Origin of the sequence: Pedobacter sp. MR2016-24, assembly GCF_026239655.1 — a bacterium.
Taxonomy (GTDB): Bacteria; Bacteroidota; Bacteroidia; order Sphingobacteriales; family Sphingobacteriaceae; genus Pedobacter.
Genome location: NZ_JAPIVO010000003.1, coordinates 403,699 through 634,384, shown reverse-complemented (window position 1 = coordinate 634,384; position 230,686 = coordinate 403,699). Strand labels below are relative to the sequence as shown.

207 protein-coding genes and 1 other RNA gene (2 of these 208 running past the window's edge) are annotated in these 230,686 nt (G+C 41.4%); 111 read left to right on the top strand and 97 right to left on the bottom strand.

The window, feature by feature from the left end; all coding sequences use genetic code 11:
* Positions 1-622: the 3' portion of a tetratricopeptide repeat-containing sensor histidine kinase gene (locus OQX62_RS10515; RefSeq protein WP_265831464.1), read on the top strand. The gene continues 1,229 nt to the left of window position 1, outside the view; the window shows 622 of its 1,851 coding nt (coding positions 1,230-1,851); the start codon falls outside the window, past its left edge; it ends in the stop codon at positions 620-622.
* 57 nt (positions 623-679) lie between these two features.
* Here the strand turns inward: OQX62_RS10515 and OQX62_RS10510 are convergent, their stop codons facing one another.
* The 8 genes from OQX62_RS10510 to OQX62_RS10475 all read right to left on the bottom strand — a co-directional run bounded on the left by OQX62_RS10510 (position 680) and on the right by OQX62_RS10475 (position 11,975).
* Positions 680-2,854 carry a S9 family peptidase gene (locus OQX62_RS10510; protein ID WP_265831463.1) on the bottom strand — a complete coding sequence of 725 codons (2,175 nt, stop codon included), beginning with the start codon at positions 2,852-2,854 and terminating at the stop codon, positions 680-682.
* A gap of 58 nt (positions 2,855-2,912) precedes the next feature.
* Positions 2,913-4,781, bottom strand: a complete 1,869-nt coding sequence (locus OQX62_RS10505; protein ID WP_265831462.1) for an LTA synthase family protein — start codon at positions 4,779-4,781, stop codon at positions 2,913-2,915.
* A 61-nt stretch (positions 4,782-4,842) separates the two neighbouring features.
* On the bottom strand, positions 4,843-5,517 hold the full coding sequence (locus OQX62_RS10500; RefSeq protein ID WP_265831461.1) for a DUF4412 domain-containing protein: 675 nt from the start codon (positions 5,515-5,517) through the stop codon (positions 4,843-4,845).
* An 18-nt stretch (positions 5,518-5,535) separates the two neighbouring features.
* The gene (locus OQX62_RS10495) at positions 5,536-6,315 is read right to left on the bottom strand and encodes an enoyl-CoA hydratase/isomerase family protein (RefSeq protein WP_265831459.1); all 780 of its coding nucleotides are present in this window, start codon (positions 6,313-6,315) and stop codon (positions 5,536-5,538) included.
* A 306-nt stretch (positions 6,316-6,621) separates the two neighbouring features.
* Positions 6,622-8,748: a ComEC/Rec2 family competence protein gene (locus OQX62_RS10490; protein WP_265831458.1), complete on the bottom strand. Its 2,127-nt coding sequence runs from the start codon at positions 8,746-8,748 to the stop codon at positions 6,622-6,624.
* Positions 8,749-8,752: 4 nt separating this feature from the next.
* Entirely contained in the window at positions 8,753-10,792 is a 2,040-nt protein-coding gene (locus OQX62_RS10485) for a ComEA family DNA-binding protein (protein WP_265831457.1), read from the bottom strand.
* The gene (locus OQX62_RS10480; protein WP_265831455.1) at positions 10,782-11,591 is read right to left on the bottom strand and encodes a hypothetical protein; all 810 of its coding nucleotides are present in this window, start codon (positions 11,589-11,591) and stop codon (positions 10,782-10,784) included. Before OQX62_RS10480 ends, OQX62_RS10485 begins: the two co-directional genes overlap by 11 nt.
* Positions 11,592-11,639: 48 nt before the next feature.
* Positions 11,640-11,975: a MerR family transcriptional regulator gene (locus OQX62_RS10475; RefSeq protein WP_265831454.1), complete on the bottom strand. Its 336-nt coding sequence runs from the start codon at positions 11,973-11,975 to the stop codon at positions 11,640-11,642.
* Positions 11,976-12,092: 117 nt separating this feature from the next.
* Between OQX62_RS10475 and alaS the strand changes: the two genes are divergently transcribed.
* On the top strand, positions 12,093-14,795 hold the full coding sequence (gene alaS / locus OQX62_RS10470; protein ID WP_265831453.1) for an alanine--tRNA ligase: 2,703 nt from the start codon (positions 12,093-12,095) through the stop codon (positions 14,793-14,795).
* Positions 14,796-14,912: 117 nt separating this feature from the next.
* Here alaS and OQX62_RS10465 read toward each other — a convergent pair whose 3' ends face one another.
* Positions 14,913-15,443 (bottom strand): hypothetical protein, encoded by a 531-nt coding sequence (locus OQX62_RS10465; protein ID WP_265831452.1) that lies wholly within the window; start codon positions 15,441-15,443, stop codon positions 14,913-14,915.
* Positions 15,444-15,587: 144 nt separating this feature from the next.
* Between OQX62_RS10465 and gatB the strand changes: the two genes are divergently transcribed.
* From gatB to OQX62_RS10440, 5 genes are all read left to right on the top strand, one after another.
* Positions 15,588-17,051, top strand: a complete 1,464-nt coding sequence (gatB, locus tag OQX62_RS10460) for an Asp-tRNA(Asn)/Glu-tRNA(Gln) amidotransferase subunit GatB (protein WP_265831450.1) — start codon at positions 15,588-15,590, stop codon at positions 17,049-17,051.
* A 43-nt stretch (positions 17,052-17,094) separates the two neighbouring features.
* Entirely contained in the window at positions 17,095-18,225 is a 1,131-nt protein-coding gene (locus tag OQX62_RS10455; RefSeq protein ID WP_265831449.1) for a TlpA disulfide reductase family protein, read from the top strand.
* Positions 18,226-18,331: 106 nt separating this feature from the next.
* Positions 18,332-19,021: a response regulator transcription factor gene (locus OQX62_RS10450; RefSeq protein ID WP_265831448.1), complete on the top strand. Its 690-nt coding sequence runs from the start codon at positions 18,332-18,334 to the stop codon at positions 19,019-19,021.
* A gap of 71 nt (positions 19,022-19,092) precedes the next feature.
* Positions 19,093-19,815: an RluA family pseudouridine synthase gene (locus OQX62_RS10445; protein ID WP_265831447.1), complete on the top strand. Its 723-nt coding sequence runs from the start codon at positions 19,093-19,095 to the stop codon at positions 19,813-19,815.
* Positions 19,816-19,826: 11 nt separating this feature from the next.
* Positions 19,827-21,617 carry a chloride channel protein gene (locus OQX62_RS10440; protein ID WP_265831446.1) on the top strand — a complete coding sequence of 597 codons (1,791 nt, stop codon included), beginning with the start codon at positions 19,827-19,829 and terminating at the stop codon, positions 21,615-21,617.
* Between the two features lie 560 nt (positions 21,618-22,177).
* Here the strand turns inward: OQX62_RS10440 and OQX62_RS10435 are convergent.
* The 4 genes from OQX62_RS10435 to OQX62_RS10420 all read right to left on the bottom strand — a co-directional run bounded on the left by OQX62_RS10435 (position 22,178) and on the right by OQX62_RS10420 (position 25,162).
* A complete protein-coding gene (locus tag OQX62_RS10435) occupies positions 22,178-23,578 on the bottom strand; it encodes a sigma-54-dependent transcriptional regulator (RefSeq protein WP_265831444.1) in 1,401 nt (466 codons plus the stop codon).
* An 82-nt stretch (positions 23,579-23,660) separates the two neighbouring features.
* An RNA gene (rnpB, locus tag OQX62_RS10430) (RNase P RNA component class A) lies at positions 23,661-24,049 on the bottom strand.
* Positions 24,050-24,073: 24 nt separating this feature from the next.
* On the bottom strand, positions 24,074-24,493 hold the full coding sequence (locus OQX62_RS10425) for a c-type cytochrome (protein ID WP_265831442.1): 420 nt from the start codon (positions 24,491-24,493) through the stop codon (positions 24,074-24,076).
* Between the two features lie 3 nt (positions 24,494-24,496).
* Complete coding sequence (locus OQX62_RS10420; RefSeq protein WP_265831441.1) at positions 24,497-25,162, bottom strand: SCO family protein; 666 nt, start codon at positions 25,160-25,162, stop codon at positions 24,497-24,499.
* 100 nt (positions 25,163-25,262) lie between these two features.
* On the opposite strand from OQX62_RS10420, the gene OQX62_RS10415 reads away from it, so the two are divergent.
* From OQX62_RS10415 to OQX62_RS10385, 7 genes are all read left to right on the top strand, one after another.
* Entirely contained in the window at positions 25,263-26,264 is a 1,002-nt protein-coding gene (locus OQX62_RS10415; RefSeq protein WP_265831440.1) for a beta-ketoacyl-ACP synthase III, read from the top strand.
* 1 nt (position 26,265) lies between these two features.
* Positions 26,266-26,637, top strand: a complete 372-nt coding sequence (locus tag OQX62_RS10410) for a hypothetical protein (RefSeq protein ID WP_265831438.1) — start codon at positions 26,266-26,268, stop codon at positions 26,635-26,637.
* 108 nt (positions 26,638-26,745) lie between these two features.
* On the top strand, positions 26,746-27,180 hold the full coding sequence (locus OQX62_RS10405) for a hypothetical protein (protein ID WP_265831437.1): 435 nt from the start codon (positions 26,746-26,748) through the stop codon (positions 27,178-27,180).
* Positions 27,180-27,803 carry an SCO family protein gene (locus tag OQX62_RS10400; RefSeq protein ID WP_265831436.1) on the top strand — a complete coding sequence of 208 codons (624 nt, stop codon included), beginning with the start codon at positions 27,180-27,182 and terminating at the stop codon, positions 27,801-27,803. Before OQX62_RS10405 ends, OQX62_RS10400 begins: the two co-directional genes overlap by 1 nt.
* A 1-nt stretch (position 27,804) precedes the next feature.
* On the top strand, positions 27,805-29,406 hold the full coding sequence (locus tag OQX62_RS10395; protein WP_265831435.1) for a PepSY domain-containing protein: 1,602 nt from the start codon (positions 27,805-27,807) through the stop codon (positions 29,404-29,406).
* A gap of 106 nt (positions 29,407-29,512) precedes the next feature.
* Complete coding sequence (locus OQX62_RS10390; RefSeq protein WP_265831620.1) at positions 29,513-30,130, top strand: superoxide dismutase; 618 nt, start codon at positions 29,513-29,515, stop codon at positions 30,128-30,130.
* 103 nt (positions 30,131-30,233) lie between these two features.
* Positions 30,234-31,211 (top strand): D-glycerate dehydrogenase, encoded by a 978-nt coding sequence (locus OQX62_RS10385; protein ID WP_322973731.1) that lies wholly within the window; start codon positions 30,234-30,236, stop codon positions 31,209-31,211.
* Positions 31,212-31,230: 19 nt separating this feature from the next.
* Here the strand turns inward: OQX62_RS10385 and OQX62_RS10380 are convergent, their stop codons facing one another.
* Both OQX62_RS10380 and OQX62_RS10375 read right to left on the bottom strand, forming a co-directional pair.
* Positions 31,231-31,530 carry a chaperone modulator CbpM gene (locus tag OQX62_RS10380; RefSeq protein ID WP_265831434.1) on the bottom strand — a complete coding sequence of 100 codons (300 nt, stop codon included), beginning with the start codon at positions 31,528-31,530 and terminating at the stop codon, positions 31,231-31,233.
* Positions 31,531-31,549: 19 nt separating this feature from the next.
* Positions 31,550-32,464 (bottom strand): J domain-containing protein, encoded by a 915-nt coding sequence (locus OQX62_RS10375; protein ID WP_265831433.1) that lies wholly within the window; start codon positions 32,462-32,464, stop codon positions 31,550-31,552.
* 420 nt (positions 32,465-32,884) lie between these two features.
* Here OQX62_RS10375 and OQX62_RS10370 point away from each other — a divergent pair, with 420 nt between their 5' ends.
* Positions 32,885-33,901 carry a LacI family DNA-binding transcriptional regulator gene (locus OQX62_RS10370; protein WP_265831432.1) on the top strand — a complete coding sequence of 339 codons (1,017 nt, stop codon included), beginning with the start codon at positions 32,885-32,887 and terminating at the stop codon, positions 33,899-33,901.
* Between the two features lie 69 nt (positions 33,902-33,970).
* Here the strand turns inward: OQX62_RS10370 and OQX62_RS10365 are convergent, their stop codons facing one another.
* Positions 33,971-35,704, bottom strand: coding sequence for a phospho-sugar mutase (locus OQX62_RS10365; RefSeq protein ID WP_265831431.1), 1,734 nt, complete (start codon positions 35,702-35,704; stop codon positions 33,971-33,973).
* Between the two features lie 266 nt (positions 35,705-35,970).
* Here OQX62_RS10365 and OQX62_RS10360 point away from each other — a divergent pair, with 266 nt between their 5' ends.
* Complete coding sequence (locus OQX62_RS10360; protein WP_265831429.1) at positions 35,971-37,284, top strand: aspartate kinase; 1,314 nt, start codon at positions 35,971-35,973, stop codon at positions 37,282-37,284.
* 11 nt (positions 37,285-37,295) lie between these two features.
* Here the strand turns inward: OQX62_RS10360 and OQX62_RS10355 are convergent, their stop codons facing one another.
* Positions 37,296-37,436, bottom strand: coding sequence for a hypothetical protein (locus tag OQX62_RS10355; protein WP_265831428.1), 141 nt, complete (start codon positions 37,434-37,436; stop codon positions 37,296-37,298).
* 37 nt (positions 37,437-37,473) lie between these two features.
* Here OQX62_RS10355 and lysA point away from each other — a divergent pair, with 37 nt between their 5' ends.
* Positions 37,474-38,628 carry a diaminopimelate decarboxylase gene (gene lysA / locus OQX62_RS10350; protein WP_265831427.1) on the top strand — a complete coding sequence of 385 codons (1,155 nt, stop codon included), beginning with the start codon at positions 37,474-37,476 and terminating at the stop codon, positions 38,626-38,628.
* A gap of 313 nt (positions 38,629-38,941) precedes the next feature.
* Here lysA and OQX62_RS10345 read toward each other — a convergent pair whose 3' ends face one another.
* From OQX62_RS10345 to OQX62_RS10330, 4 genes are read right to left on the bottom strand one after another with little or no spacing between them, the layout of a single operon-like run.
* Positions 38,942-39,154, bottom strand: a complete 213-nt coding sequence (locus OQX62_RS10345) for a hypothetical protein (RefSeq protein WP_265831426.1) — start codon at positions 39,152-39,154, stop codon at positions 38,942-38,944.
* A 49-nt stretch (positions 39,155-39,203) separates the two neighbouring features.
* On the bottom strand, positions 39,204-39,587 hold the full coding sequence (locus OQX62_RS10340; protein WP_265831425.1) for an SRPBCC domain-containing protein: 384 nt from the start codon (positions 39,585-39,587) through the stop codon (positions 39,204-39,206).
* On the bottom strand, positions 39,574-42,246 hold the full coding sequence (locus OQX62_RS10335; RefSeq protein WP_265831423.1) for a DUF3857 domain-containing protein: 2,673 nt from the start codon (positions 42,244-42,246) through the stop codon (positions 39,574-39,576). The genes OQX62_RS10340 and OQX62_RS10335 overlap by 14 nt, the downstream gene beginning before the upstream one ends.
* 31 nt (positions 42,247-42,277) lie before the next feature.
* A complete protein-coding gene (locus tag OQX62_RS10330; RefSeq protein WP_265831422.1) occupies positions 42,278-43,468 on the bottom strand; it encodes an acyl-CoA dehydrogenase family protein in 1,191 nt (396 codons plus the stop codon).
* Positions 43,469-43,589: 121 nt separating this feature from the next.
* On the opposite strand from OQX62_RS10330, the gene OQX62_RS10325 reads away from it, so the two are divergent.
* Together OQX62_RS10325 and OQX62_RS10320 are read left to right on the top strand one after the other, a co-directional pair.
* On the top strand, positions 43,590-43,970 hold the full coding sequence (locus tag OQX62_RS10325) for a dihydroneopterin aldolase (RefSeq protein ID WP_265831421.1): 381 nt from the start codon (positions 43,590-43,592) through the stop codon (positions 43,968-43,970).
* A gap of 8 nt (positions 43,971-43,978) precedes the next feature.
* Positions 43,979-45,388 (top strand): FAD-binding oxidoreductase, encoded by a 1,410-nt coding sequence (locus OQX62_RS10320; RefSeq protein ID WP_265831420.1) that lies wholly within the window; start codon positions 43,979-43,981, stop codon positions 45,386-45,388.
* Positions 45,389-45,427: 39 nt separating this feature from the next.
* On the opposite strand, the gene OQX62_RS10315 is transcribed toward OQX62_RS10320, so the two are convergent.
* Positions 45,428-45,910 carry a thioesterase family protein gene (locus OQX62_RS10315; RefSeq protein ID WP_322973728.1) on the bottom strand — a complete coding sequence of 161 codons (483 nt, stop codon included), beginning with the start codon at positions 45,908-45,910 and terminating at the stop codon, positions 45,428-45,430.
* Between the two features lie 77 nt (positions 45,911-45,987).
* Between OQX62_RS10315 and OQX62_RS10310 the strand changes: the two genes are divergently transcribed.
* Positions 45,988-46,422: an Hsp20/alpha crystallin family protein gene (locus tag OQX62_RS10310; protein WP_265831419.1), complete on the top strand. Its 435-nt coding sequence runs from the start codon at positions 45,988-45,990 to the stop codon at positions 46,420-46,422.
* A gap of 401 nt (positions 46,423-46,823) precedes the next feature.
* Here OQX62_RS10310 and OQX62_RS10305 read toward each other — a convergent pair whose 3' ends face one another.
* The 3 genes from OQX62_RS10305 to OQX62_RS10295 all read right to left on the bottom strand — a co-directional run bounded on the left by OQX62_RS10305 (position 46,824) and on the right by OQX62_RS10295 (position 50,700).
* Entirely contained in the window at positions 46,824-48,215 is a 1,392-nt protein-coding gene (locus OQX62_RS10305) for an arginine decarboxylase (protein WP_265831418.1), read from the bottom strand.
* Between the two features lie 90 nt (positions 48,216-48,305).
* Positions 48,306-49,229 (bottom strand): citrulline utilization hydrolase CtlX, encoded by a 924-nt coding sequence (gene ctlX / locus OQX62_RS10300; protein ID WP_265831417.1) that lies wholly within the window; start codon positions 49,227-49,229, stop codon positions 48,306-48,308.
* 19 nt (positions 49,230-49,248) lie between these two features.
* A complete protein-coding gene (locus OQX62_RS10295; RefSeq protein WP_265831416.1) occupies positions 49,249-50,700 on the bottom strand; it encodes an arginine deiminase family protein in 1,452 nt (483 codons plus the stop codon).
* An 83-nt stretch (positions 50,701-50,783) separates the two neighbouring features.
* Here OQX62_RS10295 and argS point away from each other — a divergent pair, with 83 nt between their 5' ends.
* Positions 50,784-52,556, top strand: a complete 1,773-nt coding sequence (gene argS, locus OQX62_RS10290) for an arginine--tRNA ligase (protein ID WP_265831415.1) — start codon at positions 50,784-50,786, stop codon at positions 52,554-52,556.
* A 268-nt stretch (positions 52,557-52,824) separates the two neighbouring features.
* On the opposite strand, the gene OQX62_RS10285 is transcribed toward argS, so the two are convergent.
* Entirely contained in the window at positions 52,825-53,946 is a 1,122-nt protein-coding gene (locus OQX62_RS10285; RefSeq protein WP_265831414.1) for an AI-2E family transporter, read from the bottom strand.
* Positions 53,947-54,040: 94 nt separating this feature from the next.
* Between OQX62_RS10285 and mnmE the strand changes: the two genes are divergently transcribed.
* Positions 54,041-55,411, top strand: a complete 1,371-nt coding sequence (gene mnmE / locus OQX62_RS10280; RefSeq protein ID WP_265831413.1) for a tRNA uridine-5-carboxymethylaminomethyl(34) synthesis GTPase MnmE — start codon at positions 54,041-54,043, stop codon at positions 55,409-55,411.
* 115 nt (positions 55,412-55,526) lie between these two features.
* Here the strand turns inward: mnmE and OQX62_RS10275 are convergent, their stop codons facing one another.
* The 4 genes from OQX62_RS10275 to OQX62_RS10260 form a co-directional block, all read right to left on the bottom strand.
* A complete protein-coding gene (locus OQX62_RS10275) occupies positions 55,527-56,522 on the bottom strand; it encodes a hypothetical protein (RefSeq protein WP_265831412.1) in 996 nt (331 codons plus the stop codon).
* A 25-nt stretch (positions 56,523-56,547) separates the two neighbouring features.
* On the bottom strand, positions 56,548-57,657 hold the full coding sequence (locus tag OQX62_RS10270; RefSeq protein ID WP_265831411.1) for a hypothetical protein: 1,110 nt from the start codon (positions 57,655-57,657) through the stop codon (positions 56,548-56,550).
* Between the two features lie 8 nt (positions 57,658-57,665).
* The gene (locus tag OQX62_RS10265; RefSeq protein WP_265831410.1) at positions 57,666-58,376 is read right to left on the bottom strand and encodes a hypothetical protein; all 711 of its coding nucleotides are present in this window, start codon (positions 58,374-58,376) and stop codon (positions 57,666-57,668) included.
* Between the two features lie 304 nt (positions 58,377-58,680).
* On the bottom strand, positions 58,681-59,703 hold the full coding sequence (locus OQX62_RS10260) for an LLM class flavin-dependent oxidoreductase (protein WP_265831409.1): 1,023 nt from the start codon (positions 59,701-59,703) through the stop codon (positions 58,681-58,683).
* Between the two features lie 130 nt (positions 59,704-59,833).
* Between OQX62_RS10260 and OQX62_RS10255 the strand changes: the two genes are divergently transcribed.
* Positions 59,834-61,444: an alpha-amylase family glycosyl hydrolase gene (locus OQX62_RS10255; RefSeq protein ID WP_265831408.1), complete on the top strand. Its 1,611-nt coding sequence runs from the start codon at positions 59,834-59,836 to the stop codon at positions 61,442-61,444.
* Here OQX62_RS10255 and OQX62_RS10250 read toward each other — a convergent pair.
* Both OQX62_RS10250 and OQX62_RS10245 read right to left on the bottom strand, forming a co-directional pair.
* Positions 61,413-63,818, bottom strand: a complete 2,406-nt coding sequence (locus OQX62_RS10250) for an ABC transporter permease (RefSeq protein ID WP_265831407.1) — start codon at positions 63,816-63,818, stop codon at positions 61,413-61,415. The genes OQX62_RS10255 and OQX62_RS10250 overlap by 32 nt on opposite strands.
* A gap of 172 nt (positions 63,819-63,990) precedes the next feature.
* Positions 63,991-65,013 carry a helix-turn-helix domain-containing protein gene (locus tag OQX62_RS10245; protein WP_265831406.1) on the bottom strand — a complete coding sequence of 341 codons (1,023 nt, stop codon included), beginning with the start codon at positions 65,011-65,013 and terminating at the stop codon, positions 63,991-63,993.
* A 120-nt stretch (positions 65,014-65,133) separates the two neighbouring features.
* Between OQX62_RS10245 and OQX62_RS10240 the strand changes: the two genes are divergently transcribed.
* Positions 65,134-65,646: a class I SAM-dependent methyltransferase gene (locus OQX62_RS10240; protein ID WP_265831405.1), complete on the top strand. Its 513-nt coding sequence runs from the start codon at positions 65,134-65,136 to the stop codon at positions 65,644-65,646.
* Positions 65,647-65,649: 3 nt separating this feature from the next.
* Here OQX62_RS10240 and OQX62_RS10235 read toward each other — a convergent pair whose 3' ends face one another.
* On the bottom strand, positions 65,650-66,810 hold the full coding sequence (locus OQX62_RS10235; protein WP_265831404.1) for an FAD-dependent oxidoreductase: 1,161 nt from the start codon (positions 66,808-66,810) through the stop codon (positions 65,650-65,652).
* Positions 66,811-66,901: 91 nt separating this feature from the next.
* On the opposite strand from OQX62_RS10235, the gene OQX62_RS10230 reads away from it, so the two are divergent.
* On the top strand, positions 66,902-67,864 hold the full coding sequence (locus OQX62_RS10230) for a helix-turn-helix transcriptional regulator (RefSeq protein ID WP_265831403.1): 963 nt from the start codon (positions 66,902-66,904) through the stop codon (positions 67,862-67,864).
* A 12-nt stretch (positions 67,865-67,876) separates the two neighbouring features.
* On the opposite strand, the gene OQX62_RS10225 is transcribed toward OQX62_RS10230, so the two are convergent.
* Positions 67,877-68,986 carry an FAD-dependent monooxygenase gene (locus tag OQX62_RS10225; RefSeq protein WP_265831402.1) on the bottom strand — a complete coding sequence of 370 codons (1,110 nt, stop codon included), beginning with the start codon at positions 68,984-68,986 and terminating at the stop codon, positions 67,877-67,879.
* Between the two features lie 144 nt (positions 68,987-69,130).
* On the opposite strand from OQX62_RS10225, the gene OQX62_RS10220 reads away from it, so the two are divergent.
* Positions 69,131-70,126 carry a helix-turn-helix transcriptional regulator gene (locus OQX62_RS10220; RefSeq protein WP_265831401.1) on the top strand — a complete coding sequence of 332 codons (996 nt, stop codon included), beginning with the start codon at positions 69,131-69,133 and terminating at the stop codon, positions 70,124-70,126.
* Positions 70,127-70,198: 72 nt separating this feature from the next.
* On the opposite strand, the gene OQX62_RS10215 is transcribed toward OQX62_RS10220, so the two are convergent.
* Positions 70,199-70,726: a cupin domain-containing protein gene (locus OQX62_RS10215; RefSeq protein ID WP_265831399.1), complete on the bottom strand. Its 528-nt coding sequence runs from the start codon at positions 70,724-70,726 to the stop codon at positions 70,199-70,201.
* Positions 70,727-71,183: 457 nt separating this feature from the next.
* Between OQX62_RS10215 and OQX62_RS10210 the strand changes: the two genes are divergently transcribed.
* The 3 genes from OQX62_RS10210 to OQX62_RS10200 are packed head-to-tail and all read left to right on the top strand — an operon-like array spanning position 71,184 to position 75,394.
* Positions 71,184-72,692 carry a sensor histidine kinase gene (locus OQX62_RS10210; RefSeq protein ID WP_265831398.1) on the top strand — a complete coding sequence of 503 codons (1,509 nt, stop codon included), beginning with the start codon at positions 71,184-71,186 and terminating at the stop codon, positions 72,690-72,692.
* 2 nt (positions 72,693-72,694) lie between these two features.
* Complete coding sequence (locus OQX62_RS10205; RefSeq protein WP_265831397.1) at positions 72,695-73,153, top strand: response regulator; 459 nt, start codon at positions 72,695-72,697, stop codon at positions 73,151-73,153.
* 9 nt (positions 73,154-73,162) lie between these two features.
* Complete coding sequence (locus tag OQX62_RS10200; RefSeq protein ID WP_265831396.1) at positions 73,163-75,394, top strand: PAS domain S-box protein; 2,232 nt, start codon at positions 73,163-73,165, stop codon at positions 75,392-75,394.
* A gap of 414 nt (positions 75,395-75,808) precedes the next feature.
* Here OQX62_RS10200 and OQX62_RS10195 read toward each other — a convergent pair whose 3' ends face one another.
* Entirely contained in the window at positions 75,809-77,638 is a 1,830-nt protein-coding gene (locus tag OQX62_RS10195; protein WP_265831395.1) for an ABC transporter ATP-binding protein, read from the bottom strand.
* Positions 77,639-78,154: 516 nt separating this feature from the next.
* Here OQX62_RS10195 and OQX62_RS10190 point away from each other — a divergent pair.
* Positions 78,155-79,162, top strand: a complete 1,008-nt coding sequence (locus OQX62_RS10190; RefSeq protein ID WP_265831394.1) for a hypothetical protein — start codon at positions 78,155-78,157, stop codon at positions 79,160-79,162.
* A 3-nt stretch (positions 79,163-79,165) separates the two neighbouring features.
* Here the strand turns inward: OQX62_RS10190 and OQX62_RS10185 are convergent, their stop codons facing one another.
* From OQX62_RS10185 to OQX62_RS10175, 3 genes are all read right to left on the bottom strand, one after another.
* Positions 79,166-79,879, bottom strand: a complete 714-nt coding sequence (locus tag OQX62_RS10185; protein ID WP_265831393.1) for a hypothetical protein — start codon at positions 79,877-79,879, stop codon at positions 79,166-79,168.
* Between the two features lie 39 nt (positions 79,880-79,918).
* A complete protein-coding gene (locus OQX62_RS10180; protein ID WP_265831392.1) occupies positions 79,919-80,644 on the bottom strand; it encodes a hypothetical protein in 726 nt (241 codons plus the stop codon).
* Positions 80,645-80,731: 87 nt separating this feature from the next.
* The gene (locus tag OQX62_RS10175) at positions 80,732-83,092 is read right to left on the bottom strand and encodes an outer membrane beta-barrel family protein (RefSeq protein WP_265831391.1); all 2,361 of its coding nucleotides are present in this window, start codon (positions 83,090-83,092) and stop codon (positions 80,732-80,734) included.
* Between the two features lie 160 nt (positions 83,093-83,252).
* Here OQX62_RS10175 and OQX62_RS10170 point away from each other — a divergent pair, with 160 nt between their 5' ends.
* The 4 genes from OQX62_RS10170 (at position 83,253) to OQX62_RS10155 (ending at position 86,963) form a co-directional block, all read left to right on the top strand.
* Positions 83,253-84,323 (top strand): sensor histidine kinase, encoded by a 1,071-nt coding sequence (locus tag OQX62_RS10170; RefSeq protein WP_265831390.1) that lies wholly within the window; start codon positions 83,253-83,255, stop codon positions 84,321-84,323.
* Entirely contained in the window at positions 84,320-85,048 is a 729-nt protein-coding gene (locus OQX62_RS10165) for a LytR/AlgR family response regulator transcription factor (RefSeq protein ID WP_265831389.1), read from the top strand. Before OQX62_RS10170 ends, OQX62_RS10165 begins: the two co-directional genes overlap by 4 nt.
* Positions 85,049-85,181: 133 nt before the next feature.
* Complete coding sequence (locus OQX62_RS10160; protein WP_265831388.1) at positions 85,182-86,081, top strand: helix-turn-helix domain-containing protein; 900 nt, start codon at positions 85,182-85,184, stop codon at positions 86,079-86,081.
* Between the two features lie 87 nt (positions 86,082-86,168).
* The gene (locus OQX62_RS10155) at positions 86,169-86,963 is read left to right on the top strand and encodes an SDR family oxidoreductase (protein ID WP_265831387.1); all 795 of its coding nucleotides are present in this window, start codon (positions 86,169-86,171) and stop codon (positions 86,961-86,963) included.
* 83 nt (positions 86,964-87,046) lie between these two features.
* Here OQX62_RS10155 and OQX62_RS10150 read toward each other — a convergent pair whose 3' ends face one another.
* Positions 87,047-87,742: a flavin reductase family protein gene (locus OQX62_RS10150; RefSeq protein WP_265831386.1), complete on the bottom strand. Its 696-nt coding sequence runs from the start codon at positions 87,740-87,742 to the stop codon at positions 87,047-87,049.
* 146 nt (positions 87,743-87,888) lie between these two features.
* On the opposite strand from OQX62_RS10150, the gene OQX62_RS10145 reads away from it, so the two are divergent.
* The 11 genes from OQX62_RS10145 (at position 87,889) to OQX62_RS10095 (ending at position 102,289) form a co-directional block, all read left to right on the top strand.
* The gene (locus tag OQX62_RS10145; RefSeq protein ID WP_265831385.1) at positions 87,889-89,433 is read left to right on the top strand and encodes a cryptochrome/photolyase family protein; all 1,545 of its coding nucleotides are present in this window, start codon (positions 87,889-87,891) and stop codon (positions 89,431-89,433) included.
* 65 nt (positions 89,434-89,498) lie between these two features.
* A complete protein-coding gene (locus OQX62_RS10140) occupies positions 89,499-91,103 on the top strand; it encodes a DUF6377 domain-containing protein (protein WP_265831384.1) in 1,605 nt (534 codons plus the stop codon).
* A 199-nt stretch (positions 91,104-91,302) separates the two neighbouring features.
* A complete protein-coding gene (locus OQX62_RS10135) occupies positions 91,303-94,308 on the top strand; it encodes a SusC/RagA family TonB-linked outer membrane protein (RefSeq protein ID WP_265831383.1) in 3,006 nt (1,001 codons plus the stop codon).
* An 11-nt stretch (positions 94,309-94,319) separates the two neighbouring features.
* Positions 94,320-96,050: a RagB/SusD family nutrient uptake outer membrane protein gene (locus OQX62_RS10130; RefSeq protein WP_265831382.1), complete on the top strand. Its 1,731-nt coding sequence runs from the start codon at positions 94,320-94,322 to the stop codon at positions 96,048-96,050.
* A 180-nt stretch (positions 96,051-96,230) separates the two neighbouring features.
* Entirely contained in the window at positions 96,231-97,016 is a 786-nt protein-coding gene (locus OQX62_RS10125) for an alpha/beta fold hydrolase (RefSeq protein WP_265831380.1), read from the top strand.
* 82 nt (positions 97,017-97,098) lie between these two features.
* Positions 97,099-97,686 (top strand): Crp/Fnr family transcriptional regulator, encoded by a 588-nt coding sequence (locus tag OQX62_RS10120; protein WP_265831379.1) that lies wholly within the window; start codon positions 97,099-97,101, stop codon positions 97,684-97,686.
* A 183-nt stretch (positions 97,687-97,869) separates the two neighbouring features.
* Positions 97,870-99,135 (top strand): hypothetical protein, encoded by a 1,266-nt coding sequence (locus OQX62_RS10115; protein WP_265831378.1) that lies wholly within the window; start codon positions 97,870-97,872, stop codon positions 99,133-99,135.
* A gap of 3 nt (positions 99,136-99,138) precedes the next feature.
* Positions 99,139-99,735 (top strand): YceI family protein, encoded by a 597-nt coding sequence (locus OQX62_RS10110; protein WP_265831376.1) that lies wholly within the window; start codon positions 99,139-99,141, stop codon positions 99,733-99,735.
* Positions 99,736-99,836: 101 nt separating this feature from the next.
* On the top strand, positions 99,837-100,736 hold the full coding sequence (locus OQX62_RS10105; RefSeq protein WP_265831375.1) for a helix-turn-helix domain-containing protein: 900 nt from the start codon (positions 99,837-99,839) through the stop codon (positions 100,734-100,736).
* Between the two features lie 105 nt (positions 100,737-100,841).
* The gene (locus OQX62_RS10100) at positions 100,842-101,180 is read left to right on the top strand and encodes a DUF4286 family protein (protein ID WP_265831374.1); all 339 of its coding nucleotides are present in this window, start codon (positions 100,842-100,844) and stop codon (positions 101,178-101,180) included.
* Between the two features lie 2 nt (positions 101,181-101,182).
* Complete coding sequence (locus tag OQX62_RS10095; RefSeq protein WP_265831373.1) at positions 101,183-102,289, top strand: Gfo/Idh/MocA family protein; 1,107 nt, start codon at positions 101,183-101,185, stop codon at positions 102,287-102,289.
* Positions 102,290-102,328: 39 nt separating this feature from the next.
* Here OQX62_RS10095 and OQX62_RS10090 read toward each other — a convergent pair whose 3' ends face one another.
* Positions 102,329-104,719, bottom strand: coding sequence for a TonB-dependent receptor (locus OQX62_RS10090; RefSeq protein ID WP_265831371.1), 2,391 nt, complete (start codon positions 104,717-104,719; stop codon positions 102,329-102,331).
* Between the two features lie 125 nt (positions 104,720-104,844).
* On the opposite strand from OQX62_RS10090, the gene OQX62_RS10085 reads away from it, so the two are divergent.
* From OQX62_RS10085 to OQX62_RS10065, 5 genes are all read left to right on the top strand, one after another.
* On the top strand, positions 104,845-105,951 hold the full coding sequence (locus OQX62_RS10085; protein WP_265831370.1) for a hypothetical protein: 1,107 nt from the start codon (positions 104,845-104,847) through the stop codon (positions 105,949-105,951).
* Positions 105,952-106,053: 102 nt separating this feature from the next.
* On the top strand, positions 106,054-107,412 hold the full coding sequence (locus tag OQX62_RS10080; protein ID WP_265831369.1) for a putative sensor domain DACNV-containing protein: 1,359 nt from the start codon (positions 106,054-106,056) through the stop codon (positions 107,410-107,412).
* A 90-nt stretch (positions 107,413-107,502) separates the two neighbouring features.
* Positions 107,503-108,507 (top strand): aldo/keto reductase, encoded by a 1,005-nt coding sequence (locus OQX62_RS10075; protein WP_265831368.1) that lies wholly within the window; start codon positions 107,503-107,505, stop codon positions 108,505-108,507.
* Positions 108,508-108,526: 19 nt separating this feature from the next.
* Entirely contained in the window at positions 108,527-109,423 is an 897-nt protein-coding gene (locus tag OQX62_RS10070; protein ID WP_265831367.1) for a helix-turn-helix domain-containing protein, read from the top strand.
* Positions 109,424-109,779: 356 nt separating this feature from the next.
* On the top strand, positions 109,780-110,949 hold the full coding sequence (locus tag OQX62_RS10065) for a hypothetical protein (RefSeq protein ID WP_265831366.1): 1,170 nt from the start codon (positions 109,780-109,782) through the stop codon (positions 110,947-110,949).
* Here OQX62_RS10065 and OQX62_RS10060 read toward each other — a convergent pair.
* On the bottom strand, positions 110,946-111,602 hold the full coding sequence (locus OQX62_RS10060; protein WP_265831365.1) for a hypothetical protein: 657 nt from the start codon (positions 111,600-111,602) through the stop codon (positions 110,946-110,948). The two genes, OQX62_RS10065 and OQX62_RS10060, sit on opposite strands and share 4 nt — an antisense overlap.
* Positions 111,603-111,682: 80 nt before the next feature.
* Positions 111,683-112,864, bottom strand: a complete 1,182-nt coding sequence (locus OQX62_RS10055; protein ID WP_265831364.1) for a helix-turn-helix domain-containing protein — start codon at positions 112,862-112,864, stop codon at positions 111,683-111,685.
* Positions 112,865-113,081: 217 nt separating this feature from the next.
* On the opposite strand from OQX62_RS10055, the gene OQX62_RS10050 reads away from it, so the two are divergent.
* The gene (locus OQX62_RS10050; RefSeq protein ID WP_265831363.1) at positions 113,082-113,525 is read left to right on the top strand and encodes an Hsp20/alpha crystallin family protein; all 444 of its coding nucleotides are present in this window, start codon (positions 113,082-113,084) and stop codon (positions 113,523-113,525) included.
* Between the two features lie 66 nt (positions 113,526-113,591).
* Here OQX62_RS10050 and OQX62_RS10045 read toward each other — a convergent pair whose 3' ends face one another.
* Positions 113,592-114,305 carry a DUF4142 domain-containing protein gene (locus OQX62_RS10045; RefSeq protein WP_265831362.1) on the bottom strand — a complete coding sequence of 238 codons (714 nt, stop codon included), beginning with the start codon at positions 114,303-114,305 and terminating at the stop codon, positions 113,592-113,594.
* 262 nt (positions 114,306-114,567) lie between these two features.
* Between OQX62_RS10045 and OQX62_RS10040 the strand changes: the two genes are divergently transcribed.
* The 3 genes from OQX62_RS10040 to OQX62_RS10030 all read left to right on the top strand — a co-directional run bounded on the left by OQX62_RS10040 (position 114,568) and on the right by OQX62_RS10030 (position 116,745).
* Positions 114,568-115,332, top strand: coding sequence for a PRC-barrel domain-containing protein (locus OQX62_RS10040; RefSeq protein ID WP_265831361.1), 765 nt, complete (start codon positions 114,568-114,570; stop codon positions 115,330-115,332).
* Positions 115,333-115,467: 135 nt separating this feature from the next.
* Positions 115,468-115,968 (top strand): MaoC family dehydratase, encoded by a 501-nt coding sequence (locus OQX62_RS10035; protein WP_265831360.1) that lies wholly within the window; start codon positions 115,468-115,470, stop codon positions 115,966-115,968.
* Positions 115,969-116,001: 33 nt separating this feature from the next.
* Positions 116,002-116,745: an alpha/beta hydrolase gene (locus OQX62_RS10030; RefSeq protein ID WP_265831359.1), complete on the top strand. Its 744-nt coding sequence runs from the start codon at positions 116,002-116,004 to the stop codon at positions 116,743-116,745.
* Between the two features lie 22 nt (positions 116,746-116,767).
* Here the strand turns inward: OQX62_RS10030 and OQX62_RS10025 are convergent, their stop codons facing one another.
* The 4 genes from OQX62_RS10025 to OQX62_RS10010 form a co-directional block, all read right to left on the bottom strand.
* Positions 116,768-117,376, bottom strand: a complete 609-nt coding sequence (locus OQX62_RS10025) for a M17 family peptidase N-terminal domain-containing protein (RefSeq protein ID WP_265831358.1) — start codon at positions 117,374-117,376, stop codon at positions 116,768-116,770.
* A 39-nt stretch (positions 117,377-117,415) separates the two neighbouring features.
* Positions 117,416-117,604 (bottom strand): hypothetical protein, encoded by a 189-nt coding sequence (locus OQX62_RS10020; protein WP_265831357.1) that lies wholly within the window; start codon positions 117,602-117,604, stop codon positions 117,416-117,418.
* Between the two features lie 69 nt (positions 117,605-117,673).
* Positions 117,674-118,042, bottom strand: a complete 369-nt coding sequence (locus OQX62_RS10015; RefSeq protein WP_265831356.1) for a hypothetical protein — start codon at positions 118,040-118,042, stop codon at positions 117,674-117,676.
* Positions 118,043-118,138: 96 nt separating this feature from the next.
* Complete coding sequence (locus OQX62_RS10010; protein WP_265831355.1) at positions 118,139-119,878, bottom strand: thiamine pyrophosphate-dependent enzyme; 1,740 nt, start codon at positions 119,876-119,878, stop codon at positions 118,139-118,141.
* A 322-nt stretch (positions 119,879-120,200) separates the two neighbouring features.
* Between OQX62_RS10010 and OQX62_RS10005 the strand changes: the two genes are divergently transcribed.
* Both OQX62_RS10005 and OQX62_RS10000 read left to right on the top strand, forming a co-directional pair.
* Positions 120,201-120,434, top strand: coding sequence for a DUF2630 family protein (locus OQX62_RS10005; RefSeq protein WP_265831353.1), 234 nt, complete (start codon positions 120,201-120,203; stop codon positions 120,432-120,434).
* 103 nt (positions 120,435-120,537) lie between these two features.
* Complete coding sequence (locus tag OQX62_RS10000) at positions 120,538-121,803, top strand: NAD(P)/FAD-dependent oxidoreductase (RefSeq protein ID WP_265831352.1); 1,266 nt, start codon at positions 120,538-120,540, stop codon at positions 121,801-121,803.
* A gap of 138 nt (positions 121,804-121,941) precedes the next feature.
* Here the strand turns inward: OQX62_RS10000 and OQX62_RS09995 are convergent, their stop codons facing one another.
* A complete protein-coding gene (locus OQX62_RS09995) occupies positions 121,942-122,715 on the bottom strand; it encodes an alpha/beta hydrolase (protein ID WP_265831351.1) in 774 nt (257 codons plus the stop codon).
* Positions 122,716-122,853: 138 nt separating this feature from the next.
* A complete protein-coding gene (locus OQX62_RS09990; RefSeq protein ID WP_265831350.1) occupies positions 122,854-124,623 on the bottom strand; it encodes a sigma-54 interaction domain-containing protein in 1,770 nt (589 codons plus the stop codon).
* 351 nt (positions 124,624-124,974) lie between these two features.
* Here OQX62_RS09990 and OQX62_RS09985 point away from each other — a divergent pair, with 351 nt between their 5' ends.
* From OQX62_RS09985 to OQX62_RS09975, 3 genes are read left to right on the top strand one after another with little or no spacing between them, the layout of a single operon-like run.
* A complete protein-coding gene (locus OQX62_RS09985) occupies positions 124,975-125,586 on the top strand; it encodes a DUF1275 family protein (RefSeq protein ID WP_265831349.1) in 612 nt (203 codons plus the stop codon).
* Between the two features lie 4 nt (positions 125,587-125,590).
* Positions 125,591-127,894 (top strand): sensor histidine kinase, encoded by a 2,304-nt coding sequence (locus OQX62_RS09980; RefSeq protein ID WP_265831348.1) that lies wholly within the window; start codon positions 125,591-125,593, stop codon positions 127,892-127,894.
* Between the two features lie 41 nt (positions 127,895-127,935).
* On the top strand, positions 127,936-129,876 hold the full coding sequence (locus tag OQX62_RS09975) for a sigma 54-interacting response regulator (RefSeq protein WP_265831347.1): 1,941 nt from the start codon (positions 127,936-127,938) through the stop codon (positions 129,874-129,876).
* 7 nt (positions 129,877-129,883) lie between these two features.
* Here the strand turns inward: OQX62_RS09975 and OQX62_RS09970 are convergent, their stop codons facing one another.
* Positions 129,884-131,494, bottom strand: a complete 1,611-nt coding sequence (locus tag OQX62_RS09970) for a Na+/H+ antiporter (RefSeq protein WP_265831346.1) — start codon at positions 131,492-131,494, stop codon at positions 129,884-129,886.
* 265 nt (positions 131,495-131,759) lie between these two features.
* Between OQX62_RS09970 and OQX62_RS09965 the strand changes: the two genes are divergently transcribed.
* Positions 131,760-133,490 (top strand): ATP-binding protein, encoded by a 1,731-nt coding sequence (locus OQX62_RS09965; RefSeq protein ID WP_265831345.1) that lies wholly within the window; start codon positions 131,760-131,762, stop codon positions 133,488-133,490.
* 52 nt (positions 133,491-133,542) lie between these two features.
* Here OQX62_RS09965 and OQX62_RS09960 read toward each other — a convergent pair whose 3' ends face one another.
* The 10 genes from OQX62_RS09960 to OQX62_RS09915 all read right to left on the bottom strand — a co-directional run bounded on the left by OQX62_RS09960 (position 133,543) and on the right by OQX62_RS09915 (position 147,206).
* On the bottom strand, positions 133,543-134,106 hold the full coding sequence (locus OQX62_RS09960; protein ID WP_265831344.1) for a TlpA disulfide reductase family protein: 564 nt from the start codon (positions 134,104-134,106) through the stop codon (positions 133,543-133,545).
* Positions 134,107-134,108: 2 nt separating this feature from the next.
* On the bottom strand, positions 134,109-135,260 hold the full coding sequence (locus tag OQX62_RS09955; protein WP_265831343.1) for a redoxin domain-containing protein: 1,152 nt from the start codon (positions 135,258-135,260) through the stop codon (positions 134,109-134,111).
* Positions 135,261-135,276: 16 nt separating this feature from the next.
* Positions 135,277-136,740, bottom strand: coding sequence for a RagB/SusD family nutrient uptake outer membrane protein (locus tag OQX62_RS09950; RefSeq protein ID WP_265831342.1), 1,464 nt, complete (start codon positions 136,738-136,740; stop codon positions 135,277-135,279).
* A gap of 11 nt (positions 136,741-136,751) precedes the next feature.
* Positions 136,752-140,342: a SusC/RagA family TonB-linked outer membrane protein gene (locus OQX62_RS09945; RefSeq protein ID WP_265831341.1), complete on the bottom strand. Its 3,591-nt coding sequence runs from the start codon at positions 140,340-140,342 to the stop codon at positions 136,752-136,754.
* Between the two features lie 164 nt (positions 140,343-140,506).
* Positions 140,507-141,637: a FecR family protein gene (locus OQX62_RS09940; RefSeq protein ID WP_265831340.1), complete on the bottom strand. Its 1,131-nt coding sequence runs from the start codon at positions 141,635-141,637 to the stop codon at positions 140,507-140,509.
* Positions 141,638-141,802: 165 nt separating this feature from the next.
* A complete protein-coding gene (locus tag OQX62_RS09935; protein ID WP_265831339.1) occupies positions 141,803-142,387 on the bottom strand; it encodes an RNA polymerase sigma factor in 585 nt (194 codons plus the stop codon).
* Between the two features lie 73 nt (positions 142,388-142,460).
* Positions 142,461-144,050 (bottom strand): MFS transporter, encoded by a 1,590-nt coding sequence (locus tag OQX62_RS09930; protein ID WP_265831338.1) that lies wholly within the window; start codon positions 144,048-144,050, stop codon positions 142,461-142,463.
* Positions 144,050-145,105: an HlyD family secretion protein gene (locus tag OQX62_RS09925; RefSeq protein WP_265831337.1), complete on the bottom strand. Its 1,056-nt coding sequence runs from the start codon at positions 145,103-145,105 to the stop codon at positions 144,050-144,052. Before OQX62_RS09925 ends, OQX62_RS09930 begins: the two co-directional genes overlap by 1 nt.
* 1 nt (position 145,106) lies before the next feature.
* The gene (locus tag OQX62_RS09920) at positions 145,107-146,435 is read right to left on the bottom strand and encodes a TolC family protein (RefSeq protein WP_265831336.1); all 1,329 of its coding nucleotides are present in this window, start codon (positions 146,433-146,435) and stop codon (positions 145,107-145,109) included.
* Positions 146,436-146,615: 180 nt separating this feature from the next.
* Positions 146,616-147,206 carry a DUF6266 family protein gene (locus OQX62_RS09915; protein ID WP_265831335.1) on the bottom strand — a complete coding sequence of 197 codons (591 nt, stop codon included), beginning with the start codon at positions 147,204-147,206 and terminating at the stop codon, positions 146,616-146,618.
* Positions 147,207-147,666: 460 nt separating this feature from the next.
* On the opposite strand from OQX62_RS09915, the gene OQX62_RS09910 reads away from it, so the two are divergent.
* Positions 147,667-148,851, top strand: coding sequence for an ATP-binding protein (locus tag OQX62_RS09910; RefSeq protein WP_265831334.1), 1,185 nt, complete (start codon positions 147,667-147,669; stop codon positions 148,849-148,851).
* Between the two features lie 43 nt (positions 148,852-148,894).
* Here OQX62_RS09910 and OQX62_RS09905 read toward each other — a convergent pair whose 3' ends face one another.
* Positions 148,895-149,170, bottom strand: coding sequence for a hypothetical protein (locus OQX62_RS09905; RefSeq protein WP_265831333.1), 276 nt, complete (start codon positions 149,168-149,170; stop codon positions 148,895-148,897).
* Between the two features lie 191 nt (positions 149,171-149,361).
* Here OQX62_RS09905 and OQX62_RS09900 point away from each other — a divergent pair, with 191 nt between their 5' ends.
* From OQX62_RS09900 to OQX62_RS09885, 4 genes are all read left to right on the top strand, one after another.
* Entirely contained in the window at positions 149,362-150,069 is a 708-nt protein-coding gene (locus OQX62_RS09900; RefSeq protein ID WP_265831332.1) for an ABC transporter ATP-binding protein, read from the top strand.
* Positions 150,070-151,470, top strand: coding sequence for a DUF3526 domain-containing protein (locus OQX62_RS09895; RefSeq protein WP_265831331.1), 1,401 nt, complete (start codon positions 150,070-150,072; stop codon positions 151,468-151,470).
* A 30-nt stretch (positions 151,471-151,500) separates the two neighbouring features.
* Positions 151,501-152,964 (top strand): ABC transporter permease subunit, encoded by a 1,464-nt coding sequence (locus tag OQX62_RS09890; RefSeq protein WP_265831330.1) that lies wholly within the window; start codon positions 151,501-151,503, stop codon positions 152,962-152,964.
* Positions 152,965-153,154: 190 nt separating this feature from the next.
* Positions 153,155-154,054: an SDR family oxidoreductase gene (locus tag OQX62_RS09885; protein ID WP_265831329.1), complete on the top strand. Its 900-nt coding sequence runs from the start codon at positions 153,155-153,157 to the stop codon at positions 154,052-154,054.
* Positions 154,055-154,186: 132 nt separating this feature from the next.
* On the opposite strand, the gene nudK is transcribed toward OQX62_RS09885, so the two are convergent.
* The 7 genes from nudK to OQX62_RS09850 form a co-directional block, all read right to left on the bottom strand.
* On the bottom strand, positions 154,187-154,795 hold the full coding sequence (nudK, locus tag OQX62_RS09880; protein WP_265831328.1) for a GDP-mannose pyrophosphatase NudK: 609 nt from the start codon (positions 154,793-154,795) through the stop codon (positions 154,187-154,189).
* The gene (locus OQX62_RS09875; RefSeq protein ID WP_265831327.1) at positions 154,785-155,141 is read right to left on the bottom strand and encodes a DUF4406 domain-containing protein; all 357 of its coding nucleotides are present in this window, start codon (positions 155,139-155,141) and stop codon (positions 154,785-154,787) included. The genes nudK and OQX62_RS09875 overlap by 11 nt, the downstream gene beginning before the upstream one ends.
* Positions 155,142-155,290: 149 nt before the next feature.
* Positions 155,291-155,860 carry a Crp/Fnr family transcriptional regulator gene (locus OQX62_RS09870; RefSeq protein WP_265831326.1) on the bottom strand — a complete coding sequence of 190 codons (570 nt, stop codon included), beginning with the start codon at positions 155,858-155,860 and terminating at the stop codon, positions 155,291-155,293.
* 15 nt (positions 155,861-155,875) lie between these two features.
* Positions 155,876-156,613 (bottom strand): SDR family oxidoreductase, encoded by a 738-nt coding sequence (locus OQX62_RS09865; RefSeq protein WP_265831325.1) that lies wholly within the window; start codon positions 156,611-156,613, stop codon positions 155,876-155,878.
* Positions 156,614-156,743: 130 nt separating this feature from the next.
* Positions 156,744-157,634, bottom strand: coding sequence for a helix-turn-helix domain-containing protein (locus tag OQX62_RS09860; protein ID WP_265831324.1), 891 nt, complete (start codon positions 157,632-157,634; stop codon positions 156,744-156,746).
* Between the two features lie 39 nt (positions 157,635-157,673).
* Positions 157,674-158,333 carry an HAD family hydrolase gene (locus tag OQX62_RS09855; protein ID WP_265831322.1) on the bottom strand — a complete coding sequence of 220 codons (660 nt, stop codon included), beginning with the start codon at positions 158,331-158,333 and terminating at the stop codon, positions 157,674-157,676.
* A gap of 73 nt (positions 158,334-158,406) precedes the next feature.
* A complete protein-coding gene (locus OQX62_RS09850; RefSeq protein ID WP_265831321.1) occupies positions 158,407-158,898 on the bottom strand; it encodes a GNAT family N-acetyltransferase in 492 nt (163 codons plus the stop codon).
* 167 nt (positions 158,899-159,065) lie between these two features.
* On the opposite strand from OQX62_RS09850, the gene OQX62_RS09845 reads away from it, so the two are divergent.
* Complete coding sequence (locus OQX62_RS09845; RefSeq protein WP_265831320.1) at positions 159,066-160,271, top strand: AAA family ATPase; 1,206 nt, start codon at positions 159,066-159,068, stop codon at positions 160,269-160,271.
* Between the two features lie 117 nt (positions 160,272-160,388).
* Here the strand turns inward: OQX62_RS09845 and OQX62_RS09840 are convergent, their stop codons facing one another.
* Entirely contained in the window at positions 160,389-160,850 is a 462-nt protein-coding gene (locus OQX62_RS09840) for a DinB family protein (protein ID WP_265831319.1), read from the bottom strand.
* A gap of 97 nt (positions 160,851-160,947) precedes the next feature.
* Between OQX62_RS09840 and OQX62_RS09835 the strand changes: the two genes are divergently transcribed.
* On the top strand, positions 160,948-161,817 hold the full coding sequence (locus OQX62_RS09835) for an AraC family transcriptional regulator (RefSeq protein WP_265831318.1): 870 nt from the start codon (positions 160,948-160,950) through the stop codon (positions 161,815-161,817).
* Between the two features lie 12 nt (positions 161,818-161,829).
* Here OQX62_RS09835 and OQX62_RS09830 read toward each other — a convergent pair whose 3' ends face one another.
* The 3 genes from OQX62_RS09830 to OQX62_RS09820 form a co-directional block, all read right to left on the bottom strand.
* Positions 161,830-162,765, bottom strand: coding sequence for an NAD-dependent epimerase/dehydratase family protein (locus OQX62_RS09830; protein ID WP_265831317.1), 936 nt, complete (start codon positions 162,763-162,765; stop codon positions 161,830-161,832).
* Positions 162,766-162,988: 223 nt separating this feature from the next.
* Complete coding sequence (fumC, locus tag OQX62_RS09825) at positions 162,989-164,416, bottom strand: class II fumarate hydratase (RefSeq protein ID WP_265831316.1); 1,428 nt, start codon at positions 164,414-164,416, stop codon at positions 162,989-162,991.
* A gap of 168 nt (positions 164,417-164,584) precedes the next feature.
* Positions 164,585-165,190: a universal stress protein gene (locus tag OQX62_RS09820; protein ID WP_265831314.1), complete on the bottom strand. Its 606-nt coding sequence runs from the start codon at positions 165,188-165,190 to the stop codon at positions 164,585-164,587.
* Between the two features lie 163 nt (positions 165,191-165,353).
* Here OQX62_RS09820 and OQX62_RS09815 point away from each other — a divergent pair, with 163 nt between their 5' ends.
* Both OQX62_RS09815 and OQX62_RS09810 read left to right on the top strand, forming a co-directional pair.
* On the top strand, positions 165,354-166,145 hold the full coding sequence (locus OQX62_RS09815) for a YoaK family protein (RefSeq protein ID WP_265831313.1): 792 nt from the start codon (positions 165,354-165,356) through the stop codon (positions 166,143-166,145).
* A 190-nt stretch (positions 166,146-166,335) separates the two neighbouring features.
* Positions 166,336-166,677: a DUF5763 domain-containing protein gene (locus tag OQX62_RS09810; RefSeq protein WP_265831312.1), complete on the top strand. Its 342-nt coding sequence runs from the start codon at positions 166,336-166,338 to the stop codon at positions 166,675-166,677.
* 61 nt (positions 166,678-166,738) lie between these two features.
* Here the strand turns inward: OQX62_RS09810 and OQX62_RS09805 are convergent, their stop codons facing one another.
* The 3 genes from OQX62_RS09805 to OQX62_RS09795 all read right to left on the bottom strand — a co-directional run bounded on the left by OQX62_RS09805 (position 166,739) and on the right by OQX62_RS09795 (position 168,483).
* Positions 166,739-167,515 carry a PoNe immunity protein domain-containing protein gene (locus OQX62_RS09805; RefSeq protein WP_265831311.1) on the bottom strand — a complete coding sequence of 259 codons (777 nt, stop codon included), beginning with the start codon at positions 167,513-167,515 and terminating at the stop codon, positions 166,739-166,741.
* Between the two features lie 16 nt (positions 167,516-167,531).
* Entirely contained in the window at positions 167,532-167,741 is a 210-nt protein-coding gene (locus OQX62_RS09800; RefSeq protein ID WP_265831310.1) for a hypothetical protein, read from the bottom strand.
* Positions 167,742-168,186: 445 nt separating this feature from the next.
* Positions 168,187-168,483 carry a PAAR-like protein gene (locus OQX62_RS09795; RefSeq protein ID WP_265831617.1) on the bottom strand — a complete coding sequence of 99 codons (297 nt, stop codon included), beginning with the start codon at positions 168,481-168,483 and terminating at the stop codon, positions 168,187-168,189.
* Between the two features lie 51 nt (positions 168,484-168,534).
* Between OQX62_RS09795 and OQX62_RS09790 the strand changes: the two genes are divergently transcribed.
* From OQX62_RS09790 to OQX62_RS09770, 5 genes are read left to right on the top strand one after another with little or no spacing between them, the layout of a single operon-like run.
* The gene (locus OQX62_RS09790) at positions 168,535-170,022 is read left to right on the top strand and encodes a phage baseplate assembly protein V (protein ID WP_265831309.1); all 1,488 of its coding nucleotides are present in this window, start codon (positions 168,535-168,537) and stop codon (positions 170,020-170,022) included.
* A 3-nt stretch (positions 170,023-170,025) separates the two neighbouring features.
* On the top strand, positions 170,026-170,829 hold the full coding sequence (locus OQX62_RS09785; RefSeq protein ID WP_265831308.1) for a hypothetical protein: 804 nt from the start codon (positions 170,026-170,028) through the stop codon (positions 170,827-170,829).
* Between the two features lie 3 nt (positions 170,830-170,832).
* Positions 170,833-172,482, top strand: coding sequence for an HNH endonuclease (locus OQX62_RS09780; RefSeq protein WP_265831307.1), 1,650 nt, complete (start codon positions 170,833-170,835; stop codon positions 172,480-172,482).
* Between the two features lie 11 nt (positions 172,483-172,493).
* The gene (locus OQX62_RS09775; protein WP_265831306.1) at positions 172,494-173,024 is read left to right on the top strand and encodes an SMI1/KNR4 family protein; all 531 of its coding nucleotides are present in this window, start codon (positions 172,494-172,496) and stop codon (positions 173,022-173,024) included.
* A gap of 6 nt (positions 173,025-173,030) precedes the next feature.
* Positions 173,031-173,402, top strand: coding sequence for a hypothetical protein (locus tag OQX62_RS09770; protein ID WP_265831305.1), 372 nt, complete (start codon positions 173,031-173,033; stop codon positions 173,400-173,402).
* A 143-nt stretch (positions 173,403-173,545) separates the two neighbouring features.
* Here the strand turns inward: OQX62_RS09770 and OQX62_RS09765 are convergent, their stop codons facing one another.
* Positions 173,546-174,250 carry a hypothetical protein gene (locus OQX62_RS09765; RefSeq protein ID WP_265831304.1) on the bottom strand — a complete coding sequence of 235 codons (705 nt, stop codon included), beginning with the start codon at positions 174,248-174,250 and terminating at the stop codon, positions 173,546-173,548.
* Positions 174,251-174,364: 114 nt separating this feature from the next.
* The gene (locus OQX62_RS09760) at positions 174,365-175,126 is read right to left on the bottom strand and encodes a hypothetical protein (RefSeq protein WP_265831303.1); all 762 of its coding nucleotides are present in this window, start codon (positions 175,124-175,126) and stop codon (positions 174,365-174,367) included.
* A gap of 385 nt (positions 175,127-175,511) precedes the next feature.
* On the opposite strand from OQX62_RS09760, the gene OQX62_RS09755 reads away from it, so the two are divergent.
* From OQX62_RS09755 to OQX62_RS09740, 4 genes are all read left to right on the top strand, one after another.
* On the top strand, positions 175,512-175,646 hold the full coding sequence (locus OQX62_RS09755; RefSeq protein ID WP_265831302.1) for a hypothetical protein: 135 nt from the start codon (positions 175,512-175,514) through the stop codon (positions 175,644-175,646).
* Between the two features lie 162 nt (positions 175,647-175,808).
* Positions 175,809-177,473, top strand: a complete 1,665-nt coding sequence (locus OQX62_RS09750; RefSeq protein WP_265831301.1) for a tetratricopeptide repeat-containing sensor histidine kinase — start codon at positions 175,809-175,811, stop codon at positions 177,471-177,473.
* A 10-nt stretch (positions 177,474-177,483) separates the two neighbouring features.
* Complete coding sequence (locus OQX62_RS09745) at positions 177,484-178,152, top strand: response regulator (protein ID WP_265831300.1); 669 nt, start codon at positions 177,484-177,486, stop codon at positions 178,150-178,152.
* Positions 178,153-178,222: 70 nt separating this feature from the next.
* Entirely contained in the window at positions 178,223-178,432 is a 210-nt protein-coding gene (locus OQX62_RS09740) for a hypothetical protein (RefSeq protein WP_265831299.1), read from the top strand.
* Between the two features lie 366 nt (positions 178,433-178,798).
* On the opposite strand, the gene OQX62_RS09735 is transcribed toward OQX62_RS09740, so the two are convergent.
* Positions 178,799-179,245 carry a hypothetical protein gene (locus OQX62_RS09735; protein WP_265831298.1) on the bottom strand — a complete coding sequence of 149 codons (447 nt, stop codon included), beginning with the start codon at positions 179,243-179,245 and terminating at the stop codon, positions 178,799-178,801.
* Positions 179,246-179,425: 180 nt separating this feature from the next.
* Here OQX62_RS09735 and OQX62_RS09730 point away from each other — a divergent pair, with 180 nt between their 5' ends.
* The 17 genes from OQX62_RS09730 to OQX62_RS09650 all read left to right on the top strand — a co-directional run bounded on the left by OQX62_RS09730 (position 179,426) and on the right by OQX62_RS09650 (position 202,761).
* Positions 179,426-180,451 carry a hypothetical protein gene (locus OQX62_RS09730; protein ID WP_265831297.1) on the top strand — a complete coding sequence of 342 codons (1,026 nt, stop codon included), beginning with the start codon at positions 179,426-179,428 and terminating at the stop codon, positions 180,449-180,451.
* Positions 180,414-183,026 (top strand): hypothetical protein, encoded by a 2,613-nt coding sequence (locus OQX62_RS09725; RefSeq protein WP_265831296.1) that lies wholly within the window; start codon positions 180,414-180,416, stop codon positions 183,024-183,026. Before OQX62_RS09730 ends, OQX62_RS09725 begins: the two co-directional genes overlap by 38 nt.
* Before the next feature lie 356 nt (positions 183,027-183,382).
* On the top strand, positions 183,383-183,607 hold the full coding sequence (locus OQX62_RS09720) for a hypothetical protein (protein WP_265831295.1): 225 nt from the start codon (positions 183,383-183,385) through the stop codon (positions 183,605-183,607).
* A 54-nt stretch (positions 183,608-183,661) separates the two neighbouring features.
* On the top strand, positions 183,662-184,741 hold the full coding sequence (locus OQX62_RS09715) for a type I restriction endonuclease (RefSeq protein WP_265831294.1): 1,080 nt from the start codon (positions 183,662-183,664) through the stop codon (positions 184,739-184,741).
* A gap of 46 nt (positions 184,742-184,787) precedes the next feature.
* On the top strand, positions 184,788-186,335 hold the full coding sequence (locus tag OQX62_RS09710) for a hypothetical protein (RefSeq protein ID WP_265831293.1): 1,548 nt from the start codon (positions 184,788-184,790) through the stop codon (positions 186,333-186,335).
* 21 nt (positions 186,336-186,356) lie between these two features.
* Entirely contained in the window at positions 186,357-186,695 is a 339-nt protein-coding gene (locus OQX62_RS09705) for a hypothetical protein (RefSeq protein ID WP_265831291.1), read from the top strand.
* An 18-nt stretch (positions 186,696-186,713) separates the two neighbouring features.
* Positions 186,714-188,360: a hypothetical protein gene (locus OQX62_RS09700; protein ID WP_265831290.1), complete on the top strand. Its 1,647-nt coding sequence runs from the start codon at positions 186,714-186,716 to the stop codon at positions 188,358-188,360.
* Between the two features lies 1 nt (position 188,361).
* Entirely contained in the window at positions 188,362-192,270 is a 3,909-nt protein-coding gene (locus OQX62_RS09695; RefSeq protein ID WP_265831289.1) for a hypothetical protein, read from the top strand.
* A 5-nt stretch (positions 192,271-192,275) separates the two neighbouring features.
* On the top strand, positions 192,276-193,580 hold the full coding sequence (locus OQX62_RS09690; protein ID WP_265831288.1) for a hypothetical protein: 1,305 nt from the start codon (positions 192,276-192,278) through the stop codon (positions 193,578-193,580).
* 31 nt (positions 193,581-193,611) lie between these two features.
* A complete protein-coding gene (locus OQX62_RS09685; RefSeq protein ID WP_265831287.1) occupies positions 193,612-194,178 on the top strand; it encodes a TerD family protein in 567 nt (188 codons plus the stop codon).
* 7 nt (positions 194,179-194,185) lie between these two features.
* The gene (locus OQX62_RS09680; protein ID WP_265831286.1) at positions 194,186-194,839 is read left to right on the top strand and encodes a TerD family protein; all 654 of its coding nucleotides are present in this window, start codon (positions 194,186-194,188) and stop codon (positions 194,837-194,839) included.
* Between the two features lie 13 nt (positions 194,840-194,852).
* On the top strand, positions 194,853-195,626 hold the full coding sequence (locus tag OQX62_RS09675; RefSeq protein WP_265831285.1) for an OmpA family protein: 774 nt from the start codon (positions 194,853-194,855) through the stop codon (positions 195,624-195,626).
* 21 nt (positions 195,627-195,647) lie between these two features.
* Positions 195,648-195,860, top strand: coding sequence for a hypothetical protein (locus OQX62_RS09670; RefSeq protein ID WP_265831284.1), 213 nt, complete (start codon positions 195,648-195,650; stop codon positions 195,858-195,860).
* A gap of 42 nt (positions 195,861-195,902) precedes the next feature.
* Positions 195,903-196,700 carry a TerC family protein gene (locus tag OQX62_RS09665; protein ID WP_265831283.1) on the top strand — a complete coding sequence of 266 codons (798 nt, stop codon included), beginning with the start codon at positions 195,903-195,905 and terminating at the stop codon, positions 196,698-196,700.
* A gap of 275 nt (positions 196,701-196,975) precedes the next feature.
* Positions 196,976-200,191: a sacsin N-terminal ATP-binding-like domain-containing protein gene (locus tag OQX62_RS09660; RefSeq protein ID WP_265831282.1), complete on the top strand. Its 3,216-nt coding sequence runs from the start codon at positions 196,976-196,978 to the stop codon at positions 200,189-200,191.
* A 910-nt stretch (positions 200,192-201,101) separates the two neighbouring features.
* Positions 201,102-201,446 (top strand): hypothetical protein, encoded by a 345-nt coding sequence (locus OQX62_RS09655; protein ID WP_265831281.1) that lies wholly within the window; start codon positions 201,102-201,104, stop codon positions 201,444-201,446.
* Positions 201,447-201,537: 91 nt separating this feature from the next.
* On the top strand, positions 201,538-202,761 hold the full coding sequence (locus tag OQX62_RS09650) for an IS256 family transposase (protein ID WP_265831280.1): 1,224 nt from the start codon (positions 201,538-201,540) through the stop codon (positions 202,759-202,761).
* 158 nt (positions 202,762-202,919) lie between these two features.
* On the opposite strand, the gene OQX62_RS09645 is transcribed toward OQX62_RS09650, so the two are convergent.
* The gene (locus OQX62_RS09645) at positions 202,920-203,300 is read right to left on the bottom strand and encodes a hypothetical protein (RefSeq protein ID WP_265831279.1); all 381 of its coding nucleotides are present in this window, start codon (positions 203,298-203,300) and stop codon (positions 202,920-202,922) included.
* A gap of 9 nt (positions 203,301-203,309) precedes the next feature.
* Entirely contained in the window at positions 203,310-204,065 is a 756-nt protein-coding gene (locus OQX62_RS09640; protein WP_265831277.1) for a hypothetical protein, read from the bottom strand.
* Positions 204,066-204,676: 611 nt separating this feature from the next.
* Between OQX62_RS09640 and OQX62_RS09635 the strand changes: the two genes are divergently transcribed.
* Together OQX62_RS09635 and OQX62_RS09630 are read left to right on the top strand one after the other, a co-directional pair.
* Positions 204,677-205,510: a hypothetical protein gene (locus OQX62_RS09635; protein WP_265831276.1), complete on the top strand. Its 834-nt coding sequence runs from the start codon at positions 204,677-204,679 to the stop codon at positions 205,508-205,510.
* Between the two features lie 171 nt (positions 205,511-205,681).
* A complete protein-coding gene (locus tag OQX62_RS09630; protein ID WP_265831275.1) occupies positions 205,682-205,903 on the top strand; it encodes a hypothetical protein in 222 nt (73 codons plus the stop codon).
* An 88-nt stretch (positions 205,904-205,991) separates the two neighbouring features.
* Here the strand turns inward: OQX62_RS09630 and OQX62_RS09625 are convergent, their stop codons facing one another.
* Positions 205,992-206,300, bottom strand: a complete 309-nt coding sequence (locus OQX62_RS09625; RefSeq protein ID WP_265831274.1) for a hypothetical protein — start codon at positions 206,298-206,300, stop codon at positions 205,992-205,994.
* 185 nt (positions 206,301-206,485) lie between these two features.
* On the bottom strand, positions 206,486-206,863 hold the full coding sequence (locus tag OQX62_RS09620; RefSeq protein ID WP_265831273.1) for a hypothetical protein: 378 nt from the start codon (positions 206,861-206,863) through the stop codon (positions 206,486-206,488).
* An 876-nt stretch (positions 206,864-207,739) separates the two neighbouring features.
* Here OQX62_RS09620 and OQX62_RS09615 point away from each other — a divergent pair.
* The 9 genes from OQX62_RS09615 to OQX62_RS09575 all read left to right on the top strand — a co-directional run bounded on the left by OQX62_RS09615 (position 207,740) and on the right by OQX62_RS09575 (position 214,505).
* Positions 207,740-209,149: a GntR family transcriptional regulator gene (locus OQX62_RS09615; protein WP_265831271.1), complete on the top strand. Its 1,410-nt coding sequence runs from the start codon at positions 207,740-207,742 to the stop codon at positions 209,147-209,149.
* 241 nt (positions 209,150-209,390) lie between these two features.
* The gene (locus OQX62_RS09610; RefSeq protein WP_265831270.1) at positions 209,391-210,179 is read left to right on the top strand and encodes a hypothetical protein; all 789 of its coding nucleotides are present in this window, start codon (positions 209,391-209,393) and stop codon (positions 210,177-210,179) included.
* A 158-nt stretch (positions 210,180-210,337) separates the two neighbouring features.
* Positions 210,338-210,991, top strand: a complete 654-nt coding sequence (locus tag OQX62_RS09605) for a DUF6266 family protein (protein WP_265831269.1) — start codon at positions 210,338-210,340, stop codon at positions 210,989-210,991.
* An 82-nt stretch (positions 210,992-211,073) separates the two neighbouring features.
* On the top strand, positions 211,074-211,520 hold the full coding sequence (locus tag OQX62_RS09600) for a hypothetical protein (RefSeq protein WP_265831268.1): 447 nt from the start codon (positions 211,074-211,076) through the stop codon (positions 211,518-211,520).
* Positions 211,439-211,972, top strand: coding sequence for a peptidoglycan-binding protein (locus OQX62_RS09595; protein ID WP_265831267.1), 534 nt, complete (start codon positions 211,439-211,441; stop codon positions 211,970-211,972). Before OQX62_RS09600 ends, OQX62_RS09595 begins: the two co-directional genes overlap by 82 nt.
* Positions 211,969-212,466 (top strand): hypothetical protein, encoded by a 498-nt coding sequence (locus OQX62_RS09590; protein WP_265831266.1) that lies wholly within the window; start codon positions 211,969-211,971, stop codon positions 212,464-212,466. The genes OQX62_RS09595 and OQX62_RS09590 overlap by 4 nt, the downstream gene beginning before the upstream one ends.
* 50 nt (positions 212,467-212,516) lie before the next feature.
* Complete coding sequence (locus tag OQX62_RS09585; RefSeq protein ID WP_265831265.1) at positions 212,517-212,813, top strand: hypothetical protein; 297 nt, start codon at positions 212,517-212,519, stop codon at positions 212,811-212,813.
* A 23-nt stretch (positions 212,814-212,836) separates the two neighbouring features.
* The gene (locus OQX62_RS09580; protein WP_265831264.1) at positions 212,837-213,880 is read left to right on the top strand and encodes a hypothetical protein; all 1,044 of its coding nucleotides are present in this window, start codon (positions 212,837-212,839) and stop codon (positions 213,878-213,880) included.
* A gap of 73 nt (positions 213,881-213,953) precedes the next feature.
* Positions 213,954-214,505, top strand: a complete 552-nt coding sequence (locus tag OQX62_RS09575) for a hypothetical protein (RefSeq protein WP_265831263.1) — start codon at positions 213,954-213,956, stop codon at positions 214,503-214,505.
* Between the two features lie 116 nt (positions 214,506-214,621).
* Here the strand turns inward: OQX62_RS09575 and OQX62_RS09570 are convergent, their stop codons facing one another.
* From OQX62_RS09570 to OQX62_RS09540, 7 genes are all read right to left on the bottom strand, one after another.
* Entirely contained in the window at positions 214,622-215,680 is a 1,059-nt protein-coding gene (locus OQX62_RS09570) for an oxygenase MpaB family protein (RefSeq protein WP_265831262.1), read from the bottom strand.
* A gap of 12 nt (positions 215,681-215,692) precedes the next feature.
* A complete protein-coding gene (locus tag OQX62_RS09565) occupies positions 215,693-216,052 on the bottom strand; it encodes a hypothetical protein (protein WP_265831261.1) in 360 nt (119 codons plus the stop codon).
* A gap of 36 nt (positions 216,053-216,088) precedes the next feature.
* A complete protein-coding gene (locus OQX62_RS09560; protein WP_265831260.1) occupies positions 216,089-216,577 on the bottom strand; it encodes a BLUF domain-containing protein in 489 nt (162 codons plus the stop codon).
* Positions 216,578-216,686: 109 nt separating this feature from the next.
* A complete protein-coding gene (locus OQX62_RS09555) occupies positions 216,687-217,802 on the bottom strand; it encodes a Gfo/Idh/MocA family protein (protein WP_265831259.1) in 1,116 nt (371 codons plus the stop codon).
* 214 nt (positions 217,803-218,016) lie between these two features.
* Entirely contained in the window at positions 218,017-218,664 is a 648-nt protein-coding gene (locus OQX62_RS09550; RefSeq protein WP_265831258.1) for a YbjQ family protein, read from the bottom strand.
* 144 nt (positions 218,665-218,808) lie between these two features.
* Positions 218,809-219,369, bottom strand: a complete 561-nt coding sequence (locus tag OQX62_RS09545) for a DUF7010 family protein (RefSeq protein ID WP_265831257.1) — start codon at positions 219,367-219,369, stop codon at positions 218,809-218,811.
* Positions 219,370-219,593: 224 nt separating this feature from the next.
* Positions 219,594-219,794, bottom strand: a complete 201-nt coding sequence (locus OQX62_RS09540; protein ID WP_265831256.1) for a hypothetical protein — start codon at positions 219,792-219,794, stop codon at positions 219,594-219,596.
* Between the two features lie 209 nt (positions 219,795-220,003).
* Here OQX62_RS09540 and OQX62_RS09535 point away from each other — a divergent pair, with 209 nt between their 5' ends.
* Positions 220,004-220,660 carry a hypothetical protein gene (locus OQX62_RS09535; RefSeq protein ID WP_265831255.1) on the top strand — a complete coding sequence of 219 codons (657 nt, stop codon included), beginning with the start codon at positions 220,004-220,006 and terminating at the stop codon, positions 220,658-220,660.
* 858 nt (positions 220,661-221,518) lie between these two features.
* Entirely contained in the window at positions 221,519-222,913 is a 1,395-nt protein-coding gene (locus tag OQX62_RS09530) for an ATP-binding protein (RefSeq protein ID WP_265831254.1), read from the top strand.
* 236 nt (positions 222,914-223,149) lie between these two features.
* Here OQX62_RS09530 and OQX62_RS09525 read toward each other — a convergent pair whose 3' ends face one another.
* The 3 genes from OQX62_RS09525 to OQX62_RS09515 all read right to left on the bottom strand — a co-directional run bounded on the left by OQX62_RS09525 (position 223,150) and on the right by OQX62_RS09515 (position 224,759).
* Positions 223,150-223,605 carry an SRPBCC family protein gene (locus tag OQX62_RS09525; protein ID WP_265831253.1) on the bottom strand — a complete coding sequence of 152 codons (456 nt, stop codon included), beginning with the start codon at positions 223,603-223,605 and terminating at the stop codon, positions 223,150-223,152.
* Between the two features lie 12 nt (positions 223,606-223,617).
* Positions 223,618-224,067: an SRPBCC family protein gene (locus OQX62_RS09520; RefSeq protein ID WP_265831252.1), complete on the bottom strand. Its 450-nt coding sequence runs from the start codon at positions 224,065-224,067 to the stop codon at positions 223,618-223,620.
* Positions 224,068-224,189: 122 nt separating this feature from the next.
* A complete protein-coding gene (locus OQX62_RS09515; RefSeq protein ID WP_265831251.1) occupies positions 224,190-224,759 on the bottom strand; it encodes a dihydrofolate reductase family protein in 570 nt (189 codons plus the stop codon).
* A gap of 327 nt (positions 224,760-225,086) precedes the next feature.
* Between OQX62_RS09515 and OQX62_RS09510 the strand changes: the two genes are divergently transcribed.
* Positions 225,087-226,478: a serine hydrolase gene (locus OQX62_RS09510; protein WP_265831250.1), complete on the top strand. Its 1,392-nt coding sequence runs from the start codon at positions 225,087-225,089 to the stop codon at positions 226,476-226,478.
* 62 nt (positions 226,479-226,540) lie between these two features.
* Here the strand turns inward: OQX62_RS09510 and OQX62_RS09505 are convergent, their stop codons facing one another.
* Entirely contained in the window at positions 226,541-227,380 is an 840-nt protein-coding gene (locus tag OQX62_RS09505; protein WP_265831249.1) for a hypothetical protein, read from the bottom strand.
* 133 nt (positions 227,381-227,513) lie between these two features.
* Here OQX62_RS09505 and OQX62_RS09500 point away from each other — a divergent pair, with 133 nt between their 5' ends.
* On the top strand, positions 227,514-228,326 hold the full coding sequence (locus tag OQX62_RS09500; RefSeq protein WP_265831248.1) for an oxidoreductase: 813 nt from the start codon (positions 227,514-227,516) through the stop codon (positions 228,324-228,326).
* Positions 228,327-228,341: 15 nt separating this feature from the next.
* Positions 228,342-229,139: a helix-turn-helix domain-containing protein gene (locus OQX62_RS09495; RefSeq protein WP_265831247.1), complete on the top strand. Its 798-nt coding sequence runs from the start codon at positions 228,342-228,344 to the stop codon at positions 229,137-229,139.
* A gap of 141 nt (positions 229,140-229,280) precedes the next feature.
* On the opposite strand, the gene OQX62_RS09490 is transcribed toward OQX62_RS09495, so the two are convergent.
* The 3 genes in view from OQX62_RS09490 to OQX62_RS09480 are tightly spaced (at most 16 nt apart) and all read right to left on the bottom strand, a layout consistent with a single transcriptional unit that may run on beyond the window.
* Positions 229,281-229,961, bottom strand: a complete 681-nt coding sequence (locus OQX62_RS09490; RefSeq protein WP_265831246.1) for a hypothetical protein — start codon at positions 229,959-229,961, stop codon at positions 229,281-229,283.
* Positions 229,961-230,386, bottom strand: coding sequence for a hypothetical protein (locus tag OQX62_RS09485; RefSeq protein WP_265831245.1), 426 nt, complete (start codon positions 230,384-230,386; stop codon positions 229,961-229,963). The genes OQX62_RS09490 and OQX62_RS09485 overlap by 1 nt, the downstream gene beginning before the upstream one ends.
* A gap of 16 nt (positions 230,387-230,402) precedes the next feature.
* Positions 230,403-230,686 carry the end of a S41 family peptidase gene (locus OQX62_RS09480; protein ID WP_265831244.1) on the bottom strand. It continues 1,282 nt past the right edge of the window, so the window shows 284 of its 1,566 coding nt (coding positions 1,283-1,566); the start codon falls outside the window, past its right edge; it ends in the stop codon at positions 230,403-230,405.

Sequence of the window (230,686 nt, the reverse complement as noted above, 5' to 3'; positions counted from 1 at the left end):
GCGTAATCCAATCGGGGCAATAGGGTCACTTACGTCGCTCATTAGACCGGATGCAATGGCAAAAGATGATAAAGAGATTCTTGAATTGATAAAAGGCTCCAGCAAGAATTGCCTGGAACTGATCAACGAACTGATGAAAACCGACTTTACGCATCAGCAGTCTATTGTTAAAGAGGAGATAGATCTCAATGAGTTACTGCATCAATGTGTGTTATTATTAGGTTTCAGGGCAAAAGAAAAAGATCAGTTATTACTGTTGCACACTGCTATCAGAGGATTAATCAAAGCAGACAAGGAGAAATTACTAAGGGTGTTGAACAATATTGTAAGCAATGCGATGAAGTTTAGTGAGTCATACAGCACTATTCAAATCAGCAGTATACAGTCAGACAATGAAATTATTATACATGTGAAAGATACGGGAATGGGCATTCCGCTGGACTTACAGGACAATATCTTTGATCCTTTTACCACATCTAAACGCACCGGGACAGGTGGTGAGCAACCTTTCGGCCTTGGTTTATATATCAGTAAACAGATTATCGAAGCGCATGGTGGTAAAATATGGTTTGAAACTGAGACCAATGCAGGAACTACATTCTACATTTCTATCCCGGTATAAAAAAAGCAGGCTACCTTGCCTGGTGCCCGCTTTTGAATAAAGATGAATACTGAAATTTTATTTTCCTCCGGGAGGGCAGTTCTGCTGTAAAAATTTAGTGTAGGTGCGTGCTAAATGCTCACTTGTGCCGGCGCCCTCGTTAATGGAGTGTGTACGGTTAGGATAAGCCATCATTTGAAATACTTTCCCGTTTTTTACCAGTTCATTGATCAGTAGTTCTGCATTTTGATAGTGAACATTATCGTCGCCTGTTCCATGGATGTACAACAGGTTTCCAACCAGGTTTTTAGCATAAGTAATTGGCGATCCTTTCAGGTAAACATCTGTAGTCTTGAGAGGAGAACCCATATAACGTTCCTGGTAAATATTATCATAGGTGAGCTGATTACTGATTCCGGCTACTGCAATACCGGTTTTATAAATCTGCGGATATTGGAACATCAGATTCAATGTGGAAGAACCACCACCACTCCAGCCCCATACAGCTACCCTTTCTTTGTCTACAAATGGCCACTCTATGATTTGCTTCGCTGCATCTGCCTGATCCCTGATATTCAGCAAACCAATGTTTTTGTAAATGCTTTTACGGAATTCACGACCTTTTGGGGCTGGTGCACCGCGATTTTCTATGGAAATATAGATATAACCATCTCTGGACATGTCGCCTGCATATAAACGGTTATAACCTGTCCCATAGGTATCGGTTACAGTCTGACTTGCCGGTTCACCGTAAACATAAAAAACTACAGGATACTTTTTAGTCTGATCAAAATTTTCAGGCTTTTTCATCCAGCCATCCAACTCTACACCATCCTGCGTTTTAATTTTGAAAAATTCTACCTTGTTTTTAGGAGGGCGTACCCTTGCCAGCTGATTGGTGATGCTGCCTTCCATAGTGAAAGGATTGCCGGTCTCCATTTTCATCCATTCAGCAATTTGCATCACATTTACATTTGTGTAAGTGTGGAATGCAAAAATCCCGTTTGGAGAAATATCGTAATTGTGTGTGCCCGGTAAAACGGATGGGGTCACCATTTCCAGTTTACCACTGCCGTCTAATTTGGTTTTATAAAGATATTGCTGAGTAGCGTTTGTTGGTGATGCCATAAAATAGAAGGTATTGTTCTTCTCATCAACCAGGCTGCTTTCAATAACGTCAAAGTTACCTTTGGTAATTAGTTTTTCTTTTTTGCCGTCTCTACTGATCCTGTAAGTATGTCTCCATCCGTCTTTTTCACTTTCCCAGATGAATTCTTTACCATTGTTCAGCCACTGCCATCCTGGTGCTGCATCAATCCATGCTTTGTCAGTTTCGGTGTAAATGTTTTTTACCGTGCCTGATGCTGCATTTGCTACATATAGCTTGCTCACATTCTGCTCCCTGTTTAATTGCTGAAGAATGATATCACTGGTATTGGGTATCCAGTCCATCCTCGGAATATAGTTCTGAATCTGATCTCCGGGAACTTTTACCCATGAGGTCTGTGCCGTGCTTACATTTACTATCCCGATTTTGCAGGCAGAAGGATCTTGTCCCACTTTAGGGTATTCTACTGGAATTGTATACGGATAAATAGAGTCTGTATTGTTAATCATCAGGAAGTTTTTAATCTTCCTTGCGTCGATTTGCCAGTAGGCGATTGAAGTGCCGTCCGGACTCCAGCGGAAACCATCTCTGCAATCAAACTCTTCTTCATAAACCCAGTCGAAGGTTCCATTGATTAAACGGTCGGTACCGTCGGTCGTCAGTGCCTTAACTGCGCCTGAAGCGATATCTTCTACATATAAGTTATGACCGCTCACATAAGCAACTTTGCTTGCATCAGGAGAGATTTTCGCAAACATCAGTGAAGATGCTGGTCTGTCCTTACCAATTTGAATGAGCTTGTTTGCCGATATATCTGCCAGCCAGTAATCTCCCCGGGTTTCATAACGCCAAACCTTTTTGCTGTTGGTATATATCAATGCTTTTGTTCCGTCTGCTGAGAGTACGAAACTTTTCACATTTAAGGGGTAAGTACCTTTCGGTGTTAAAAGGTTTCTGCTCACTACTGTTTTGCGTTCATTTTTCGGGAGCGTAACCAATACGATGTCGCCATTTGAGATTTCGTAATAACCAGTGCCGTCTTTAGTCCAGTTGATATCTCTGTTACGCTGCGCATAGGTCGTTGCACACAGCGAGCTGATCAGGATAACTAGTGTAAGTTTAAAAATAAAGTGCTTCAGTTTCATTTGTCGTCGTTTTTTTGTTTTGCTTTCTTCCAGCAGGTGTAGGTGTGAAAAAAATGGTTTAGAGTTGAATAAATTGCTGATAAATGGTCTGCAGGTAAGCCTTACCATTTTTGGTCAGTGTTTCGGTATGTGTTACATCTTTCGGATTGTCATTATATAAAACCAGCTTACCAACATTATCAAATGTAACACATTGTTTGTTATCTATAAAGCCCATTCCATTATCCCAGCTAAAAAAAGCGAAAGGCTTGGTATATGGATTCAATAAATTTTTGCTCCATTGAAAGGACTTGCTATCCAGGTTTAACTGATGCAGCAGGGTAGAGGCGATATCTACCTGGCTGCCGACCTGGTCGAATTGCTTTCCGCGGTATTCTTCTTTGATCACATCGCCAAAAAATAACAGTGGGATATGATAACGCTGCGGAATATAGACCTCACCTCTTCCTTTAGGATAGATATGGCCATGATCTGCTACGAAAATGAACAGGGTGTTTTTATACCAGGGTTTAAGCTTCGCCTTATTGAGAAAATCATTCAGACAGGAATCTGTATAATAGGCTGTGCTTTTGAAACGCTGTATATTATCCTTTGTGCCGAATTTATAGTGACCCGGAACTTCAAAGGGCTCATGGTTAGTCAGCGTCATCTGGGTAGAGAAAAAAGGTTCTTTCTCCTGATTCAGCGTTTGCAGCTGGCGGTTGAATACGGTACCGTCATAAGCGCCCCATTTTGAATTCATGTCCTTATCGGCGAAGCTGCTCTTATCTACCAGTAACTGGTAATCATGGCTCACAATAAAAGCTTTATAGTTCTCAAATTCGGATTGCCCGCCATAAAAGAAGGACGTACGATAACCAATATTAAACAAGCTTTGTGAAATGCCGGGAATTTTCTCCAGTTTATCGGGCCATTTCATGATACTTCCTGACGCCAGGCTGGGAAAACCCGCAAGCGTACCAATAATACCTTTGTCTGTCCTGTTCCCGGTAGCGTAAATTCTGCTGAACAATACGCCATGATTGATGAGGCTATCAAATTTAGGTGTAATCCCGGCTTCATCACCTAGTGTTTTTGTCAGGTCGGCCGTAAAACTTTCCATAATAATAACGACTACATTGGGCCTTTTTGTTTTTAACAGCTGAAGGGTGGAGTCTTTTTCTACTGCATAGAGGTCACGTACAATATCAGCTGATAGTTGTGCAGGATAATAAAGATTTGGATTTTTGTTTACATGTTTCTCTGCAAGAATGCTGGATACCAGATTCCATTCTGTATTTACTGCAGCATGATTCAGCGTTTGTACATCAGAATAATAAGCCATACTCTGGTTATTTGGGGAAACACCCCAGCCACCACGAATGAGCAGAAAATTAAATGCTAACAGCAGGAGAGAAAGGACAAGTTTCATCGCCATGTTCGCAGAGGGTACCCCGGTATCTTTTTTAACCAGCCACTGGTTTAAAAAGTAGCCGCAAATCATTAACAGTATTAAAATGGCAAGACTCAGCAGGATAGGAGAGGATGCACTTGATGCCAGTGCTTCATTAGGGGAAGTAATGGCAAAGCCTAAAGCCTTAGCATTGATCTTGCTGCCCCATTCCCGGTAGATATTGATATTGGCCATGCCAATGATACTGAATAGAACGATCAGCACCATATTGTAAGTCATGAGCCATCCAAATGGAATTTTGTTTTTCTTAAATACCAGCACAAAGCCGGTGTAAAATAGCAGGGGTATAACAGCAATATAGGCTGTCATGGATAAATCAAGACGTAAACCATGGTAAGTTGCTGCAAGAACTTCGGGTACAGGTGCCGATTTTAACTCAGGGAAATTAACGGCTAAAAAAATGAGCCTGTCAAGCAAAAAGAATAACAGCCAGAACAGGAAAAAACGGGCAAAAAAAATCAGGTTTTTTAACATTATAGCAAACCTAATAAAAAAGGGCTATGTTAAAAAACCTGATAATGTAAATTTATTTCCGTTATTGTCCGCCACCCATTGCTCGTAAAGCGTCCATAGTGGTCACTTCATAAGCAGCTGGTACGTCCAGTGTAATAGGACCAACTTTTTCTTCTTTTACCTCTTTAATTGTAACTACTGATTTGAAACCGTTTTGTGTACGTGTGAATTTTATAGGTGTACCTTTAACTGCTGCAAATTCAGCACCGATAATTCCTGCCGGCAGTTGAACGTCTGTTGTTGCCCATAATTCATAAGCAGCATTTTTATCATCTTTATAGGTGTATTTTTCAGCATTGTACATGCCGATTTTTTGTTTCTCGCCAGTCGCTTTGAAATCTCTCAGCACAGGAGTCGGGCCCATAGTCTGCTCAGCTTCTGCTTTGGTCGTCTTAACGGCATATTGCTTTTGCATCATTGGCACATCTACAAGTACTAAACCATCTTTTTTCAGTCCGTCTGACAGGATAGTAATTTTAGCCGGCCCCTGTTCCATTTCAATTTTCAGAATGTCACCATTGAATTTAACTTTTGTTTCAGTAGGTAACTGTGAGGCCATCGACTGTTGTTCCGGGGTTAGCTCATAGGCCATGCCGTATGTAATGGTGCCTTCACTAACTTTTTTCTGTGCATTTGCTATGATAGCAGTACTGATTAATATTGCTGCTACAACAGTCGTTTTAATTGATTTGAACATATTATTTAGTTTTATAATTTACCAGTTAATTTTCTCCTTGCTGATAAAGGCAGCAATACCCTTTTTGAAATCTTCACTCTCTCTAACCCTCGCATTAATCTGTACTGCCAGACTAAGACTTTTTTCCAGTCCGGGATTGGTAGTTTGCCCGATCAGTTGTTTTGTTACCATCAATGCATTTCCCGATGCTTCATTACATAACTTATGGGCAAATTCCAGGACTGTGTGACTGATATCTTCCTTATTTGTTACATAAGTAATCAAATTATAGGCCAATGCCTGTTCAGCAGAGAACAAATCTCCGGTAAGCAGTATTTTTTTAGCAATTGTCTCACTCGTTTTACGCATCAGAAAACAGGATACGATAGCGGGTACAAAACCAAGCTTTACTTCTGTATAGCCGAAACTTGCTTCCGGAACGGCGAAAATGATGTCGCAAACCGTAGCCAAACCGCAACCGCCTGCAATTGCATGTCCTTCAACCTGAGCAATTACGACTTTAGGTAGATAATAGATAGTGGTGTACAGGTTTTTCAGATTTTCGCTGTCGGCCACATTTTCCTCATGCGTGTTCTGCTGTAACTGCTGCAGATAGGCAAGATCCGCTCCCGCACTAAAAGTATTGCCATTGGCCTTTAAAATAATAACCTTTACTTCATCATCATCAGAAGCCATTAGTAATGTTTCGGTGAGGAGGCTGACGAGTTCAGGGTTCAGTGCATTTCGTTTTTCAGGACGGTTAAGGGAGATCGTGGCAATACGGTCTGCCACTGTATATAAAACCAAAGGTGCAGTCATACAGGTTTGATGGGTTGATTTAATGAATCAAATATGCTGTATTTAAAGATAAAATTTAAAATTATGTTTTCTTTTAAAGGGGGGGCTGCATCAGTTCAGGTTTCTATTGTTCAGGGTGAAATGGTGGTGCCTGATTCCTTTATAAATAGCAGGACTGCCCTTAGACGGTGATGTCCTGACCCAGACTGGAGCCCTGGCCGAACCAGCGTGGAACCATAAGAATTGAACTAGTGTTTTTCTTATGGCTTCACTATGGGGTCACTATGGCCTCATTATGGGGTCATTTACTATATTCTAACCAACAACCTATAGCTGTCTCACCAGCTTTGTCACTGCTTTAGTTTTTTTAGCTATTGTACTTCTTTGCGGAGCCTGCCTCCTTAAAGAATGAATTGGGATATCTAATCGCCTGGCCTCATCCTCATACTTCTTTGACCTATAATGACTGTCAGTCCCGTCAATCCATAGTATTTTGAAATTTACCTGTTGTTGTAAATCGGTGATTTTCAGGGCGGGCGACTCCCGTAACCAGATCACATCAAAAGTGGGACGGTTCAAGATCTTTAGTTGATCAAATGATGGATCGAGCACCAGAATATTCATCTTTTTCCAGACCAGCTGATGGTTCCTGATTTCCAGGCCATGCAACAGTGTATCTTTTTTTAAGGAGATACAGCTAAGGCTGGAAACGTTCAGTTGATCAAGAGCAGGCTGCACAGAATATGTAAATGCCTTGTCGGTCGTGGCCAGATTGGTGACGACCACAGCGGTATCTGCCGAAATAAATGCTGCCGCATAGTTATTGCTGAGCTGGAAAAGCAGAATTCTCTGTTGTTTTTTGGATAATATTTGATCATAAACCAGGCAGCACTGCAAGCCGATCAGCAATATAAATGAAGATAAGAAGAATGTTTTATGCCGGTGGATCAAACCTGTGGTAAGCAAAATCATCCATACAGATAAAATAATGAGCTCCGTTTTATTGATCCAGATTCCACTCAGGCTGGAGTAGGGGAGATGTGAAATAAATGTTAATCCCCGGTTGGTAAAAAGTATCAGCGCTTCAAAAGGAATAACCAGCCAATCTAACCTGATCAGTAATATGCCTATCCCCAGATACATCAGAATAGCAATAGGTAAAGTAATAAACAGGTTGCTGGTGATAAAATAAACGGGAAACTGGTGAAAGTAATAGATGCTTAAAGGGAAGGTCGTCATCTGGGCAGCTAAAGAAATAGAGATCATGCTCCAGAGCCTGCTTAGCCAGGTCGATTTAAAAAAGAACCAGCTGTTAATTACAGGCTGTAAATAAATTAGCCCGAACACTGCCAGAAAGGACAGTTGAAAGCCAACATCCCAGATTAAAAAGGGATCGTATAAAAGCAGGCAGAAAGCTGAAAATGCCAGAATGTTATAGCTGTTTGTATTCCTGCGGAATGTTTTAGCTGTAGCAAATACGGAGAGCATAATGGCCGACCGCAATACGGAGGCGGAACAGCCAGTCAGCAGCGTATAAAACCAGATCAGCACAAGCACAAGAAACACTTTGATAATTCTCCATGATTTCTTCCTGTTTAGATAGCTCAGCGCCCATTCTATCACCATATAGATGATTCCCACATGCATCCCTGAAACGGAAAGGGCATGAATGGTTCCTGTCCTGGAATAAGCCGCCAAGGTCTCCGGACTCAGATCTGCTCTGTAACCCAGGATGAGTGTAGATGCAACAGCAAAAGCCTCGTTATCTTTAAGCAGTTTCCGGTAATAAGCAATTTGCCGTTGCCGCAGTTTAAGAGAGAAGCTGATCACTGGATTGCCTTTGTTTTGAGAAAGGTTCAGTAACTGATTTTTTCTAAGGAAGATCTGGTGGTAGATATTCTTTTGCGCAAGCCAGGACCTGAAGTCGAATTCCCCCGGATTAACCGGAGAAGTGACTTCGGTATAAATAGCGGGGATCAGAAAAATATCACCGTAACTGATTGCCGTTTTTTTTACAGTATCTGCCTGGAGCGCGACTAACAATCTACCAGCAGATTGATATTTTTTATGTTCATCTGATACCTCCAAAACTGACGCGGTAAACCTTAACAGGCGATGACTTTGCTCTGGTTCGTTGTCCACTTTTATCTTCAAAAATCGACCTGACGTATTGGCAAAATAGTTGATTTTTCCGGGGGAATAGAAATGTATGCTATGCAGCCCTCCTAATAAAAACAACAGAAGGTAAAGCAGTAAGCCAAAAATATACTTGTGATGGTAAACTTTAACTGATCTGTATAAATATCTGATTATAAATATTGAAAGAAATGCAGTAGTTGTGATAAAACTCCAAACAAAATATAATTCTGTAGAATTGAGTCCGTAACAAATCAAAATTCCGGCACTAAACGGGACAAGAATGAGTACGAAGATCAGTTCTGCTCGATACGTCATAAGCTCAAAATTGATAACGCAATTGGAGCTTGATCTCAGACTTTTTATTACCCGAAATTTCATCCAGACCTGAACCTGTGGTCAACTGACCCGGATAATAATAGACCGCAATTTTGCTCCATAAATAGAGTTGCCTTGTCAGGCGATATTTGAGATTCAGATAAGTCCGGAATCCTTTTCCACTATACAGTCCGGATCCGGATGCATAAAGTACGTCATCTTCATAGGCGTAGATTCTCGCATTATAAGACGGCGTGCTGAACCACGCTAAGCGTAAGTTTGCAGAGAGGGCAGCAGACATCACCTTATATTCCATGTCCTGATAAATCAGGATTCCATATTCTTTTGCCGCCGGAGATTTGTGGTATCGGCTTACTTCAATTCTCGATTGCAGACTGATCTTTCTGTTTAATTGTCCACTCATGTCGATCCGGTAATTGCCTTTGTACACGTCTTCCAGTGCGTTGAAGGGAAGTTCTGCCATGGTGTTTTGCTCCGATAGAGTAGTTTTTAGCCTCAACTGCAGTTTTAATGTCTTTTTCGGAGAATAGCTGAGCTGTCCACTCAACTCATTTCCATGAGATGCCGCATCTACCCTGTACATGAGCCAGGGATGGTGATAGCTATCAAGGTATACAGATACATTCCATGCCCGGCTCAGGTTGATGTTGATACCTGCATAAAACCCTTTTTCATTATTTCCATCGGAATTTTTACCAGGAGCCTGTGCGTAAAAGTTGATATGGTCCTTTGCGTAGTTTCTATAGAGGATTACAGCAGACAGACGGGATGACAAGCTGGTCATCATTCCTGTCAGTGTAGCAATTCCTCCGGGAAGACTCATAGAAGTCTCCCCAAAAACATAGGTATTCCTAAAGGTGTAATTGTAATGCATTCCCAGATTGGTCAATCGCGTTCCGCTGAATCCGAATCTGTTATAAAGCTGACTTCCTGTAGTGAACTGATGCTGATAAATGGAGTGGGTCGCAATTAGTCCTGCGCTGAAATTGCTGCGGTCCAGCTGTAAAACACTGCCATAAAAGTATTGGCTGACGCTACCCTTATTCCTGATTTCAGCTGGTGTACGATGGAGCCCGCCAACGTTAATTGTGCTGACCGTCTGGTGTCCCTTATCATCTGCAGTTAAAGTTCCATCTAATTTTCTCAATGATATAAATGTGGTTAAATCAATGATTTTAAATATTTTAATTTTTGAAGCTACTCCCCGAAAGAAGGCATATTCACTGGAAGACGTATATGGTTTAAGCCCGGTATCTTTTTTTGCAGCACCTGCTACATCTGCACCTCTCCCAAATGAAAGTCCTGTCCAAAGTGTTAATCCCTGACCAAACTGGAGACTATAGTCGCCCACCAACAGCGTTTTGATTGCTCCGATTTCATGCAAAGCAATATGACCCGAAATGAAATCAAATCCGCTTTTACCGGCTCCCCCAAACAGACTTTCTCCGGCGTCTTTTTTCATTAACAACGCTGCTGAAGCTGTATTGCTAAACGTATAGCGGTATTTCATGAGCAGCTTTTCGGGGCCGCCCATGTATCGGCTGCCAGGCAAATCAGTATATCCTTTCTGCTTTTCCAATAGCTGCGCATACCTCCAGATCAGTATGCTATTGCCCTTCTCCCGGATGTTTTTCAAGTTAAGCTGCTCAGGTCCGGATGTAGTGTTTACTGTAAAAAATGGCATTATTTTTTCCACTGCCACCCCATCAAATCCCGGAATAGATTGTAGCTCTAAAAGGTCCAGTAATTTCCCGTTAACCTTTATGTGATTCATTAGGTTATTGATTTGCAGCATAGATAAAAGATTTATCTCTTTTAGTTGTTCAGCTGATGCATTGTTCAGGTCCAGCGGATTTTTTTTATAGGAAGCCAGTTTTTCTATAATTTCGGTAAGGTCCCGCTCTTCCGGCTGAGCATCGCTGAAGTCTTCGATGATGGCTTTAGCTGCCTCCTCTTCCTGGGCATGCAAGGGATGTACCGTCATTAACAGCAGCGGAATCAACAGCATAATTTCACCACGCATAACTGACGTCCAATTGCGGCTGATAGCCTGTGTGTACGTTCGACGAGACTGCAAAATCAAATGCCAACCGGCGCCGGATAAATCCAAATCCTGCGAAATGGCGGGCGGGTTGGAGGGAAGCTCCTCCCCTTAAAATGAAACGCTCGTCAGGCTGATATTCCAGACCGAGCCTGAAATCCGTTAGCACATGAAATTTTTTCGCCAGCATGGCTGTAAAAGCTACCTGATCCGCTGCATGCCATGAGATGCCGGTGCCCCAAAAGCCAGGGATATCGTAATTCAGTTTATTGCTGCCGTACTTTTGTTGTGCAGGATTATCAATATAAGCTCCCAGGAGGACTTTCGGAGTGAAGGCGAACATTATCCCTACGTCAATACTAAAACCGCTTACAGCGCCGTAATTCGCGGCATTAACTTGCGTGTAATTTGAGCGTAACGCGATACTTAGCTTCTCTCCGAATTTTTTACCATAAACAAATCCCACGCGGAGTGTATAGAATTCCGTTAATCCATAACGCTGCAGTCCGGTCGCAAAGCCATTTCTGCCGGCCGGATAAAGCAGCGATACAGATTGAGTACTGATTTCCGGCGTAAGCGGAGAGGAGGCATAACTAAGAAATGCAGCAGGTTTTAAGGTACCGGTGATACCGGCCGGGTTGCCGTAAACAGCTGCTAAACCAGTGGCCGTTGCGGTGGTTTTTCCCATAGCAGTAACTCTTGCTCCCGGATCGGGCTGACTGCAGGAAATACTGCTATGGAATAAAAAGAAGGTAAATGTGATGATTAACTCTGGCCTCATGTGGCCAAAGTAATATGTATTTAGTAAATAAAGTTAATTTATTAAAAATTAAATCTCGTCATTTAATTTGAGTAAGAAGTCTTTTAGCTTTTCAAGCGATGCAATGATTTTCTGATTCTCTTTCACATCACCACTGTTATTTTTCAAATGCTCTTTTGCGCCTTTTAACGTGAAACCTTTATCGTCTGTCAGGTGAAAAATGATCTTCAGATTTTCAATATCCTCAGGAGTAAAAAGGCGGTTTCCTTTCTTGTTTTTCTTGGGCTGAATGATGTCAAATTCCTTTTCGTAAAAACGGATCTGGGAAGCGTTTACACCAAACATTTCTGTCACCTCACCCATCGTGTAATACATTTTATTAATTTCCCTCTCTTTGTAAGGCATACTTTTATGTTGATTGTTAGTGGTTTATGGCTTTTATTTGAAGCATTCAAATGTAAAGGGATTTTAGTAGAATACCGCAATAAAATTTTAATTTTGTTGGATAATTTTCTACCAGGTATGACAGCTAAAGAAATAAGACAAGCATTTCTAGAATTTTTTGAATCGAAACAACACCATATTGTTTCCTCCGCACCAATCGTCGTTAAAAACGATCCTACCCTGATGTTTACCAATGCTGGTATGAATCAGTTCAAGGACCTGTTTCTGGGTGAAGCGCCGGTCGTATATCCGAGAGTAACCGATACCCAGCGTTGCCTGCGCGTTTCAGGTAAACACAATGACCTGGAAGAAGTTGGGATAGATACCTATCACCATACCATGTTCGAAATGCTGGGCAACTGGAGTTTCGGCGATTATTTCAAGAAGGAAGCGATTGAATGGAGCTGGGAACTGCTTACTGAAGTGTATAAAATCCCAAAAGACAAACTCTATGTTTCGATCTTTGAAGGGGACGATAAAGAGGGATTACCCAGAGATAATGAGGCTTACGAATTATGGAAAAAATTCGTTCCGGAAGACCGTATAATTCTTGGAAATAAAAAAGACAATTTCTGGGAGATGGGAGATACCGGACCATGCGGACCATGTTCTGAAATCCATGTGGACTGCCGTCCTGCGCATGAGCGTGCAGCAGTTTCGGGTAAAGAGCTGGTAAATGCAGATCATCCTCAGGTAATTGAGATCTGGAACAATGTATTCATGCAGTTCAACAGGTTAAAAGATGGTTCATTACAGCCTTTGCCTGCACAGCATGTGGATACAGGAATGGGCTTTGAACGTTTAGTCCGCGTTCTGCAGGAAAAAGAATCGAATTATGATACGGATGTTTTTCAGCCACTTATTCAGTTCATCGCCGAAAAGGCAGGAATTGTTTACGGTGCAGAAGAAAAAACGGATATCGCCATGCGTGTCATGGCCGATCATATCCGGGCAATATCATTCGTCATTGCAGACGGGCAGTTGCCTGCAAATAATAAAGCAGGTTATGTGATCCGCCGTATTTTAAGAAGAGCAGTACGTTATGCTTATACTTTCCTGAACCTGAAAGAGCCTTTCCTGAATCAATTGGTGCCAGTACTGGCAAACCAGTTCAAAGGGGTTTTCGATGAGTTGGCTATGCAGCAGGATTTTGTACAAAAGGTAGTGCTGGAAGAGGAAATTTCTTTCCTGAGGACATTGGCAACGGGTATTCAGCGCTTTGAGAATTATACGAAAAAACAGGCGGAATTCCTGATGTCTGAAAATGCCATTGAACTGGAAAAACCTTTTGAAGATGCCTGGGTGTATAGTATACTTAAAGATCAGATGGTCATTTCAGGAGAGTTCGCTTTTGAATTGCAGGATACTTATGGTTTCCCAATTGATCTGACGGAGTTAATGGCGAGGGAAAAAAAATGGACAGTTGATATGGACGAGTATCAGAAGAGTCTGCAGATACAGAAATCACGCTCAAGGGCTGCAACAGCTATTGATACAGGAGACTGGGTTACTGTCAATGATTATCCTGAAACTGAGTTTGTTGGTTATGATTTGCTCGAAATTGAAACTAAGATATTAAAATACAGGCAGGTAACTTCAAAAGGAAAAGAGCAATACCAGATCGTACTGCAAAAAACTCCGTTTTATGGCGAAAGTGGTGGTCAGGTAGGTGATACCGGTCGCCTTGAAGATCATTCCCGACTTTTCTTTGTGGATATCACTGATACCAAAAAGGAAAATGGAGTAATTGTTCACTATACTGATACTTTGCCAGAAGATCTTGACGGACAGTTCTGGGCAGTTGTTGATGAAGATAAACGTACTCAAACCAATAATAATCACTCTGCTACTCACTTATTGCATGCAGCTTTGAAAACTGTACTGGGCAGTCATGTGAATCAGAAAGGATCTTTGGTGAATTCAGAATACCTGCGTTTCGATTTTTCACATTTTGCCAGGATCACTGATGAAGAACTGGCACAGATTGAGCATTTAGTCAACAAAAAAATAAGGGAAAACCTGAAATTAAAGGAGCAGCGAGATGTGCCTTATGACGACGCGTTATCCAGCGGAGTGACGGCTTTGTTCGGAGAGAAGTATGGGGACTTCGTAAGAATTATCACTTTTGATGATAATTACTCCAAAGAACTTTGCGGTGGAACGCACGTAGCGGCAACAGGCCAGATAGGATACCTTAAAATCCTTTCTGAAAGTGCCGTAGCAGCCGGGGTAAGAAGGATTGAGGCGATTACTGCAGATGCTGCAGAAGCTTTCATCATTAATCAGAATCAGGAAATCAACCAGTTAAAGTCGTTGCTGAAAGGGAATAAAGACCTGACAGGTGCTGTGACGGCTTTGCTTGAAGAGAATAACAGGTTAAAGAAAGATGCAGAAAAAGCAGTGCTGGCGCGTTCAGGCGACTTAAAACACGAAATCGTGCATCATATGAAAACGATAAATGGTGTTAACCTGATTGCTGTTCATGTAGATCTGCCCAATGCAGATGCAGTTAAAAATCTGGCCTTCGCTGTAAAAGACCTGGTAGACAACCTGTTTTTGGTGTTTACTACTTTGATTGACGACAAACCTGGAATCAGTGTGATGTTATCTGAAAATTTGGTTGCAGAACGTGGGCTAAATGCTTCCAATATTGTAAGAGAACTTGCAAAAGACATCCAGGGTGGTGGTGGCGGTCAGCCGTTCTACGCTACTGCCGGGGGTAAAAATAAAGATGGTCTGTCTAAGGTATTAGAAAAAGCAGCATCTTTAATCACTGTTTAAAGAGGATCGGCGGCTGTTTAGTTCGCTTCCTGTTAACATAAAAAAGCACCCTTTTCATTTGAAAAGGGTGCTTTTTTTAAGAAAGGACCTAACCTCTTTCTTGAAAAATAATATGAATTAGTGACGACCTCTGCCGCCTTTGTTACCTCCCCGGTCATGGTGCCCATGATCACCCCGGTTATTTTGAGCCCTGAACTGATCACGACCCCTGCGGTTGTCCCTGCGGCTAAAGCTTTCTCTTCTATAGTTATTGCCTCTGTAATTATTTCTAACTACTACTCTTGCTGGTCTGCTGTATCCATAATTCGCTCTTCCATACTGCGTGCGGTAATTGTTATGGTGCAGATATGGACGTGGTGAGTTGATTACTACTTTTCTTCCCCTGTATAAATCATAATCCCGGTAACGTGAAGGTAGATTGCGTGCGTGTACCCACCGGTTACCGCTATAATAAACAAACTGCCTTGTCGGCACATAATAGTAACTCTCCACTTCCGGCAGATAATAATAATCTACATGATCGTAACCCGTAGGTCCCCATTGCGGCTGGGTGCCAATGTTGACACTTAAACTAACTTGTGCCTTTGCTGGTGCTGCAGCTATCAGGGAACCTATCCCCAGAGTAGCTATTAAAAGTAGTTTTTTCATTTTGTTTCAGATTTGTGTGTTATAACATTACTTCCAAATTATGTGCCACTATTTAAAATGTGTGTTTGAACGAATGGCATAAACTAATTTGGTTATATTTGTGAGACAGCATTTCAATAAAATGGTTTAATATATTGCCTTTAAATGAGTACAGCAACTGCAGTTACAGCAACAGAATTTGAATTAGTATCAGGCCTGGAAATTCATGTTCAGTTAAATACTGCTTCAAAGATATTCTCTTCAGACAGCGCCACATTCGGAGCAAAACCGAATGCACACATCTCACCCGTTTCCCTTGCCCTTCCCGGTGCCTTACCTAAATTGAATAAGGAGGTAGTGGAGAAAGCGATTAAAATGGGGCTGGCTTTAAATTGTGAAATCAATCAGGTCAACTATTTCGACAGAAAAAATTACTTCTATGCGGATCTTCCGAAGGGATATCAGATCACGCAGGACAATCAGCCTATCTGCCGTAATGGCTATATTGATCTGGTATTGAGTGATGGTACAGAAAAACGGATCGGTATCAACAGGATTCACCTGGAAGAAGATGCAGGTAAAAGTCTGCATGATCAGGATGAGCATTATTCTTATGTAGACCTGAACCGTGCGGGTGTACCTTTAATAGAAATTGTAACCGAGCCGGATATCCGCTCGGCAGAAGAGGCTTCAGCCTTGCTTACAGAAATGAGAAAGCTCGTAAGGCATCTGGGTGTAAGCGACGGAAATATGGAAGAAGGCAGTTTACGTTGTGATGCGAATATTTCTATCCGCGAAACGGGTACTATCGGGTTCGGTACACGCTGCGAGGTTAAAAACCTGAACTCTATCAGGAACGTACGCCGTGCAATGGAGTTTGAATTTAAACGCCAGCAGGAAGTAGTGAATGACGGGGGCAGGATTATCCAGAGCACATTAACCTTTGACGCAGATGCAGGCACTACGGCACCTATGCGTACCAAGGAAATGGCAAATGACTACCGTTATTTTCCCGACCCGGATCTTCCTCCGGTACATATTTCGGATGAATGGCTGGCAGCAATCAGAAGCGCTATGCCGGCATTACCGAGAGAAATTACCGATAAACTGATGTCTGATTTTGGTATCAGCAATGCTGAAGCGGTGATCTTTGCAGAAGACAAAGTGCTGCTGGATTATTTCCACACAGCTTTAACAGTGATTAATAACCCCAAAAGCCTGATCAACTGGTTAACAGGAGCTGTCCGTGCTTTATTGAATGAGCAGGCAGTTACTATTGGTGATTTCAGGGTACAGCCCTTACAACTTGCCGCGGTGATTAACCTGGTAGATGATAAGAAAATTACGCAGCAAATTGCTTTACAGCAGTTGATACCTGCTATACAATCAAATGAAAATGCCAATGTAGCACAACTTGCAGCTGAAATGAATTTGCTGATTGTTGAAAATAGTGATGAACTTTCAGGATTTGTAGATCAGGTGCTGGAAAAATTCAGTCCCCAGGTACAGGCTTATAAAAAGGGTAAAAAAGGAGTGCTCGGACTCTTTGTCGGCGAAGTAATGAAACTGGCAAAGGGCAAAGCTGATGCACAAAAAGTAAATGAACTGTTACAGGATAAATTAAAATAGCGCGTGCGCCGAAGCACTGCGTATATTGTAAACACACAGGTGAATGAAACCATCAATGAATACACAAATTAAAAAAGCAATCTTCTTATTCGCATTATGCGTTGTTTTTGTCGCATGTAAAGACAAAAGTAAATTTGAAATCAGCGGAAAGTTTGAGAATGCGAAACCAAAAACGCAGGTATACTTATATAGTATAGAACGCGCGAATGAAACTGCGGTTGATTCTACTGTATTATCAGACAAAGGTGAATTCCAGTTTGCTCACAGTACACCGGAAGTGGATTTCTTCAAGGTGAAGATTGATCGCAGTGAATATATTGTCATCGCTAAAAATGGCGACCATATTAAATTACAGGCAGATTTGTCTGATAACACTCTGTCTTATACCTTATCAGGTGCGGAAGAAGCAGATAAGCTGGAAGAACTGAACAAGCAGAAAAACATGCATATCGCTAAACAGGCGGCCATGCAGGCACAGTTTGAAGAAAATGTAAGCAGTCAGCCTCAAAACAGGGATGCGATTGCCAACCAGATGCGTCCTGCACTCATTAAGGAGAATGAAGACTTTATCAATTATATCATCAGGTTTGCGATGGACAATACCAGCTCGCTGACCAGCTTCTACGCCATCAATTCTTTGAGTCAGAATGACTACGAACAGGAATTGCTGACCTATGCTGAGAAGATCAAAAGCAATTTCAATAAAAACCAGGCAGTAACAGATTTCCTGGTGAGGATGGCGAAACTGAGAACAGTGCAGATAGGGCAAACCGCTCCTGATTTCAGTATGGCAACGATTGATGATAAAACGGTGAAACTGTCAAGCCTGAGAGGTAAATATGTATTGCTCGATTTCTGGGCTTCCTGGTGTCAGCCCTGCAGACAAGAGAATCCGAATGTAGTACGTGTATTTAATAAATATAAAGACCGCAAATTTACAGTACTGGGTGTTTCCCTTGACAAAGATCCTGTCGCATGGAAACAGGCGGTTATTGCGGATGGTTTAACATGGACACATGCAAGTGAACTGAAAGACTTTGAAAGCCCGACTGTAAGGTTATATCAAATAGAAGCTATTCCAAGTTCATTCATTATTGATCCTGAAGGAAAAATCATCGCTAAAAACCTGCGTGGGGAAGAACTGGACTCTTTTTTAAATAAAACTTTACGCTAACCCTAATTGCATGTTAATATAAAAGGCGCTATTAACAATTTGTTAACCTCACTTTAACCTTATAGTATAATTGATTCGTTAATTTCGTAACAAATATTTAAAGAACATGAGCACCGTAAAACAAAAGATACTGATTATTGATGACGAACCGGATATTTTAGAGTTAATTGAATATAACCTAAAAAAAGAAGGCTATCAGGTGTATCTGGCAGGTAACGGCCAGGATGGTATCACATTGGCAAAAAAGGTTCATCCGGATCTGATTATCCTGGATATCATGATGCCTAAAATGGACGGTATCGAGGCATGCCGTTTAATGCGTGCAATTCCTGAGTTCAAAAATACTTTTATGGTGTTCTTAACTGCCCGTAGCGAAGAATATTCAGAAATCGCAGGTTTCAATGTAGGTGCTGATGATTATATCGCTAAACCTATTAAACCGAGAGCCCTGGTGAGCCGTATCAATGCCATCCTGAGAAGGAATGTAAGCAGTGACGAAGTTTCAGACAACAAAGTTGAAATAGGAGATCTGGTGATTGACAGAGAAGCTTACCTGGTGTTCCAGGGAGGACAGAAAGTAGTACTTGCGAAAAAGGAATTCGAATTGTTATACCTGCTGGCATCGAAACCGGGTAAAGTATATACAAGAGAATCAATCCTTAAAAATATCTGGGAAGATTCAGTTGTGGTGACCAACCGTACTATCGACGTGCATATCCGTAAACTGAGAGAAAAACTAGGAGAAACTTACGTAGCTACAGTGAAAGGTGTAGGCTATAAATTTGAACTTTCTTAATCATTTACATTCTTATTCCATATGGTACGGTATAGATTTGTACTTTTGTACAGTTTTATAAATCCATACCATTGAAATATCCTTCATTTAAAGACCTCATTCTATTCGAAGACGATAACCATATCGTTGTAAATAAGCCGCCATTTGTTGCCTCACTTGATGAGCGTGGCGGCTCAGGCGAAGTAAATATCCTTCGCCTTGCCAGACAATATTCCCCGGACGCACAGGTTTGTCACCGTCTGGATAAGGAAACCTCGGGTGCAATCATCATTGCTAAAAATCCTGAAGCCTACCGCTCGGTATCTATGCAGTTTGAAAAACGCCGGGTAAAAAAGACGTATCATGCTGTGGTAGACGGACAAGTTACGTTCAACGAGTTATTTATCGACCTTCCAATCCTTAATGACGGAAACAAGAGCGTAACGATAGACCGTAAAGAGGGCAAACGTGCAGAAACGATCTTCAATTCCATCAAGTTTTATAAACATTATACATTGGTAGAATGTAAACCTATCACAGGGCGCATGCACCAGATCAGGATTCACCTGGCTACACAGCGTGCCGCCATCTGCGGAGATACGATGTATAAAGGTAAGCCGGTATATTTATCCAGTATGAAAAAGGGATACCGGATTGCAAAAGACGATGAGGAACAACCAATCATGAAACGTTTTGCATTACATGCCCGGCATCTTGTCTTTAAAGGACTGGATGATCAGGACATCGTCATCGAAGCCCCATATCCAAAAGACTACGCTACGCTCATCAAATTATTAGATAAGTTCGATTTATAATAAGAAGAATAATGTATGTAAGAATGGTGAATTATGTTGATGCCATAAATCAATACCGTAAATCAAAAATCTCCAACAGAAATTTCCTGGTATTTGCCGCACTTGTGGTGGGTATTCTTGCCGGACTGGCAGCTGCATTACTGAAAACGCTGACGCATCATATCGAAGATTTTCTGCAGGATGGCTTTCACTGGCAATACAAGTATTACCTTTTCCTGGTGTTTCCTACAATCGGGATTTTACTATCGGTCATGTACGTTCGCCGTTTTATCCGCAAAGGTAAATTCGAAACTGGTCTTACTCCATTATTATATACCATCTCAAAAAAATCAAGCAGGGTAGAGCCACATAATATCTACTCCCAAATCATAACGGCTGCACTTACGGTAGGTTTCGGTGGATCAACTGGTCTTGAAGCCCCGATTGTAACCAGCGGCGCAGGGATAGGCTCCTTGGTAGGCCGTTTCCTGGGTCTGTCATACAGAGAGACCACGATGTTACTCGCTTGTGGAGCAGCTGCAGGGATTGCAGGGGCTTTTAACAGCCCGATAGCGGGAATCGTTTTTGCCATAGAAATCCTTTTGCCTGAATTTACCATTCCTGCTTTTATTCCATTGCTGCTCGCCTCCGCAACAGCAGCGGTAGTCGCTCGTTTTTTCTATAATGAGCAACTGTTTTTTCTGGTAACGGAAGGATGGGTATTTGGTTCCTTAATATGGTATGTTGTGTTAGCCTGTCTCATCGGACTCTTCTCGATCTATTTCAACAAAGCTTATTATTTCAATAAGAAAATGTTTTATAAGATCAAGGGGCCCTATCAAAAAGTATTGGCAGGAGGGTTATTTCTGGGAGCCCTGGTTTTCTTGTTCCCTACATTATATGGTGAGGGATTCATTACGATGAAGAACTTATTGGGGGGAAACTACAGTACGGTCATCACCAATAGTATTTTCGCGGAATACAGCAATGCACAGTGGGCAATTATTTTGTTTACCACGGTCACGCTTTTTGCTAAGTCCGCCGCCACGCTGATCACACTGGGCGCAGGAGGAAATGGTGGTATTTTTGCACCAAGTCTGATTATGGGCGGACTGCTCGGTTTTATTCTGGCTTTTTCTATCAATACGCTTGGAATTGCACATGTAAATGTCGCCAACTTCATCGTAGCGGGAATGGCTGCATCTTTAAGCGCAATTATGCATGCACCATTAACGGGTATATTCCTGATTGCGGAAATAACGGGCGGTTATGTATTAATGGTTCCACTGATGATTACTTCAGCAATTGCCTATCTGATCAACAGAAGTAAAAACAAATATTCTATTTATACCAAACCATTGGCTGAAAGCGGAGAACTGATGTCGCTCGAAGACAAGGACTCTACAGTACTGAACATGATGAAGGTAAAGTATCTGGTGGAGCGCGATTACCTGATCCTGCACGATGCAGATATGATCTCTGAAAGGCTGAATGAAATCCTGTCTTCCAAAAGGAATATCTTTCCGGTAATTGCTGAAGACAATACTTTCAAAGGATTGATTTACGTGGAAGATGTATTGAAAAAAGGGATAAACAATCCGAACATCGCAGAGCTTACTGTGAAAGATATGATGCAGCCTTCTCCGGAGATTATATTTATCGACGAATCGCTGAAAATAGTGATGAAGAAAATGGAGAAAGAGAATGCATGGTTGTTACCTGTGGTAAATGCGCAGGAAGAATACATAGGTTTTGTATCGAAGACTGCTGTTTTCAATAAGTACAGGGCGTTGTTGAGCAGGCAGGCGGATTACATGGAGTAACTAAAGAGGGGGATCCTTTCCTTAAAAAATTACTGATACATTTTAGCCTGCCTAAATTTGCTGCGCAAACTTAGAAGGTCTAAAATGTATCAGTAATTTTTTTTTAACGCGTATCCTGGGGGATGATCTGGCCGGGAGCAGAAAGAGTATGGAGCAAAATAGGTTGAAAAGGAATCGTGTAGCAAGATAAATGATCAGAGCTTATAGGATATATAGCCAAAATTAAGGTGATGGGCGCTTGGACCAAAAAGAGGCAGATGAATAAATAACCTGGAAATACATGTTAGTTTTGCTTATGGGGCCACAATGATGGCGCTGGGGGTGCTATAAATAGTTGAAATAGTATTTATTGCGTACAGCTTGTGTTGTAAAGATTGTGAAATAACTCCAGTTATGTTGCTGATCCGGGGGGCGCTTTGGGATGACCTTAACCAATTGGCAGGGAGTTAAATCCTGAGAGGTAGCTGCAAAAAAGAAGAAGCTGGGTTTCGGCCTTCTCAATTTGCATCGCAAATTTAGGCAGTCGAAACTCAGCTTCTCTTTTTTAAATTCTTTATAGGTTATTCCGAGACTCTTTTTAAGCCGAATTTCTCAATTTTACTATAAAGGTGACTTCTTTGGATATCAATGTCGTCTGCTGTTTTGGAAACATTCCAGTTGTTTTTCTCCAGTTTAAACTTGATAAATTCACGCTCAGCATGGTCTTTATAGTCCTGGAAGTTATTGAATTTATCGTAGTTGGTGCCTGCAGCAGCTGTACCATTCGCAGGGACAGAACCCGTAGCGCCAATATTGGTGCCTCCGCCCGGATTAGCAAATGCGGCAACATCATTGTCCGTAATTACCTTATCGCTTAATATAATCAAACGTTCAATCATATTGTGCAGTTCACGCACGTTACCTGTCCATGGTAAGTTCTGCAATGCAGTCATACCGGCATCACTGATTTTTTTAACAGGCATACCATAATCCTTACAGATCTCTTCCAGGAAGCTCATGGCAATTTCAGGAATATCCTCTCTTCTTTCTGTTAAGTGAGGTACATGGATATTGATCACGTTCAGGCGGTGGTACAAATCCATTCTGAAATTACCGTCTTCGATTTCCTTCATCAGATCCTTGTTCGTTGCCGCAATTACACGTACGTTCACTTCAAATTCTTTTTCACCGCCAACACGGGTGATTTTGTGCTCTTGTAAAGCGCGCAGTACTTTTGCCTGTGCGGAGATACTCATATCACCAATCTCATCCAGGAACAAGGTGCCGCCATTGGCCAGTTCAAATTTACCGATACGTTGTTTTACAGCGGAAGTAAATGAACCTTTCTCATGTCCGAACAATTCACTTTCAATCAGTTCGGATGGGATAGCAGCACAGTTAACCTCGATTAAAGGGTTGTCTGCACGTGCAGATTTCTCGTGTAACCAGCGGGCAACCAATTCTTTACCGCTACCATTTGCGCCGGTAATCAATACCCGGGCCTCAGTAGGGGCAACACGTTCAATGGTTTCTTTGATTTTAGTAATGTTATCGGAGCTTCCAAGGATATCTCTTGTTTTACTTACTTTCCTTTTCAGGACCTTAGTTTCAGTAACCAGATTTCCTCTGTCGAGTGCGTTTCTTACCGTAATGAGTAAACGGTTTAAATCTGGTGGTTTAGAAATAAAGTCGAATGCCCCTTTTTTACTCGCCTCGATGGCTGTTTCCACAGTACCATGACCAGATATCATGATAAAAGGAAGATCAGGACTGTAGGCCAGAGCTTGTTCAAGCACCTCCATACCATCCATCTTGTTCATCTTTATATCACATAAAACAAGGTCGTATTTTTTCTTTTTAATCAAATCAAGACCGTCAACGCCATTATCAATATCATCTACTTCGTAATTCTCATACTCTAAGATTTCTCGCAATGTGCTTCTTATTGCACGCTCATCATCAATTATTAATAATTTTGCCATAGGTTTCAGTCGTCTTCTTTTCTAGGATACGAATATATTTACTAATTATCAATATATACTGATAAAATAGCTGATAATTATAAAAAAATGCAAGCCTGTAAGCCGGGTTCTGTACCCTGATCAATCAGGGCTTCTACCATTAATCTACTATAAATGTCGCCATTTATCTCTAACGACCTACCCACTAACATCGGACGAGCAGCCCTACGTGCATTAGCCTATTTGGTCTTTCAACTCCCGGGGTTTACCAAATCTCCGGTTGCCCGGAAACATCGTGAGCTCTTACCTCACGTTTTCAACCTTACCTGTGCCTTTGCAGGCCATCGGCGGTGTGCTTTCTGCGGCACTTTCCATAATTCAGGTTTTCAATCCTAAACCTCTTCCCGTTAGGAAGCGGGATGCTCTGCGTTGCCCGGACTTTCCTCTCGACTCCCGCTTGCGCGTTCATCCAGCGATAGAACAGCTTGCATTTTGCGCAAAGATATAAATAAATTGCTATTTACACTTTTTCAGATCGGCTGCGATCTGTTCGGTGCTGTACATACCCTGTTTATTGCCGAAACTGTTGGTGATATATACAATTACCTGTGCCAGGTCAATATCCGCCATATTCAGATCCGGCATCTTACCTTCATAGACTTTGCCATGCACCGTTACAGGAGCAGACAGTCCATTCTTGATAAAACAGGCCAGTTGAGCTTTGTTCTGTTTTAAGTAAACTGTGTCCGTTAAAGGAGGAGCCAGCTCTCCCAGACCTTCGCCATTTGCGCCGTGGCAGTTCTGGCAGTGTTTAATATATAAGTCCCTGCCGTTTACATAGTAGGCATCCTGCTGAATGCGCTCTGCAGTTTGGCAGGAGTAGAATATGCCGGTTAATGTTGACAGAAAGAATAGGATAATAATCGATTTTCGCATGTTCTATTTCTTATCGGCTTTGTGATCCTCTGCAAGTAAAATAGGAATATCTTTCATCAGTTGGGCTACCTGCTCCGGATTGGTGCCATCATATGCGCCACGGATTTTCTTGTCCTTATCAATCAATACCAGGAAACCCTGATGTACATAACCATCCCTGTTCGTGCTGTCCTGCATTACCGCTACCAGATAGCTTTTTTCTGCTAATGTATATATTGTATCTTTGGGCCCATATACAAATTGCCATTTCGGCCCGTCTACACCTAGCTTCTTAGCGTACTTTTTAAGCACAGAAGGAGTGTCATATTTAAAGTCTATAGTATGCGATAAAAATAGGACATCCGGATTGTCCTGAAACTTATCGTATATCGTTTTCAGGTTTCTATGCATAATAGGGCAGATGCTGGTGCAGGAAGTGAAAAAGAAATCTGCAATATATATTTTACCCTTGAATTGATCGTTAGTAATATAAACACTATCCTGGTTCAGTAACTTAAAAGCTGGTATAGTCTGATAAATTGTATCAACACCGGCAGAACCATCAGCATTTTTAATCGTTTTAGTCTCCCTTAAGCCATAAACAGGTAATTTTTTGTCTTCTTTACAAGAGGTAAGGAACAGGGCAGACGATACCAATAGTGCGCATGCGGCCGAATACAAATGTTTCATAGTTGATTGAATTGTGGTGCAAAGGTACAGTACTATAAAAATAAAGTGTAACGTAGCTGTAAATATTTCTTAGTTTTGCGGCCAAGATTTTTAATACTTAATGAGAAAAAGATATAATGCTGCCATCACAGCTTTAGGCGGGTACGTTCCAGATACGGTTTTATCTAACCACGATCTGGAAAAAATGGTGGATACCAACAATGAATGGATTATTTCCAGAACGGGAATTGAGGAGAGAAGGATATTAAATGATGACTCACTCGCGACTTCCGATTTGGCCACTATGGCTGTAAAAAGACTTCTTGAAGACAGTAATATTGATCCTGATGAAATTGAATGTGTAATCGTAGCCACTGCAACACCGGATTACATCATGGTTTCAACAGCAAGTATAGTATGTGAAAAAGCCGGACTGAAAAACGCATGGGGAGTAGACAGTAATGCTGCCTGCAGTGGTTTTCTTTATGCTTTAACACTTGGTGCAAGTTTAATTGAAAGCAACAGGTATAAAAATGTAATTGTTATCGGGGCTGATGCAAACAGCTCTATCGTTAATTATACAGACAGAAATACCTGCATACTCTTTGGTGATGGCGCAGGTGCAGTATTACTGGAGCAAACCGAGGCCGAAGTTGGTGTAGTAGATAATATCTTCAGAACTGATGGTGCAGGTAAAGAGCACCTGATCGTAACGGCTGGTGGTTCACTAAACCCATCTTCAGCGGATACGCTGGATAAAAAGCTGAACTATATCTCTCAGAACGGCAGAATTGTATTCAAAGCAGCAATTGAGGGCATGACCCAGAGTTGTACGGAAGTGATGGAGCGTAATGAACTGTCGACTAAAGACATTAACTGGTTAATTCCGCATCAGGCAAACCTGAGGATTATTCACTCGGTAGGCGAAAAACTAGGACTTACGATGGACCAGGTTAAAGTAAACATCCAGCGCTACGGTAATACAACAGCTGCAACAATTCCATTGTGCATGTGGGAATTCAAAAACGACTTTAAAGAAAATGATAATCTGTTGTTAACAGCCTTTGGTGCAGGATTTTCCTGGGGTGCCACCTATTTAAAGTGGGGTAAACTAAGAAGTTAACATGTTTGGACGCTTAATAGCCATATTGCTTTTAGTCAGTTCAGTTTCCATGAACTTGTCGCCACTTTTTGTGATGGCAGGATTTGAGCTGAACCAGAACTATATTGCGGCAGAATTATGCGTCAATAAAGATAAACCGCAGCTGCACTGTAACGGCAAGTGCTACCTGATGAAGAAACTGAAGCAGGCAGAAGAAAAAGAGCAGAAACAAGAGCGTCAGCTGCAAAAAATACAATTACAGGAGCCTGTGTATTACACTCCTTTACTGTTTCAGCAATACAATTTCACAGAGATACGATTGCATATACCGGTTTCAACGGGAATGCCTCTGTCAATAGTGAACAGCATTTTCCATCCTCCGCGATTCTGCTAACCTGTATTTGCCGCTGCTGTGATCTACGGCAGCAGCTATTTCCTTATTAATTTTTATTGTTATCACCACATAAAGGCTGTTTGTGCTTTTATGTCTGTCCGCATTTATATGAAATATTTAGTAGTCGCCCTCCTGTGTGCCGGCCTAAGCAGTTCCTGCACGCAACACGCAAATTATAAAACCGAAAGAGAAGAAGTAATGAAATTCCATGATATCCTCATGGAAGATAACAGCATACTCGTGAATAACGGTATGAAGATCGATTCATTGATGAAAAACCTGCCCGCTTTAAAGACCACCTTTAAAGAACTGGATACTGCTAAAGAAAAAGAGGTGATGCGGAGCATGGCAGGAAGGCTGAATAAAGCCGAAGAGCTGATGAACGACTGGATGCATGCTTTTGAACCTGATATTACGGGCAAATCCAATGAGCAGGCTGTAGAATACTTTAAAGCAGAACGGATCAAGATAGGTAAGATTGACAGCCTGTATAAACAGGAAATAAAATCGTCTACCGGTTACCTTTTAAAATTCAAGAGATAATGCGCAAGATTATCATTTATTCCCTGCTGCTCCTCGCCGGAGCAACAGGGTGGACAGCCTGTACAAATCAGGCTAAACGTCTCCCGTATTTACAGCAGGAAATTACCGGTACAGATACCACTTACCGGACAATTCCCGCATTTCGTTTTCTAAACCAGGACAGTTTGCCGGTAACGGAAAAGGATTTTAATGGTAAAATCTATGTGGCTGATTTTTTCTTTACATCCTGTCCAACCATCTGCCCGACTATGCACAGGAACCTGCTCAAGGTTTATAGTAAGTACCTGAATAACCCGGAAGTGAAATTTGCTTCGCATACGATTGATATGAAATACGATACGCCTTCGAGAATGAAAGCCTATGCCACTAAACTTGGGATCAAAGGAACGCAATGGGAATTCCTATGGGGAACAAGGGATGCTGTTTATGCCATTGCAGAGCGGAACTACCTGGTGTCTGTAGGGGAAGACGGCAAAGCTGCCGGAGGTTTTGTTCATCAGGGTTACTTAGTTCTGGTTGATAAAGATAAACGTATCAGAGGAGCTTATGATGGCACAGAAGATGAGCAGGTGCAACAGCTGATGAATGATATGGATGTTTTACTTGCCGAATACAGGAAATAACATGGAGGAGAAAACAAAGAGCGTAAGTCAGAAAAAAGGCATTACGCAAATCGTGAAGCGCAATATGTATAAATGGCACCGGATACTGGGAATCTTAACAGTGATTCCTGTGATCTTGTGGACCTGCTCCGGATTAAGTCACCCTATCATTGCGCATTGGTTTAAACTGACTATTGCGCATGAATACAGCAAGCCGGCTCCTCTAAAAGTAGAAGAGATTAAACTGTCATTGAACGAGGTACTCAGCAAAAACGGTATTTATTCACTGAAAAACTTCAGGCTGATCAGTTTTAATGGCAAAACGTATTATCAGGTCAAAAACCGTAAAAATGAATTGACTTACTTTTCTGCCACTGATGGTAAGGTACTGCCGGATGGTGAACGTTTGTATGCAGTCTGGCTGGCGCGTTATTTTCTGGGCGACAGTACCTCGAAGGTGACTTCAGTAGCTCAAATTTCTTCTTTTACGGATGAATACAAATATGTAAACCGTTACCTGCCGGTATGGAAGGTAAGTTTAGACAGGAAAGATGGGATGGATATGTATGTGGAGACCGGACATAGCCGACTGGCAAATTATAATGATACGAGCAGAAAAGTTTTTCTCTGGGTTTTCAGTAATTTACATAGTTATGAATTCCTGGCAAAAATCACGAATAACACCTTTAGATATATCGTTATCCTGATCTTTTCTTCAATCGTTATCTTTTCCACACTGAGCGGAATAGTGATTTATGGCTTTTTATGGAAAAAATTCAAAAAACCTGTGGCGGGCCAGCGACTCAGCTTTTTGCGCAGAAATCACAGGAGTATTGGTATCGCTACTGCATTGGTTACTTTCACATTTATGGGGTCTGGTGCTTATCACGCAACACGGAAGTTCAAACCAGATGACAGGATTAACTATATTTTTGAACCTGAGATCAAGGTAAAAGATTTACGCATAGCACCCCATCTGCTTCCGCTAAATTGGGCAGAGGTGAGTAACTTTTCTCTAACGCGTTTTAATGATCATACTTATTACCAGGTTTATATGCTCAAAAAGGAGAATGATAGCTGGAAGAAGCAGCAGGTAGCTCAGGCGGAAACGATGTTCAAAGGAAAAGATAAACAGCTGAAGCCGGAGCTGGACTATTATGATGCAGCAACCGGCAAACTGCTGCAGGATGGTGCAATGGAACATAGTTACAGTCTGGTGAAACATTTCGTAGCGCAAAGTGCCGCGGATGGTGATGCAGCGTGTTGTGAGATGATGGCCAATGCGCAGGCGGATCAGTCAGCACCGCTTATCGTTTCCTCTTCAGCATATCTGAGCAAATTTGATACAGAATACGGCTTCATTAATAAAAGGCTGCCGGTCATCAAAATTGCACTTAGTACGCCGGAACACCTTACTTATTATCTGGAACCGGCAACGGGTATGATGGCGGCTAAAATACAGGATGGAGACAGGAGGGAAGGGCTAAGCTTTGCCGTATTCCACAAATTTCTGCTGGTAGATTTTGCCGGTAAAAACTTCCGTGACTTTTTTACGGCAATGGCAGCTTTCGGTGTGCTGGTGGTTAGCCTGACGGGATTAGTGCTGTTTATACGGATGAAATAAAACAAATATTGTTTACAATCGTTTTAAATACACAACACAATAAGTAATGACTATGAAACTATTTAAAAGTATATTACCCGTAATACTCTTGTTGACAGGTACACAAATGGTTAACGCCCAGTTTAAACTTGCTCCCTTACCTTATGCATATAATGCACTTGAGCCGGCTATAGATAAAGAAACGATGGAAATTCATTATACCAAACATCATCAGGCCTATGTGACCAATCTCAATGCTGCTGTAAAAGGCAATGCTGCTGAAGGTAAAACACTGGCAGAGTTGCTTACTGGTGTTTCTGCATATCCGGCGGTAATTCGCAACAATGCGGGCGGACATTTTAATCATAGCCTGTTCTGGCAACTGATGGCACCGAAACCAAAACCGGCATCTGCGGCTTTTCTGAAGGAAATCACAGCTACTTTCGGTTCTATGGAAAAGTTTAAAACTACCTTCGCAGACAGTGCAGCCAAACGTTTTGGTTCGGGCTGGGCATGGCTGATCGTACAGAACGGTAAACTTAAAATAACCACTACAGCAAATCAGGATAATCCTTTAATGGATGTTGTTGCTCAGAAAGGTGCACCTATTTTGGCACTGGATGTATGGGAACATGCGTATTATCTGAAATATCAGAACAAACGTCCTGATTATATTACTGCATGGTGGACGGTAGTGAACTGGCCTGAAGTGGAAAGAAGATACAACGAAGCAGTAAAAAAATAATAGCTATCATATCAAAAACATAAATTGATATAATGCTATAAAGAGGCTGTCCATACGGGCAGCTTTTTTAGTTTTGTACGAGGTTAAACTGATAAGAACACACATGATGAAAGTATTTGTAACCAGGGTCCTTCCCGAAGCCGGTTTAAAACTGCTTCAGGCAGCAGGACTGGAAGTTAAACAATGGGAAGAGAAAAGGAAGCTGACACAGGAAGAACTGATTGAAAATTGCCGTGATGCAGATGCTTTATTATCTGCTGGTCAGCAGTTGAATGCTGAATTTTTAACAGCCAGCAAACACCTTAAAGTAATTGCATTACACTCTGTCGGTTATGATAACGTAGATATAGAAACTGCAACAAGTCTCCATATTCCTATTGGCAATACGCCGGGCGTCTTGAGTGAGGCAACCGCGGATACCGCCTTTTTATTGATGCTGGCTACTTCACGCAACGCATTTTATATGCACCAGCAGATCCTAAATGGTGAATGGGGATTTTTTGAGCCTACAGCTAATTTAGGCCGGGAACTGAGAGGATGTACTCTGGGCATCTTCGGCCTGGGTAAAATTGGTATAGAGATGGCCAAACGCAGTGCTGCGGCTTATGATATGAAAATCATCTATCATAACAGGAGTAGAAATGAGCAGGCGGAAAAGGAACTGAATGCTACTTATGTCTCCTTCGAAGAGCTGTTAAAACAGAGCGATGTGATCAGTGTGCACACTGCATTGACGCCGGAAACAGAAGGTAAATTCAATATGGCGGCATTCAAGCAGATGAAGCCGGGTGCAATTTTTGTCAATACAGCCAGGGGATCAATCCATAATGAAACAGACCTTACTAAGGCGCTGCAGGAGAAGATGATCTGGGGAGCCGGACTGGATGTGACTCATCCGGAACCGATGTCACCCGCGAACCCATTGCTTAAAATGCCTAACGTAAGCGTGCTTCCCCATATAGGATCTGCTACTGAAGGTACAAGAAATGCGATGGCCTGTCTTGCCGCGGAGAATATCATTGCCGCTTTAAAGGGTGAAAAATTACCTCACATCGTCAATCCTGAAATCTATAACAATTAAATCACCAGGCAGCAGCATATTAATCGTGGGGTGGTTTGTGCAGGTGGACCTGATTGCGCAGTTCAAGGATTTCCTGCTGCATGGACCTTACTTTTTGTAGCAGATGCATAATCGCATCAATTCCTTCCACATTAATATCCATATCATAATGGAAATGGATATAACGTTCCATTTCCATTAATTGTTCCTCGTGGATGAACTTGTCGTTGCCAATGACGGTCAGTGCAATGAGTCCGGATTCCTCCAGCCGACCTATAAAAGAAGGATCAATTGCACAGCTGTTACAATATTCGGTTATAGTGATTAATTCTGTTTTCATGGATGATGAAATTAGATTATTACCCCGCCATTTCTCTCAATTCAGTAAATAACTTAGTCTCTTGTTCAGTTAAGCTGGTAGGTATTTTTATGGTATAAGTCACAAAAAGGTTTCCCGCTTCTCCCTCTTTTTTGTATACAGGGAATCCTTTGCTTTTCAAACGTATCCTGGTGCCGTTTTGTGTTCCTGCCGGTACTTTTAATTTTACTTTTCCATCCAGCGTATCTACGGTAACTTCCCCGCCCAGAATGGCCGTGTACAAGTCAATCTCCTTATTGAGGTACAGGTCGTCATTCAACCTTTTAAAAATCGGATCTTCCAGCACAGTAATAGTAATCAGCAGGTCGCCCGCAGGTCCGCCATTGGTACCCGCACCACCTTGTCCCTTCAGTTTGATCACCTGTCCGTTAGCAATGCCGCCAGGGATAGATATTCTCAGGCTCTTACCATTAACGGTAACCGTAGGTTTATGTGTTTGCGCTGCTTCCCTTAAAGATATTTTCAGTTCTGCCTGCAGATCCTGACCTTTGAACCGGGCATTATTCCGGGAACGACTTCCGCCACCGCCGCCGAACATCGATTCAAAGAAATCAGAGAAGTCGCCCCCTCCAAAACCACCGCCAAAACCTTCAGAACCACCGCCACCATAACTGCTACGGCCGCCACCAAAAGGGTTTCTCGATTGGCCCGACTGCTGAAACTGGTCTGCATGTTTCCAGTTTTCTCCATATTCATCGTATTTCTTGCGCTTATCCGGATCACTTAATGCTTCATTCGCTTCATTAATCTGCTGGAATTGTTTATTCGCTTCTTTATCATCAGGATTAAGATCAGGATGATATTTACGTGCAAGCTTTCTATATGCTTTTTTAATATCATCCTGCGATGCGCTTTTATCTACGCCCAGAACTTTATAGTAATCAATGTATGCCATATTCAGATTTGATGATAGTGCGAATTTACGGTTTATTATGGTTAGAAACCAGTAGAAACAGCTGTGTTAATATAATTTTGAGGTAATTTATTCAATAAAACAGGAACGCTAAGTTTAAGCCTGATGCTGTTCTGTTAGAATTCTTTTATGTAATTCGCTCTTTTCACACAATAAATAAGTAATTTTATCATTATACTTAAACTATGGAATAGTCCCCATTCCATACCATACGCAGATGTGAAAAAAAAATTGATCATCAGACAGTGCAGACTGTTTTATTATTAATTTTTATTTCTCTAGCTTGGCAGCGTATAATAACCAAATAAATAATTGAGCCGATGTAATTGAGTGTTTTTCAATAGAATAAACACGATTCATTAGCCTCTTTTGAACAACAATAGGCATTAAAAAAATAAACAGATGAAACCGCTTTCCATAAAGGACATTGCCAAAAAGGCTAATGTATCTATCACCACTGTATCTTTTATATTGAATGGCAAAGCCGAAAAAATGCGGATCAGCCAGGATATGATCACTAAAGTTCAGACTATCATCAAGGATCTGGGATTCAGACCTAACCAGGTAGCGCGGAGTTTACGAACAGGAAACTCTAAAACTATCGGTTTGATTGTTGAAGATATCTCCAACCCCTTTTTTGCGTCAATAGCCCGCCTGATTGAAGATAAGGCCTATAAACATGGATATAAGATCATCTATTCCAGTACAGAAAATGATATAGATAAAGCTAAGGGACTTTTTCGCATGTTTAAATCGAGACAGGTTGATGGTTATATCATTGCACCTATGCTGGGGATGGAAGAGGACATAAAAGAGCTGATCAGCGATAATATCCCTGTAGTCTTGTTTGACCGTAACCTTCCGGATCTTGATGTCAATTGTGTACTGGTAGATAATAAAGGAGGCACATTTGCCGCCACCGAATTCCTCATCAATAAAGGCAAGAAAAAAATTGCTTTTGTAACTGTGGATATTGAAGTGCAGCAAATCAAAGACCGTCAGCGCGGATATGAAGACGCATTAAAACTGCATAAGCTAAAGCCGATTAAAAAATTGTGCATTCAGATTCCATTTACCAATTCGGCCGCGGAAACTACTACAGAACTGATTCGGTTTTTTACAGATAATCCGGATATCGAGGCCGTATTGTTCTCCACGAATTACCTGGCCGTAAGAGGATTATTCTGTTTCAGGGATATGGATAAAAAGATTGATGAGAATTTCCAGGTAGTTGCTTACGATGATCATGATATATTTGAACTGCACTGTCCACCAATCAGCGTTGTTGATCAACCTATCGAACGAATTGCAGACAATGTGATTGACTTGATTCTCAAAGAGATGGTTAAGGTAAACACCTTTGGCGAGAAAGAAGAAAAGAGTAATGTGATCCTAGATGCAAGTTTCATAGAGCGTTAAGCTGATTTTACCTCATAAAAAAGGAGCTGTCCGGAATGGGCAGCTCCTTTTTACGTTAATGGGGATAACCTATGCCTGCAGATCTTCCATTAATGATTTTATTTTATTTCCTAAAGCGAGGTCAGCTTCCTTGAATGCGGCTTTGTCAGCCAGAGGAGCATTTACACTGCAATAGAACTTGATTTTAGGCTCTGTACCCGATGGTCTTGCAGAGATAATACTTCCATCTTCAGTAATGAACTGCAGTACGTCAGATTTAGGGAAGTCCAGTTGTGTTTTCTCTTTGGAAAGCAGATCTGTTTCTACCCCCAATTCATAATCTTTCAACGTTTTTACTTTAGAGCCGCCCAGTGTCAAAGGAGGATTACTTCTGAATTTCTCCATCATGGCCTTGATTTCTTCAGCACCTGTTTTTCCCTTTTTAGTCAGGGAAACCAGTTCTTCTTTATATAAACCGTACTCTACATACATGTCCAGTAAGGCCTCATATAAACTCGTGCCTTTATCTTTGTAGAAAGCCGTCATTTCAGCGATAAATGCACATGAAATAATTGCATCTTTATCCCTCACCAGTTCACCGATCAGGTAACCATAACTTTCCTCACCACCACCAATAAATGTTTTCTTGCCTTGCAGGCTGGTAATCAATTGTCCGATGAATTTGAAACCTGTTAAGGTATTGTAGTATTTTACTTTTTTCTTGTCAGCAATAGCTTCGATCAGGTTAGAAGTTACAATTGTTTTCACAATGTACTGGTCGCCGTCCAGTTTACCTTTTTCTTCCCATGCAGTAAGCAGGTAATTGATCAGTAAACTTCCTGTCTGATTACCATTCAGCAATACAAATTCACCATCTGTATTTTTAACCGCAATACCCACCCTGTCAGCATCCGGATCCGTCGCCATTACCAGGTCGGCATCAATTTCTTTTGCCTTAGCCAGTGCCAGTGTCAGCGCTTCTTTTTCCTCAGGATTAGGATAGACTACCGTCGGGAAGTTGCCATCTGGTGTACTCTGCTCTTCAACCAGCGTCAGGTTCTCAAAACCAAACTGCGCTAATGCCTGTGGCACTAATGTAATTCCTGTTCCGTGGATAGGAGAGTAAACGATTTTTAAATCTTTCTGCCTTTTGATCGCTTCAGGAGAAACAGAGAGCTCAGTGATCTTATCTAAATATAACTGGTCGATTTCTTCACCGATAATTTCAACATTACTATCTATGCGGTCAAACTTAACCTCGTCAATGCTTTTTATTTTAGCCACTTCATCCATCACCATCTGATCATCCGGAGCAGTAAACTGCCCGCCATCCGCACCATAAGCTTTATAGCCGTTGTATTCTTTCGGGTTATGAGAAGCAGTCAGCATCACTCCGCTACGGCAGCCTAAATGTCTTACCGCAAAAGAAAGTTCCGGTGTAGGGCGCAATGCTTTAAAGAAGTAAACATGAATGCCGTTAGCCGAAAATACGTCAGCAGTAATTTTAGAAAACACGTCAGAGTTATTTCTGCTGTCGTGCGCAATGGCTACCTTGATCTTTTCTCCCGGATACTTATTCAGCAGATAATTACTTAAACCCTGGGTAGCCGTACCAATTGTATATTTATTGATCCTGTTGGATCCTGCACCCATAATCCCGCGCAATCCGCCCGTACCGAATTCCAGGCTCCTGTAAAAAGAGTCAGTCAGCTCAGTAAAAGCTTCTTTATCTAATAGTTGCTGAATTTCCTGTTTGGTTTGCTCATCGTAATTGCCGTTAAGCCACTCGTTAATGGTGTTTAGTGTAGATGCTTCTAATTGCATGTTTTCTATATAAGTATTTGATATTTTCTAATTGATAAACAAAATATGAAGGGTCATGTTTGGCCTATTAAAATAAATAAGCGGAGATTCCCGAATTTTATTTTGCTGATATCGTAATTATTAGGACTGTTTTATTTAATTTCACGCCCCAATACAATTATATACCAAATAAATTGAATTAAAAATACCTGTTAATAATTAATTGTTACCTGACAGGGAAACACGTATAGCGCGTAAACAAGAACAACTAAAACCAATAAAGAAAAATGAAGATATTAAAGTTTGGCGGAACTTCTGTCGGAAGCCCTGAGCGGATGACCAAATTGCTGGATATCATTAATCCAGCAGAAGCACAAATTGTAGTTTTATCAGCCGTGTCTGGTACAACAAATAGTTTAGTAGAAATTTCGGGCAAACTTTTAAAGGAAGATAAACAGGGGGCGTTAACTTTGATTAACGCCCTGAACCAAAAATATAATGATTTTGTTGCTGAGCTTTTACCTGCAGCGGAATTCCGTGAGCAGGGACAGGAGGTGGTGGATTACCATTTCGGGTTTTTAGCTTCACTGGCGAATGATATTTTTACGCTGATAGAGGAGAAAGTAGTACTTGCGCAGGGCGAATTGTTGTCGACTACCTTGTACCATATCTATCTGAAATCTATTGGTGTGCCTTCGGTATTGCTGCCAGCACTTGACTTCATGAAGACAGATGAAGACAATGAGCCTGATATTCCATATTCTACAGCACATCTGCAGCCTTTACTGGATCAGCACCCGGATAATAAACTGTTTATAACGCAGGGATTTATCTGCCGAAACAGCTTTGGTGAAGTAGATAACCTGAGACGCGGAGGAAGTGATTATACCGCTTCCCTGATCGGTGCTGCTATTCTTGCAGAAGAAGTGCAGATCTGGACGGATATTGACGGCATGCATAATAATGACCCGAGAATCGTAAAAAACACGAAACCAATTTCTCACTTATCTTTTGACGAAGCGGCAGAGCTTGCTTATTTCGGGGCTAAAATCCTGCATCCGCAATCGGTATTCCCTGCACAGAAGTATAAGATTCCCGTAAGGTTATTGAACACCATGGAGCCTGCTGCAATGGGTACCTTAATCTCAAGCGAAAGCGAAAAGGGCAAGATTAAATCCATCGCTGCCAAAGATGGCATCACAGCAATCAAGATACAGTCGAGCAGAATGTTACTGGCCTACGGTTTCTTAAGGAGGATCTTCGAAATCTTTGAGCGCTATAAAACGCCGATTGATATGATCACCACTTCTGAAGTTGCGGTATCCTTAACGATTGATTTCACTGATAACCTGGACCAGATTGTAGAAGAGCTGCATGCTTTCGGTTCTGTAGAACTGGACAAGGATATGTCGATCATCTGTGTGGTGGGTGATTTTGGTGCAGAGAAACATGGTTTTGCTGCACGTGTGCTGGATGCCATGAAACATATTCCCATCCGTATGATTTCTTACGGTGGCAGTAACTATAATATCTCTTTATTAGTACATAAAGAGGATAAAACGGAAAGTCTGAAAAGTTTACACAACCGAATTTTTGAATAAATATAAGGTGCTTATCTTTTTTTAAGATAGGTGAGGATAGCTATAATGATAAATAAGAGTACGATGAAGAACCTGATTCTTCTTTCGTATTCTTTTCTGCTGATTTTCTGACGCTGGAGATCAAAGTAGTTACCCATGTAAATGAGGACCATTCCAACTAAACAAAATACAATAAGATATTTAAACATTATGTTTTCTAACAAAGATATAGCGCAATTTGCAAATTTAGAAACACCTTTCTATTATTATGACCTCAGTTTATTACAGGATACCCTGGGTGCCTGTGCAAGCGCAGCTAAAGCGTATGGTTTTCATGTGCATTATGCAATGAAAGCGAATTTTAATGAGGTGCTGTTACAAAAGATTAAGGAAACTGGTTTTGGGGCCGACTGTGTAAGTGGGAACGAAGTGAAAAAAGCAGTGGAAGTAGGTTTTTCTAATGCGCAGATCGTATTCGCTGGTGTGGGGAAGTCAGACAGGGAGATTAATGAATCGCTGGATCAGGATATCTTCTGTTTCAATGTGGAATCTATTCAGGAGCTGGAAGTAATCAATGAGCTCGCAGCAAAAAAGAATAAAACAGCAAAAGTAGCGATCCGCATCAATCCAAATGTGGATGCACATACGCATCATAATATCACAACTGGTCTGGATGAGAATAAGTTCGGGATCAACTCCTGGGACCTGCCTGCTTGTGCGGATATGTTGAAACAATGTCCACAGTTGGAATTCGTTGGGATACATTTCCATATCGGCTCTCAAATTACAAATCTGGATGTGTACAAAAACCTTTGTGTGCGTGTAAATGAATTTGCACAATGGTTTGAAGAACGCGGATTCATCGTAAGGATCTTAAATGTTGGTGGTGGATTGGGAATCAATTACCATCAGCCTGAAGCACAGATTCCTGACTTCGAGGCTTATTTTAAGATTTTTAATGATTTTCTTGAGGTAAGGTCTAATCAGGAAGTACATTTTGAACTGGGCAGAGCATTGGTAGGACAGTCTTCATCGCTGATCAGTAAAGTGCTTTATGTAAAAAATGGCAAGAAGAAAAATTTTATTATCCTTGATGCGGGTATGACGGAACTGATGCGTCCTGCATTATATCAGGCGTATCACCAGATAGAGAATCTGAGTAAAAGGGAAAAAGGGATTGCAGCTAAGTATGATGTGGTAGGACCTATATGTGAGAGTACGGATTGTTTTGGGAAAGAAGTGGAGATGCAGGAGACAAGCAGGGGGGACCTCATTGGGATACGGAGCACCGGGGCTTATGGAGAGGTTATGGCCTCGCATTATAACCTCAGAGAAAATGTGCGTGTTGCTTATAGTGAGTTGTAAGAGATCTATCAATAAAAAGCGGACAGCTCATTTCTGACTCAACATTTTACTGAAGGGTAAAATCTTGCAGGCCAGAAATGAGCTGTCCGCTTTTTATACTTATCCATCTCCTGTATGGGAGATAAGCAATATGCAGGATTTTTACTGAGGCAGGTTGCGTATACATCACCAAGGGGGAGATTGGGATATAATTTAGAGAATTTAGTATAATATAACCTGGATAGATAGTAAAAAGCAAACAGCTCATTTCTACCCGGAATGAGCTGTTTGCTTTTTTAAGTGTTTTAAAGGATAAGCCGATTAGCTTTATATTCTAGTTATTTTTTTTTGAAGTAACAAGGATAATAATTCCTGCGAGCAGTACAATGCCGCCTGCATAAGGTGACCAGTTTACACTTTTCTCGCGGTCGGCGGAGATTTCTATTGGACCGGCATCAATTATTTTTTCTTTCTTAGTATAAGTAAAGCCTGTCCATATTAATAGAACGGCACCAATAACGATAAGCAATAGTCCGATGTTTTTCATAGATTTTGATAGGTTGAGCTGTTATGCACAATGCATGAACAGATGTATTTTATTCCTCTTCAAAGAAGTCAGCTAAACCGCCAAGGTAGTGTTCTGTAATTCCCGCAGTGAAATCATCATAGTCTTCGTCAGGGATGTTTGTTTGTACAAATTCCAGTGAAGTACCTTTTTTATCAGGGTGCAGTTTTATCGTAACGATAGACGGTTCATTCTCTTCTCCGAAGTACCATTGCTGTACAATTCTTTTGCCAAAGTCAAACTCTATGTTCTTCCCTACGATATCACCTTCCCAAAAGGAGAACTCTGTGCCGGCTTCTTCTGTAAATTCTACTTCTGCACCTGTCCATAACTGGATACTTTGTGCTTTAGTCAGGGCCAGATAAACTTCTTCAGTGCTCGCGGGTAGGGGCAGGTATTTTTTAAACGTTTTCATTGTTGTTGTTTTTTAAATCTTCTTCAGTGGCAACGGGCGACTGATGAATGGTATCTTGTTTTTTATTTATCAGTTGATTGGTTTGCTCCATCCAGGCAGTTTTCCAAAGATGATCCGGATAGGTAAATACAAAGGTTTCTCTAACACGTTCCGATTTTTTGAAATAAGCAACCCACAGTCCCATTACAATAATTCTGATCAATGCTTTTGCCAGTTCAGCTCCGTTTGGCATCGTAACATGCGTGATGGCACTAATAAAGACGCCTCCCGCCGCATCAAAGATAGTTAAAGCAGCATAAAAGATCATATATCTGATGAATTGTTGCGGAAATACCTCCCGGCGGTTAAAAAACAGCACAAGCAACAGAAAAACCCAGGTAAGTTGTATTGCAAAGCCTACCGCTGTCACAACAAAGAAGCCGTGTACGGTGAATTGCTGCATGGTGTTTAACTTCTCTGCGGCATCCCATACAGTCATATTGAAAATCTCAGACTTAAAGGCGGAGGCAATCAAGCTAAATGGAGAAATAATCAATGTAATAGCCACCATAACCAGCCAGCCGCCAATTGGTCTGGCAGCATTGATCCGGTCAAGATCAAATTCATATTGCTGCTGATGGATGCGGATAAAATAAAAAGCCGACACCACCATCGTCAGTATCACGAGCATAATCAGATAAGGGTTCAAATTGTATGTGGCAGTGTCACCACCCCAGTTAATCCGGTAAGCCAGCATATCGCTGATCTTCTTAGTGTCTTTTACGTATTGTTTCAGACCATTTTCGTCTACATGGTCGGTTAGCGTCCGGTATACATAGTTGAGTCTGATCTGGTTACCTTTATGAAAGGAGTTGAACTCAAAATAATTATTGTCCGTTTCTACTACTTCACTTTCATCGCTGATATCAGGTACATAAGGAAGATTAATGAATACCTTCTGTTCAATATTCACCGGATATTTTAGTGCCAGGGGCTCCGTCCTGTTTTTGATAGCTATCTCCCTCAGCGTATGATCAATCATATCGCCATAAAAATAAGTATAACGCAGACCGGTATTTTTTTCATCCTCCTGCCACATGTTTTTAATCACGTAAGATTCTGTAATGTCTATGGTATTCGTTTCTTCATTGTCCTTAATCTTAATATTGCCCTCATTTTCGATGTCAGGATAGTATTTCTTAATATAATCGAGGAAAGATTTTTCAATTCCGTCATCCCCCTCATCCGCAATAAGCGACCGGATATCGTCCGCATAATTATCAGTATAGGTACTGTTGATGATCAGCTTAGTCTCTTTATTGCTTGTAGTATCAGCAATAGTGAAATTCAGGTTGGCAATCAGTTTGCCGGTTGCAATGCTGATGACATCCTCAGGAGATCCTACGCCAGGCTTCAATACCAGAGCCTTTCCGTAATTAGGGAAATAGATATTATCAAAAGTGCCGCGCTGATAAGATATTGTGGGGTCAATCCATGTTTTATTATTATGGTATTCTACTACTACGACTACATGGTTAAATAGATCGGGACTTGGCAGGAATTCATCAGTCTTCTTTCCCGCATAAGTATCTACATAAGCCATATAAGCACTCACATTCGCTTTGTTTAATAAATAGGTCAGCAATAAAGATTTATCTTTACAGTCGCCATAACGCTGCCTGAATACCTTTTCCGGAGAGTTTGGACGCTGGGAATACTGCCCCATCTCTATGCCCATATAACGAATTTCATCCTGTGCAAATCTGGTAGCCAGAACGATGTATTTTGCAGTATCATTTTTGGCCTTCGCCATCAGCTCTTTTACTTTCTGGTCTACCAATGGTGTTTTCAAGCCCTCATAGCTGTTTACCCGCAATCCCCAGTTTACAATTTCATTCCAGTCCTGGTATTCAGAAATCTGCACATATTTAAATGGATTGTACCAGGAAGGTTCATAATCTGCAGAACGATAAGTTTTGGTGAGCCGGCCTTCCCATTCATATAATTTAAGTCCGTCTTTGTCTGATACCCTGGCAGCATTCGCTGAATTGAAGCTTTTGAACTTCAGATCCCTGGTTTTACTGACCATCAGGTTCATGTAGGAGTGACCAATTGAGGTGGATGATTCTGTATAAATAGAACTGGCGTATTTCTTGCCAAAAATAGGATTATAACCTTTCAACGTAAAAGCATATTCTATACGGTCACCCTTCCTGATGTCGTCCAGCAACATGTAAGCATCGTAAGTGCCGCTGTAGATGAATTTCGATAAGTCTTTTTCATTCTGCAGGACCTTAAACTTTGTCGCATTCAGCTGATCATAAGGCTTGTTGTCACGCCATATGATTACCTTATTAAAGATTAGTTTTTGATACGAGGGATCATATGTCACTGAGATCTGCGATGCATTTTGCACACCAGCATCAGATACAATCTGCCGGATAATATGTGTGTATTCTTCCTGCAGTTCAGCATGTTGCTGATATTCCATCAGTGACAGATAATAACCATCAATAATATCTTTTGATTTAGGCTTTCCACCCGAAGGATCTACTTTTACGATCCACGAGGGCGCTGTTCTGTTTACAGAAAAGTTCTTGCCTTGTGAGCTGGATAGGAAAAATGTGCTGCAAAGAATGAGCAATACCAGTAAAATTCTCCGAAGAGAGTCGTTGTACATGAGAGAGAGCGTTAATTGTTGTGATTGTGTTTTATTTAAATGCGTTTAATCCGGTTACATCCATACCTGTGATCAGTAAATGTATATCATGTGTGCCTTCATAAGTCACTACAGATTCCAGGTTCATCATATGGCGCATAATGGAATATTCGCCTGTAATGCCCATTCCTCCTAACATCTGTCTGGCATTTCTGGCTACATCCAGCGCTATTTCCACGCTGTTTCTTTTGGCCATGGAAATTTGTTCCGCGGTAGCCCTGTTTTCACTTTTCAATACACCCAGTCGCCATACCAATAGCTGACCTTTGGTGATTTCTGTAATCATTTCTGCCAGTTTCTTTTGCTGCAGCTGAAAGCCGCCAATTGGTTTACCAAACTGTACGCGCTCTTTTGCATATCGGAGTGCGGTGTCATAGCAGTCCATTGCCGCACCTAAAGCTCCCCATGCAATACCATAACGTGCCTGGTTCAGGCAACCCAGCGGCCCTTTCAATCCTGATATTTCAGGGAAGATGTTTTCTTTAGGTATTTTCACATTGTCGAATACCAGTTCTCCCGTAGCAGAAGCTCTTAAGCTCCACTTGTTATGTGTTTCTGGTGTAGTAAAGCCTTCCATACCACGTTCCACTACCATACCCCTGATTTTTCCGGCTTCATCTTTTGCCCATACTACTGCAATATCTGCAAAAGGCGCATTCGAAATCCACATCTTCGCGCCATTTAAAATGTAATGGTCGCCCGCATCTTTAATATGAGTTACCATTCCACCCGGATTAGATCCATGATCGGGCTCCGTTAAACCGAAACAGCCCATCATTTCACCAGTAGCCAGTTTAGGCAGGTACTTTTTACGCTGCTCCTCAGATCCGTAAGCATAAATGGGGTACATCACCAGAGAGCCTTGTACCGATGCCGTAGAACGGATGCCTGAATCGCCACGTTCCAGTTCCTGCATAATGATGCCATAGGCGATATAATCCAGTCCTGCACCACCATATTCCACCGGAATTGTGGGCCCGAAAGCACCGATCTCTCCCAAACCTTTGATTAGATGTTTAGGGAATTCTGCTTTTTGTGCATAGTCCTCAATTACAGGGCTGAGCTCTTTTTTCACCCAGTCCCGCGCCGCGGTACGAATCAGTTTATGTTCATCAGACAATAATTCGTCGAGCAAATAATAATCAGGTGCTTCGTAAAGGTCTTTCTTTCCAGATTTATTCATGGTTATCAGCTATATTTGGGTAGTATTTCAAAGGTAATAAATTCGGTTAATCACTGGTTAAAACGCCGTAAAAAATTAAATTTGTTACTCATTTCAAGCATTTCCTTATTTAAAATACCTTATGTACCTGCAGACAGTCGCCCTCAATGATGTTAAATGTTTCTCTCTTCATGGTTATTATCCTGAAGAACAACTTACTGGTACAGAATTCCTGGTGAGTGTGGAAGTGACCTTTTATCCTTCCGGAAACACCGAAGATCTGGAGCGTACTGTAAATTATGAAGTGCTCAATACCATTATCCTCGAGGAAATGGCCAGTACCAAACAACTGCTGGAAACAGTAGTAAGGCTTATCCTGGACAGGGTATTGTCTGCTTTTCCCTTTGTGCTTACTGCGTTAGCGGGAATTAAAAAAATGCATCCGCCAATGCCGGGGGAAATCAACCATTCCTTTGTGCAATTGTCTTATTCCTCAGAAAAAAAGAACCATAATCAGGTTTAACCATAAATATGTCAGCACCCACTACCTATACTAAAATTACTACCGCTTTATTACAGCAAATTGCCGCTGCAGTAGGGGAGGCAAATGTATTTACAGACCAGGCTATACTCGAAGATTATAGTCACGATGAAACAGAAGACCTCCATTATAACCCGGAGGTAGTAGTGAAGCCGGTTGATACTGCTGGGGTTTCCGCCTTATTAAAGCTCTGCAATGAAAATCATATTCCTGTTACGCCCCGTGGTGGTGGTACAGGTTTAAGCGGTGCAGCATTGCCAATTTTTGGTGGTGTACTGTTATCTATGGAGAAGTTCAAATCTATTATCTCTATTGATACCGAGAATCTGCAGGCTATTGTAGAGCCAGGTGTGATTACAGAAGAATTCATAAATGCAGTGGGGGAACATGGTTTATTATACCCTGTAGATCCCTCCAGTAAAGGTTCTTGTTTTATTGGGGGGAATGTGGCCCATGGATCCGGCGGACCGCGGGTTGTAAAATACGGCACCATCAGAGAGTATATTCTCAATCTGGAAGTGGTACTCCCCACGGGTGAAGTCATCTGGACAGGCGCCAATACCCTGAAGTATGCATCCGGTTATAACCTTACTCAACTCATGATCGGGTCGGAAGGTACCCTGGCTGTAGTCACCAGGATCGTGACGAAGCTCATTCCGAAACCAACATTGAGTGTACTGATGCTGGGCTCTTTTCTGGAAAATGAACAGGCTTGTGCTGCGGTATCAGCCATTTTCAGGGCAGGAGTGATTCCTTCCGCTTTAGAATTTATGGAAAGAAGAGGGGTGGAATGGGTAGTGCAATACGATCAGATTAAGTTCGTCCTGGAAGAAGGCATTAACGCTTATCTGATGATTGAGTTTGATGGAAATGATCTGGAGGTAATTTATAAGGATTGTGAAAAGGTAAATACCGTGTTGGAAGCTTATGGCTGCACGAATGTACTTTTAGCAGATACTGCTGGTCAGAAAGAAGAATTGTGGCGTATGCGCAGAACGATGGCCGAGTCGGTAAAATCCAATTCTGTATATAAAGAGGAAGATACGGTAGTGCCGAGAGCTGCTTTGCCTCAGCTGATTAATGGGATAAAAGAGATTGGTTCCCGGTATGGCTTTGAAAGCGTATGTTATGGCCATGCGGGCGATGGCAACCTCCACATCAATATTATTAAAGCGGGAATGAGTGATGAGGACTGGAAAAATAAGCTCAAAGATGGGATCAGGGAACTATTCCAGCTAACGGCCGATCTTGGTGGTACGATTTCCGGAGAACACGGAATCGGACTGGTACAAAAAGAATTCATGCCGATCAAATACAGTGAAATTCATCTCGGGCTCATGCGCAGTATTAAAAAGGTGTTTGATCCCAATACCATACTTAATCCAGGCAAAATCTTTTAATCATCTTTCTGATAAATAGGGTTCATCTTCCGGCAGCGTCTATAGCTGCTCGAAGGTGAGCATTTTCTGCTTCTCTGTAACGGGAATGGCAGCGGGTCTTTTGGCTGCATAATCGAATGCTACGCATACGCTTTTTCCTTTTGCACATACTTCTTCTTTGCCATTTACATGTTTCACGAGTAAGTATTCCAGGTCGAAACTGGTATTACCTATTCTGGAAGTGCGCACATACATGCTGATCTGATCTTTCAGAAATACCGGTAATAGGTAATCGAGCGAAGCCTGCGCAATCACCACTCCGGTCTTTTCCCAATCCCATGATATCGCATGTTTCCAGTACTTGGTGCGAGCAATTTCCATGTAGGTGAAATATACGGCATTGTTTACATGCCCCATCATATCGAAATCTGCAAATCTGGTTTCTATGGTAGTCTTATACTTAAAACTGTCTAAATTATTAATGACCTCTGCCTTTTTGTCTGTTTGTTTTTCTTTCTTATGCCAAAGTGTCTTGAAAATCATAAATATTTGGGTTGGTACGGGAGTTGAATAGGTGGTTGTAATTAATAGATATTAAAAAAATTAAAGGAGAACATACAATGACACTAGTAAAATTTAACAATCGTACAAGAAACACTGCACCTTACTTTAACAATGTTTTTGATTCTTTGTTTAGTGAAGCATTGAATAAAAACTATGCTGTTAGCAAAGTACCCGGGGTAAACATCCTGGAAAGCGCTACCGATTATACAATTGAATTGGCTGCACCTGGTTTGCTGAAAGAAGATTTCCAGATTAATGTTAAAAAAGATACGCTCTCCGTATGGGCAGAGAAAAAAGCTGAAGACGGTGCAGTAGCAAAAGATTACAGCAGAAAAGAATTTGATTATTTATCGTTTGCAAGGTCGTTTACTTTACCTGAAAGTGTAGATGCTGATAAAATTGCTGCGGAATATGTGAATGGTATTTTGACGATTACATTGGGGAAAAGGGTTGATGTGCAACCAGAGATCAAAGAGATAAAGGTTTCTTAAGTGCTGCTGATTTTGGGAGAGTGATCCTGAAGTTGGACTAATAAAAAATGACCTGCTGTTTTCCGGCTGCCTAAATTTGCGATGCAAATTGAGAAGGCCGGAAAACAGCAGGTCATTTTTTATTTTAAGCAATGGAGGGGATTTTGGACCATGCAGTTTTCCAAAATCAGATGCACTCAGGAAATATCCGGGGTCATCCGGGAGGGGGCAGATAGCAGGGAGCAGAATTTTTTTCGTGAGCAGGTTGAAAGATCTTAGTGTTAGGAGGAAGCAAAATCTTTGTGTTAGCAGGTTGAAAGATCTTTATGTTAGCAGGTTGCAAAATGTGTTAGCGGCTGTAAACAAAAAAGCCCCGTAAATTTGTGATTTACGGGGCTTTGTATTTTGATGAGGCTGTTATCCTAAGTGTAACCCAGGATTTTAAGCACTTGTTTACTGTTTTGCTCTTCTCCGAAAACCTCAAAGTTGAAGGTCTCATCACGGTTACGGCGAATGATTACGTGCTTAGGACTTGGTAATAAGCAGTGGTGGATACCACCGTAACCACTCAATACTTCCTGGTAAGCACCGGTATTGAAGAAACCGAGGTATTGTACTTTACGCGTTTTAGGCATAAATACGGAGTTCATATGTGCTTCCTGGTTGTAATAATCCTGTCCGTCGCAGGTGATACCGCCGAGGTTGACACGCTCGTATTCGGCATCCCAGTTGTTGATGGGAAGAAGGATATATTTTTGGTTTAATGCCCATACATCCGGAAGGTTGGTAATAAACGAGCCATCCAGCATTAACCATTTTTCACGGTCGTTTTGTTGTTTACGGCCTAATACTTTGTAGAGGATACCTGAAGCTTCAGCAACGGTGTATTTTCCGAATTCAGTAATGATATCTGGTTCTACTACATCGTGTTCAGCACAAATTTCTTTGATACGTTTTACGATCTCGTTTACCATGTACTCATAATCAAAATCAAATACCAGTGAGTCTTTAAATGGCATACCACCACCGATATCTAAAGTATCCAGCTCAGGATTGATTTTCTTGAATTTGCAGTATAGGGTTACATATTTCTCCAGCTCGTTCCAGTAGTAGGGTGAATCCGTGATACCAGAGTTGATGAAGAAGTGCAGCAATTTAACGCGGAAGTTCGGGTTTGCAGAAATCTTATTGTTATAAAATTCGATTACATCTTCCATACGTACACCGAGGCGGGAAGTATAGAATTGTGAATCTGGTTGTTCCTCTGCAGCGATACGGATACCCAGGTTACATGGTGTGTCCAGTTCTACCTCGTCATCAAAAAGGTTAAATTCCTCTTTGTTGTCCAGTACTGGGATAATGTTTTTATAGCCATCATGCAACATATCGATGATATATTGCTTGTACTGGTAGGTTTTAAATCCGTTACAGATTACCGTAATGTCCTTAGTCAGGGCACCTTTTTTCTCCAGGGCTTCGATCATCGGCATATCAAATGCAGATGATGTTTCCAGGTGGATTCCGTTCTTTAGGGCCTCTTCAACGATGTGTTTGAAGTGGGAGCTTTTTGTACAATAACAGTACTTATAATCTCCGCGGTAATTGTTCTTGATGATAGCAGTTTGAAACAGCAGTTTTGCCTGCTGGATCTTCTTAGTGATCATCGGAAGGTAAGTGAAACGTAATGGCGTACCATAAGTTTCAATCATTTCCATGAGGTTTAGATCTTGAAAATACAATTCGTCATCTATAACGCTGAAGCCTTCCTGAGGGAAGCCAACACTTAGATCAAGAAATTCGGAGTAACTCTGCATTTATGGTCATTAAATAATTTTTGCAAAAATGTAATTTTAAATTGAGAAACAGCTTTTATAAATGAAAATACTGTCATCAATACGTATTATTTATCTTTTCTCCAGGTGAATCTCCGCAAGCATACAGCGTGCACTTCCTCCGCCGTTTTTTTCTATGGTATATAAAGGGGCGTAAATCAACCTGCTGTACTTTTCCAGTGCGGTTATTTGCGCTTTCGTGAGGGATAAATACGCTTGTTCAGACATGACAAGTAAAGCTTCTCCCGAACTGCTTTTAACCTGGAGCATATTGCCGGCAAAATGATTCATCTGATCGAGTGAAATCTCTACAAGTTCTTTTCCTGTCTGGCGGAAACTAAGGATTAATTTTTCCCTGTCATTTGCGTCTTTAACAGACTCCATACAGGTTACTGCAAAATGGTCGCCAATACACATCATCACATTGGTATGATAGATCGGGAAACCACTGCTGTCTGTTGCATCAAAGGTAACCGCCGTATAACCCGATTGAGTACAGAAATCACCCAGTACCTGCAGGTCTGTTCTTAACGATAAACAGGCATAAGCGATTTGGTGTTCACGGTCTAAGACCATGCTGCCCGTACCTTCCAGGAAGCTGTTTTTAGCCTCGTAACCTGATAGGTCAGTAATTTTGCTGATATTAAAAGTTGCACTCAGGGTTTTAAGGATATCTTCCCGGCGTTCCTGTCTCCTGTTTTCCGAAAACATAGGATAAAGGAACACCTCCGCAGTGTCATGAAAAGATACCCAGTTATTAGGAAAAATGGAATCAGGTGTTTCCGGTTGCAGCGTGTCGTCAATTACGGTTACGTCGACATCGTTTTTGCGGAGGAGGCTGACAAAGCTGTCAAACTCCTGCAGGGCCTGCGACTGAACCTTACTTTCCTCTGGACTTCCGTCTGATGCCTGCTGAAACTTATTATTTCCTGCCGTCTGTTCATTAAATTTGAAGTCGACCGGCCTGATCATTAATATATGATTGGTGGTTTGCATAGTGTAATCTTAAGGTCGCTTAATTATTTTGCAGTTCATCCCTCAGCAATGGCAAGCTCATGCAGTGAAATCCGCCTCTGGCTCTCGAAAGTTCTGCAGAAGGCATTAAAATCAGCGTATCCGTGATGGTATCCGCATTCACTTTCCCGCTTTCGAGGTCGTTGATCAGATCTTTTACCTTGACTACATCGAAACCATTGCTTTTAAAAGCTTCTATTGTTTTGTCGTTCCGGTCATATCCCAGAACTACTCCTTCTTTAATGGCAAGCAGGTTACATGAATCTGTCCATTGCTCCCTTGCATCATAAGGGAAGTTGCCATTTCCGCTGTAAATGAATCTGGTTTTTTCTTTACTGCCCAGTTCATTCACACTGATATCATCCAGTAAAGCTTCTATGCTCTCGAATAGTAATGGTTGTGCCTCACCCTTTTTGAATTGCAGGATCTCTGTCACATCTTTCGTATCTGGTTCAATCAGGAAGCTGATCGGTTCTGCCGGATTATTGACATGGTTTTTCGATATCGAGCTCAGTAATGTCCATACATTCCTTTTCACTTGTGTAAATACCGTATCAATATGCATAAAATCCCTTTTGTTGGGAATCCGCACTACGGTCACTTTATCCACCACATTATTGTCGAACAGCAATTTAATCGCCTCATTTGCGCCATACGCAGAAGTACGTTCACTGCAGCCAATCAACACGTGATTTTCACTTACCATCATCACATCTCCACCTTCCAGTGTAGTCCGGTGCTCTTCTTCTTCACCAGGACGCAGGAAATGTTGTGCCGCATCAGGAATTTCCAGGATATTATCCGTATAAGCTGCAAACAGCGGATGGTTAAAAAAGATATAACGCATCAGCAATGTTTCACGACTCCTTGCTTTTTTCGCCGGTTTGTTCAGCAGAATATGTTTATTAATTGTGATACCTACGTCACGCGTAAAAATCAGGTTGGGAATAGGGGCAAAGATCATCAGATCATCGGCCATGCTGCCCGAGATAAATATTTTAGCCAGCTCTTTTGCGTCCGTCTGGATCATCTGCAGCTGTAAGCGATACGTACAGCCTTCAATAGCGCAAACAGATGCCGTTAGTTTTCTTTTGATAGAAACGTCTTCCAGTATGTCCGACAATAGATTTTGAATTTCTATGACCGCTTCAGAATGATGAAAACCAGTGTCGTCCGGCTTAAAAAACTGTCTGTTTGCCTCTTCCGCATCAATTTCTTTCAGTTTGCCCTTAATCTTACCAGGATCAAGAAAGTACATCAGCAGTTTAACATAATAATCATATTCATCTTTACGGATGGTTTCCAGGTGCACAATGTCTTCAAAAAGCCAGTCCTGCGCCTTCGACGGCACAACCTTACCTAAACCGCTATCAGGGCTATGAATTAACAACTTGCGCAGTCGCCCTATTTCTGTACTCACGTTTACTTCGAAATTCTTGTTTTGTTCGCTCATATATTTTGGTGTATGGCAAATCTATCTAAATATTTTTAAATTATATTATTCGCTCATTATTGCTTATTTGGTTATTTTTGGCCATGAATTTTATTATTACCGAAGTAGTGAAAGGCATTAAGCATCTTTATAATGAAGAGGTTGCGGAAAGTCTGATCAGTATACAAGATACACGTAAAGAGTTTGAGGGGCAGGCAACGATAGTAGTTTTTCCAATTGTACGTTTTTCGAAGAAATCACCAGAGCAGACGGCGAATGACCTCGGCGCGTATCTTGTGGATAATTTAAAAGAAGTGACTGCATTTAATGTGGTGAAGGGGTTTTTGAACCTGAGTATTGCGAATGACTATTGGCTGGACTTATTTAATAACTCCCTGCTGCAACCAGATTTCGGTGTGATCCCATCCAACGGCAGGAAAGTGATGGTAGAATATTCATCACCAAATACCAACAAACCATTGCACCTGGGGCATGTTAGAAATAACTTATTAGGCTATTCTGTTTCAGAATTGCTGAAAGCTGATGGCGCAGAAGTATATAAAGTGAACCTGGTAAATGACAGAGGGATACATATCTGTAAATCCATGCTGGCCTGGCAGAAATGGGGAAATGGTGAAACGCCGGAGAGCTCAGGACTGAAAGGTGATCACCTGGTGGGTAAATACTATGTGATCTTTGATAAAGAATATAAAAAAGAAATCGAAGCTTTAAAAGCTGAAGGCCAGACGGAAGATGAAGCAAAAAAGAATGCTCCCCTGATCAAAGCAGCGCAAGCGATGCTGTTGGCCTGGGAAGCTGGCGATGAAGCTGTGATTGACCTCTGGAAAACCATGAATGGATGGGTTTATGAAGGTTTCGCCATCAGTTACAAAAACCTTGGGGTTGATTTTGATAAGTTTTATTACGAAAGCAATACCTATTTATTAGGAAAAGATACTGTGGAAGAAGGTCTCGCTAAGGGCGTGTTCTTTAAAAAAGAAGATGGCTCTGTCTGGATCGATCTTACTGCTGATGGTCTGGATCAGAAACTGGTACTGCGTGCAGATGGTACTTCTGTATACATTACACAAGATCTGGGTACTGCGCAGATGAAATATGACGATTTCAAAATGAATGAGTCTATCTATGTTGTAGGAAACGAACAGGACTACCATTTCAAGGTTTTGTTCCTGATTTTAGATAAGTTAGGTAAAAGCTGGGCAAAAGGTTTATACCATTTGTCTTACGGCATGGTAGACCTTCCAAGTGGTAAAATGAAATCACGTGAAGGTACTGTTGTGGATGCTGATGATCTGATTGCCGAAATGGTAGCTACAGCAAAACAAAAAACCGAGGCCTTAGGTAAAGTAGATCATTTCAGTGAAGAAGAAAGAGAAACCCTCTATTACAATATAGGGATGGGTGCCCTGAAATATTTCCTGCTGAAAGTGGAACCTAAAAAACGTTTATTGTTTGATCCTGCTGAGTCGATCGACTTCCAGGGAAACACTGGTCCTTTTATACAATATACACACGCGAGGATAAAATCATTATTGCTTAAAGCTGATTATACACCTGGTGTATTCATCGACAATCAGGTAGCATTATCAGAAACTGAACTGGATATGATCATCCTTTTAGCTAAATATCCTTCAGAAATATCTGCTGCTGCAAAAACTTTTAGCCCTGCCAGCTTAGCAAACTACATTTATGAGGTAGCAAAAATGTTCAATAAATTCTATCACGAAATTCCACCCATCGTTAAAGAAGAAGATGAGCAGCTAAAACGACTGAGGTTAAGTTTAAGTGATGTTACTGCTGGAATTTTGAAATCAGGTATGCGTATTTTGGGTATAGAAGTGCCGGAAAGAATGTAAATATTTGCGCAAGGTTTGGGTTTTCTTTACAGTATTTTACACGGTTATGTAAACAATGTTTATGAAAATAACCTAATCTGTCTGTTTTGATAAATTTTGTTTATTAATTCAAAATATTAATATATCTTTACAGAAATATAAGCTGTGAAAATATTTTGACATTTATGTAAGTCTCACAGATTATCCCAAACAAGCAAACACAATACACACCAAATAGAGGAGGGCACCCCACAAAGTGCCCTTTCTTAATTAATTTGCTTGTATTCCTTTATTTACCTTCTACACCTTCTTTAGTACTTACTGCGGCTTTTTTCCTGAAAACAGGGAAGGTCATAGGGCTTCTTGCTGGTCTCTCATCGCCGAACAATGCACCCCATTGTTTAAACATCTCAGTCCTGTCGAACACTACTTTGAGCACTGCTATGATGGGCATAGATAAGAACATCCCGGACACCCCGGCAATACTTCCACCTACAATTACCCCAAGAATAGCCATCAATGCATTGATCTTGATTTTAGAACCAACAATTCTTGGCATCAGGATATTGTTGTCCAGGAACTGCACACCCGCAATTACAGCCAGTACAGTAATTATCGGGCCTAAGGTAGTCGCAGCAGTAAGCGTTAACAATACCCCTATGATGTTACCTAACAGGGCGCCCACGTATGGGATCAGGTTAAGGATAGCGAAAATTACCCCTATCAGCAAGGCATGTTTAATCCCCAGCAACAGCAAAATTCCGCCTAATAATATGGTCATATAAGTTACCTGGATCAATAAGCCTACCAGGTAGCTTTTAATAATCGATTCGGTTTCATAAATCGCATCTTTAACCTTAGGGTGGTGATCTTTATTAAACCACATAAAAATAAAGCGCAACAGGATATCTTTGTAGAAAAGCATCAGGTAAATATAGATCGGCAGTAATCCGACAAAGACAAATACCGAACTCAGTGTAACTGCTGCCCCACTTGCCATGTTTCCGGCCATTGCCAGCAGGTCATTACTTTTTTTGTTGATAAAGTTAATCTGTTCTGTTGTTGAATAGTGACTCACGCTGCTCACCCAGGTGCTTAACGACTGTAAATGCAATGACACGTTTTTCTTGATCTGCGGAAAATCTGCTACCAGCATACCTACTTGTGCGGTGAAAAACCAGACGATTAATCCTACAAAGATCGCCACCAGTAAAATTGGTAAAATGATAGCTGCAACTTCAGGAAACTTATATTTTCTTAGAAATCTGTAAATAGGAACCAGCATAATGCTGATAAAAAAGGCCATGATTACAGGCATGATAATATCACTACCAATCACAAAGATAGCACCTACCAAAACAAGACCAAGTAATTCGAGCGACCGTTTGACGGTGAGCGGTAATTCTTTCATTGTAATTCTTCTGTTAAATTTACATGAACTAACAGGAGATAGACCGAAATGTTTGGGTAGTTTTGCGTATTCTTATAATCAAACGATAGTACCCATGATGTCAAATGAAACAATAGTAGCCTTATCAACCCCTCCTGGCGCAGGCGCCATAGGTGTAATCCGTTTATCAGGAAAAGACGCTATTGCCATCACCAATTCTGTATTTAAAGGTAAAGACCTGCTCAGCCAAGCTACACATACCCTGCATTTCGGGTTAATCAAGGATGGCGAAGTTGTGATAGATGAAGTCGTAGTCAGCCTCTTCGTAGGTCCAAAATCTTACACCAAAGAAAACGTAGTGGAAATCTCCTGTCATGGTTCAAACTATATCATCCAGCAGATTATAAATTTATTGATAAAAAAGGGGGCATCTGCCGCTAAACCGGGAGAATTTACACTCCGTGCTTTCCTGAACGGCGCGATGGATCTTTCACAAGCAGAAGCGGTGGCTGATTTGATTTCTTCCGATTCACAAGCTGCGCACAGTGTAGCCATGAATCAACTAAGAGGCGGATTCAGTACAGAATTAAATGTATTGCGAGAGCAGCTAATCCATTTTGCTTCTATGATTGAGCTGGAGCTTGATTTTTCCGAAGAAGATGTAGAGTTTGCTAACAGGGATCAATTACAGGAACTGATTAACAAGATTACGCTGGTATTGAACAAGCTGATCCGCTCATTCGAATTGGGGAATGTGATCAAAGAAGGCATTAACACCGTGATTGCTGGTCGCCCTAATGCAGGGAAATCAACTTTGTTAAATGCATTGTTAAACGAAGACCGCGCTATTGTCAGCGAGATCGCAGGAACCACCAGGGACACCATAGAGGAAGTTTTAAATATTAACGGTATCAACTTCCGTTTAATTGATACCGCTGGTATACGTGAAGCGACAGACACTATTGAAGCGATAGGAGTGGAGAAGACCATGCAGAAGATTAGCCAGTCGGCCGTTCTTGTGTACCTTTTCGATGTAGTGAACCTTACTTCTGCTGAAATCAGGGAAGATATTGCCAACTTACATAAACCAGATATAGCTTTTGTTGCTGTAGCCAATAAGATGGACCTGACCTATAGGGATAGAATTAAAGAGTTGAATTTGCCTTCCGACATACAGTTCATTTCGATCTCTGCCAAAGAGAATAACAATATCGAAGAGCTGAAAGAGTTGCTGTACGAAACAGCAGTAGGAGATAAACTTTCTGAAAGCCATACGATGGTGACTAATATCAGACACGTAGAAGCACTAAGAAGAACCCAGGAATCATTGAGCAGTGTGAGTGAAGGTTTGGTTAACCCGGTAACTTCAGAGTTTCTGGCGATTGATATTAAACAAGCGCTTTATTACCTTGGTGAGATTACCGGTGCAGTATCAAATGACGACTTGTTGGCGAATATCTTTAGTAAGTTCTGTATCGGGAAGTAAAGAAAAAAGTCTGGTGCCATAGGCGCCAGACTTTTTTCTTTACTATTTACCAGACATTATATACTCAACTAAAGTTCAACTGGTCAGGAGCGTAAATATATTTGATTTACTGTTTCTATTTAACAGACAATAGGAATCCGATAGTAAAGTTAGCATCCCAGTCAAAAACGAAGGTATCGCAGTTAGTCGCATCCTTGATCGCTTTATAGATATTAACGCCACTTTTAATCTTCACCTTATCTGTATTATACTTTTCAGGATCGTTTAGTACAGTGAATCGCTCTTCTCCATTACGGATTTGTTTGGCCAGTTCATAAGGAACACCGCCAATGATAAAGCATACTTCCCGTTTTGCTGCCGGTATTTTTTCTGCAGTAGCCTTTACCTCAGCATATACAGCATCGTCTTTTAAGTCTTTTTCATAATACTTTGCACCTGGTGCTTCAGCGGATTTTACGTCTCCACTTATCCAGGAAATTTTTGTGTTTCCCGAACCAATATCCACGACAAAAGAGTTATCATAGTAGGACTTAGGTAATACACATTTCAATGCAAGCTTACCTTCCTGCTCGGCTGTAACAAGATTAACAACATATCCCATTTTCTTCAGTTCGGAACTTATCAAGGCCGTTTTTGGCTCTTTCTGCGCGCCGGAACTAATTACAAAATGGATATTTCTTGACTTAACACCTTTATCGAACATTGCACCTATATAATCTTTCAAACCTGTACGGATGTCGGCGGTATTGGCCATGCCTTCGTAAACAAATGATTTGCCAAAATCTTTGGAGATAATTTCCCAGTTTTTTTCTTTATCAATATTTACTACAAAAGAATTAAAGCCCGAGGCACCTACTTCTACAACGCCTTTATATTCACCATTAACAGGCTTTTCGGGGCTGTAGTTAAAAGTTCTTTTATCATCTGTAGTTTTTGCTGCCGAAGTATCAGTCCTACCAGCAATACTATCAGTTAAGGATCCATTTTTATGACTAGCTGCATCAAATTTACCGCTATCAAAAGCCCAGTAACCTATTCCAATAATGGGAATAGCGATAATGATTGCTTTAATCGGCCAGCGTAATTGGGCCCAGATTGATTTTTCTTCCATGTTTTTAATGTTTTAATTTTATGTGTTAATCAAGTAAAGTAAAGCCCTTATCCATTTTCTCATTTGGTTTTAGCTCATATGATGCGTCGCTCATCTGACTTACATTAAGCATTTTAAGATTACGCTCATCTACTTTTTTAATGAAATCTTCCAACTCTACCTGCGATGGCGCGCCACCTACAGTAATGTTATTATTCTGATCCAGGAAATCAAGGTTGGAACGAATAGAGGCAATATTCTGACTTATTGCACCTGTCGCTGCATTCATCGCTTCCTGGAATACCCAGCTATCTTTGATATTAAATACTTCTGCTAAGCCATCAGTAGCATTTTTCATCTTCTGCGTAGCTTCCAGCTTTTTAGAGATAATAGAGATACTGCTATCCAATGTACTCACATATATTCTGGCGGCGCTTTCGTTATCTTTTAATACTTCCAGTACTTTGGCAAACTGATTTGCATACTGAACATAACTTCTGGCATTCTGTTCTTCAGATTCTCCTTCTTTACCTAATAAAAAAGCTTTGGTGCGCGTTTCTTTAGCGTCTCTGCCATATTCATTTGCTTTTTCATTATTATTGTTAGCTATTTCCTGTTTGCCTTTTTCATCAAGGCTGGCAGCCTCTACGGTAAAGCGTTTTGCATAAGTGTATTTTTCTTCTGCTGTTTTTTGAGCAGTTTCGCCGCTTTGAATCATGTCAATACGTACACCGTCAACATTCGTAATCTTTTCTTTGACACGTTTTAAGGTGTCCTTTGCATCTTTTGATAATAGTTGAAGCGTTTCAATAGGATTATTACGGATAATTGATTTTTCACCTTTAAAAAGAAGGATAGTTCCCAGGCGGTGTAACAGTGCAATGATTTTTGGCGCCAGTAATAATAAAACAATCAGAATGATACTGAAAACAACAAGCAGAATACTTTTTGCTGCATATTCTAACATAATAGGCAAAAACCGGAAGAAGGCATATGCACCACCTAAAATAAGTGCCCAGAAGAATATGCTGGAAATTGTTTTCTTAGCTTCAGGGGTCTGCAGCTGACTTGGTAAATGATCGCCCAGCACCTGAAATATGGGGAGCTGACTTTTCAGTTCTGCTGGTATGTTTACAAATTCACTCTTGTTTTCCATTGTTGTTTTTAGTTTATGTTGGTTTCAATTATACTAATGGCTGTATTGATATCATTAATCACCTCGGTTACAGCGGTATTGCCAATAGCAATTTTATGATCAATATCCTTTAGCTGTGGTTCATATTTACTGTTTATATTTTTTAGTTCTTTTTGTTTCGTATTTAACTGTTGCTGTAACTGTTCAATATTTCTTTCAATAGACTCAATTTCAGTGCTTAGACTTGCCTTTTCTGAAACCTGATTTTGCTCAATACGCTGCTTTTGCAACTGTTTCTGACTGCTTTCTTTATCTATAATAGTTTTTAGACTGCCGGCATATTTTCGGGCACTGGTAATCAGTTTTTCTTTATCAAGGTTTTTATCTACATATTTCAAAGAGGTATAAGCCGCTTTGATTGAGATCGCATCCACACTACCCATCTGGGCTGCGGCATTCCATACTTCGAAAAAATCAAGACCTGGTTCATTTAGCCGCTCAAGAATTTCCAGTACTTTAACCTTCATCTGCTTTACATCTGTTGATGGCAAAACTGTGGGGTTTTGATTGAGATCAATATTCGGGTTAATAGTTACATTTCCGGTTGACGGCGCTTCCACTGCAGGCGGGATAGATGGGATACCCGATTCAGGAACTGAAGGCTCCGGGCTATCTTCAAAGATTAATTTCTTCAGGCTTTGTAAAAGTCCGGAGGATCGGCGTGCTGGTTCTTCGCTCATAAACTAGTATTATCTGTAACAAAATAATAAAAAACGAATATACATATTGATTTCTTTAACCTGTTCAACGCTCTAAAGATAATATAATCCTGAATAGCTAACTGTAAGAAGGTGTAATTGTTTAGTGCTGATGAAAATCTTTCTAATTTATGAAATAATTTATTGGTCAGGTGACCCAAAAATTGAGGATGGAGATTTCTCCGATTTTTTCACCCACAGCAGGAGGGATGCTTGTTATTGTTTACAGCATAAGATTCTGATCGCGTATAAAGCTGATCAGCGTTTAGGAAAATGTAATCTCGACTTAACGCCAGCCCAGTCCAGGTGCAACATGCTCTAAAATCGAAGACAAGACATGTACGTTATAATCAACACCTAATGTATTCGGTATGGTTAAAAGTACTGTATCTGCTTCCTGTAAAGCTTCGTCTGCTGCAAGTTCTTTGATGAGTTGATCAGGTTCGGCGGCATAACCCCGCCCAAATATGGCGCGTTTGTCACTTTCTATATAGCCGATTTTGTCAGACTGGCCAGCTTCACGACCAAATAAATACCGGTCCTGATCATTCACCAGTGCAAAAATGGAACGGCTCACCGAAACCCTTGCTTCGCGCTCGTGACCTGCTTTTTTCCAGGCCTCCTTATACAACCTGATTTGTTCCGCCTGTTGTACGTGGAAAGGTTTACCATTTTCATCAAATTTCAACGTAGAGCTTTGCAGGTGCATGCCATTTTCAGCTGCCCATACGGCTGTAGCGTTAGAAGCAGCACCCCACCAGATCCGTTCCCGCAATCCTTCAGAAAAAGGTTCTAAACGTAATAAACCCGGCGGATTCGGAAACATAGGAGAGGGGTTGGGCTCAGCAAAGCCTTTACCGCTCAGCTTATCCAAAAATTCCAGGGCTTTGCGACGTCCCATGTCAGCATCCGTCTCTCCGTCTGACGGTTGGTAACCGAAATTGCGCCAGCCTGCTATGACTTGTTCCGGTGATCCTCTGCTCAGCCCTAACTGTAACCGGCTACCTGAGATCAGGTCAGCTGCCCCGGCGTCCTCAACCATGTATAATGGATTTTCATAACGCATATCAATTACACCGGTGCCTATTTCTATTTGAGTTGTTTTGGCACCTATAGCCGATAGTAAAGGGAACGGTGACGCTAACTGAGCGGCGAAATGGTGTACCCTGAAATATGCGCCGTCTATGCCAATCTCTTCTGCAGCAACCGCCAGGTCTATCGACTGAAGTAGTGTGTCACTTGCCGTACGGGCCTGGTATCCTGGATGGTTAGCCCAGTGTCCGAAAGATAAAAATCCTATTTTCTTCATAAATCCGGTGATAAATTACAATGGTAAATATAGGAATCACCACTTAACGGATGTGTTCAGGGAAAGTCATATTCAAAACAATCCCCACCACAATTCGTTGTCTATAAATGAAACGATTAACGAAATTTTTATGAAGGAAGGTAATTTTCTTTGGTGGCACCGCGCTATTATCTATCAGGTTTATCCGCGTTCATTCCAGGATAGCAATGCTGATGGGATAGGGGATTTGACCGGTATAGTACAACGATTGGATTACCTCCAAACGCTGGGTATTGAAGCTATCTGGCTTTCGCCCATCTTTCCCTCACCTATGGCAGATTTTGGTTATGATGTTGCAGACTATACAGCTATACATCCCATATTCGGCACGATGGAAGACTTTGATCATCTGTTGAAAGAAGCACTTCAGCGTGGTATCAAAATATTACTGGATCTGGTCCCCAACCATAGTTCGAGCGAACACCCCTGGTTCAGGGAATCACGATCGGCTAAGGACAACCCAAAACGGGACTGGTACATTTGGAAAGATGCGCGCGAAGATGGTTCGGTGCCAAACAATTGGCTGAGTGTATTTGGCGGAAGTGCGTGGGAATGGGATGAGGCCACCGCTCAATATTATTATCATGGTTTTTTAAAAGAACAACCGGACCTTAACTGGAGAAACGAAGAGTTAGTGGAAGCCATGCTCGGTGTGATGCGCTTTTGGCTGGATAAAGGTGTGGATGGTTTCAGAATAGATGTATTGTGGCATATCTTTAAGAGCGAAAGTTTCGCAGATAATCCACCCAATCCTGGTTTTGCACCACATATGCCGGGCTACGATAGCCTGCTGACCGTAAATTCAACAGACCAGCCTGAAGTGCAGGACATTGTCAAACGCATGCGTAACCTGACTGATGCTTATAAAGATAGGGTGCTGATCGGCGAAATCTACCTGCCGTATGAAAAGCTAATGACCTATTACGGTCGTAATAATGACGGAATACATCTACCATTCAATTTTACGCTGATGGGAATCAACTGGGATGCACAAACAATCGCTTCGTCGATTTTGGCTTATGAGCAGGCATTACCGCCAAATGCATGGCCAAATTGGGTCTTGAGCAACCACGATCGTCCACGCATTGCCACCAGAATCGGGGAAGGACAGGCGCGTGTGGCAGCCATGTTGTTGCTGACGCTCAGGGGTACGCCGACTTTATACTATGGAGATGAAATAGGAATGAAGGATGTACACATTCCTTTAGATGAACAACAGGATCCGCAAGGCTTGAATATGCCAGAGCTGAACATCAGTCGTGATCCTGCACGCACGCCAATGCAGTGGGATTCAACTGCGCAGGCTGGTTTCACCACGGGAAAGCCCTGGTTGCGGATAGCGGATGATTTTGCTGACCACAATGTTGAAAAGCAAGAGGAAGAGGTCAATTCTAACTTATCATTGTATAAAAAGTTGATCAGGTTGCGACAAACTTCGCCGGCGCTCTTGTATGGTGCATACAAACAGGTCTATATCGACCAGCAACTGCTTGTATATACGAGGGAATTAATGGGGCATGGTGGATTTTTAATTGTGCTCAACCTGAGCCATGAACCGGCCACCTTTGATATCCCGTCTGAGTATGGCGGAAATGTGGTTCTTTCCAGTACAGGCGGCACCTATGACTGGAAAGACGGCTTGCTAAAATTGCCCGCAGATGAGGGATTAGTTATTCATACTTCAACGCATCTACAGGATTAGCCTTAGCTACCTTGAAACTTTGCATACTGATGGTAAGAACTGCTATAGCCATTGAAACTCCTGCCGCTAATAGATACGGCCATAAGCCTGTGCTTACTTTATAATCATAAGTTTTCAGCCAATTTGTTAACAAAGCATAGGCGATAGGGATGGCAATGACATTAGCGATCAAAACCAATTTGATAAAGTCTTTATTCAGCAATACAAGAATGCTTTTTAAATCTGCTCCCAGCACCTTTCTGATACTAATTTCACGTTTACGCTGCTCAGCCATATATAATGCTAATCCGAGCAATCCCAGACAGGAGATCAAAATCGCGAAGCTGCCGAAAATATTGGAAAGTACACCTAATAATTTTTCAGATTTTAGCTTTTGTTCCATACCTTCAGTAATATATTTCACTGCAGGTGGGTAAGCAGGATTCAACTGCTGACTAATCCTGTTAATTGTTTGAACAGCAGTGCTTAGTGGTTGATCAGGATTCAGTCTCAGCAATAAAGCGCTGCTCTCTTTAGGCGCATAATAGAAAACAGTAGGCTCTGACTTACTTCCCACGTTTGCATTATTATAATCATTTACTATACCTATGATATGCTTTTTGGCATCACCCCAGGTTATAGTGGTGCCAATAGGATGCTGCAATGCCATCAGTTTCGCAGCCGCCTCATTTAGAATAACACCGCCAGCAGTATCTGATGATAGCTGATGTGAAAAGTCGGTTCCATGAATCATTTTAGCACCAATTGTGCTGATAAAATCAAATCCGACACTCCGGTAACTGATAATATATTCATCTTTCACATTTTTACCAGGCCAGCTGAAATCGCCAGTAATCGAGCCTCCATTAGCGGTAAAATCTGCTGCGTATTCTGTTCCTGATACAATTGCATTTTCTTTTTTTAGCGCTGCTTTCAGGATCTCCACCTTACCCGGGTGAGTAAATTCTCCTTCGAGTGCAAGTTGAACCAGATTGTTTTTATCAAAACCCAGCGGTTTATTCTTCATGTACTGAATTTGAGAATAAACTATTGTCGCACCGATAATCATCACTATGGACAGACTGAACTGAAAGACAACCAGCAATTTTCTGATAGAGAGCGAACCTTTGCCAGAATTGGAAAACCCTTTTAACACTTTCACCGGTGTGAAAGATGAAAGGTAAAAAGCAGGATAACAGCCGGCAAGGAATCCGGTAATGAATACCAGGGAGATCATAGTACACCAGAATAACGGAGATCTATAGTTAATCATAATGACGATATCCAGCAGATGATTAAAGTAAGGCAGTGTCAATTCGATCAGTGCAAAAGCAATAAGCATGGCTATGAAAGACAATAACAGGGATTCCATCAGGAACTGGCTGATCAGAGAATTTCTGCTTGAACCCAGTGCTTTCCTGACACCAACTTCCCTTGCGCGTTTTTCTGATCTTGCGGTAGAAAGATTCATATAATTTATACTGGCAATCAGCAATACACAAAAGGCAAGAAAAAAGAACAGCCTCACCTGATCAATTCTGCCACCGGCAACTTTTCCATTTTCAAAATGGTCATACAATTGATATTTGCTGAAAGGGAAAAGAAAAATCTCCATCTGCGTTTCCTTATGGTGCCCTTTAACCAGTTTCCTCAGAGAAGCATCGGCCGCGTTAAAATCTGCATTCTTTTTAAGTTTAAATAGCGTTAAACAATTGATAGTGCCCCAGCCATCATTGACATGATCGGGATATTCCTGATCATGAAAAGCCCAGGTTTGCAATGCTTCGAACTGGAAACTTTGATTTTTAGGCAGATCAGCAATTACCGCCGTTACCACCACCGGTTTACGGTTATCCCACATCAGGCTTTTTCCTACAGGCTCTTCACTGCCAAATAACTTTTTAGCAGTACTTGCAGTAAGTATCACAGAATTAGGCTGTTTTAATGCTGTTAAGGGGTTTCCTTTAAGGAAAGCATAATTGAATATCTTTAGAAATGCAGGGTCTATATAGCTAAAATCTAATTTGATCTTATTTTGGTGATAAGTAAAGAGCTTGTTTTCAACGCCGCTTATCCTCGAAGCAAACTCAATCCCCGGGATCTCCTGAGCTGCTGCATTGGCAAGCTTAATAGGCGTAGCTTCTAAAGTAATGACATTACCGCCCAGCTTTAAGTTGAGCTGCGCAAAATATATCCGGTCAATGTCCCTGAACTGTTTATCATAATTCCACTCGTAATTAACATACAGCAATAACATCAGACAAGAGGCAAGTCCAACTGCCAAACCGCCGATATTGATAAGGGAAAAGCCTGGATTTTTACCAATGTTCCTTAATGCTATTTTAAAGTTGAGTGCGAGCATATATTCCTTTTTATCGGCTTTTGCGAATAGCATGCCAAATAATTAATGATTTATATGTCGCTTAAAATAAGTGAAATACATAAATAATTTGGACTGTATGTTCGATACTGAACAGCTATTGTACGGTAATGCACAGTGGTTCACCAGAGCTTCGTCGTGATGCCATAACAGGAAAAAATTAACCTGCTGACGAGGAACCTGAACTTTAGATTTTTACTTTACCGGGTGATACAGCAAATTTCTTTCGGAACGCCGTACTAAAATGCTGTACAGAGGAATAATTCAATTCAAAGGCAACAGCCTTTATAGCTTTACCATCTAACAGCATTTCTTTGGCATGATTCAGTTTATAATCACTCAGATAACCGAATATACTATTGTCAAATAATCTTTTAAATCCTTGCTTAAGTTTAAACTCATTGGTGCCGCATATTTTGGCCAGCTCTGCAATTGAAGGGGGCTGATGAATGTTTTCAATCAGAAAATCTCTGGCATAATAAATAGCTTCCTGATCATGTGCAGATTTCAGCGGGTTATCCTGGTCGCTGATCAATCCCCGTTCAAAGGCTTCGGCCTGAAGAACAAGTAACTCCAGACATTTCGATTGAAGAAAAATCAATTTTAAACCTCCGGTATAATTACAGTTGATAATGCTTCTAATACACTCATGCATCGCCAGAGAAATGGGTAGGTTTTGTTCTCCCAGCTGAACATAATGTCCGGCATCCACATGGCCTGCCAGTACTTTCAGGGCATTGCTGGAATTTTCAGCGAGCTGCAGGAACTTTTCCTTCGCAAAATGGACCTCAAAGAAACTATAGTTATGTCCGGTATCGTATTTTCCTGTTCCATCCAGCTCCGGCATATAAATGATGTTTTGCTGGTTGGAATTGAAATGATAGGTTTGTTGATTCACCTCATTATAAATGGTGCCGTTCCCGGACAATGTAAATCGCAGTTTGACCATATCCGGTACATCGTAAGTTGGCCGGAAATACATCTGCTCTTGTTTGAACCTGATATCCCCGTATACAATATAAATATCGGGGATAGTGATCTGTACCAACTCTGCATCACTAAATGAAAAATTATACTTTTCCCGCTTTTCTGTGACCAGGTTTCCTTGCAAGGGAACTTGCTCAAATCTTCCGCCTACTTTTTTCCAGCTCCCGTAATCCTTCCCAACGTTGATTCCCATAATGGCAATGATGAGAAAAAAATATAACATATCTAAAAAGATTTTAAAAAAATCCTTTTGGTATAAAAGAAAATCCCTGTGGTGTAACACCTGGTCCGGTGATTCCTTCAATTTTGTCAGCAGATACTACAGCAGGAGAGAGAGTTAATCATGGATACACCAATAGATTTTAAAACGGCAGCAAAACATCACATACGTTCTTATTTTACAGTGCTTAATGAAGACCGCGATAGCGATATTCTAAAGGCAAATGAATTACTTGTTTTTGAAAAAGCGGAATCAAAACTGGTAGTTAATGCATATGGAACAGGCATACTGGATTATGAAAGTAATTCCTTTAACGGCTGTTATACAACAAACTCCATTTATTTCTGGAAAGATCCGATACAGCATTTCATGGAAATACATCGCGTGCTGAAGCCCGGGAAAAAACTTACGCTCGCTTTTATCGAAAAAAATGCCGGAGAAAAACTGCCATGGACTTTACCTGATTTTACCTTTTATACAATTGAACAGGTGGAACAACTATTTAAAAAAGCTGGATTTATAAATATTCAGGTGAGGCAGCACAGCGATAACAGTAATAAACAACGTTATCGGTCGGCAACTCCTATTGTCATCATCTCCGGCCAGAAGCAAATTTTATCATCAGCAGGTTGCTAAGCATTATCTCAATTCATTAAAAAAGTCCAGCATAAACTGAAGGTTATTTTCTGAAAGCATACCATCTACCAGCTGTAAAGCTTCCACGGTCACTTCCGAACTTCTCTTCAGCATACTCTTTTCAAAGGATGCGATGGCTTCCTCTACTGTACCAAAGTTTTCGATGCAAAGTGCTTCATACAATTCCACTGCATCCAGCATCGCCTGGTTCACCCCGTCACCTGAAGGCGGTGTCTGATGTGCTGCATCACCCAGCATGGTAAGGTTTGGAAGCGGTTCCCAGGATTGACCGGTAGGAAAAGAATACTGCGGGCGGTGAACAAAATAGGAATCGTCAGTTTCAAAGATTTCATGCCAGTCGGCACTCCAGTCCGAAAAGCGTTGTTTAAACCAGTTAAGAACCTCCTCTTTGCTGGAGAAATTAATACCAGGTGAATTTACCCAGTCTTCATTCTCTTTAGTCATCGTATAAAATGACAGCGAGCCTTCTCCCTTTGCACTCAGTACAATGGCCTTGCTCTTCCAATGTGCGAAGATCTTTCCGCCGTTGGTCATTTTCCATAAACCGGGAGCATTGACGGCTGCATTGTAGATATTTCCTTCGATGATGGTTGTGCCCGAATAAATACGGTCAATAGCTGTAATATACTTCCTGATTTTCGTGTTTGCACCGTCTGCTGCAATGACCAGATCGGCATAAGCGGTGGTTCCGTTTTCAAATAGCAGATTCCAGCCCTCACCGTTTTTTTCGAGTGCAGCGAACTTTGAATTCCATATGATTGTATCTTCATTTAAGGAGTTAATGAGAAGATCACGAAGCGGCCCGCGGTCAATCTCTGGTCGGGAATGTTCACTATCCAGATCCTCAAGCGGCGCGTTATGAGATTCGGTATAATGTGCTACCGCATTATTATCGGTAATCGTTACTCTTTCTGCGCCAGCGCGATAATGCTTTTTAAATTCTGCCATCAGTCCGGCTGCGCGCAGTGCTTTCAGGCCGGAACCATAATGCAGGTCCAGCGTTGCACCTTGCTGGCGGAAATAACGATCAGCATCCCGTTCATATACTTTCACCTGCATACCCTTTTGCTGTAGAAGCCGGGCAAGTGTTAAACCAGCCGGTCCGCCGCCTACTATGGCTATTTGTTTATTTTCTGCTAACATATCTTTTTAGATGAGTTGTTTGATGATGTTTACAAAATTCTGCATACCTTTAAGAATAAAATAGTCTGATTCGCAAATAAAATAGTCGTAAATGAAAATATCGGTTATAGATAAAGGATCTGGTATCACAAAGGAATTTGCAAGGGCAATTGGTGCGACCGTCGACGGAAGGTTTATACATATTCCTGAAAACAAAGGTGCAGGATATATGACTGGCTTTTCCTGGGGAAAGGATTTGCGTATGATGATCCGGAATTACTACCTGAAAGAAGAGGTGTTTGTTGAGCGCACAAATGAATTGGCGGAAGGCCAGGATGATATTATTTTTATGTTAAGCGGAATTTTACCTTCAGCACTTCAGCCAGATCAGGAGTTAATACCTGAACAGGCAAATATAATGATCTGCAGGCATGCTGTTTCCAGTGTCATCTCTATGCCTTCAAACACGCTATTTGGAAGCGTAACCATAGCAGTTTCCAGGCAGTATCTCCTTCAGTTATTCGGGCGGGTAGATCATCCGGTGGTCAGAGGTGTTCTGGAAGCCAGAGATAATTTTATACTGGAATCTGGTATCTCTTCATCAATCATTCATACCGCCAGTGAGATGCTTCAACAGGTTGTTCCCGGGATTTTGGAAAGCCAGTACTACAAGTTGAAATGTGAAGAGTTGCTATTTCATATTTTTGCCATACTGATGCGGCGGGAAGGTGTGCCCAATGGTGCGATGCATGTAGACGATATCAAAGCGATATATGCCGTTAAATCCAGGTTACAATTGCTTAACGAGGAACCACCTCATATTGCTGCACTGGCAAAGGATGCGGGCATGAGCGAACCCAAACTGCGCAAGCTTTTCCGGCAGACTTTTGGAAAAGGTGTTTTTGAGTATTACCAATTCTGGCGAATCCAGAAAGCTGCTCAAAAACTCAGGGAAGGGCGACTGACTGTTTCCGAAGTGGGCTACCAGCTTGGGTTTACAAATCTGAGCCATTTTTCCAGAGTTTTTGAGCAGCTGATGGGTATCAAACCGAAGAAATATTCCAGTGAACATTAAAAGGAACAGCCATTACTTTCCAAGGCTATTACGCGCTGCAATTTTTTCCGCGGTATCCGGTAATACGAATGACATGCCATCGTAAACGGTTGCCTGCAACTGATCAACAACCGGGCGGAAGCTTTCCTCATATACTTTAAATGCAGTCTCGTAGTTTTCATTTTCTGCAATGGCATCAGCCAGAATTGTAGCCCCATGCATAGCCAGCGTACTGCCCATACCGGTTGGAAATGCGGGCGCATATCCTGCATCACCTATTAAGGCTACTCTGCCTCTGGTCCAGGCCGGCATTTTGATCTGACATCCCTGATCCAGATAAAAATTGTCTGCTTGTTGTAATGCATCCAGCAGCCGGGGGACTTTCCAGCCGATGCCCGCAAATGCATCAATTACAATTTGCTTTTGTTCCTGTACATTGTAGCGATCAAAGATAACTTTATGCGAAGCCCTGAAAGCTAAAAGCGCGTCAGCTGAATCTATATTGTAAAAATATATGGTGGCCATCGTATCTGGTGTATTGTACATATGGGCATAGTTTTGCTCTCCCAGACTTCCATCTACAGTAAATACAGAGAAATAAAAATTTAGAAAATGCGTAAATTGCTCCTCCGGGCCAAAAGCTAACTTCCTCACACCAGAATGAATGCCGTCTGCGCCAATTACAAAGTCGTATATGCCTGTGGTGCCATCCTTAAAAGTAACTTTCACATTTGCTTCATTCTGGTCCAATTGTGTGATACGATTGCCAAATTTATAGCTAACCAAATGTTTAACTTTTGCGTACAAAATGTTCACCAGGTCATCCCTTCTGATTTCTGTATCATCAGGTGATAGCGCACCGATTTCCTCTACCAGCATTATGCCCTGTACCTCATTTCGGGAATTCATAAACTTTAACCCTTTCGTCGGTAGTTTGGCTTGTCTGATAGCATCCAATATGCCCATTCGTTTAGCGCAATACAAAGATTCGCCACGTACATCAATGGGCGAACCGCCCCGTCTTGGCTCGCGGCCAATTTCCACCACAGTCACATCATAACCATAATGGTTCATCCAATACGCCATGGTCAATCCAGCAATACTTGCTCCTGATATTAAAACTGATTTTCTGATAGTTGTCATTGATATTTCTATTATTATTTATGAATAATTAGCAGTGAGGTGATTTTTGCAGGGAGCAGTTTTCCCGGCCAATTTGGTGGGAAAACTGCTGGCTCAAAAATCTTATAGTACAAAAGTACAGGGCATGTAAGGAGCAAAATAGTTATGTTTGACCAAATTTTAGTCGTGAAAGCTCAGGTGATAGAATTAAATGTTAGTGAATCGCACAATGTATTGGATAAGTTGGCGGAAGTATTGGGCACTACCTGCGAAAATGGTTATTTGATAGTTCCGGAGAATAAAGGAAGCGGCTACCTTAGAGGTTTCTTTTTAGGCAACTCTGTTGGAATGATGATCCGGGACTGTGAATTTAATAATGATCTTCTCATCAGAAGGAACTTCAGTTTCAATTCGCATGAAAGGGTATTGCTTTCTTTCAATAATATTCTTCCTCCCAAAAATAAGAACGCAGACCGGACAGCGCTGCAAAACCTTCCATCGGTGCAAATTGGAAAAGGGAAACTGAACCTGGAAATGTTCTATCCCAGCCATACAAATTTCAGATCTATTTTGGTAGCCATATACACCTCGGATTTAAAGAACCTGCTGGGAACCCAAATTGAAAATTCGATCCTGAGCACAATATTGGAGGATGATCAACCCGTACTTTTTGAGGAAGTAATCACACCGGATATTCAGAGAATAGCTTTGGAAGTTACTGATAACCATATACCAGAAACGTTGCATCACTTATATTACCGGCTAAAAGCGGAAGAGCTGATCTGCCTGGTATTTGCAGAACTTTTAAAAAGAGAAAATACGATCATACAAGCTGTTAATGAAATTGATGCCGAGAAAGTGTACCTGGTCAGAGCTAAAATATTAAAAGATCTTTCTATATCCCCTGTATTAGCGGATCTTGCAGAAGAGGCAGCAATGAGTAAATCCAAACTTAAGCGCTTATTTAAACAGATTTTTGGTGAAAGCATTTTTAACTATTATCAGCGCTTCAGGATGAAGGAAGCCGCGAGACTGCTTAAAGAGCGAAGACTCACGGTATCCGAGGTGGGGTATCAAATGGGATTTTCCAATCTGGGGCATTTTACCCGTGTGTTTGAAGAGCATATTGGGATTAAACCGAAAAAATTCTCATCGCAGTAAACTTGATTTTATCAAATCATTTTTTTCAGGCTGAGCCGCACAGGTTTATCAGGCGTTATTTTATTCATCTTTTTATGTTGTTTTACAATACTTCCCGATCAATTCCTGCAATCGACCTCGTTTAATCGCCAGTTTTGCGATGTAGTCAAACAGCGGTTCTGCAATTTTTTGAATCCCAACCATCTTAGAATTATTGAGATAAACAAACAGTGCCAGATCGGAAAAATTTTTAGGCGTACCTGCTGTACTGGCCAGACCATCTTTTGCCAGCCCTTTCAGTATGAGAAGGGAATTTTCAAAGTTTTTGTTCCCGGGAATAAGGATGGCTTTCACAATACATTCCTCTTTGGAGACATTGTGGTAAAAGTGTTTCTCATTTGGATTTATAGTCACCGTGTCTCCCTCACCCAAATGATAAGTGTCATTACCTTTACCCACTTTCAATTTGCCTTTCAAAACGATAAAAGTTTCTGAAAATAGCGTGTGATAATGCCATGGGGTTTTTTCGCCCGGAAGAATATTCATTTCCAATTCACTTTCCGCGCCGGTGCCTGCAGACCTGATCAGTTTAATGTATCCTGGAATTTTTACTGTTGTCATGATTTTTGTTTTAAATGATGAAACAAAACTAGAGCAACAGCAGCTAAGGTTCATGCACCTGGGTTAATAAATCATATTCATCATAAGCGGTCAAATCTTTATGATTAATGCACTGACGATTTTTACTTGATACTGGTGATGGCCATGAGTCGGAAGCCTATTTCTGTGAATAAATTAAATAATACAATAGCACTATGCTATAGAGTTGCCCGACTGTACTATAATCATTAAAGAGAATAGAAATCTGCTATAGAAATAATTGTTCTTTCGTTAATTCATCTGGTGCCTTAGTGAAAATCAGTCAGTGAAAATATAGTAATTATTATATGCTTAAACAGTTAATTAAATGATATATTAGTACACTGTTCTGCTATATATCGTTCTTCCGTTATCATTATTACAACCGGAACTCCTCCTTATATCACGTCGGTAATATTATTATTCTCAAATTATTCTGATGCATAAAATAAACAAGAAGGATATGTCCATTGTTCCCACGGAGGAGCTGGCTTTCCAACATGAGGAAAAAGAAAACAGGGCCGCTGAACTGATCATTGCCAACAAAGAACTGGCGTTCCAGAAAGAAGAAAAAAAGAAACGTGCGGAAGAACTGGTTATTGCCAACAAGGAACTGGCTTTTCAAAATGAAGAGAAGGGGAACCGTGCTGCGGAGCTGGTCATTGCCAATAAAGAGCTGGCTTTCCAGGCTGAAGAAAAAGAAGACAGGGCTGCTGAACTGATCATCGCCAATAAGGAACTCATTTTTCAGAACGAAGAAAAGGAGAACAGGGCTGCTGAGCTCGTCATTGCCAACAAAGAACTCGCTTTCCAAAATGAAGAAAAGGAAAACAGGGCGGCTGAGCTGGTGATCGCCAATAAAGAACTGGCCTTCCAAAACGAAGAAAAGGGAAACAGGGCTGCTGAACTGATTATTGCGAATAAAGAACTGGCCTTCCAAAATGAGGAGAAAGAAAACAGGGCCGCTGAACTGATCATTGCCAATAAAGAACTTATATTTCAAAATGAGGAGAAAGAAAACAGGGCGGCTGAACTGGTTATCGCCAATAAAGAACTGGCCTTTCAGAATGAAGAAAAGGAAAACAGAGCAGCTGAACTGATTATCGCCAATAAGGAACTGGCCTTCCAGAATGAAGAAAAAGAAAACAGGGCTGCCGAACTTATTATCGCAAATGAGCACCTAAAAAAGGCAGAATATCAAATTGCAGAATTAAATATCGGCCTGGAACAGAAAATCATTGAACGTACAGCTCAGCTGGAAGCAGCCAATAAGGAGATGGAATCCTTCTCGTACTCTGTTTCACACGATTTAAGAGCTCCACTTCGTGCAATTAATGGTTTTACTCAGATTCTGGTAGAAGATTATCAGGAGCAGCTGGATCCTGATGCTATAGAGATTTTAAATGAAATTGTAGGCAACTCCAGTAGGATGGGGCAGCTGATTGATAACCTGCTGGAATTTTCGCGTTTTGGCAAGCAAAATCTGTCGATGGTGAATATCAATATCACAGAAATGGTAGAATCAATTGTTGGAGGACTGCAAAAAGAAAACGCAGACAGGCAGGTGAATATTACTGTCCGTCCCCTCGGGCGTATTACGGGAGATAAAAATATGTTAAAACAAGTCTTCATTAACCTGATTTCAAATGCTTTTAAATATACAGGTAAAAAAGAAGAAGCCTTGATTGAAATCGGCTCTTACAAAAAAGACAAACAAACCGTGTACTATGTAAAAGATAATGGAGCAGGTTTTGACATGAAGTATTACGATAAATTATATGGCGTTTTTCAACGTCTCCACAGTTCAAACGAATTTGAAGGAACTGGCGTTGGTTTGGCAATCATCCAACGGATTATCAGCAAACATAGTGGATCAGCCTGGGCAGAAGGGCTTGTGGATCAGGGGGCATGCTTTTATATTTCATTACCAACATTGATAAAAATTTAAACATGGAATCAGTAGAAATGTCGCATAGGGAAGTCCAGATTCTCCTGGTGGAAGACAATAAATCAGACGCAATGCTTACTATCAGGGCATTAAAAAAACATAACCTGGCCAATAACCTGGTACATTTAATTGACGGTGCACAGGCATTGGACTTCATCTTCGGAAAGGGAGAATTTGAAGGAAGAGATATAGAGAATAAACCCAAAGTAATCTTCCTGGATATCAAAATGCCGAAAGTAAGCGGACTGGAAGTGCTGCGTGTGATTAAAAATGATGAAAGAACTAAACTGATTCCTGTAGTAATGATGACTTCTTCTAAACAGGAAAAAGATATCCTCGAAAGTCATCAGCTGGGGGTAAATAGTTATGTAGTGAAACCAGTGGGTTTTGAGAACTTCTCTAAAACCATCGCAGAGCTGGGATTTTACTGGCTGGCAATTAACAATTCACCGGAAGTCTAATTTGAAGACATGAATACTAAATTGAGGATATTACATCTTGAAGATCTGTTTAGTGATGCCGAACTGGTAAACAGGGCTTTGAAAAAAGCGAAGTTGGATTTTGAGCGGCTGGTAGTAGATAACAGGGAGAATTTTATTAATGCTTTAACTGAATTTGCTCCGGATATTGTTCTTTCTGACCATTCTCTGCCTTCATTCAATTCCCATGAAGCCTTGTCTATCTTTAAGACGATGGACTTAAAAATTCCTTTTATACTGATCACTGCCACAATTTCTGAAGAGTTTGCGGTTGATGTGATCAAAAGGGGAGCGGACGACTATATTTTAAAAGACAGACTGGAAAGATTACCCACTGCATTAGCAAATGCTTTGGAAAAATTTCAGCTCCTCAAAGATCGTCAGCGTATTCAGGATGATCTGGTTAAAAATGAAACACTATTTCGTGCCTTGATAGAAAATAGTGCCGATGCCATTATTGTTATCAATGAACTGGCGGAATTTACTTATCAAAGTCCGGCTGTGGAAAGGCTTACAGGATTTGACTTCAGCGAACGGGTGGGTAAAAAGCTATTAGATTATATTCACCCTGATGATCTGGAAGATTACATTGTGTTTTTTGAACAGGTATTGCAATTACCAGGAATTGCTATTGCCAATAAATTCAGGTTCCTTCAAAAAGACCTTAATTATATTTATACCGACGGAACCATCACCAACCTTTTACATGATAAAAATGTAAACGCGCTTGTCCTTAACTTCCGGGACAATACCAAAAAGATAAAAGCCGAAGAAGAGAAAAAAGCACTGGAAGTTTTATTGGATAAAGCCACTAGCCTTGCCCGAATCGGAAGTTATGAACTCGATCTGGAAACCGATAAACTCTATTGGTCTGGTATCACCAAACAAATTCATGAGGTGGGGCACGACTATATTCCCACTGTTGAATCAGCCACCAGTTTTTACAAGGAGGGATTCAGCAGAGAGACAATCACCGATCAGTTAAACATAGTGATTACTACCGGGAAGACGCTGGATCTGGAACTTCAGATCATTACTGCTAAAGGGAATGAACGATGGGTTCGGATCATTAGTGAACCAGATTTTATCAGTGGCAGATGTGTTAAAATCAGTGGGAGTTTTCAGGATATAGACATCCTGAAAAGGGCTGAACTCGAACTGCTGAAAGTAGCTGAAGAGAAAAATATGATTCTGGAAAGTATTGGTGATGGTTTTTTCACCCTTGATATCAACTGGATGATCACCTACTGGAACAAAGAAGCAGAAAGTATTCTTCAGAAAAAAAGAGAAGAAGTGATTGGCCGAAATATTTGGGATCTATACGAAAATGCTATAGGCACCCTTAGCCACCTGAATACGCTGACTGCAGCTAAGGAGAATAAGGTGCATAACTATGAATGGTTTTTGAAAAGCCTGAATTGCTGGCTGGACATTACCGTGTATCCATCCGCTAAAGGTTTGTCTATCTTTTTCAAAGATATTACTGAACGCAAGTTTGGTGAGATGGAACGCACCAAGATGGTATCTGATATCTTAAAGCGTAACAATGATCTGGAACAATTTTCCTATATCATTTCACATAACCTCCGGGCTCCGGTCGCGAATATCATTGGTTTGGCCGAGGTACTGCGTAAAGACCAGGTCGGAGATGGGGAGAGCAGTATATTAATGGATCACCTGATCGCCTCGACCAGAAAGCTGGATACTGTAATCATAGATTTGAATGCTATTCTCCAGTTGAAGCGTGAAATTATAGAAAATAAGGAGACTATCATTCTTTCCAGATTGCTGGAAGAGGTTTTAACATATTTACCCAACCTGATCAGCGAGCAGAAAGTTGAGTTCATTACCGACTTTAATGCCGGCGACGAAATTTGGACATTAAAAAGTTTCCTGCACAGCATATTTTACAACCTGATTTCAAACAGTATAAAATACCGTCAGCCTGCTGTTAATCCGGTCATTGAAATTAAAACTGAAAAAATAGGCGATACATTTATCTTAACCTTTACTGACAATGGTATCGGTATTGACCTCGTAAAGAACAAGGGACAGGTGTTTGGATTGTATAAACGATTCCATAGCCATGTGGAAGGTAAAGGCATGGGACTCTTTATGGTAAAAACACAGATAGAGACACTTGGCGGAACCATATCTGTAGAAAGCAAAGTAAACTGTGGGACGCAGTTCAGGCTGGAATTTAAACTGCATCCAACTGGATAAACGGAGACATTTTCGGTGTGCTCATCAGGACTGTGGTGTCGATTAGCCTACATCAACGTTTGAAATACTGCACCGATACTCCACCCCATTTTCACTAGTTGAAAAACGGGTGCTATTTCGGTATTGTTTCTGTGTTCTATCCGTGGTGTATCCCAAACTCAGGTACTACTCGTTCCCGAATCTGTTATTGCCGGATCAGGGATGAAGGAATTTGTGGAGGCTTTCTGTAGATGTGCTATGACAGGCTCACGCCATATGATGCCATACAGGTATTTTTTGTCTTAGGCATAAGAATTACGCCAGTTTGTGATGTATGTTTGTAGGCGAAGACAATAGGCCAATGTCAAATGAGATCAACTAACAGAATAATTGCACAAATTTAAATCAGCAATTATGGAGATAAAATGAACAAATTTAACTACCTGCTTCAAATTGTAAGCCACTCAAATATTTGTACAATCCCTGTTCACTGCTGATCAATTCCTGATGGGTGCCAGATTCGATAATTTGTCCTTTTTCCAAAACAATGATTTTGTCTGCCTCACGAATAGTAGACAACCGGTGTGCGATAATAATGGAAGTACGGCCCTTCATTAATTCTTCCAGGGCTTCCTGTACTAAACGTTCCGATTCAGAGTCCAGCGAAGAAGTGGCCTCATCCAAAATCAATATTGATGGGTTTTTCAACAGTGCGCGTGCAATAGCAACACGCTGACGCTGGCCGCCAGATAGTTTTACACCACGTTCTCCCACCACAGTATCATAAGATTCAGGAAATGAAGTGATAAACTGATGTGCATTTGCCCTTTGTGCAGCCTGTATAATTTCCTCTTTGGTTGCGGTTAACTTGCCATAGGCGATGTTTTCCAGTATCGTTCCGCCAAACAACATGACATCCTGAGGAACGATTGCTACCTGGTTCCTGATGTCGGTCAATGAATATTCACTGGCTGCCTTGCCATCGAACAATATTTCGCCGCTTTGCGGATGGTAAAACTGTAAGATCAATCCGGCAGTGGTGGATTTTCCTGAGCCACTGGGACCTACAATAGCGACCTTCTGCCCGGCTATCGCCTCAAAGGAAACATGGTGTAATACTTCTATATCAGGTCGTGATGGATAGGCAAAATTGACTTTATTGAATGATAAGTTTCCACTGATTTTCTGCTGTACAAGGTTATCCTTTTCATTGATGGATATTTCTTCACCTTGTTCTGCCAATATCTCCAGCACTCTTTCGCTGGCACCAACGGTTTTTTGTACGTTGGCAAACAGCTCGGGAAAACTGCCGAGAGCACTACCTAAAAACATCGCGTAAAGGGAAAATTTCAATAGTTCTCCAAAGGTGATTTCATGCTGACTCACCAGTACACAACCATAGCCGACCACTGCCAGGATGCCGCCGAAAACGCACAGCACAATAAAGGACACAAACATACCTCTGAATTTTGCGCCCTTAATGGCGATATTGGCCACATCGCGGATGGTATTGCTGTAACGATTGGCTTCGAATGATTCGTTTACAAAGGCTTTTACATTGGCTATGCCTAGCAGGGTTTCTTCCACTATGGTATTGGATTCAGCCATTTTATCCTGCGCCTGGCGTGAAATCTTTTTGATAAACCTGCCAAAGAAAACGGCGAAGACAATCATCACAGGTAAAACCAGGAGTAAGGCAAATACCAGTTTTTTCGAAATGATCGCCATAAAAACGATACCGCCGACAAATAGAACCGCCTGTCTTAACATCTCAGCAATGGTTGTAGTGAGCGTATCCTGAACCTGTGATAAATCGGCAGATATCCTGCTGTTGAGCTCTCCAACCCTTCGGTTAGAGAAAAAGTTCATCGGCAGCGTGATCAGCTTGAAGTAAGTATCGCGCCTGATGTCTGCTAAAGAATGTTCTGCTACAGTAACAAACCATGATATCCTGAAAAATGATACCACTGCCTGCAGTGCCAATACCATAAAAGCTAATAACAATATGCCTTGTATGCTGTCTGGTAAATAATTGTTGCTGTGTTTCCCTTGTGCGGTATCAATGAGTGCGCCTATGAATGAGGGGAAAGCGAGTCCAACCAGGCTTGATAAAAACAGAAAGAATAATGCTGCGATAAATTTACCACGATATGGTTTTAAATAGGCTAGCAAACGCGCTACATGAGTTAATGTCTCCTTGTTAATCTTTGCTTTTGATAATTCAATGCCTGATGCGTTGCCGCTGTTTAATCGTTCTCTTGCCATTATTTTGTTTAGTATACGGCAATCAAAACCGCAATTTGTATAAATCTATGATTTTTGCTTTTTACAGCCAATGCTTTGACTAGCCCTGATCATCATAGTGAAGACGAATCAGAATGAAAAAAACTTTAAATGTTTATAAATATCTATGCTTTTAATTGAAATCTGGTATAAACTTGGTAATGGACAAATTATTGCTTTAATCTGGTTCTGCTCGTGCTTGACGGGATCTTGACGGCCTCTTGACAGGATGTTAGTGGGGTGTTTGCGCTTATTTGCCCATTAAATTGCTTTAAGGTCGCTTAAGCCCGCTTTTAAAGCCTTTCAAAACCAAAATGAAACTATACTCAAACGAGGTTAAAACCAGCCTTCCTGGCAAAGGACGATGATTTTGCTTAGAAAACTGGCATCTTACAAATCTTCTCCGTAGGAAATTGTTAACATTATATTAAGTTGTTAGAAGATTTAGCATATTTAGCTGCGTTTTATTAATTTGCACTCCTATCTAAGCTAACCTCTATGAAAATTTATAAGTTCTGTATTACCGGGCTGTTTGCCTGTCTTTTTTCTGTCTCATCAAGCTATGCTCAATTTGGAGATTTGGGCAAGAAGCTTTTCGATAAAGGCACTGAGATGGTAGGGAATGGCTCCCTTAACAGGCTATTGAAACAACCTCAGGCTATCAGTACCAGCTTTAAAGACGTTGATCAAACAGGCTCAAAGCCACCTTCATTTACGGACGGACAAAAGGCTCAACCACTGTATCTGTTGCCAAAGGCTGCAAATGGTGGATACAAACTTTGCGCAGGTTTTTTTGAAATGACAAATAAAAGTTACTGTCTGCACGCAGGTACCCGTGGACCAAGTAAAGGCGATGGTTATATGCTGGCTCCTGTTTTGGGGCCTAAAAAAGATGTGGTGATCAGGATACTTAAGAGTGCGGAGCAGCATACAAATGTACAACAACGTGATATCCAGGTTTTGTTATGGGCTATTATCTCCCGTACAAAATTTGCAGACATGAATACAAATATCAAATTAACAGCAAGCACCCTGTTATCACCTCAGGAACTGTTAATGCTGCAAGGTGGTGCATTGGGCGTCTTACCTGCAAACCTGGTGGAGAAGGCGAAAGGGCAACTTCCAAATAGCTTGCAAAGTGTTTTCGAAGCAGAGAACTCCATCCGAAGATTGGCCGCATCAGGTTCTTCCTCATATGAGGATATGGAGAAGTACGCAATTTTAGCCGGACTTGCTCCTCAGCCTGATCCTGATGTGCCAGCGGGTATCTGGTCTCTACATCCTGATGGGTACTATATTCGTTTCCTGCCACAGGGATATTCAGTTACCAGGGTGCAGATATATGTTCCTAAAGAACTGATGAACACCCAAACCAATCTGGTTTATGATGGCACCAATGGAATAGCCTGCCCTGCAAATGTAGGCGCACAACGTCTTGCCCAAACCAACGAACCTTTAAATCCAGATTACTCCAAGAAATTAACTACTATCTGTTATCCAAAATAATTTTTATCTGCTTCGTTCACCCTTTAATTTACGCTCATACTCATCCAGACTCTTATCCAAATCCTGCCCTTTATTGTGTATGCTTTCACAAAATGCTTTACAGGCTGCAGGATTTTTGCTGTCGTCACATTGCGTTTCACAGTTATCGAGGGTATTGCGGGGCAATATGCTATACATATGCGTAACTGTAAAGCCTACAGCTACAAAGGTAGCTAACACGGCGGCGAAAAACCGGATGGGAAATTTGTCATCCTGCACTAAAGGCGTTGCCGGAGGAGTATTAAAGGGAAATATAAATTTGATCCTGTCATAATTCCAGCATAAAAGGTACACACAGGCAATTACCATTAACGGAGCTGTGAGCAATGATCCTTCAAACCTGACGGCAAACGATAAAATGCAGATATTTAAAATAATCGGCAGGTATAGTAATACGCCTAATACTACAGTTCGGGGTATAAGCAGTAAGATGGCAGCTAATATTTGGGCGCAGCCAATAAAAGTATAATAATAGCCTGTATGGTGTAAGGCTTCCAAATAATGGCCCATAGGCTGATTATTGTGCAGATCAGTGAAGCGTTCGCCTATTATCTTTACATATCCTGGAGGGAGAAATCCTGCAACAAGCGCCAGACGCGTGAATGTCGTGAAATAACGCATCCATTTGTTGCCTCTTACTTCTGCATGCCAGGTATCTAATCTATCTGATAAGTTCATATTTTAACTACTTAGTGTACACAACATCGAGGTGACTTGTTAATCACAAACTTTTAGATCCACCATCAACAGATCCTTTTTTCTCCATTTGACCCAGCCCTGAGCAGGAGCAAACTTACTTTCCTCACCGCCGCAATCAGCAGATGACTTTATTTTAATCTGGTCGTCATCCATATCCCTTACATCATATACGAGATTTTGACCACCATTGGGCGCATTTGCTAATGGGTTGCACGGTTTGAGCGCAATCGACTTCTTTTTGAGATATACTCCCCAGCTTTGATATCTGTATTTTACGTCCGCTTTTTTTACTTTTTTCTTTTCACCGTTGGCATAGATAAACAAGTAATCCTTGCTGGCAGATTCTTCCTCCGCATCAAAATCAAATGCTGCAAAATCCAACTCCGGTATTACCTTTCTAGCCACCAGTTTCTTTGGCATTTGAGCAGTAAAAAAAGTCTGATCTTCATTTAACACGATATATCCAAATACAGCATCGTCTTCATCATAAATGTCTAAACGATCGTTTACTTGCAACTCAAATGAGATCACACCTTTTCCACGGATTTTATCTTCGGTATACGAACTGAATCCATCTTTAGCATAGAGCAGCTTTTCCTCGTTGCCGCAATCCTTTTGCACCTTTGTGGCTAAGGCAGTTGGTTCAGTAACCACAGGCTGCACTTGCTTTGTTGTTTCAATGCAAGCTCCGGATGAGATAATAACCGTCAATAAAAATATTACTTCGTTTTTGAGCTTTCTCATTTGAGATAAAAATAATTAATTAAAGGGGATTTAATACATATATGTCCTGAACATATTTATTGACCGTCGGTAATTCCAGAGAAAACATCAAATTTTAATCCTCCCTTTCTCTTCATCAGCTCCTGAAGGTCTGGTATTGGGCGCTTTAATCTCCTTCCGACCGAAATTGTATTTCAAACTGATGTTAAACTGCCGACTTTCATATCCGCCATTACCTTTAATCTGTAGTCCGCCGTACCGGGAAGTACCAGACCAGTTACCGGTATAAAGAATATCCGATACCGCCATTTTCAGACTGAAACTGTTTTTCGCAAACGTTTTCTGCATCGCTACGTCGAGTGAACCGATGCTATTGGTTTTGTAACTGCCAGACCAGACAGAAGGACTACTGTACCAGCCAGACACTTCTGCACTGTAACCCCTGGGCAGCGTAAAGGAATTGGATGCGTAAATACTAAGGGTGTTCCGGGTAATTGGGACAAACTTAGTGGTCACCGACTTATAAAAGCTGCGAAAAGCGTTCATGCTGGTGTAAATGGCCCACCATTTAGTTACATTCACTGGATAACTTACGCCGACATTAATAACTTGCTGATTAGCAATATTCTGTGGGGAGATGAAATTACGGTTATTACCAATAGTATCAGTGATTTGTGCAAAGAAGTCGCTGATATAACTATAGGCAAGCGAAGTAGTTAACGTGTAATTATAAGTATTGCTCAATTTTAGCACCTGGGTATATTGCGGTTTTAGAAAGGGATTTCCTTTACTAAAAGACAACTCGTCTATGTTGTATTCAAATGGATTAAGTGAGCGGTAATCCGGACGGTCTACGCGGCGGCTGTAACTTAAGGTAAGATTATCTTTCGCATTCAACGAATAGGTAATACCGCTACTGGGGAAGAGATTGGTGTAGTCACGCTTTACACTATTGTTCTGATTTTGCTGCAGACTGCTCAATTCTCCATCGGATATAGTTTGTTCTGCACGCAGGCCTATGGTCACACTTATTTTTTTCCAGCTTCGGCTGAGATTAAAATAAGCGGCATGGATATCTTCTGCATAGGTAAAGACATTACTGCGATCCTGACGAAACACTCCGGCGGAGTAATAATCAAAAACATTGTCGGTTCTAACCTGCGAGGATTTGAGCCCTATGGCCAGTTTGGCTTTTCCTACCGACTGGCTATAATCTGCTTTCAATGAAAAAAGATGAATATCAACCGGGCTAAACATTTGGTAACTGGTTTCACTTTGTGTGAAGCCCTCACTGGAATAAACATTAGACTGTGTCTGACTGCGATCGGACTGGAAATATCCATAATCCCCGTCAAGGGTAAGCTCATAGCCTTTTGGCTTCTGATAATGATAATTGATGTTTGCTGACAGATTTTTACTGTTCCGGCTGGAGAATCCGCTCGCAAGCAGGAGCTGCTGTTCAATCCCACTTAATCTGATTGGTGTGCGTGAATTATTATGATCATCAGCATCTCTGAAAACCCCATTCACTAATAAACCTAAGGTGCTGTTTTTGTTAAGGTTGTAGTCCATTCCTGCACGGACATTATGACTGTAATCTTCAACGATGTCATAGGAACGGTTATCATATTCGTAACCGTTTTGAATTCTGTTAAGATTCAGGTAGCTGCGGTTTTTATTAAAGCTATTGCTGTAACTGCTAAATAAGTTCAGCTTTTCCATACGGTTGTTTAGCGTAAAAGCACTGTTGTATTTGCTGTAACGGCCAATTGCATAACCGAGCTGGGCTGATCCGTTTGTTCCGGAATTTTTGTTTTTGATCAGCCGGATATTAATGATACCGGCACTGCCTGCTGCATCATATTTTGATGAAGGCTGAGTGATGATCTCAAGCGTCCCAACGTCTGACGATTGTATTGCTTTCAAATAATTCGTTAAATCATCTCCACTTAATATCGACCGTTTCCCATCAATAAAGATACTGATCCCGGTTTTTCCTTCTAAAATAATGTTATTCTGATTGTCTACCATAACACCCGGGGCTTTGCGAAGTAAATCAAAGGCAGAAAGACCTGTTGCCGTTAACATGTTTTGAACATTCAGCACAGTTTTATCTGGTAGTACGTCTATTAACCGCTTTTTTCCTACAATGCTTACATCGTCAAGCTTGCTGCTGCGCTGAAAGAGTGTGATTTTTGGCAGATCAAGATCGGCGCTAAGGGTATAAATGGGCGACCGGTGAGTTTGATAGCCGATGCCGGAGCAGATCAGATAATATTTGCCTTTACCGATGCCGGGCAAAATGAATTTTCCGTAGCTATCTGCAATAGCGGTCTTCATGATGACTGAGTCAGAACTACAGTACAGTGTGAGCGTTACTGACGGAACATTAACAGCTCCGCTTATCTTAAATGTTTGTGCTTTTATTTTTCCGGTAAATAGTATCAGCACGATCAGGAGTTTTTTCATAACGCAATTTGCACCTTGCAGTAGCCCTGTGAAAGCATTATCCGACGGGTTACGATATAGTTCGGTCATTGACAGCTATGCAGGTCAGCGGTTTATTTGGGCACTCGTCGAAATTCCTTGAATTATCTCTTGTATTCTTGCTAGTTTAGTTCTCTCAACTATGAAAGGCACATCAAAGGATAAATTTATTGGAGTCAGTACCTGGGAAATTATATTTTATATTAGTTTTTTTGTCTTCTCTGCTTCCTTTTATTACACAGCACTATGGTTAAACCATGGCGGTTTACACCTGAAAAATGATCCCTTTTTCAACTTCAGGGGATTTCTGAATTGGGGTGGAATCGACTATTTTCTTAAATTGTTGCTGAGTATCCCTGTCTGGTGGCTTATTTTCGTTAAACTGCGCAGGGTGACGCTACATAAACGGTTGCTGATACACCTGGTGATTCTTCCCTTATTCGTAATCACCTGGATCAAATCATACTACCTGCTGTTGGACGCACTAAAAATGATTCATCTCAGGGATTGGGGGAGTATATGGGATCTTTACTTGCCGGCGTTATTTTATATCATGCAGTTTGGAATTATACATGCCTACGTTTATTTCAAACAGAATCAGGAAAATCAGAAGACAGAATCAGCATTGCGGGAGGCTGCGCTGAAAAGCGAATTGTCATCACTCAAGGCACAGCTAAATCCTCACTTTTTATATAATGTATTTAACACCATCAGCGCGTCAATACCTCCCGAACTGGAAAATACGCGTCAGATGATCGCTGAATTAGCGGACCTGTTTCGTTACCAGCTTCAGGCTTCGAGATCGGAATTAGTGCCCTTGCGTGATGAAATAGATTTTACGCAAAAGTATCTTGACCTGGAAAAAGCCAGGTTTCAGGAACGTTTGCACATAAGTATAGCGGTGGAGGAGGAATTGATGAACGAGCTTATCCCTCCGATGATTCTACAGCCTTTAGCAGAAAATGCTGTCAAACACGGTATTTCGCCATTAATTAATGGTGGTAAAATCGTTATACAGGTTAAGAGGAAAGAGGGGGGGATCGAGTTTTCGATTGCAGATACTGGTGCGGGTGTAAAGGACAAATCTCAATTGATTGGAAAAGGAGTAGGGTTAACCAATACGGCTTTGCGGCTCGAAAAAATGTACGGGGCAAGGTTGTCATTTACAGATACCATTCCCAGCGGACTGACGATAAAATTTAGGATAGGATGATTAAAGTAATAGTGATAGATGATGAAGCACCCGGCAGGAAACTGATCATAGAGTACATGGCGTTTTATCCGGAGCTGGTTCTTGTAGGGGAGGCGAATAATGGGGTTGATGCAGTAAGGCTGATTAACGAATATAAACCGGATCTGATTTTTTTAGATGTTCAGATGCCTGGAATGAATGGTTTTGAAATCTTACCTCACCTGGAAGAAATTCCGCGAATCATTTTTTCAACCGCCTATGATCAGTTTGCATTGAAAGCTTTTGAAGTCCATGCTCTGGATTATCTGCTAAAGCCTTACACCCAATCCCGTTTCCGCCAGGCGGTAGACCGTCTCAGCGGCTCGGCTATTGTAAATAAAATTCAGCCGCTGGCCGAAAAGCTGATCATGGAGCAAACGCAATATCCGGAAAGAATTTTAGTACATGCCAATAAAAAACTAATTACCGTTTCCACCGCGGATATTGTCTGGGTAGAAGCTTATGGCGACTACTCAAAATTATACACGTTAAATCATATTTATATCAGTAACTTCGGAATCAGCGTATTAGAGGAAAAATTAAATCCGGCTATCTTTATTCGCGTGCACCGCTCTTCTATTATCAATCTTAACTTCATTAAGGAAGTAAACCGGTATCCCGGCAGTTATGATATATTGATGCAAACTGATGCCAAAGTTACTGTGAGCCGTGGTTATATGGACAACCTGAGGAAATTGATATTTTGAGCTGAGTTCGAAAATAAATTACTTCATATGCTATAGTAGAAGTATTTAACAACTGGATAGATGTTGGGGAATAACTTAGTAATAAAGAGCGAAAAATAAAATCACATTTAATTGATTTTCGTAATTTTGTCAAATGGTCGGATTAGAAACTATAGATGATTTTTACAAAGGGCAGTTCACTGCAATTCCAGATCGCTTCAAAGCAGAGATAGGTCATTTTAACGTGTTCAAGTTCGATGCAGTGAAAGACTGTGGTTTAAAACCCGTTCCTTATAATATCAGGGCGTATTTCAAGATTTGTTTCATCGTTGGAAAAAATACCGTCCATTCTTCTGATAAAACAATAAATATCGAAAAACAGGGATTACTGTTCGGTAACCCACAGGTGCCATATAGCTGGCAGCATCTAAGTGAAGAGCAGTATGGTTACTTTTGTATTTTCACTCCTCATTTCTTCCACCATTTTGGTAACCCAAGTGAATATGCCGTGTTTAAACCCGGTACGATACCGGTGATGGAATTAAATGATGAGCAAGCCAAAAAAGCGGAGGAGCTGTTTGCAGATATGTATGCCGACTGGAATAGTGATTATTTGTATAAATATGACAGGATGCGTGCGCTGGTGTATGAACTCTTACATTTGGCCATTAAAACACAACCTGTTAAAAGTTGCCAGCGCAATTTTTCCAGTGCTTCGGAAAAGATTGCCACACAGTTTCTGGAATTGTTGGAACAGCAGTTCCCTTTAGCGGATAATGGTACTCCGCTACGGCTGCGCTCTTCGTCTCACTTCGCTGAACAGCTTTCTGTTCATGTGAACCACCTCAATAAGGTGTCTCAGGAGGTATTGCATAAACCGACTTCAGTGATTATCCAGGAAAGGATTTTGCTGGAAGCTAAGATCTTGTTGAAACATACTACTAAAGCTGTTTCCGAAATAGCTTTTGATTTAGGCTTCAAAGAGAAGACCCACTTTAATAATTTTTTCAAAAAATATAGTCAGTTAAGTCCAACGCAGTTCCGGATGATTTGATTTTTGTAACAACAGCATTGTATTTCGTTACCGCTGTGCGCTTTTGGCGGCGACATTTGCTTTATAATTTTTAATACAGCAAAAAGAATGGAAAATACGCAAAATTACAACCAGGACCTTACGGGTAAAAGAGCGCTGGTAACAGGAGGAACAAAAGGTATAGGGAAAGCAATTGCAGACAGGCTAGCACAGTCAGGAGCTCGTGTAATCGTCACCGCCAGAAATAATCCAGCAGACAGCGACAATAAACATCATTTTATCGCAGCAGATTTAACACAGCCAGAACAGGTGTTGAAATTGACGCAGGAGATTGACGAACAGTTTGGTGGAATTGATATCCTGATCAATAATGTTGGGGGATTAACTACTCCCGGCGGTGGCTTTAGCACCTTGAGTGATCAGGATTGGGAGAATGAATTGCAACTGAATTTGATTGCCGGAATACGGCTAGACAGACTGTTGTTGCCGACAATGCTAGAACAGAAAAACGGTGTAATCATTCACATTTCTTCAGTAGCTGGTAAACAGCCTTTATGGAACCTGAATATGGCTTATGCGGTTTCGAAAGCGGCTGTGAATAGCTATAGCAAAGCATTGGCATCAGAACTGGCCAGCAAAGGTGTACGTGTTTTAACCGTATCTCCGGGAGCGACAAAAACGCCACCGATGGAAAAGTTTGTCGAAGATTTCGCTGCATCCGCAGGAATCACTGTTGAACAAGCGTTTGAGCAATTATTATATCAAACAGGTGGTATTCCTATGGGTAGAATGGCTGAACCTCAAGAGGTGGCTTCACTCGTACATTTCCTGGTATCGCCAGCTGCAGCTTATCTTACAGGAACAAACTATGCAATAGACGGTGGTTCATTGCCTGTCGTATAAAAGATACAGGTGAGCAAGATTAGGTTCTGCTAAATAATCCTGTTGTATTGGAAAATCCATTTTCCAATACAACAGGATTATTACTAAACTTTCAACAAAGGATTTATAACTTTTAAACTACTCTTTGCCCGATCTACGTCCGGACTACGATATAAATCCTCAGGTATAGATGATAAGGTTGAACTATGGACCTGTTCCCCCAGACCATAGAATTGCTGAAAGCTCATGATCAGCGGTCGCCATTTATTCGGGTCAACACGATTGGAGTTTCCCTCCATCAAAATGAATTCATCCAGATAAACACGTTGAACGCGTAGTTCCATCGTCACTAATCGCCCATGTTGCTGATCATCTTCATCTGCAATTCCGTGCCATTGTTCCATTACAGCTTCCATCTGCACAGGGCATTCTGCCACTCTGGGAGGGTTAACTGTTTCCGAGGGTACAGGAGTGAGCTGGGCACGATTAAACTTATCAGCCTCATACGTGTATCCTTTCTGCGCTTTCCCCGGGGGCACCGGAAAAGAACCGGTAATAAGAGCCAGGTGATTCACGGCAGCGGCCTGATGAATAGAAGGCAGGTTTAAAACGCATTCGCCAGTGCGACGAAGATTTTCGGTCGTTTTGGAGAAATTGGAGATGCCGATAATAGCGCGCCAGCCTAGCCAAAAAATGGAAGAAATGGGTGCAATATTATAGGTTCCATCGCTGTTGGTTGTGGTAATTAACACTACTGGTGTGCCGAAATAAAGAATTGATGGTTCACTAATTTTGTGCATATACATATGGATTGGTGAGCAAACCTAGCGTATTGGTATAACCTGTCATACCCGATTCTTGCGGTATGATTATGTACAACTGCCAATATCAGGAGCTATCAGAAACACTATAGCGTCATCAGTGTTAATGGTAAGACTGGATTTATATGGAAAAAAAGTATAAGGTATTAAGATTGCTATTGGGCGATCAGCTCAATTCACGGCATTCATGGTTTGCACATCAGGATCCATCGGTTCTATATGTAATGATGGAAATACGTACGGAAACAGATTATGTTTGGCACCATATCCAGAAAGCCTGTGCTTTTTTCGCTGCTATGGAAGGCTTCACTGAAACGTTGAGAAATGATGGACATGATACTTTATATATCAAATTGGATGATCCTTCAAACAAGCAAAGTTTTGCCGCAAACTGCGATGGGCTGCTTAAAAAATACGCTATCGGGAAATTTGAATATCAGCTGCCTGATGAATACAGGTTGGATGAAGAGCTGAAAGCATACTGCAAGAAGCTTGTAATTCCCTTTCAGACCTTCGATACCGAACATTTTTATACAACCAGGGAGGAGTTAGGAACATTTTTTTCGGGTAAAAAAGGACTGCTGATGGAGAATTTTTATCGCGAGATGCGTAAGAAGCATGATATTCTGATGGTAGCTAAGGAACCTGTAGACGGTAAATGGAATTTCGATGAAGAGAACCGAAGTAAATTACCGAAGAACCATAAACCTTATGCACCCTTATTATTTAGCAATAATGTAAAGTCACAATATGACCGTATCGCAGGAGCAGGCCTGAAGACTATCGGAGTCGTAGATCCTAAAAACTTTTACTGGCCGGTCAATCGTCAGCAGGCGCTGGAACTGCTGAAATATTTCACTGAATTCTGTCTGCCGCTTTTCGGTACTTTCCAGGACGCAATGCACTCGGATGAATGGTCGGTTTATCACTCCCGTCTGTCTTTCGCGATGAATACCAAAATGATTTCCCCAAAGGAAGTGATCGCTGCTGCATTGATGGCCTGGGAGCAGGATAAAAAAGCGATCTCAATTAATCAGCTGGAAGGTTTCGTCAGGCAAATCCTGGGCTGGCGGGAATATATGCGGGGTATTTACTGGCTGAAGATGCCGGAATTTGAAACGATGAACTATTTTGATCATCAGCGGAAACTGCCGGATTGGTACTGGACGGGAAAAACGAAGATGAATTGTCTGAAACACAGCATTGATCAGTCGCTGCAACATGCTTACGCACATCATATCCAGCGACTCATGGTTACGGGCAATTTCGCCTTACTGGCAGGAATCAAGCCTGATGAGGTCGATTTCTGGTACCTGGGAATTTATATCGATGCCATCCAATGGGTAGAAATCACGAATACCAGAGGGATGAGCCAGTTTGCTGACGGAGGAATCATTGGGTCAAAACCTTATACCGGAAGCGCAAATTATATCCATAAACAGAGTAATTACTGCGACAAATGCCATTACGACCGCAACACCAAAACTGAACAAAACTCTTGCCCGTTTAATAGCCTGTACTGGGATTTTCATGACCGTCATCGCAGCAAACTGAGTCATAACCACAGGCTTTCTATGGTCTATCGCTTATGGGATAAAATGGCTGCGGATGATAGGGAGGCTGTTTTGCTGCGGGCAAATTATTGCCTGGAGCATGTAGAGGAATTATAATTTTATTCCAAACTTTAAATAAAGGTCAATTGAGTTAGCTTTGTTTATCCTAAACAAGCTGCTGTATGAAAACGCGTTTACTTTTTATCATATTTGTCTTATTTTTTCCTTATTGTACTTTTTCATCTGTTCCTGCTGATAGTCTGCTGCGGGTGCTTAAAATAGAACTCGCACGCAAGGGTAGATATGACCGGCAGATGGAAAGTAAAATATCCGGACTGCGACAAGCATACCGTAATTCACCGGCTTCGGCATTACATAAAAAATATGATATCACTATAGCGCTCTTTGACTTGTACCAGGATTACCGCTTCGATTCTACTTTTCATTATGCACAACGACTGGTTGAGTTGAGTATAGATTTACATGATGATAGAAAATTGGCGGAAAACCGTCTTAGGTTAGGGAAAACGCTGATTAGTTCGGGTATGTTTAAAGAAACTTTCGACAATCTCCGGGAAACCAATCCGCGTTTGCTGGATCTTAATGCTAAGAAGTTTTACTATATATTGTATTCCTGGGCATATTCTGACCTGGCCAAATACAATAGCGATCGCTTTTATGCACCTCAGGATCTGGTTAAAAAGTTTTTGTACCTGGACTCGGCGATTGCATTGACACAAGCGGGCAGCTTTGAACGGCTGATTCTGGAAGCGCAGCGAAAAGAAGGAACGCTTCCACATCCCTCCGTATATTACGAAAAACTTTACAAAAGGAAACTTTCTCTGCATGAAGAGGCAATGGTGGCTACGGGTTTGAGCAGATACCGCCATGGGGAGGAAAAAATACGGCTGCTGACTATCGCGGCAATTAATGACCTTCGGACATCTACCTATCGGGCTGAGGCACTGTTTTCCTTAGGCAAAGCATTGTATGAGGAAGGAAAAATTGAAGAAGCGTATTATTTTTTGAAGCAGGCAATGGTGCAGGCAAATACATTTGGTTCGCGGATGCAGCAGTATCAGGTTGCACATCTGTTGCCCAAAGTTGCGGCCGGGCGGGAGAGGATAACCGAGCGGGAACGGGAGCGCTTTCTGATCTATACAGTGTGTATTCTGGTTTTAGCGGTAATTGCCACCCTGATTGGTTTTATCATTTTTGTACAGCTCAAAAAAGTGCGGGCTGCACAGCGGGTGATCAAAGAAAGTAACGACATGCTAGCGGAGAAAAATAAACAATTGTGGGAGGCCGGAAAGATCAGGGAAGAGTATATCGGGTATTTTTTCAGCGAGTTATCACGCTATATTATCAAACTGGATAAATTAAAAAGAAATGTACAGCGAAGGGTAAAGTCGGGCAATATAGAAGAGGTCCTTAACATACTGGATAAAGTAGACATTGGTCAGGAACGGACCGAACTCTTTAAAACTTTCGACCAGATTTTTCTTAAACTCTTTCCGGATTTTGTAGCTGCAGTGAATTCCATGTTTGAAGAGAAAGACCAGATGAAGCCCAGAGCTGCCGGAGCACTCAGTCCACAGCTGCGCATCTTCGCGCTGATGCGTTTAGGCATCAGCAAAAATGAAATGATTGCAGCGATACTGGAATACACAGTGAATACAGTTTATACCTATCGCTTCAGGGCAAAGTCGAAAGCACTGGTTTCCGGAGGTGACTTTGAGCAGCAAATTATGGGCATTCAACTCAATGCTGATGCTCATTTAACTTAGATTTTTCAATACTTCGTGTTTTTCAATCTATTTTAAATCAGGCGTTTGTGTTTTTATTGGTTTAGATTTTTAATAAGTCCATAGAAGTTCACTTGCAATTGAACTTTAAGCGGAGTTATTTGCGTGCTAAATAAATCGGCGCGCAGATACAATTCTGCTGCCAGATTATATCTATCCAGTCAAACCAAATTAAACAAGTATGTACAAGAAAATTTTACCTTATCTAAGTATAGTGGTACTTTTCCTGATGCCCGCGGTTACCGTCTTTGCGCAAACCAGAACGGTCAACGGTAAGGTAACGGATGCCTCTGGCGGATTACCCATTGGGGGGGTAAGCGTAACGGTTAAAGGGACAACCGCAGGCACCACCACTGATGCAAATGGTCAGTACAGTATTGCTGTCCCGGCTACAGCCCGACAAATCACTTTTACCTTTATAGGTTTCGCTTCCAGGACCGTGGATCTTCCTTCAGGAGCTACATTGAACATTTCGCTGAGTGAAGCCAGTAATGACCTTAACGAAGTTGTAGTGGTCAGCGTGGGTTATGGTACGCTCGATCGCCGGGAAGTATCCAGTTCTATCACGCATGTATCTGCAAAAGATTTATTGCAGGTGGCGGGCAATAACCCATTGATGTCACTGCAGGGAAAAGTCGCTGGGTTAACGATCAGCAATACTGCAACGGGAGACCCAAATTCCAGTCCGAGTATACAGCTCAGGGGAGTGTCCTCACGTAATGCCGGACTTGGCCCACTATATGTCATCAATGGCGTTCCGGGAGGAAATATTGATAACATCAATCAGAATGATATCGAAAGTATTGATGTATTAAAAGGAGGTGCTGCTTCTGCCATCTATGGTACAAGGGGCGGAAACGGAGTAATCATTATTACAACCAAAAAAGGCGGAACGCAGTCACGTATGTTCTATGATGGTTATGCCAGTTTCGACTATGTTACTAACCGGCTGGAGAATTTGTCAACAGAAGAGTTTATCGCAAACCGCGTGCAAAACGGCAAAGGACAGAATTATGGTGGAAATACCAACTGGCTGGATGCGGTGACTAAATCTCCGGCTTTCGCTCAAAAACATACCCTGCAATTGTCGGGCGGCTCTGCAAAAACGAATTACTTCGCTTCTGCTGATTATCGTGATGCAGGTGGTATCGATCTCCGTGCACATAAAAAGGAATATGGGGGAAGAATAAGCCTGAACCATACTACTGACAACAATGTGTTTGTGGCTACATTGAACATCGCGCCGCGTAACATGATAGTTAGTAATGCGGATCAGGGGAATTTCAATAATGCCCTTACCTTAAATCCTACTTACCCGATTTTCAATGATCAGGGCAAATACAACTATATCAACACAGGTTTCTTCTCTAATAACCCGGTTGAAAATGGTAACCTGATCAAATCTGATGCAGAAATTAAGGAGCTGGATATTAATGGATCATTAAAAATGAATATCCTCGATAACCTGAGTACTACAGTGACACTGTCACAAATCAGCCGCTCAGCGAGGAATATGAACTTTTCGCCATCTACGTTATCGACTATTGTGCAGGCAAACAAAACTACACAAACCAATTTCGCCTCGCAGGAACAACAGGAGAACGACCAGAAGAATGTGGAGTGGACTGGTAATTATAACCTGAGTATCAACCGTCATCACTTTAAAGTGCTGGGAGGATATTCATACTCGGTATTCAATTATAAACAGTTCAGATCACAGAACTATGATTTCCCTTTTGATGCTTTCGGCTGGAACAACTTAGGGTCAGGATTGTATAACGGCGGTGCGGCAGGGCAAGGTCAGGATGCAGTAAGTTCTACCCAAAACGGCTCGACGCTGATTTCATTTTTTGGCAGGTTAAACTACGACTTTGATAACCGTTATATTTTTACCGCCAGCTTGCGGCGTGAAGGATCCTCTAAGTTTGGTGCCAATAACAAATGGGGTAATTTCCCTGCTGTGTCCGGTGCATGGCGCGTTTCTGAGGAGAGCTTCTTCAAAGGTAAACTGCCATGGTTCAACGAGCTTAAAGTGCGTGCTGATTACGGTATAACCGGTAACCAGGATTTCGACAGCTACCGGTCACTGCTGCTTTATGGCAGTGCAGGTTATTTCCCGTTTAATGGAGAGTGGTATCAGGTATATGGCCCGTCCTCAAATGTTAATCCTGATTTGAAATGGGAGCGTGCAATCAACTTTAACGCGGGTGTCGATTTTGCTTTGTTAGACAGCCGTCTGAGCGGATCACTGGATTATTACATCCGGACTAATAAAGATTTGCTGGGCAACTATCGGGTGCCATTACCGCCTAATTCTCAGACTGAAACCTTTGCGAACGTAGGTACGATGAAAAATTCAGGTCTGGAATTAACTTTAAGTGGTGCGGTAGTTAAAAATAACGATTTCAGTTATAATGCCACACTCGCGTTTTCCTACAACAAGAATAAATTTGTTTCCTTTTCAAATGATTTATATGAAGGCGGAACCTTCCAGGACGTAGCAGGTCTGCCTTCTCCGGGTTCGCCGGGAAATATACAGCGGATTGAAGAAGGCCGTAGTATCGGCGAATTTTTTATGCTGCGGAATGCAGGTGTGAGTGAAAATGGTGCACTGCTGGTTTATAAAAAGGATGGCAGTATTATTCAGGCCAACGAAGCTTCGCCAGACGATCGCCAGTATGTAGGGAACGGCTTGCCCAAATATGTAGCTTCTATGGGGCATAATTTTCAATATAAACGTTTCGACCTGAATATTTTTTTGAGGGGGACTTTCGGATATAAGGTGTTTAATACACCAGCATTTTACCTTGGAACGCCCGCCAGTCAGCCGGACGCAAATGTCCTCAAATCTGCGTACGACAGTAACAGCAAGTATTCAAAGCTGACGAGCGACCAGACGCTGTACAGAACTTCGGATTATTACCTGGAATCTGGGGCTTTCGTTAAGATTGATAACGTATCGCTGGGTTACACGCAACCGCTGAAAAGCAAATACATGAAGTCGGTGCGTCTGTATGCGGTAGGACGCAATCTCCATACTTTTAGCAAGTATTCCAGTGGTGATCCTGAACTGATCAATATCAACGGGATGACACCCGGGATAAAACTTGATGGTCAAAACAACCCGACTTTAAATTATTACCCATCAACATTGCAGATGATTTTTGGTTTGCAGGCAACATTTTAATGTACAGAACAATGAAGAAACACAAGAAATATATAAGTGGTTTATTGCTGGCAGCAGTTTTTGCCGGCAGTTGTACCAAACTGGATGAGCGTGTATACGATAAGGTAGATGCAGGAAGTTTTCTTACACGCCGCGAAGATGTGATCAGGGATTTTTTAAGGCCTTTTGAACATGGTTTCTGGAGTATTCAGGGCAATGATGTGTATGCCGTCGGTGAGGACAGCTCGGATGAAATGGGTACTTACAACCGGCAGGGCGACTGGCAGGACGGCGGCTATTATCAGCGGATGCATTACCATACATGGACGCCTAATGATGGTTTTACCAACGGGGCATGGACCAATTTTTATCAGGGTATTGTGCTGGCTACGAACTCGTATCAGGATATGGAAAGTATCACAGACCCGGCTAAGCTCAGTATTACTGCCGCGGAACTGGAAGATTTCAAATCTGAACTACGTACCTTACGTGCCTGGTTTTACTTGAGAGCTTTTGATTTTTACCGGAACATCGAGATCATTACAGATGTAAAAAATGCGACTCAGGGTAATCCGCAATCGACTCCGCAGGAAACATTTGCCTATATTGAAAAGGAACTGCTGGAATCTATACCTGGTTTACCAATGCGTGAAGCTTTGGGCGCTAATGGTATCGGAAGATGGACAAAAGCCGGAGCAGCATCTTTATTGGCAAGGCTTTACCTCAATGCCAAAGTATATACTGGTATTGATAAATCTGCAGAGTGCGAGGTGGTTTGCCGTGATATCATCAGTGGTAAATATGGAAGTTATGCATTGGATAACCGATGGGATGCACCTTTTGATTATACCAATAACTCGCTCAATTCTGAAGTGATTTATGGATTTCCGGGTACGCTGGCCCGTACACACTGGCACTACGATGGGGGCATGTTCTTTTTTGGAATGCCTTACGATGCCGCACCGCTGTACTGTGGATTTACGGATTTTGGTCAGGCTAATCCAAAATATGCCTTGCAGCCGGGGCGTGATGTAGATAGCGCAGAGTACAACTTTCAGTTGGGAAAACCATTTGTGAAGTTTCAGAAATATCCGGACGACCTGCGTTTAAAAAAATACCGGAATCTGGGTGGCAGTAAAAGAGAGGGTATGTTTTTATACGGCTACCTGCCTTTTAACCGAACAGTGAATGGTAACAGCGTTCCGGACACCGTTAAAGGGAATAAAGGTCCTTATCCCTTGTATATCCGCGATCAGGTGGGTATGTTCCTTGGTGCTAAACCTGGCACTAAGATTAGTGATAAGGAGTCAAACATGAACCATGCTGATCATAACTCAGGTGTCTTTTTGATGAAGTATCCGCTGTATCCTACACCAGATGCTAACCGTATAACTTCTGCCTATGCGGAAGTGCGTTTGACAGAGATTTACTATACACTTGCGGAATGTTTATACCGTAAGGGTGATAAACCAGGAGCTGCAGCTTTACTCAACCAGGTGAGGCAACGTAACTATCCTGCTGGTTCACCTAGTCTGTATACGGCAGACGGTAGTCAGCTGAACGATCAGGAAATGCTGGATGAATGGGGTAGGGAATTTATCGGGGAAAACCGACGGAGAACTGATCTTATCCGCTGGGGTGTATTCAGCAAAGGAACCTGGTGGGATAAAAAACCAGATGCAGATACGCATACGGAGATTTTCCCGATCGGGTTAAATACCCTCTCTGTGAATCCGCAGTTAAAGCAGAATCCCGGCTACTAGATGGAGCTTTAATAATCATGAATTAATCATACGGCCTTTCCATATCTGGAGAGGCCGTTTTTTTTTTAACCGATTCTGTTTTAAAATAATCACACGATATTAACCTGGGTTAAGTTGATCAGCCGGTGAGGTCCGTAGGTTTGTCTTGTCAAAATGAATTGACATCTTAAATCAAAGGAAATGAAAAGTTTATTTATTGCAATGGCTGCAACTTTATTTGGAATAACAGCGATGGCTCAAAAGAGCAACAAGCCGACAATCGTATTGGTTCATGGTGCATGGTCGGATGCAACGGCATGGAAAGAGGTAACACCAGTATTGGAAGCAAAAGGATTCAACGTATTAGTGGTCAATCTGCCGGGTCATGGAAGTGATACTACGCCATTTACGTCAATTACCTTGCAATCGTATGTAGATGTTGTTAAAAAAGAAATAGGCGACCATAAAAATGTAACACTGGTGGGACATAGTATGGCGGGAATGGTGATCAGTCAGGTTGCTGAGGATATGCCAGGCAGTATTAAAAAGCTGATTTATCTCGCTGCTTATTTGCCTGAAGATGGACAAAGCCTGCTGGATCTGGCTAAAACTGATGCAGACAGTCATGCGGGGAAATTCCTGCACGTGGATCAGGCCACCGCGTCAGCTGCCATACATAAAGATGGAGTAGTGGATATATTTGTGGCAGACGCCCCTAAAAACATACAGGACAAATTTGCAAAGGGTGTACAGCCGGATCCTGTAATACCATTCACCTTACCGGTTAAACTATCTGCAGCACGTTTCGGTGCTATCGAAAAGGTTTATATCTACACCACCAATGACCATGCACTCAGTTATGCTAAACAGCAGGCGATGGTTAACAATGCACAGGTAAAAAAAGAATATATCCTGAACAGCAGCCATACGCCATTCATCTCTATGCCAGGCAAGGTCGCGGCAATTCTGATCAAAGAAGCAAAATAACAACCGGTAACCAGCGTAAGCAAATCCGGGATCCTCCGCAGCTTATCATCTTAAAAACTTATATTCGCAAAAACGGACTGACATGGAAGAATTACAGCTTTTGAAAAATGCAATGTCATCGGTAGTCAACATGGATGCTGAGGCATTTAACCTTTCCCTTCCTTACTGGAAACTCAAAGCCTATAAAAAAGGGGAGTTTTATAATGAGTACCACAATGTATGCAAGCATCTTGGCTTTATTATCCATGGCGTTTTTCGGATCTACCGTGCTGATGATGATACCGGAGTGCAGAAAAACATGCTGTTCTTTTCAAAGGAACAGTTTGTAGCTTCTTACACCAGTTTTCTAAGTCAAAAACCGTGTAATTATTATACAGCTTCAGTAGATGCCTCTGTAGTAATTTATATTCATATCGATCACCTGCATAAATTATATAGAGAATCGCATCAATGGGAGAAATTTGGCAGGTTTATCGCGGAAACTGCTTTCCATCAGCTGATGTCAAATACAGAAGGTTTTTTATTTAAATCGGCCGAAGAACGTTACCTGGACATGATGGAACAGCATCCGGATATCTTTAATACAGTCCCGCTGTATCATCTTGCTTCTTACCTTGGTATACAGGCACCATCATTAAGCCGGATCAGAAAACGCATGGTAGGCCAGTAATAACATATCAGAACATATATTAAAAAGCTATTGCGCATCGCAGAAGGTCTATTACTTGTCTGCGGCTGGCCGCCGCATGATTTTTTTTCGCATCCGCCTTCACCATATTCCTGAAACATCACGATGAAAAGCCTCTCCCTGAAAAGGAATGGTTTCATCGTGACTTTTTAAACATTTACAACAATGAACAAACGAGCAATACGTCCCCTGGGGACTAATGAAAAAGTATTCTGGGTATTAGATCAGAAAACGACTACACAGTTTGCAGTTGCGGCAGAAATCGACGGCAACGCCACAGATCACTCCTGGCGGGAGGCATTGGATAGTGTACAAAAAAGACATCCAAACCTTGCTGTTCAGATTTCGGGTAATACTTATTCAACTGCCTTTTTTGAACCTATAGCCGATTGTAAAATCCCGCTCAGTTTCGTTTACACCAAAAGAGAAGAAAACTGGAATGAGCTATTGGAAAGAGAGCTGAACATTCCTTTGAATATCACTGCAGCACCCTTAGCTAAAGCGCTAGTAATTCAGCAATCTGGAAAATCCGTATTTATATTTATATCCAATCATTCAATAGGAGATGGAATGTCAGTCGCCCTTTTTATCCGCGATATATTAACAGTATTGTCTGGTGAAACGATAACCCCTCTCAGGCCGGTATCCCCACTAGATCAACTTGCGGGGATAATCGTAAAAGAAATTCCAGCGGAGGATTTAAGCGGATTCAAACAGTTAAGCAATAGCGTGGCACCCAGATCAGCAGTCAATATCCGGCGCCTTAAATTATCACATACCCTGACGGACAGCTTAATCAAACGCGCAAAAAATGAAAAAACGACAGTACATTGTGCCCTAAGTGCTGCTTTAGTGATTGCTTTAAAACAGGTAGAGTCCACTCTGAAGGAAAAGCCTGTCCGCATTTTACATCCGCTTTCCGCGCGTACCACCCTTGGCCTTGGAGATGATTATGGTCTTCTGATGAATATCCTCACTTTACCTTACGACCCTGCACCGAAGGATACTTTCTGGAATTTTGCAAAAACAATTCGGAAAGGCATCGCTTCAACGCAAACGCTGGAATGGATTAAAAGCGTTAACAATGCAACAAGAGAACTTTTTTACAATGGACTGGATGTGAATACGGTTGAACATGCCCTGCGTCAGGGAACGGAACACGAAATCCTGCTGACCAATCTGGGGCAGATTTCTTTTAAGGCCGACTATGGCCGGTTAACATTGAAATCTTTGTGGGGGCCTATGGTGCTGACAGCACATGATGCAGCGCAGACTGTAGGGGTGGCGACCTATAATGGAGCACTTACCCTCACTTTAACAGGGATCTCACTTTCAGAAGGACTGCTGGAAGCCGTAGAGAGAATCATTGATCAGGTCTGTAATGCGTCAGACGAGATCCGTATGAGTGAATTTTTTAATAAAAGCATTTAGAACATGACAACGAATTTATCAGAAACACATAACGGCATACAAACGAACTGGAAGGTTGATCCTCTCCATAGCGAATTATTTTTCAAAATCAAGTACCTTACAATAAGTGTAGTGACAGGTTTTGTCCAGGTATTCGATCTCAATGTACAGACCACAGGAAATGACTTCGGGGAAGTGACCGAACTGCAGTTAACAGCTGATATGACAACGCTGATGACGAATCACGGGCCAAGGGATGAGCACTTAAAATCGTCTGATTTCTTTGACGTAGACAATTACCGGTATTTACAATTCCGGAGTACTGCTTTCCACAAACAGGGCCAGACACCGCCTTCCTTACTGGCTGCCTATCGCAGAGATTATAAACTGCATGGTTATCTGCAGATTAAGGATGTTTCCAGACCGATCGTTCTGGATGGCGGGTTTGGAGGATTAGTAACGGATCCGGACGGGCATAGATGTGCCGGCTTTACGGTGAAGACAAAGATCAGCAGAAAGGAATTCGGACTAGGATGGGGAGGAATTACAGCTGCGGGTAAGTTGATCCTGGCAGATGAAGTGGATATTTTTGGGAACATACAATTGATAAAGCAGGTTTAATTTACATGTTGCTGCCAGTTATTCCTGGCAGCAATTTAAAATAGTTACCTATCTTACGGCAAATCAGCACCTACGTGCAGCTTTAATTTGAATCCATGCGAATGAGAACAAAGGCAGTTACCCTTAAGCAATTAGTGCAGAATAATACGGCATGTTATGCTGAATACATGATGCTATCGCAGGAGAAACATTTTGATGTATTTAAAGGTGGTGAAATCTGTACGGTGGTGAATCAGTTGCATAAAAGTGTCTTTTACAAGATTTCTCTGATTTTAGGGAGTGGTGTATTACATATAGGTGATCAGAGAATAGAAATTACCGGAAATTCTTTAATCTTTTATAATCCTGAATTAGCCTACCGATGGGAATCCCTCCAGCAGGACACGGGCTATTTTTGTTACTTCGATCATCATTTTATTAGTAATTCTATGTCGGAGGCCAGTTTCAAGGAATCTGCACTATTTGATATTCAGCTCAATCCGCTGTACTTACTTTCCGACGAACAAACCTGCGATCTTGTTTTTCTTTTTGAAAAAATGCTGAAAGAGTCGGCCTCCGCTTATCAACATAAATATCTTGTGCTTACACATTATTTGTTACTTGTTATTTACGAAGCGCATCAATATCTGCAGGATAAGACCAATAAATCGGTAGTAACAGCCGCTACCCGCATTACGTCATTATTTTTAGCTGAACTTGAACAGCAGTTTCCGGTTATTCCTGCAGAAAAGCATCTCGAACTAAAACAGGCTGGAGATTTTGCAGAAAAACTAGCTATTCATGTGAATTATCTGAATAAGGCAATCAAAGAGGTATGTGGCAAAAGTACAAGTGAACTCATTGCCGCCCGTGTAGCAAATGAAGCACGGTCACTTTTACAGCAGGGGGATTACTCTTTGGCCGAAATAGCTTACAGCCTTGGATTTGAGCATACTTCTAATTTTAATACCTTTTTCAGAAAGCACATGAACATCGCTCCTGGTGCATTTAAGGCCAAATAATAGCCTATATTTTTCAAGATACTTGATTGGCATAACTGCCGGTTTGATGTGCACACATTTTACTGTCGCCAGCTGCAGATCTTTGTGGTCTAATAAAATATTACTATGAAAGACTACATCTTAACAACATTTTCTAAACCAGTTCCAGGACTGGAAGAGGATTATAACAGATGGTATGATGAAATCCATATTGTGCAGCTATTGGGAATCCCGGGTATAAATGCAGCACAGCGGTTTAAACCTCTGGTAGGATTGAACACTACTGACAGCCCTTATCTCACCATCTACGACATCAAAGTTGAGGCAGTTGAAGCATTGATGCAGCTGATACAGGAAAAAGGAAAAGACATGGATATCTCGCCCTCACTTGATCTCACCAGTGTTATTACTCAGGTTTACGAAGTAATGGGAGACAAAAAAATTAAATCAATTCGTCAGAACTAGCTATGGAAAACAAAACAATCAGGGTAGGAATAATAGGGGTAGATGTTAACCGCGGCTGGGCCTCCATGGCTCATATCCCTGCACTGCAATCTTTGCCGCAGTTTAAGATCACGGCTTTGTCATCCCGTACCAAAGAAAAAGCTACAGCTGCAGGAGAGAAATTTGGGATTGAACATACTTTTGATAATGACCATGATCTGGTCACTTCACGAGAAATTGATCTGGTGGTGATTACAGTAAAAGTTCCTTATCATAAGGAGCTGGTGACTGCTGCATTGCATGCAGGTAAAAAGGTATATTGCGAATGGCCTCTGGGCAACGGACTTGAAGAAGCCGTAATGCTGGATGAATTGGCCAGAGAGAAAAATATTTATGCGGTAACGGGATTGCAAACCCAATCCATTCCTGCAATCAATTATATCAGAGATCTCATCAAAGAAGGATATGTGGGAGAAGTCCTGTCTACTTCAATGATTGCATCCGGCGGTTTTGCTGAGGTAGATCAGGCAAATGCCTATACGATGGATCAAAAAAATGGTGCAAGTATGCTCAGTATTGTACTGGGCGCAACCGTACACGCTGTATGTTACTGTTTAGGGGAATTTAAGGAGCTGACAGCAGTTACGGCAACACAGCGGAAAAATATTGTAATTGCAGATACCGGAACATCCATCCCAGTCACTATCGCTGATCAGATTAGTATAAGTGGCATAATGGAAAATGAAGTTATAGCTGCTATACACTTTAGAGCCGGAGCGTCAAGAGGAACTAATTTTTTATGGGAAATTAATGGTACGGAGGGTAATCTTCAGATCACTGCTGATGGTGGTCATATCGGTTTTTATCCGGTAACTATAAAAGGTGGTAAAGGTACCGATAAAGTGATGGCAGAACTTCCGGTGCCTGAAGAATACAATTGGGTAAATGATGAAGCCCCTAAAGGACCTGCTTTTCATGTCGCGCAGCATTATACCCGTGTGGCAAAGGATATACATGAAGGAACAAAACTATGTTCTACTTTTGAAGATGCTGTAGTAAGACATAGAATGATCAATGCAATTGAAACTGCTGCAGCTTCAGGTACTAAACAAAGTTATCTGGTTTTTTAGTTCGAAGCAATTCCTGTGGCGGATCGAAGCAATCTGTATTTATAAGATTGCTTTGATCCCAATGGAAATATTCCTTCCTGGTAAAGGGGCAAGGTACTTCAAAAATGAATTCTGAGGACGGGCCTCTGCATTCAGCAGGTTATTTCCAGAAACATAATATTCAAATCCTAATCCGCTGAAAGTAGTTTTGTATGTAGCCTTGGCGGCCAGCAAAGTATATGCAGGCATTGGTGGCTCAGGATTGATGTTTTTACCGAGATAATGCTGTTTCATATAACGGTCAACAGCCATATAAAAATCAAATTTCGGCATTGCAATAGTGCCGGATAAACCACATCTGCTGGTGGGTAGATTGGGCATATAATCTCCTTCAGCCCATTTTCGCAATCTGTCGTCTGATGTGTTTTCATTTTTTACCAGGTCAAAAAAGGAAGAGAATTCTACAGCTCTGTCTTTTCCCCAGGATAATTTGTAAGCCAGTTCAGTTTCCCAGCCTGCTATTTTGGTGTCCGATGCCCGCCATTCTTTCACCAGAAAGCCACCTGAACGGGAAATTCCGGTATGTGCCAAATACAAATAATCCTGAAATACGGTCTGGTAATGGGTTGTAGTAATCTTCAGGCCTTTGTAATTCAGGCCAGCACCGAGTTCATATGTTTTTGAAACTTCTTTATTCAGCCGGTCATCGCCATTTTCCTCCACCATAATAGCAAAGTGGTCGTTTCCTGCGTATAATTCATTCACATCAGGCGCTCTTTCTGCATGGGTAAAACCTGCCTTCAGGTATACTGCCTTGAAAATGTCCAGAAGCAGATCCGTAGTAAAGTGATTCAATCCAAAATCGCGTGCAGATAGATTTCCACCCGAAAGTCCCCGGCTTCTTTTATAAGTATCATCCTGCAAAGTTTTTCTGGCTACCTGGTCATGTCTGTAACCCACATTTAAATGTGCAGGACTAAGATCAAATCTTTGTAAAGTAAATACACCGGATTCACGACTCAGGTTGTTGGGTAAATACCTGAGTTTGCCTTCTCCCTTCATCTCTATTAATGAAAAATCAAATCCGGTGGTGCCAGTGAGGAACTTCCATTTGCCTTGCTCAATTTCCATTCTAAGGGCTTGTCTCTCTGTGTTAAACTTATTTACCTGGTAGATCCCTACCAGTTCACGGTCGTCAGCAAATTGCAACAGATAATTTAATTTTAAGGAGGATACAGCTGCGAATTCAGGTTTCAGCAACGCTTCAAATAATATCGCATTTGATAAGGACCGGGTATTGATCGGGGAATACTCCAATTCAGGGGTCACCGCATCATGCGTATGTCCTGCTTTGCTGCTTAAGGCAAAACCAGGAATCCCGTAATACCCTTCAAGACCGCGGAATCCTACCCCCAGATAAAAGTTTTTACCTATATAACTTGTTCCTATATTAATAGCCCGGCTTTCTGCATGACTGTTAGGCATAATCCCCTTAGTCACGGGCGCATAGTCCTGAATGCCTTTAATGACAGTAGTAGAAAATGGTGTATTCGGATCCTGACCGGCTATATATTTTTCGTTTGTGGGATTGGCTACAGGCAAACCTCCAATGATAGAGTTTGCCTGCATGGTGTACAAATCTGCTTCACTCAATCCAAAGTCAGGATTATTTAAATTGTTAAGGACAAACTGACTGATGTAGGGATATAAAGTGAGATTACGGATAATCTCCTTATCCACCTTCACCTGCGCCATAGTTTCTGTAAGATTGTCTATTCCGGGGTCATACGCAATTGGTGCCTTTGTATTTCCCGGAATTTTCAGGTTGCCGTTGCGCTGATTCATACCACCAATATGGCAGGCCCATTTTTTTCTTATATTTCCATTGATATCAGCTGCCTGCCTGGTGCCGCTATTTGTACCCGCTTCCAGCACAACTTTGCCGCTCACTATTTTAGGAAAAAGTGCTACGGGAATGGTATTGTCTTTTATGTTGATGGCACCGCCGATGGCTTTACCACCGTAGAGTACACTTGCATTGCCCATAAAAACGTCTATACCCAACACATTATCCATATCAATGTTGATGTTGATATTCGGACTCATTCCGGAGAGGTCGTTAATTGACAATCCGTTGCTGAGTATCTTAACGCGGTTTCCGCTGAGACTCCTGATTACCGGAGCACCGGAGTTAGGGCCGAAATAAGAATTTTGTATGCCAGGAGTACGACTCAGGGTTTCGCCGAGTGTGCGGGATTGTACGCGGTCTAGTTCGTTCCGCGTAAGTTCTCTTGAAAATTTCTTTTTCGATTCTTTACCCTTGATTTTTGCCGCAGGGAGCTGGATGGTTTTAAGGGAATCTGTTTTTTTCTTTTCCTGTGCGGTGCCGTGAAGGTTTAGGAATAGGAAAGATAGGGGAAGGGCAAAATAGATAGAAAGCTTAACTGGCATATGTTTTTTTTGATAGGATGGATCTGTCTCTGTTTAATCTGCTGCAAATGTAATACAATAAAACACTAATGCAACAGTGTTGCGTATTAGCGAATATGTTCATACCTTCGGCAAAAAATAATCACATGACTTTCAAAACTTACAAAAAGCTATTACCTGGCGCCGCCGGTATTTTCATGCTCTTACTTACATTCTCATCCTGCAAAAAAGACGCAGCTGTTGTTCCTGAAGAGATTTCACTTTCGCTTCCTTCAACACTTTCGGTCGTATACGGTGAAGTAACTGATCTGCCCTTGCCAGCTGAGCTGACCGGACAGGCTGACCTGACTTTTAAAATCGAGTTCAATGAAACTGAGAATATCCAGATCGGCAGCGGAGTTAAATTATATGACAAGCTGGCCAGGGCGGTGACGGTCGACAAACAGCAGGGAAAAATACATATTGACAGTCGTTTAGTTTATCCCAATGGAGCGGTTTCCTCGATAAATGGGAATACCTTGCCGGAGAGTTATAAGGTAACAGTAGTTGCCAGTTCTTCGCAGGGAACAATTACCGGGCGGCAAACTATGGCTTTAAGGGTAAACCCGGCTCAGGCCCGTATTAAAGATTTGAAAGAAACTGGCGGAATACCTTTTGCTTATGTGCTGTATAGCGACAAAGGTGCCGTTTTTGAACTTGAAGCCCCGGCTATATCTACTGAAGGAACTACCTGGTACCTTCCCGCAGTTGCTGATGCAAATTCAGTAGTCGCTATTACAGGTGCCCAGATCAGATTTTCAGCAAATGCGGGAGATACTAAAAAGCAGGCCGAGCAGACTTATAACCTGGAACCTGCTTTACAAAAGGATGGTTTTACTGTTGCTGCTACAAAACTCCGGGTGGTATTTATTCCGCAGATCAAATTCTTTTATGGAACCTATTATCCGGAATACGATCTTACGCTGATTTTCAATTTGCTGCATATCGCTTTGTCTAATGGTTATTTATCCGCAAAACCTGTACTCTATCCTGAGCGCTACAAATCTACATTCAGGATAAGTTCTATTGCAAAAGACGGTGTGGCATATGATAATTCGCAGGGGATTTTTGAAATAGAGAGTACAACTGGTGCGGTAAGGGTAAAACAAAATTCAAGCCTCACGGCTGGCCAGTATAAGCTGATCATTACAGCACTTACCACAACGGGATTGGAGTTTACTACCGACCTTACCCTGGCAATGGAGGGCGAATAAATAACATTTAAATAGCAAGGGCTACCTGCGGCTACTGAAATATTTCACTGTGTCTTAAAACGATTCCTACCTTTAAGTGTTTAAATATAAAATCGTTCGAACTTGGAAAATTCACGCCCGCAGGACCTTGCTCTTCTCGTACAAAATAAACTGAAGCTCAGCAGAAGTAAACTGGCACTGCCGGATTTAAAAGTTCTTGAAGATCTTTTTGACTGCCTCTTTTATTCGAGTATGTGTAAAGAGGAGAGTGATTTAATCAGGGTAACCATTACTTTTATCGATCCGGAGAATCCGGATCCGACACCGCCGGGACGCATAGTGCCGGAAAGGTGGAGCTGTGTTGCTTTTGAAAAGCACATACCGATGACGACGAAATCGCTGGCCAAAATATCCAAGGCTGCAGATCCGTTGAGTTCTTCGCTGGCAGTTTATTATAATGAGAAAGGGGAACTGCATATCTGGGGACTGATTGATCAGGCAATGCATTACCAGAATTTCCTGAACTATGAATCTGATACCGACTCAGAACAGCCGGGCCTCTTTCAGGTATCGGTAAGTGATATCGGCACGCTGAATGTTATGTTCGATTATGAGTTGCTGGCTACGCTGAAGCAAAATGTACTGGTGAAGCGTTATGTTGATGTGCTTACCATTGGGCCTATTTCCAAGATGCTTAAAAAGAATGCAGATTTTCTAAAGGTAACGATGCGGGATTATTTAGAAAAGAACCATCCCGCAGAACTTTATGCGGACTGGGAGGACTTTCTGGACAACTTATGGATCCAGACCTTCTCAAGATTACTGCTAAAAATTCAGAGTTACCAGCATGGCGGAGCAATCCTGATTGCAGATGACAGTGTGGATCTGGATGTCAAATACAGGATACAGTATGAGCGCTTAACTTCTGCTATGATTGCGCATGCAATGGCTTCGGTGGATAACTTTGTTTCTGAAAACAGAATTGAGGGTGATTTTCTGGCGGGCAGGCGTTCTGTAAGTAAAATGCTGTACCTGAGAGAATCAGGATCTTTTTACAATAAAAAAGGAACCGGTGATGAGATCACTGGTGCAATCAGTTTTATCGCCTCACAGAGTTGTGTAGATGGCGTCGTCTTGTTTAACAGAAGCATGGTCACGAATGGTTTTGGTGCCGTGCTGCGCGCTAAAAAAATGCCGGGCAAGATTTATATTTCTGCCACCGCAACGGCAACAGCCAAGTCGCTAACGCCGCATGATCCGAAACATTATGGCACCAGGCACCGGTCTATGATTGCCTATTGCTGGAACCATCCCTCCTCGCTGGGACTGGTAATTTCTCAGGATGGAGAGATCAGGGCATTTTCCAAGATTGAAGACAAACTGATCATGTGGGAGAATATCAAGATCCAGCAATATTTAACAAAAAAATCTAAACACAGAATAAATGTGAAGCCTTCCGGCACAATTGAAGGGCGTGATTGATTTCTATCCTTGATTTACATACAACCTTCGGGGTTTTGCATACAGCAGCAGCATGTTTCCTGGCGACCTTTGAATGATTAATATATCATCATGGAAATAGAAAAAATAGCATTGGGAAATCAGGGACTAATTGTTCCGAAAGTTGGTCTTGGCTGTATGGGCATGACAGGGTTTGAAGACGCGCACATGTACGGTCCGGCAGATGAAGAGGAAGCGATTGCTACCATCCACAGGTCGTTAGAGCTGGGTGGCAATTTTCTGGACACGGCAGACTTATACGGCCCGTTCAAAAACGAACAGCTGATTGCAAAAGCCATCCATGGTAAGAGAAACGAATACATCATCGCTTCTAAATTTGGTTGGGAAATAGACGATAATGATAAATTAACCTGGGCCATCAATGGCAAAAAAGAATACGTGAAGAAATCGATAGAGCGTTCACTAAAAAACCTCAATACAGATTATATAGACCTGTATTATATGCATCGCCTGGATAAAGGAACACCGATTGAAGAAACCGTAGCAGCTATGGCTGATCTGGTTAAAGAAGGTAAAATTGGCTATATCGGCTTGTCTGAAGTATCATCAGAAACGGTAAAACGAGCTAATGCAGTGCATCCGGTAACAGCGGTGCAAAGTGAATATTCCTTATTTGAACGTACTGTAGAAGAACGTGGTGTATTGGAAACCCTGACTGAGCTTGGTATTGGCTTTGTGGCTTATTCTCCGCTGGGTCGCGGGTTTTTGTCCGGACAAATCCGAAGTATTGATGACTTACCTGAGCATGATTTCCGTCGCGAAATCCCCCGTTTTCAGGAAAATCACTTCTACAAAAACATAGAATTGGTCAAAGCCATTGAGGCTCTGGCAGCAGAAAAAAATGTAACATCATCACAATTGGCGCTGGCATGGATCATGAGCAAAGGAATCCTTCCTATTCCGGGAACAAAACGCAGAAAATACCTGGAACAGAACTTATTGTCTGCCGAGATACAATTGAGCACAGCTGATTTGGAAAAACTGGAAAGTATCGTTCCTTTAGGAACAGATACTGGTAAACCATATGATGAGTTCAGTATGGGGCTTATCGATTAATTATCTTTAATTTAGTACTATGAATGCCATCAACTCTGTTTCAGAATTTCACCGTTTGTTATCGCTGCCAGCACCTAAACATCCGCTGGTTAGCGTCATTAATCTTGCAGAGAGCATCTTCCTGGAGGATGATATATGGAAGGGTTTTGTAAACCGCTTTTACTGTGTGGCACTGAAACGAGAGGCAAAGGGAAAGATCAGGTATGGTCAGCAGCATTATGATTATGATAAGGGAGTGCTGAGTTTCACTGCACCAAATCAGGTGCAGTACCTGGATCTCCGGAATATGGAATGCGGATCAGGCTACCTGCTGATCTTCCATCCTGATTTTCTGCTCAAACATCCCCTGGCAGGTACCATAGGTAATTATGGTTATTTCTCCTATGCTGTAAATGAGGCATTACATCTCTCTGCAGATGAGGAAGATGATCTGATTGCGATACTCCATAAAATAGATAAGGAATGTGTGCATATTGATAAACATACACAGGAAATCATTCTGTCGCAGATTGAACTGCTGCTCAACTATTCCAACCGGTTTTACGAGCGGCAGTTCATTACGCGTAAAAATAACAACTATGAACTGCTGACTAAATTTGAACAGTTTGTAGACAGTTATTTCAATGCGAATCAAGCTGGTCAGCAAGGTTTGCTCACGGTACAACGTATTGCAGAACATATGAATCTTTCATCAAATTATCTGAGTGATTTGCTTCGTGTGCATACCGGTCAGAATACACAGCAGCATCTGCACGAGAAACTGATCGAAAAAGCGAAGGAAAAACTGTCTACTACAAACGCATCTGTTAGTGAAATCGCATATAACCTGGGTTTTGAACATGCGCAGTCCTTCAGTACACTATTTAAAAAGAAAACCAAAATGTCGCCCCTGGAGTTTAGGCAGGGATTTAACTGAGGTTGAGCAACAACCATTACCCATTCCTTTAATATCACCGGGATACTTTGCAGCGATGTCGGTGATTTATGCGTTTTTCTGATCTTGCTTCTTTTTTTTAACAACAGGTAATACTGAGAACGACAAAAAGAGGCAATTCAGAGCCATTTATTGATAAGGAATTGTCCGTTAGGGTCACTATTTACCGGAATTTGATCAAAATCACACATATTAAAACTGTTACACTTTCACTTGCGAATTTATTATAGATAATTTGCATATTTAGATGCAATAAAACTGTGAAACTTCGTTATCTTGATAATGTGTTTCATCGGCTATTAAAGCGATAGCTCATTTATATCTCCCCGGAAAATTTTATGAAAAACTGCACTCTTACAAAGGAAATCGCATTAGCGGCTAATTACGCTTTCGACCGGAAAGTATACCTGTTTTTGCGGGCGTGGGTAGAGGAACATGCGGATAAAACACTGCTTCAATTCAATCAGACGCTGGATGAATACCTGGTAAATGATGCTTTGCGTGATTTCTTTCTGAATACCCAGCATCCCATCCAGCAGCTACTCAAAAATCGTTTCATCGCTTGTCATCTGGGGCGTCGTGCAGGAAGTGTATATTTTGATCCTGTAAGCGGAGACCCTTTGCTGGCTGGTATAGAGGAACGGATTTATAACCTTGCCCGCCGGATGGATAGTGAGCGTATGCACGTTCCGTTCCGCTCGGTTCATCCGAATAAGCAGACCGAAGCAGGGGATACGGCAGATGTAAGTAATTATCCGTCCGACTCAGAAGAAATTCGCTATAATAGTGGTAATCATTTTACAAGTCGCCCGGCCAACAACAATGTATTTGATGAAAATAGTAAACGCTGCACCGCGAAATCAGTGGGTAATCTGCATGTGTTTTTCAAACGTGGTTTCCTGGAAGATCGCTTAAAAGATATGAAGGAGCTGACTACCGTCATGCACGAAGCGGGTGAGACAGAACCACAGTTTTTCGTGATCTATAGCAGGCATTCACCGAAAGAAGGTCATTTTGGCGTGTCTCTTGTCGTTATGGATCCGGCAAAACCGGACTTCCCCAAGCGTGTGATGGTCTGTGATACCTTACTGAAAGAACTGCCGCATCACCCGCGCTGGTGGAATCATTTTATTGAAGAATATACGCATGTGTTCGGCGATGCGATTGTGGAGATCGTAGAAGATCTTTCGCATCCGCTGCAGAAGGTAAATGTAAAAGGCGATGACCCTTACCGTCACGACTGGAATTGTCCATATTATGCAGCAAGCATGGCGGATGCACTGGCGGATTTAGTTACGAGTAATCCGGAATTCATATTGAATGCAGGCTTGTCTGAAATCCATAATGCTATGAAAGCGATCATGTCTGATTATTACCTGCCAGATCAGGAAATTAAAGACAGACAGGAAATTCAATACATTAACCGCTTAAAACGATGGCACAGCGGAAGAGAACTGATCAAGGATCTGGTGATTGAAATTGGACATAGGTCGACTTACGAATTTTAATAAGTATTTGCCTTATTCAAATTAATGCCTGCCGAAATTATGAAACCAACAGCAATCAGACTGCCCAGTACGGAGGGTAAAAATTGACTATAGGGCTGATATTGCGGCAATACAGTTCCTGAAAAAGCGGAGAGCAGACCACTAAAAGCACTAACCATTTTGAGTATATGTTCATAAAGCCATAATTTTCCATAGACTTTTTTCGGGATAAAGTACCTGGAAAGATCATACACAACTGCCATAATAAGGTAAGCGACGGTGCTATAGATAATAATTCCTGACCATACCATACCTGTTTTGGTGAAATACCAGAGGAAAAAGATAACGGAAGCGAGTGCCAGGAAGGCCACCGCTATATCGAGCACCTGCGGTTTGTTAGATTTGCTGCGGATGGCACGTAAACCTGAAAATCCCATGTATCCGCTCAGCACTGTGATGACCAGCAGAAAACTGTGTCGCTTGAATATAAATACACCCGAAAGTCCGGTAAAAACCACAATGGCTAAAAGCAGCAGAAAGACCCTTCCCGAGATCCGGTGGATTCTGGTTCTTTTAGCTTTAAATAAAATATATATTCCGGTAAGGAGGGCTAAGGAACCTGCGAATACATGAATGGTGATGTTGCCTTTGTGGAGCAGAGAGAGAATTTCCATTTCGATTTTTTCTTCAAAAAAACTACTTTATCAAGCCTCAGTCGCCCCATCTTACAGGCTAGGACTTATTTTTAATTGATTTACCGCTTTTGATATTGGATGGGACTTATACCAGTCTGTTCTTTGAATATCCTGTTGAATGCAGATTTGGAACGAAAGCCGCATTCGTATGCAATCCCCAAAATGGAGAGATGGGCAAATGCCGGATCTTTGAGTTTTATTTTTACGGCTGCGACTCTGTAACGATTTACAAAAGTGAAGAAATTACTTTCCGCTTTCTGGTTAATGACTTGTGACAGCTGGTTTGTATTCAAGCCCAATTGCTGAGCCAGGGCAGTTAAACTAAGATCGTCTTCCAGATATGGTTGTTCCGCTTCCATATGACTGAGTAACTGCAGATATATTCGCTCCACCGCGGCATCATCAAGTCCTGTTTTTTGATAGGAAATGTTGCTGTGGGCTGTCAGTGGACGATCTTTTGTTGCGGAGAGTAACAGCGTATTTTGACGCAGACCAAGATAACCGATCAGGAAAACGTAAACTGAAAGCACGACACCCACGTATAAAAAAAGGTTTTCTGCACGCAGCAGTCTTTGTTGTGTGCCAAAACGGATCAGGCCAAAAAGAAAGATAAATAGCAATAGTATGGATATCACCAGCAATTTGAGCCAGTTGAGATTGATACGTTCGGTATAGGAATAGTTATCCGGCAGGCTTTTCTGATAACGATGAAGGGTAATTAACCCCATCATCGCATAGCCTCCTGGTATTATAGCCATCGGATAGGTAAATAAATAAATAACTACATCCGGGATCATAGCATTGAAATGAGGAAAGCCGGAAGTAATGACCAGACCGCCAGGGTATGTTACCATCGTGCCCAGGATAATAATCACATAGCTGATCCATGGCAGGGTATATAGAGCAAGGATCAGACGATCCGGTTGCTTATTCAATGATAAACTGCGGATGTATTGGTATAATACCGGGGCACTTATTAAGGGGATAGAAAAAGCCAGCCCACCGCCTATGCCCGTCAGAAGAGAATGAACAGCGGTGTTTTCATAATAAAAAAACAATTGTGCACTCACCAGAAACAACCAGCCCATCAACCAGTAATCTGCCGCATGATATTTATTTTTAGCACGTAAAAGCAGGAGCTGGAAAAGTCCTTGTACAGCCCCGGTAAATAGGATGGTTCTTAGCAGCATTACTTTCTGGTATGCATCAAATTTAAGATAATCTAATTGAAACGGAACCATTTCTTTAGTAAAGGCAAGGCCCTGGCCTGTTACACGAAGAACCAATGAATTTTTGTCATTTCAACTGTAAAAATTTCATCTATTCTGAAATTTTTACAGTCATGGGGACTGTTTTTACAATTGGCATTCTGCTTGATAAACGGTTAATGAACATCATGTTCAGTAGTTTAATTAATTAACTGTTTTATTCATTAATCAAATTTAAGGAGGACAAACTATGACATTGGTTAAATTTAATGCCGACCAAAAAAGAAAAAACGGGCTGATGCCAGGCTTTACAGATGTTTTTGATTCTATCTTTAATGACACTTTTCTGTCAGATCGTATGGTATCAAGAGTACCTGCAGTAAATGTGTCCGAAACCGGTACCAGTTACCAGATTGAGCTGGCAGCTCCGGGATTGAAAAAAGAGGACTTCAAACTGAAACTGGAAAGGGATGTGCTCAGTATCTCTGTTGAACAAACACAACAGGATCAGCAGCAGGAGCGTAATTTCACTAAACGTGAATTCAGTTATACTTCTTTCGTACGTTCATTCACTCTGCCAGAATCTGCTGATGAAAATGGTATAGAAGCGAAATACGAGGAAGGTATCCTGCGCATCAGTATCCCTAAACATGAAGACGCTAAAATGGCCAGCCGTCAGATAGAGATCAGCTAAGCGTCTTTTGCAGAAAACAATTACGGAGCTGCCCGGTGGCAGCTCTTTTTATTTCATGCCTGTTTATTATTTGATCGTCTTACCCAATGCTTTAGCTTTCTGTAAATGCATTTTTAAAGCAGGAAGGTACTTAATTGCATAAGCTTTAACCTGAGGATCAGACAATCTCGATCCATTTTCGAAAAGACTTACGGCACTAGCGTGATTTTTTATCATCAGCTTCACATAGTTCTGGTCAAACTTTTCAGGAGAGGATGTACTGAGTTGTTCCGGTTTTATTTCACCACCATTCTGAATAGTAATTTTCTTAGTTTGAGCTAAAGCTTTTAAGTCAGTATTTGCCGCTCCATGATCCTTCACCATCATGGCTGCAAATTCTTTTACTGCACTGCTTTGTGCATTTTTCAAAGCTAATTCACTTAAGGAGACTTCCGATAGGCCACTAACCGTTGCCCGCTGGATAAAACGCGCTGCTTCTTCCGAAGAGGTGCTGACTGCTGAACTTTCATTTCCGGCATCCCCGGTGGTATTTGCAGTACCCATTGCCCCTGCAGCTTCTGTAACAGTACGGGCACCGGATGTAGCACTAACAGCAGTTCCGTTGCCATCACTGCTAAAGGTATTTCCGGGCGATCTGCTTGTCCGGTTTCCGGTAGCGGGGGCATTAGCACCAAATGTGGCTGTACCTTGAGAGCTGCGCGTGTCAGACCTTGTACTGAAACAGGATTGAAGCGTTAATGCAGCTATCCCAAGCAGGGCAATGTGTGTTGAATTTTTCATAATGAGTATGGGTTGATATGATTTATCAAATGATATACTATCAAAGCATCAACCTGCTATATGCATAAATGTTTTGCTAAAGATGGAAAATAATGGCTTGCATAGGGATGTTTTAAATCCATCTGTATCCTTTTTCATCCTGGTCAGTAACGCGAAACAAACATTTCCTGAAAATGAGGTGTTATCCTGTTAATGCTAAGCACGATAGCTATACGTGTGATCGGTATTAATTAATAATTTTTTAACCAAAAAATGAAGAATTATGAAACGTAATGTGAAAAGTTTAACGGGCTTTACTATGGGCGCTGTGGATGGGGAAATTGGTGAAGTCACGGATTTTTATTTCGACGATGCAACATGGACAATTCGATATCTGATTGTGAAAACCGGTGGCTGGCTGTCCGGACGTAAGGTACTGATCTCTCCGGCTGCATTGCAGGCAGCAGATTGGGAAAATAAAAGCTTTCCTGCTCATCTTACCAAAGAACAGATAAAAAACAGTCCGGATATTGATACGGAAAAACCTGTTTCCCGTCAGCACGAAAATGAGTTATATAACTATTATGGCTGGCCATACAATGCAGGAGCTGGCACCGGTCTCTATGGCGGCATCGGGATGACTGGTATGATGGAAGCTGCAGGCTCCTTCGAAGAAAGTATTAAGGCTGAGCATTCAATTGAAAACGAAGATGGCGACCCGCATTTGCGCAGTACCAGTGAAGTAATGGGAAATCATATCCATGCAACGGATGATGCAATAGGGGAGGTGTATGATTTTATCATAGATGACAGTACCTGGAAAATCAATTATCTTATTGTGGATACCGGAAATTGGATACCGGGAAAAAAAGTAATTATTTCGCCACGATGGATAAATAAAATAGACTGGAAAATGGCAACGGTATACCTCGATCTGCCCACAGGGGCAATTAAAAATAGTCCTGAGTATGATGCGTCGCGCCCTTTGCCGGAAGATTACGAAATAAATCTTCATCAGCATTATGGAAGATCAATTGAAGATGAATAGGCCTGCATCAGGCAATTGATCATAAATTGACGTTATTTCGTGATCTTAATGGAGATGTGTTGTGGTTAATTTCTTGATTGTTAGCGTTCTGTGAGTTGGTTGTTTTTTTGGATGTTACTGCTAAAAAAACAAATTATGGAAAGCAACTCAAATACCGAAAACACCGCAGTAACATTTAACCCGAATGATTTTCTGATCGTACCGGCCCGTTCTTTTGAAGAACTGGAGATCGGTGAAATTTTCCGTGCGCCAAGCCGCACATTAACGGATGCCCATTCGGCAGCGTTTCAAACTGTATCATGTGATAACCACCCTGTGCATTATGACAATGTCTGGGCCCAAAAACACGGACATAAAGCTCCGGTAGTTCATGGTCTGCAGGTATTGGCATTCACCGCTCCGGGTGCAACAATGTTTCCGCATGTGATCGGTGAAGTATTTATTGCTTTTACTGAACTCTCCTGTAAATTTTTAAAAGAAGTAAATGCAGGTGATACGTTGTACTCAGAGCTGGAAATTATCTCTTTAACCCCTCAGGGAGCTACGGGCATCGTGGAAACTGCAGCAAGAATCCATAACCAAAATGGAGAGCTGGTTTTATCAGGCACACATAAATACCTGCTGAAAACAAAATAATAAGCCCAACCAATCTTACATAAATCATAAATAATGAACACAAATAATAGTGCCTCACAAAAAACATTTGTTCTTTTACATGGTGCATGGTCTGCACCCTATGCATGGCAGACCGTGAAAGATAACCTCTCAGCAGCAGGACATGAAGTGCACCTGATTCAGCTACCGGGACATGGTGATGATACTACCGATCACAAAAGCCTACGTATGGAGTCTTATATCAGCTATGTAAGCGCGGCAATTACAGCAATTGGCAGCAAAGTAATCCTGGCGGGACATAGCATGGCGGGAATAATTATTTCCGGCGTTGCAGAACATATTCCTGACCTGATCGATAAGCTGGTTTATGAAGCTGCATATGTGCCTGCGGATGGACAGTCGGCTTATTCACTTTCGCTGCTTGATCAGCAATCTCAATTGGGTGCTTCTTTAATCGTATCGGAAGATCAGTCAGCGTTCGATATTGTCAAAGAAGACATCACGAATATATTCTGTCAGGACGGTTCAGATAGCGTAAAACAAATGATTCTGGACAATTACAGAACCGAACCGGGAGCACCTTTCGGAGATCCCGTAGCTTTAACGGAAGCGAAATTCGGCAGCGTAGCTAAATATTATATTGAGACCTTACAGGATCATGGTATTGGAAATGACCTGCAGAAACAAATGATTGCTGCTGCAGGCATTACTAATGTGTATACGCTGGATGCAGGGCATACACCTTCTCTTTCTCATCCTAAAGAAGTCAGCGATATCCTTCAGCAGATTGCGGAATAATACTACCAACTAGATCATTTGATCAATCGAATGCCAGTTGCAGACCTTTATAGGCGTTGGCTGACTGAGCCTGACCAGCAAGAAGGTTAATCTCAGTCAGCGCTACTGGCCTGATCAATTTTTTCGCAGACAACACAGCTGCAGCATCCAATGCCTTAAACATACCCTGAGCGAGTGTTTTTGAAACATCAGTTTTGCCAAAAGACATCGCAATTCCCGCATCCTTCAGACTGGGCGCAAAACAAAAATCTTTCACCCCGATTTTAATAGCTTCCATAACAGCGGTATAGCCTAAAATTTTAAATAGATCAAGATCAAGCTCAGCAGGATCTCCCATCCCGATCAGCAATAACTGATGCGCAGGGATCTGGTTTGAGGATGGGTTAAGCAGAAGTGTTTCAAGCCTTGCGCCCGAAAAAATACCATCTTTGCGTAGCTGATGAATTTCGCCACCAAAATGTTCATTCACCGCATACGTGCCACCTTCATAGTGCTGGTTTTTCTGAAAATCAAAAAAACAGACAACCTGCAGTGCAGTTGCTGTTTCTGATGGACTTTCTGCCAGAATGTTAAATTGTACGCCTTTTCTTATCAAAGGTACATGTGTATTCTTGTTCTGTTCTGTTTTCATGGGAGATCGTAAATGTTGGGCTATTTGGATTAAATATATTCATCTTAAAAAGGGATCATTTCGCCCGCCCTGGTTAATATTGGCACTGGGGATCATGGCGAAATCTTGGAACCAGCCGCCGCCATGGATATCAATTATTGCTCCTTTGGTATTCTGGCCACTGTAGAGATCCAGTTTCAGGTCGTCTTTATAAATCAGATCTTTGGTAATTGCTATCGGATTTTCCATAATTTTTAAAAGCTTAGGATAAAACCTAAAAGGTTAGGATTATATTTAATTCTTGTTTAAAGGGGATTGCTAAAATTCAGGGCAGCCGGCATCTATCCAGTCGGCCAATTCTTTAATCTGTGCTGCTGTAAATTGGGCCCGACTATTTGCAGGCATTCTGCCGAAAGCGCCGGTTTTTGGATCAAATAATGGACCCTGACCGCTTAAAGCCATAATAAGAGTACTGGAAGCCGAGTCACCCACAGTAAGCACGGGAATTGGATTGCCCGTTGCCGGATCTTTAACACCCGGAACGGTACCTGTAGTAAAATCCGTATAACTCATGCTGAGCCAGAATGCTTTGTGGGGTGATTTTGGTGGCGGTGCACCTTCTACTTTATTTTCTTCCATTACATTGGTAATAAAAGCTTGTACGTCTTTGAAATTATTCAGTGCCATCAGTTTTCCTTTTAAAATGTATACTTTGTTGTTGTTGTTGTTGTTGTTGTTGTTGTTGTGAGGGTGGTGGTGGGAATACGATTTTTAAAAGCTTGCTTAATCAAGCAGTTCACCCATATGTTTGTAACTTGATTTCACCGTTTCCAGCACTTCATCAAAATTCCCGCCCAGCATTAATCTGGTCATTGATAATGCCATTCCTTTGATCATTTTGAATTCTACCTTAGGCGGCATCGCCAAGGCATGAGGATCTGTAAATACATTTACCAGAACTGGTCCCTCATGATCAAAAGCTGCTTTCAAACCACTTGCGAGATCGTCAGGATGATCTATCGTAATTCCCCTGATGCCCATAGCCTGGGCGATCATGGTAAAATCCGGATTTTCCATATCAGTTTCAGCATCCGGTAATCCGCCTACCTGCATCTCCAGTTTGACCATACCGAGGGAACGATTGTTAAACACAATAACTTTGATGGGTAATTTGTATTGTTTGATAGTGGCCAGATCGCCCAGCATCATAGAGATTCCGCCATCGCCGCACATGGCAACTACCTGACGATCAGGACAGGCAAAGGCTGCGCCGATTGCGTGGGGCATTGCATTGGCCATAGATCCGTGGCTAAAGGAGCCAAGCATATGGCGTTTACCGGTAGCTTGTATATATCTGGCACCCCATACACAACACATACCCGTATCTACCGTGAAAATTGCATCGTTTGTCGCCAGCTCATTCAAAGTTGCAGCAACAGCCTCGGGTGGTATGGCATGGCGACTCCCTTTATGATTCACAAAGCTATAGAGATGTTCTTTTACTTTGCTATAGAGGTGCAACTGTGCCTTTAAAAAGCTATCGTCATCTTTAGCATTCAGTAAAGGCAGCAGTGCAGTTAAAGTTGTTTTGATATCCCCGTGCAGACCCATGTCCAGTTTTGCCCTTCTGCCTAACCTTTCTGGCTGAAGGTCTATCTGAATGATTTTTTTGTCAGTCGGCATAAAGGGCGTATAAGGAAAATCTGTACCCAGCAAAATCACCAGATCACTCTCATGCATACTGTGATAGGCCGAAGGTAAGCCCAGTAATCCGGTCATCCCCACTTCATTAGGGTTATCATATTGGATGCCCATTTTTCCACGGAAAGAATAACCTACAGGGGCTTTCAGCAAGGCCGCAAGCTCCACCACTTCATCATGTGCTTCTGCAGCACCTATTCCGCAATAAATACTTATCTTTTCATAGCGGTTAATGAGCTTAGCCATCCCGGCAATATCTTCATCTGCGGGCCGGATCAGGGCTTTTGCGAAATAGTTTTTACTGGAAGAGATATTCTCTACTGCATCCATCGCACTCACATCTCCCGGCAAACCTAAAATGGCTACGCCTTTGCGTTGTATGGCATGCTGAATAGCAGCCTGTGTCATACGCGGAAGTTGGGCCGGGGTAGCGGCAATCTGATTATAATGGCTGCAATCATCAAAGAGTTTAATCACATTCGTTTCCTGAAAATAACCACTTCCAAATTCTACAGTTGCACAGGTAGAGGCGATGGCCAATACGGGTACTCCGGCACGGTGTGCGTCATACAATCCATTGATTAAATGTATGTGACCCGGACCACTGCTGCCGGCACAACAGGCCAGGCCATTCAGTTCTGCTTCGGCTGCCGCTGCATAAGCACCGGCCTCTTCATGCCGGACATGTACCCATTGAATCTGGTCATTTCTCCTGACCGCATCGTTCAGCTCGTTTAAACTATCACCGGTAACTGCATAAATTCTTTTAATTCCTGCTTGCACCAGCATATCAACTAATTGTTCTGCTACCTTTTTTGACATATGATTTATTTTTATCTGCTCATGGAGATACAAAATCTGCGCAATTAATTAAGAGGCTGTTAATCAGTATTTTGGTTATTTAATGAGCTTTTATCAATTACGGTATTTCGTTATTTTGTGAAGAGATTTACTTTGAAATTGAATAATGGTTCCCATTTTTAATCCGGCTGCGGATTCCGGAACCGGAAATCAGCCTGTTGTTTCATAGCTCGTAAAATGATGATATATCGTCAGTATAATACACTGAATTATGCGCATTTAACTGATTTATAGATAAATAACAGATGGTACTGGTTTTGCGTTTCTTTAAAAAAAATAGATTATGGAAGACAATCAGATCTTAAATCACATTAAAAGCTTAACTGAAAACGAAGAAAAACTCTGGTCGAAAGAAAACCTGTCAGATGAGGAAGTGAAAAAACTGCACCAGATGAAACTGGAACTGGATCAGTACTGGGATTTATTAAGACAGCGAAGGGCATTACGCAATGCGGGTGAGAATCCGAATCAGGCAGAAGCAAGGGATAGTGATACGATTGAAAATTACGAAGGTTAAATCACAGCGTATGATGCCCTGCTAAGATAGGATGAAGGTCTGTTCAAATGCATCACATTTTTGGTCGGCGGGTAAATATAGAGGACAATCCAAAATTGAAAACATGGAAAATAATAAAACGGCATTAAGTGTCATCAAGGTTTTCGGTCATCCCGATTCCAGGGATGCCTATGTGATCAGGGACTTTCTTAAAAGAAGCGTGGTTACATTTGAATGGGTACCAGTATTAGATATTACTGCATTTCGTACAATATATCCTGAATTTCAGGTGGAAGAAGAGGATTTGCCGGCAGTTAAATTGCCTGATGGCAAATTTATATTTAATCCTACTGTCGCAGATATCGCCTGTAAACTGGGATGGGTCACCAAACCGAAACATAAGGAATATGATATATCAATTTTTGGCGGGGGACCTGCAGGCTTAAGTGCTGCCGTATATGCCGCCTCGGAAGGATTGAGCACAGTACTGGTAGAGCGTGAAGCTATAGGGGGACAGGCGGGAACAAGTTCGCTGATCGAAAACTATCTGGGTTTCCCGGGAGGTATTTCGGGTAATGATCTCGCGGAAAGAGCAAGGCAGCAGGCGGTTAAGTTCGGTGTGGACATACTCCTGATCCGGAAAAGTATCCATGCAGCGTTTGCGGACCGGAAACTGCATGTTGATTTTAATGATGGCAACAAAATTATTGCGCGGGCAAATATCTCGGCTACAGGGGTAGAATATTCAAGACTGGATATTCCTGAAGAAGAAAAATACCTGAATGCAGGTGTTTTTTACGGTGCCGGCGCAAGTGAGGCACTCCTGTGTGCCAACCAGCATGTATTTGTCGTGGGTGGTGGCAATTCAGCCGGACAAGCCGCCCTTAATTTCTGCAAACATGCAGAGAAAGTAACACTCATCATCAGGGGGAATGATCTGGCCGCATCCTTATCTTATTATCTGCTGGACCGGATCGAAAAGAATAAAAAGATTGAAGTACTGTTTAACGCTCGTATTACAACCCTTGGAGGAGATACTGCGCTGGAAGAGATTACCGTTACCAATTCAGTTACGCAAACTGAAGTCGTTTATCCTACAAAGTTTGTTTTTGTCTGCATTGGTGGAAAACCGAATACCAGCTGGGCAAAAGATACGGCAATTGTGCGTGATGAACTGGGATACCTGGTTACGGGCGGCGATCTCTATGCACCACCTTTTGATCAGCAATGGGACAAAAGTTTTATGCCTGCATTTTTAGAAACGAGTGTGCCGGGCTGTTTTGCTGCGGGAGATGTAAGGCATAACTCTGTAAAAAGAGTAGCATCTGCAGTTGGGGAAGGCGCTATGGCCGTAACATTTGTGCACCGTTATCTCCATGAAAACTATTAACAAAGAGCGTTATAACTTAAAAAATCCAGCTGTTTATTGCAGCTGTTAAACCCAAAAAATCCCTGCTCAGGTTTGTTGTCTGGACAGGGATTTTCTGTTTGAATTGTATGATGAAGCATGCTGTGCATGCATGTTATATTATTTTCCCTGGGCTGCTGCTTCAATTACTGCTGCAACTGCTTTTGGCTGAGTCATAAACAGGGTGTGTCCGCCGGTGATATGCGTTACTTTTGCGTTGGCACGTTTGTACATGGTATCTTCGAGACCCATATTGATCGTTTCATCGTTAGAGGGTTTCACGGCATATACTGGTTTGTTTTTCCAGGCAGGTACAGTGATTTTATCGGTGAAGGATTTCACGGTCAACGGGATTTGTGAAGCATACATAAAATCTGATTTTTCCTTGGTCTGTCCGTTGGCGAAAGTCTCCTGGAAAGTTGATTTGCCCAGGTATACATTACCTTTGCCATCCGGAGCAAGAATTCCTTTAGGTTGTTCTTTTACCGTCTGTACCAGGTCTAGCGTAGATTCACCAGCATCAGGTACGAAGGCGGCTACGTATACCAGGCTTTTCACCTTATCAGCATTTCCGGCTTCAGTGATGACTGTACCTCCCCAGGAGTGGCCGACTAAAACTACCGGACCATTCTGACGCTCCAGGGCAAAATTGGTGGCGGCAACATCTTCTGCTAATGAACTGGTCGGGTTTTGTACCAGTGTTACATTATAACCATCTTTTACGAGGATTTTGTAAACCGATTCCCAGCCCGAAGCATCTGCAAATGCACCGTGTACAATGACAATATTTTTAACAGGTGTAGTTTGAGCAGCAGATACTGAAGGATTAACTGCTGATAGGAAAATAGCCACTGCTGCAGCGGCTGTCATTTTGATTGTTGAATTTGTTTTCATGTTTTTGATTATCTGCCAAAAGGTAATCTACAAACATGCCATTGGTTAATATGCTGAAAATCAGCAATTTATTTGCTTTTTTAAAATTGCGCTGCTTACGCTATAGCGTGATTTTACGAATTGCTGTGAACTGAATTCCTAAAAATGCTTTTTATTGAGGCCCAGTCTTTTTATTTTTGAGTTGAGCGTGGTAGGAGGGACGCCGAGTAATTTAGCAGCGCCGTCGCTTCCTGAAATACGGCCTTTGCAGAGCTGCAGCACAGCAAAAATATGGTCGCGCTCATTTTCGTCGATAGTTTTTATTTTTTGTATTGTACCTTCTTTATCAATGATGGTTTTAACCACCTCCGGGATATTGATTTCGCTGATCACTGGTTTTGTACTCAACAAAACCTGCCTTTCAATCAGGTGTTCCATCTCTCTCACATTCCCGGGCCATTGGTAATCCCGCATCTGCCTGATCGCACGGCGTGTAAAACCAGTCAGCTTTTTACCACCATATTTATGTAGGAAAAAGGAAGCCAGCAGGGGGATATCTTCTGTCCGCTCCCGCAATGGAGGCAGCTGGATCGGAAAAACATTCAGGCGGTAATAAAGGTCTCGCCTGAAACGTCCCTGTTCCACTTCAGTTAACAAATCGCGGTTGGTGGCCGAGATAATCCTGACATCAGTTTTGATCAGGGTTTTACCGCCTACACGTTCTATTTCTTTTTCCTGTAAAACCCTCAGTAGTTTTACCTGCAGGTCCAGTGGTAATTCACCGATTTCATCCAGGAACAAAGTGCTGTGGTCTGCCAGTTCGAACTTCCCGATCCGCCTGTCGGTCGCCCCTGTAAAGGATCCCTTCTCATGCCCAAACAATTCACTCTCTATCAGGTTTGCGGGAATAGCGGCACAGTTCACATTGATCATCGTATGATTTTTCCTTACCGACCTTTCGTGAATGGCTTTCGCAATCAGCTCTTTCCCGGTACCGGTTTCACCAAGAATCAGCACTGTAGATTCCGATCCGGCTACCTGGTCCATCAGTGCAAACACTTTTTGCATACCCGCACCGGCTCCTATAATTTCAGGGTAAGCAGATGCTGGCAAACTTGCTTCCCCGGGATGTAGAGACTCATCATCAAGTTGTGTTTGATAGGCATAGATTTCATCCAGCTGAAATTTTATCTTTTCATAAGCCTTGGGGAAGAGTATTGCCGCAGCGCTTACAAATTCGCGGAGGGTATCTATATCTTGAATGCTGCCCAGCTTTTCGTTTAATGCTGCTAATGGCGTGTTATTAAATTCCGGGGTTTCACTCTCATTTGCCTCTTTGCTGTCAGCCTCAGTGATGATCAGCTCATTTTCCGCTGCATGTGTTTGCTGTAAACAGATAATCTCAGCAAGGAAATCTGCGATGCTATTGCAGAAGGTTAAACATTCGGTGCTTAATTCTCTTTCGTTATTATGCAGTTCAAGCGTACCGAGAATGTTATTCTCAATTTCCAGCGGGATATAACAATGGTATTTATACTGTGTTTCATTGTTCACTAAACAATGATTCATCTCTTCTTCTTCGATCCATTCTTCCATGGATTTTATTACTGGGTAAGAAAATTCCGCAATACTTTTCTGTATGGTATTGAGTTCAGCATGCTGACTGATAATTTCCGTATCAATTTGTTCAGTATCGCCGTTATAGGTAGAGATATAAGCTTCTTTGATGCCATTGCGTTGCGCATCATAGATTAAGATTATGCCACAGTCTATAGAAAACAGGGGATGGAGCTTTTTAAAAAATATAGCGAAAAGACTCCTTAACAGAATAGCGCTGTTAAGGGTAGTGCCAGAAGGATGTGCTGCCGCATGATTTGCTGTTGCAGGTAGGTTAATATCGGAAAAGGCAGATTCGGATATGTTGCTCATAAAATCATTATTTGTCAGGATTGCTAATGGTCACAAATATGATTAATTTATTATTTTTTCAAACCTGACCGGGCAATTTTCTGAATGATTCCGGGGGAAAAGCAGGAGCAGAACCCCGGTTTTTATTGTCTTAGTTTAAAGATGTTCCGAATTCAGTGCTTCATTCTGTCATGGGGTAACTCATTTTAAGGATGGAGGGAATAATCTTTAACCCTTGAAATCTAATATTTACTACGCTGGATTCGTAAATTGACGATATATCATCAATTTAGTGTTGGGTTTATTTGTTTAAACAGTTGTTTTACAGTGTATTATGTGCTGGTATTGTTGTTGACAATATGGGCTTATATCATGAGAATACCAATTAAACCAGGCACGTGGACATTTTTATTACTATCATTCACGGTAGGGTATGGTGATACGATCACATTTTTTACGTCAGGTTTTTTCTCTGCGCATGTTTTAGCCAACGTCATATTTTCTGCGTATCAGATGCTGCATGATGGTGTTCTTAAAGGTTTTTTATCGCTTTTATCCATTCCGGTTTATCTTGGTGCATTGCTGAGTGCAAGACAGCTATTCAAATCCAGGTCAGGAGGAACGGATCTGATTAAAGCTGGTGGCATCATGCTGATCGTAAGTGGCTTACTTTCGGCTGTGCTGACTGCGACAGATATATTGACGAGCCAGATCGTATGCCTTTTTATCGCTTTTTTAGTTGTAGTCGCCATGGGGATGATCAGCGCCGCAAAATATAATACAAACCCTGCATTGCTCATGGGCGACAGCCTGGTACCCGCTTTTTGGTCGCAGGCCAGAAAGCTTAAAAACCACGGTGCCTTCTTGGTACTGGCCGGTTTTACTGCAGGTTGTTTAGCTGGCGCTGCGGCAGGTAACTTCGTCGGCCTCAGCGGAGTAATCTTACCTGGAGTGCTGCTGTTTTTATTTACCATGAATGATTAAGGAGATGAAACAACTCATAGCTACGATCCTGCTATTTTGCGGCTTGTCGTCTGCTTTCTCTCAAACAGCAAATGAACAGGCTCAATTGCGTCAGGGCAGGAAAAATTTGAGCACCGCAGTAGCAGACACGGCAAAGGTCTCCGCCATGTTGCATTTAGGGAATCAGTTTTTGTCCTTTGCTGAGTCGCAACCGGCTTTTATAGATAGTGCCGCGCTGTACATCGGCAGGGCAGAACAATTGAGTACAACGGTAAAATTTGGAGAAGGACTGGCGCATAGCTGGCTGTCGCGCGCCGCCATGCTGCATGCAAAAAATGAGCTGAAAGGGTCAGACTTATACGCAGAGAAAGTCATCAGCCGCTACCGTAGTCAGCCGTCTGATAAACTGCTGGCTGGCGGATACGTACAGCTGGGGGATAATCTTCCTGACGAAGAAAAGATGTCTGACAGGAAAATTGCTTATTATAAAAATGCCATAGCTATCTATGATAAGACGGGTGATCGACGGGCAAAAGCGGCAGTACTGATTAAGCTGGGCAATATCTATTTAATGGGTGGACAGTATCAGACGATGATTGACCTGCTGAATGATGCCCGGAGATTATACGATTCGCTGAACTATCCCGAAAAAGAGATGGATCTGGAATGGCTGTATGAGCGTTTTGAATATGCTTATCTGGGGAAAGATAACTATACAGAAGCTTTAAAATATGCCCTGCAATCGGTCAGGATCATCGAAAAATACAAAGATGTTTCTTTAAAGGCTTTTCGTATTTATAATAATGTGGCTTTGCTGAACAGCCTGCTGAAGAGGTATGATACGCAATTGTATTTTTTGAATAAAGCTTTACCGATCGCGCGTAAATATGAGGCGCAGCAAAATGACTCTACCATGGTTGCGCAGGTATTGGGCAATATGGTGGTGTCTAAAATTGCACAGGGCAAACCGGCAGAAGCACTTGGCTATCTGCGGAAAATAGGCAACCGCTATCCGCATACGAACCTGGGCTGGAGGCATTTCATAAATAAATACTATTTGCAGGCCTATACTGAAAACCGTCAGTTTGATCAGGCTGCACGCTATTACCAGCTGGTGGTGAAACAAACGGCTGAGCTCCCTGAATTTCATGCGCATCAGATTACCAATTACAATGCGATCATTAAGTATTTAACGGCTACCAGACAATTCGGTGCGGCGGACAAATACCTGAAATTTAATGATACGGCCTGCCGGAAAAACAGCCAGGTAGATCTGCTGGCGAGAAATTACCTGGACTGGTTTCATGTAGATTCGCTTAAGGGCGATTTTAAGACGGCGATTCAGCATTTCCAGTTGTCGAAAGTCATCACGGATTCACTGGTGAATACCAAAAAGGCTTCGCAGCTGGCAGATTTGCAGGTAGCTTACCAGACGGAGAAAAAGGATGAAGAAATCCGGCTCAATGCACAGAAAATATTACTGTTAAACAAACAGGCACAGTACCAGCATGTAAGTCTGCTGCATGAAAAAACGATCAGGCATGTCGCTTTTGCCGGTCTGGCGATGCTGTTGTTACTGCTGGGGGTGAGTTATAACCGCTACCGGCTTAAACAGCGCACCAATATTCAGCTGAAAGCACAGCAGGAGCGCATCAATGCGGCGAATGGGTCAATGCGACAACTAAATGATTCCCTGCAAACCTTATTGAGGGAAAAGGAATGGCTGCTGAAGGAAATTCACCACAGGGTGAAAAATAACCTGCAGATTGTGATCAGCCTGCTCAATACCCAGTCGGCCTATCTGGATAACCAGTACGCACTGGATGCGATCAGGAACAGTCAGCACAGGATGCATGCCATGTCGCTCATCCACCAAAAATTGTATCAGTCGGACAACATGGCTACGATAGACATGTCGGTTTATATCCGGGAGCTGGTAGAATACCTGGGCGAGAGTTTCAAACAGGAAAAAAGTGCAGTGATGCGTCTCAATATCAGTCCGGTCAAACTGGATGTATCCCAGGCCGTTCCCCTCGGACTGATCCTGAATGAAGCGATCAGTAACTCAATTAAATATGCTTTCACAGAAAATAACAGGGGACAGATTGATATTGTCCTGGAGCAGATAGAAGAGGAAAAGTACCTGCTGTGCATCGCTGACAATGGAAAAGGATTGCCGGAAGGATTTGATCCCTACAATACCAGTTCGCTGGGGATGAGTCTGATGCAGGGACTGAGTCAGCAGCTGGATGGCGATTTTCAACTGGAGAATAAAAATGGACTCAGGGTGTGTGTCACCTTCAAAGTCGTGGAGTTTACTAACTTATAAAATGTATTTGCCTGGATGATTCCAGGTGTCAGGAGGAAGAAATGGAAGAAAATATATTAATAGTTGAAGATGAGTTTATCGTAGCAAATGATTTAAGGATCATGCTGCAGAAGGCGGGTTACAAAGTTTGTGGTATTGCGCCATCCGTGGCCAAGGCGCTGGACCTGATTAAGACTAAAAGTCCCGACTGGATTCTGCTGGATATTTTTCTGCAGGGTACTAAAACGGGGATCGACCTGGCGGGGCAGCTGACTGAAATGGGCATACCTTTCATCTATATTTCTGCCAATACCAACCAGGGGATTCTGGAAGCTGCAAAAGCTACGCAGCCTTATGGTTTCCTGGTGAAGCCCTTCCGGGAAAAGGATTTGCTGGTGATGCTGGATATTGCCTTGTACAGGCATAAACAAAGCAAAAAGTTCAATCAGCCAAAAGAATTATCCCTCCCCGAACAGATCGCACAAATTGCGGGAAAGGAAGACAGCAGGGAAGAAAAGCTGAAACAGGTGGCAACTGCCCTGCAGGGAATTATTCCATTCGATTGTCTGAGTATCGCCACAAACGAAACCTCAGTAGAGGCAGATCAGGTCTATCTGATCAATAGCAGCGTCAATATTTTCCAGCTGTTAACGCTCAAAGAGGTGCTGGAAGTGATGGGCGTTTCACAAAGGGATTATACCTCCTGGAAATCATCACCGGCAGAATTTAAAAACCAGTTTTATAACAACTTTGATTTTCGCCGTTTAAAGATGGACAGTTTATGGTTAAAGGCTTTGAGCGACCATTATAAGTACCAGTCTGCCTTAAGCTTCGATCTCCGTTCAGATGATGGGTACCTGTTTAAATTCACCTTTTTAAGTACCGGTCCGGACAGTTACAATAAACTACAACTGGATCTGCTGCAAAAGAATGAGGCCGCGCTTAAACAACTGATCAGCGCAATCCTTTTAAAAAAAGATCCTGAAGTAAAGCAGGTACATCCCCGGCGAATTGCAGTTTTACCCCGGGCAGCAGCCGGAGAGCAACAAAGTTTCAATGGGATTATCGGTCAGAGTCCGCTGTTAAAGGCCGTCTTCAATAAGATTACGCTTGTGGCACCGGATGAAACCTCAGTGCTCATTATGGGAGAAAGCGGAACAGGTAAAGAACGGATTGCACAGACGATTCATACTTTATCACCGCGTAAGAATAAACCGATGATCACTGTGAACTGTGCGGCATTGCCGATTAACCTGATCGAATCAGAGCTCTTTGGCCATGAGCGTGGTGCCTTTACCGGAGCTACAGAAAAACGGATTGGTAAGTTTGAACAAGCCGATGGCGGTACCATTTTCCTGGATGAGATCGGTGAGCTGCCCCTGGAGGCCCAGGTGAAACTGTTGCGTGTATTACAGGAGAGAGAAATTGAACGTCTGGGCGGTAATTATACCAAAAAGGTGAATGTGCGGATCATCGCTGCCACCAACCGGAAACTGGAGAAGGAAGTGGCGGAAGGCCGTTTCAGACTTGATCTGTATTACAGGCTCAACGTTTTTCCGATAGAACTTCCGGCACTCAGACAAAGGAAGGAAGATATTCCCTTGCTGGCGAATTACTTTTTAGACCGTTTCGTGAAAAAATCGAACAGGGCGATCACAGTGATCAGTGATGAGGCCATGCAGACCCTGATGGAGTACGACTGGGCGGGAAATATCCGCGAGCTGGAACATTTGATTGAGCGCAGTTTACTGATGGCTACGGATGGGGTGATCGATTATATGGAGATTCCTGTTATTCCTTCCTCACGACCAGTGCAGACTACCGAAGGAAGCCGTATCCGTACCATGGAAGAAATGGAAAGGGAGCACATCCTGGAAATCTTAAAAATCTGTAAAGGCAAAGTATTTGGTGAGGGCGGGGCGGCAGAACTGCTGAATATTCCAGCTACCACCCTTTACTCCAAAATTAAAAAACTAGGTATCAGATATGAATTTGTAAAATAAGTGCTGGTTATTGCCCGCCAGATATTCTGAGCTCGGCAATATCCACCTGCATTTCTTCCTTACGGATAGATTCATCTGAATAGACCTTTCCCTTGCGTAAATGGTATAACTCTACGCGCTGTACGCGGTAAATGTCTTTCAGCACACGTTTGTATACCTGTAGTTCTTTTTGGTCCCGCTCTGCACAATCCATACAATCCAGTTTCAGGTGATTGTGTTTAATGTGGTTTTCAAGATCTACCTTCACACCCAGCAGCAGCGCATTTTGTTCCAGCTCTGCCTGGTGTTTCTGCTCCAGCTGCTCCAGTGCTACTTTGGTTAAACGTAAACGTATTTCTGTTTCCTGCTGTTCTTCAGGTACCATAGGATCAATTTCACCGATCTTCAGCGCTTTGATGATGAAGGGTAAAGTCAGGCCCTGGAACACCAGCGTCACGAGTATCACCACAAAGGTGATAAAGATAATCAGGTTCCTTTCCGGCAGCGGCTGTCCGTTATCCAGGGTCAGTGGTAATGACAGTGCCGCAGCAAGGGAAACCACACCGCGCATCCCGGCCCAGCCAATCACAAAAGAACCTTTCCAGCCCGGATGGGCCTCATTTTTACGTACGCTTTTGAATAACCAGCGCGGAATAAAGGTACCCGGGTAAATCCAGATCATCCGGATGGCAATCACCAGCGCGCTCACCAGCAATCCGTATTTCCAGGCTTCAGCAAGAGAATAACCTTCCAGTCCCGCCACAATAGCGGGCAGTTCGAGCCCAATCATCACGAATACCAGTCCGTTCAGGATAATGGAGAGGGTAGACCAGACATTAAGTGTTTGCAGCCTGCTTTGTCCGTCCGCAAAAATCTCATGCGAGCGGTAAGAAAGGAACAGTCCCCCGCTCACCACAGCCATTACACCAGAAAAGTGAAATTCTTCTGCGGCCAGGTACATCAGGTATGGAGAAATTAAGGTGAAAGCGGAATCTATACTCGCTGTAGTGGGTAAAAACCGATGAATCAAATAAATGACATGCGCAACAGCAAGTCCGACAACGATCCCCATTACGGTTACCGTTACAAAGCTGATGGAAGCTTCCCGGAATGAAAAACCACCTGCAGCTACAATGGCCGCCAGGGCAAAACGAAATACGGTTAAACTGGAAGCATCATTAACCAGGCTTTCCCCCTCAAGAATGGTAATAATTCGTTTGGGAACACGGATGTTCTTTAATACCGCCGTTGCCGCAATCGCATCTGGCGGAGAAATAATCCCTCCCAGCAAAAAGCCGGTGGCCAGTGTAAATCCCGGAATAAAACTGGATACGGTATAGGCCACCACCGTAGAGGTGAAAAACACCAGTCCGAATGCCAGCAGTGAAATAGGACGTTTCCATTTCCAGAACTCATTCCATGAGGTCCACCATGCAGCTTCATACAATAATGGCGGCAGGAAAATCAGGAAGATCAGATCGGGTTCTATATGAATTTCGGGCATTCCGGGGATAATACTGATCACCAGTCCTGCCAGCACCAGAAATATAGGATAGGCGATTTTTAACCGGCGTGCGAGTAAGATCAGGAGGAATGCTGCGGAAAGCAGGAGTAAATATTGAAGTAGCGTATAATGCATATCTAAATTAAATGGCTGCGGGATAAATTTCAGGTATTTGCACAATTTGAATACCAGTAGTTAAGGTATTGATTTTAAGATTGCTGCGCAATAGCAGTGTAAAAGGAATTTATGATATGTCGTGAATTTACGTAAGACTGTCATCCTAAATCGTTTTTTTCATAAACCATTGCTTGCAGCAGCTTTGAGCTGCATTTGATCCTTTTATAAAAAGCTTTATCTTTACCCGGATTGCAGGATAACGAATAGCTATTAATTTAACCAAATGCCCAATTTCTCCTTCCGCAAATTAAGTACATCTTTCCCCCGTTTTACGGGTACATTAATCCAGAAGGCGCAGTTACATTTGTTCTATCTGATGCTCGGTGCCAATGTATTTAAGGGGCTTATTTATCTTTGGGATGCCATCTCAAATCATCATGGTGACGGCAGTATGCGTGCAATCCGTCTCATCATCAGTTCTTTATTCATGATTGTGCTGCTGCGCAGGTTCCCGAAAATTATCAAATGGGGCATACACTATGCGATTATTGCGACTATTATGCATGTGTATTACCGGGTATTTAATCAGCAGGTAGGTACAGATATTGTCACCTGCCAGGCCATCTACATGGTAGTTATCTCCGGATTTTATGGTCTGAATAAAAAGTGGGGGACAATTTATACGGTGCTGGCGTCGGCTGCAGTGATCTTGTGCCATTATATCAGTTTCCGTTTCACTGGTCTTCAGTTACTGCCGCAAGGTCTGAACGACCTCTACATTGTGATCAATTTCCTGGTTATCTTATTCTCCCATTATTATTTTCACGGCGTCCTGTATTCTACGATAGCGCAGAAGGAAATGCTCAATGATGAACTTGCGGAAGCTGCTGTGGCCAAAAGCAACTTCCTCTCCATGATGTCGCACGAACTCAGGACACCCTTAAATTCTGTAATAGGCATTTCAACTTTACTGGCAAATAACAATACTAATCCAACACAAAAAGAACAGTTACAGGGGCTGAAATTTTCGGCCGAAGGACTCTTATCGCTGGTCAGCAATATTCTGGATATCAACAAACTTGAATCCGGTAAGCTGGAACTGGAAAGCGTGGTCTTTAACCTGGATACACTGCTGCATGGAATCAGCAGTGGGATGAGGAGTATTGCCAATGAGAAATCAGTCGGACTGGTACTGGTAGTGGACGAACAGCTCAGGAAAAAGGAATTTTTAGGCGATCCTACGCGTTTAAGCCAGGTGATGTACAATCTTGTGGGTAATGCTATCAAATTTACTGCAGTGGGAGAAGTGATGATTACTGCGCGCTTGGTGGCGCACAATGCAGCCGCTTATACCATCAGGCTAACAGTGAAGGATACCGGAATAGGTTTAAGCCAGAGCCAGCAGGACAAAATCTTTGAACCTTTCGTTCAGGCATCGAGCAGCACCGCCCGGAAATATGGGGGCACAGGTTTGGGACTGAGTATTGTCAAAGAACTGGTCAGTATGTTTGGCAGCGAAATAAAGGTGAACAGTGCTCCGGAAAAGGGGAGTAGTTTTTATTTTGATATGACCCTGCAGGAAGCCCCCGCAGCACAGCTAAACAGCGAAACTGAGACAGACGATCCTATGGCTTTGAGTCAGCTGAAGGTATTAGTGGCAGAAGATAATGTGATGAATATATTTTTTATGCGTCAGCTTTTCAAACAATGGAATATGGAAGCGGATATCGTTGAAAACGGGGAGCAGGTAATTGATGCCCTGATGCGGGAGAACTATGACCTGATCCTGATGGATATGCATATGCCCGTGATGGACGGGGTTGAAGCCACAAAAGCAATCCGGCTGCTGAATGATACAGAAAAAGCGAAGATCCATATTATTGCGCTTACAGGTTCGGTTTCTGATGATATTCAAACCAGGGTGAAGGAATGCGGAATGGATGACTATCTCGCTAAGCCCTTTCAGCTGCATGACCTGAAAAATAAACTGCTTGCCCTGGTCAGCTATAAATAAGTCGCCCGCAACTTGCTGCTACGGGCGACTCATGAATTATCCCAACCTCAGCTTAGTCTTTTTTACTGACGAGTGCTTTCGCCGCATCTATCGTGAATTGATGGTCTACTAAAAGCTGCAGTACTTTCTCATTCAGCATATATGGCGTAGTTTGCCACATCAGCTTATTGCCCTGGATAATAAAGGTTTGCGGAATGCCATTTACGCCTGCACCCTTTACCCAGCGCTGTTCAAATTCATTGCCTTCCGCACCTGCGAAAGCCACATTGATATGCGCCAGTTCAGCTTTGGCTTTTACAAAATTCACCACTTTTTCGCGGTCATATTCCATCACATCCTGTGCGATAAATACCACGCCTTTATCTTTAAACTTTTCATTCAGTTCAGCGATATGCGGCATCGCAGCAATACAGGGAACACACCAGGTGGCCCAGAGTTCAACGATATAGGTTTTGTCGGGGTCAAATGTGGTAATAGGTCCGCCTTTCAACCATTCTACTGCCGGGTAGCTGCTCAATTCTTCACCTGTATCCGGGAAGTCCGGGATCCTTGTGGTCTGTGCATATAATCCTGCTGCAGATAAGTGCAGCAGGATAATCAGGGCTATTTTCTTCATTTTTATTTGATTAGTTTTTCCAGTTTTGAACCCAGTTCATTGTCATTTAAATTGATACGGTCCGTTGCAAATTTGCCATCCTGCCCAATAAAGTAAGCAGAAGGTAAATGCGTTCCGCTATAGATACCATATGCTTTTGCAGTCGTGCCCATATCCTTACGCGAACTTTTTTCCGCTATGGCGTTGAGATTGATCCAATTGGGGAACTCAGCAGCAGCTGCGCTGCGCCATGTGGAATCATCATCATAACTGATGCCTACAATCACTGTATTTTTATCTTTTAGTCTTTTTTCTGTGCGGCGCATATATAAACTGAATGTTTCAAAAGGGACAAACCAGCGGTTCCAGAAGACCAGTAAAACATTTTTACCTTTGAAATCTGCTAAGGAAACTGTTTTACCACTCAAATCTTTCAGGCTAAAACCGGGAGCAACTTTACCAGTGCTCAGCAAATCCGCTTTTGCAAGCTTTTCAGCCATCAGTTTTCCTTCTTCTGTATTTCTGATACGCTTACTGAAACGCTCAAACTCAGTGCGCCATTCTGGTCGCGCATAACCTTTGGTATGTTTACTTCTCCAGATGTCAAAAGCAACATAACTGTCGGGATGCTGACGGATAAAGGTACTGTCGATTTGCTGCGCCTGTTTCAGCAGGTCACCTATTTTAGCCTGTACAGGTTTCATCGCTTCCGTATTCTTGTCCTGATATAAAGGACGCATCTCCTCACTTAAAACCGCCAGCTGTGCATTCAGCGGTTTGTAGAAGGCATCACGCACCAGGTAATCGGCCTGTGTTTTACCGCCTCTGATCAATGCCTCTTTTAATCCTCCGGAGCTTTTTACCGTCATTTTTCCATCGATAAAAAATTTGGCCTGCTCGGCAGGCTTTACCTTGTCGGGAGTAACATAGCCTCGTACCGGATTCAGGTCTAATGTTGCATAAACCGGATCCCCGAAAGTACCGCTGAATTTAAATTTTCCATTGGTTACGGTCGCTGAATCACGTACATATTCACCTTTTTGATCATAATCGAGGGTGATAAATCCTTGTTTATCAGCACTAAGCTGACCTTCAATGGTAAATGGATGTTGTGCCTTCGCCAGGCCGGCTATCGCCGTAAATGCCAGGCAAAATATAGTTGTTGTCGTTTTCATTTTGTGTGTATTTGTATTAAGGGTTATTAGGCATGTCAGGATTAGAGATCATGATATGATAAGGCAGGCGCATCGTTAAACGTTCTCTTCTCAACGTATAAGTCGTTGCCGCTCCATCCGTATCATATAGCGTATGCGTATAGGTTTTAGGCGTGAGGAGTGGATCCACCGCTTCGCGGCGCATATCAAACCAGCGGTAACCTTCTGCCGCAAACTCACGTTCGCGTTCATCAAAGATGAAACTCAGCAATGCACGCTGTGAACCGGCAGATGTAGCTGGAACCGCGGAAATAGTCGCTGGCATTCTCGCATTGCGTAAAATCATCAGGTCTGCTACCGCTCCGCTCAGGTCATTGAGCCTAACTTTACACTCCGCACGCAGCAGGTAAAGTTCCGAAAGCTGCAGGCCGAACTTGGTATATTGTACACCTATTTTGGAGAGTCTGCCGGATGGATTGGTCTCCTGGTAAGGGAACTGTGCGGCATAAAAATTCAGCCTCAGATCACCTTTGTCAAAGAGGTTATGCGTCTTCTCAGAAAGCACGATGAAATCATTACCGTAACCGTTACCACTGTAGGAACTGTTGTAAAATGATTTGGCTACAATAGACTCTGTCACATCGAGGTAGTTAATACCAGGCGAATTAGACGGACCGCTGCTGGTTACCGGATCAAACTTGCCGCCCGGGGCAAATTCAGTATTATAATTGTATAGTCTTGCAGGTATTGCAGCCGCTGCATTGTCGGCCAGCGACTCATTAAACAATTGCAAGGCTTCCGTATTGCGGTCGCTAAACAGGTAAACCTTGGCCAATAAACCTTTGGCAGCCGATCGGTTAAAGTGTATTGCACTTTCGCTGGTCAGGGGTAAGTTGGCAATAGCGCTTTTAAAATCAGCTTCAATGAAATCATAAACTTCCTGCACTGTTGCGCGGGTAAATTTCTGAACAGTCACATCTGCTGTTTTGATGATAGGGAAGGCCAGATCTGTACCTGCAGATGCTTTGGTATAAGATTTACCGAAGAAGTTCACAAACTGGAAGTACAACCAGGCTCTTGTAGCATAAGCTTCGCCCAGGACCGTTGCTTTTTGCTGCGCAGTGCCTTTGGTAGATTCGCTTACTTCGTTGATCACCTTGTTCAACGTATACAAGTTGGCCAGAAAAAGGCCTTGCGTCCAGTCAATATCGCCAGATTGGAAAATATCATCGTCCCATCTGAAAGCTTTCTGTGAAGGGGCTATGGCTCTGCTGAAAAATGTTCCTTCAGCCGCGACATCGTCGCCCATCAATACCTGTCCCTGCCAGCCTCCGGCAAAGTCATATGCAAAAAAGCGTTTATCATTCAGCAGCAGCCGATAGTCTTCCGTAGTTTCAGCCACTTGCTGTGATTGCGGTACCAGATTGAGGAAATCCTTTTTACAAGCTGACGTACTGAGGCTAATTATGGTGATTATAGTAATTATAGTTTTGTTATTCATGACAATGGAGGTTAAAAAGTAACGTTTACACCTAAAGTTAAAGGATGAGAAAATGCAGGAATAGAACGGGTACCTACACTAAATGTCTGGTATTCAGGATCGATATCGTATTTATTCGCTTTCCATAACATGAAATTGCCGGTCTGCATATATATCCGCGCCGCATCCAGGTGGATGGCGCGCAGCAAACGCGCAGTGAAATCATACGAAAGCGTAATGTCGCGCAGTTTGATATAAGATGAACTGACCACATTGATATCCGCAAAAGTATAATACTGCGTATTACGGCGGTTGGTAGAGATACCCGCATTGGCTACGTATGAAGGGATATCTGTAAAGGCTTCATCGCCTGGTTTTTTCCAGCGCAAATCAAAGTCCTCATTCAGGTTACCCGCAAAGCCGGAAGCATTCTGACCCGCGCGACCATAGTAAAAAGTATTCACGTCTCTTCTCATTACCCCACCCAGGTTATAAATCATATTTGCAGTAAGGGAGATGTTTTTATAACGGAAAGTATTGCTCAAACCACCATTGAATTTAGGCTGTGTCGTACCCATATAAACCAGGTCATCTGCAGTAGCGGCATCAACCTCTTTGGTGATACTGCCATCCGCCAGTCTGATTTGAGGATCACCCATATTATCCAGTCCCATATAATGGTAAGCAAACAGGGGAGAACTGGTATAACCTACCACCTGAGCTGCATTGAGACGGAAAGATGCCGTGTTTTGTGAAGCATCAAGTGCGGAATAGGTCACCAGTTTGTTTTGGTTATAGCTGAATACAAAATTACTCGTCCAGCTAAATGCAGCGCTTTGGATGTTCATTGAACGTAAAGTAACTTCTATACCTTTATTGGTGATATTACCTACGTTACCGGAAATGTTATCCGAACCCGTAAGCGGGTTTGTCGGCAATTTTCCCAGCAAGTCGGTGGTATTTTTTGAATAGTAATCAATACTTCCGTTTAAACGACCAGCCAGCAGGCCAAAGTCGATCCCTGTATTGAAAGAATGTGTACTTTCCCAGCTCAGTTTATTGTTTTGAGGGGAAGTGATATATAGTGAATTACCATAAGTATTGTTGATCTCCGTTGCTAAGATATCCTGTAGTGCACCTGCTTTCAGGTAAGGTGAATTTCCTGTAATACCATAGGTGACACGCAATCCGAGATTGTCTATCCAGGTATGCGATTTCATAAAATCTTCTCTGGTGATCAGCCATTTACCACCAAAACTATAAGCAGGTTTTTTCTGTGACGAGCTGTTGGTTGCGAACAGGTTACTGAAATCTCTTCTGATACTGGCATCAAGGATATATTTTCCCTCAAAGCTATAGTTCATCAAACCAAAATAAGAACGGTACCGCTGGCGCTCATAAAGCTCCACAAAAGGCCGCTCGTTAAATACACTTCTGAAAGAACCTACCGCACCAAATACACCTTGCGCCAGGGTGTTGTAATCCAGCAGACTGTAAGTGGTCAGATCCCTGTTATACCCACGTACAGTAGTGGTTTCCGAATTACGGTATTGCTCCTGAACTTCCTGTCCGGCCTGCAGATTCAGCTCATCTTTGCCACCGCGCAGCTGGGTATGGTACATCAGTTGGTTACGGACAGTCCAGTTGTAGCTGTTATAATTGATCGTAGCATATTTACCACCAGTGCCGGGCAGGTAATAAACCGGCGTTGCGCCTGGTACCCGTGCCACGGTGAAATTCAGCAATTCTCGACGCATATCATAAATACCGGCATCGTCGTATTGCAAAGAGGTTCCCGGCGATTTCTGGTAACCGTAGGTGCCGTTAAAGCTCAGGCCTTTTATAATTTTAACGTTTAAATCTGCCGAAGTATTAAGTGTTAACATATTGCTTTTGGTATCACCCATGTACATATCGTCCAGCGGACTATAATCGAGGTTAATACGACTTCTGGACTGATAATCTGCGACCGTTGCGGGTGAAAGGCCTTTTATGTAGTTTAGGTTCAGGTTATTGCCTGCAGCATCCTGAAATAATTGATAAGGAAGAAAATCGGGGCCTACGGTAACAGGTCTGACATTCCGGGTAATATTGTTGCTGAGTATGGTATTGATCGATAGTCTGATAGATTTAGTAGGGTTGATGATTTGGTTCAGGGTAATACGGTAGGTATTATCTGAACTGCCGACCTGACTGCCGTAATTTTTTAGGTAAGACAGGGAGCTGTAAAAATTGTAAAACTGCGTTCCGCCAGAGGCTGAAAGGGTTTGATTGGTGGTGAAAGCATTACGGTACCACAAATCTTTGATCTGCTGCTGGTTATCGATTCCTGCCAGGCTGTCCAGACTGCTATTGGCTTGTGCAGCCGTGACCAAGCCCCTGCTCTGGTTGTATAAAATGGTTTCGTGCGGTGCAACAACGGATTGGGATAAGGAATTGTAAGGGAAAACCACCGGATCGAAAGTTTCCCGGGCTGCCTTGATATACTGACTGCTGTTCATGTAGCGGCCGTAACTGAAGTCAGGTTTACCCTGGGTAGTGATATAACCCGTGTAGTTGAACTTGATTTTCTCTTCTGCGCGACCAGTTTTGGTAGTGATCACGATCACCCCGTTTGCTGCACGTGCTCCCCAGATGGCTGCCGCCGAAGCATCTTTTAAGATGGAGATGTCAGCAATATCGTCGGTATTCAACATGCTCAGGTTTTCTACCAGCACACCGTTAACCACATAAACCGGGTCGGTCGCCAGCAGCGCAGTACTCTTTCCACGGATAATGCTGACCTGGTTGCCGCCAAGTCCGAATCTGTTGGCTCCTCTTCCTTTACTGCCCGGGGTTACAGACATACCTGCAACCAGGCCTTCCATGCGGCTCACTACATCTGTGGTACCGGCACGCTCGTTGAAGATTTTCATATCCGGTTTACCAAAAGAACCTGTAGCCCGTTCCTTGTTGAGTTTCTGGTAACCTGTATTCACAATCACCACTTCTTTCATGTTCAGGTTAGCCATCGTCAGGTGTAAATTGATTTCCCCGCGACCAGTAATAGCAATCGTATCCGTCTGAAAACCAATGTAGGACACAATCAGGTTACCATTGGATGGAGGATCTTTCAGGAAAAAGATACCCATATTGTTGGTCACTGCAGTCTGGTCAAGACCGTCAATCCTTACAGATGCTCCGGGCAGGGGTTTGTTACTTTCATCGTAAACCACACCATGAAGGGTAGGATGGATCACAGTATAAGTCAGCGCTGCTTTTTTAGAGATCACGACCGACTTATCTCTGATGGAAAACTGCAGGGGCTGATTGTCAAAAATAGTGGTCAGTGCCCTTTCCAGCGGTACATTTTTAACGGTGATGGTCACCGGAGCTGCACCTTTCAGGGTAGAAGTCGTATACAGAAAGTCATAGCCTGTCTGCTTGCGCATTTTCTCCAGCACCGTACTGAGACGTGCGTTTTTTTCTGTCAGCGTTACTGTTTGTGCGGTAGCAGCGGTGCTGATCTGCATCATGCCGATAAACAGCAGTGCGACAGTAGTTTTGATCAGTCCGGTTAACTGCAAAGTGTTGGTTATACAGCTTCGCGGTGATACAATAATGTCTTTGTAAAATTTGTACATTTGTGAATAATGGGTTTTATGCATTTTTGCTGAGTTACAGTCGAATGTCACGGCTTAATGCGCTTACAATAGTTTAGTTGAATTATTTTAGGTGATCCTGATTATCTGCCATTCTGCCTCCACGCAGGATGGCTTTTTTTTCCGATCACGAAGGCGGGTGAGGCCTATGGTAAAACCGTGATCCTCCTTCCTTCGATTTTAAAGTGAATAATGCCTGTGCGTTCCAGCATGGTTAAAACCTGACTCAGGTTTTTGGAACGTGATATCGTACCATTAAAACCATCAACAGGTAATTTGCCGGAATAGCTTACCTCTATATCGTACCAGCGACTCAGTTGCGCCATGATATTTTCTATCTGTTCATCGTTGAAGCGAAAATAGCCATTTTTCCACGCGAGTACTTCTTCCAGGTCAGCTGCAGCTACAGTGATCCCTTTTGTGCCACTGTGACTTAAAGCCGCCTGTCCGGGTCTGACGAAAATTGTTTTCCGGTTACTGCTGATACCCACTAATCCTTCCTCCACCGTAGTTTTTATTCCATCTCCACCTGGGTAAGCGTTGATGTTGAAATGTGTACCCAAATCTTCAATCGTCTGATCAGCCACCTTTACTGTGAAAGGTTGTTTCGCATTGTGCACCACCTCGAAATAGACCTGCCCGCTTACTTCCACCATTCTTTTAGCGCCCTTAAAAGCCGAAGGATAACGCAGTGAAGAGGAGGCATCCAGTATCGCCAGCGTTCCATCCGGCAGTCTGATACTGAATTTTCCACCTTTAGGTGTGCTGAGGGTATTATAGGCACCATCAGTATCAGCCGAATTGTTATAAGCAATAGTTCCATCGCCTGTTTTCCGGACGGATTGATCGCCCGTAGGTAAAATGCCCTCGGCAGCATTCTCCAGGTCTATGGTTTTACCATTGGCCAGCGTCAGCAGCGCACGGTTGCTCCCGGCTTTGATTTCCTGTGCCTTTTTTGCAATTGTATTTTCTGGCTTATCCTGGCGATTATATAGCGTATAGATTCCTGCAATACTCAACATAAGCATGAGCGAGGCTGCCACTGCAGCATAGCGGGAGCGGTAAACAGGGATACGTTTAACCGTCTCCATTCCTGCGTTTGTACGAATCTGCTGGTAAAGCTGCGCTGCAAATTGCTGCTGGTTTAATTCCGAATGAACCCGTTGCTCACTGCTGTCGAAATGATTGTACCAGTCATCCAGTTCCTGTCTTTCGGCAGGAGTGATTTCGCCGGTCAGCAACTTATCGGAAAGATGATTTATTCTTTGCTCGTCCATTTTCTGTGCTTTGTATTGATATAGCTCCAAAAAATGAAGGTACCCCTACCATAAAAGTGATTTATTTTTAAAATTGTATCGAAAAAGAGATGAGATCCGGCCCGGAACAGACATTTCATTAGGAAAAAGGCCCGGGCGGCATACAGAAATACGGATATTTACGCGTTAAATCAGACCTTTCAGGATGAGCAGGAGGTAAAAATAGCGGCCGAACCTGCCTTTGATAACTTTTAAAGCAGTAGTGATGTGTTTTTCAACTGCTTTTTCACTGATATTCAGATCTGATGCAATTTGTTTATTGGAAAGTCCCTTTTTTCGGCTCATCACAAATACCAGCTGACATTTTTCAGGAAGGGAATTGACCGTTTGCAACAGCTCTTCCTCCAGAAGATGTAAATCGTAAAGATTTGAATCATTATGCGCAGCTCCTGTGGTCTGTGCAATGATATCCGACAGCACATTGTCTTTCCGGGACATAGCCGCCCGTTTTTTCAGTACTTCAAATTTTACTGCTCCGGCCAGGTAACTCTCAAAGCTGACTTTGATCTGTAAGGTATGCCGCCGCCGCCATAGGTTGACAAAGATATCCTGCACTGCTTCTTCTGCTTCATCTTCATCATTGAGTCTTTTTGCAGCAGTGTAAAATAACTTTTCCCAGAATTTATCGTAAAGGAATTTAAGCGCAGGTTCATTGTCAGACCTCAGAAGGTCAGCCAATTGCTGATCGGTAAAATCCTTATAGTCGGGCATGAACGGATGTGAAAGGTAAAGCGAATATAAGTATTTCTGGCTTTAATGTTCAAACAGCGATGCATATCATTCCTCAGACTGGTATATCCTTCACAGAATCGAGCATCGTCTTTTTGATCTGCAGTCGCGGTAAAATCGCCAGCGCAATAATTGTCAGTACCAGTAAAATGCTGACCAGCGTATAATAGTCGACCGCCGTTTTTAACAATGCCTGCTGGTCCAGTAAATTCTTAAGCAGATGCGTGGCACCCGTATGACTTGCATGCACATCGCTGCCATGACGTGAAAATACCTGAGCGAAAGATTGGAGCCGGCCCAGGGCAGCAGGATCCATGGCCGACAATTGATGCTGGAACCTGTCAAAATGTAAGCCGCTATCATACAGCTGGAAATAGTTGATGAGCGCTATACTGATAGTCGTGCCCAGTAAACGCATGGAAACTGCTGTAGCACCTGCCGTTGCACCCAGTTCCGCAGGTACGGAGGTCACCATGAAAACAATAATCGGCGTCAACAACATTCCTGTGCCCATGCCCTGTAACAGTAAAGGCAGGTAATACACGTCCGTATTTGCCTGTGGACTAAACAAAAAGATCATCCATATATAATGAACAAGCAAAATCGCGAAGCCAGCCATCCAGATCAGGTAAGAAGACCTTTTAAAGATCATCATTCGCGAAGAGATCAGTGTTCCCAATATGGCACCCAGCACATTAAACAGGAGTATCCTGCCCAGATGAGCAGGATCCATACCCAGCACCTGTGTAAAAAACAGCGTCGTGAAATTAAAAGCACCCCGCGCCAGGTATAAAATAAGTATCAGGCAGATGCCAGTACGGTAGCCCGGATATTTATAGATGTTAAGATTGAGATAGGGCCTTTTGAGGTGTTGCTGCCTGATGATATAAGTGATTATACTGATCACAAAAATCACCGACCCTTTTACAATGCGCATATCCGAAAACCAGTTCAACTGCTGTCCGTATACCAGCACATAGGTGAGCGAGAACAGCATGGTACAGTAAATCACAAAACTCTGCCATTCCAGCTGGTAGAGCGGAATCTTACGGTTCAGCCTTTGCCGCGCCATGATCAGCATCGCAAACAGTCCTCCCGGGATAAACGCATACATGACTAATAAATACAATTCATTGTAATTGGTGGTATCTAAAAATGGAGCAGCCAATAGGGTAGTCACAGGTGAAATGCACAGCAGGATGCAATAGACCACTGAATAACCAATTTCCCGCGCGCGCTCCGTTTGCAGGTGATTAAATATTAGTGAGATACAAATCGCCACCAGGCTGATATTGGCGATGCCCTGAAGAGAGCGGAAGATCAGCAGAACCGTCAGGTCCTTCGCACAATAAGCACCATAAGCGCTTAAGATTTCCATGATCAGACTGATCAGCATATAATCTTTCGTGACCAGGAAACTGGAGAAGCGGCGTTCCAGCGGAAAATAACCTACCAGTGCTGCATACAAAACAATCAGCGAGTAATTCGCATCATTTTGATCAATGCCATAAAAACCGCAGGCAGCGGTAACACTTACTGTCGAAATGGTAAACAGCAGTAAATTGGGCACCAGCAGCATAAATATGCAGATCCTGACGGCCCAGTGCGGTACCCATTCTTTGAACATTTTCGGAAGATGGATCATCAGGGTCTGATTACTTTAACAGTGGCATTCATTCCTGCACGAAGCAGCCCGGTACGGTTCTTTTGATCTGTAAATTTTACCTTAACAGGGATACGCTGTACGATTTTGACAAAATTACCTGTCGCGTTATCCGGGGGCAGCAGGGAAAAGCTGGAGCCTGTACCGGGTGATAAAGACAGAATTTCTCCGTGAAACACCTCATCAGGAAAGGCATCGGTTTCGATCAGTACCGGCTGACCAATTTTCATCTTTCCGATCTGCGTTTCCTTAAAATTAGCGATCACCCATTTATCTGCATCCTGGTTCACTATGTTGGCCAGCGTTTGGTTGGCTTGCACAAATTCTCCGTTTTGTATAGTGCGGCGACCCATTTTGCCTTTATAAGGCGCAATGATGGCCGTATAAGTAAGGTCCAGATTGGTTCTTTGCTGCACCGCATTCCGGCGCCTGATTTCGGCAGTTAAGCCTGATTTTTGCGCGCGGTAATCATCAATACGCGAGAGCGCAGCGCGGTAATTCCCTAAGGCCGACTCATAATCAGATCTTGCGATATCCAGCCCTTCTTTAGTTGTTTCTACCTGCTGGGCGGTGGCCGATTCTGCGGTAAAGAGCTTGCTGTAGCGGGAATAATCCTTTTCCTGTTTCGTTAAACGCGCACGTACCGCTGCAATCTGTGATTCACTTACCGCTGCCAGTCGCGTTGCCGTCACAATATTACTTTCCAGTACTTCCAGTTCTGCCCGTGCATTCGCTGTAGCTTCCGCAGATTCCAGTTCCTGCAGTTGAAACTGGCTCGGGTCAATCTTGATCAGTGTATCTCCTTTATTGACCACCTGGTTTTCTTCAAAGCGGACTTCCTTGACATATCCGCTTACACGCGTTACCACCGGATTGATATATTCCTGTACCTGCGCGTCATTCGTTTTTTCATAACGGAAACGGTCCCTCAAAATCCCTATCCCCATGATGATCAAAATCAGCAGAAGCCCTGCCGCAACCCAGGAAGTTACCCTGGTAATCATTTTGTCGGTTGTTGTATAATTTTGTGTCTTCATTTTATAAGGTTCCGGTTATTTTTTGAATCTGATAATATTGTAATTGCGCTGCGATGCGGGCAGCAGATAAGTCGAATTTCGACTGCAGCAGCTGCACATCGGCATCAAGGTAATCCGTGATTAAGGAGGTCTGATTCAGGTAGCTGTTTTTAACAATACGCAGGTTTTCTGTGGTCTGAATGATATTCGCTTTAGCTACTTTAATCCGCTCCAGCTCGTGCTGAAATTGTAAATAAGCTTCCCTGAGCCGAACCCGGATCTGATCTGCTGTATGCTCATGCTCAACAGCAGCTATTTTTACCGCCAATGCAGCGCTGTTTACCTGATGTTTGTTTTTAAATAAAGAGGAGATGGGGAAGGAGGCGCGGAGTCCGACTGTGCCCAAACCGTAAAGTGAAAGGACGTAAGGATAAAACCGGCCCTGAGGGTAATTGTAAGCGTAATTCGCAAACAAACCTACGCTCGGTAAGCTATTCGCTTTCACATCCCGCAGCTGCAGCGCGGTGATGTTGCGTTCTTCCTTCGAAATATTAATTTCCGGTGCATGCGTTGCTGCATTGGCGAGCAGGGTTTCATAGGTCAGCACCTGTACTGTATCAGGTAAAAAGGGTTGTGAAGGTTCAATCGGTAATGTTTCCTCCTGGCCCATCAGCAGGTTCATCTTTTGCACCGCCAGGGTATTCTCATTTTTAATCTGATCCACCTGAAGTTGCTGTTTTGATAATTTTAACTCTGCCCTGAGTACATCACTTTTTAAGACCACTCCATTCTGGTAGATCGCTTTAATCTGTACCAGCACTTTGCGCTGCTCCTCAATATCCTGCAGTAGCAGTTCCTGAAATGCCTGTCCTCTCAAAAGATCGAGGTAACAGGCAGTTGCCAGCAGTTTGATTTCTGATGCAGATAAATTGCGTTCCTGTTCCCCGATCTTTACATTGATTTGCTGTGCATTAACTCTTCTGTTCAGCTGTCCGCCGCGATATAAATCAAAATATACAGATGCACCCAGATTGTAGGCCGTGTGTGAAACAGGATATAAAGTAGGGCTATGTAAAATCCCATCCTCAAACTGAGGTAGGTTGCTCAGTTTAGTAAATTCACCATTCAGACTCACATCCGGCAGTCGGGATACCTGCGCATGTTGTAACTGCTCCTTACTTTGGAGCAGTTCCAGTTCCTTCATATTGATCACTTTACTGTTTGCAGCAACTTTTTGCCAGATTTCGGCTAAGCTGAAAGCAGGAGGCGATTGCTGTAAAGACGATTGTGCCCTGCTATGGGCAGACGCAATCGCAAACATCATGACGGTTAAAAAAATGCGCTTATTCATCTATTCTGAATTTGATCACAACATTTCAATAGGAGTGCCGTAGATTAATTTATTTATATTCAGTTGTTTATGTGGTTTTTAGTTTTCGGTCAATTGCGATATATCGTAATTTTAGGTTTCATTCCGTAAACCCCTGCGAAGAACAGCTTAACCGGCAGACCCGCATCTGCCGGCATTTTTTTAGCCGGGTACAGTATGCAGTCCCATATATTTAGTCTTTGATACCCGCTTTCTGTTTGCAGAAAAAACCAGTATATAAACCTGGAGCTCGTTGCCTTTAAAAGATCGGGGCAGCACCACTGTTGCAGTTAAGGCAGTCCTTGCGGCAAGTTCAGTCAGGTATAGAAATCTTCTGATGTTCAGGTTGTAACATACCAGGCAAACCTTATCTGTAGACCTTGTGAATTCCATCGGATGAAGGTCAGCTGCCCAGTTTAATCTGAGTTGGTGCCCTCCCGGTAAAGAGATTTCCGGCGCCTCGACCATTGATATTTCGTTGCTAGCTACCGGGGCGCTGATGATTACATTCGGGTAATCCATCTCATAATCGGGAAATTGCCCCGCCACAGCATTTGCGAGGTGATAGCTCATTGCTAAATTCATCGAAGTGACCCGTTTTTTTCTCGACTTGAAACCGATGTCAATCAAATCCCTTAATGGTCCCAGAAAGACGCTGACCAGGCCAAATTTGCTGCGTTCACTTTTTTGCGGTACTGTGGGTAATGGTTTTTTTGCTCTTAGCGCCATTTTTCCTTGTTTGTAAATTGCCATAGTTGAATTGTTTTTATGGATGCAAATGTAAATTGAAAATCATTAACTGTTTGTATTACAGCTATTAATGTCCGCAACTTACCGCGATTTGTCCGGTCTTGTCCGATCTGTTGATCTGATTTGCCGCTGTCATGAGGTGAGCATCTGATGATGCTCAGGTGGTGTAGTAGTACTGGTTGGATCATCTTCGCTTCTTGTTGGGCGTTTACAGGGCAATTGATCATCATTTACAGGACATCTGCTCGACTCGGAGTCGAGCAAATACGTGGAAAACCCGAGTAAATTCGAATAAAGCACGATCATTTTCAAACCACGACCCGACCACCACTAGTTGATCACAGGATCAGATAATGAAGAATTATTCGTTCATAAAGACTGTTTAAAAGTTTCTTTGAGGCTATTTTATATTTGTACCTTAAAAATAGTTATACTATATTTGAAGTATACATTAAGAATAGTAATGAAATTCTACAATCGAATCATTTATTCTTCTCTGTTTTCACATTTAGAAAAGAGACAAATCACTGTACTGACGGGTATGAGGCGTACAGGTAAAACTACACTAGTTAAGCAGCTACTGAAGGATTCCAAAATTGATCAACAGTTCTATTTTGATTTGGAAAGGATGGATAACCGCGCCCTTTTTTCAGAGGACAATTATGAATCTATAATCTATGCACTGACGCAACGGGGAGCCGACTTCAGTAAAAAGGTTATAATTGGTATTGATGAAATTCAATTGGTTCCTAATCTGCCCAGTGTCTTAAAATATCTTTACGATACGTATGACATTAAGTTTATTGTTACCGGATCCAGCGCATATTATATGAAGAATATGTTTTCTGAATCGCTGGCAGGGCGTAAAAAACTGTTTGAAATTTATCCGCTCAACTTTACCGAATTGTTATCATTTAATGGGGTTTCTGTATCAGACATTCCTCTGGATAGTACGGGAAAGTTTGTGAAAGCAGAATATGAGCGTTTGAAGAGCCATTATGAAACTTATATTAAATATGGAGGATTTCCTGAAGTAGTTTTATCACCCGCTATTGATGATAAAAATGACATGATCCAGGATATTATCAGTTCATATATCAATTTTGATATTTCAATGTTATCTGATATAAGAAATCCGTCAAATCTGTATAAATTAATAAAATTGCTGTCTGTAAGGATTGGTACAAAGCTCGATATCGCAAAACTCACCAGTATCTCAGGAATTTCCCGGCCTACTGTTGAAAATTATCTGGACTTACTGGAGCAAACTTATATGATACGAACTATTCCAGTCTTGTCAGATAGTCCCGACAGGGAGATTACTAAGGCTAAAAAGATATATTTTCTTGATAATGGGATTGCTTCCATCTCAGGGGATGCTGGTAGTGGGGCTATGTTTGAAAATGCTGTATTTAATCAATTGCATCATAAAGGAGCTGTGAGTTATTATCAACTCAAATCTGGAAAGGAAATTGATTTCATTCTTGACAAGCAAGTATGTTATGAAATTAAAGAGACTGCTACAGAAGGAGATCTAAGGAATCTGTTAAGCATGGCACAAAAGCTAAACATTGAAGAATGTCATGTTATTGGCAGGCATCCCGTGAAATTATTTGAAGGATTTATCTGGGGTGGGTTTATTCGTTGATTATCATCAAGAAAGGCTTTCTAAGGTTTTTCGTTTAAATCTCCTAAAAAAACTGCAACATAAAAAACAGGAGAATCGGAAGGAGAATAAGCGACTCTACTTTCCAGATTTTAGTCAGCTCCGTAATCCGCTTGCGTACCATCCGGTCAACAATAGCTGCAATAAGTGCTGCAAAAATCAATAATGCGGGGAATAACCCGGTAACGTTTACGCCAGAGCGACGGACATTATCCGGTTCCGGAGAGAATAAACCCCATAATGCAAGGATTACACAGGCGAGGGCAACAATCATCAGGGGGGTGATTTTCAATCTATTCATTTCCCGAATATCAACATTAGCGCTCTTATTTATAACACTATCTGAAATTTGATTTTTTATCTCCTCTTCATGTTGCTCATTTCACAGCAGTCGTTCGCATAATTTATCAAAGGACCATGGGGTCGCAAGGAAACTCTCCATGAGTTACTCCTTTTAATTATTATCTTCACGCGCATTTTTATACCTACACCATGCTTAAAGCAGAAAATCTAACCAAGAAATTTGGTAACCATACCGCACTCGATCAGCTGAACCTGGAAATAAAAAAAGGAGAAGTGTTTTGCCTTTTAGGTTCAAACGGTGCGGGGAAGTCGACCACCATCAACATCTTTCTTGGCTTTATTCCCGCCAGCAGCGGTTTCGCCTATATTGACGGACAGGAAGTTACGCTGAACAATCATGCCACCAGAGATTTGGTGGCTTATATTCCGGAGGTGGTGAATCTGTATGCAACCCTTTCCGGAATGGAAAACCTGGAGTTTTTCAGCGGCCTTTCAGGCTATACTTATTCCAAAGAAGAGCTGAGCCATTTTATGGAAACCGCAGGTTTGCAACGTTCTGCCATTCACAAACGTGTATCTTCTTATTCCAAAGGGATGCGGCAAAAGGTAGGCATCGCCATTGCACTTGTCAAAAAAGCGAAGGCCTTATTCCTGGATGAACCTACATCAGGCCTGGATCCGCATGCCAGCAGTGAGTTCTCACAGATCATTATGAACCTGAGCGAACAGGGCGTAAGTACGCTGATGGCCACACACGATCTGCTCATGGCCAAAAACCTGGGCACCAGGATCGGCATCATGCACCAGGGCGCATTAAAACATAACTTGTTATCAGATGAAGTTTCCCACGCAGATCTGACGCGCTTATATATTGATATCGTTAAACAAAACGCATAAATGATCAGGCTCATATTCAAAAAAGAACTGAAAGAACTGTTTCGCACAGCTAAGGTGGTCTGGATGCTTGGCGGGATCATCGTATTGTTGCTGCTGGCCCTCTACAACGGCAATTCCTATTACGAAAACCACAGCACCCTGATCAGGGAATCACAAGAGATGACCTATCAGCAGTTTATCTCCCAGGGAGATAAAAATCCGCATTTGGGTGCCCATTTTGGCTTTTATGCCTATAAACCTACAGCCGATATGGCGATGATAGAGAATGGCATTGAGGATTATACCGGTAATTCCTTTTACCTGGAACCGCATAAAAGAGGGGTGGTTAAATTTAAAGAAATCAGCGATGCAACGGGACTGAGAAGTTTTGGCTTCCTCAATATAGGTTACCTTGCGCAGTTTATCCTTCCGTTGTTTATCTTCCTGATCTGCCATAATATTTTCTCCAAAGAATGGGAAAACGGAACCATAAAGATGCTGCTGAGTTCTAAAGCGAGCGCGCGGCAAATTTTTATGGGCAAGTTATTGTCCTGCCTCACGCTGGTGATGGCACTGGTGTTATTTATCGCCCTGTCTTCACTGATTTTATTTGCCAAAGAACATCATACAGCCGGATTGCTGAATCGCGTTTTACCTGCTTTTACCTGTTATCTGCTGGGATTAAGTCTTTTTGCAGCAATGATGACTACCATCGGGGTGAGTGTTTCACTGTTGACCAGGAACGCGAACCTCTCGCTGATTGTGCTTTACGGCTTTTGGCTGATCGGTGTTTTCCTGTTGCCGCGATTAGCGGGTGAGTTATCAAAAAATATCCACCCTGCGATGACGTCCCTGGAATTTGAAAATCAAACTTTCAATGAAAAACAATACGGAGTGGGCAATGAAGGACATAAAGATGTGCGCAGGGAAAAGTTATTGCAACAGACCATGCAGCAATACCAGGTGAAAAGAATTGAAGACCTGCCGGTTTTCTTTATCCCCATCACTATAGAGTTTTTTGAGGAATCGGATGCAGCAGTGATGGACCGGGCCTATAAAGCGGTAGATGATAACGAGGCCAGGCAAGACCGGTTGGTGCTGAGCAGTGCATGGCTCACGCCTTTCCTGGCTTTCCGCGATTTTTCTATGCGGATAACGGCGACAGATATGGATACGCATAACGACTTTACAGCAAAAGCTGAAATCCACCGGCGTAAAATAGGTGTGATTGTGGACGACTACTACCAGAAAAATACAGTCGCCGGCAACGCCTTCTGGAAAACCGTTCCCCAGTTTGCCTATACCGCACCGGGCATTGGCTGGCGTCTATCCCATGCAGCCGGTTCTATCTTTATCCTTTTGGGCTGGACTTTATTTTCCATCGGCCTGATGGTTTACGCTTACCGCAAACTGACGGTCTAATTGTACAAAAGACCGTTTAATCAGCTCATTATGAAAGTCTCCGTTATCCGCATATTACTTAAACACGAGCTCAGGATCCTGTCCCGCAACAAGGTGCTGCTCTCTTTGTCTACCCTGATTATTTTCATTCTCCTTTCTGCCCTTTGGATTGGCAGCAGCATGCTCCGTAAACAAGAGCAGACGATCAGTAAAATACAAAGTTCCGAAAGGGAGATGCTGGACAGTTTAAAAACCAGGATCAGACGTGTGGAAGCCAACCATATGGTCTACCCCGGTTTTATCTGGGATGATCCTACTTTCGCCTATAATACCGCAAGGAACGAAGGACCCAACTATGCCATCAAAAGACCTTTTCCCTTGCAGGCACTCAACGTAGGTCAGAGCGATGTACAGCCTTTTTACTACAAGGTATACCTCAACAAGAAACAATACCTCACCTTTGAATCCGAAATTGAAAACAGCTTTCTCCAGTTCATCGGCAACTTTGATTTCGCTTTTGTGGTGATCTATCTTTTTCCACTGCTGATCATTGTGTTTAGTTATAACGTGCTGTCATCCGAAAAGGAGCAGGGGACCTGGGTGCTTTTGAAAACAAGTAATCAGTCCCTGGCACAAATGATGATCTGCCGCATCGTCATCCGCTATATTCTCTTTACAGGTTTTTTCTGGCTGCTGGTTACGCCCGTTTTAATCGCCTCCATTGGCAGTAATTTCCTTTTCAGCGCCAACTGGCAATGGATAGTGGCCGGGGTATCTTTGTATTTCGCCTTTTGGTTTGCCCTTGCGCTGCTGGTAAATAGTTTCTCGCTGACGTCTAACGTGAATGCCATGGTGCTGATATTTATCTGGCTGTTCACCGGAATTATCATCCCTAACCTGTTGCAGATCGGGTTAAACAAAATTTATCCTATTCCCAGCAGGATTGATATGCTCACCGCAGAAAGGGATGCGATCAATAAATACTTCGAAAAAGATGGTCAGGAGCTCACTAAAAGTGTTTTTAGTAGTCCGAGGACAATGATCAGGCAAGCCTCAATCGTTACTCCTGGCATGGTATACGGTTATGGTGTAATCGTTTATAAAAGTCAGGAGATCAAAGATCAGGCAGCTGCCGTGGCAGAAGAAAAGCTCTATGCGCAGATCAGGAAACAGCAGGAGGGGATCAGGCGATTCCAGCTCCTCAGTCCGGCTCTTATGATGCAGGAAGAACTAGCTGCATTAACCGGTAGTCACTGGTACCAGTTTAACCAGTTCAGTAACGATGCGGCGACCTTCAGGAAAAAAAGCCAGCAATTTTATTATCCTAAAATGGCTTCGGAAAGTACTTACCGCAGTTTTACCCTGAAAGATGCAGATGCGATTCCCCGCTTTCAGCCCAGGGTATATGCCGACTTCTCCTGGATCAATATCAGGCAGAATTTTTGCATTTACCTGGGCATTATTGTGTTCCTCAGTTTCATCGGATACAGGCGGTTACTCGAAGCCAAAAAATAATCCTCCAGTACAATGATCACATAAATCACCAGGAGCAATTATAAAAAAGATTCTTTTTTTTGTAAACAAAGGCATATGTCCCCTGTTAAATACGCAGAGGAACAAAAATGATGAAACTGTTCCCCGCTCATTTCTAGGCCCCGGCCAGGGATAGATTTGAGGATTGAAATTGGTCGATAAAAAACAACATATGTCTGAACAAAATCAAAAACCGCTCGAGAATCCAGCAAATAAATATCCAAAACCACCCTTTGTAAAACAGCCGCAGGAAGTTCCGGGTCTTGCCTCCAAAATGCAGCCTGTACCAGATCATGGTGAGGAAAGTTATAAGGGGTCAGGCCGGTTATCAGGTCGTAAAGCTTTGATTACCGGTGGTGATTCCGGAATTGGTCGCGCTGCTGCCATTGCTTATGCAAGAGAAGGTGCAGACGTGGTCATCAATTATTTACCAGAAGAACAATCTGACGCAGATGAAGTGATTGCACTGATTGAAGCTGCGGGACGTAAGGGATTTGGAATTCCGGGTGATATCAGAACGGAAGCTTTTTGTAAATCTTTGGTAGAACAAGCCGCGGAAAAACTGGGCGGAATAGATATACTCGTTAATAATGCCGGTCACCAGCAAGCGGTTGAATCGCTGCTGGATCTGACTTCGGAGGGTTTCGATACGACGATAAAAACCAATATTTACGCACCTTTCTGGATCACTAAAGCCGCTTTACCACTTCTTCCCGAAGGTGCGGTAATTATTGCGACCAGCTCTGTACAGGCCTATGATCCGTCAGAAAACCTGTTTGATTATGCGCAAACCAAAGCAGCTAATGTTGCCTTTGTAAAATCACTCGCAAAACAGTTAGGCCCTAAAGGGATCCGCGTAAACGGCGTTGCTCCGGGGCCGGTTTGGACTCCTTTACAAACCAGTGGTGGTCAGCCTCAGGATGACATTGTAGAATTTGGTGGAAAAACACCACTTGGTCGCCCGGGACAACCAGCAGAGCTGGCCTCTATCTATGTGCAGCTCGCTGATAGCGATGCCAGTTACGCGACAGGACAAGTTTACGGTGCTGCCGGTGGAAGCGGACATCCATAAGTATGCTCAAACTTAATAAAGCTTTTGATTGCTAATCAATAATAAGCAATCAAAAGCTTTATCAACTTACATCAGGCCCGGTATTTTAACAGATCCCGGGCTTTGTATTTATCTTTAATCTATGTTTGCAGTTTAAGCTTTTAATCGGTGCGTCGGTGCCTTAATCATCTTTCTGATCTGCATATACTGCAATAACATGATCGTTTTGCCATCTTTGATTTCCCCCGTGCTGATCATGTTAAATGCGTCATCCATATCCATCTCCAGTACTTCGATATCTTCATTTTCTTCACTCAGTCCTCCGCCAGCACTTATTTTCATGCCAGGGGAATAAGCCGCAATGAAAAAGTGGACCAGCTCTGTTACGGATCCGGGCGACATATAAGCTTCGAAAATCTGCTCTACATCAGTAATCTTGTAGCCGGTTTCTTCCTCTGTTTCCTTCCTGATGCAGTCTTCAGGATGATCGTCGTCCAGTAAACCTGCACAGGATTCGATCAGCATGCCGCTCTCATTCCCGTTAATAAAAGTTGGTAACCGAAATTGCCGCGTCAGGATTACCTTATTCAGCTCCATATTGTACAATAAAATCGTGGCACCGTTTCCTCTGTCGTACGCCTCCCGGCTCACTCTTTTTACTGCTCCGTCCTGCTGCAGATACTCATAAGTAATCTTACGTAAAGTATACCAGTCGGACGATAAGATTTCAGTAGCAACGATCTTGAATTTACTATTCTGCATCTGGCACCTCATCAATATTGAAATAGATCTTTAATCCTCTTTCGCGACCAATTTTTACATCATTATCCGCTCCCTGCGATGCCCCTTCAATCCGCAATATCGCGTCACATTTCTCCAGCAGCCGGTGTGCACAGGGATACTGAATCTCATTCCAGATCTCATCACCCGTTGAGGCAGAGCCCGCCAGTTTGATCAGTGGTAAAGCCAGCCATTCGCCGATTACCGGGACATGGCCTTTTTTAAACAAAGGAAGGGCAAGCGCTTCAAGATTACTTAAATTCTGCTGCATTAAAACAGGATCGTCATTAGTGCCACTTCGGTAAGGGCCAGCAATTAATATCAACATATCTCTTTTCTTTTTACAAATAGAATAAAAGATAGCCGATAAAAAATTAAGGTACCTTAAGAAATTCGGATTTTTTCATTTAACAAGTCAAATCATTTTGACCTGCCACTATTATTTATGATGATACCAGCCATGATGATATTTTTAAACTATCCTTTTACTTTCCTTAATGTGCTTAAAAATTCCGGTGTGATACCCAGATAGGAAGCAATTTGTTTCTGCGTCACCTGTTTGACGATCTGCGGATACTTCATCAGAAAACTATGGTATCGCTCTTCCGCCGTCAGCGAAAGATTTTCCATTACCCTTAACTGCTCACGCGTATAAGCATTTTGCATCAGGATTCTGAAAAACTTCTCGAACTTCGGTACCGTTTCCAGCAAACGATCAAAATTGTCCCTGCTCAGTTGAAACACAGTACTCTGTTCGATAGTTTCGATATGCATCATCGCCGGTTTTTTATTCAGATAACAATACATATCCGTTATCCACCAGTCGGCGATGGCAAACATAATGGTAGACTCCTTACCATCTTTGTCTATAAAATACGAACGTAACGCCCCTGAATCTACATAACTCAGGTACCTGCAATCCTGATTGGCCTCCAGCAGCAATGTCTTTTTAGCCAGATTTTTAGAAGTCACCAGTGAAGTCAACAAAACTGTTTCTTCTTCAGTGAGACTGATATGTTTCGCAATATTGGTAAGGAGCCTATCCATGATTTGTTTATGTTGTTACCAGGGACTAATTCCTGTTTCCGGCGAATTGTCATCACTAAAAAACTGTCCAGTTAAGCCGTCTTCGCCTAAGACCGCTGCTTTGACTACCCTTGCTGCAGCATCTTCTACAGTGCCCGGTCCGCTGTGGTGGTTAAAATCTGTCGCCGTATAACCCGGATCTACCGCATTTACCTTAAAGGCTGTATCCCGCAAATCATGCGCAAGTATAATCGTATACCCATTCAGGGCGGCTTTGGAAGTCACATAAGCAGTTGATTTCACTGCATAATATTTCCATGAAGGATCACTATGCAGGGTAAGCGAACCTAAACCTGAAGTCACGTTTACAATCCTGGGTGCCGGTGCTGCTTTCATCAGGTCTATAAATGCCTGTGTTACTGCGATGACCCCGAAAAAATTGGTATCAAATACCTCTTTCAATACTTTGATATCCGCTGTTAAAGGGTTTTGCTCCATACCGCCTAAAATTCCGGCGTTGTTGATCAGCACATCCAATACTGCTGTTTTTTCACCCAATACCTGTCTCGCTGCCTCGATTGATTCCTGGCTGTTAACGTCGATTGCTAAAGGTTCTACATTGTTGAGGCCTTCCGACAGCAATTGGTTCACCGCTTCCTGTCCTTTGTGGATGTCTCTGCATCCCAGGTATACATAATATCCCTGTTGTAATAATTGTCTTGCTGTTTCGAAGCCAATGCTTTTGTTGGCTCCTGTGATCAATACTGTTTTCATGTCTTTAATTTAGGTAATGAAGCCTGCATGCGATCAATGTATATTTGAAAAGGTGACCTAATGCAGGATTCTTTTGTATGATACAAATCTACATGCAGCAGCAGCTCCCGGTGTAACACTTCCAATGGTATTAATGGTACATTTCACGGATGTTGGCCCGATACTCTGCAGGCGTTACACCAGTTTCGCGCTTGAAAAAGCGGTTAAAGTAAGAAGCATCCGTAAAACCCAGGTCGAACGCAATTTCTTTCAATGCGTTATTCGTATGACAAAGCAGTCGCTGGGCCTCCAGTGTTAACCGTTCATGAATATGTTTAATAGCCGGTTTACCACTTTGTATTTTCACTACTTCACTCATATGACCCGCAGAAATGTTTAACAAAGCAGCATAGTCGCCCACTTCGTGCAGTTCCTGAAAACACGCGTTAATCTTTGCCTGGAAGCTTCTCAGCAGCATTTTATCCGCAGAATTGGTCGTTTCTCTGTATTGCTCCATATACAGGCGACTCAGATAGGTAACCAGCAGGGTGAAGTAAGCACCCAACATCCGTTGCTGCCATTCACCCGGTGTGATGTATTCTGCGTTCAGCTTTGCAATCATATCTTCCACAAAGGCCAGGTCGGCCGTGCTCAGTAACAATTCAAAACCATTTTGCGGATTTTCGATTAGCGGGAGTTTACTTAAAGAATCGTTTCCCTGGAAAGACAGGAATTCCTTCGTAAAAGCAATGCCTGTACTCCACATCTTTTTATGTCCTTCCTTTACGATCACCCGGTTTGGTCCTACAAAGTAAACCGTATTGTCTTTGATGACATGACGGGTCATATCCACCCACTGACTACTGTCCGCATGCCTGATCAAAGCAATCAGGTAATGATCTTTTCTGTGTGGAATCAGTAAATCAGCATGATCAGGTAAAACCCCGTCAAAATTATACATGCGGAAATGTTTATTACCCGTTAATTCATCAGGTTCAAGCGAATAAAGCGGCACTTGCGGATTCGGAGTCAGTACTTGCATGAACTAAAGGTATTAATAAGACTGCATTCACACGCTGCCTTAAGCATTAATTTTTAAAGATGCTGTCACGAGCTTCTTCAGTTCTTTAAATGATGATATGGTAAACATTGGCTTTCCGGGTACTTTTTTATCCTCTGCATTTATCCTTAACACGGTGATCATTCCCAGTTCATTTCCGGCATTGATTTCAGCATCAGGATTATCACCAACAATCCAAACCTGGTCAGGTGTTAACTGGTATTTTTTCGCTATACGCGAGAAGATTTCCTTTTTACCCGGTCTGTCAGCTGCATAGAGATCATCAATGATTATTTCATCAAAATCACCCTCAATTTCCAGCGCGTCCAGTTTAGCCTGTTGGAGTTTGATTACGCCACTCGTCACCAAAACTTTAATTCCCGGAATTGTTTTAATGAAGTCGTAATCCTCATACGTTTTCAATTGAAAACTATAATCCATTGTCGTCAGCAGCTCTTTCGCCACCTGGTCCATTTTCTTACTGAAGCCATACTTGTCTGAGAGCACATCTATCGCCAGGTACTTCATTTCTGCAAAAGCCTTATCCAGCTCCGCATCCTTTATTTTACCCTTATTTGCTTTTCTGAGCGCCTCAAACAGCGGATCAAAGGTAGAGTCGGGTACTGCACTTGCCGGCAGAATGGTTTCATCAAGGTCATATATAATCGCTATGTTATTCATCAGCATGTTATTAGGTTTCAATTGTTCCAGAGATGAAATAACTATTTAAGGAGCAAATTGTTCTGAGGCAATGTCAGTTTAATTCGTATTCAATTTCATTGTCATCCAGATCAGCAACTTTCACAAAGTTTAGCCTTTCAAACAATTTAATCGCCTTATGATTGTCTTTACCTGTTGCCGCCCAGATACGCTTCAGGTTCATATTTTTCAGGCCGAAGTCGATAGCCAGTAACATTGCGGCGGTCATATATCCATGTCCATAATATTGAGGTAATAATACACAGCCCAGTTCACCACTTTTTTGTTCAAAGCCCCGGTAATAACCGCAGGTGCCTACAATCTTATTTGTTAGCTGATCTCTAATGCCCCAGTGAATGGAATTGCCGGCCAGATAATCCTGATTGATTTTGTCCTGCATAGCTGTTGCTTCCGCAACACTTTTAGCGGGAACAGCATCATAAAAGGAAATTTCAATCAGCTCCTCTATATCTTCAGCTAAAATCTGATGTAAAGCTATTTTGCCGTCGCTCAGCGCTGGGAAATTATCATATGGGGGTAGAAGCATGATGACTGATGTTTTGATAAATGTATAAAAAAAGTTCTATTTTAAATATCAATTCTTTCGCTGTTTAATGCTGATTTTTGTCAACGCGCTGTTGCGTGAACCAAAGGGATAATTATTATTCTTATTCTGCGGAATTTTGTATGTTTGGGATTAATATCTAAACAAATATGTTTCTTCAATTCAAGGTCAGTAATTTTAGGTCGATTGGAGAGGAGCAGGTGCTTAGCCTGCTGCCCGAAGCTAATCAGGAAGAATTCCAGGAAAATATTCTAGCACATGACGGTTATTCCGCGCTCAAAATGGCCGCCCTGTACGGTGCCAATGGAAGCGGTAAAAGCAACGTACTGAAGGCAATAGGTGAATTTATATCTATGGTTAAGGATACAGCACATGCTGTCTTCTCAGATACGCTTGAGTTTGACCCTTTTTTGTTACGGGAAGGCTGGGAAGAGAAACCGACTGAATTTGAAATGATGTTTTCTTTACAAGAGCACCGTTACCGTTATGGATTCAGTTTCAATGCAACTCATATATTAAAAGAATATCTTTTTCGCCAAACCAGGGGAGGTGAAGTCGGGGTATTCGAAAGGGAAGGGGATACCATTAATGCCGGTTCAAGTTTGAAAGCAACCGCAAAGATGATCAGTTCTGCCATCAAAAAAACAAAGAGCAATTCGCTGTTTCTTGGCAATTTGTACCTGCTTAAAGTAGCAGAAGCAAATGTGATTTTTGAATTCTTTAACCGCAATATTATGATTGACGGGCTGAAGAGCTTTAATTTTGGTGAGCTGGAGAGCATATGCGAAAGTTCTGAAGTGAAGATCCAGGTTTCGCAGCACCTGAAGCGTCTGAAAGCAGGATTATTAAATGTAGAAGCGCAGGTTTATGGAGCAGTGGCTACACACAAATTCTATGATAAGGAGGGCAATGCCACTGAAAAGACCGTGAGCTGGGATTTTTTCGAAAGGGAGTCAAGTGGCGCAAACGAAGTCTTAGAGTTTAGTGTACCCATTAATGTAATTCTGCAATTAGGCGGTGTGCTGATTATTGATGAACTGGAGGCTAAATTACACCCGCTGATCACTCTGGATACAATCAATCTGTTCCTGAATAAAGAAACAAATCCCAATAACGCGCAGCTGATCTTCTCTACCCATGATACCAATTTACTGAGTTATGCCCGGCTGAGAAGAGATCAGATTTATTTTGTGGAGAAGAACAGCTGGGAGTCTACGGAGATTTATTCCCTCGCAGATGTAAACTCCGTAAATGATCATGAAAGTGCTAAGTCTACCGAAACTCAGGATATGGAAAAAGAGAAACGTTATTTTGAAGGTAGATATGGTGCGATACCTGTTTTTGATTTTAGATAGAGGGAGCATGAAACAATAATATACATGCGTGAGCCGATTAGAATTCCTAATCGGCTCATAATTTGCCATTATTTGAGCCGATTAGTTAAATTAATCGGCTCATGATCTAAACTGATACTATTTCGTAAGCCTCTTCAACATCGTGATCTGCCCCAGATGGTAATGAATATGTTCCACAGTACCCTGTAAATTCTTATAGGCGGAAGAATAACCCGGCAGGATGGGATTGCTCAGATCTTCCGGATCATATGCCCTTATAGCCGAAGCCAGCTCATGAGCAGATTTGATATTATCTTCCTGTAATGCTGTCCATTCCTGTTCGGTCGTAATTGCCGGCACATCAAATCCATTGCTGTCAGGAATTTCTACCGCTATACCTGCTATCCGCTGAATCATCACCCTGTTCCAATAACTGAGGTGATGTAATATGGCAGCAATGGTATTCTGCGATGCAGCTGTCACAGTTGTAGCCGCGCTTAGCGAGACATCCTGTAAGGTTTCTTTGATGGAATTGCTGGTCCAGTTTCCGCCCTCATGTGCTTCAATCACATGTTGCGCAATTAATGATTTAATGTCCATAATCTTTAAAGCTTAGCCTGTAAATAACGCCTGTCTAAAGCCAAAAGTTTTAAGATTTTATAGTAAGGGAATTCTTCCTTTGTTATCTTAGCTTAAGATGGAAAAGGACCTGAACGGAACGCTGTATGAGTGCTGTGACAAGCTGAAAGGAATTGTCAGGCACTTCTATCATATCTTTAGCGGAGCGGAACTGGTGCCGGTCATCAAACATTTGTCGCCCACCCTCGAAATCATGATGGTATTCAATTTCGGCGATCCCGTGGAGGTATCTTTTGGTGATGATCCGCTGAATGGGGAGTTTATCCATCGGATGGCTATTATTGGTCCCTTGCGTAAAATGATGAATTATCGGCTAAGCCCGGGATCTGATGCGCTGGTGGTCAATTTTGAGCTGGACGGTTACTATCGATTTATTAAAACTTCTTTGGCGAGTGTTACAGGCAATTTTTTTCATAACCTGGAGGAATTGCAACTGCCTGTTGCGGCTGACCTTGATGAGCTTTGGCAGCAATTAGCAGGTATGCCTGATGTACATGACCGGTTGAACCTGCTGAGTGATTTCATCATTTCCCATGCGGCTGAAAGCGAAGAAGCTGCAAGTTCGCTGGTAGCAGGGGAAGCTTATTTCTTCGATCCTTTGGTCAATCCCGTAAAAGCGTTGGCTTCAGATACCGACTTAACAGAACGAAGTATCCAGCTGCGCTTCCAGAAATATGTAGGTTATTCCCCAAAGGAACTGATTCGCTTTCTGCGTTTCAAAAACATGATCAATCATATGCTGCGGCTGGCTCCCGGGAAGATTGACGTGTTTGCAATCATCATTCAATTCAATTACCACGACCAGAGTCATCTGATCAAGGATTTCAATTTTTATTTGGGTACCACACCGCTGAAATTCATTAATAATTTAAAAGGCCGGCAATTTTGTTTGTCCGGCCAGGATAAAGCGGTGGCTGATCATCGTTGAGCTGAAATTAGCCTATGTTTTTTTCAGGAACCATTCTGCTGTTTTTTTAACCGCTTCTTCATATGGCGTAGGTGTAAAACCAAAAGTATCCTCGAATTTGGATGAGTTGAATCTGAAAGCAAACTCATCCTGGTAATTCATTTCATATACTTCTTTCATGAAAGGGTTAAACCAGCCTATCATCTTCAGCATCCATTTAGGTAATACAGTTACTTTATCAGACGCATGCATGTATTTTGCGGCCAGCCTGACAAATTCCCTGCCCGTTAATGCAGGACGTACTGAAGGCAGGTGCCATATTTCACCCAGCGCTTTATCGTCCGTTGCCAGTATATACAATGCCTGTGCAGCATCAGGAGTGTAGTTATAGGAACGCGGCACGTCTGCATTAATGAACCATTGCGCCCGCTTGCCCTTTTTCATATTCTCAAAAACCAATATTGCTGCTGCACTTTTTTCCGTTACTCCCGGTCCGTAGAAGTCGACCGCCCGGGCTATGGTAGCCTTAATACTTCCGTTGGCCATTTCACGTTCCAGCATTCTCGCTACTTCAGCCCTCACCATACCCTTTTTACTCGAAGGCTGGTAAGGTGTTGCTTCCGTCATCTCGCCTTTTACCCTGCCATACATGTAAACGCCATCAAAAAACACCAGTTTCGCACCGGCCTTTTTACAAGCTCTTATCGTATGATCCATGATGACAGGCCAGTCTTTTTTCCAGAGTGCAGCATTGTAGGTAATGCCAATCAGTAAGTAGACTACTGAGGAGCCAGCCACTGCTTTTTCCAGCTGATCATAATTGAAGACATCCGCCTGCACTGCTTCAACCCCTTCCTGTGCTTTTGCAGATCTGGAGATGACACGGATGCTTTCATTGTGGGCTTTTAACACCGGGATAAGTTCTGTTGCGATGGTGCCGTTGGCACCTAAGATTGTATGTAATTTCATCTTTAAATTTTGAGTGATTTGTTTAATTTCAATACTCAAAAGTAAAACGATCAGGAAGTGGAAAATTGTAAGAAAACGAAACCTGAGCGATTCATGTCGTTGCTTGTTCAGGAGTCCGACTACTACATTCCCCGCACGATAGTTGCATCTCGGCCATAGACGTTTCCCTTTCAAAGGGATAAGAACCTGCTATTCGCATAAACAAGTTCTTATCTGAATGTAATTACAAGCCTGTCATCTCTTCCGGGCGTACCCACAAATCGAAATCTTCATTGTTGAGTAAACCCAGGCCAATTGCAGCTTCGCGCAGTGTGAGGTTTTCTTTTAATGCCTTCTTTGCAATTTTCGCTGAATTCTCATATCCTATATGGGGATTCAATGCAGTCACCAACATTAAGGAATCTTCCAGGTGTTTTTTTATCCCATCATAATTTGGTTCAATGCCTGCCGCACAATGCTTGTTAAACGATGCACAGGAATCGCCTATCAGCCTGGCCGACTGCAGGAAGTTGGCGGCCATGACTGGCTTAAAGACATTCAGCTGGAATTGTCCGCTTGAGCCACCAACACTTATGGCTACATCATTTCCCATTACCTGGGCTGCAACCATCGTCACTGCCTCATTTTGTGTAGGATTGACTTTTCCAGGCATGATAGAGGATCCCGGTTCATTTTCTGGCAGGTGTATTTCCCCAATACCACAACGGGGGCCTGAGGCCAGCATCCTGATATCATTGGCAATCTTCATCAATGAAACTGCGATCTGTTTCAATGCACCATGACTTTCTACAATAGCATCATGTGCAGCTAAAGCCTCAAATTTATTGTCGGCCGTGCGAAAGGGAAGTCCGGTAAACTGCGCTATATATTGCGCTACCTTAACATCATATCCTTTTGGCGCATTCATACCTGTACCCACTGCTGTGCCACCAAGGGCCAGTTCAGACAGGTGATCCAGTGTATTCCTTAGTGCTTTCAATCCATGATCCAGCTGAGAAACGTATCCCGACAGTTCCTGACCAAGAGTAAGCGGTGTAGCATCCATTAAATGCGTACGACCAATCTTTACAATGGGCATAAATTCTACTGATTTTGCCATTAGCGTATCCCTTAAAGCTTCTATTCCGGGAATAGTAACGTCCGTCAGCATTTGATACGCAGCAATATGCATCGCTGTAGGAAATGTGTCGTTGGAGGACTGCGATTTGTTTACATCGTCATTGGGGTGGATCGCGGTTTTGCCATCACCAAGCTGATGGCCCTGCAGTACATGCACACGGTTAGCAATCACTTCATTGAGATTCATATTTGACTGCGTACCTGAACCTGTTTGCCAGATCACCAATGGAAATTCATCTGCCAGCTCGCCGCTGATGATTTCATCACAAACACGGGCAATCAGGTCCCGCTTTGTTTCATCCAAAACGGAAAAGTCTGTATTGGCAAATGCTGCAGCTTTTTTCAGATAAGCAAATGCAATAATGATCTCTCCCGGCATAGAGGCTTTGGGGCCTATCTCGAAATTAGTACGTGAACGCTCTGTCTGTGCGCCCCAGTATTTGCCTGCGGGTACCTGTACCTCGCCCATTGTATCTTTTTCAATTCTGTATGTTAATTTGTTAACGCCGCTTAATGGGTTGATGTCGTACATGATAGGAGATTTAATAGTTTGATATGCATATAATGCTATGCTGTATCAAAGATGGGACTATTAAATTTTCATAAGTGGTTATAAATCACCAGAATTAATGATACTCGTCATGCATATTTGTATGTGATGGACCGTCAGACTTCCTGAATGCAGCTCTGCCAACATTCCTTAATTGACAACAGGGATAATGACTACCGCTTTTTTTGAGTGCCTTACCAAATCCTCTGCTACACTTCCTATCAGAAGATGCGGCAGTCCTTTTCTCCCATGCGTACCCATAACAATAACGTCTGCTCCCCATTCTTCAGCTACCCGGAGAATTGCTTTGGAAGGTGTACCCACTTCTACAAAGCTACTAAAAGGCGTATTTTTAAACACCTTCTCCATTACATTCCCCTGACTTTTGTTGAGATTATGTTCCATCATGTCTTCCCGTTCCCTGATCGTCGCCTCATCTTCATCAGGATAACTTTCAGGATCTATTACACTGATTAAAGCTATTTCCGAATTGAATTGTTTTGCCAGTTGCAGACCGTTATGCGCGACTATTTCCGAGCTTGGATTGCTGTCAATTGCGATTAAGATTTTATGAAATCCCATAGAGGTGACTTTACTGATCACATCTCCAGTTTCCTCCTGCGTTTCGAGTACCCAACCCAGCGCTGCTGTTTTAGCCGAAAGTTCAGGATAATCCTCCCGGTCTATGCCCTGTGCAGACTGCATGATGTTTTTTAGTCTTTCCAATTCCTTTCTGACCTCTTCTATTTTCTTCATAGCTAAAGTTATTCATAATCAAATATTTACACGTGACTTCTATCAGCCCATATAATGATGAAGATCATTTCTGATGACATGATAAAGGCAGACCTTTGCTGAGTCCGTACCAATCTGGATAACGCTCATTTAAATACATCATCAGCGGTTTAAAGGAGTTGGAATGGATGCTGTATTTCTGCTACTGATCTACAGCATCACATCGAAACAATTACTAAAAATGTTAAGACATTCAGGTACCAGGCGCAGTGCCGTACATAATCTTAGATTAGCAACATTGCTTGGTTTAACAGCCGGCATGGTAAACGCAGAAGGTTTTCTTGGCTTTTCCATATTAACCACTAATGTTACCGGCCATGCCGCATTATTTGCAGAAAAGATCTCTTTGCAGGATTGGCATAGTTCAATAGCTGTTGCGTTGTGGATGTTGCTGTTTTTTGCGGGCGCTTTTCTGACCAGTCTGATTCTTTCCGTAACAGGTAATAACCGACGCTTTTCATATTTTATTCCCATCATCATTGAAATCTCTATTCTGCTTTTTTCAGCACTTTGTGGCAGCAAATATGATGGAGGCTTCGCTTCACAGGGCCTGTTTGCAGGAAGTTTGCTCTTTGCCATGGGGATCCAGAATGCGTTGGTTTCCATGGTTTCAGGATCTGTAGTAAGAACTACGCATCTCACCGGCACATTTACTGATTTGGGCATTGAGCTGGCACAGCTGATCGGTGCCGAGGAAGAAAAGCGTGTGGTGATTAAATCTAAAATTAAGCTTCATACAGTGATTATATTTTTCTTTATGACCGGTGCCGTATCCGGAGCATATCTATTTCATCATATCGGTTTCCGTTCTTTTTATGCGCCTGTATTTATCCTATGCTTTGCTCTTTTATATGATTTGCTGAGGATTAAAGTGGAACGATACTACCACGTAAAAACTCATACTATCCGACATTGACCATAATCAGCCTGAATTGGGATTTTCAGATAGCATACACGAATTTGATAAGCATTAATGATGGCATCTTTATGTAATGATGCAAATTAAGGTACAATACATTTATCATTTGATATAAAATGATATATTTGATCATGCTGATATCCGATTCTATATCAGGCTATTGATTTAATCCTGACGCATCTCTGTTATGAAAAACCTGCTATTCATCGTGTTCACTTCCATTCTTCTTTTTACCGGGCATGCTACGGAATTGCGGCCAGAGAAAACAAACAAGCATATCGCTACTTGTTACGGAAACAGTACTTGTTATGCTTGTAAAAATTGCAAGTACTGTGCGCATTGCAATTCTGGTGGAGGCACCTGCGGTGTTTGTTCTTCATCACCCGCTACGAACAATAAGAAACCGATAGTGAAATCAAGCAGCACGACTTCCAGATCAAGTTCACAGTGTCAGGGAACCACTAAAAAAGGAGCAAGGTGTAAAAGAATGGTTAGAGGAGGAGGTTATTGTTATCAGCATTCCAGCTGATCCTAGGCAGCATTTAACCTAATTCTATATCCATTTCCTTCATTTCTATGGCAAGCATCAGCTACTCGTTGAAATTCCAGTGAACCATATCATAAGGATAGTTTGGATGATCTTTAAACGAGGTATCATCCAGTTTCATGATTTTAGTTATGGCGGCTGCTTCCCAACTCCAATAACCTTTATACACAAGTTCTTTTTTGTGATTATCATACCAGGGATCATTTCTGTGGAGTGCATACCAATTGTCCAGATAGCTTTGCATTGCCAATTCCGCATCTTTCTTGGTCATCTTTGTTATATCTAATAGCGGCTGATAAAGTTTAGGCCAGCGAACTCTCTCAGTTGTACTGCCATTTCCATTTTTGGCAGCAATGATATACCAAAGGATTGCATCCGGATGCCATTGTTCATCATCAGACCCCTTATCAGTATTCTTTACATATTCAACTACACCATCGAAATATGAATCCGGAGCTTTTAGCAGATACCCAAGTGATACCATATCGAGCATGTCTGAATAAGCAGCGCTGCTATCCCATCCATATTTATACCATTTAGCTGCTTCTTTGTACAAGAGATTGCATTCAGAGATACTATTTCCAATAGAATAATTGATGTAAATCATATCAAGAATCATCATTGCTACACTCCAATGATTAAAGGGCTCGATAGTTTTATCTTGAACAAGTTTTTCATTGCTTGTCAGTATCAACTGTTTTGTTGCTTCTTTTTGCTTTAGCGTTGCCTCAAAATGTCGAATGTTTTTAAATTCCGCACGTTGCTTTTTGGTATCTAAGCTTTTACTGCTTGTTCCAAAAATTCTGTCCATTAGTCCCATCGTATGTTTGTATTAATTAAAATAAATCTGCTATAGCACCACCTATACTGCTACCTGCGATTCCGCCAATTACCCCTCCAAGCAGTCCACCCACAACTCCTTCGCCAACAGCTTCCTGTGTTTTTTCGCCAAATTCCCCTTCTTCCTGATAGGCATTGTAAATATTTGCAGCCTCCATTGCTATACCAACAACTATTAAGCCCTTTCCTACCACTTTACCAGTCACCCTTAGGGCGCTAGATCTAGAAAATGCTTGACTAGTCTGGAATAATTTATTGTTTGCTGCATTGGCTAATTTACTGTTTCTGATTGTTTGATAGAAATTTGATTGTGCAAGGGCATTTACGTATTTTGAATTTTGTATTGATGAGCGGATACCATTTATGAAATCGGAGGTACGTCCTATCTTTATTGCTAGTGATTCACGCTGTCCGCTCGTAGCCTTATTGCCATTGGTATTCAGAGTTCAGAACTCATTGTGCCATCTGGTTTTGCCCTAATAACCTCTCTCTGCAATGTACCGTTATTGTTAGCTTCAATGAAGGAAGCTTTGTCGGCCGAATTTATTGCATCATTATTTTCAATATGATTAAACGTCCATCTTCTGCTCAATTCCCTACCATTATTTCTATTCTGTATTGTTGCTGTGTTTTACCTTGCATCCGTAGCTTTTAAATATGATCCAAATAACCAGCTCCCAGACCCGTTACTGATGCAGCATATGGAATTTCAAAGCTTATTCTCACTTTACCTCCCTGTTTACAAAGTAGATTTGCATCTTCAAAAAGTAATTTGTAGCCATTTACTTTCACTCCTTTGTTGGTTTTATTCCAATATATAGGTTCTGGTTTGCATGCTGAATTCGTAACAGAACAAATACCCATTGGCTGAATGTTTTCACCTGGAATCATATCCATTTCACTTGCTAGGAATTCGCCATAAATTTTCGAATTATTATGGTGTGTCACTTTCAAACGACATGGAGATGGGCTGAAAATTAATTATGGACATTTGATATTTTGATAGACAGGGGACCAGATTTAGGCTCTTATCTCGACAAAACGCTGGACGATATTGTGATGCTTGCCACCAATGATACACCACAAAATGATCTTCGGATTATAAGCAATGCGACGCGGAAGAATTCCATTGATTATGTGATTCAGTATAGGGAAAGTGATTTCGACTTCCTTAACCGCTTAAGTGGCGAGTATTACGAATGGTTTTATTACGACGGAGAAAACCTGAATTTCGGTAAACCGGATCAGCAGAAAGAGGTATCCCTGTTTTATGGAAGAGATCTCCATAACCTCCAGTATGCCATGGGTGTAGCACCAATCAAGAACAAACGGTTCTCGTATAATCCTAAACAAGATGAAATGCTGCAGGCTGAAACATCAGGAAATGCGGACGGCAGACCAGATTTGGTACATGCCATTAACGCATCCAATTCGATGTTCAGTAAAACATTTAATCAGCCTGCTGCTATTCGTGTAGAGAATAACAATGATATCAGTAATTATGTAGAAAATCAGGAAAAGGCCAATATTAGCAAGCTGTTGAAAGTGAATGCTACCGGCGACAATCCGGAAGTAGGTATTGGTACCATTGTGGACATCACCATGAGTATTAAAAAAGATTTGTCTTTTAATACAGAAAGCTTAGGTCAGTTTTTGGTCACCTCAATATCTCATACTATCGATGAGCGTGGGCATTATCAAAATACCTTCGAAGGGGTGGTTTCTACTACGGAACGACTGGCAGCAGATGATTTTGAGCGACCAAATCCTGATATGCAATTGGCAGATGTGGTAGATAATGATGACCCCCAAGGGAGTGGCAGGATCAAGGTAAAATTTAAATGGGCCTGCCAGACCAATGACGTGACCGAATGGCTGCGTGTGATCACGCCGGACGCCGGGAGCAGCGATAGTGTAAGTAAAAATCGTGGACTGGTATTTATTCCCGAAATAGGCGATCAGGTATTGGTTTCATTTGAAGAGGGGAACATTGCCAGACCAATTGTTTTAGGATCGGTTTTTCACGGTAAAAATGGTAGCGGAGGCAGTAGCAGCAATAACAATAAAAGCATAACTTCAAAAAGCGGACATACCTTCACAATGGACGATGCCGGAGGTATGCTACTCAAAGATAGGTCTGGCTTGAATCATATTTCAATAGATGGTACCAATGCAATTACCGTGACGAGCGATAACAACGTGACACTGCAAACAGGTAACGTGATGATTATCATGGATAAGGAAAATGACAAGATCATCATCCAGGCTAAAAATATTGAGATCAGGGCAGCAGATGATTTTAAACTAACAGGGGATGGCGCACCAAGCAAAAATGGTAGCCTGGAGTTTCAGGATAAACTTTCCATCACTTCTAAAAATGAACTCTTTATGGTGGGTGAGACATCTGCCAAGCTAAATAGTGAAGCAATAAATATAGTCGGCAGCAAGACCTTCATTGACGGCAAACCTGTGAAAATCAATTCCTAAACAATGACCAAGCTTTCTGAAAATAGATATACGCTTACTGTAAAAGGTAATGTGAAGATGCTCACCATGATGGACAGTTTCTCCACAACAGGAACTTACGTGTTGGGCCATTACGGACAAAATACGATCAAGCCTGAATTGCAGGAATATATAATTGAGGAAGAGGAAGTAAAACTGACCGAATATTATGATCCGAATACATTCCAGCTGATAGAATATGTAAATAAACTGGCTTATATTTATAACAGGCAGCATCTGTGCGTAAACAGCAGTGGTGAAATCAAAGGCTTGTTAAACATGCCCGAGATAAAGGCGAAATGGGACAAGTTGAAGAAAGAACTCATGCAAACAAATCCCATTGCTGCCTTTGAAGTAATCCGGCATAAGGACCGAGAGCTTTCAAATCCTGTAGAGCTATTAGAAAATCTTTCTAACACACATTTCATGCATTTGTTCCTTTACGCTTATGAGGCTAATGCAGATGGAGTAGAATATCACCAACAAAATTTGAGTCGTGACCGTATGGGTATCGGCTTTCTAATTCCGGTTAACCAGACTTTTACTTCAGAAAGGACTGAAGATGGGTATACTATTTTTGCTGAAGCTACGCTGGATGAGAAGGGGAAGCTTGATACTAATATGATATCTAAAGTAACCGGCCAACAGCAGTTTGATATTAAACATTATACCAAGGCTAGTTTTAAGCATAATCAGGAAGGTGTTCTGATGGCTGCGGAGATGCAGGTATTTGAGCAGCTAAATAACGATTACAAATCAGACTTATACCTTCATCTTGAAAATATATAGGCTATGGATGAGGACTTACAATGGTTAACGGAAAAGCATTACCTGGTATGCCCTAAGGGTGCCATGTTTAAGCAGATGAAAGTAACAAGTCAGACTGACGCTACTTTTAGCGGCAACCTTGCCGCAACAACCGCCGATACAATGAAAGCCAATGTTTTTATTTGTCTGGGCAGTATGGCTTTTATGGCGGGAGCAATTGCAGGTTTACTGGTTGCTGCTCTGGCTCTGCTAGCTGTGCCTGTTGCAGGGTGGGCGATGGCAGCAATTATTGGAGGTGCTTTATTATTTGCTATAGGAGCAGGTTATCTAAAATGCAAAACCAATGCAGCGTCAAGGGTATGGATTAATTCTTCTCCCAATCTGATCATCAATAATAATCAGGGATTAGTAGTTGGTCAGAGTCAGCTTTCTTGTCCCCCAGAAAGTGCCTTGATTGATATTAAAGAAACTTTTTGGGATGCCATGATGAGTACCTCGATGAACAATGTAGGACATATTGCCAATTTTGCCTTCGGATTTTTAGCAGGCAGGGGCATGGGCAGTATGGCGGGAACGTTGGGCAGTCAGGGAATCAAGGCTGCTGGGATGGAATTTATGGCTGTTGCCCGTACAGAGATGGGAATAATGTTCAATCCTGCATCTTTAACAGGTAAAATGAGCTGGCTTTGCCGGGGTATGCGCGGCTTTGGTATGTTCGGTGCCTATAAAGGTCAGTATGATATCTGGACAGACGACCAGAGAAGTATCACCGATAAATTATTAGCTAGTGGCCAGGAGTTAATACTGTCGATTTTCGCTGCCAAAGGTGCATCGCTGGTGTGCTTCCCCGCTGGGACGCTCGTTCATACCAGTAATGGATTACAGCAGATTGAGGATATTACTGAAGGGACCTTATTATGGACCGTTAATAGGGTAAGCGGTGATCGGGAATTGAAACCTGTTACAGAAACCCATCGCCGTACTACATTGAATATGATTGTAGTAGAGCTGGAAAATGGAACTATATTTGAAGTAACACCAGAGCATCGTTTCCTTGTTGGAGATGACTGGAAAGAGATACAGGAGTTAAAGGCTACCGATGAGCTTGAAGAAATTACCGGTGAAAAAGTAAGGATCAAGAACATCGGATTTATTAGTAAAAGCGCTATAGTTTACAATTTTGATGTACTGGATAATGAAAATTATTTTGTTACTGAAGATGGAGTGCTGGTGCATAATGGGTGTGATTTTAATGCAGATGGGTCATTAAAGACAAGAAATCAAGCCTTGGAAGGTACAACTCACCCTGTTACAGGTGTTCCATTTGAAAGGAAACCAGTTACAGTAGAAGGGAGAAATGTTACTGGTGTTTTTCCAACTTTTAAATCTAAGTTTACATTGAAGCTTCCTGCTTCAAAATTAAAGTTGGCCGATAAACAACAGTTTGTATATTGTACTAAGCAACTTCAAAAACAGATCGCAAAGAATCCAGAAATTGCAAAGAACTTTACTGAACAACAATTAAAAGATATTGCAGCAAATAAACCTAGGATAGAAGGACTTACTTGGGATCATAATGAACAGACAGGAGTTATGCAATTAGTAGACAAAACGGTTCATGGTCAAACTGGTCATACTGGTGGAAATTCGATCTGGGGTGGAGGAATACGTTAATTTACAAAAATATGAATTGGAATTTTGTTAAAAAATTAAAAGAAGAAAATTATATAGCAACTGTAGAGCAGTCGTTTGGGATAGAGTTCCCAGAGTCTTTGCTAAAACTGATCAGGGAATTTAATAACGGAACTCCATCTCCAAACACTTTTGATACTGAATTATTAGTGGGTAAATCATTTGGTGAATTATTAAATTTTAATTTGGATGACGAGTATAATATTCTCACTGATTATGAGGATATAAAGGATAAGTTGCCAAAAGATGTTTATCCTTTTGCAGGTGACGGGGGTGGAGATTTCATGTGTTTGGATTATAGAAATGTTGATAATGGCGAACCCAAAATTTATTATTGGGATCATGAACAAAAGTTTGAAGTTCATGATGATGAATTAATTATTCCTGACACTGAAGATGAATTCGAAAAATATAGACTGGAATTTGTTGCAGCTAATTTAGAAGAAGCCCTGCAAAAACTCTATGACACTGAAGAAGATGATGATGACGAAGATGCAGAGATACTTTATAACGGTATTGATTAATTCTAAATGGCTACACTCAATAAGATTCAAGAATTAGGCGCTTTCGCTTATTCTTCCGAAAAGGAAGGACAATTTGAACTTACGAAATCAATGATTAGCGGTGTCGAAAAGACATTGGGGATTTTACCTGAAAAGGAAGTACTTGATTTTGTAAGTCAATATGGTTTTGGCTATTTCTCCGGCGAAGTTGGAATTATCCCGATCGAATTGCCACCCGTAGTGACTAAGGAAGATCCAGTTTGTCCGGTAGGCAGGTTTTTTGGATTTGGCGATGGCAAAAATTCGATCAATAACATCATCAAAACTTATAGTATACCCGAACAGATATCAATCAGGTTTTTCCCATTATGTGATGGTGTATCTGGAGACCTATTTTGATCTTCCCTGTAAGAAAAGTCCTTTGGGAAAATCTACTATTGGTATCATGAAGGTGATATTGGCAATGACTTATTTCTGGTTGCTGAGAAATTTACTGCATTTATCGATGGCTTACAGCAAATAATATCGAAACCGGCTGAAAATTACTTTAAGCTATCGTATTGGATGCTATCGCGTTCAATGGGTATCAGCTGTTTAGTTGTTTTGTTATATATCAAAATAAATCTGGAAGTCGATGTTGCCCATATTATAGTTTCATCGTCTTTTTTCAAGATCTCATGCCCATTCTTCAGCCTTAAGGAAATATGATTTTTACTTTCCAATATCCTATTATAATCACTGTTCGCTGCCATAATAAAATAAAAACCAATCAAGAGAGCATATGCATATACAAAATTCCTGTTGTTATAAATGATCAATAGATTGGTTATTATCAATAAAATCATATAAAGATAGATCTTTCTATCATCAAATCCGCCCACTTTTACTAGTAAAAATATCGCACTTGTCATTAGCACTGCAATAAAAAAGCCAGTAAAAAACTTAGACTTTTTTATCAAAGGTAACAATATCAGCAGCGTTGCTATGAAAAGAATTGCATACCAAAGGATTGTGCCCTTTTCGTATAGAATATAAATTGCATCTTCTGCAGAATAACAGCAGGAAAAATAATCACTGTTTAAATTCTCAAATAAAACTCTACAATACAGAGATGCACTTAGAGGTAATGTTATGCCCATCACCAGCAAATATGTGGTGATGTCTACTTTCTGGTTTACAATTTCAAGTCTGTTTATCGCTCTGCAAGTTTGGTAAAATAGATAAATAAGGGTGCTTTTCAATTTCATTTCTCAATGTATAATTTAGGTTTTTATTAGTAAATTCAAATATTATTCATGTGGAGATTAGGAGATTAATAGTGAGGGAGATTTGGTGAGTATAGTAAGATTGAGGTGATTTTTTTATTTCTTGTTTATATATTTCTCATACATGCCTCTGGTTAAAGGTAATAGCCTTTTAGCCGTATCAGCTGGATTCTCGCCGCCCATCGTATAAAATTCGGGCACACCACCCACTGTAGAATAGTGAACTTTTCCAATATCTCTGAGCTTAATAGATTCGAGATTTTTAATCCTTTTCAAGTGCGCTCTTCTGAAAGTATCCAGATTAACGATAACTATCCCATCAGCTTTTTGTTCGCATGCTATGGTTTGATATTGATCCCCGTCCCAGTACATACATTCATCTTTGGGCCAAATAACTTTTATGAATATAATTACGCCAATAACAATTATTACTGGCAAAATGAGTCTTTTGAAGTCGAATGGAGGTGGAGTAGTGCCGGGAGGTTTTCCCTGGTCTCGTACTAATGTTCCATCTGAAGTTTCTGACTCAAATCCTATTAACCATGCCAGCAAATAAACATTCCTGTCGTTGGTACCAACTTTCGTATCTCTGCGCAAAAAAGTATTCAATGGCCTAAAGATATCAGGATCAGAATTCTCAAATGCACTCAGATAATCTGCCGCATTATCCTTGTCTCCAAAAAGTGCTGGAAAGGTAAACTCATGGGCTTTTAAATGCCTCGTTGGAAATATATCAATACACTCTCTTTTGATTTTTGCAGGGGTAGGATTCTGCAAATTAAAAGGTAATAATCCCTTTTCTTTTTTCGCTTTATAATCAAGAATTACTTCTTCTTTATACGTTTCAAAACTTTTCAAATCTGTGGAGAGCTAGTCGTTAAATGGAACTATTGGAATTCTTTTGGAATCGATGGAATTCCAATGGAATTAATGGAATCTTCGGAATCCGCTGATAATTAATCAATTACATCCCCCTATGTTTGCATAAGAAATCAGTTCAGACTTTGATTCGCTATCAGGGTTTAAATGTACAAAACAGATTTCATAAAGAGAGAAAGGCGCGGTAGTTCATGACCGGTTTGGGAAGCAGTTATCAGCTCCCGCGTTCGACTCTCATACTTCCCAAAAATTTCAGAAGGCCTTCTGATTTACAACCGTAGCAGCCCCCACGAATGGTCGTGGGGAACTACATCGTATTTCAATTCTAAATTTTTGAATGATGTTCTTTCAATTAATAATCGCTATGCTTCTTGGACTTGGATGTCCATCTGATTCTAACAATACAAATACCAATGATGGACCTCCTATGTCTACTCAGGATGACGGTGGTGATACAGGCGGAGACCACGGACACATCCCTCCACCAAAAAATAACTAGTACAATTCAAAGAAAAGTTATATAAAAATCACAGGGCGGCAGAACCGCCCTGTTTTTCTTTTTCTACCATTATTTTGTTGAAACAATTAGTTTATAATAAAAAGTGTCAAATAAATAAAATTAACGCTAAAATTATTCATTAATTTGGTGAAAATTAAGCGCTTGAAAAATCACGTTCTATTCTCATTTGTACTGTTCCTGCTTTTCTCCTGTACTAAAACAATCAAGAAGGAAAAAAAGGAACAAAACGAATTCTTTGATGTAGCTTACGAATACCTTGATAAAGGTAAGTCAGACAGCGCATTTCTTTATTTTAACAAAGCCAAAGACTTGTTCCTGCAGCAAAAGGATAGCCTTGGTGCAGGCAAATGTTTAGTGAACATGGGCATCATCTCTAATGATAAGGGAGATTATTTTGGTGCACAGGAGATTTCATTGCAGGCAATACCCTTTTTTGATTCATCGCAAAAAAGACAGCATGTATATATCAGCTCCAATCTAAACAACCTGGCAATGGTGACGCATAAACTGGATGTGTTTCAGCAAGCGCTGGAATTTTACGATTCAGCGATTTCCCTATCTCCGGATTCGTCGGAAACCCGGATTCTGCTCAACAATAAAGCACTTACTTACCAGAAGCTAAAAGACTATAAAGCCGCTTTAAAAATATACGAGGAAATCCTGAAAGTGCCCGGTCTTGCCAGGAAAGACTTCGCAAGGATGCTCACCAATCAGGCCTATACGAAATGGCTTCAGGATCCTCAATATAACCCCGTATCTGATTATTTAAAGGCGTTGCGGATTCGGCAGCAAGAAAAGGATCTATGGGGGCAAAATTCAAGTTATACTCACCTGGCTGAATATTATGCAACAAAAAAGCTGGATGTGGCCTTATCCTATGCGGATAAGAGATATCAGGTGGCTAAGGCAATTAACAGTGCCGATGACCGGCTGGCTGCACTTCAGATGTTGGTACAACTGAGTCCGCCTAAAGAATCTAAAGTATATTTTGATAGTTTTTATCATCTCAGTGATAGCCTGCAGACCGCCCGCAGTGCTGCCAAGAACCAATTTGCACTGATACGCTACGAAACGGAAAAACATAAGGCAGATTTCCTCAAAGCGCAGACAGAAAACATTCAGAAGAGAAACAGGATAGTCCTGCAGTCGTTTGCCTTAGGTGTACTGGTACTCCTGTTCATCTTAAGTTATCTATGGTATAGGAAGAGAAAAAAGATCCTGCAGCAGGAAAAGGAGCTGGAAGTCAAAAATACCGAACTTAAGTACGTGAAGAAAATTCACGACAGGGTTGCCAATAAGGTTTACCATGTGATGTCTGAGGTAGAGAACAGACCCGTTTTTGATAAGGAAGAATTATTGGACAAGTTGGAAGACCTTTATAACGTATCGCGCGATATCTCTTACGAAAAAGACTTAAATCCCGACGAGCACTATGCAGAACAACTGTCCGAAATGCTGCAATCTTATTCTTCATCAGCAACTGAAATCCTGATCGTTAGCAACGAAGAAGAATTATGGGAAAAAGTTGAAGGTAAGTGCAAGATTGAAGTTTTTGACGTGTTGCAGGAGCTGATGACCAATATGAAAAAACACAGCAAGGCAGACTCTGTGGTGTTGAAATTTGAAAAGGTAGATCATTGCATAAATATTCTGTATGCAGACAATGGGGTGGGCCTGAACGGCAGTGCCAAGAAAAATGGTCTGACAAATACGGAAAACCGTATTAAAAGTATTCGGGGTACTATTACTTTTGATCGTACCGTAACCAAGGGACTTGAAATCAACATATCATTCCCTATTCATTAAAATATACTGAATGATGTTTAAAAAAGTATTGATAGCAGAAGACTGGGAACACGCTAATATTTCTTTGCGTAAAACGCTTGATGATGTAGGTGTTAGCCAGAAAGAATTCAGGACTTACTGTGATGAAGCACTGGAGCTTTTTCAAATAGCCCTTTCCAAAGGACAGCCTTTTGATTTATTGATTACCGACTTATCATTTGACGAAGACAAGAATATCCAACAAATAAAGGGGGGAAGGGAATTGATCAAAGCAGTTAAACTGCTACAGCCAAGTGTTAAGGTGATTGTTTTTTCTGTTGAAAGTAACCTGAATATTGTAGACCAGCTGTTCACTGACTTAGATATTGATGGCTATGTTCGTAAAGCGCGTTATGATGCAGAAGATCTCAGACGTGCCGTAGATGCTGTTGCGAACAATAAGAAATACCGCTCCGCAGATTTGATGCGCAAGAAAAGAGTAGAAAACTCTTACGACTTTAAGACTTACGATATCCAGATCATCAAACTGCTCTGTAACGGAACGCCGCAAAAAAATATCCCTGCCTATTTACAGGAAAATAATATCAAACCTGCAGGCTTAAGCAGCGTTGAAAAACGACTCAGCTCTATCAAGACCTCATTAAATATCTCCAGTAACGAGCAGTTGGTTGCTTACTGTAAGGATAAAAAAATTATCTGATCTGATTACGGGATCCCGTAATAAAGGGTCTGTTTACATGGATACTTTTGCCGTAACAACCACAACCGTTATGAAGAAGTACTACGTAAATAAAAATGCCCAGACAAATACGGGTGATCATGAAGTCCACAGTGAAGACTGTACTTATTTGCCTCATCCGGATCACAGGTTGTATCTGGGAGAATTCTCGATGTGTATCTCTGCTATAGCTGAGGCAAAAACAATATATATAAATTCTAATGGCTGTAAAACCTGTTCGAATTTTTGTCATACCAGTTAACCGCTGATAGAAATCCTCATTTAAGATCAAGCTAATTTTAGCGCTCAGAAATGTGAGGGTTGTTTTCTTTCTGACTATAAAGAAACAATCCTCCATTTCAATTGCTGTATATCTGTTCGCGACACATGCTGAACTCTAGTTTATAAATATCAATGACCCCAATAAGTGCTGAAAAGAAAGCCTACGTGCTGAAATATCGTTTTTACAAATTTATGATCAGACATTCATCCTGGCGGAAGGAGAGGTTAAGACGGTTCAGGTTGATGAAGCAGGTCTTGACCAAGTTATAGTATACAAATTCATTTGAATTTCAAGCTATGCTAAATATCAAATAGAGGCTGATCGTTGTCAGGTTAAAAAGATTGATCAAAAGAATATGTCTATATAATCTGTTGAACTGCCATCACAATTAAGCATCTGCTGTAAGCGCCAGTATTTGCGTTTTCCGGAAGCTTTAAAAATAACCAGGCCGGTACTTTCGCAGGGCTTCCCATTATTGACATAGGAGACCTGTGATACAATTTTTCCATTGAACTTGAGTTCTCTTCCCTTTGCCAAAAAGGTACCTTTTATCGTTACATAGTCGTTTTTAAGCTTGTCCCTTTGCTCACCTTCAATACTATATTCATTATCTCCGATTTTCCGGATCATTACTGTTCCTGGTTTGTTCCCTTTTTCAAATGTAATCCATTGAATGGTGAAGGAATGCTGCCCCGTCCGCACTGGTAAAGTTGGTGCTCCCGCCGTTTTAGTTTGAGCTGTGGCTTGTAGTATAACTGCCAGCAAAAAGAATAAACAAATCGTTTTTTTCATATAGGATACAGTGAAGAAAGTCGCATAGTTTCTGACAGGATAACATTCGAATCAGCAAGATGTTTAATTTCCAGATAATAATTTGCATTTGGCCAACAATCACGATCAAGGTTTGTTAATCAGGTATGGTTCTGCATAGATTTAATTTATCACTCATATGCCGCACTGAACTGTATGAAGATGCCGAAACTGATCCTATTGCTCACAGGATTGATCCTGTTTTTCCTGGTTTCCTGTCGCAGAGACAGGGTAGTCAGCACCAGCTTTTATTACTGGAAAACAGTCTATGAAAACAATCCGCTGGAAAGTAAATACGTGAATGCCCTGCATAGTAAGGAACTTTATGTGCGGTTAATGGATGTGGATTATGGCGACAATGGGCCTCAGCCTGTATCGCCGGTCAGCTTCAAATCAGCATTGCCTGATTCCATCCAGCTCATTCCTGTTGTATTTATTGTTAATGATGTGCTTAAAAACCAAAATCCGCGGCAATTGGATGACCTCGCTGCTAAGATTGTTTATTACGTAGAAGGCCGGATCAAACCTTCCGGGAAGCTATCTTATCAGGAACTGCAGATCGATTGCGACTGGACGCGAAGTACCCGGGATAATTATTTCTACCTGCTGCGCCGGATCAAATCCAACCCAAAGCTGAAAAACAAGATCCTGTCTGCTACGCTCCGCCTGCATCAGCTCAAATATCAGGCAAGAAATGGTATACCACCGGTTGACCGCGCGATGCTGATGTGTTACAATATGGGTAACCTGCGCAAATATGGAGATCAGAATTCAATACTGGAGCAAGAAGAACTGGAAAAATATGCAGGTAAGAACTTAGGTAATTATCCTGTACCACTCGATGTGGGGCTGCCTTTATTCAGCTGGGCGGTGGTATTCAGGCACAAACAATATGCAGGGATCGCCAAGAGACTGGGCTCCGGGAACTTTACAGATCACCAAACTTTTAAACCAGGGGGCAACAACCTTTACACCTTGCAAAAAGATCTGCCCGCATTTGGTTTATTGCGCGGGGATGAGATCAGGCTGGAGCGACTGTCTGCTGACCAGTTGTTTGCTGCTGCCAGCTACATTCAGCAATATTTACCATCAGATACGTTAAAAATCATTTATTTTCACCTCGACGAACCAACGCTTAAACACTACACCTATGAAGACCTTGCCAAAACTGCTGCTGTATTTCGTTAGTATTACCGGCTTGTGCCTGATGAGCGTGGCCATCATTATGGCCTGCGCGGACGAGCCCGATCCCTACGATTATTACACCTCTTTCTTTCATCCCGATATCCAGGGGCAGAAGGAATACGGCGCTTTTTATTTTACAGACTATAAGTTTACTTATGGGGATGAAGAACCGGCAAGTGAAGCCGCCATCAACTCAGCTGAATGGGCAAAGTACTTAGGAGCGGACGTAAAGCCAGCAGATGTAGAAAAGATCATGTACCATTTGGACAGTGCCGGCAAAGAGCGGGCTTTCCACTTTTTCGAACAGGATCCGGCAGCAGCAGATAGTTTAACAAGCAACAGCTTCTTTATCAGCCTCAAAGAACCAGGGCATGATCATGCCAGAAAATATTACCAGTTTGCTGTAGAGGCAGAACTATTAGGTCAGTCCAATTATAACTATTGGGAACCTGCACCTGTAGACACGGCAGGACTCAAAGATGAAGCGGCGACAGCGGTACAGTCAGCAATGGAAGAGAATGATAGTTTTTTGAAGCTGCGGTATTTTTACCAGGCTCAAAAATTAAATCATTACGCAGGTGATTTTGAGGAGGCAAAAAAAATATTTGACCAGCATATTGCCACGGTATCATCATCAAGCCATATCAAGGGCTGGGCTCTGGCCTTAAAGGCAGGAGAGGAGCGCCGCCTCGGTGATACCATCCAGGCTGCATACCTGTTTTCCAAAGTATTTGCAGGATATCCCGAACGCAGACTTCAGGCCTACCGCAATTACCATTATATTGATGCTCCATTTGACCAGGTGATCAAGCTGGCACAAACACCCAGGGAAAAAGCAAACCTGTATGCCATCAAAGGTTTTGCCAACCCGGAAATTGAAACCGATAATCTGGAGGAGGTGTATGACAATGCGCCAACATCATCACTAGTGGGCGTATTATTGCTGCGGGAAATCAATAAGTTAGAGCAATATTACCTGACCCCGGCCCTCAACAATAACACCGATCAATTTTACAGTGACCGCTCCGGGCTGAGCAAGAAGGGCCCGGAAGCTCATTCCGCATCAAAGAAATGGATCTTGTGGGTAGCTGCAGCAACGATTCTACTGGCGGGGATACTGTTCATACTGGCATTTAAAAAGCAGGAAGGAAAAGCCGTTTATAAAGTATTGGCTGGGGCATTGCTTTTCAGCGGAGCGCTCGCTGTAGTATGGTTTTATTTTAGTCAGCAACCCCAGGCAGCAGGCCCGAAATCTTTGCCTCAGGGCAGCTTTTTCGTAGCTATGCCTGATAGCGTAAAAACGAAGTACGAAGCTCACATTGAAAAACTTCGTAACTTTTGTACCAAGCTGAGCAGCGATGGCCGCTATACTGAACCGCAAATAGGGGATTTAACCTCTGCTTATTTATACTTTATACAGAACAAGCCAGATGATGGACTGGCTGCACTCCAAAAATCAGATGGGCAGAGACTCAGCCAAAAACTCAATGATCAAAAACAAATCGTAAAGCTGCTGTTATCTTCCCAGCACATCAAACAGCTCAAAGCAATAGATGAAGTTGCATTGCTACCTTCTTTAAAGTGGCTCGATGAAAAGTCCGATCATAACAACCAATTTGCAATTACCCAGCGCAACTTCTACACCCATGTTCTGGCACCTGCCTACCTGCGCCAGGGAGATACTGCCCGGGCAGCCCTTGTTATGTTGAACAGTGACTTGTCGGTCGACAACAAGTATAAATCTACGGAAATGCCCGGTTTTTGGTATAATTATTTACACAGCGCCCAGCTTCAGCAAGTCATTGACTGGAAAAATGGTGTCAGTGGTGATCAGTATCTGGATTTTTTGAGCCATGGCCTGAAACGTGTGAAAGCCGACAATCTATTTGAGCTACTGGGAACTATCGCCTTGCGTGAGCACCGTTACAGCAATGCAGTAGCTGCGTTTCAGCATATCAGAGACAGGAAAATCATCACTAAGCCTTACAATGGAGAGGATGTATACAGCGAAGGCGAAAGCTACCAGGGCGATCCATTTATGGTGGATATTAACGACTATCCCAAATATTTTGGCGGCAAACGTTACACGAAACTCACTTTCGCACAGAAAATGGCTGAGCTGGAGAGCCAGCTACGGTCGGATCCCAAAAATAGCACTGCCTGCTTTCAGCTGGCCAATGGTTTATATAACACCTCTATGTATGGTAACTCATGGGGGCTGATCGCTTACAGCTGGTCTATCAATGACGTTGGCCGGAAGCAACTCTATTATTATGACCGTGACTATATCAATGCTTCGCAGGCTAAACAGTATTATCTGGAAGCCCGTGAGCTTAGTCATGATCCGGAATTGAAGGCGAAATGTACTTTTATGGCCGCCAAATGCGAGCAGAAAGAACATGTGTATCCGTCATTCATGGACGATTATGATAGCTATGTTGAGCGTGAAAAGCAATATGCTCAACGGCTTAGAGAAAATAGCTACTTCAGTGAGATGCAACAATACAAAAAAACGGCATTTTATCAAAAAGCAGTCAATGAATGTAGTTATCTGAGCGATTTTATCACGTCAGACTAGTTTCAGACTTTAAAATTTATCTTTTTATTTCCTGGTAGGTAAGCAAAGGTTTACCTACCATATTTAGCTAACCAGGTAGGCAATAAATAATCTACTTGTCAACTGATGCTGTTGCTAAGGGTAATCATCAATCTTTAGTAAATGTGATCATTTCTCTAACACCTGTTTGCTTATTCTTACACCTGATCCTGCCTGAGAATAATGCTATTTCCAAGTTAAATCGCTGAAAAATAGATTCATTAAATATATTCTGCTTTACGGTTTCCCGTAAGATTACCAGCATTCCGCTGTATACTTTTGATAACAGAAACGTATAAGTTTCACACAAAAATTATCACTCACCACAAATAAAGTATATGATAACAATTTTACTATCTCTCAGCATTTTCTTCAATGCCGCCATCTCTAAAGGACCTGGCGAGGTTTACATCTGTAATAACCACAAAACTGACAAATACCATTTGTCGCCTACCTGCAAAGGCCTGCGCAATTGCCAGTTTAAAATAGTCAAAATTTCAGCTCAGACTGCAAAGAATAAAAAGATGAGTCTTTGTGCCTGGGAAGGCAAAAAAAGCAAATAGGCTTATGGCACATTTCAATTACAACAATTAGCTAATCATTAAAGAGAATTTTGAATGGATTTTAAAGATCAGATAGCACAACTGGGATCTCGTGTAGAGAAGATGTTGCCTCAAATACAAACAGAAGAAGCTACAAAAAATGCTTTGGTAATGCCTTTTATTCAGATTATGGGTTACGATGTATTCAACCCATTTGAAGTCAATCCGGAATTCATTGCCGATTTAGGAATTAAGAAAGGAGAGAAGGTAGATTATGCCATTATGAAAGATGGCGAGCCTACCATATTGATTGAATGCAAACACCACCTGGAGAATCTCGACCCTCATAATTCACAACTTTTCAGATATTTTCATACCACTAAGGCGAAGTTTGGTCTGCTGACCAATGGCTTGGTTTATCGTTTCTATACTGATCTTATGGAGAAGAACAAAATGGACAACACTCCTTTCTTTGAATTCAAGTTAACCGAAATTAAAGATGCAGAACTATTAGAATTGAAGAAATTTCATAAGTCGTATTTTGATGTAGAAAATATCACTAACACGGCGAGTGAACTGAAATACCTGAATGAGCTAAAGGCGCTGTTGCATAAGGAGATTGCAGATCCATCAGAAGGTTTTATCACATTCTTCACAAAACAGGTTTTTCCAAAAGTCATAACTGCTAAAGTCAAAGAGCAATTTGCACCAATTATCAAACGCTCTTTCAATCAACTGATCAGTGATGCCATTAACGAACGTCTTAAATCTGCCTTAAATCAGGAAAAAGAAAAAGATGCTGCCGAAGCAACGAAGATTGCAGAAACTGTAGTGACATCTGATCAAGAATCTGGCATCATTACTACTGAAGAAGAGATTGAAGGATTTTTTATAGTGAAATCCATTCTGAGAGAGACTACAGATTCGAAAAGAATCACTTACAGGGATGCCCTTTCTTATTTCGCTATCCTGCTGGATGACAATAACCGTAAGACGATCTGCAGACTTTACCTGAACACCAAAAAATATCTGGCAATCCTCGACGAGAATAAAAAGGAGATCAAATATGAACTGGATTCCCTCGACGATTTATATAAACATGCGGCGATTTTAAAAGAAGTCATTTCCAGATTGGAAGTAACAAAGGTGAAATAAATAATGTCCCCCAAATTTCTCTATTAAAATACATAAGAAATAGCATATGAAAATGAAAAATGAGCTGAAGACGATCAGTGTATCTGGCGTGCTTATGCTGATGGTTGCCCTAACAGGATGTTCTGGTAGTAAACCAAGTGGTGTGTCAGAAACACCCTTCGAAGATGTAAAATTCAATCCATACGACCAGGAATTGGGTAAACGCATTGAAGCCTACAACAATACCATCTTGCCGAATAGTGCAAATTCGAAAACAGGTAATCCTGCTTTGTATATCGATTTCTCTTCAGGTATTAACAAAGCTTTCTCAGATCCGGCAATTAAGGGGATGATGACCAACTGCTTTAATACAGTTTTAGCTGAAAAATTTGAAGTGTACAAACTGGGTGCGAATAAAATAACCCCTTTAAATATTTCGAACACTACGGAACTAGGTCAGCAGGTTAGTAATCCTGCTCAGTATGCAGACATATGGGCACCGATCCAGGGTACCGTAGAAAAAATTGTCGAAGGTAATAACGATGCACTCCTCATCACTGATTTTGAAGAGTGGCAAAAGAACATTGAAGTAACCAATACCGCATTTTTGAAAATACCCTTCTCTAAATGGCTGGCAAAAGGAAATACCATACATTTTTTTATTGCTGATTATAATGAGGCCGGTGTGCAGAAACACTTGTATTTCACCATTTTCAACTGTGGCAATCCCAATAGTTCGAGCATGATCACCAAACTGGAGGCTCAGCTGGCACCGTTAACAACGCGTTTTGATTTGTCTAATAAATCTTACAAACTGCGCACCGGATACGCTGGCGAAAAATCAGGAGGAGTATTTTATGATCCATCCGGTAAATCTGATGCGGCTAAAAATGTGCTGGATTTAAAAGAAGGATATGTGAACGGATTGAAAGACGGAAATCATTTTGAATTCTATCCTTTGGGATTAGACTGGAATACGATAGATCAGTTGCATACTACGTTTGCTGCTCAGGGACAGTTTACTGATTTTTTTAGAAAGTTATATATCGACCTGAGTAATAATGACAGCTATACCTATGGTGATTTTGATGTAAAAGTTGCGGATGTGACCACCGATTTTGAAAACTTTGCTAAATCCGCCGAGGCCAAAAAACACCAGCCTAAATTAACTAAAGGAAGTAATGGGGAAGCTAAGTTCGCTGACAATGAAACGGATCCAATCGCACTCTCATGTTACAATACTGATGGCAAGTTGAAGGAGCAATGGGTATATCAACCAGCAGCGGGAAGCGCATTGAATGAAGTTTTTGTGCTGAACAAGACGTTATTCACAAACACTAAAAATACTGACAATAAGAATGCAGAATTCGGAGTTTCCTTTGACCCTAAGTTCAGTATCAAAAACATCCAAAATTCTAATGGATTGGTCAAAACCGATATCGTATTGAATACAGCCATCCCTAACCTGACGAATCCGAAATTATCAAAATTCCAATGGCTAAATGCTAAGAAAATACCAAATACAGCTTTGTATGAGTCTGTTAAAAATACCTTACAGGAACTTACACCAGCCAATAAAGTAATCTATTCATACTACATCAAAACACAACAATAATTAACCTCAAAAAAATAGAACATGCAATCTACATCAGCTTATATCATCACCATCATCACCGCCTTTATCTTTCTAATTTTATCAGCAATCATTGCTAATGCGATCAAGTTTGAAGGAGGCAGCAATCCTAAAGATCCGCAATCGCGGAAGACCTGGTTCTGGATCCTGGCTATCTTAAATCCAATCCTGGCTTTCTTGCTAGGTTACTTCATCTTCAAGCCGGATGCAAATATTATGGTAGTCAACAATTATGTAAGTGCATTGAGTATGGGAACGGCCATAGGCTTCGTCTTGTACATCCTGCTGGGCTTTATACTAAGTAAAGTATTCGCAAACGGCAAAATCGGTCACTGGTTTTAATTTCCTAAATACATTTTAATGGATAAATTATTTGTCATCGCCATAGGCGGTACTGGAATGCGCTGCCTTGAATCTTTTGTACACTTATGTGGCATAGGCATGTTTGATAACCAGGAAATAGAGGTGTTAACGCTTGACACTGACCAGAATAACGGCAATAAGGGTAGGGTAGAAGAGCTGATTAACTTATACAACCGGATCAAAACATCGGGTACAACTGCGGAAGGTGGAACGCCTAATGCAAATACCTTCTTCTCTGCTAAGCTTAACCTGCATCGTTTCTGGACAAACTATTCAGGTCCCGGAAGAGAAAACTATAAAAATATCACGAAGATCAGCACGGGTACACCGGAGCAACAGAAGGCCAATAAACTGGTGTCTGATTTATTCCTGGATACCAGTTCTGTACAGGAATTTGCTTTGGACCATGGTTACCGTGCCCAGACACATCTGGGTTCTATGCTGATGTATCATGGAATAGTCGAAGCAGCGAGAAATATTTTGAAAGGATCTGCAGTGCAATCTCAGGAACGTGAACTGGATGCTTTCATGGGCAAGCTTGAAAAAGCGGGTGCAAATGCAAGGGTGTTTATTTTTGGTTCTGTTTTCGGAGGTACTGGGGCATCTTCGATTCCGGTAATTCCTAAAGCATTGCAGGATTTTGTGAAGATCCGTTCCAATGGAAATGCGAGCATCGATTTTTCTAAGGCTAAATTCGGTTCTACTTTATTGACGGAGTATTTTACCTTCAATAAACCAGATGCGCAACAGAAGTCGACCAAAGCCAATAGCGTAATTGCCGACTCCTCCTTCTTTCCTTTGAATAGTCAGGCCGCCCTGCAGTTTTATCAAAGTGATCCAACCGTACAAAAGTGTTATAAGTTATTGTATCATATCGGCTGGCCGATAGAAAGTAAAAAGATAGATGGAAATAATACTTCCAACCAAACCATAACAGGTGGCAGTGAGCAAAAGAACGCATGCCATATTACGGAGCTGCTTTGTGCTTGTGCGGCCTACGACTTCTTTACGCGTTCTACTGGTTTCGACAGTGCAAAGGCAGATTATCTGTACAAAGCAGTTGAATTTAAAGACAATTCGTTCAATTTCTCTTTTGATGATTTTATTGGTAAAGACAATAAAGCGGGTGAAATATTTGTCAACAAACTGGGAGCGCTCTTTTCCCTTGCGCATATCTCCTTAACCAAGAATGGTGCTGCGTTCGATGACGCCGGTATCAAAGGCTTTATCAGACAGTGTGAAAACCAAAAGCTGAATCAATACAGCACTATTACAGACACGGAATGTAAGGATATCAATGAGTACTTCAAGCTGTTCGCCTATAGTTTTAAAGATGCCAGGTTTATCCCGGGCTGGCTGTATCAGGTGCGGAACTCTGTGGCGCCGGGCAAATTCCTGTTTGATAGCCGGGCTTTTCCAGATAACCAGGCAGAGCTGAAAAAACTAGACGTAGGAACAATGTTCCTCGACGACAAACACCACTGGTCTAAGGGCGGAATATTTGGCGACCGTTACGACACCTTTGTGGCGAAACTCATTAACACTGGTCCGAAGGATGAGCAAAAGGTAAACACTACCAAAGAGAAATTCCTCGCTCACATTTTCAACGCATTGACTATTTCACAAAACTTCGATATAAACTAACATGTCAGATAAAAGAATAAAAGCACTGGCGATAAAAGTTCATCCTAAGACTGAACCTAATGGAGTTGAATTTGCCTGGGACAAGATCCCTCAATTAGAAGTTTTTACCAAGAACATTTTAATACCCGAAATAGCGGTTGACAAAGAAGGCAACTCTTCTGTCAACATAGGAACCATTGTATCTGGTATCCCATCTGTATTTGCTCGTGCTAACTTGTTTAAAGGAGCGCTGGATAACATCCAGGATAAAGATGCGGAAGCAGCTGGTTTGATGCTCTTTTATAAGTCGCTGATTAGTGAATGGAAAGGTTTTATCAGCTGTATCGCTTTAAACTATAAAGATATAGAGGTGAGCCGGGTGCACTTAGCCTATACCGATGGAAATCCGCTCATCAATACAGCGAATATATATGAACCCGTAGGTGCCTTTGGAAATATGCTCTTTGAGCGCCAGCCTTTGTGGTGCGATCAGTCGCTGGCCAACAATGCAGATAAAATCCCTTTCATTGATGTGATCTCTTTTAAAGGGAGTGTGGTAGGCGGAACTTCGCCAGACAGCTTTCTGTTCACCTCTGTAGCCTATAATGTTAAAGATAAACTGCCATTCGTCAACGTACAGAACGGTAAGTTTATAGATCCCTTACAATCAGAATTAAATCCGCAGGAGCTTTTTACACTCTATGGTTACGCCAAACATATCCTCCATCATATTGAAAAATTCAGGGCTAATTATGCAGGTTTGGAAGAACTGATCAGACCAGAATATGGTAATCTATCTTCCTCTCTTCAGGGATGGCTGGATGAGATGGTGGTTTATCAGCAAAAGAAGGGTTATCCCAAATTAGATAACCAGACGCCCCCGGAAGTGGGTTCTTTATTCAATTACCCTTTCAGCATCCTGTTTAACTATTCTACCGAATTATACGGTTCGGAAGGGATCATCTATAATGACCCGTTAAACGGAAGGATCAGTTTTGATCCCAAAGATTTGCTCCTGCCAGATACTACCGAAATCGCACAGATTGATTTTGGCAGAGAAGGTATGGAAACCAAAAACTATTTGAAAGCTAAACCTATCCTGTTACTCGCTGCAGAAACCAAAGGTCAGCCCAATAACTATGCTTACTTTACCTTACCACTAACTCCCCTGGCCTTAAATGTTTTCGGCGCTACACTGGATGCGCTGGTAGGTATTTCAGACGCTTCGAATGTAAAATCTCGGATCACTGCAATCTACGATCCAAACGATAAAAATGGCGAACGTTTAACGGTTAACCTAAAGCTGTATACAGAAACCGGAAATGAGATTATTAAAGAGGTAATCTACAAAGTAACCTCCGATTCGATTGTAGGCAAAGACATATTGATGTGGCCCAATTTCATTTCCAAACAATGGAACCGTTATTTCCTGTATTCAGAGATTCCGCATAATGATGCGAAGTTTCAGGCGACACCATTTATCGGGAATATTGATGACGACTTCTTCCGGATCGTTTTAGATGAAAATGGAGTGCCCTTGTATCTGGCCAGCAATGGAAGAGCAGCGGTGATTCCTGAAAAGTACGGGGATTTAAAAGCACAGTTACATATTACCTCAAATAATGCGGTTGCGGATAACAAATACAAATACGAAATCTATGAAAGCAACAGGCCTTTTAAAGGCGTAAAATTTGCCCATGCAGGTATTGACTGTGGTTTTGGAATTATACGGTATGACGGATCAGGAAATACACAATCACTGCCCGTCAATATGCTCAATTCTCCGAAATCGTTATCCAAAGCCTATCTGGGGGTCGACTTTGGCAGTACCAACTCGTCTATCGCTTATTTTTCCGATCATAAAAATGAGGTGTGTGAAAGCCTGAAACTGACCAATAAAAGAGTTTCCCTTTTATCTACCGATGCGAAAAATAACGACGAGCGTCCGGCTGTGGAGGATGAGATTTTCTTTTTTCAGAACGATGAAATTCTGACCAATGCCATTAAATCTGTGCTTACCATTCACGATTCCAGAAGGGTAATTAATGAAAATAACATACAGAATGATTCATTAATGGCGCAAGCTATTAAAGGTGGTTTTCCCTGCTTTGAGAAGAACCTGCCGATAGAAACTGCAGAAGACAACCGATACATATTGAGCTACAATAGAGTAGGGAGGGCAGAATTAGTATACAATATGAAATGGTCTACCCAACCTATTGATAAGAGTTATAAAACTGCTTATCTGAGCTCACTGTTACTGCACGTTTATGCACAGCTATTTGTTGAAAACCATGAGCCGCACACGCTAAAATGGTCTTATCCCTCTTCAATGGGTAAGGAATTGCTAAGTGAATACCGGGCAATCTGGGATTCACTGAAAGAGATTTCTCCGATTGTGGGTAACGTCAAATTAAAAACTTATCCTCCGTCTGATCTTTCAGATCTGGGTGATACTTCTGGTGGAAGTGCGTGGAGTACGCCTGCAGCTGAAACCAGTTGGGGCAGTGGCGCTGCGGCAGCACCTGTGTCTGCTTCAGGCTGGGGAACAGCCGAAACCACTACCGGATGGGGAAGTGAAACTAAAGCTCCTGCTAATGCGGGTGGCTGGGGCAGTGAGACGACAAACAAAGCTGTAGCTGCGGTCAATATCGCTACCGAAACCGGTCCGGTGAAATTCGACTTCAAAAAACTAAGTAATGAAGAATCGCTTTCTGAAGCCTGTGCGGTAGCGAATTATTTAGTTCGACCAAATGGCGGCTATTCCATTAATCCTGGCGAGCTGGTATTGTGTTTTGACATTGGTGGCAGTACTACTGATATCACCGCCTTATGCCAGATGGAAGGTGGCAAAGCAATGATCAAACAGAACTCTATCCGTTTTGCAGCAGAAAGAATTGCACAGGCCACTAAATATTCGCCCAACTTTAAGAACGTCCTGTTAAGGATGTGCGAAAAGAAAAACATCTCCATCCAGGGATTAAATAAGGGTACCAATAAGTTTTCTGAAAACACTGCTCCCTATTATTTTGAACAGGTAGTAGACAGGTTAGAGGCCTCAGACTTTGAAACCTTTTACCTGCTGATTGCTGCAGAGTGTAAGGAGATGATGAGCATTAACTTGTATGTGACAGGACTGATCATGTTCTACGCAGGGCAGCTGGCCTATAAACTAAGAACCGAAATCGTAAAATCTGAAGATGCCCCGGCAGCAGTTAAAGCAATTCCACCTAAAATTAAGATTGCTTTTGCAGGAAAGGGATCCAGAATTTTTGATTGGTTCACTGCCGTTAACCCGGCAGCAGCCGACGATTATTATACCCAGATGTTTATCAGGGGAATGGGCGGAGAAGCTGTCGCAAGACAGACCATTACGCCAATTCATACCAGTCCTTTAAAAATTATCGATATCAACTCACAGCGCGGAACAGACAATGCCGATGTCAAGTATGAGGTATCCAAAGGTCTCGCAATTCCTACCCATATCACCAGTATCCTTGTGCCTACCAATAAACAGGCTATAGAGATACTCGGGGAAGATAATTTCTGTGTGGTTACGCCTGCAGGAGAGTTCAAATACCTGGAATCCACCAATTCGATCACTCCAGAGATGTTGGAACACATTGGTAACCATTTTATTTGTCTGCCGCCAGATGGCAAAGCCCATTGTCCGAGATTTATGGACTTCGCAGATCTGTTCTATAAAGTATCCTCCAGTATGTTCGGCTTAAAAATGAATAATGCAGATTTTATGGCCGGCTTCCAGGATATGAATATCGAAAATTATATCAAAGGAGAACCCGGTTTTATCAAAGCACAAAAGCGCAAGCACGACGATCAGAAGGAGTTCGACTATGTAGCGCCAATCATCATTTTAGAAGGGATGAAATTCTTTGAAAAACATCTGCTTAAAGGAATCCAAAAACAATAAACGCCATGAGATTCTGTGTATTAGCAAAAATATCCAAACGTATGGTTACTTTCTGGTATCAATCAGAAAGTAATCCCTATGCGCCATTAAGTATCAAGGAATCAAATGAGATTCCCCTGTACTTCTATGTGAACGGTAACGACTTTATTTTTGGTAGTGCAGCAAGAGAACGCTTTAACAGACATGATCCTAATAGCTACGGGAATTACTTTGAAATCATCAAAGACCCAAGCAAACATTTCACCATTTACGGGAACAAAAAACCGGTAAAGCAACTGTTCTACTATGGCATAGAACAATACCTATCACATTTCCTGAACACGGTTTTATATAAAGCGGAGTCTATAGAATCCTACCGGCAGCATTTCCCATTACGTTTTTTGTTTGATACAGATATAGAAGATCAGGAAAAATCGCTCATAGAACACTTGTTTCAGGAAGCCGGGTATTTCAATTTAGACCGTGTATTGTATAACAAGACGCTCTTTAGCGTGCTGGCTGGTAAAGGAACTTTACCTTCACAAAAAGCGGTTTTGTTACTCAGCGGAGTTGATGATGTGCTCTATGCAAAATTGTACAAAGACATCAACGCTGAAGCGATAGGGACTTTCAAACTCGAAGGTCAGGGTGCAGACCCGAGAGTAAGGATTCTGGCCGATATGATTGTAGAATACATCATTCTCCAGAATTCCTATTTATCAATCGATAAGGATACAGAGATTGCTGTTTTGCTCCCATTTTGTGCCAGTCTGCTCGAAAGTACAAGCCCTATTATCAAAGGAGATGCAGAGCTGTCTGATGGTAATGCATACTGGTTTAAGGTCAACGCCAATAACCTCAATGACAGGCTGCAATATTACTCTAACGACAGCATGATTTATGCTGCGATAGATGACCTGTTAAAATCTGCCGGTATTGTTACAGAAAATGTAGTTATTCTTTTAGGCACAGCGGCCATCAGTACTTCCTATTTCTCCGGTAAACTCCTTAAGAAATACCAGCATGTAAAAGAAGTGCAATCAGCAGATGTTAGCGACACCATGAAAGCCGTTTTCGCAGGAATCTCTGCCGCTAACTACGCAGCACCCGCAAAGGCGCCGGTTCAGGCTAAGTCGCAAGCTCCTGCACAACCACCTGCAAGACCTGCACTACCAATACCCAAACTGCCACCTCCTTTGCCACCAAAAAAGGTTGCCAGTGCCGCTACGCCGCCGCCAATCATTACGCCCAGGTTACCAGAAGTTAAACCTCCTGTTCCCACAAAAGTGAATCCAGTAAAACTTCCGCCTATCCCTCCTAAAAAAGGATAGTGACCGGAGATCAATTTAATATAAAAATATTATGGCTATACAAGTAGAAAAAAGAAAACCAGTATCAATTACCAAAGAACAACCAGGGCTAAATAAAATTATAGCCGGTTTAGGTTGGGATCCTGCCACCGTAAACGGCCATCCGGTAGATCTGGACCTGTCCCTATTCATGTTGGGTGCAGATGGTAAATTGGTAGCAGATGAGTACTTCATCTTCTATAACAATGAAACAAGTCCGGATGGCTCTGCCCATTATCCCGGCGATAGCAGGGGTGGCGAAGGTGAGGGCGATGATGAAGTGATCCATATCAACCTCGGTAAAATAGATTCCAGGGTTGAGTTCCTCTATTTTGCGGTCACCATAGATCAATGCGAAGAAAGAGGCCATCATTTCGGTCATGTGCAGAATTCTTATATCAATATCAGAAATGCGGTAGACAATTCCGTGCTGTGCCAGTACAAGCTGCAGGAAAACTTTACTACTGAAGACTCCCTGATCATTGCTGCTATTTCCAGAAATGGAGGCGAATGGAATGTAGAAGCGCTGGGTCAGGCTTTTTCAGGCGGATTATATACACTAATAGAATTATATCAATAAGAAACATATGAGCAGTTTTAATTTAAGCAAGGGAGATCGGTTCTCCCTGTCCAAGGCAGCGCCCGGACTTTCAGTTGTGAAAATAGGCATGGGATGGGATCCTAACGATGAACCCGGAGGACCGGAGTTTGATTTGGACGTGTCCGCCTTCTCCATAGGCAGTAACTTCAAGATCCCCTCAGATTCCTACTTTACATTTTATGGTCAGCTACGTATGGGTAACCAGATCGAAGATCAAATAGAGAAAGGTTTATTCAGACCCCTTACCGAAGATGGTGCAATCCTTGGCGCCATTGATGATCCCGATGGGAAAAGGAGCGATGGCGACGATGATGAAGATATGTTTATCGACCTCTCTAAAGTTAGTCACAAGATTGAACAGATCATTATCTGCTGCACCATCTGTAAATACCCTCATGATAACAAAAAAGACCGCAGAACACTAGACCTGAACTTTGGGCAAGTGAATGACTGTTATATCCGAATCGTTGATGAAAGCAATGGTGAAGAAATTATGCGCTATGATCTGAGAGACCAATACACTAACGAAGATGCTGTAGAATTCGGTCGTTTGTTCCGCGTTGGTGACACCTGGGAATTCGAAGCTATGGGCAGAGCACATACCGGCAGCCTGCAAACATTAGTAGATATGTATACCTAATCTGATAGAAATAATGGCATTCGATTTAAACAAAAACGATGGATCTGCTAAAGAAACATCCAACAAAACACCAGGCAATTCTAAATTTGATTTAACCAAAGGAGAGGCTGCAGGAACAACAGTACCAGCAAATTCATCCGGTTCAAAAAACTGGATTGTCGCGCTGACAGGTATCTTAATAATTGGTGGTGGAATCTGGTATTATTCAACCCGCTCAGCAAAGGTCAGTGAATCTGGTGGTGCACCACAGGAATTAGCTGTGAAAGATACTTCTTCTACTATAGCTGAAGCACAGGCCAAACTAGGCGCTGGCATTGCCAGTACCAAACCCAGACCCGAAAGTCCTTCTGCAACCACTGAGCCAAAAATAGCAACCTCCGTTACCGAAAGTGCTGAAACAGCTCCCGCACAACCAGAAGCAGTATCTAGCAATGCCGCTGCAGTTATTAAGCGATTAAACAATAAAATTCCTGCAACCTTTGCACAGGGTTCTGCTTCATTTAGTCGCATAGATCAATCATTGATCAAACAAATCACGTCTTACCTGAGTAAAAATCCAGCATCATCCATCCAGGTAAATGGATATGCCAGTAGCGATGGGTCATTAGCTATTAACCAAACCATTTCGCAGGCGAGGGCCGATGCTTTTAAACAATACCTAGTGTCAAAAAGTATTGCCCAAAATAGGGTAGTAGCAACAGGGAAAGGAATAGAAAATCCAATCGCATTAAATGATACCAATGCCGGTAGAAAAAAGAACAGAAGAGTTGAAATTACGTTTCCATAAATTTTTAAAGAAATACGCATCGTGGCGAAGAGAAGAACTAAGAAAACTACGGCTCATCAAACAGGTTTTAAAAAAGCTGTAATCTCACTGGGAATACTGTTCAGTGTGATCCTCTTTCTGATCAAAATCATTACCGGCAGCATGGGCTGGTTTGAAGTTTTTGCTCCGGTACTGATTGCCTTTTTTATCCTTTTTATGCTCTCCGTATTGAGGACGGTTTTAAGAAAGATATAACCTGAACAGACAATAAATAACACCTTAAAATTATAGGATATGATGGATTTTTTACACACTATTTTAGGAGATGACATCCAGGCCGGACTACTCGTAGTGTTGAACCTGGTGGTGATAGAAAGCTTGCTTTCTGTAGATAACGCTGCGGTTTTGGCGACCATGGTGATGGATCTGCCTAAAGATCAAAGAGACAAAGCTTTGAAGTATGGCATTATAGGAGCCTATGTGTTTCGTGGGATATGTTTATTCCTTGCCGCTTGGTTGGTTCAAATATGGTGGTTGAAGCCTTTAGGTGGATTGTATTTGCTTTACCTGGCTATAGACTATTTTTTGAAGAAGAATAAAAATGCCGAAGGCGAAGAAGAGGAGGTAGATAAAAGTAAAAGTTGGATATATAAGTCAACCGTAGGATTGGTAGGCACATTTTGGGCGACCGTTGCATTGGTGGAAGTGATGGACTTGGCTTTTTCTATAGATAATGTATTTGCTGCGGTAGCATTTACAGATAACATCTGGCTGATTTACATCGGGGTATTTATAGGAATTCTTGCGATGCGTTTTGTAGCCCAGGCTTTCGTGAAGCTGATGGAGAAGTTTAGCTTTTTGGAGACAGTTGCGTTTGTGGTGATAGGAGTATTGGGGATTAAACTGACTTCATCATTGTTTACTCATTTCTATCCTGAATCAGCGGTTTCTCATGCGATAGAAGGAGAGCAGACGCATTTGTTTGTTTCAATTTTCACGGTGGCTGTTTTTGTAATTCCGGTCATTACTTCGATTGCGTTCAATTATCCGAAGAAAAATATCTTACAGATGGAAGTCGTGGAGCCTGCTGAATAGGTTTTTGATAAGACATAATTTGTGCATTATGATCACTAGATAGGAACAAATCTGGTATAATTATTCAAAAAAAATACCTATATAGATAGCTCAATTTTTTAAATAATATTGAGAAAACACAGTCTTTGCTATGCCGAAAATTAAATTCCCATTCCTGTAATATTAAACGATATTTAGTAATAGGAGCTTTTTCGAAGTCACTGGGCATTCCTAGATATCAACCAATAAGTTATAGTAATAAATAGTATTTAATTCAAAAATATTTTGAAATTGACATGATGACAGAAGCTGAAGAAGAACGCGAAAAACTACGAGTTGACAGTGAAGCCCGTGATATTATTCACGATGTAAATAGTTTAACAAATAGAGATGAATTACAAAAAACAAGGTGGGTATGGGAGTTCCTGCAAAATGCAAAAGATACTGATGAAGGATTAGGTGTAGATATAACTTTTATGCTTGAAAATGATAAAATTACTATCAGCCACAATGGCGCGCCATTTGAAACCAAGCATTTAATCGCAATCTTACATAAGAAATCTACAAAATCACTTGGTGGCGATGACGGTACAACAGGAAAGTATGGAACCGGTTTTGTTACGACTCATATTCTTAGTAAGGTACTCAATATCTCAGGCATCCATCGAAATACTGTTGGAGAAAGAAAATTTCAGATAGCAGTTGATAGAACTTCCGCAACATTGGAAGAAAGAGAAGCTTTAATAAAAATGAAAAGATCCATCAAAACAACTTTTGATGAGATCAATAAAATAGGTGATTTGCCTCCGGAGATATTCGATAGTTATACTCATTCTTTTGTTTATGAATTAAGTGAATCTGGTAGAAAATATGCCGAAAAGGGATTAGATGAACTTGAAAAGAACGTTGTATTTACTTTATTGGTTAATGGAGGAGACATCATAAGAAAGAAAATAAAATCCATCAAAATAATTAGAAATAGCACTTCTAATCTATATCGAATTGAGCCTGGCATTTCAAAGGTATCGGGCTTAAAATATGTTAGTTCCGGTAATAACGATGGTATACTTTATAGCGAAACCGATAATCTTATTTTTGGAATTCCTGTAGCTGAAACCATGGATGGTTATTTGTTAAAAAGTTTGGAAAATAGAGCGGTGCTATTCAGAGAGTTTCCCTTAATTGGTACAGAAAACTTCAACCTGCCGGTATTTATTCAACACAATGATTTCAGGCCTACAGAACCGAGAGATGGTGTTGTAACTAAAAGAGAAACAGAGTCAGAAAAGGAATTTACACCTGATGCTAATAGAATTTGTATGTTAGAGTTCAGGAAGGAGTATCTTTTGTTTTTGGATTTACTTGTAAACGCGAAAGTCGATAATTTGTATTATTTGACCTTATCTGGCCTGCCTATTGAATCAAAGAATTACACAGGTGAGGATTGGTATCTCAAAAACATACAGAAACCAATCAGAGATTTTCTGACGACAAAAGAGTTGGTACAAACAGTCTCTAAAAAATTAATTAGAATTGGTGAAAGTAAGTTTCCATTGTTAACTGAAGCTAGTGGAGATTCATTTTACGAAGTATTAATCGGATTGTTACCTGACCAAATTCCAAACAATAAATGTTATTCTTTTCTAGATAAAGTTATCAATCAAGAAATTGAGAACTGGCCTGAAAATATCTCGATTTCTCTTGAACAGCTGCTGAGCAATTTGCCTACTTTGATAATAACAGAAAATGGATTTCCTTATGAAAGTCTAAAGATTGTCTATCAATATCTGCAATCTATCAACTCCACATTGGGTGAAACATTCCCTATTTATCCAAATGAAAAGAATGAACTAAAAGTAAGAGGTGAGGTTAGATTATATCCAACTATTGATGATGAAATGAAGTTTGTTTCACATAGGTTAGGCAGAGACTTAGATTTAGAATTTTTAAATAGAGCATTAGGAATTGATGTTCCTGGGATTGCGCCATTCGATTTAGAAAATTTTTATAAGTCTCTAAACAACGAAGTTATTAGCAAAATACCTGTAGAAACAGCATCAGTTGAACAAATTTTAGCAATTCTTCACATTAATACTTTGTTCAAGACCGATAGGGCGCACAAAAGAGAGGAGTGGTTAAATTTGATTAAAGAGTTATTGCCAAATAGTTTTGGCGATAAGAAATACATAGCGATTGATTATGATAATTACCAGTATCCTGCAGAATTGTGGACAGCAAAGTATTTCTGCTACTTAGTACAAAATGAGATTACTATGACGCAGTTTGCTAAAGTTTATTTTGAAGAGGATTTAAAAGCTGCCTACTATTGGCTTAATAGGTTCTTAAACTACTTAAATTCATCGAGAGATGATATTAAGCTTTTTTTAACAAAATACAAGGTAGTCCCCACTCAAAATACTAAGATGGTTATTCAGGATGGTCAGGAACCGAGTAAATGGAACGGAGTTTTTAAAGCATATGAAGAGTTGTTGTATAAAGAAGACAATCCAAGATATTTTGATGAGGATTTAAAGACTATAGTACAAGATCACTGTAACTACAATCCAAAAGAGTTTTTAATTGCAAATGAGATACAAGTTGCTGATTTTAGAACTACAGACGTTAATTTTATTACAAAGCATATCGATAAGCTTTTTGAAGATAATGAAATTTCGGCTAAAGTCGCAGTCGGTGGTAAATTCCACGATGTTTTTAATACAGTTAATTCCTGGTTTGATAAGCATTCTGACGCCTCGAGTTATCTAAAAACATTCGCTGCAAAAAGGGATGTTTTATATGTTATCTCTCTCGGAGAAGGATTTAGCACGCACATTAAAGCACTCAAGGATTCTGGGAAATCTATTGAAGATATTTCTAAACTTGCTGAAATCAATCTATCAGTTGAACATATGCAGAGGCTTGAAGCAGTTGCGAACGAGTTAGGACCTGAAGCCCTTATTTCAAAAGCGCAAGAAATGATAGTTATAAGGAATCAAAGAATAAGATGGCAAAAAATAGGTAGAACTGCTGAAGATGCATTCAAAAAAGTTTTTCAAAATATAGATATGGAGATGGAATTGTTTAATCCAGATTTGGGAAAAGACTTTGAAATCATTTTGAAAACTAAAGGTTATTCTATTGAAATTAAGAATGTAATTAGAGGAAAAGAGAATGTAAGAATGTCAATCCTTCAGGGAAGAACAGCTGTGTTAGAGAAAGAGCATTATGCGTTGTGTGTATTAACAAGACCCGATGATGAAACTAACATTGATGAAGAGTATTTTACTAGCAATTCAAATTTTGTTACTGATATAGGTTATCAGATTGGTGACAAAATAAAAAATTGGGACAGTGGCCTTACAAGTTTGACTTTGTCTGAGGATATTAAAGTGAATCTTGATAATAAAACAGAAAGTGTTTATGTGAATAGACCTATCTGGAGAGATGGAAAACCATTTTCAGAATTTGTAAATGCTTTGAAAACATATTTCGCAAATGATGAGATACTGTAAAATGAATTACGTAGGGCAATAATGTGAACGGTCGTTTGGGAGTGTAAAGTGAACTGTCAACACCATTTCTTACTAGGAGTAGGCGATCAGCCTCCTCCTAGTAAGAAATGGTCGAAGGCTTTTAATCTATCACCAATAATAATATGGAGCTGCGGAATTGTCAAGATCAAGTTCCAAATTGGCATTGTCCACTTTTTAGAAAAAGTCTTTGAAGGCTAAGTAAACGAGTTTTTAGCAGTGATTAATCGGTCTATAACGGGCCACTCATATTGATGAGATATACACTCCTGTTCCACATTGCCATTGTCCATTTTTTAGAGAAGTCTCTGTAGGCTAAGTATGCGAACTTTAGCATTGACGGATCTGATACTTAGGCAACCTTGGTATTAATTTTTTGCTTATTTGTCAATGATTCCACCTATTGTATTACTTGTGTAAATGTCCTTTCTTATTTCTGCATAATACTTAAAATATGTAGAAGTGTTAGTCCAATTATCTAACCACCTCTTAATAACAGTGGATATTTTTTTAACCCTTTTCATATATGTGTTCTTGCTCATCTACAGCCAAATAAATAGCCTGTAGATGAGCAAGAACAGCTTCATATTGAATGCGAAGTTGAGCATTAAACTATTGTTCAGCTCAAAGAAGCAACCTCTTTTAAACACCGATGCATAAAGCTGAAGAATCGTATTAATACTTTTAGTGTATCTTGTAGCAACTTGATCCAAAGCCATTACAGACTAAAAATGGGAAAAACTTATCTATTAGATTACCGGTGCCAGTATTTGGATTACCAAAAACACCTCCTGCAATGGAATGCATACAGATGGATGAACATATAACTGAATGCGATCTTCTCATTATTGCTCAATTTTTTAAAATGCAAATGTAATACGAGAAAATTTCTGTGCCAGAAGCTGTAGATGAGGAGTTTCAAGATGGCGATTTTGAGGTTATAAATGCACTTTTCTTTTCAAATGTTTTTGGAAACAAAGAAGGAGACCTTATTGCTGCCTTTCTATCAAAGTCTGCTATAATAAAAAGTAAGGAATTTTCGCTCAAACCACTCGCAATAGACTCTATTTCAAACTATGAACGCCGACCTCTTGACCCGGTCTATGCGTTGAAGATATTAAAAAGAGATTCGATACTAATTGGGGATGAGCCAATGCCTGATTTCAACATTAATGATGAAAGAGGTCCAAAGTCAACAATTGGATCTGTAACCCTCCCTTTTTTCGAACCGGTTTAGGAGGCGAGAATTCAAATTTATATATTATTTGAGAGTGTAAAATAAACTGTGTCAGATAGTTATTTATTAACTTAGAGACACAGTTTATAATATGAAAAAAGATGAGCAGCTCGAATATGAGCAAATGAAGCAAAAAGCCCTAGAGCAATTGCGTTCGGGCAAATCACTGTATGGTAAGGATGGAGCATTCGCCCCTTTACTCAAAAGCTTTCTGGATTCGGCTTTGGAAGCTGAATTAGATAGCCATCTGGATGCTGATGAACGCCTTTCTGGTAATCGAAAGAACGGTAAAACTAGCAAAGAAGTCAGAACATCCTCAGGAACTATTTCAATCGATACCCCAAGGGATCGCAGCGCAACCTTTGAGCCAGAGATCATCCGTAAGCGGGAAACTATCCTTGCTGAGAGCCTGGAATCAAAGATTATCGGCATGTATGGTTTAGGCATGAGCCTAAGGGATATCTCCAAACATATCAAGGATATGTACGATACTGATATCAGCCACGCCACCTTATCAGCCATTACAGACAAGATTATTCCTGAGGTGAAGGAATGGCAATCGCGCCCACTGGACGATCTGTATACCATTGTCTGGCTGGACGCAATGCATTATAAAGTAAAAGAGGATCATCGAATGATTTCTCATGCAGTCTATAATATTATTGGAATAGACCGTCATGGCTATAAAGCTCTCTTAGGTATGTATGTGTCACAAAGCGAGGGGGCAAATTTCTGGCTCTCGGTATTAACCGATTTACAAAACAGAGGTGTAAAAGACATTTTGATCGCCTGTATTGATAACCTTAATGGATTCCCTGCTGCCATCGGTACAGTGTTCCCTCAAGCAGAAATCCAGACCTGCGTAGTCCACCAAATTAGAAATAGCTTAAAATATGTAGCTTCCAAAGACCAGAAAACGTTCATGGCAGACCTGAAGCCCGTTTATAAAGCAGATACTCTTGAACAGGCCGAACTTAGGCTTGATGATCTGGAAGCTAAATGGGGTAGAAAATATGAAAAGGTGATTGAGTCCTGGAGAAATAACTGGCCAAAGCTGACAAGCTATTTCAGATATGATGCTGATGTACGTCGACTAATTTATACCACCAATACGATTGAGGGATTTCATCGGCAAGTACGCAAGGTGACCAAAACTAAAGGCGCATTTACCTCTGATATGGCACTATTAAAGCTCATTTACCTGGCTCACAATAACATCAGCCAGAAATGGACTATGCCTTTGGGTAATTGGGCAATCACTGCTCAGAAACTTGCTATTTGGTTTCCTGGTCGAATGATATTAGATTTGAATTAAATATTCAAGGCATCAATCCTTATGAATCAATGCCCTGACACAGTTTATTTTACAGACCCTTATACATATAATAAACCATCAGTTTTATTTCTGTTGATAAAAATGAGCTTACCCTCAGCATATGGGTACTATTAAACAGAATAAGCTCATTTTCCTTTTCATCCTAACCCATCAAGAATATATTTCGCCCGTTCCGCTATCACAGCCTTCTGCCATTGCCTGATCACATTCCTGCCTGCTTCTCTTGCTTTTACGCCATCATCATTATGCTCTTTCATTTGTATCGCCAACGTATCATTAAAACACTGCAGGTAGTGTTCTTCCAGTTCTATGTCCGTTTCGGTTTCGTCTTCCTTGGCATCTATGAGTTGCAGAAAGAACAAAGTAGCCCATTTGTTTTTACCTTTCACATCGGTATAATAGGTTGGAAATGAAACATTTTTCGCAAAACACTCCATTACTTTTTGCGGCCTGATATTGTAAATTGTGCAGAGGCTCAACAGATCCTCTGGCACATCTATTTTAATAGTAGTTTCCATAGTCATCAATTAGTTTTGATTCATCAGTTCCTCATAACGTTTTTGGTAGAATCTTTTAAATATTGCTGTCCTTTCCTTCACACTTCGTATGGTGTAGATGTGCAGCCTCATTTTTTCTGTTGCCATTAAAAAGACAACTTCGTCCTCCGTCAAATCCGGGGTTTCATCATCTGCCAGTCCGAAACCGAGTACAATTTTCATGAAGAAGTGCATAGTGAAATTATCATTTGGCACTTTAAGTCCGGTTTTGGCTTCCATTTCTGCAAGAGAGATCCTGCTCATGAAATGCTCCAGAAATTCTGCAGGATAACAATTGTGCAGTTCGCACATGACGGTGAAATCCTTAGTGAATTGCAGCGTAGTGTTTTCATCCAGGTAAAAAGTATCGGAGGTAGTGTATACACGTTCCATAGTAGCATACAAGTCATTGATGTAGGAGAGCGATTTTTTTCTTTTAGCTTTTGTATATCCTGTTTCACGGTTGGCCAGGTCATAAATGCCTTTGAAATTTAAGGCAGTGCTTTCCAGGCAATGTTTGTAAGCATGAGCTCCATTTGCAGTTCTTCTTAAGGAAGATACAAATACACTAATTGTCTTTGAGGCCTCGGAGAATCCCTCGCTGTAACCATCAGCAATAGAATCATAAACTGTAGCATGGTCGATAAAGATCTGCAGGACTTCCCGCGGTTCCAGTTTGTAGATCTTACAGGCGATCAGGAATTCTAAAGGGATTTGAACTACATGGTGATTGGTTTTTGTTTTCATATTGATCTTATTTAATTTTTCAATTTAAATAAGCCTCTATGAGGGTTACCGCCCTAAATGGTATAGGGCTGGTAACTCACTCAGTCTATTGTGTTCAGGCTCTGATAAAGCCACCCTCTCTTTCGAAAGGGCCGTAACAATGACATAAGTGAGCACCAGCCCTATAACAAATATAGGGTTTAGGATGCTCTACTTACGCTCGCTACGTTAAATTTATCAGATTTGAACGCGAGGCTTGTAAGCAATTCTTAATTATACATCAGCATTGCGTATGCTTTATTTCTTTTTTGATTTTTCCATATGCTAATTTAGTTAGCTTTATTGTAAACAAAAAATATATTTCAAATTAAAATAAAAATATAAAATAGAAATTTAGAGGCGTTTTGATCAAATGCTGCTTTGATATATTGAATAACCAAAATAGCAGATAGCTTATTAGAAGAGGAGTACGATGAAAAGAATCAATAGATACACAACAAAGCAGCAAAAATTAAATTGACTGCAATTCAATTGCAGAGTAGGGAAGATTCTAATAGATTGATAGAGAATATTTATATTGGGAAATCTGATAGAAAGCAGCATGTTTTTCAGATATTCATGTTAAATATTTTATGATGCAGCATTTGGAGGAAATATTTCAGCGTCTCAATTTAAATGATCAGCTCTTGGCGCTGGTTAACGGGCAGATTGATATTCCCTATCTGGATCGGTTTAATCAACCTGATGGATATTGGTATCCTCATCCGCCGGCAATGGTACCAGTATTTCTAGGTTATGGCGCTTCTTATTATGGATTACTCCATCACTTCTTTTTTGAAAGAGAAAAGACCTTTGTTGAATACTCATTGGAGAGGGGATACATGTTAGAGTATGCCAGGAATGCTAATCAGTTTTTTGCTCAGATGGTTTTAGATATGGATATAGTAGCTGACGGACTGAATGACAGGATATTAAAATTCTGTGAAGATATAGCATTCAAAGAATTTAAGCAGGTTGATGACTTTGCTGATCAATACGGAGATATAACTGATGACTACGATAAGCTGGTCCATTTAACCAATGATACGCCCCTAACTTATGTTCAAAGTTTAGCTTCCTATAATGGTGATTATCCGGCTTCAATAAAACTATTTAATGCCCGGCAGATTTCCAATTGCTGTACATTCGAAATCGATGAAAGCTGGTATATGAATAACATAGACCAGTTGCCAAGATGGTTTAAGAAGGAAATTCCACAAGATGAGCTTTTCAGGGATTATCTTGATAATGATGATTTAAAGAGTGCATGGTTAACGTTAAATAGTTCCGGCTGGAAATTAAAAGATGTAGCTGAAGGGCTCAATATCTTAACCAGGAAAACTGATGATCCATTATTTCACCTCGTAGCAGCGAATTGGATGGAGGGCTTCCGAAATTCGGCAGATGTAAATAATCATTGTTATTAGCAAAGCATTGACATTAAATTTTTTCTGGTATGCTAAATTATAATGCTCCAGTCTATTCTGGTATAAAACGGATAAAAATAACGAACTAAATGATGGTATTTATCGTATGTTATTTAAGATAAAATATTAATTTTGATCATTGACCCGAATATCGGTGAAAAAGCCTTGCGTATGAGAAACACATTTGCTGACCTGGTAGAAACTGTTGCGGAATTTCAGTATCAATCAGAACATTTAATAGAGACTTTAGACGGCTACATACAGGAAGCCAAAGATTTCAAAGATGTTGATGAACATGAGAGAGAGACATTGTTGAAGACATTGTATCAGCTACGGCCAATTATTATTCAATCATTGAGCTGTAAAGCGATAATAAGCTCTCTTAAATTGTAAACAGCCCCCCGTCTTATCAGAGGTTTTTATTGTCCCGAACATTTTCGACAGGGATAATCGTATGCAATAAGCAAGGGTAATGAAAGGTTTATTTCTTTCTTGGTTTGGATTTAATATCAAATGCATCCACCAGCTTTAACATAAACTCCCTGAAAACCCGGTCTGCTTCCTCTTTTTCCTGTAACATTTTTTCTATAGCATATTTGGGATAAAATCTGGTGACGTTGCGGTAAGTGTCCAGCCCGGCCCCGCTGGGTATGAGCTGTTCCCCAGAATTTACAAACTCACGTGGCGTATACCATTTCTTAGTATCAGCAGAAAATAGCATACATCCGCTATCGAAGGCTTGCTGTGCAAGTTTAAGCCGGTCTTTGTAGAATTGATCTTTCTCAATCATAGGTAAATCATTTTATGTAATGCAATAATACTAAAAATATTAGTAATATTATATATGATTAAATTTGATTGTGTATTCAGGGACAGGAAGGGAGAAAAGGCACGTGCAAAACATTGTAATCAGCGCCAGGAAGAGTTATTCATGGCACTGATTGAGCAACTGTTATGAATCAATTTAATTTTTCATTATCTGGATAATATCACTAGGTAATCTTCCTTTATGGCTTCGTTATTTATCACAACATTCCCGGTGGCTATTGATATTTGTTTAGCGGTATAATTGGAAATTACAGCATCACGTTTCTTAGCATTATTTTCCACGATCCACGACTTTTCACTTTTATAGACCAATAAGTATGAGTTCATATTACGGACTGTTTTTAATGAAGCTTCTATACATTCAGACTTTGAACAATCAGTTATTGTTCTTGCACTGAAATTGAACTCATTTAATACTTTGCTTTTATTCTGCAGATCATTCTTCTCAGTCAAAAGCTGAAGATTTTTTCCTGGTGTCATTGCTATCATGAAACACGCGGATGCTACAATTGTTGATATATTCATTTGATAAGGTTTTTAACTTCAATGATTTCTACAAGACCAGTAAATGGCGCAGATCAGATACATTGCTGTAACACCCCTGGTTGCCTTAAAATATCTGTGGTGGATCCACAGTCTGCCTTTTAATAATCTTTAAAACAAACTTATATAAGCACCTGATTATTAGAGGTATTATATTAGCGAGTTACGGCTGTATTTTATCATTTAACAATCGCAATTTAGTACTGGTCGTGTAACGTTTAATAGATTGAACACGTTGCACCGAGTTGGCATTTATGTTTTTACTTTATCATTTTTATAGGATCGGGTGTTTTGATAATTAGTTAGATATCATTGCACGGGATTTAAAATTATGGCAACGCATATTTGCCGGCGTCTATTAATATTATTCTTCATAAGTGATATAATGATTCTCTGTTCTGCAACAATGATTCTATATATGCGCTATGTATCACATTCGCAGAAAAAATTTTAAAATAATATTATTTACCATCTAAAAATCTGTTGTTTTAACGCCTTTCACTTAATGTATTATAATGAAAGAACTGCAAATTATTTTGTGATTTTATACAAAAACCATAGTCTAAAATGCATATTTTTTGTTTCTAACAAAATATTTTACCTGCTATGCTATAAATCCTCAAATTAATATGATCACAACAGGTTTATTTTATACTATTCTGATAATTAATGATTTACAATTAAATTCTCAGGATGTCCTCACTATTAAACTTCCGTCAACTATACGTTAATTAGCATCCTTATGGGTATAAAGGTTTGCAAGATATTTAAGTGACATCAATTTTTTATTAATTTCCTCATTAAATTGGTATTGTCTAATAAAGATACTTATTCAATGAGGTTTAATTGTTGATGTATATGGATAAATTACTATTTAATGAATACGTGGGGGACAAGAAAAATATCGTCAAGTCTTTGACCCGCGAAATTGTCAGCCGTATTGTTTCGGGAGAAGTTAAGTACGGGTACAAATTTCCCTCCGTTAATGCAATGCATAAGCATATGAATATTTCGAGAAGTACAATCAGTAAGGTATTGCAATTACTGAGTAAGGACAAATATATTACCCTGCAAAATGGTCGGGTAGCAATAGTTACTTATGTGTATAAAGGAAATAAAAATAAGTCAGACGCCGAAATTATTATTAATGCGCAGGGGCCTGTGAATCCATTAATAGGATACACTCATGAAAAAGATAAATTGTTTCACGCCAAACAGGCACAATTTTATAAAGATAATCCTCTGGCGGATAAAACCGCTGTCTATCCACAACTGGTTGAGAAATGCCGTTCGGTGGTTAATAATTTACAAGGCACGAATTACGAAACTGATAATATCTATTATCTGAATAGTACACGGTCACTGTATACCTGCATCTGTACAACGCTGAATGACGGCATATCCACTTTCCTTGTGCCTGAAAATTTTATCATGGTCCAAAACATATTGGAAATGCTAAAAATAAAACAAATGGTTTTAAAAGTTGATGAGGAGGGCATTTGTATTGATAAAATAGCAATCCGTTGCAACCAACGTAAAGTAAAGGCAGTTTTTATCCATTCTACTTCTGGTTTCCCCTTCCCTTACGCTACTGCAGATCACAGGATTAAGGCACTCCATAAACTTTCAAAAATCCATCAATTCAAAATAATAGAATGCGGTGGCTATCTCCCGCGACTGGCAGCAAAACCAAATCCCATCCTGGAAGTTTTCAAATCTAATCTGGATCCTGTGATTTATTTGTGGAAACTCACAAGAATGCAGGAGGATGCAAGAAATATTACTCTGGTTGCCGCACCGAAAGATCAGGTTGAAAAGATAAGCCAAACGGCTGAATACCTTGGTTATCCGCTAGATTTATCATCTGCTTATGCTACGCATGAACTGTTGTCTCACAAATTGTTCGAGACCTTTTACCAGGGAAATAATGATGCACTAAGCGTCCTTATGGATATGGTTCGTCAAATATTTTACAATGATGATTTTTGGATTCAAGTAAACGACCAATTAGAAAATGAACCTGTGTTTTATTTAAAACCACGTATAGGCCGCTTTATGCGAAAGGTATTTACGAGTCCGGACAAGTCAGGAAATGTCAGAATAAAATTGCTTGATCCCAAGTATTACCTGAAGGAAAGGGATCCGGTTTTGGGTATATGGATTGATCTTTCCTATTTCATCGGTCAAAAAAATGCGTATCCTAAATTACAACAATTTGAAAAAATATTAAGATCAATGGTCAGATGGAAACATGTCCGGGAGGGGTAAGGGGTTGGGTTTTGCTCGGGCCTGACTTATATCATCGTTTGGATGACAGCACGGTAAGTCCACCCAAAGTCCACCCCGAGTCCACCCGAAATTTGCTAGTTGAAAAATGGGTGGATTTCACTGGGAATTACTATGCTTTTTGGGTGGACTTATCCAAACGTTGATACAAAGCAGCTCCGACTTTCCCTGCTTAGATCTTAAGTTGAAAATTAATTGAGTTGATAACCTAAATGATAAAAAGATGGCCAGAGACAAAAATCGTTACCTAACCGGAATTTTAGGATCTGTAGTTTTGAGAAGATCCAGGAAAAGTGTCATAATCACTTCGAGGGTCGTTCCTGGAACAATGAAGCAATCAGTTGAAACTAAAAAGATTGCAGGTGAATTCGGCGTAGCAAGTAAATTAGCCCGGTACATCCGGACCATGTTTAAATACGATACAGGTATTTACAGGGATTCTGAAATGCACAACAGGTTGACTGTTGAAGTTCACCACAGTCTGCTGGCCTGCAAGAATGAGGAAACAGCGTTTTATGAGTTTGAAGAAGATACTTTTGATTCGCTTACTATGGTAGAACACCTGATCAAGTCGCAGGTCAGGAAAAGATTATACCGGTTACCAACAGTGATCAGGGACGGGGAAATAGTAACTGTCAGCTTCAAGAATGATTCAAGGCGCACTATGCTGCAGTTTCCGGGAATGAGTACCAGCTGCAAACTCACCGTTAGCGTGGGGCTTTTCAGGCTTGTCGACGGACTGATGATCAGTACGCCAATGAAAAAAGGGTTGATGCTGCAAAAATATAAACCGCTAAATGCAGATCTTGATTTTGTATTCAAGGTTCCAAAGGGCTGTTTGTATGTGATCTGCCTTTTCCTTCGCTATTATAGAGCCTCAACACTGCTTGAGGGAGTTAAGTGGCACGCGGGTTCCATCTGTTACGCCAGAATTACTCCCGGCAACTTTGAAGATGACCAGCAACACCATTGGATCAAAATGCCCGATCTGCATTTTATTCCACCCAAATAATACGACAAGTTCACGCCATATCATGTCAAACAGCACTGCTTTGTCGTGAGTGTATAAATTTGGCCATTTTGTGATGTATGTTTGTTGAAGAAGTTAAAAATACCGGTATGCAACAACTTCAATTAACAGAATTATTCACAATTTAAATTTTAAACAAAATGGCTACAATTTTAAAAGGAATCCTTGGAGGATTCAAAGGTTTAGTAGGAACAGTGATTGGCTCGAGTCATCGGGACCAGGAGGTCATGCGGAGCAGACCAAAAAAATCGAGTAAACCACCTGTGCAGTCCCAGGTTGATCAGCGTCTTAAGTTTGGTTTGATGACAGATTTCCTCGGGAATTTTTCAGCCCTCATCAAAAAGGCTTATAAGCCGGCCAATCCGAGAGAGTCGCCAATGAACTCTGCAGTAAGTTACAATCTGCTCAATGCAATCAAGGGAACATCTCCGGATTTTTCGATTGATTACAGTATGATCACCATCAGTAACGGACAACTTTACAACGCGAATAGTATCGTGGTTACTCCACTTGCTGATGCGGAAGTTAAAATTGACTGGGCACCAATCACAGCTTCGGATGAGAATAAAGAGATCATGGATCAGGACAAGGTAATGCTTGTTTTTTATTCTACAGGGCAGAAGAGGTTTATGACTTTCACCGCTAATGCTTTAAGAGGAGCAGGTACGGTTACCGTAGAACTTGCCAGAAGCTTTGCTGGTTCACCAGTTCATGGCTACCTGTTTTTTCTTTCTCCGAACGGGAAAGACAGTTCTCCGACGGACTACCTGGGTACTATCCAGCTGATTCTCTAAATTTTATACCTGGCGGGTTAACCGCCCGCCAGGTCTATATATTAATTGTTCAATTCTATCACCCTATAAAACAAAAACAATCATGACAGAATTAAAAATTGTCAGGCAAAACACCTTACAAAAAGGAATCGTTACAGAATTAAAAACGAAGTGGCTAAACCGGTTAAAGGTCTTTTCTCCCGCGGCCAGCTATCTGTTCAAAGCCGCAGAGCCGGTAATACTGCTTGGTATACTGCTGCTCCTTTGGTGGCGACTTCCGGCTATGCTGCAAAATGCTGATGGTACAACTGGCAGCATCGATCAGAGCATATGGATACTGATTATACTGGCACTCATCAGTTTTTTACTGGTCACTGCGCTGTGCTGGTGGCTGCTGCAATACAGCTGGCAAAGTTTAGGCTTGCCGGAAATTCAAACGATGGTTTCACAATTTAACACTTTAGCATTATGGCAACAATTAAGTTTTTTCTGGGCGTCGCTTGCTTTACTGCTGGGAGCGGCAGTTTGCAGTCTGAACGCGATTTTATAACCAGGCGCGAAGGTGTGGTTAAACGCGCAACCAATGAGATTGGTGTGAGGGAAGCTACCGGTCGCAATGATGGTAAAAGGGTTATCCAGTTTCTGGCCGCTGTGAATCTTAAAAGCCCGGAACCCTGGTGTGCCGCCTTTGTAAGCTGGGTTTTTCTCCATGAGGGATTTCCCGAACCGAAATCTGGCTGGTCGCCCGATCTGTTTCCTAAATCCAGACTTGCACGTTCAGCTTTGCCCGGAAATGTGCTGGGGATTTATTTCGCAGATAAAAAACGGATAGCCCACGTTGGACTGATTACCGAAGTAAATGGCAGCTGGATCACCTCGGTGGAAGGAAATACAAATGTGTCCGGTAGCAGGGAAGGGGACGGTGTTTATCGAAAACTGCGGCACATCCGGACGATTTACAGGATGTCTGACTGGATAAGGCCTAAAACAACCTTACCATGAAGAAGATCTGGATAGTGATGAGCATAGCCATAGGAATTTATGGCTGCTCACTGTTAAAACGAAACAGCAGTCAATCCAGCAGTGCTGCTTATCGTGATGAGGAGCAAACGGAACTGCATGAGCTAACTGAAAAGGACAGTACGTCTGCGCTTTTGACGATGCATTACGAGCGGGATAGTTTGCAGGAGGCCTATACCGTGCAGCTCTGGCCAAAAGGCAGATTCAGCTTTTCTGCAGCTGATGGTTTTGAAGGCGAAGCTGAGCGGATTTTGATTACCGGCAGCAGGCAGCAAATGTTGCAGCAGGGTGGAATGCAAAATTCGACATCCCGCAAACAAGAAAAAAAGACAACTGATCTGGATCAGCAGAAAAAGTTGTCGGCAGTGCAGAAAGCACAAATAAAAACGAGTAAACCTGATTACAGGCTGCTCATTGGTTTTATCATTTTATTAATTATAGCCTGGAGGTGGCTGCAAAAAGTTCAAATCAGATAGGGTACAATTTAAGAGTTTATTGTTTAATGTTCAACCAAATTTTAAGATGTATGAATGAAGAAATATTAGATGTGATGAAGCAAATTCTGGATGTCATGATTTATACCAAACAGCTGGATAAATATGATCTCCTGGTGATGGAAATAAGTAAAAAGCCGCTGCTGGATACGGCAGATGTAATGCTCCTTTTCCAGAACTCAGAGCGAACCATAGCAAGATGGCGGGCAGACGGAATAATCGATTATACTGATGTTAACGGTTCCTGCTATTACAAGTTCACAGAACTGCTGCCTTTATTAAATAGCAGGGAGAAAACGCTCAGGGCTAAAATCAACAGGAAAAAATAATTATTCACCTTATTACAATTGAAATGCAAAATACTATACTTAAAAAAAACAACCTGAAAATGGCAGATCAGCTTTCAGGTACTCAAACTAAAGATCATGGCTTAGATATGGCTTATGCTGCAGAAATCACTTTAGCACCATCCGGACTGGCACAGCTCACCTGGGTTGATCCATTCATTTTCTGCAATAAAAACAGCAGCGCATACGATGGGGTATTTGTGTACTATTACAACAATACTACAGATTCGCTGCAGCAGATTGAAACCTGTGCCGTGAGAAAAGATCATCAGCTTTTCTTTGACATGAGCATCTTTAATGAAGGTGATGAAATTCATTTCTGGATATTCATGAAGTCTACCTTAACTGGTGTGGTATCAAAAAGCTGCTATGCTGGCTCACTGGTTATAACGCAAGGCTACGAACAAAGTATCACCAACAGAATATATGACAAGGATAACGCTGTAGCCATTGCCGTTACCGCACTTAATCTGTCTTTTCAGTCACTCCTGATTCATACTTATAATGCTGCGGTGATGTGCAGGTATCTTCGTTATGAGCCGGTTGAAATACAGGTTCCGGTGGATCCGGAAATTTGCATGCGGCTGGAGCGCTTTCGCGACAAAACTACGGCAAGAATGCTTCCCTGCTTTGTTGACATGGGAAATTGCATTGTCGAAATAGCCAGCTTACATGATTTTACCCCTCCGGAGCTTTTGCAGGATGCGTATACCTTGCGTGAAGCGAAAGCCATCCATGATGAGTTCGGAAGTGATTTTGGTCTACCCAAAAGCCGTGTAGAAAGTATGCGTAATTTGAGTAGTGCCTTAGAAATTAACAAAGAATTCATCTTTATCATTATGCAGTTGATCAAGTACGGTGAGATTGATTTTGGGCTTAAACTGAAAAAGCAGGTTCACTATAAACAATTGCAGTTCTGCGATGACAATTATTACCTGTTTGAGGCTGACAAGAATATCAAACCCTTGAAGACTTTATATTATGCACTTCAACATTACTCGGAACTAATTGAGCTATATAGCTTTTTAGGTTTAAAGCATGCAGGTTAAGCGTGATTATCAGCACCCTGTCTGATTGCAGGGTGCTTTATTTAATAAATTTTATTCATCTAAATTCAGGAAAATGAAAGCAAAAAATACTTTAACAGGGGATGCGCTGATGGATTTCAAAAGAAAGAAAAATTACAAGGCGCGTTTGATGAGAGCAATGTATGGTGCATTTCTTTGCGGTTACCAGAACAAAACTTTAACACTTACCGAGCGGCAGTGTATGTTTCGTGCATCGAAAGACAATATGGATGTAGTTTCAGGTGTACGCGGACGTTTGCGTTACGATTTTCATGCAATTATGCTCAGCCGCGGAAAAATGGAAGTCCCACAAAATGCAACGATTGAATATAAATCAACAGAAGAGGCTTTGATCAGGTTTATTGCGCCGACGCCTAAAGACGGGAATTGGTGCCGATATATTTGTGTAGTTCAGTACAATGCTTGTAAACGTGTAGCGGTGATCTCTAAAGCCATTATTGAGGAGCAAAATGTAGGGTTATTTCTTAAACCTGGCGAGGGTACTTATGGAGATGAAATTAGGTACTGGATATATTTTGAGTCAGAAGATCGTAGTTCCAGATCTGACAGTGTTCACCTGGGGCAGATTAAGCCTTTGTCAAATTAAACTAATGCAGCGATTTATCATGAAGAGCGCATGCCAGGGGAGACCTGGTCATGCGCTTTTTTATTATAGATATCCTTCTTTTAATACACAGTCCTGCCGGTCTCCTAATTTTCAGTTTAAGCTGATACTGGTTTCTGCAATTTAAATTTTGCATAAGCCCTATGGTATGCGAAATCAGTATCGCCTTTCGGTTTAAAACTCTTAAATATATTGATAGTCTGGAGAATGCTGATTTTGTAAGCAGGTAAATCCGGTGCATTGATCGAAAGCATATTCCCAACTTTCGCTCCCAATAAATACCGCATCAGCCCTAAAATATCATTTGATGACGCCTTACTCTTATTTATTTCTATAATGTGGTCGGTAAGCGATTTCGTCAATTCCCTTCCGTGGGAAGAAACAGCAAATTGCCTGTGGCTGATAGCGCGATCCAGGTTCTGCGCCATTTTCGAATCTTTCGGAATAAGTTCTTCATCCAGTCCGGATAAAAATCCGATTATATTCCAGAGATGCATGAATGCCTGCTGGTCTGCCCAACTCACATTATAGCCCATTTTCCGCAGTCCCCTGATCACGAGTAATGAAAATGAAAGGTTGGTGCCGGCCATATCTTCCTGGTTGATCGGCAGGCCCCATGCGTTATCCCACTTGCCACTCTGCAATGTATAATAGCGACCTGCAGCATGCATTAACCTCACCTTCATAATTTCTGTAAAAGCTTTACCCTCTTTTTCGAAAGCTCCGGGTGCCATCACTTCCCAGACAAATACCGCCGTTTCATACAGTCTTTTTGCGGTTTCCTTACGGATCCGCTCTGATAAATATAAGACCATCGCGCCATTCGCCGCTGTATAACAGTAAGGTAATGACAACAAACCCAGCAAGGTCATAATGGTTTCTGCATGCCTGACAAAGAAATCAGATCCTGCTTTTACTAATCTCCGATCCGCCCAGTCAGGTAATTGTGCAGCATTGCTGAATAACAATACTCCAGGGAATAGTCTGGCTAAATCTTCAAGCTGATTATTGCGGGTTGCACCAGACATCCATTGATGCAGTGACATTTTTTGCTCAGGGTTTTTGAATATTTCCTGAATGAAGGTATCAGCAGCTAAATCTCCTATCTGCCGCTTTGAACTTAAAAAGTCGTCGGTATATTTCTGTGCATCACTCATATCTATTCAAACCTATTCTATCTCTTCCCAACCATCATTCTGAGGATCATACTTTACAAAAGCATCATTATCTGTAAATTCAGAAGCCGTCATGCCAATTTCAAATGGGTTACTATTAGTGGAAAAGTATAAACCACGATCGGTTAAAAAAGCAAGGGCTCCTTCGTCCTCATTCTCGTACTCAATGTTACCCTGTAAATCAGCATTGCCAGCTACAGCACATCCATAGCGTAAAAGTCGCTCATGCAATTCCTGCTTCTCTGCTGCGGTAAAAGGTTCCAGATTTGATTCGTCTTCAAAGAAATCTTCGTCATCAGACTTTAACTCTCTTATTTTGGTTTCTCTTTTAAAAAGCTGTACATCGTAACTCATATCCTTATAACAGCATATGAATCAGTTTGTTTCGCGCTAAGATTGAAAGGATGTTTGCTGGCTTTGACCCCTGAGATAAAAAGATCTTAAAAAATTTAGTGGGCGACTAAGCTCCTGATCGCTTCCTGATGCAAATAAAATATCCGGATTGAAAAAATCGGAATTATCTTTCAACTCAGACGCTGAAAGGACCTTAAAGCCCATTTGCCAGGATTCGAAATACCTGACTGAAGAGGGAGCATTTTCAATAGGAGTTACATTACAATGCCGCGGATCTTTCTTGATCTTGTTAAAGATGATTTCAACTTCTTCCCTTGATCCTTCCAGAATTTGCATAAAACGGCCTGCAATAGCAGATTCAACATTGCGTTTCCCCAAGCTTGCAAAGATTCCTTCTACATATAATAACATTCCGGTAATCCCGTGCTCTTGATTCCATTGTCTTGATTCCTCTAAGATGGTTGAGAGTTCTTCAATAGTCATGAGATGATCTGCTGCACTGATATAAATGATATGATGTTCCAATTTATGATAATAGTTGATGGAGATAAATTTTAGAAAGCAAAATAAATAATTAGTTGATCACTATTTCTTCGGTATGTTCGATAGGGGATAGCGCAGCAAATTTACATATTTATTTCATCAAAACCCTGCGACCAGTCTTCGCTGAGGCTTTTGCAGCTTCCAATATTTTAACCACAATGAGGTTGTTGTCTAAACTTGATAAATCATGTTCGGGTTTAATTTCATTGCGTAACAATACGGAGGATAGATAATTCAGGTGATCACTTAAGTTAGCTGGAAGTGAGGCTGCAGCGACTTCCGTATAGGGGGCACTTTCTTTCTCTTTTATTCTAAGTGTAGTCGGATTCACCGCCTGTATATAGCCAGTTTGCCCAAAAACTTCCATGTCCTTGATCGAAAATGGCCAGTTCCACGACGCTTCAATAATACCTGTTGCGCCGGGATATTCTAAAAGAATAGTCGCATCATCATCCACATTTGGATATACGTCTTTTTTAAGTTGGCGTGTAATGGCAGTGACGGCTATCGGCGCCTGTCCATCCATCAGCCATGTCATCAGGTTTGCGCCGTAACACCCAAAATCTACAATTGCGCCTCCGCCATTTTTCACGGGGTCGGTTAGCCAGCTTAAAAACTCCTTACTCACATTTATTTCTTTTGGTCCCTGATGCCCGTCATGAACCACCATTTTCCTGATCTTCCCGATTTCATTATTAGTTTTGATCTTCACATAAGCTTGCTGATTAGTTGGATACCAGGTGGTCTCATAGTTTGTCAGTAAATGAATCTTATATTGTCTCGCCAGTAATGCCATGCGCTCCGCCTGTTCAACGGTGGTTGCCAGTGGTTTCTCCACCATCACTGATATCCCTAAAGGTGCCGCTGCTTCAACAACTGCCAGATGTTCATTTATTGCGTTATAGGCCAGTACCACATCTGGTTTTCGTTTCTTCAGCAACGATGCTAAATCCTCATTGAACAGCGAATCCGGTAGCTTGTACCGCTGTTTAAACCGTTTAATTAAGTCGGTATTGGTTTCGGAGATGCCAATAATGTTTACCTCACCTTTTTCATAGCTGTTCATAATCAAATAAACGTGATCATGATTTAAACCCGCAACAACTACATTCAGCTTTCTTTGTGCAGTTGCACCCATACCGAAAAAAAGTGGAGCTATTATGCACAAGGCATATAAAGTACTTGAGGAAAAGAAATTTTGCTTCATATTGGTTAGGTTTAATTGCAATTTAGGATTTTCTACGCTAATAAATTAGGTAGTTCCATTCAGGCGTTCATCAAAAATAACGTAAATAAATTTTAACCTAAAGATTTTGGGATAACCACGGAAGCAGTTGAAAGGCTCAAGATGAATTAAATATTAAAGAATTTAAACTGTTGCTCGAATTTGAGGAAGTGATCCGGGTTTTTGGGATAATTACCTACACCATTTGAGGTATCGCGATTGTATTCAATCTTTTCAATTCTGCTATTGAGGCTTGCAGTATTGAAAGCTTTTCCTTGTCTAACTCTAGTACATCTTCAATATTATGGAGATTTGCTGCCGTGCCTGACATGCACACCATGAGCATTCCCTTTACTCCGCCAACTTCGGCATAATCAATATCGGTAGCTAATATGCAATTTCCGCCTAACATCGCTGCTTTAATTCTAAGTTGCTTTCTGCAAATTGTTTCCCCATTTCCCAATTTATTCGATAATGCATCAGACTGGCCACCTAACATATCAGTCCAGGATGATGATATTTCTGATAAAAGTCCTGTGCCCGTAACTGATTGAGAACTTACCATTTCAATAACGGAATAATCCCATTTGAGCGGACTTTGTGCAGTCACAATTGGAATCACGTCTACTATCCTAATCGCAGCATTCAGCACATCAGCTTTTTGAGATGCAAGCTTCGTCACGCAAGCATTAAAAAGGTTGGTGCCGCAATCTGTGCAATATCCGGAACCTGGATTTTCAGTGAATATGTTAATAAAATTATTTGCGGCAATGGTGAGCAGGCTATTGCTGAAAAGTATTCCGCCTATTTTTTTGTTGCAATTCGGACATGCTGATTTTTCCATATGTTTCTATAAGAATTTTACAATAGTAAGTATTTACCTTATGCTTGCTTTATGGTTTTCCGTAAGATCAGTTGCCTTAATCTAAAGAAACGAAGAAATTTGGTGCTTATGTTTACATTGGCTACTCAAGCTCATTTTTAACTTTTATACCAATATGCTTTTACGTTTTCTATTCATTAAAATCACGATTGTGATAACGTAAATCAAAACGATTGCAAAAGGTATGGCAACGAATCGGTGCTGTGGTAATAAATACCAAAGAATTAGTATAATAAGGGTTCTCGCAATAGCATGAAAGATACCAACCCAATGGTCAATTATCCAGGTGAGGGGCAACCACATCAACCCTGTTAAAATTCCTACCGTGAGGGGCAATGAAGAATAATCAACTAAGAAAAATGGGATGGCAATGGAATAAACCAGTAGTGCCTGGGCTACAGTTAAAAAGAACAATCTATCAAACGTGTTTTTAGGCTTGGTTTTATCAAGAAAATTCTCTCCGGTAAATTTTGATATAAACATTCCTAAGTAAACAATACTTCCGGTTGCAATAAACAATATCCAAACTTTCCATAGGAGAGATAAAAACAATCCTCCTAAACCAACTACAAGCCAGGCTATTAATCCGGCTATAGGTGTGGCTAGCAACTTCGATCTTTTGAATTCCTCCTTTTGTTCTTCTAGCGTTCTGATTATGGGGGTCATTTACGGTTCAGTTTAATATGCTTTGACTATTAAATTTATGGATGTTTATATTTTAAATCAAGATGTTAAGTCAAATGCTGTAAAACTGAGTAATGTAAATGGCTCGGGCTTTTTAGTTTGATCATATTCATGAATTGATTTGTTCTCAAAGAACTCATGGTCAGCATCTGCTAACAGTCTTCTATCCTTCCTCAATATCTCTGGTCATAATTTCTACTCGTTCTTTACGGGCCATTATCGAACCAACTCCTGTCTGGAATCAGCATCTGAATAAACACCATCACGGTCTTCCCATTCAAACCAGCTGATGATAATTTACGGCTTAGAAATATAATTTTTTTCTTTAGTTTTTCACTACGCATTGTTATAAACAGTTGGCGCCAATCTCTATCTCTGAAATATTCTTCGAAGTTTGTATTTTCCATCAGCTAATTTAATATTGATGTTTTGCAATACCTGAAAAAGTTCAAGATGGAGTTTTCTCATAGTTATCATAAGATTTCTATTGGCGAGCGATTATTATAAATATCTCAATAGGATAGAAGCTGGTGGCTCCAAGGGTGATCTTCAGAAATTGTTTGATGTTGTTAACCAATTGCGAAAAACCAATACGATACGAAAGGTAAATTTCATTATGGAAAATACTGTGATGGAATTTCCTGATGGAATTGTGATGAGGTGTCTCTCTCCTAGCGTAACAGAAGCCGAGTTATATACTACTATAGTGGATCTCCAGCCAATCGCAAACAAAGCAGAGGCGAGTAGAGGCGCTAACTATTTATCAACAATTTTTAAGATTACCACCGCTGACAAATATATATTGTTAACTTCTGATAGTGAGGTGGCCACCTTTAAAAGATTAGTAGCAGAAGATATTCACAAAAATCTTTATATCAAAGAATTAAATATTTGTCAACTTTCACATCACGGATCTATTAAGAATTACCATCCACCATTTTGGGATTATGTCAGAAGAGGTAATTCTCCCCAAGCTGTTGTTTCAGCAGGACTTAACGCAACCAACAAACACCCTCATTTAGATGTTCTCATTAACTTCCATAATCAAGGCTATAAAATCCTATCTACAAATATCGTCTATGGAATGGCACAATATTTTGAACATTTAAAATCCTTATCAAAAATTACCGCAAAATTGGATAGTTTTACTGATCTCGAAGCTGCGCATACTGGTGGAGATAAAAGTTTTGATTTGAGCTGCTATTTTATTAGAGTAATATTATTAGCTTATCTAAGACAACTGGTATTACTTTCTATTGAAGCGAAATTATGACATATACATTCTATGTGCTCATCTGATATGTTGATACCCCATATTTTACTACTATTGTTGTGGAATATAATTCGCCATTATTATTTGCCATGAAACGAGGCACTACACAGTATCCGTTTTTCCTAAATCATTACAATTTTTTGAAAGATATACGCTTCCGAATCCTCAATAAATTGATAGTCTTTTGCCATATGTTCCATTTTTAAAAAGATCGTTTTACATACGTTTATTGGTTATCTATGGGAGGGAAAGATACATCGCATAAGGGCATCTGAGAGGTATAAAATAAATCTCTTGTAGCGTTCAACCATCCTGTCGCTATAAAATTAACTTTATTAGCAAATAGCCAGTCCATCGGTAAATAATTCGTTCGGTTCTTTGATGTGGCTATCCTAAGTTCTATTATAGATTTAGGCATTTCTAATAATAGTCCCAAGCTAATATTATTATTATCTGTCGTATAGCAGTTGATTTTATATTTGTTATTACCTAATATATCCGCGATGTATAATGCTACCTTCTTACTTGGGCATATTAGTAGCAAAATTATTTGATTATTACCAACATCCCTAATTTGGATTTCTGAAGCAAAAATATTGTTGTCCATGCTGCGTAATGTCCTCAAATATAAAAATAAATGATGCTAAAAATTAACATAAATGTGCCCAAAATTTAATAATATTATATAGATATAAATCTTTGGTCTATAATATTATAAAGACCTATACTTTACTATTCTACGACTAAATCAATCTCCATGGTTTGCTACTCTAAGCGTTTGAATCGATCTATAAAAGATTTAATTTTATATTTGAGTTGATATATCGTATGTTTATATTTGTGAAGAGCGCCAAAAATATGAAAGAAAAAATTATTGATGAAAATGCTTTGTTAGATTTATGCAGCCGTGAAGAAAATCATTTTTTTGATCGAAAGGCCAAAGAGCTAGATGGAAAAAAAATACAGAAAATTGCGGTAGCATTTGCTAATTCAGATGGTGGTGATTTTATTTTAGGCATAAAAGACGATAAAGAGGAAATTGAGCCCAGACAGCGCTGGGATGGAGCTGAAAATATTGAATATTTTAATAAAGTTTTTCAAAATCTTCTGGAAATTAAACCAAATATACCATATACCGTCACTTTTTTAAAAGATCATTTTACTAATACTTATTCGCTACTAATTTCGGTCGAGAAAAGCGAGAAAGTGCACGCTACAGCTGATAACACGGTGTATGTTAGAGTTTCCGCACAATCTATACCATTAAAAGATTCTCAAAAAATACAAGAACTATCATTTGCAAAAGGCGAATCCTCTTTTGAAGATTTAACTTACAAAGAAGCAAATGCTGAAGATATATTTGATTCTGAAGAAATGAGAAGATTTTTATCAGATTATTCTCCACAATCTGATCCAATTGATTTCACTGTAACGCAGAACTTAGTTGATAGAAAGACTTACGAACCAAAGATCGCAGGACTGCTTCTTTTCAATGATAATCCTGTGACGTTATTACCTAGAAAATGCGCTATTAAAATTACCCGTTACGATACTTCTGAAATTGTTCCTGAAAGGGACCATTTAAAAGAGCAACATACAATAGAAGGAAGCTTATACGAGCAAATACATAGAGCTTCTGATAAGATTACAGACATTATGTCCAATGTAAAAATCTGGACACCAAAAGGACTTGAAAATATAAGTTACCCTCCTGAAACTTTGTGGGAAATTATAGTAAATGCAGTTATACATAGAGATTATTCAATCTCTGATGATATTCACATTTTAATATTTAATAATAGAATTGAGGTAAATAGTCCAGGCAGATTGCCGGGGTATGTAACGTTGAATAATATACTAGATGCGCGCTATTCGAGAAATACTAAAATTGTTAGAACTCTGAATAGATACAAAAATCCCCCTAACAAAGATATGGGAGAAGGATTGAATACCGCTTTTCAAAAAATGAAGGATTGGAGGCTGAAAGAACCTACCATTACCGTAAATGGCAATTACGTAAAAGTTACAATTGCTCATACATCTTTGGCTACACCTGAAGAAACGATATTAGAATTCTTAGAACACAACCCTATAATAAAAAATAGTCAAGCTCGATTGTTATCTGGGATAAAATCAGAGAACATTATGAAAAGTATCTTTTTAAAGCTTCTTAAAGAAAATTTGATAGAGCCTGTTATGAGTAAAAATGGCACGACTAAAGTTGCGTGGAAGAAAAAAATCGTTGATGAATAATAATTTGTGAAGGGAGATATATTTATAAGTCTGTTCAGAATGAGACTCTGATTATCTATTCAAATCTTAAAGATAGTTAATAAATAAATCCAATAGGCCAAATATTTTGGAGGCGTCTATGTGTTTTAGGCTAGCAAAAACACACAAAATTTCTTAAACATTTGAATCTCAAGAATAGAATGTTTGTAATCTTCTCTAAGCATATATTATGTTAATGTAGTTTTCCTATTGACAACCTATAATATCACAACTATTTCCATTTCCAGCCTATCCATATTCTCCTCGTTTTTATCTTCAACAAAAGGCCTTATTTTATTACACTCTTTAGCCGTATCAAAAATCTGCCGGAAGATAATCTTCGTTTGGTCCGGCGTTACCTCTTCAAAAGTTACGACTACGCGAAACAAGGGTTGCGAAAAACGTTTCCAGGCAATCAGTGACGGAAATTCAATTTCAGTGAATTCACAGGAATTGATATAATTTCCTTTTTCTGGTCCATGCATGGTAAAACTCCATTTGCCACCAACTTCGAATTCAAACTCATGAAAGGTATTGGTAAAACCGGCAGGTCCCCACCAGTTTTTCAAATGATTTGGATCTGACCAGGCTTTATAGGCTATTGCTCTTGGAGCGTTAACAGTCCTGGTAGTAACAATTTCGCAATCCGGATGTATTGATTCTGTCTCTTTCATCTACATATAGTTTTAAGCATCTGGTATGTTTGGCTCGACTAGTTTGATGAGCTTTTCAAGTGATTCCTGCCAACCCAGATAACACATCTCCGCAGGTATCATCGAAGGTATGTTTTCCTGCAAAATTTTCACAGCTGTACCTACTGATGTTTTTTCGAACCAAATGGTATTGACGATAGTCCCTGGCAGATTTGAATCTTCAAATTGATCGGTATATTTCAACCGTTCATTGGGCACAACCTCTAAATATTCGCCACCAAATGAATTGCTGTTTCCTGTAGTGAAATTCTGGAAAGACATTTTAAAAGTTCCGCCTACTTTTACATCCATATCGTGAACTATACCAATAAACCCGTAGGGAGGCATCCATGAAGCGAGTGCAAGGGCTTCGGTAAAGGCACGGTAGACTTTTTCTGGAGATGCCTTAATGACTCTGTGTAATGAAACGCTATTGTTTGACATAAGACTATGTTTTTGTTGCTAATTCAAAATGCTAAACAAATATGCAGCTAATCTGGGGTAGGGTGCAGGGGGTGTATGCGACAATTTACAGGGGATTTGCGACAAATTTATATAGTTCAGAATTAAGCTGGATTGTCAGTAGGAAATTCGTACCGCAGTGCCACGCACCCGGAACTCAGCGTTTCTGAAGTAGCTAATTTTAAATTCAAGTTTTCCAGTAAGCTCATTTCAGAGAATAAACGCCGTCCCTGGCCTATTAATAGCGGATGTATAACCACGTGGAATTCATCAATCAATCCCCACTCAATCAACTGGGCAGGCAATTCCACTCCACCGGTAGAAATAGCTTTACCTGGTTGCTGCTTTAGCTTAAGGATTTCCTGTCGCACGTTTTCGCGGATAATGGTTGTTTGTTCGTCATCTACACTTTCTATAGTTTTTGAAACCAAAATGCGCTTTAAATCGGCAAATACTTTGGCAAATGCGTTTCCACTTTGATCCATGGATTGCGTCCTGGCTACCCCCGGCCAGAAAGGCACCATCAATTCATAAGTTTTTCGCCCGTAAATCACCAGGTCCACACCTTCCAACAGTTTCCGAAAATAATCATGGATATCATCTCCGCCACCAAATTTGGTATGGTCGCAACAGCCATCCAAACTAATATTTATACCATAAATAAGCTTTCTCATCAATCAGGTTTTGTTTAGCTAATTGCTTATAGTTAGAAATTTAGTACTAAGATAGTGGGTTGCAGTGAAGCCCCTGCGGTGTAAACGCGACCTTTACACGGGCGGTTTCGGACTTTAGGGTGTAAATTCTATATATGATGGCCGCTGACTTAGATTTGAACTATTCAGGTGTAGGTCATCAAATATGCACACTATCACTTCTGAATTTAAAGATTCTTTTACAGATCAGTCATTTTTAAATAAATGATTGCTAATTTATAATTATATGCAACTAAGCCATATAAAAGTTGTCTTGTATTTGACTTAATTCGCCTCAGCATAACTTTCATGGAACCTGGAAAATCATCTTTATTGTCGTTTTATTTGCTGCTCATCTCGGTCAGTTTATCTGCCCAAACACCGTTACAGCTAAAAAATATCGATTCCTTAATGCAGACAGCATCTGGCAGGGGAGTTTTTAACGGCACCTTGTTGGTTGCCAAACAGGATAAGATCATTTATCACAAAGCCTGGGGTTATGCCAATGGGAGCAAAACACAATTACTGAATACGAAGATGTTGTTCGACATAGGGTCGATTGCTAAAGAGTTTAATGGCGTGAGCATGATGCTGCTGAAAGAACAGGGTAAAATTAAACTGGATGATCCTGTATCCAGATACCTCGTCGGTCTGCCGGATTGGGCTGCTAAAGTACAAATCAGGCACCTGATCAATTATACCAGCGGACTGCCGAATTTCAAAGCACAGTCTGATGAGACGGATAATGAATTGCTGGATTCGCTTAAAGGACTGAAAGATTTGAAATTTGAACCCGGTACAGCGTATATCTATGCGCACGCAAATGTCTATCTGCAGAAGCGGATCATTGAAAAGGTTTCCGGCTTATCATATGCTGCTTTTGTAAACAAATATATTTTCAGGCCTTGCGGGATGAAGCACAGCGTTATGGATGCCGAGCTGAACAGGGCAGACGTGGCAAAGGCTTTTGATAATGATTTCAATGCCACACCTTATCTTCAGGTAACGACAGGCGCTCCGAGGTTGACTTCCGCCGATCTCTATCAATTCATCACAAAGCTCGAAGCATTTAAAATCATCAGTAAGGAATCTTTTGATGAACTGGCTGCTAACTTTCCGGGTGGAGAAAGCAGTCTTGGGACGACCAGTTTTAAAGATGGAAAACTGCAGTGGCATCGCCATCAGGGTTCCAATAGTAATTATGAAGCGCTGATCTATACGGATCATGTTCAGGATGTTACCATTGTCATGGAAACGAATAACCAGAACTTCAAGGTGGATGCGATCAAAGGAGCCATATTGGCTATTTTGCAAGACCAGCCCTTTAAGATCCCTAAAAAATCTGTATACCTGGATATCAGGGATAAGGTGCTGAAAGACATGGAACAAGGTCTGGCCTTTTACCGTCACATCAAAGCGACAGGGCAGGAGCAGTATGACTTCGGCTTCGAAGCGGGAGATCTGATCAGCACGGGAAAGTATTTGCAACGAAGGAATCGCTTTGATGATGCCATTCGATTATATGCGATCGCCGTACCGTTATGCGCAAGGAATACTGATCTATCTTATGCTTATGAACTGACTGCAGAGTGTTATTTAAAAAAGGGAGATAAGTTAGAGGCAAAGGACTGGTATGAAAAGGCGTTAGTGACGGATGCAGGTAATAAGAATGCAAAAGGAATGATCATGTCCTTAAGATAAGCGTCGGAACGATTTTAATTATCCATGTGACCCTCAAACCAGGTTTTGCTCAGCCGGTATAATTAACTTGACGTTTTGTTGCAACGTAATAGGCGAACGCCTATCAGGTAAGGCATAATGAATGGGATCGCAGGGATAGCTGCAAGATAACCCGCTGTAGGGAAGGGTTCCGGCATGGACGGTGGTAATAGAACCAACACAATTCCTAAACTTGCGATGATGATATACCAGCGACTGGCGCGAACAGTTAATAGATCGATTTTTTTGAGGGCAATGGCAAAGAAAATTGTAGCAAGGTATATCAGGGCTACTTCAATAACAGCAATCACATCAAAAAACATTTTAACCGGCACATACCATTCTGGCCGGTTACATTGTGGGAGGGTGACAAAATACCGGAATGCATCTGTAAGGTAATAGCCCCAAAATGCCATATTGAGTATAAACAAAGGAATTGCCACCCCTAATACTGTAAAACCTAATGTTGAGTATAGTCGTTCGCCCCGATTTTCCAGTTTAGTCCTGAGTAAAGCAAAACCCAGGAAAGCACTGAGACCCCCGCATATTAAAATTGTGTATCTGAGCTGTTGTGTTAATGCCGTAGCCACCCATGCTGCCATGTTAATTGGTGGCGGCCCCATACCGGCGAAAACGGAGAAGAGTATCCAGGGAATAATGAGGAGCAAAGCTGCACTTGTCCAGCTGCCAAATTTCCTTTCCCCGGCATTTGGATCGGGTTTAATAAATTGCCAGATGGCCAGCAGGAGTACGCAGACATTTACGGCCCATAATGGCAAATACAAATGTAGATCTACCTGTCCGACACCGAATCCAATGGCGGCTACCGCTGCTGGTAATAGGTATAAGTAAATCAATCCTGATATTTGCCAGCGGTTCATCATGGTCTTTAAAACTGATGCATAAAATTATCGATTTTTTCTCAGGAAATGAACTCCTCACCAAAGCACTTTGAACGTTTCACCAAACCTATGCAGACAGGCAATAACTAATTTTGCCTGTACAAATTACAATCATATGGGAAAGACAGTTTTAGTTACAGGAGCTTCAGCAGGAATTGGTAAAGCAACAGCAATTTTATTGGCACAAAGTGGGTACAATGTTTATGGTGCGGCACGGAGGATAGAAAAAATGGAGGACCTGAAAGATTATGGCATCAAACCTATTGGCTTAGATGTTACAAAGGAAGAAAGTATAAGCACTTGTGTAGAACAGATTTTTAAAGAAGCAGGGAGTATTGATATTCTGGTCAACAATGCGGGTTTCGGTGCTTATGGTGCAATTGAGGATGTTACCATGCAGGATGCAAAATATCAGTTGGAAGTAAACGTATTTGGCGCAATGCGTTTAACTCAATTGGTGCTGCCGGGAATGAGGCAGAACAAATATGGCAAGGTGGTGAACATTTCTTCTGTTGGCGGTAAAATAGCGTTTCCGTTCGGCGGTTGGTACCATGCAAGCAAATTTGCAATCGAAGCATTGAGTGATGCTATGCGGATAGAAGTGAAAGAATTCGGGATTGACGTCATTGTGATTGAACCGGGCGGAACAAAATCAGAATGGGGTGGCATTGCGGTTGAAAGTTTAATTCGCGTTTCGGGCAAGACAGCATACGCCAGATTGGTTACGGCTTTTCAAAAGTCATTTACACAAATGGCAGAGCATCTTCCCGAACCGATTATGATTGCGGAGCTGATAAAAAAAGGAATTGAAGCAAGAAAGCCGAAAACACGTTACATTGGCGGTTATATGGCGAAGCCGATATTGTTTTTACGTAAAATTTTGTCTGATAGAATGTTAGAAAGACTTATTATGAACCAGGTTAAATAACGTATTTTTACTGATATGCAAAAGGAGCAGTTGAAACGCAATATCATATTGCAGACGTGTCAGGGAGATACTAATTTCGGACATACCCACTTTGTGCATGAACATGTATTGGGTTTAATCACTTCGGGGATAGCTGAACATTATACACCAGAGCGTGTGACTACTTACACAGCAGGGACACTGTGTTTATTCAGGCGGGTTCAGTTAATGAAAACCATTAAAAAACCATTTGAAGGAAAGCCTTTTACAACCGTCAATATCTTTTTAGATCAGGAAGTTCTCAAAAAATACAGTTTGGAACATGATGTAGTAGCTGACGGGGTTTACACTGGCGATCCAAATGTCATGTTGGAAAATGACGAATTTATGAAGGGTTATTTCAATTCGTTAATGCCTTACTTTGTACAACCGGATAAACTGACGCCAACATTAGAGCATATCAAAACGATTGAAGCTATTGAACTGTTGTTGCGCACTCCTGCATTAAAAGATTTCCTGTTTGATTTCAGTGAACCACACAAAATTGATTTGAAAGCATATATGAACAGGCATTTTTCATATAACGTTCCGTTAGCACAATTTGCGAAACTGACAGGGAGAAGTCTTTCTACATTCAAACGGGATTTTGTAAAGATTTTCAATTGCACGCCTGAAAAATGGTTGCAAAAACAAAGATTAGCACAAGCACATTTCCTGATCGCACAAAAGAAGAAACGCCCGTCTGAGATTTATTTAGAGGTAGGATTTGAAAACTTATCTCATTTTTCCACTGCATTTAAAAAAGAATTCGGTGTAAATGCTTCATCGATATAGTATTTTAAAGTAAGCCGGCTAATGAGAACCTATTTTCTTGCCGGCCATCTGTACTTGGACCTTAATTTAAGGTTTTAGATGTAGCAATATGCTGAATAAAACGGCGGCCGTCTTAATGCATGTAAGATAAGTAGATCATTACTATTTGATTTTTTTAAACAGCAATCTCGCGTATCTGAAATCTGTATCACTTTCTTTTTCCCTGCTTCTGTAGCAGATCACCAGGCTGGTATTGGTTTCCCAGGCGTATTTTGTGATATACATATTATTATAAGAGATGCGATAAGGCTCGCTGAAACCTGTGGGGTTCACAAGAGAAAGGTAAACATCCTGACTTGGGGGACTCACGTCGGCATGTTCTTCATAACGGTTAAATGCGGTGTTGAACAAAATTTTACCATCAGGCGATACGGATGGCATACCTGCGAGTGTATTGGTCTTCCCTGTTTTTTTGTTGATCAGGACATAGTCTGTACTTTCAAAAAGATGCTGTTCAACCAGGTAACAACCTAATACTTTTACTTGCCCGAGATAGCGGAAGGACTTTCTGTCTTCATCATATGGAGTGCCTTTGTTATCCTCAAAAACTACTTTCTTTCCATTGGCCAGAGGCAGCTTGAGCGTCCCGTTTTTCTTGCTGTAAGTATATGTATCTCTGGAAATCGTTTTCTTACGGACTTTAAATGCGCTTTCAAATGTAGCTGCATTTATAGGCAATAGTTCAATAGCCCAGGGATTGGAAGACTTGTCTTTTTGGGCATTGACCGTTGCGGGGATGATAAATAATAGGGCTAAGGCTATGGAAAATAGTGTTTTCTTCATCAAATTGTCTTGTCGGTTTGATAACCGGTATAAAAAATAATAAACACCAGCACACTGCCTGTCAGGATAAACGGATAGGATTGAGCTATCGTAGCGATCACTTCATCTTTTGTGCTGTAGGAACTCCAGGAAGAAACCCTGTCATTGAACAGATTCCAATTGATGATAAAGGCAATGAACAGGAAGATTAGGGATACGATCACAGAAAATAGGGTTTGATTTATTCTTGCTTTGATCAGGAACAACAAAACGAAAGGAATCACCAACAGGGAAAATAAGGATAAGAAAAATGTATCTTTCAAATAGGAGCAGCTCAGGCAACTGGCTGCAGGCTGATCCGCAAAAGTTCGCATGGAGAGATACGTGCATACAAAAATCAGTAAGGAAAATACAATACTGCGTATGATGATCTTGATATAATGCATATAGTCTTAGCTTCTCTTAATCTTCCAGCTCAAGCACCTTACGGAACATGGGGTCATGATTTAGCAAAAAATCCTTCCCATACAGATCTGCCGTAGTGGTACTGCGTAAATGAAGATTTTCAATAGTGTAAGATACGGGGTATTCCACGTGATTCTGAAAAATATCAGTAACGTTTTTGATGCCGGTAAAATCGATTTGAGGTTCTACTCTAAATATAAATTTGCTATAGGGCAGCATCTTGATCAATACATCTGCCTGCAGCCCGCCTAAGAGATCAGGTGTTTCACCAATACTGATCA

Excerpts from the sequence above, each read along its gene's own strand:
- OQX62_RS10510 (WP_265831463.1), bottom strand. The coding sequence starts at position 2,854 with ATGAAACTGAAGCACTTTATTTTTAAACTTACACTAGTTATCCTGATC.
- OQX62_RS10505 (WP_265831462.1), bottom strand. The coding sequence starts at position 4,781 with ATGTTAAAAAACCTGATTTTTTTTGCCCGTTTTTTCCTGTTCTGGCTG.
- OQX62_RS10500 (WP_265831461.1), bottom strand. The coding sequence starts at position 5,517 with ATGTTCAAATCAATTAAAACGACTGTTGTAGCAGCAATATTAATCAGT.
- OQX62_RS10495 (WP_265831459.1), bottom strand. The coding sequence starts at position 6,315 with ATGACTGCACCTTTGGTTTTATATACAGTGGCAGACCGTATTGCCACG.
- OQX62_RS10490 (WP_265831458.1), bottom strand. The coding sequence starts at position 8,748 with ATGACGTATCGAGCAGAACTGATCTTCGTACTCATTCTTGTCCCGTTT.
- OQX62_RS10485 (WP_265831457.1), bottom strand. The coding sequence starts at position 10,792 with ATGCGTGGTGAAATTATGCTGTTGATTCCGCTGCTGTTAATGACGGTA.
- OQX62_RS10480 (WP_265831455.1), bottom strand. The coding sequence starts at position 11,591 with ATGAGGCCAGAGTTAATCATCACATTTACCTTCTTTTTATTCCATAGC.
- OQX62_RS10475 (WP_265831454.1), bottom strand. The coding sequence starts at position 11,975 with ATGCCTTACAAAGAGAGGGAAATTAATAAAATGTATTACACGATGGGT.
- alaS (WP_265831453.1), top strand. The coding sequence starts at position 12,093 with ATGACAGCTAAAGAAATAAGACAAGCATTTCTAGAATTTTTTGAATCG.
- OQX62_RS10465 (WP_265831452.1), bottom strand. The coding sequence starts at position 15,443 with ATGAAAAAACTACTTTTAATAGCTACTCTGGGGATAGGTTCCCTGATA.
- gatB (WP_265831450.1), top strand. The coding sequence starts at position 15,588 with ATGAGTACAGCAACTGCAGTTACAGCAACAGAATTTGAATTAGTATCA.
- OQX62_RS10455 (WP_265831449.1), top strand. The coding sequence starts at position 17,095 with ATGAAACCATCAATGAATACACAAATTAAAAAAGCAATCTTCTTATTC.
- OQX62_RS10450 (WP_265831448.1), top strand. The coding sequence starts at position 18,332 with ATGAGCACCGTAAAACAAAAGATACTGATTATTGATGACGAACCGGAT.
- OQX62_RS10440 (WP_265831446.1), top strand. The coding sequence starts at position 19,827 with ATGTATGTAAGAATGGTGAATTATGTTGATGCCATAAATCAATACCGT.
- OQX62_RS10435 (WP_265831444.1), bottom strand. The coding sequence starts at position 23,578 with ATGGCAAAATTATTAATAATTGATGATGAGCGTGCAATAAGAAGCACA.
- OQX62_RS10425 (WP_265831442.1), bottom strand. The coding sequence starts at position 24,493 with ATGCGAAAATCGATTATTATCCTATTCTTTCTGTCAACATTAACCGGC.
- OQX62_RS10420 (WP_265831441.1), bottom strand. The coding sequence starts at position 25,162 with ATGAAACATTTGTATTCGGCCGCATGCGCACTATTGGTATCGTCTGCC.
- OQX62_RS10415 (WP_265831440.1), top strand. The coding sequence starts at position 25,263 with ATGAGAAAAAGATATAATGCTGCCATCACAGCTTTAGGCGGGTACGTT.
- OQX62_RS10410 (WP_265831438.1), top strand. The coding sequence starts at position 26,266 with ATGTTTGGACGCTTAATAGCCATATTGCTTTTAGTCAGTTCAGTTTCC.
- OQX62_RS10405 (WP_265831437.1), top strand. The coding sequence starts at position 26,746 with ATGAAATATTTAGTAGTCGCCCTCCTGTGTGCCGGCCTAAGCAGTTCC.
- OQX62_RS10400 (WP_265831436.1), top strand. The coding sequence starts at position 27,180 with ATGCGCAAGATTATCATTTATTCCCTGCTGCTCCTCGCCGGAGCAACA.
- OQX62_RS10395 (WP_265831435.1), top strand. The coding sequence starts at position 27,805 with ATGGAGGAGAAAACAAAGAGCGTAAGTCAGAAAAAAGGCATTACGCAA.
- OQX62_RS10390 (WP_265831620.1), top strand. The coding sequence starts at position 29,513 with ATGGTTAACGCCCAGTTTAAACTTGCTCCCTTACCTTATGCATATAAT.
- OQX62_RS10385 (WP_322973731.1), top strand. The coding sequence starts at position 30,234 with ATGATGAAAGTATTTGTAACCAGGGTCCTTCCCGAAGCCGGTTTAAAA.
- OQX62_RS10380 (WP_265831434.1), bottom strand. The coding sequence starts at position 31,530 with ATGAAAACAGAATTAATCACTATAACCGAATATTGTAACAGCTGTGCA.
- OQX62_RS10375 (WP_265831433.1), bottom strand. The coding sequence starts at position 32,464 with ATGGCATACATTGATTACTATAAAGTTCTGGGCGTAGATAAAAGCGCA.
- OQX62_RS10370 (WP_265831432.1), top strand. The coding sequence starts at position 32,885 with ATGAAACCGCTTTCCATAAAGGACATTGCCAAAAAGGCTAATGTATCT.
- OQX62_RS10365 (WP_265831431.1), bottom strand. The coding sequence starts at position 35,704 with ATGCAATTAGAAGCATCTACACTAAACACCATTAACGAGTGGCTTAAC.
- OQX62_RS10360 (WP_265831429.1), top strand. The coding sequence starts at position 35,971 with ATGAAGATATTAAAGTTTGGCGGAACTTCTGTCGGAAGCCCTGAGCGG.
- OQX62_RS10355 (WP_265831428.1), bottom strand. The coding sequence starts at position 37,436 with ATGGTCCTCATTTACATGGGTAACTACTTTGATCTCCAGCGTCAGAAA.
- lysA (WP_265831427.1), top strand. The coding sequence starts at position 37,474 with ATGTTTTCTAACAAAGATATAGCGCAATTTGCAAATTTAGAAACACCT.
- OQX62_RS10345 (WP_265831426.1), bottom strand. The coding sequence starts at position 39,154 with ATGAAAAACATCGGACTATTGCTTATCGTTATTGGTGCCGTTCTATTA.
- OQX62_RS10340 (WP_265831425.1), bottom strand. The coding sequence starts at position 39,587 with ATGAAAACGTTTAAAAAATACCTGCCCCTACCCGCGAGCACTGAAGAA.
- OQX62_RS10335 (WP_265831423.1), bottom strand. The coding sequence starts at position 42,246 with ATGTACAACGACTCTCTTCGGAGAATTTTACTGGTATTGCTCATTCTT.
- OQX62_RS10330 (WP_265831422.1), bottom strand. The coding sequence starts at position 43,468 with ATGAATAAATCTGGAAAGAAAGACCTTTACGAAGCACCTGATTATTAT.
- OQX62_RS10325 (WP_265831421.1), top strand. The coding sequence starts at position 43,590 with ATGTACCTGCAGACAGTCGCCCTCAATGATGTTAAATGTTTCTCTCTT.
- OQX62_RS10320 (WP_265831420.1), top strand. The coding sequence starts at position 43,979 with ATGTCAGCACCCACTACCTATACTAAAATTACTACCGCTTTATTACAG.
- OQX62_RS10315 (WP_322973728.1), bottom strand. The coding sequence starts at position 45,910 with ATGATTTTCAAGACACTTTGGCATAAGAAAGAAAAACAAACAGACAAA.
- OQX62_RS10310 (WP_265831419.1), top strand. The coding sequence starts at position 45,988 with ATGACACTAGTAAAATTTAACAATCGTACAAGAAACACTGCACCTTAC.
- OQX62_RS10305 (WP_265831418.1), bottom strand. The coding sequence starts at position 48,215 with ATGCAGAGTTACTCCGAATTTCTTGATCTAAGTGTTGGCTTCCCTCAG.
- ctlX (WP_265831417.1), bottom strand. The coding sequence starts at position 49,229 with ATGCAAACCACCAATCATATATTAATGATCAGGCCGGTCGACTTCAAA.
- OQX62_RS10295 (WP_265831416.1), bottom strand. The coding sequence starts at position 50,700 with ATGAGCGAACAAAACAAGAATTTCGAAGTAAACGTGAGTACAGAAATA.
- argS (WP_265831415.1), top strand. The coding sequence starts at position 50,784 with ATGAATTTTATTATTACCGAAGTAGTGAAAGGCATTAAGCATCTTTAT.
- OQX62_RS10285 (WP_265831414.1), bottom strand. The coding sequence starts at position 53,946 with ATGAAAGAATTACCGCTCACCGTCAAACGGTCGCTCGAATTACTTGGT.
- mnmE (WP_265831413.1), top strand. The coding sequence starts at position 54,041 with ATGATGTCAAATGAAACAATAGTAGCCTTATCAACCCCTCCTGGCGCA.
- OQX62_RS10275 (WP_265831412.1), bottom strand. The coding sequence starts at position 56,522 with ATGGAAGAAAAATCAATCTGGGCCCAATTACGCTGGCCGATTAAAGCA.
- OQX62_RS10270 (WP_265831411.1), bottom strand. The coding sequence starts at position 57,657 with ATGGAAAACAAGAGTGAATTTGTAAACATACCAGCAGAACTGAAAAGT.
- OQX62_RS10265 (WP_265831410.1), bottom strand. The coding sequence starts at position 58,376 with ATGAGCGAAGAACCAGCACGCCGATCCTCCGGACTTTTACAAAGCCTG.
- OQX62_RS10260 (WP_265831409.1), bottom strand. The coding sequence starts at position 59,703 with ATGAAGAAAATAGGATTTTTATCTTTCGGACACTGGGCTAACCATCCA.
- OQX62_RS10255 (WP_265831408.1), top strand. The coding sequence starts at position 59,834 with ATGAAGGAAGGTAATTTTCTTTGGTGGCACCGCGCTATTATCTATCAG.
- OQX62_RS10250 (WP_265831407.1), bottom strand. The coding sequence starts at position 63,818 with ATGCTATTCGCAAAAGCCGATAAAAAGGAATATATGCTCGCACTCAAC.
- OQX62_RS10245 (WP_265831406.1), bottom strand. The coding sequence starts at position 65,013 with ATGTTATATTTTTTTCTCATCATTGCCATTATGGGAATCAACGTTGGG.
- OQX62_RS10240 (WP_265831405.1), top strand. The coding sequence starts at position 65,134 with ATGGATACACCAATAGATTTTAAAACGGCAGCAAAACATCACATACGT.
- OQX62_RS10235 (WP_265831404.1), bottom strand. The coding sequence starts at position 66,810 with ATGTTAGCAGAAAATAAACAAATAGCCATAGTAGGCGGCGGACCGGCT.
- OQX62_RS10230 (WP_265831403.1), top strand. The coding sequence starts at position 66,902 with ATGAAAATATCGGTTATAGATAAAGGATCTGGTATCACAAAGGAATTT.
- OQX62_RS10225 (WP_265831402.1), bottom strand. The coding sequence starts at position 68,986 with ATGACAACTATCAGAAAATCAGTTTTAATATCAGGAGCAAGTATTGCT.
- OQX62_RS10220 (WP_265831401.1), top strand. The coding sequence starts at position 69,131 with ATGTTTGACCAAATTTTAGTCGTGAAAGCTCAGGTGATAGAATTAAAT.
- OQX62_RS10215 (WP_265831399.1), bottom strand. The coding sequence starts at position 70,726 with ATGACAACAGTAAAAATTCCAGGATACATTAAACTGATCAGGTCTGCA.
- OQX62_RS10210 (WP_265831398.1), top strand. The coding sequence starts at position 71,184 with ATGCATAAAATAAACAAGAAGGATATGTCCATTGTTCCCACGGAGGAG.
- OQX62_RS10205 (WP_265831397.1), top strand. The coding sequence starts at position 72,695 with ATGGAATCAGTAGAAATGTCGCATAGGGAAGTCCAGATTCTCCTGGTG.
- OQX62_RS10200 (WP_265831396.1), top strand. The coding sequence starts at position 73,163 with ATGAATACTAAATTGAGGATATTACATCTTGAAGATCTGTTTAGTGAT.
- OQX62_RS10195 (WP_265831395.1), bottom strand. The coding sequence starts at position 77,638 with ATGGCAAGAGAACGATTAAACAGCGGCAACGCATCAGGCATTGAATTA.
- OQX62_RS10190 (WP_265831394.1), top strand. The coding sequence starts at position 78,155 with ATGAAAATTTATAAGTTCTGTATTACCGGGCTGTTTGCCTGTCTTTTT.
- OQX62_RS10185 (WP_265831393.1), bottom strand. The coding sequence starts at position 79,879 with ATGAACTTATCAGATAGATTAGATACCTGGCATGCAGAAGTAAGAGGC.
- OQX62_RS10180 (WP_265831392.1), bottom strand. The coding sequence starts at position 80,644 with ATGAGAAAGCTCAAAAACGAAGTAATATTTTTATTGACGGTTATTATC.
- OQX62_RS10175 (WP_265831391.1), bottom strand. The coding sequence starts at position 83,092 with ATGAAAAAACTCCTGATCGTGCTGATACTATTTACCGGAAAAATAAAA.
- OQX62_RS10170 (WP_265831390.1), top strand. The coding sequence starts at position 83,253 with ATGAAAGGCACATCAAAGGATAAATTTATTGGAGTCAGTACCTGGGAA.
- OQX62_RS10165 (WP_265831389.1), top strand. The coding sequence starts at position 84,320 with ATGATTAAAGTAATAGTGATAGATGATGAAGCACCCGGCAGGAAACTG.
- OQX62_RS10160 (WP_265831388.1), top strand. The coding sequence starts at position 85,182 with ATGGTCGGATTAGAAACTATAGATGATTTTTACAAAGGGCAGTTCACT.
- OQX62_RS10155 (WP_265831387.1), top strand. The coding sequence starts at position 86,169 with ATGGAAAATACGCAAAATTACAACCAGGACCTTACGGGTAAAAGAGCG.
- OQX62_RS10150 (WP_265831386.1), bottom strand. The coding sequence starts at position 87,742 with ATGCACAAAATTAGTGAACCATCAATTCTTTATTTCGGCACACCAGTA.
- OQX62_RS10145 (WP_265831385.1), top strand. The coding sequence starts at position 87,889 with ATGGAAAAAAAGTATAAGGTATTAAGATTGCTATTGGGCGATCAGCTC.
- OQX62_RS10140 (WP_265831384.1), top strand. The coding sequence starts at position 89,499 with ATGAAAACGCGTTTACTTTTTATCATATTTGTCTTATTTTTTCCTTAT.
- OQX62_RS10135 (WP_265831383.1), top strand. The coding sequence starts at position 91,303 with ATGTACAAGAAAATTTTACCTTATCTAAGTATAGTGGTACTTTTCCTG.
- OQX62_RS10130 (WP_265831382.1), top strand. The coding sequence starts at position 94,320 with ATGAAGAAACACAAGAAATATATAAGTGGTTTATTGCTGGCAGCAGTT.
- OQX62_RS10125 (WP_265831380.1), top strand. The coding sequence starts at position 96,231 with ATGAAAAGTTTATTTATTGCAATGGCTGCAACTTTATTTGGAATAACA.
- OQX62_RS10120 (WP_265831379.1), top strand. The coding sequence starts at position 97,099 with ATGGAAGAATTACAGCTTTTGAAAAATGCAATGTCATCGGTAGTCAAC.
- OQX62_RS10115 (WP_265831378.1), top strand. The coding sequence starts at position 97,870 with ATGAACAAACGAGCAATACGTCCCCTGGGGACTAATGAAAAAGTATTC.
- OQX62_RS10110 (WP_265831376.1), top strand. The coding sequence starts at position 99,139 with ATGACAACGAATTTATCAGAAACACATAACGGCATACAAACGAACTGG.
- OQX62_RS10105 (WP_265831375.1), top strand. The coding sequence starts at position 99,837 with ATGAGAACAAAGGCAGTTACCCTTAAGCAATTAGTGCAGAATAATACG.
- OQX62_RS10100 (WP_265831374.1), top strand. The coding sequence starts at position 100,842 with ATGAAAGACTACATCTTAACAACATTTTCTAAACCAGTTCCAGGACTG.
- OQX62_RS10095 (WP_265831373.1), top strand. The coding sequence starts at position 101,183 with ATGGAAAACAAAACAATCAGGGTAGGAATAATAGGGGTAGATGTTAAC.
- OQX62_RS10090 (WP_265831371.1), bottom strand. The coding sequence starts at position 104,719 with ATGCCAGTTAAGCTTTCTATCTATTTTGCCCTTCCCCTATCTTTCCTA.
- OQX62_RS10085 (WP_265831370.1), top strand. The coding sequence starts at position 104,845 with ATGACTTTCAAAACTTACAAAAAGCTATTACCTGGCGCCGCCGGTATT.
- OQX62_RS10075 (WP_265831368.1), top strand. The coding sequence starts at position 107,503 with ATGGAAATAGAAAAAATAGCATTGGGAAATCAGGGACTAATTGTTCCG.
- OQX62_RS10070 (WP_265831367.1), top strand. The coding sequence starts at position 108,527 with ATGAATGCCATCAACTCTGTTTCAGAATTTCACCGTTTGTTATCGCTG.
- OQX62_RS10065 (WP_265831366.1), top strand. The coding sequence starts at position 109,780 with ATGAAAAACTGCACTCTTACAAAGGAAATCGCATTAGCGGCTAATTAC.
- OQX62_RS10060 (WP_265831365.1), bottom strand. The coding sequence starts at position 111,602 with ATGGAAATTCTCTCTCTGCTCCACAAAGGCAACATCACCATTCATGTA.
- OQX62_RS10055 (WP_265831364.1), bottom strand. The coding sequence starts at position 112,864 with ATGGTTCCGTTTCAATTAGATTATCTTAAATTTGATGCATACCAGAAA.
- OQX62_RS10050 (WP_265831363.1), top strand. The coding sequence starts at position 113,082 with ATGACATTGGTTAAATTTAATGCCGACCAAAAAAGAAAAAACGGGCTG.
- OQX62_RS10045 (WP_265831362.1), bottom strand. The coding sequence starts at position 114,305 with ATGAAAAATTCAACACACATTGCCCTGCTTGGGATAGCTGCATTAACG.
- OQX62_RS10040 (WP_265831361.1), top strand. The coding sequence starts at position 114,568 with ATGAAACGTAATGTGAAAAGTTTAACGGGCTTTACTATGGGCGCTGTG.
- OQX62_RS10035 (WP_265831360.1), top strand. The coding sequence starts at position 115,468 with ATGGAAAGCAACTCAAATACCGAAAACACCGCAGTAACATTTAACCCG.
- OQX62_RS10030 (WP_265831359.1), top strand. The coding sequence starts at position 116,002 with ATGAACACAAATAATAGTGCCTCACAAAAAACATTTGTTCTTTTACAT.
- OQX62_RS10025 (WP_265831358.1), bottom strand. The coding sequence starts at position 117,376 with ATGAAAACAGAACAGAACAAGAATACACATGTACCTTTGATAAGAAAA.
- OQX62_RS10020 (WP_265831357.1), bottom strand. The coding sequence starts at position 117,604 with ATGGAAAATCCGATAGCAATTACCAAAGATCTGATTTATAAAGACGAC.
- OQX62_RS10015 (WP_265831356.1), bottom strand. The coding sequence starts at position 118,042 with ATGGCACTGAATAATTTCAAAGACGTACAAGCTTTTATTACCAATGTA.
- OQX62_RS10010 (WP_265831355.1), bottom strand. The coding sequence starts at position 119,878 with ATGTCAAAAAAGGTAGCAGAACAATTAGTTGATATGCTGGTGCAAGCA.
- OQX62_RS10005 (WP_265831353.1), top strand. The coding sequence starts at position 120,201 with ATGGAAGACAATCAGATCTTAAATCACATTAAAAGCTTAACTGAAAAC.
- OQX62_RS10000 (WP_265831352.1), top strand. The coding sequence starts at position 120,538 with ATGGAAAATAATAAAACGGCATTAAGTGTCATCAAGGTTTTCGGTCAT.
- OQX62_RS09995 (WP_265831351.1), bottom strand. The coding sequence starts at position 122,715 with ATGAAAACAAATTCAACAATCAAAATGACAGCCGCTGCAGCAGTGGCT.
- OQX62_RS09990 (WP_265831350.1), bottom strand. The coding sequence starts at position 124,623 with ATGAGCAACATATCCGAATCTGCCTTTTCCGATATTAACCTACCTGCA.
- OQX62_RS09985 (WP_265831349.1), top strand. The coding sequence starts at position 124,975 with ATGAGAATACCAATTAAACCAGGCACGTGGACATTTTTATTACTATCA.
- OQX62_RS09980 (WP_265831348.1), top strand. The coding sequence starts at position 125,591 with ATGAAACAACTCATAGCTACGATCCTGCTATTTTGCGGCTTGTCGTCT.
- OQX62_RS09975 (WP_265831347.1), top strand. The coding sequence starts at position 127,936 with ATGGAAGAAAATATATTAATAGTTGAAGATGAGTTTATCGTAGCAAAT.
- OQX62_RS09970 (WP_265831346.1), bottom strand. The coding sequence starts at position 131,494 with ATGCATTATACGCTACTTCAATATTTACTCCTGCTTTCCGCAGCATTC.
- OQX62_RS09965 (WP_265831345.1), top strand. The coding sequence starts at position 131,760 with ATGCCCAATTTCTCCTTCCGCAAATTAAGTACATCTTTCCCCCGTTTT.
- OQX62_RS09960 (WP_265831344.1), bottom strand. The coding sequence starts at position 134,106 with ATGAAGAAAATAGCCCTGATTATCCTGCTGCACTTATCTGCAGCAGGA.
- OQX62_RS09955 (WP_265831343.1), bottom strand. The coding sequence starts at position 135,260 with ATGAAAACGACAACAACTATATTTTGCCTGGCATTTACGGCGATAGCC.
- OQX62_RS09950 (WP_265831342.1), bottom strand. The coding sequence starts at position 136,740 with ATGAATAACAAAACTATAATTACTATAATCACCATAATTAGCCTCAGT.
- OQX62_RS09945 (WP_265831341.1), bottom strand. The coding sequence starts at position 140,342 with ATGTACAAATTTTACAAAGACATTATTGTATCACCGCGAAGCTGTATA.
- OQX62_RS09940 (WP_265831340.1), bottom strand. The coding sequence starts at position 141,637 with ATGGACGAGCAAAGAATAAATCATCTTTCCGATAAGTTGCTGACCGGC.
- OQX62_RS09935 (WP_265831339.1), bottom strand. The coding sequence starts at position 142,387 with ATGCCCGACTATAAGGATTTTACCGATCAGCAATTGGCTGACCTTCTG.
- OQX62_RS09930 (WP_265831338.1), bottom strand. The coding sequence starts at position 144,050 with ATGATCCATCTTCCGAAAATGTTCAAAGAATGGGTACCGCACTGGGCC.
- OQX62_RS09925 (WP_265831337.1), bottom strand. The coding sequence starts at position 145,105 with ATGAAGACACAAAATTATACAACAACCGACAAAATGATTACCAGGGTA.
- OQX62_RS09920 (WP_265831336.1), bottom strand. The coding sequence starts at position 146,435 with ATGAATAAGCGCATTTTTTTAACCGTCATGATGTTTGCGATTGCGTCT.
- OQX62_RS09915 (WP_265831335.1), bottom strand. The coding sequence starts at position 147,206 with ATGGCAATTTACAAACAAGGAAAAATGGCGCTAAGAGCAAAAAAACCA.
- OQX62_RS09910 (WP_265831334.1), top strand. The coding sequence starts at position 147,667 with ATGAAATTCTACAATCGAATCATTTATTCTTCTCTGTTTTCACATTTA.
- OQX62_RS09905 (WP_265831333.1), bottom strand. The coding sequence starts at position 149,170 with ATGAATAGATTGAAAATCACCCCCCTGATGATTGTTGCCCTCGCCTGT.
- OQX62_RS09900 (WP_265831332.1), top strand. The coding sequence starts at position 149,362 with ATGCTTAAAGCAGAAAATCTAACCAAGAAATTTGGTAACCATACCGCA.
- OQX62_RS09895 (WP_265831331.1), top strand. The coding sequence starts at position 150,070 with ATGATCAGGCTCATATTCAAAAAAGAACTGAAAGAACTGTTTCGCACA.
- OQX62_RS09890 (WP_265831330.1), top strand. The coding sequence starts at position 151,501 with ATGAAAGTCTCCGTTATCCGCATATTACTTAAACACGAGCTCAGGATC.
- OQX62_RS09885 (WP_265831329.1), top strand. The coding sequence starts at position 153,155 with ATGTCTGAACAAAATCAAAAACCGCTCGAGAATCCAGCAAATAAATAT.
- nudK (WP_265831328.1), bottom strand. The coding sequence starts at position 154,795 with ATGCAGAATAGTAAATTCAAGATCGTTGCTACTGAAATCTTATCGTCC.
- OQX62_RS09875 (WP_265831327.1), bottom strand. The coding sequence starts at position 155,141 with ATGTTGATATTAATTGCTGGCCCTTACCGAAGTGGCACTAATGACGAT.
- OQX62_RS09870 (WP_265831326.1), bottom strand. The coding sequence starts at position 155,860 with ATGGATAGGCTCCTTACCAATATTGCGAAACATATCAGTCTCACTGAA.
- OQX62_RS09865 (WP_265831325.1), bottom strand. The coding sequence starts at position 156,613 with ATGAAAACAGTATTGATCACAGGAGCCAACAAAAGCATTGGCTTCGAA.
- OQX62_RS09860 (WP_265831324.1), bottom strand. The coding sequence starts at position 157,634 with ATGCAAGTACTGACTCCGAATCCGCAAGTGCCGCTTTATTCGCTTGAA.
- OQX62_RS09855 (WP_265831322.1), bottom strand. The coding sequence starts at position 158,333 with ATGAATAACATAGCGATTATATATGACCTTGATGAAACCATTCTGCCG.
- OQX62_RS09850 (WP_265831321.1), bottom strand. The coding sequence starts at position 158,898 with ATGCTTCTACCCCCATATGATAATTTCCCAGCGCTGAGCGACGGCAAA.
- OQX62_RS09845 (WP_265831320.1), top strand. The coding sequence starts at position 159,066 with ATGTTTCTTCAATTCAAGGTCAGTAATTTTAGGTCGATTGGAGAGGAG.
- OQX62_RS09840 (WP_265831319.1), bottom strand. The coding sequence starts at position 160,850 with ATGGACATTAAATCATTAATTGCGCAACATGTGATTGAAGCACATGAG.
- OQX62_RS09835 (WP_265831318.1), top strand. The coding sequence starts at position 160,948 with ATGGAAAAGGACCTGAACGGAACGCTGTATGAGTGCTGTGACAAGCTG.
- OQX62_RS09830 (WP_265831317.1), bottom strand. The coding sequence starts at position 162,765 with ATGAAATTACATACAATCTTAGGTGCCAACGGCACCATCGCAACAGAA.
- fumC (WP_265831316.1), bottom strand. The coding sequence starts at position 164,416 with ATGTACGACATCAACCCATTAAGCGGCGTTAACAAATTAACATACAGA.
- OQX62_RS09820 (WP_265831314.1), bottom strand. The coding sequence starts at position 165,190 with ATGAAGAAAATAGAAGAGGTCAGAAAGGAATTGGAAAGACTAAAAAAC.
- OQX62_RS09815 (WP_265831313.1), top strand. The coding sequence starts at position 165,354 with ATGGATGCTGTATTTCTGCTACTGATCTACAGCATCACATCGAAACAA.
- OQX62_RS09810 (WP_265831312.1), top strand. The coding sequence starts at position 166,336 with ATGAAAAACCTGCTATTCATCGTGTTCACTTCCATTCTTCTTTTTACC.
- OQX62_RS09805 (WP_265831311.1), bottom strand. The coding sequence starts at position 167,515 with ATGGGACTAATGGACAGAATTTTTGGAACAAGCAGTAAAAGCTTAGAT.
- OQX62_RS09785 (WP_265831308.1), top strand. The coding sequence starts at position 170,026 with ATGACCAAGCTTTCTGAAAATAGATATACGCTTACTGTAAAAGGTAAT.
- OQX62_RS09780 (WP_265831307.1), top strand. The coding sequence starts at position 170,833 with ATGGATGAGGACTTACAATGGTTAACGGAAAAGCATTACCTGGTATGC.
- OQX62_RS09775 (WP_265831306.1), top strand. The coding sequence starts at position 172,494 with ATGAATTGGAATTTTGTTAAAAAATTAAAAGAAGAAAATTATATAGCA.
- OQX62_RS09770 (WP_265831305.1), top strand. The coding sequence starts at position 173,031 with ATGGCTACACTCAATAAGATTCAAGAATTAGGCGCTTTCGCTTATTCT.
- OQX62_RS09765 (WP_265831304.1), bottom strand. The coding sequence starts at position 174,250 with ATGAAATTGAAAAGCACCCTTATTTATCTATTTTACCAAACTTGCAGA.
- OQX62_RS09755 (WP_265831302.1), top strand. The coding sequence starts at position 175,512 with ATGCTTCTTGGACTTGGATGTCCATCTGATTCTAACAATACAAATACC.
- OQX62_RS09745 (WP_265831300.1), top strand. The coding sequence starts at position 177,484 with ATGATGTTTAAAAAAGTATTGATAGCAGAAGACTGGGAACACGCTAAT.
- OQX62_RS09740 (WP_265831299.1), top strand. The coding sequence starts at position 178,223 with ATGAAGAAGTACTACGTAAATAAAAATGCCCAGACAAATACGGGTGAT.
- OQX62_RS09735 (WP_265831298.1), bottom strand. The coding sequence starts at position 179,245 with ATGAAAAAAACGATTTGTTTATTCTTTTTGCTGGCAGTTATACTACAA.
- OQX62_RS09730 (WP_265831297.1), top strand. The coding sequence starts at position 179,426 with ATGCCGAAACTGATCCTATTGCTCACAGGATTGATCCTGTTTTTCCTG.
- OQX62_RS09725 (WP_265831296.1), top strand. The coding sequence starts at position 180,414 with ATGAAGACCTTGCCAAAACTGCTGCTGTATTTCGTTAGTATTACCGGC.
- OQX62_RS09720 (WP_265831295.1), top strand. The coding sequence starts at position 183,383 with ATGATAACAATTTTACTATCTCTCAGCATTTTCTTCAATGCCGCCATC.
- OQX62_RS09715 (WP_265831294.1), top strand. The coding sequence starts at position 183,662 with ATGGATTTTAAAGATCAGATAGCACAACTGGGATCTCGTGTAGAGAAG.
- OQX62_RS09710 (WP_265831293.1), top strand. The coding sequence starts at position 184,788 with ATGAAAATGAAAAATGAGCTGAAGACGATCAGTGTATCTGGCGTGCTT.
- OQX62_RS09705 (WP_265831291.1), top strand. The coding sequence starts at position 186,357 with ATGCAATCTACATCAGCTTATATCATCACCATCATCACCGCCTTTATC.
- OQX62_RS09700 (WP_265831290.1), top strand. The coding sequence starts at position 186,714 with ATGGATAAATTATTTGTCATCGCCATAGGCGGTACTGGAATGCGCTGC.
- OQX62_RS09695 (WP_265831289.1), top strand. The coding sequence starts at position 188,362 with ATGTCAGATAAAAGAATAAAAGCACTGGCGATAAAAGTTCATCCTAAG.
- OQX62_RS09690 (WP_265831288.1), top strand. The coding sequence starts at position 192,276 with ATGAGATTCTGTGTATTAGCAAAAATATCCAAACGTATGGTTACTTTC.
- OQX62_RS09685 (WP_265831287.1), top strand. The coding sequence starts at position 193,612 with ATGGCTATACAAGTAGAAAAAAGAAAACCAGTATCAATTACCAAAGAA.
- OQX62_RS09680 (WP_265831286.1), top strand. The coding sequence starts at position 194,186 with ATGAGCAGTTTTAATTTAAGCAAGGGAGATCGGTTCTCCCTGTCCAAG.
- OQX62_RS09675 (WP_265831285.1), top strand. The coding sequence starts at position 194,853 with ATGGCATTCGATTTAAACAAAAACGATGGATCTGCTAAAGAAACATCC.
- OQX62_RS09665 (WP_265831283.1), top strand. The coding sequence starts at position 195,903 with ATGGATTTTTTACACACTATTTTAGGAGATGACATCCAGGCCGGACTA.
- OQX62_RS09660 (WP_265831282.1), top strand. The coding sequence starts at position 196,976 with ATGATGACAGAAGCTGAAGAAGAACGCGAAAAACTACGAGTTGACAGT.
- OQX62_RS09650 (WP_265831280.1), top strand. The coding sequence starts at position 201,538 with ATGAAAAAAGATGAGCAGCTCGAATATGAGCAAATGAAGCAAAAAGCC.
- OQX62_RS09645 (WP_265831279.1), bottom strand. The coding sequence starts at position 203,300 with ATGGAAACTACTATTAAAATAGATGTGCCAGAGGATCTGTTGAGCCTC.
- OQX62_RS09640 (WP_265831277.1), bottom strand. The coding sequence starts at position 204,065 with ATGAAAACAAAAACCAATCACCATGTAGTTCAAATCCCTTTAGAATTC.
- OQX62_RS09635 (WP_265831276.1), top strand. The coding sequence starts at position 204,677 with ATGATGCAGCATTTGGAGGAAATATTTCAGCGTCTCAATTTAAATGAT.
- OQX62_RS09630 (WP_265831275.1), top strand. The coding sequence starts at position 205,682 with ATGAGAAACACATTTGCTGACCTGGTAGAAACTGTTGCGGAATTTCAG.
- OQX62_RS09625 (WP_265831274.1), bottom strand. The coding sequence starts at position 206,300 with ATGATTGAGAAAGATCAATTCTACAAAGACCGGCTTAAACTTGCACAG.
- OQX62_RS09620 (WP_265831273.1), bottom strand. The coding sequence starts at position 206,863 with ATGAATATATCAACAATTGTAGCATCCGCGTGTTTCATGATAGCAATG.
- OQX62_RS09615 (WP_265831271.1), top strand. The coding sequence starts at position 207,740 with ATGGATAAATTACTATTTAATGAATACGTGGGGGACAAGAAAAATATC.
- OQX62_RS09610 (WP_265831270.1), top strand. The coding sequence starts at position 209,391 with ATGGCCAGAGACAAAAATCGTTACCTAACCGGAATTTTAGGATCTGTA.
- OQX62_RS09605 (WP_265831269.1), top strand. The coding sequence starts at position 210,338 with ATGGCTACAATTTTAAAAGGAATCCTTGGAGGATTCAAAGGTTTAGTA.
- OQX62_RS09600 (WP_265831268.1), top strand. The coding sequence starts at position 211,074 with ATGACAGAATTAAAAATTGTCAGGCAAAACACCTTACAAAAAGGAATC.
- OQX62_RS09595 (WP_265831267.1), top strand. The coding sequence starts at position 211,439 with ATGGCAACAATTAAGTTTTTTCTGGGCGTCGCTTGCTTTACTGCTGGG.
- OQX62_RS09590 (WP_265831266.1), top strand. The coding sequence starts at position 211,969 with ATGAAGAAGATCTGGATAGTGATGAGCATAGCCATAGGAATTTATGGC.
- OQX62_RS09585 (WP_265831265.1), top strand. The coding sequence starts at position 212,517 with ATGAATGAAGAAATATTAGATGTGATGAAGCAAATTCTGGATGTCATG.
- OQX62_RS09580 (WP_265831264.1), top strand. The coding sequence starts at position 212,837 with ATGCAAAATACTATACTTAAAAAAAACAACCTGAAAATGGCAGATCAG.
- OQX62_RS09575 (WP_265831263.1), top strand. The coding sequence starts at position 213,954 with ATGAAAGCAAAAAATACTTTAACAGGGGATGCGCTGATGGATTTCAAA.
- OQX62_RS09570 (WP_265831262.1), bottom strand. The coding sequence starts at position 215,680 with ATGAGTGATGCACAGAAATATACCGACGACTTTTTAAGTTCAAAGCGG.
- OQX62_RS09565 (WP_265831261.1), bottom strand. The coding sequence starts at position 216,052 with ATGAGTTACGATGTACAGCTTTTTAAAAGAGAAACCAAAATAAGAGAG.
- OQX62_RS09555 (WP_265831259.1), bottom strand. The coding sequence starts at position 217,802 with ATGAAGCAAAATTTCTTTTCCTCAAGTACTTTATATGCCTTGTGCATA.
- OQX62_RS09550 (WP_265831258.1), bottom strand. The coding sequence starts at position 218,664 with ATGGAAAAATCAGCATGTCCGAATTGCAACAAAAAAATAGGCGGAATA.
- OQX62_RS09545 (WP_265831257.1), bottom strand. The coding sequence starts at position 219,369 with ATGACCCCCATAATCAGAACGCTAGAAGAACAAAAGGAGGAATTCAAA.
- OQX62_RS09540 (WP_265831256.1), bottom strand. The coding sequence starts at position 219,794 with ATGGAAAATACAAACTTCGAAGAATATTTCAGAGATAGAGATTGGCGC.
- OQX62_RS09535 (WP_265831255.1), top strand. The coding sequence starts at position 220,004 with ATGGAAAATACTGTGATGGAATTTCCTGATGGAATTGTGATGAGGTGT.
- OQX62_RS09530 (WP_265831254.1), top strand. The coding sequence starts at position 221,519 with ATGAAAGAAAAAATTATTGATGAAAATGCTTTGTTAGATTTATGCAGC.
- OQX62_RS09525 (WP_265831253.1), bottom strand. The coding sequence starts at position 223,605 with ATGAAAGAGACAGAATCAATACATCCGGATTGCGAAATTGTTACTACC.
- OQX62_RS09520 (WP_265831252.1), bottom strand. The coding sequence starts at position 224,067 with ATGTCAAACAATAGCGTTTCATTACACAGAGTCATTAAGGCATCTCCA.
- OQX62_RS09515 (WP_265831251.1), bottom strand. The coding sequence starts at position 224,759 with ATGAGAAAGCTTATTTATGGTATAAATATTAGTTTGGATGGCTGTTGC.
- OQX62_RS09510 (WP_265831250.1), top strand. The coding sequence starts at position 225,087 with ATGGAACCTGGAAAATCATCTTTATTGTCGTTTTATTTGCTGCTCATC.
- OQX62_RS09505 (WP_265831249.1), bottom strand. The coding sequence starts at position 227,380 with ATGATGAACCGCTGGCAAATATCAGGATTGATTTACTTATACCTATTA.
- OQX62_RS09500 (WP_265831248.1), top strand. The coding sequence starts at position 227,514 with ATGGGAAAGACAGTTTTAGTTACAGGAGCTTCAGCAGGAATTGGTAAA.
- OQX62_RS09495 (WP_265831247.1), top strand. The coding sequence starts at position 228,342 with ATGCAAAAGGAGCAGTTGAAACGCAATATCATATTGCAGACGTGTCAG.
- OQX62_RS09490 (WP_265831246.1), bottom strand. The coding sequence starts at position 229,961 with ATGAAGAAAACACTATTTTCCATAGCCTTAGCCCTATTATTTATCATC.
- OQX62_RS09485 (WP_265831245.1), bottom strand. The coding sequence starts at position 230,386 with ATGCATTATATCAAGATCATCATACGCAGTATTGTATTTTCCTTACTG.